The organism is Paenibacillus sp. FSL H7-0756 (assembly GCF_038006765.1).
GTDB lineage: Bacteria > Bacillota > Bacilli > Paenibacillales > Paenibacillaceae > Paenibacillus_AQ.
In genome coordinates this window covers 1,787,815-2,018,500 of record NZ_JBBOVT010000001.1, presented here as the reverse complement: position 1 = coordinate 2,018,500, position 230,686 = coordinate 1,787,815, and the positions used below count along the sequence as shown (strand labels likewise).

The following is a 230,686-nucleotide window of genomic DNA, read 5'->3' as shown; positions in this document are numbered from 1 at the left end:
AGGTTTGCGCAGCAAGGCTATCCAGAATTTCCTCACTGAGGAACGGGGCGAGCGGCAAGAGCGCTTTAACGCCTTCTTTTGTAGAAATAGTTACAGCAAGTTGATCCAGTTGTTCGTCGCTTATATATGGAGCGAGAGATACCAGTGCCTCCAAACCTTCCACGGCATATACGAGCTTGGCCAGTTCATCTATTGCTTCATCACTGACAAACGGGGCCAGCTTCAGCAGCGCCTCCAAACCTTCCGCGGCATATACAAGCTTGGCCAGTCCGTCCATTGCTTCATCACTGACAAACGGGGCGAATTCCACCAGTGCCTCCAGACCCCCCGCGGCATATACGAGCTTGGCCAGTTCATCCATTGCTTCATCACTGAGGAACGGGGCGAGCTTCAGCAGGGGCTCTAAACCTTCCCTTTCAAACACCTGCTTGGCGCATGAATCGAGAGTTTCCTCGCTCAGGAACGGCGCAAGTGCCAGCAGATCCTCTACAGCGGCCCCGTCCTTCACATGCTCAAATGCTTCACCAATCTGCTCATTATGAAGAATTGGCGCAAGGTCTGAGAGCTCTTGGGCTGTTCCTTCCCCCCGCTCAAAATAATCTGTACCGCCACGCTCCAGCACACTCCCGATCACGCGGGAGCCCTGTCCTTGTTCCTCCCCGAGGATCTCATCGATTCCCACACCAAAGATTTCTGCCAGCTGCGGAAGCTTGGAGATATCCGGCATACTGTTGCCCCTCTCCCAATTACTCACCGCCTGATAACTGATGCCCAGCTTGTCCGCAAGCCCCATTTGAGTCAGACCGGCCAGACCTCTTAATCTAACGATATTCCGGCCCACTTTTAGCATATCAAACATACTTCCCACTCCTTCGGCTAAGATGCTCTCAGTGTATCGACTGCTGCTGCGGTTGTATATCAAGCACTGCTTGAGTTACTGCCGGGTGTGGCTTACTACGGAAAAGAGTAACCAAAACCACCGCCCCGATAATGATCACGGCAGCGATCAGGGTATTCAGGGTAAGCTGTTCGCCAACCAGCAGCCAGCCAAGCAGCACTGCGACTACCGGATTAACGAAGGCATACGTGGAGACAAGAGTAGCATCAGCATTCTTAAGAAGCCATATATAGGCTGTATAACCGACAATGGAGCCGAAGGTGATCAGGTAGGCCAGAGCCAGGTAAGACCGCATAGAAATGCCGGAGATATGAAGTGTGGACCAGTCGCCGGTAAAATAAGAGAAAATCACCAGCAGCGCGCCTCCTGTTAGCATCTGCGCCGCTGTCGCCATCAAGGGTGAGTCCGGCATGGCCGCGTTTCGGGAGTACATCGACCCTGCTGCCCAGCTTATGGATGCCGCCAGCACGGTAATAATACCGAACAGATCGGTAGCGCTCCCCGTCTCCCCCTTTCCCGGCTGGAAGACCAGTACGGCGATGCCGAGCAGTCCTAGTGCAATTCCTGCGATAACTCCGGCATTCGGCCGTTTGCCGCCGCGCCCAAGCCAGCCCATCAGCATCATCCAGACAGGCACGGCCGCCACGATGAGCGAAGCGATAGAGGAAGAGACTCTTTGCTCTGACCAGGCCACAACCCCGTTGCCCCCAAGCAGCAGCAAGGCGCCAACAATCGTTGAGGCGCGCCATTCACGCTTTACCGGACGCTTCGCTCCGCTTAATCTGGCTATGATATAAAGGACCACACCTGCCGCAAAAAAGCGGACTCCCGCCATTAAAAAAGGCGGCATCGTCTCAATGGCAATCTTCATGCCGACATAGGTGCCTCCCCAAAATAAATACACAAATAAGAGCGCAATTCCTACTACATACACTGAATTAGCCTGTGATTTGTTCTTCATAAGGTTTTCTCCCTTTCTTCCTTAAGACCACTGCTGTTCGTCTTACTCTCCTGCAGTCCGCCGCCAAAAACATTCCCCTCCGCAAGCCCCGACACGAACCGCTGCAGCCAGGCATAGTACTCGGCCGCATGTTCCAGCTTCTCCAGATCTCTGAGGCAGGCCTGGCGTTCCTCTTCGGGTGTGTCTGCTGCATGGGCCAGTGCCTGGAGGTCAGGGACCGCAGCTCCCATGGCTTCCTGCATCACATCGATCTCCCGCTGAAGCTTCAGGGTGAAGAAGTTGCGGAAGGCCTCAAAGAAGTCTGTCTCCGCCGCGTACAGCTCCTTCCGCTCACGCTTCTCCGGAAGCTTCGTAACCATCCGGGAGGCGATCAGGGAGCGGACGCCGTAGCTCATATTGCTTTTACTCATATTCATAACCTGCTTCATTTCCTCCAGTGTCATCGGCTTGTCCTCGAAGAACATCACTCCGTACAGCTGCCCGAAGGAATAATTCGCTCCATATAAATCCATGGTTTGGGCTATGGCATCGATCACCGGGCCGAGCAGCTGCTCCCGGGGCGAACGGTGCGGATGTTCCTCGCCGAATGCGGCCTGCTTCATCAGGTGGCACCTCATTTTCACATAGAATCGTTCTCTCTACATTACACAATACCGCAGCTGTGCGGCAATCATCCTACAAATTTTACACAAAAGCCGAACGGGTTTTACCTCTGCTTGACCACAAGCCTGTCTCATGAGTGTACAATTTTTTTTGAACAGAGGAGCTGTCCTCTGCATTATACCGCATCAACCAATGTGGATGAAATGGAGAATATGGACGAAAATGACACGTTCAAAGTTAATCAGCGGCCTCAAGCCCGTGCTGTTCACTCTGCCGGCCATGATTCCGTTCGCCGTGTTCTGGCTCGCGCCGCTGCTGTATGTGCTGTATCTCAGCTTCACGGAATGGGATTTCATGAGCCCGGAGAAAACTTTTGTCGGCTGGCAGAATTATACCGATCTGCTCAGCAACCCGGCTTTTTACAAAGCGCTGAGGGTGACCGTTCTCTTCTGTCTCGGCAGTGTGCTGCCGGTGATCCTGCTCGGACTGGGCCTTGCCCTATTAATGAACAAAAAGCTAAAAGGATCGGCACTTTATCAAGTGCTGCTGTTCTCCCCCTGGGTGACGCCGACCGTTGCAGTGTCTATCGTCTGGTCCTGGATCTATCAGCCTGAAGCCGGTCTCGCGAATGCGGTGCTGAACTTCTTCGGATTGGACTCCATAGGATGGCTACAGGACCCCAAATGGGCCTTAACCGGCGTCCTGCTGGTCACGATCTGGAAGTCGGTAGGCTGGGCAATGATCTTTTATCTGGTAGCCTTGCGCAATGTGCCTTCCGACCTGCTGGAAGCCGGGGAGCTGGACGGGGCAAGCCCGGTGCAGAAGTTCCTGCGGATTATATGGCCGCTGATCTCGCCGACTACTCTTTTCTTATTCGTGGTGCAGCTCGTCTCGGCGCTTCAGGCTTATGACCAGATTAATGTGCTGACCCAGGGCGGCCCGTCCGGCTCTACCCGCACTCTGCTCTATTTGTATTATCAGTCCGCCTTCGAATCGTTCCAGATCGGAGAGGCTTCTTCCGTAGCTGTCGTCCTGGTTTTGATCTGCATGCTGCTGTCTGTTCTCTCCTTCGGGATCAGCAAGCGGACCACTCATTATCAATAAAAGCTTACTATCAGCCCTTAAGGAGGTCTAACCGCTTGACTATATTCTCACGTATCAGCGGGCTGGTCCGTCAGTTTTTTTTCGCTGCCCTTGCTCTTCTGATGGCCTTCCCGTTCTACTGGATGGTTACGAGTGCCCTCAAAACTAATGATGAAATCTGGCGTTCCCCGCCCACGCTCTGGCCCGAGGTTCCGCTGTGGGGCAACTTCGCCGCTGCCTGGAACGAAGCGCCGTTCGCCAGATATATGGGTAACAGTATCTTTGTCGCTGTCTCCATTGTCCTCCTGCAGACGATCAATTCCGGGATGATGGCTTATGCGCTGACGCATATGAAATTCCGCCTGAAGGGCGTTTTTGCCGGAGTGATTCTGTTCGGTTATATGGTTCCTGCAACGGCAGTCTACCTGCCAGGCTATCTGGTCCTCTCTGAGCTGCACTTGCTGAACTCCTATGCGGGCCTGATTCTCTCCAACTGTGTGAGTATCTTCTCGATCTTCCTGATCAGACAGGCCTTCCTTCAAGTCTCGCATGAGCTGGTGGAGGCCGGTGAAGTGGACGGTGCCTCGCATATGCGGATTCTCTGGACGATTCTTGTGCCGGTCACAAGATCCTCATTCGCCGTACTGGCGCTGATTACCTTCATTGACCAGTACAATAATTACTTCTGGCCGATGCTCATTACGAAGGACCCCAGCCTGCAGCTGGTCTCGGCCGGTCTGCGCAGCTTCTTCGTGGAAGGAGGTGCTTACGGACTGAAATGGCCGCTCATCATGGCCGCCAGCGCCTTCACGATTGCCCCGCTGCTGCTAGTCTTCCTGCTGGCGCAGAAAACGATAATGCAAAGTGTCAACATGACCGCAGGCTCAAGCAAAGGCTAATACCTAAACTTCAATATCCAAGAGGAGAATGATGATGAACGTAGTTAAAAAATGGTCTGCAGTATCCCTGATCGCCGGACTTTCCGTACTCACCGCTTGCGGCGGAAATGCCGCTCCCGGCAATGCATCCACTGCGGACGGCGCAGCCGCGGCAGTCCCTGCTGCCAATGCCGCTCCGGCAGGAGGCACACCGGTCACGATTGAATTCTGGTATGGGCTCGGCGGCAAGCTGGGTGAAAATATGGAATCGCTCATTCAGAAATTCAACGCCTCCCAGCAGGAGGTTGTTGTCAAGGGGATCGTGCAGGGAGATTATACAGAGACCGAACAGAAGCTTCAGGCAGCGATTGCTGCCGGGCAGGTCCCGGCGGTGGTCCTCTCCTCCAACATCGCTTGGGCGCGCAAGGGTTATTACGCCCCGATGGATGAGCTGATTGCCAAGCAGCCAGACTTCAATAAAGAGGATTTCGTCCAGACCTTCCTGAACCAGGGCCAGGTGGATGGCAAGCAGTATTTCCTCCCGATGTATGGATCGACCCAGGTGATGTACTACCGTAAGGATGCTTTTGCGAAAAGCGGCATAGACGCCAGTCAGATTAAGACCTGGGAAGATCTCGCTGCGGCCGCGAAAAAGATGACCGTCTCTGAAGGCGGCAAAACCACCTTCTACGGCTGGGAACCGATGTGGGGCTCCGGCAATATGATTGATGCCGCTCTCAGCAAAGGAGGCAGTATTCTTAGTGAGGACGGCACCAAGGTCACGATTGATTCCCCGGAGTGGATCGACACCTGGGAGTTCTTCCGTAAGTCGATTCATGACGACAAGATCATGCGCATCCACTCCGGCGGGCAAGGCTGGGAGTACTGGTACAAGACGATTGACGATGTGATGAAAGGCCAGGCGGCCGGATACACCGGCTCCAGCGGCGACCAGGGCGACCTTGATTTCAGCGTCGTCTCCGCTATGGAGCAACCGGGCTGGGCCGGAGCCGGCGAAGGCAAACCTGTCGCCGGGGCGAGTATGGCCGGTATTCCTGCCCAAGCCGGAGACGCCGAGAAGCAGGCAGCGATGAAATGGCTGACCTACTTTACAAGCTCCGAGAATACTGCGTTCTGGTCCATCCAGACCGGATATATTAGCGTCCGCCAGTCAGCGCTGCAAGATCCGGCCTTCGTCGCCTTCAGTGAGAGCAACCCGCAGATCAAGATTCCATTGCAGCAGGCGGCTCATGCTTCCGCTCCCTTCCAGGACCCGACAGGCGGCAAGATTAACGATGCGCTGAAGATCGCTGCGGATAAGGTACAGATTGAGAATATTCCGGCAGCCGACGCGCTGAAGGAAGCACAACAGACGGCTCAGGCCGCACTGGATAAGCTGAAATAGAACGGCTGAATACATTTCTATTAATGAAGGGGGACGCTGCATGATCGAGCTTAATACTCCGCAAGGAGACTATCCTGTATCGGCTATCCTGTTCGACAAGGATGGAACATTGCTGCAGTTCGTATCTCTCTGGGGAAGCTGGGGCGAGTGCTTCCTGGACCAGTTCGCCCGGGGGCTTGAACAGCGCGGCTTGAGCTTCCCTGAGCACCAACGGGCCTCCCTGCTGGGAACGGTTCATGATGCTGCAGGGAAGATCACCGATTACGACCGTAACGGCCCGCTCGCCATGGGCACGATGAACGATCTGTATGCCATTCTGTCCTGGCAGGGATATACTCTTGGCCTATCCTGGGCCGAAGCGGTTGAACTGGTGGACGCCTGCCGGAATGCAGCGGATGCGATGCTGGAGCAGAGCCGTCCGGTCCGCCCGCTCCCCGGGCTGGTGCCCTTTCTGGACGCTTGCGCAGCCCAGGGCATACCTATGGCCGTAGTGACTGCCGATGAAACTGCGGCAGCAGAGAGTCATCTGCGCTGGCTGGGCATCCGCCAGTATTTCACCGCCGTGATCGGCACCGATCAGGTGGAGCGGGGCAAACCCTTCCCCGACATGGCACTGCTTGCCTGCGGGCGGCTGGGGGTATCTCCGGCTGAAGCCGCCGTGATCGGCGATACGAACGGAGATATGCGGATGGCGAAGGCAGCGGGTGCTGCCGCAGCCCTTGGGATTGCCGGCGGAATCACCGCCGGGCTCACGGCTTCCGCGGCGACGACGACGGCGGGTCGCGGACGCGACGATGCTGGCGGGACAGCCGATGCCAGCGGACGCGGGCCTGCTACGGCAGATTTGCAGGCTGCCGGGACTCTTTTGCCGGATGCAGATTGTGTGGTTTCGTCTTATTCGGAGCTTAGCGTACGAAGGATGGCACGATGAAGGCCGAAGGGGCCTTGGCCTGGGTATTTCTTGCCTTGGCTATTGTCTTCGAGCTGTCTGGAACGGTCTCCATGAAGCTGTCTCATGGCCTCACCCGGCCCTGGCCCTCTGTGCTAATGTTCCTGTTCTACGGGATCAGCTTCACCTCGCTGAGTATCGCACTCACCTCCATCAAGGTTGGAGTCGCTTATGCCGTATGGTCCGGTGCGGGTATCCTCTTGATTTCGCTGGCGGGGGTCTTATTTTTCGAAGAGCGGCTATCGGGTTCCTCCCTCCTGTGGGTAACTGTGATTGTAGCCGGAATTGTCGGATTGAACATTAGCGCCAAGGGGCATTAATCTATCGAAGAAAATATTTCAAGGAGGCTTCGCTTGCCTATGAATACATCCGCCACAACCGGCGTTACTGAACCGCTGTTGACGTTCCAGATTATTACCGACACCCATGTCACGGCTGATCCCGAGCATGAGTACAACCAGAACTTCGGACGGGCATTGCAGGATTTGGCCTTACACGCACAAGGCAGCAGCGGCATCATGCATATTGGAGATATTACGAACAATGGCTTCCCGGAGGAGTACGAGGAGGTCCAGCGTATTCTTGAACAGCATCAGGCTTCACTGCCGCAGATTCGTTACACCCTAGGCAACCATGACGTCGGCCTCGGCCACTGGGAATCCCGGCTTGCGATGTATACTTCCCGCATGGGCATGCCAGGTCCTTATCATGATCACTGGATCGGCGGGTATCATTTCATCTTCCTGGGTACTGAGGAAGGGCTGCAGACATTCTGCAATTTATCCGACGGGCAGCTCCAGTGGCTGGACCGGAAGCTTGGGGAACGCGCACCGGACAAACCAGAGGCTAACAGTTATTTGCAGCCGCACACGGAGCAGGCATCTCTGCCGGATCAGCCCGTCTTCCTCTTCCTGCACCAGCCGCTGAAGGATACAGTAGCCGGTTCACTGGAATCTCAGGAATGGTACGGAGTCACTCAGGATCAGGAGCTGCGTACTATTCTGTCGCGGCACCCGCAGACCCTGCTGTTCACCGGGCATACCCACTGGGAGCTGGAGGTCGGCAATACCATGTATCCCGGCAACGGACAGACAGCAACGATGTTCAATGCTGCTTCTGTAGCCTACCTCTGGACGGATGCGGATGAACACAAGAACGGCAGCCAGGGCTATTATATAGAAGTCTATGCTGATAAAGTGCTTGTGCGGGGACGGGATTTCACTACGGGCACCTGGATTGAAGCGGCGCAATATGAGGTAGCCTATCCCGTTAGCGCTCTACGGTAAGTTAGGGAATTATTGAAGTTCCACTCACAATAAAAAGCTGCCCCAAGCAGCCATTTCATGGCTTTTGGGACAGCTTTTTCATCTGCTTCGATGCAGGAGTCAATCCGTGTATCTACTATTTAAAAGCAGGCAGCGCAATGTCCGCGTAATTATCCTCCAGGAACTTCTTCACTTCCGGGCCGCTGATCGCCTTGGCCAGCTTCTGGATGGCCTCGGAATCCTTGTTGTCCTCACGGGCAACGAGGGTAATGGTGAAGGCTGAATCTTCACGCTCGGTGATCAGCGCATCCTTCTTCGGAGTCAGACCCAGCGGGCTCGCGTAGGCCGGCGTCATCGCTACCAGATCCGCATCATCCAGCATCCGGGCCAGCATCAGCAGATCGACCTCCTCGAACTTATAGTTCTTCGGATTGGCGGTAATATCGGCTTGCGTAGCCTGAATTCCTATGCCATCCTTCAGCGTAATCAATCCGGCATCTGCGAACATTTGCAGGGAGCGCCCAATGTTGGACGGATCATTCGCCATCACGAGCGTTGCCCCCTCCGGCAGATCGGCAATGTTCTTGAAGCGTTTGGAGTACCCGCCGTAGATGGCATCATACACAGGCTGAACGGGCACCAGCTTTGCGCCTTTACTGGCATTGAACTGCTCCATGTAAGGGACATGCTGGAAGAAGTTCGCGTCCACCTCTTTGTTCGCCAGCGCTTCATTCGGCTGCACGTTATCGGACAGTACGACAACCTCCATATCCACGCCTTCTTCCTTCAGAATCGGCTTCACGATATCGAGAATATCTGTCATTGGCGGAATCAGCGAGGCTACCTTGATCTTCACAGGCCCGGTGCTGGTTGCCGCCGGTGTCTCTTCCGCTTCTTTGTTGTTGCCGCAGCCTGCAAGTGCAAGCGTCATTACAAGCAGTACCAGTGCAAACGTGGTGGTCATTCTTTTTCCTGTTCTTTTCATGATCTCTCTTATGCCCCCATTATTGTATAGTATTCTAGCGTTTGTCGAGCAGTCTGGCTATCGTGCTTCCCGTGAATTGAATGAGCTGCACCAGTACAATCATCACAAGAATGGCGTAGATCATCACTTCAGTCTCGAAGCGCTGATACCCGTAACGGATGGCGAAATCGCCCACGCCGCCGCCGCCGACAACCCCCATTACGGTTGAAAAAGAAATGAAGCTGATCGTAGATGCAGTAAGTCCCAGCACCAGCCCTGAACGGGCCTCTACATAGAGAAACTTGAAGATCATTCCCGGCTTCGAGGCCCCCATCGACAATGCCGCCTCAATCGTTCCGCGCGGAACCTCCAGCAGGGACTGCTCCACCAGCCGTGAGTAATACGCAATGGCAACGATGGACAGCGGCACCGTGGCCGCCAGTGTACCGATCGCCGTACCCACAACCAGACGGGTGAACGGAATCAGCGCCACCACCAGCAGCAGGAACGGAAAGGAACGGACGACATTGACGATGCTATTGAGCACTAGAGACAGTCCTCTATTCTCATATAACTGGCCTTTGCGGCAAAAATACAGCAGCGTCCCCAGCGGAAGGCCCAGCAGCAGCGCAGCGCCTATGGAAATACCGACCATGACAAAGGTCTCTCCAATAGACTGCCACATCTGATCCTGGTATTTCAGCATGCTCTCAAACATCGGCGGCCCCCGTTCTGCCGGTGATCCGCTCCCGGAAGGAGCCTGAATGAGTTCCCGGCGGAAGGAAGCCGCCCTCCCCACGGGAGAAGGAATCTACGATCCGTCCGCCCTCCATGACAGATACCTCGGAACAGATGCTCCGCACGACATCCAGTTCATGGGTAACGATCACAATCGTTACGCCCATGGAAGCATTGATATGGCGCAGCACCTCCAGAATATCTGCCGTGGTGCCTGGATCAAGCGCAGAGGTCGGCTCATCGCACAGCAGCAGCTTCGGACTGTTAGCCAGTGCGCGGGCAATCGCTACCCGCTGGCGCTGTCCGCCGCTGAGCTGAGCCGGATATTGCCCGGCTTTGTCCGCCAGGCCGACGAATTGCAGACATTCCTCCACCCGCTTCATCCGCCCTGCACGCGGCACTCCGGCAAGTTCCAGAGAGATCGCCACATTCCGGCTGACAGTGGCATTGCCGATCAGATTGAAATGCTGAAAGATCATCCCGATTCTCTGCCGCTGCCGGCGCAGCTCCTTGTCCGGCAGCTCCGTAAGCCGTTGCCCGTCAACCGTAACCATTCCTGCATCGGGCCGCTCCAGCAGATTGATCAGCCGCAGGAGCGTGGATTTGCCCGCGCCGCTGGCGCCAATAATACCGTGAATGGCACCCGCCTGCACTTCAAGCGATACCTGATCGACAGCCTTATAAGGGCCATCCTTCAGAGTGAAGCTCTTGCTAACCTGACTCAGCGAAAGAATATGAAGCCCTCCTTTACAGACTGCCTTAACGTACTCTCTGAACCTCAGGGCATATTGTACTATAATTATTTAAAATCTGTTTCATTAAAAATCTCTTTAAATAATAAGGTATTTCTTCCGCTGTGTCATCATTTATTTCAAAATGATTGCTAAGTTCTTGGAAGAGCAGAGCATTATAAGGATGCTCGTGGCTCTATGGGATTATTCAATGGAAGCAGGATAGTTAGCACAAAAAGGGGTGCGGCCCCTGATAGGACTGCACCCCTTTTGCTATTTTGCATGGACAAGTCTATTTGCTCTGAACGCTTATTCCTTCACACTACCGACATTGAGACCCACTACGAAATACTTCTGCATGAACGGATACACCAGCAGTATAGGTACGGAGGCGACTACTGTGATAGCTGCCCGGATCGAGATCGGCGTGACCATTGCCCGGGCTGAATTCTGATCCATCCCCACCCCGTTGGTTACGGTAGGGTTCCCGTTGGAGTTCATCGTTGAAGACAGCAGCTTCATCAGCTCATACTGCAGTGTACTGAGATGCTGCTTGGAGGAGGTGTAGATGAAAGCGTCGAACCAGGCATTCCAGGCTCCGACCGCCACGAACAGCGCAATCGTCGCGAGCACCGGTTTACAGAGCGGGAAGACGACCCGCATGAAGATTTTGAAATCCCCGGCGCCGTCAATTCTGGCCGATTCCATCAGACTCTCCGGTATCGTACCGATGTAGGTGCGGATGACGATCATGTTAAACGCACTGATCATCGATGGAATAACGTAGACCCAGAAGCTGTTCAACATGCCCAGGTCCTTAATCAGGAAGTAGTTCGGGATCAGACCTGCGCTGAAATACATCGTCAGCACGAAGATTACCGTAATAAACTTACGGAATACATACTCCCTGCGGCTTAAGGTATAAGCCAGCATGGTGGTCAGAAAAATATTAAGCAATGTAGAAACCACTGTACGGGCCACTGAGATCAGGAAAGCATCAAAAATCGTTCCGGTGGCAAAAATCGCCTTGTAATTCTGAAAGGTCCATTGTCTTGGCCATAAGTAAATGCCGCCGCGGATCGTATCATTTCCTTCATTAAATGAAACAGCAATCGTATTGATGAATGGATATAAAGTCACAACCACCAGACAGACCATGAAGACCGTATTGAAGGAAGTGAACAAAAACGGTTCAAGTCTGCCGGTGCCCAGGTTTCTTTTCGCCGTAAAGCCTGCTTGTTGCCCAGGGGTAATCTGCCGGTTATCCGCCATTATAACAACCTCTCTTCCCCAAGCCGCTTGGAAATCCCGTTAGCCATAAGCAGCAATGTCACGCTGACCACCGTTTTGAAAATCCCGCCAGCGGTTGCGAGTGAATAATTCCCTTGTGCAAGTCCGTATTTAAGCACGAAAATATCTATCGTTTCGGCCCAGTCTACTACCAGTCCGTTGCCGAGCAGGTACTGAACTTCAAAGCCTGCTTCCAGCACATGTCCTATGGACATAATCATCAGAATAACAATGGTTGCCTTGATCCCGGGCAGGGTTACATGCATCATTTTCTTGTAACGGTTCGCACCGTCAATCTCCGCCGCCTCATACAGGGCAGGGTCAATGGAAGCGATGGCGGCCAGATAGATAATGGTATTCCAGCCCACTTCCTTCCACACATGCGAAGCCCCTACGATTCCCCAGAAATACTTGCCTTCACTAAGCCACAGAATCGGCTCTTTAATCAGATGCAGCTTCATCAGAACGATATTTACAATCCCGTCATTGATGGACAGCGAGGTGGCCACAATACCGGTAACGATTATCCATGATAGGAAATGGGGCAGATAGGAGATCGTCTGCACGGTTCTTTTCCAGAATACTTTCTTAATCTCGTTAAGCAGCAGCGCCAGCACGATGGCTGTCACGAAGCCTAGGATCAGATTGATAACCCCCATGGCCAGCGTATTGCGCAAGACACGAATGAAGTTATCATCGGTGAACAAAAACTTGAACTGCTTCAGTCCCACCCATTCCTGCTCGCCGAAGGACTTGGCCGGTCTGTAGTTCTGGAACGCCATAGTCCAGCCCCATACAGGAACGTAGGCAAAAAGGATAATGTAGAGCATTAAAGGCACAGACATCCAGATCAGCTGATTCTGATTCTTAATTACGCGCCAGGTAATCGGCTGCTTTTTCCTCTTGTTCTTCTTCGGACGCCGGACGCCAGTATCTATTTCTAAGGTCTCATCCATATTCGTTGTCTCCTACTCCATCAAATTAATGGAAGGCGGAAGGCCGTCAAGCGGCCTTCCACCTTCTAAAACCCGGTACCAGACCTTACGTTATTTACTCCAGTTCTCGATTCTCCACTTAATCTGCTCATTGATCTTGTCTTCGTAAGCCTTCACATTGGCTTTCTCGATCTGTTCCGTATAATCGGTCCATACGGAATCGAATTCAGCCGGCTTGGCAAGAATGGCTTTCGGCAGGAACTTGGTCTGCAGCTCATTTAGCTTGGTGCTGGCAATTTTGGCATCCGAGCCTTCGATCAGGTCGATGGACCAGGCAGGATAATAGACAGGGTTCGGCGGCGGATCGCTGAAGAAGTCTACGTAGGAGTTGAAGCCATAGGCATCCAGAACTTCCTTATCGTACGGCTTCAGGCCTGCTTTATATTCTTCCGGCTGCGCAGCAGCATCCGTGGAGTTACCGTCGCTGTAGCTTCCTTCGGTTTTAGGCAGATATTCAAACAATGATTTGGCCTTGTTGGCCAGCTGCCATGTGGCATCGGCGGCATTGTCACGCTGTTCCTGGGTTCTCATGAATCTGCCGTTCTCAACGATATAATCCTCGCCTTCCACACCCCAGGAGAACAGCTTCTGCCACTTCTCATCCATCAGGGTGTCTAGCAGCTTGATAATCTTCACCGGATCTTTGGCATTAATGCTGATACCGAAGCCGTTGTTGAGGTTAAGCACCGCAAGATCGCGGTAGTGGTCTTTGGTCGACTCATCGTATACCAGCGGAAGACCTACATAAGTACGTTCAATTTTATTCTGGGTCGTCAGTGAATCCTCAGCAGCGTTGAAGTTCCAGTGCTGGTCGAACATCCCCAGAACGGTGCCGCTGGACAGCTTTGCCATGTACTGGTCATAGTTCTGTACGAACGTTTCTTTGTCGATAATGCCCTTCTCGTTCATCTCATTCAGCTTCTGATAGTATTTCTTGGCATAATCCTTGTTGGCAAATACCTCGGCTACGCCGTCCTTCACGACCACGCCGCCATCGTTCGGATGTCCGATCAGATGCTGCGGAGCGTTGAACAGCCCCCAGTTCTTCCAGTCATAGTTCAGAATTTCGAAGCCGATGGTCGGGCTTCCGTCGATTTTCGGATATTTTGCTTTATATTGCTCAATCAGGTCAAAGTACTGATCCAGTGTCTTAACCTTCGGATAGTTGAATTCCTTAAGCACTGCTTTTTGAATCCAGAAGGCCGGTCCTGAATACCATGAGCTGTTGACCTTACCGTTATATACACCGTAGTTAGGCAAAATATAAATATGTCCGTCATTCGGGTCCTTCATCATGTTCCAATAGTCTGCATAATGCGCTTTCAAATTCGGCGCATGCTCTTCAATCAGGTCTTCAAGCGGGATATAAGCCCCTGCTGCTGTCAGCTTGGTGCTTCCGGTCATAAGGTCCGGATAATCCTGACCTGCAATCATAACCCCTAGCTTCTGGTTAATATCACCTGCTAAGAATTCCATATCGAAGCTGGCACCGGTCTCCTCTTTGATCTTCTTGTAGATCTTGTTATCCGGTGTCGGCTGTTGCCCGGCTACACCGATAAATGCGCTAACCTTGAACGGTTCAATCTTTCCTCCCGTGTTAGATGAAGCAGAATCCGTTGCAGCTGTCTCCTTAGCTTTGTCAGTTGCAGCAGCATTCTTATCGTTTCCTCCACCGCAGCCTGACAACGCGAAGCTAAGGGTTAATAAAGCAACCAGGGAATACTTAAACGTCACTTTCGACTTGCCCCCCATAAAGCACCTCCATAGTGTATTGTCTTTATTTTGTAAGCACTTACACAAGTAAATTATAGAGGTGAACTGACCGCTAAAATACGACCGAACTAAAGGTGTACCCCCGAAAATTTTAGAACTTGGCATTCCGGTACTCATTCGGGCCCATGTGCAGCTCCTTCTCGAACCGTTTCAGAAACTGTCCGTAATTGGCATAACCGACACGTTCGGCAATCTCTGAGAGCTTCAGCCTGCTCCCGCGCAGAAGCTCAGCCGCCGCCTGAATCCGCAGATGATGCAGCTGCTCATTGAAGGTCATCCCGTTCTTCTTAATCAATAATTGGCCCAGGTATACCGGATGCAGGAAGAAGATCTCAGCCAGCTTCTGAATGCTCAGGCTCTCCTGATAATGCTCCCCGATGTACTGGTTGATCTCCCGGACAATCCCATGCGACTTATAGTTCTGCTCACGCACCAGCAGATCTATGGCCTTCCCTCCGTAGGACCATAGGCGGCTGAGCAGCCCGCTCAGGGGGGTCATCGCCTGCTGAATCTCTGATACCTCAACGCCCAAGGCCACTCCGCCCTCTTCGCCTGCGGCTTCTGCCCCGGGTGCGAGTGCGAAGATCCGGTACATGAGGTGGATTCCGAATTTGCGTACTACCTCCGGCGCCACCTGCTGTTCCCGGAAGCTGCGGGCTGCCGCCTCCAGTGCCTCGCGGTAGCCGTCCGCGTCCAGAAGATTCACGCAATTCAGCAAGGCATCCATCAACCCGATATGGTCATAGTGATAACTGAAGGGCTTGTCCAGCACCCCGCTGTAAGCCAGCACCCCTGCCTGCTCCGGCTCGTAAAAGAAATGCAGCAATGTCTCTTTGGCCCGGCCATAACTTCCCTCTATGGACAACAAGGAGTCCTCCGGGGCTCCCAGCGCGATATGGATATTCCCTCCTCCGTATTCGCGCAGCAGGGTATCAAGCACTTCAGCTATTCCGCCAGCGTCCCTGCTGCCTGCCGTCATCCCGTACACGATCCCGAGCAATCCCGTCTCCAGATCAATCGTTATCAATGCTTTATATCCGGCCAGCAGGGAGACTGTGCGGCTCCTCACCTCTGTATACAGCTCCGGGACCGTCCGGATCAGGCAAACATTCCAGGAAGGGCTCTCCTTGAAGCCGGGCAGAGTCTCCAGCCATTCCATAAGCTCGGGTTCTTCCTTTTTGCCATATAACAGCCCCTTGATTAAGGTTGCCGCCTCTTCCCCGGAAGCGGTCTCATGGATTCTTCTGCGGTTCGCCTCCTGCTCCAGCTCCAGGCGGATCTCCCGCAGCTCCTCGGTAGCCTCCTCCGGGAAGACCGGCTTCAGCAGATAGTGATTGATTCCGTAGCTGATGGCTGTGCGGGCATATTCGAACTCACTGTAGCCGCTCAATATGACGAACTTAGTTGAATCCATCCCCTCCTGCCGCCACTCCCCGATCATCTCCAGACCATTCATCAGCGGCATATGGATATCGGTAATGACCAGATCCGGCTGAAGCTGCTTCATCATCTGCAGCCCCTCCCGGCCGTTGCCGCAGGTTCCGCACAGCTCGAAGCCCAGCTCCTGCCAATCGATCCACATCTCCATACCCTCCAGGGCACTTGGCTCGTCGTCGATTAATAGTACTTTATATGTCATGATCTATACCTCTCTTTCCAGGGAATAATTCTGCTCAAGCAGCTTCAGGGGAATGCCAAAGGTCACTACGGTTCCCTGATCCGGCGTACTGGATATCTCGAAGCGCACCTGATCTGCGTAATTCAGCTCCAGCCTGCGGTATACATTGCGAATCCCGATGTGGGTCCCCGAGTAATCCTCCTTGCGGACCGCGAACATCAGCTCCTTCAGCTTCTCCGGCTCCATGCCCTTACCATTGTCGGATACTGTAATCTGCAGCCTGTTATCCAGCACGGCCGCAGCCACCTTGATTACCCCCAGCCCCTCAATCGTCTGCAGGCCGTGCTTGCAGGAATTCTCGACCAGCGGCTGCATGCTCAGCTTCGGTATTTTATAGTCCAGGGACTGCTCATCGATCTCAAAGGTATAATCGAATTTATCCCTGAACCTGAATTTCTCAATCCTCAGATACATGTCGATAAATGCGATCTCCTCGCGCACCGACACCAGATCCTCCTTCCAGCTGAGCAGTCTGCGCAGCAGCTTCGACAAGCTTTTTATAATATCAGTGACATCGTTATATTTGTTCTTGGTGCAAACCACCAGAATCGCATTCAGCGTGTTGAACAGGAAGTGGGGGTTCATCTGGCTCTGCAGGAAATTCAGCTCCGCCCTGACGCGCTCCATCTCCAGGTTCTTGCTCTGGATCTCCAGCTTGTACACGTCATTGATCAGGGAGTGAATTCTGGAGGTCATCCGGTTAAAATTGTGAATTAGCCCGCCGATCTCATCCCGGCCCTCATCGATGGCAATCAGCTCGAACTTCTCGTTCGTCACCTTCTGCATGTGCCGGGCCAGGCGTTTCACCCGGTAATTATAGGAGCGCAGCATGATGTAGATGAATATGCTGGTCAACACGGTAAGCGTGGTCGCCAGGCCCGCTGCGTACAGCCGGATATCGAGAACCGCCTGGGAGATCCGCTCCCCCTGCGTAATTCCGACAATCCGCCAGCCTTTGAGATAATTCGCCGTCCCTACAGCCATCACCCTCACCCCCTCGCTCTCGTCCTGGCTATCGCCCCACTGATCAAATACCGGATAGGGATTATCCGTAACGTGCTGATAGCCGCTGTCCGCTGACATCACAATCTTGTTCTCGCCATTGATCAAATACAGGCTCAGGTAATCCCGTTCCCGGACGATAATGTCATAGATCTCACTGATGTCCAGATCAATCCGCAGCACCTTCTCATAGTTGTTCAAATTACGGTAATTGTCCATGGTCTCGATGATGCTGAGCGTAGGGGTGGACGAGGCCAGATTCTTGTTCTCCGTCGTCCGGTAAGCAGCAACATATATTTGGGTAGTCGCTTTCTTCGCCTGCTGGTACCAGTCACTTAACCATACTTTATCGGTCATTACCTGATAATTGCCCCCGGATACAACCGTCTGGTTGTTGGTGTATACACTAATTCGTTCCAGCTGATTATTGACAGGCATATAGCTGTTCATCCGGTCTCTGAGCTGTTCGTTGAACATGCTGTAGAACTCGATAGAGTCCGTATAGGTGCGGTCCAGCATCTCGTACAGGTTCTTATCCGCAGCCAGCGTGTAGCCGACAGAGACCCCGCCTTCAATAAAATCATGAATGTCCTTCCGCGCCCGTTCCATGGAAATCTCCAGATTCTGCTGTTCCCTCGATTTGATGAGATCCGTAATCCGCTCCAGGAATACCAGATTGAGCACCATAATCGGCAGGAGCACACCCACAATGTAGATGAGATAGAACTTGTAGCTTAGCGGAATATCATTGACGATGGTGCCGAATTTAAAGCGTTTTGTCGCCATCCCTCACACACACCCGGCTTTCTTAAGATTTCGGGGTCCCCGCAAAGGTTCTGAGTAGCCTTCGAAGCCAACGCCTCACTTTGCGGGGTTATTTTAAAATATAAGAATTTATAGGTTTCACTCTATAAATTATCCTTCTATTTCTCGCTGAAACGGTACCGTCCTTTACAGGACGGCAAAGCCGTTTCCACTTACAACTGTTTATTGTTGTGGGCATTCTTGTACACCGAAGGTGATGAACCCACCTTATTCTTGAACTTGTCGATGAAATAATCGGTATTGGAAAAGCCCACCTGCACCGCGATATCCGATATCTTGAGCTGCGTGCGCTTGAGCAGGCTCTTGGCTGCTTCAATCCGCTTCTCATTCAGATAATCGCTGAAGCTGCGCCCCGTCTCCTTGCGGAACAACTGGCCCAGATAAGCCGAATTCATATGAAACTGCCGGGCAAGGTCCTGGAGCTGCAGCTTGCTGCGGAATTCCAGATCCACGTATTGGATCACATTATAGATGGTGTTCCCCTCGTTATTAGCCCGTAGCTCGGTGAGGTACGCCGCTGTCTCCAGACAAAGCCGGTCCACATACAGACTGAGCTTGTAATAATCCGTGAGTCCGCCCAGGTTGCCATATTCCTTGTGCATCGCACACATGATCTGGTCGGGATCTCCCTGCATCTCGGTAATGCTCCGGCATAAGGTCATCTCCAGATGGGCTACCTCGGCCTGTGCAGCTTCAATGCTCACCCTCTTGGCAGTCATAGCTGCGAAGGCTTCCCTGGCAGCAGCCCTGATTCTCTCCGGCACCCCTTCCTTCACCTCATTCAGCACACGTGTAAAGTGCCCGCCAATGAATTCAGGGGACAAGCGGGCCGTACGCAGATCGTTGTAGTAGAAAATCCCGCCCCGCTCCTTCCGGTACTTGAGCCCCCAGACCTCAAGCGTCTGGGTGTACAGCTCCTGGATGGAGCGCAGGCCGTTCCCCCGGCCGCTGATCATTACAGCCACCGGAACCCCCAGCTTCTCTGCCTGCACCTTTTGCACCCGGGTGGCGGCCGCCTCCAGCGCTTCCGGAGAGAGTCCGGCTGAGCGAACCAGGAGTCCGGCCCTTCCGGCCGGATCGTGGAACACATAGCCCAGGTGATCCGGGAAGCCTTCAGTATCCCCTTCGTTCAAGCTCACCGTGCCTGAACCTGAGATGGCAGCAGCGAGAATGCATTGCAGCTCTGTATCAGGCTGAAGCCCCAGCAGACCGGAGGCGGCCTGTTCCAGCTCCTCACTCCAATCCCCCTGGACACAACGGCTGATCAGGTTATGTACCAGGATATTGTGCTTCTTCTGCCCCTCTACTCTGGAAGCGGTTTCATGTTGGATAATAGCACGGATCTTCCCCAGCAGCTCCTCAATCTCCTCATCATCCACCGGCTTCAGCAGGTAGCCGTCCACCTTATGACGCAGCGCGATCCGGGCATAGTTGAAATCGTCATACCCGCTCAGGATCACGAACCGTGGCGGCGGGTCCACCGTCTCCTTCACCGCCGCAATCAGCTCCAGGCCGCTCATCACCGGAAGATTAATATCCGTCAGCAGCAGATCCGGCCTGTGCTCCCGGATCTGCCGCAGCGCCTCCCCGGCGCTAAGCGCTTCAGCACATACCTCGAATCCGGATTTCTCCCAGTTCACCATCGTCCTGAGTCCTTCCAGAACCCAAGGTTCATCGTCCACAATCATGACTTTCAGCATGAGCTCTGCCCCCATCTCAATATCTAAATTTGGTAATTATTGAATTACAAGTAATGCTAACATACAAGTTCAATCCTGTGAATGTTAACTTGAGCGGATATCTGACCCATATCTATATCAGACGCACTTCAGATTTGAACTCGATGCATGGTCGTCGCTGCGGTGAACATTTGGACTTCCAGCCGCTGCCCAATTTGGATTTCCTTATGGGAACCGCTCCTCGCAGTTGTTGTACATCATGCAGGATTTCTCTAAAAATGTTACGGACTGCAGTACATTGTTGCATCATTTGCAGGAATCCCAGTGTATAGAGGCAAGTTAGCGCTGACTTTGTTGTAATTCATGCAAGATTTCAGCATCGGTTGCTTCTATCATGCAGTATTAGCTGCAAAGGTGGCTTGGTGCCTTCATGGATTGGACTTGCACCAACTAGATAATGCTTGCGTCCTGGCACGCAAAAACAAAAAAGCCGCCCAACCGCACCGGATGTTTTCCCCTGAAAACATCCGGTGCGAGGCGACTTCATAAAAAGCGCTCAAATATAATTAGTATCTATGTTATCCCTGTTTCGCTTCTCCCAGCTCCGCCCGCAGCTTCAGGAACACCTGATAGCTGCGCTCCGCGACCTCAGAAATGGCGATCGGGTGGAAGCCTGGCAGGTCTGCATACAGCAGGTCGTTCAGCGGTGCGGTCCATTGGACCGGCAGCTTGGCAGCCCCCAGCTTCGCTCCCATAATCGAGCCGACGGTGGCCCCGTTGCAGTCGGTATCCATTCCGGCTGATACGGAGGTGACCACCGCTTTCTCGAAGTCATCGCCGCCGTAGATCAGCGAGGCGGCCACAATGGCTGCGTTGTTGTTCGTATGCACCGGGTCGTAATGGCTGAACTCGTTCCAGAGGGTGCTGACCAGTTCACGCTCACTGCCTGCCTGCTGTGCAATTTCTACGCCCCGCAGGACATCCTTAGCCAGTCTGCTCGTCTGTGGAATCTCGCTCAGGCCGATCTGCACAATCTCTTCATTACTGAGACCCGCGAATGCCGCTGAGATCATCGCTGCATTGAACATTTCGCCGTAGATCCCGTTCTTCACATGTGAGAAGGAGGCATCCCGCCAGCCCAGCTCTGCCGCCAGCTCGGGATGTCCGGCTGCTCCATAAGCCAGCCCGTCGGCGCGGATCGCTGCTCCGATCCATTCCCGGTACGGATTCAGATGCATCCGTACCCGTTCCTGGCGCAGCGGCCAATCCTCCGGCTTCTCCCCGTGCAGATGGGAGGTCTCCTGAGCAAAGTTCATATAGCTCTGCGTTTCCGCCGTGCAGACCTGACTGTAGGTCAGGTGCCCGTGCCACAGCTTGCCGATATCCCAGGAGTCCCAATTCAGCCCTTTTTGCTCCAGCAGCATCAGGCCAAGCACGGTATAACGGATATCATCATCGCTCTCCATGTAGCTGATCTTCTCGCGTGTGCTGGTGAACGACCAGTCGCTTAAGCCCAGGCCGTATTCCTCCCGGGCCGTAGAGAATTCCGGGGTATAGCCCGTAATCGGCCAGGCATCCGCACCACGGAACCACAGCTCGATATTCTCCCAGCCGGTCCGGCCGTCCTTCCCGTACAGATAGTCCCAATATTCCAGCGGTTTGCCCAGCGCGCAGCCTACACTGCGCCCGAGCCAGGCGCCGTAGAATCTGTCTCTCCACTGGTCCGGTGTCCAGTCCAACGCAAGCTTGCGCGGCCCCTCAGGGCGAAGCTGTCTGATCGTTTCCAGATCCGACGGCTCCTGGTAAGGGAAGCCTCCGTCCACGGGAAGTGCCATCAGCTCCCGGTATACCTCCATCAGCTTGTCCTCGTCGCTCCCGGCTGCATCCAGCTTCTCCGCCAGGTTGCCCGGCTGGCAGCCTTCCTCGATCCGCTGCTGCAGCTCGAACCTTACCGTCTCCTGCAGACGTTCCCAGCCCGCCATCCGCTAGGCTTCTCCTGCCGGAGACCCCAGCTGCCGGTCTAACCGTTCCAACGAATCGAACAGCAGCTTGATGAAGGCTTCGCGGTCTACGCCAAGCAGTACCTCCGTATTCGCAGGCTGGTCCGGCTTCTTGCGGCGGTCGGCCACGGTCATACCGCGGGTAAGCTTGCCTTCGGTCTCTACCGTTACATACAGGTGCTCGGATTCAAACAGCTCAGGGTGCAGCAGCCAGGCAATCGCGCAAGGGTCATGCAGCGCATTGCCGACAAAGCCCATTTTCTTCCCGTAGATCGAATAGAAATCCAGCAGCTCGCCAACCATGACAGACACGGGGCCGCGCGTCTTAAGCTCCTGAATCTCCTCCTCGAAGATCGCCGCCTTATCCGTCACATCCAGCCCGCTCATGACAATCGGAATACCGGATTCAAAAACGATCCGCGCCGCCTCCGGGTCCACATAAATATTGAACTCCGCTGTCCGGGTCACGTTGCCGTAAGCCAATCCGCCGCCCATTAGAGAGATCTTCTCGATCCGCTCCTTCACTTCCGGGTAAGCGGTAATTAGCAGAGCGATATTCGTCAGCGGGGCGGTAGGCACCAGGGTGATCTTCTCTTCCGAGGCGCGGATAATCTCCAGCATGAATTCTACTGCTCCCTGCTCTATGGGCTTGAACTTGCTCGCCGGCAGCGCCGGGCCGTCCATGCCGGACTCCCCGTGGGCTTCTTCCCCGGTAACAAGCTTGCCGAGCAGCGGCGCCGCCGCACCCTTGGCTACCGGAATATCTGCATTTACAAAGCTGAGAATCTTGAGCGCGTTGTCGGTGATTTTATCCAGAATCTGGTTGCCGCCAACAGTTGTAATCCCCCGGATATCCAGCTCTCCCGGATGTGCCAGCGCAAGCAGAATGGCAATCGCGTCGTCATGCCCCGGATCGCAGTCAATAATGATAGGTGTTGGCATCGTTGTCGCTCCTTTGTAGGTTGATCTTTGCTATTTGTTGTTTATTTGGTAACAGTCGCCTTAAGCTTCTTATTCTTCTTCCGTGTCTCGGAGATGGCGTAGATAATCAGACCGATGACTGTCGCGACATAAGGCAGCGTAGCGATCAGCTCGGCTGGAATCTTCAGCACCTGCAGAGCATTGGAGAGCGCGTCGGCTGCGCCGAAGAGCAGCGAGGTCAGCGCTGTACCCACGGTGGTGCTGCGGCCCATGGATTCAGCGGCGATGGCAATCCAGCCCCGGCCGGCGATCATATCGCGGGTGAACAGCGACAGGTAGCCCATCGACATATAGGCTCCGCCCAGACTGGCGAAGAAGCCGCTGAGCAGCAGCGCGCTGTACTGAATGCGGACCACACTGACGCCTACTGACTGGGCTGCATGCGGATTCTCGCCCACAGAGCGGATTCGCAGTCCCAGCGGTGTACGGTTGAGCAGATAATAAACTACGAGCACTGACAGTATAGAGAAATACGTCAGAATGTGGTGCCCCGACAGAATCGGACCCAGCACCGGAATATCCTTCAGGAGCGGAATATCTATACTCGGCAGCACTTTACTCGCTAAGGAGGTGGAAGATCCTTTGTCGCCGCTCAGCAGATACAGAATAAAGACCGTACCGCCGGAAGCGAACATATTGATTGCCACCCCGCCGAGAATAATATGGGTCTTGAATTTTAAGGTGAAAAAAGCCAGAATCCCCGCAATCAGCGTTCCCGACAGCACCGCCCCCAGCAGTCCCACCCAGGCGCTCTGCGTATAGGCGCTCACGATAACCCCGGCCAGCGCCGAGACCAGCATGATCCCTTCCATCCCGATGTTGATAATGCCGGCACGGTTCGAGATCAGCGCCCCCAGTGCAGCGAACAATATAGGCGTAGTTACACGCAGGACAGAGAAGGCAAAATCTGTGGTCAGTATGACATTCAGCAGACTGTTCATGCTTCCTTCGCCTCCTTCAGCAGCATGCGGTTCTTCCAGAACTTGAGGAACTGCTCAGCGGATATCAGCAGAATAATGACAGCCTGGATAATCGAGATCATCTCGGACGGCACATCGGAAAGACGTGACATCATGTCGGCGCCAATGCGGATATAGGCCAGGAAGAGCGCCGAGACAATGACGGAGAACGGATTATTCTTGGCCAGCATGGCCACCAGCGCACCATCCATACCGTAGCCCGGCAAGGAGGTCCACTGAAACCGGCTGTACATCCCGAGCACCTCCACCGAGCCGCCCATACCGGCAATGAACCCGGCGATCAGATGGACCAGAATGATCACCTTGGCTGTCTTCATCCCCGAATAACGGGCGAATTGCCGGTTAACCCCGGTCATCCGCAGCTCGTAGCCCCATTTGGTCTTGTAGAGGAACAGATGGGCCAATACGATAAGCACCAGCACAATAATAAGTCCGGTGTGAATCCGCGTCCCTGGGAACAGCTTGCTGAGCTGGGCCGTTTTCTCGAACTTAAAAGAAACGTTGGCAAACGCCTTGGCATCCCGCAGATGATAGTTCAGCAGGTACAGCCCCACCCCGAACAGGATGTTATTGAACATCAGAGAGGTCACCAGCTCATTCGCATTCCACTTTGCCTTGAGAATACCGGGGATGGCCGAGAGCAGCGCCCCCACGATGGAGCCTGCAAGAATCGCCACTACCGGATGGAACCAGCTGTTCAGGCTGAGATGAATCGCCAGTGCAGTAGTCACCACTCCGGAGAAATAAAAGATTCCTTCTGCCCCCAGGTTGAACATATTGGCCCGGAACAGCAGTGAGACCGCAAGTCCGGTGAACATCAGCGGGATCGCCATTTCAATGACGTTGCCGATATGGCCCTTCGTGGACAACGGCTCCCAGAGGAAGATTCCGATCGTCTTCACCGGGTGGTCACTGACCAGCGAGATGATCAGGAACGCGATAATAAGTGCAATGACGATGACCGCGGCTGTGCGGATCGCCTCGAAATATTTGACTTTAAACATGATTTGCGGCCCTCCCGGTCTGCTCTTTGTCCTGCCGGTTAATTCCCAGCATGTAGAGCCCCAGCTCTTCCTCACCGACAGCTGACGGATGTTCGAAATACGCCACAATCTGGCCCTCGTACATCACGAGAAGACTGTCGCTCAGCTCCAGAATTTCATTCAGATCTGCCGATACCAGCAGCGTCGCACAGTTGGCCGAACGCAGCTCCAGCAGCTTCTGATGAATGAACTGGGCAGCCCCGATATCAACGCCGCGGGTCGGCTGCTCGGCGATCAGCAGCTGCGGATTCGTGGAACACTCCCTGGCTACGACCACCTTCTGCATGTTACCGCCGGACAGCATGCCGATCGGCTGCTGCGGACCGGAGCACCGCACCTTGAATTCCTCCACCAGCGCAGAGGCCAGCGCAGCAATTCTGGACCCGTGCAGAAATGGCCCTTTATTCATATCCTTCTGGCGGTAGCGCGTGGAGATCAGATTGTCAGCAATGCTGGCCTCTCCGGCAGAGCCCTGGCGCATCCGGTCCTCAGGGATATAGGATACCCCCAGGTTGCGGATGTCCAGAATATCCAGCTCACGGATATCCTTCCCCTTCACCTGTACCGACCCGCTGCCGCCAACCCCGCGCAGGCCCCCGGTCAGTGCCTCAATCACCTGCGTCTGTCCGTTCCCTTCAACGCCGGCGATGCCGACAATCTGGCCTTCACGGACCGAGAAGCTAATCTCGGAGAGCAGCGCTTTGCCCTGGCTGTCTGAGACGCTCAGCCCTTCCACTGCAAGCACCGGCTTGCCGTAGGGAAGATCGCTTTTGTCATATTTCAGCACCACATCCCGGCCGACCATCAGCCGCGAAATCTCCTGCTCCGTTACTTCCTTGGTCTCGAAGACGCCTTCACTCCGCCCGCCGCGCATGATGGTAATCCGGTCACAGATGGCTTTGACCTCCTTCAGCTTGTGCGAGATGAACACAATCGTGTGTCCCTGCTCCTTAAGCTGCTGCAGCTCATGGAACAGCTCCTCCGTCTCCTGCGGAGTCAGCACCGCTGTCGGCTCATCGAGGATGAGAATTTTGGCCCCGCGCACCAGCGCCTTCAGAATTTCTACCTTCTGCTTCATGCCGACGCTCAGGTCCTCCACCTTCGCCTTGGCATTCACCGAGAGATTATATTTACGCGCAGTTGCTTCCGTCAGACGTACGGCCTCTGCATAATTGAAGCCCACGCCCTTCTTCGGCTCCATACCCAGCACCATATTCTCCGCCACTGTAAAAGAAGGCACCAGCATGAAATGCTGATGCACCATACCAATGCCGCGGTCAATCGCGTCCTGCGGAGACTGTAGCTTCACTTGTTCTCCCCGGATGTAGAGCCCGCCTTCGCTCGGGCTCTCCATTCCGAACATAATTTTCATCAGAGTCGATTTACCGGCTCCGTTCTCACCCGCAATCGCATGGATCTCGCCTTCGCGCAGTGAGAACTCAACATCCTTGTTGGCAACCACACCGTTCGGATACACTTTGGTGATTCCCCGCATTTCCAGCAGAGCATTTGCCATGGGTCATCAACGCCTTTCAACCAAAGTTAGATTCATGTCCTTAAGGTTTAACGGCATTACGGATCGCTTCCACTTCAGAAGTCTCCATACCCATTGCGTTATCCACCTTAATTTCCTTATTGATCAGCTTCTGCTTCACTTCTTCAATCTTGGTCTGCAATTCCGCCGGGAATGCCGCCTTGTAGATCTCGTTCTCTGCAATACCTACGCCGTCTTCAACGAAGCCAAGCACATCACGTTTACCCATTTCAAGCGTGCCGTCCTGCAGTTTCTTCACTGCACCAAGGATGGCCGAATCAATCTTTTTAATCGCAGAAGTAACGATCAGGTTGGCTTTCACACTATCTGTATCCTTCAGCAGCATCGCCTGGTCAGAATCGACGCCGATTGCATATTTGTTCTTTTCCTTCGCTGCATCGAAGATGCCAAGGCCCGTACCGCCCGCTACGTTGAAGATAATATCCACACCCGAGTTATACTGGATCAGCGACAATTCCTTGCCCTTGGCAGGGTTTACGAAATCTCCGGCATAAGAGACAGCTACCTTCACTTCCGGATCAACATACTGTGCTCCCTGAATGTAACCAACCAGGAAGGCATTGATGCCGGGAATGTCCATTCCGCCCAGGAATCCGATCACATTGTCCTTGTTGGCATTAGGCATATCGGACTGGGTAGCAAGCGCCGCAGCTGCTCCGGCCAGGAAGGAGACCTCATTGGTCGAGTAAGACATATTGTACATATTGGCAGGCGCTTCCTCGATGTCAGTGTCATAGTTGATGAATTTTTTATCAGGATTCGCTTCAGCCGTTGCATTGAACATTTCTGTAATTTCCGAGCCGCCGGAGATGACCACATCCCAATCCTCAGCAGCGATATCATTAAAAGTCGGCTCCCATTTCGTCTTGTCAGCGCCCATTTCCACAACCTTCGTTTCTGCGCCAAGCTCGCTTTTCACCTTCTGCAGACCATTGTTCGCCGCATCAAAAAACGACTTGTCCCCCAGCGTCCCCGGAATCAGCAGCACCACCTTGAGCTTGTCCCCCGCAGCCGCGCCGCCGCCTTCCGCATTCGTCCCCGGAGTTGCTGCCGCACCATTTCCATTACCGGATTTGTTGTTTCCGCATGCAGCGACCAGTACCATAACTGCCAGTAACATTAAAGTGAGCATTTTCTTTTTCATTTTCTAAGTTCACACCCCTATTTGTAATAGATCCACCCTGCTGAATAGCATAAAATCCCAATTACACGTTTTGTTGGTCTCATCGAATCGGGCAGCATGAATAAGCGACTGTTGAAATTCTGAAAATAAGCAATTTACTCTGAAAACCAAACATTTCATGTTACATTTCGCTAAAAAACCGTAAAATATCCGAACAAGATGGCCAGTCCAGTTGAGAATCTTCGGTTTTATTGATAAGATCATATCAAATGAAAACATAAATATTTATATATTTTCGGTCATGTTTTTGTACGATTCGGCTAAATGACTAACAAAGGAGGCTCATCATGGATCGTGTCCTATATATTGTAAATGCAGAACATGAAGCGGGTACCTATATCCCTCCGCATCAGCATGAGTGCTTCGAGCTTGTCTATTATATCCATGGCCAGGGCACCTGCAGCATCGGCCAGCGCAGCTACCACTTCCGGCCCTCTACCTTCGCCCTCATTCCGGCAGGCTTTAAGCATGATGAGAATCACCAGCCCAGCCCGGAGGTGCTGTTCGTTGGCTTTCACTGCGGCAATCCGGTGATTAATTCGCTGTCCGGTGTGTTTGACGACGATAAAGAGCACACCGTACTACAGACCCTGCAGCGGATGAACGCCGAGTTCAAGCGTAAGCGCGACGGGTTCAGCGAGCTGCTCAATCTGCAGATGAGTGAAATTACCGTCTACCTCCAGCGGCTGCTCAGCGCCTCAGGTTTCCATTCCCCGGCAGAGGATCAGATGCAGTATGTGCTCAATTATATGGACGAGCATTACCGCCACAAGCTCTCGGTGGCCTCGCTGGCAGAGATGTCCGGCTACAGCTACGACCGCTTCCGGCATCTGTTCAAGGAGCGGTTCATGCATTCCCCCCACCGTTATCTTTTACTAAAACGCCTGGATTATGCCAAGTCGCTCCTCCTGCACAGCCAAATGCATATTTCCGAGGTCTCGGCTGCAGCCGGATTCGTCAACGACGCCCAGTTCTGCAATATGTTCAAACGGGAGATCGGCCTCTCCCCGCGCACCTTCCGTATTCAGAGCAGAGTTATATAGGGAATAGTCCCATCCCCTGTCACAAGTAGCTTTTGTACACGAATCTTGTATTTGTTCACTGTGCAGGGGTCCGGCCAGTTCACTGTTGTAAGCTTGTTCCACTGTCCTGTTCATAGGCTGGAGCTTATAATCGTACTATGAACATTTAAGACAAAGGACGGTACCCGCAAGAATACACAGTGAGTCAGGGGGGCTACTTGGATGAGACTGAACAAGATCGGCAATCAACGCGCACTGTACAGCAGACTGCTAGTGAGCATTACGCTTTGCGTCTCCTTAACCTTTCTGGTCTCCACCATCATTTATTACAACTACTATATCGGCGTAGAAAAGAAACAGACCTTCCAGTCCGATCTCGGCAACCTCACACAGACCAGCCGGGAGGTCGTGAACATGACGGATGCTGCGCAATCGCTTTCTTTTCAAATCTACCGCAACAGCACCATCTCCAAAATTGTGTTCTACGATAAGCCGGACATCTACGATGTCACCGCCGCCATGTCCGAGCTGGGCAACTATCTGAGCTCCATGCCTTATATCGAATCCATCTATGTATATAATCCCAAGGGCGGGCAGCTGTATGTTGCCTCCTCCCATGGCCAGAACGGTGTGTATACCGAAAAGGAGCTGGTCGATACCTCCATTCTGGATATCCTGAGCCACTACCAGAACTATAAAGCTTTCACTCCTATTCCTAGAGTCTATTCCAACGGTGCACAGGAGAACGACCAGGTCCGTGCCTATACCTTCCTGTGTCTGGATGCGATCGGCTGGGACCGGGCCATTAATTCGGCGGTGATTGTGAATATTTCGGCACCGTGGATCAACAAAGAGATCGCCAGCCCGGCGGATTCCACCAGCGCGACCTATATTCTGGATGATCAGGGCGCCTTCCGCTCCAGCAACAGCCTGAAGCAGCAGGAGCTGACCCCGGAGGAAGCAGGATTCATCGAGCAGCGGATCAAGGGCCGGGAGGCCGGGTATTTCATCGCTCCCTTCGGGGGCGTGAACTCGCTGATCTCTTATACGGCACCGGATGATTTAAGCTGGCAGTATGTACGAATTACGCCGTATGAGATCATTACGAAGCAGACCAACAACATCCGCAACACCACCTTGCTGATCGCAGGTCTGGTGCTGGTGGCCGGCATCGGCCTCTCCTGGATCATGTCCAGAAGCCTCTACCTGCCGATGAACCGGATTGTCAGCGAGATGCATATTCTGGAGACTGAGAAGCGGGACAGCATGTTCATGATCCGGCAAAATACACTGCGGGACCTGATCCTCGGCCTGAAGCCGCTGCAGTCCATGCAGCAGGTCGAGAAGCTGCGTCAGCTCGGCATTCATTTCACCTTTAATGATGATTACCGGCTGATCCTGCTGCGGATTGACCGTTACCGGGAGTTCCGGGAAGCCCGCTCTTCTTATCTGCTGGCCTCCAAGTTCGCCATCATGAACATCGCCTCCGAAATCTGCGGCCAGACCTACCGTGTGGAGACCGTGGATATGAACGATGACGGAATCCTGGTGCTGCTGAACATTATCGATCCCGTGGAATATACGGATACCGGCTTGATCGAGGCCCTGCTCCGGCAGATTCAGCAGGCCTGCTCCGATTATCTGAAAATCAGCCTTACCCTGACCTACAGCCATATTGACCGTAATGCCAGCCAGCTGCATCAGCTCTATCAGCAGGTCCGTGAGGCGTCGAATCACCGCCTGTTCTATGGACATGGCTGTATCCTTAATGCCCGGGACATCTGTGCGCTAGATTCAAGTACTTATCATTATCCGGCGGACAAGGAGAAAAAACTGGCGGATGCGCTGCTGAGCGGCAAGCTGACGGACGCCGCCGAGCAGTTCAGCGCGATGATCCGCGAGACCGGGGCCTTCCCTTATCAGACCGCACAGTTAACCGTGTCCAGGCTCAGCGTCACCGTCAGAGAGATCGTAAATTCGATCCAGAAGCGTAACCGCTTACAAATTGATGGAATGGCCGAGCTTCCCAGCCTGGAAGCTGTCGAGACGATAGACGAGCTGGAGGAGGCCTTCGCCGCCCTCTTCCGTACCCTGCAGGAGCAGCTGGCCGGCAAAAAGAACACCAAGCTGCACGACCTCATCTGCCAGATCAACGCCAAGATCAACGAGGATTACATGAAGCCTCATCTGAGCTTGAACCAGATCGCCGATGAGCTGGATATGTCACCCATCTATATCAGCCGCCTCTACAAGCAGCAGACCATGAACAGCATCGTCGATGTCATCCTTGAAGTGCGGATGCGTGAGGTGTGCGCCCTGCTGGAGAACACCGACCTGCCCGTCACCGCGATAGCCGAGCGCTGCGGCTTCACCAGCAGCTCCTACTTGCACCGGATGTTTAAGCGCAGCTTCGGTACGACGCCTACCGATTACCGGCGGCTAAAGAGTGTGCGGATGAGTTAGGGGTTTAAACAAACTAGCCTGATCAAAATGTTGCAGATACTGCAACTTGGAGCCCCTATCCTTAGCTATTTAGTTGAATTGTTGCACCAAATGCAGCAACTCGCTCAAGTATCCGCCGAATTCAAGTGAATTGCTGACTTTTCTGCAACAATTCCTACCTTGAGCCAGTTTTAGAGTGTCGAATGTTGCAATTCATGCAGGATTTTAGAAATCGAGCCGCTCCATGCTTTGGTGGAACACCAAGCCCGCTGTTCGCTGTTCGCTTTGGTGGAACACCAAGCCTGCCTTTCGCTGTTCGCTTTTCCGCTTTGGTGGAACACCAAGCCAGTGTTTTGGCACCTTGCATTTGCTCTGTTACGCTTTAGATGTGGAACAACAACATCAGCCCGTCTCCAGATCCATGGAGACGGGCTTCTGCTCTTCCCCCTGCCCCGGGAGGCCGTCTGGGTGACGGGGCATTTTGTGTGGCGGGTGTAAGTGTGGATAGCGCTTAAACAGCGGAGAAAACGGAATGAATGTGGAGAAGCGGAGCGTTCGCCTTTGTGTCCGGATTTTCACCGCTAAGGTTAAAATCAAAAAAATCCGGACACAACAGCGATCGGAACATCATTCCGTTTTCGGAGCGTCCCCCCAAGCGCCCAAGCCCCCTAATACAGCAAAAAAAGCCCCAAAAGCCATTCGGCTCCCGGGGCTCCCCTCTTACTTAAGACCTTTCTCCGCAACATAAGCCTCCCACTGCTTCGTCCACTCCGCCTGAATCTTCTCCAGACCCGCCTGCTTCGCCTTCTGCATGAAGGTCTCCAGGCCCTTATCCACATCATCCACCAGTCCGGCCTCCAGCGGGAACAGGTACTGCTTCTCTACCTGCTCAAGCGCAGCCTTCTCTGCCTGATAGGAGCTGTAGTCTTCGGCGAAGCCCAGGAACAGGTCCGGCTTCTGGATTTTATCCAGCTCATCAAAGATCGCCTTGACCCCGTCAAAGCCCTTGTCGAACAGCATGAACTCCGGATTTCTCCACGCCCAGCCGTTCATGCCTTCCCGGGTGAACCCATTGGAGGTACTGGTGCCGACCAGCTTGTAATAGCCGTCTTCCACCGTGTAGTTCTTGCCTTCAATGCCGTATTGCGTCAGCTGATTATAGCGTTTGTCCAGCACCATCTTCTGATAGAAGGCAAGCGCCCGCTCCGGATTCTTGCTGCTCTTCGGAATAGCGAACCCGTTGTGAATCGGATGCACAGGGGTTGCATAGCCGGTTGTCAGGCCGAAAGGAGAATACGCCAGCTCCCAATCCGGGTGGGTCGTGCTGATCTTCATCTTCATATCATTGAACCGGTTAGGGTTGTCGCCGAACATGCTGGCCGCTTTACCTGAAGTGACCGGGTCCTGCATCGTATCCTTAATATTCAGCACATTCTTCGGAATGAAGCCTTTATCGGCCCAGCGCTTCATCATCTTGAGCTCTTCTTTTTGCTCATCGGAGCCCCAGTAGGAGTAGACCGTAGCCGGTGAATCATACTTCACACCCATGCCGTACGGCAGCGCTCCAACCATTTTATGCAGCTCTGTGTAGATATAATGTAGATTGTTGCCCACATCGCTGTTGAGGGACATCGGCATCATATCCGGCTCGTTTTTGACAATGCCGTCCATGTAGGCCTCATAGCTGGCCAAGTCCTTGGGCTCCGGGAGATTGTATTTCTTGCGCAGATCCTCGCGGTAGACGAACCCGTTGGTTACATACTCCTTGAAGGTCGCCGGAACCGTGTAGATTTTACCGTCAACCTTAACATCCTCCCACATCTTCTCGGGGACGAACTTCTGCAGCTCAGGAGCCGCCTTAGGCAACAGATCATCCAGTGCCAGGAAGGCACCTCGCTTCGCATAGGATTGATATTGCGTCCAGTCTGCCGTAAAAATCAGATCAATTGCCTGCCCGGAGGACAGCAGCAGCTTGTACTTCTGATCCCAATCCGTCCAGCTCGTGAAGTTGAACTTCACCGTGGCGTTCAGGTCTGCCTCAGCCATTTTGTTGACTTCAGCCTGGATGGCCGGAAGATCCTTAGGAGCATCGCCGAGCATATAGAATTGCAGCTCCACCTTCTTCGAGGTGTCGATCCCGGTATCCGCTGCCTTCGCCGCTCCCTCTGATGCAGCCGGTGTGCCTGCGTTGCCGTCCTTCCCGGCACTGCTGCCGGTGTTGCCATTGCTGTTCCCCCCGCCGCAGCCGGCCAGGAGCGATAGAGCGAGCAATCCGGTTGTAAGCGTAACCAAAGATCGTCTGCCTGCTTTCTTTCTCATGAATGAACCCTCCTAGAATTTGTTGTAAGACCACGCTTCCCTGACGCTCCTCGTGCTGTTCTTTCCCCGGAAGCATACCGCCCTTGTGTGTGACTCTATGTTAGCCGATATAGCAGCTGTACGGTAAAGGTACAATCTGCCACATGGTTCTAACCTTTGACCGCTCCGATCGTCAGACCCTTCACGAAATAACGCTGAATGAACGGATACAGGAACAGAATCGGCCCCGTGACCACAATCGCCATCGCCATCTTAGTGGATTCTGTAGGCAGATCACTGCCTAAGCTGACCCCGGTACCCGCGCCCATATTGGCGATGAAGGAAGCCGAGTTGATGACATTATACAAATGGAACTGCAGCTGATACTTATGCGGATCATTAATGAACAGCGACGAGGAGAACCAGTCGTTCCAGTAAGCCAGTGCAAGGAACAGGCCTACCGTAGCAATCCCGGGCATCGAGAGCTGCAGCACAATGCGCCAGTATATTTTGAAATCCCCCGCCCCGTCAATCTTGGCCGATTCGAACAGCTCCTCCGGCACCGCCGAGCGGATGAAATTCTTCATCAGAATAATCAGGAACGGCGTCATTAAGCCGGGAAAAATCAGCGCCCCATAAGAATCGGTCAGATGCAGATACTTGGTAATCATAATGTACCAGGGCACCAGCCCCCCGCCGAACAGGGTCGTGAAGTAAATATAGAACGAGAAGGTATTGCGGTATTTGAAATCCTTGCGGGCCAGCACATAACCGGCCATCGTCATGAAGAACAGTCCCAGCGTCGTCCCCGTAACCGTAGTGAACAGCGTCACCCCATACGCCCGCAGCACCTCATCGGGAAAAGTAAATACCGTCTTATAGCCCTCCAGCGAGAACTGCGCCGGGATGAAATGATAACCGTCCTTGATGATGGACTCATTAGCCGTCAAGGATGCCGAAATAATCAGCAGAAACGGAATCAGACAGGCTAAGGAGCCCAGTATAATTACCGTATAAGCTACTCCCTGTAATAGCCTGGTGTACGAGTCATCTTTGATTTGCATGCTCTTTCTCTCCTTTCGCAGCAGATTCCGCACAACCTAGAACAAGGCGTAATCGTCATTTATTTTACGGATGATATAGTTGACCGTCATAATCAGGAAGAAGCCGAACAGCGATTGATACAGGCCGGCCGCCGTTGCCATCCCGACATCGAAGGTCACCTTGAGCGAGCGGAACACGTACGTATCCAGAATATCCGTTGTATTGTACAGCACCCCGTTATTGCCTATCAGCTGGTAAAAGAGGTCAAACTGCCCCTTCATAATACTCCCCAGCGAGAACAGCAGCAGCATGACGAAGGTCGATTTCAGCATTGGCACCGTGATATACCAGATCCGCTGGAAAATGTGGGCACCGTCAATTTTGGCCGCTTCATAATATTCCTCGCTGATGCCCGTGATGGATGCCAAGTAGATGACCATGCTGTAGCCGAGATTTTTCCAGAGATAAAAGAGAATGATCAGGAAAATCCAGATGACCGGATTATTATAGACATCCACAGGATTCGCCCCGAATTGCGTCAGCAGCGTATTCAAGAAACCGTTATCATAATTGAACACATTGTAGACGATAACGCTTAAGATAACGAACGATACGAAGTATGGCAGGAACATAACCGACTGGGTCAGCTTCTTGAACCACTTCACCCGCAGCTCGCTAAGCAGAATCGCACAGATAATCGCCAGTACATTCCCCAGTAAAATAAAAGCCAGATTGTAGCCGATCGTATTGAGCGTCAGCTTCACCAACGTGCCGGACTTCCAGAGGAATTCAAAGTTCTTCAGCCCTACGAAGGGGGCGTCGAACAGCCCGGAATTGAAATCAAACTGCGTGAATGCATAATAGACCCCGACCATCGGAAAATACGAGTTAATTAGAAAGAACAACAGCGTAGGCAGCAGCATCAGGAACAGAATCCGGTTATGGACCAGTTCATGCACGAAGCCCTTCTTCCTTTTCTTCCGGGTACCGGAGTCAAGCTGCGGGGACAGCCCGCTTGTTCCCTTCAGGGGAAACTGGGCGACAAGCGGCATACCGGTCTTGCGTTTGCGGTGTCTCAAAGCCTTCACTCTCCTATGCCTATAGATAAGTTGCCGCGTCACTGGGCCCGAAGCCTCCGTCCTTGATGGCCCCTATGGCTTCGTTAAACCAAGTGTATGACTTGTATGACCTGAGTATAGAAGAAGCCTCCTGCGGCTGAACAGTGAAGCTTCGGGATATTCCTGTACTTTACGGCTAACCGCACTGTGCACTTATCATACATTTGTGCAGTAATCGCAAGTTCAACGCAAATAAGCCCCCGGAGTACTCCTTAAGGAGAACAATCCGGGGGAATTCGGGTGGTCGCACAGGACCTATCCGTAGCCTTACGATTTAAACTTGCCTGTAATAAATTATAGGTGATATACTCTGGAAAATGTACTAATTCTCCAACCTAAACTTTCAATATCCAAACTTTTCTTCAGGAGGCCAGCCCATGAACCCGCTTCTGTTCCGCATCCCTCCCCTGCCGCATTATATAGCCAGCGGCCTCAATCACTGCCAGCCCGGCTATAAACACCGGAGCCGCCAGCAGATCAAGGTATTTGATTTGCTCATTGTCCAGCAGGGATGCCTGTATATTGGCGAGGAGGAGCAGCGGTTCACCGTGAAGGCAGGCGATGCCTTGATCCTGCGCCCCGACTGCCACCACTTTGGAACCGAAGGCTGCAAGGAAGAGACGGCCTATCATTGGCTTCACTTTCAGACCTTCCATGACCTGCCTGCTTTATCCGTGACATTGCCTGCTTCCGGCAACCCGAATGAGACTGCAGGAGAGCTTCCCGTTTCTCTATTCGATATCAGCTCCTTCAATCTGGTGTTATCCCAGTTTGTTAACTTGCTGCTGCCGGACAGAGCTTACGGGGTATTGGAGCAGCTCACACAATTGCAGGCCACCGCCCACCTCGAAGCCGTCCGCTTCCGGCAGCAGCTCCTCTTCCAGGATCTCCTGCAGCAGTTGGCTGCTTCTGTGAATCCAGAGCACCGCAGCTCCCAGACCACCCTATGTGCCGAACAGGCCGCCTCCTATCTCCGCACCCACTACCGTGAAGAGATTACAACCGCCATGCTGGGAGACAGCCTCAACTTCCATCCGGTCTATATTGCCCGCTGCATGAACAAGGTATATGGCTGTTCACCCATGGAATATCTGCTCCGCTACCGGATCGGACAGAGCAAGCTGCTGCTGATGCAGACCAGCTTCCCGATCGCCCGGATTGCCGAAGAGGTGGGCTTCAACCAATCCTCCTACTTCAGCTCCAGCTTCATGAAGCTGGAGGGGTTGTCGCCGCGCGAATACCGGCAGCGCTTCTCATGAAACAGGCCATCAGCGAAGCATACGCTGATGGCCTGTTTACTTAGGGGTTATTACGCCTCCGGCAATGCCGCCGTCAGCGTGAACCCGAATTCCAGCGGCTGACCCGCTGCGATCCGGTATTCCGGATGCACCGGCGCTCCCCAGCTGTCATCCCCGCCCACACCCATCTGTTGTGCCGCGAGGGTGACAACCGTGTAGTGCACCTTAGGCAGCTCATAAGCATGTGCTGCCTGCTCCAGCTCGAACGCTGTATACGGTGACAGCGTACATTCCAGCGGCTGGCCTGCAGCCGCCTGAACCTGCAGCCCATACCCCCGGCTGTCCGTGATGCTCACCTCACGGACGCCCGTCCGGTTGCCGGATTCCTGCGGCACCAGATACGGTGACGGCAGCTCCGTCACCTTACGCCGGAAGCGGGTGAGCCGCGCTCCATAGGCGCGGTCACTGTAGTTCTCTTCCGGTCCGCGGGCATACCACTCGGAGGCCTCGTAGTCTGCCGACATCCGGAAGGATACCGCCACCACCGGAACATCCGGCAGACCGTCTGCCCCGGTGTAGACCATGCGGACACGGACGCTGCCATCGGCATGGACCGTGTACTGAATACTTGCCTTCAGCTCACTGCTGATGCTGAAGGCATAATCGAAGCTGACCGTAGCCCGGTCTGCTTCGGTGTGCAGGCTGACCGCTGTGCACTGGCGGGCCAGACTGGCTGCGAACCAGCCGCCGGCATGGTACCCCAGCGCAGTCCCCTTATCATTGTCAGTCGTTGCCCGCCAGAACAATGGAACCGGCGGAGTCGCAATCATCTCGCGCCCCCCGTAGCAGAGCGACACCAGAGAGCCCGCCTGCTTAGAGAACAAGGCGGAGAAGCCGCGCCCGGTGACCCCGATGTTCACATCCCCTTCAATCACGCGGAACTCCGCTGCCGCAGGCAACAGCGCCGTTTCTCCGCCTGCTTTTGCCCCGGCCGCTTCTGCGCGAGCTGCTTCAACCCGGAAGACATGCTCTCCATAAGCAGTCTCGAACCCCCGCTCCGCCCATAGCTCGGCTTCCTTCAGCACCAGACCTACAGCCAAAGTGTACTCCCCTGGAACTGCTGACACATCTGGCAATTCTAACGTAATTCTCGCCTCTTCCTGAGCCGCAACCGCAAGCTCCTTCTGCCCCTTGAAAATCTCCCGTCCCTCTTTCAATAACCGAAACTCCAGCAGCAGCCGCCCCGTCCCCTCGAACAGATTCCCGTTGACCACTGTCACCGCATCCCGTTCAGGAACAAGCCGGATATTCTGGTAGAGGAACTTTACCTCTTGCATCTTCGGCGTGATCGTCCGGTCAGCGAACACAATCCCGTTTCCGCAGAAGCTGTAGTCCGTTGGCCGGTCATCGAAATCCCCGCCATACGCCAGATACTCTTCACCGTAACGGTTCTTTGCTACCAGCGCCTGATCGATGTAATCCCAGATGAAGCCGCCCTGATACAGCGGATAACGGTTCTCCAGCTCGATATATTTATGGAGTCCCCCTACCGAATTGCCCATAGCATGCATGTACTCACAGCTGATATACGGCTTATACGGCTGATTCTCCAGGTATTCTACAATGTCGGCGGGCTTGGCATACATCCGGCTCTCCATATCACTGCTGTCATTATATTTGCGGTTATGGAAGACTCCTTCATAATGCACCAGCCGTCCCGGATCAGCCTTACGGAAGTAATGGGACACCTTCAGAATGACCTCGCCCGCATACGATTCATTGCCGCAGGACCAGATCAGGATCGACGGATGGTTTTTATCGCGCTCCAGCATCGATACCGCCCGGTCCATGACAATCCCCTCCCACTCCGGCTTATCCCCGGGGATGTTCCAGGACGGCTCAACGGCGCCCATCTTCTGCCACGAGCCATGGGACTCCAGGTTCATCTCGTCAATCACATACACCCCGTATTCATCGCACAGCTCATACCAGAGCGTCTGGTTCGGATAATGCGAGGTCCGCACCGCGTTGATATTATTCTGCTTCAGGATGATGATATCCTTGATCATATCTTCCCTGGAGATGTTGCGGCCCGTGCGGGGGTTGAACTCGTGGCGGTTGACACCTTTGAACATGATCCGTTTGCCGTTCAACAGCATCAGCTTGTCCTTCAGCTCGAAGGTTCGGAAGCCCGCCCGCTGCACAATTGCCTCCACCAGCTCCCCTTCGCCATTACATACAGAGATACAGACGCTGTACAGGTAAGGATTCTCCGCGCTCCACAGGAATACCTTGCCCGCATCCAAGCTTAGAGCCGCCTTACCCGCCACAGCTCGTCCTTCTGTATTCGCAACTACAGCGCCTGCTGCATCCTTCAGCTCCACCCGAATCACTGCCTCAGCCTCAGTTGCCATACGAAGCTCAGCTGTTAACTTGCCTTTCTCATAGGAAGCATCCAGCCCCGCCTGAATCCGCAAATCCTGTACATGCAGCTCAGGAACCGTATACAGATACACCTCGCGAAAAATCCCCGAGAACCGCCAGAAATCCTGATCCTCCAGCCAGCTCCCCGTACAGCGCTGATAGACCTCAACCGCGAGCTTATTGGCTCCTTCCTGCAGATAGGGTGTCAATTCGAATTCCGCAGGGGTGAAGCTGTCTTCACTGTAGCCGACGAAGTGCCCGTTCAACCAGACATAACAAGCCGCCTCTACGCCCTGAAAAGAAATAAAAATCGGCCCCTGCTCCATAATTGCCGGCACCTCAAACATCTTCACATAGCTGCCCACCGTATTACTGCTCACCGGAATCTCCGGCGGCCTTACAGCATCCAGACCGTCCCAGGGGTACATCGTATTCGCATATTGCGGCCTGCCGTACCCCTGAAGCTGGATATGACCCGGCACCTGGATGTTCCCCCAGCCGCTCGTATCATATTCCGTCTTATAGAAATCCTTAACACGGGCTGCCACATTCACCGCATAACTGAATTTCCAGTCTCCGTTCAGAGAGTAACGCAGCGCCATGGGGGCTTGTCTCTCCGCTTCCTCCATCGTTCTATAATAGCGGTGATCCGAATGCGCTTCCAACCGGTTCACCTGAAATACAGATACATCGCTTAGCCAATCCAGACTAGGTTCATTGCCTGACATTATAGTGTCCTCCTTCATCTTCTTGAAGTGAATCTGTTCCTTATTCTACCCAAAGTTCGCCCCGGCTCCAAGAAGCGGATCACAACTTCCGTGCAGATAACTTACTTTTCAGACGGTTTTATGGTTTCCGGAGGCTTTCGCTTCATTCTCCAACGATGCAAAATAAGCGATCTTATGGTCAATCTTCCGGGCAAAGCTCTGAAAGAACTTGATCTTCTCATCGATATGCTGTTTATGCTCCTGCAGCAGTCTGCGCTGATCTGGCAGACGGTCCTTGCCTTCCTGCGAGAACGCAATGAATTGCTTAATGTCGGCGATAGCCATACCGGTATCCTTCAGGCAGCAGATTAACGAGATCAGCTCCAGATCCTCGTCATTGAAGCACCGGTTGCCGTTCGCATCCCTCCCCACAACCGGCAATACCCCTTCCCGTTCATAGTAACGCAGCGTATATTGGCTCAGTCCGCTTTTTTGTGCTATGGTTTTGATACTGTATCCCATCCGTACAAGCTCCTCTCTGCCAGCCGTTGCCGGCCTCATCTATATAGTAAAAGTACCATCAATCCGTTTCTATGAACAGTCACTCTATGATTCTATTGACTTACACCTAACTCTAAGGTCTAAGCTTACACTATACCTTCATTTAAGGAGTGAATAATTAATGGTAAAAAGAATTAATGTAGCTAACGGCGCACTTGAGGTTTCCGAGATTTCCCTCGGTTGTATGCGGATCGCTGATTTGTCGCCCAAAGAGGCTGAAACCCATATCCACAGCGCCCTTGAGGTGGGCATAGACTTTTTCGACCATGCAGATATTTATGCCGGAGGTAAAGCAGAGGAAGTATTCGGTAACGTACTGACGGCAAATCCCGGAATGCGCGACCGGCTGATGATTCAGGCCAAATGCGGCATCCGTAACGGCTTCTTCGACTTCTCTAAGGAGCATATCGTGAGTTCAGTAGAGAACAGCCTGAAGCGGCTGCAGACCGATTATGTAGATGTCCTTCTCCTGCACCGTCCTGACACCCTGATGGAGCCGGAGGAAGTGGCGGAAGCCTTCGATAATCTGGAGAGCAGAGGGCTGGTCAAGCACTTCGGTGTCAGCAACCAGAACCCGTTACAGATTGAGCTGCTGAAGAAGAACGTCAAGCAGCCCCTTCTGTTCAACCAGCTTCAGCTCAGCATCATGGTAACTGGAATGATTGATTCGGGCTTCAACGTCAACATGACCAATGCCGGTTCCGTAGTCCACGACGGCGGAATCCTGGAGTACAGCCGCCTGCATGATATGACCATCCAGCCATGGTCTCCGTTCCAGTACGGCTTCTTCGAAGGCGTATTCCTGGGCAGCGAGAAGTTCCCTAAGGTGAACGAAGTCATTAACCGTATTGCCGGGGACAAAGGAGTAGCCGACACCGCGATCGCTATTGCCTGGCTGCTCAGACACCCGGCCAAAATGCAGCCGATTGTCGGCACCACCAACACCGCCCGCCTGCTCGACATCGCTAAGGCTTCAAGCATCACCCTCAGCCGCGAAGAATGGTACGAGATTTACCGCGCAGCCGGAAATGTCCTGCCTTAACGCAGAAGGCAAAAATACACCGCCAGCTATAGACGGAAGAGGTCTAAAGTCTGGCGGTGTTTTTTTACTACCTCGCGATTGGGCTTGCTTTTTTACCCATCTTATAAATTCCAATCCAGGCTAACAATAATACGATTTGAGCCAGAACGACCAGCCACAATACCTCCGTGAAACCTCCTATGAGACAAAATATAGTGTTAACCAGCGGGAATCCTACGAAAGTAAACATGATCGGAAAATCTTTTTTGGGAGTGATTGAATAATTAGCCTTCCGGTCCCAGAACTTTGTGAAAGCCAAGGCTAACACTCCGATTGTAATTACAGAAAGTGCAATCAACATCACCCATTGCATATTAGATTCCCTGGCGAAGAACGGCCCCATGTAATTAAAGAAGTTGGATAAAGGTGAGAACATACAAGCCAATGACGCAAGGGACGCCAAAAACGGATAGATATAACCCACGGTTTTACTGTAGCCTTTCTTCTTATGCCACCATTCACCGATCAGGATAAAGACTGTCCAATATCCCGCGATATAAATCCATCCTGTAAAATTCATCACCGGTTCCCCATAGATTTGAGGTTCACCGGCCAGCGGATAATAACTCCATCTTGCAATGGTTCCATCCATGGTCTCAAAAATCTGTTTAACGGCCACCGGGTCGAGTGAAAAGTCAAACACCATCGCACTTAATCCCGTAATAAACGGTTTCGTCCAGGACGGTATATTTACAGACTTTAGAACACGCAAAGTGGAATAGATGATCAGAAACTCAATAATAGGGACAGTAATTGGTATGTTAAATAACATTAAAATACTGCGCCCATAGGCGTAGAACCCTTCCCCAAGCGATGAAGCAGTAATTTCAAAAACGGCGGCGTAAAAGAACACAAAACCTATAAATTGCAGTAAAACCGTTTTGGGATGTGTTTCCTTATCAAGGATATAGAACACCATTAGGACAGCAGCAATTAAGACAAGAATGTCTTGAATAACCCATACAGGCACTACAGTTATACTACCCATTTTCTTCCTCCAATTAATTTAATTTGAATCGAACGTTTAAATAAATTATAATGTCACCATGTTAGTTAAACAACAGGCTGTTCGTTTGGATTATGTTAGTTACCATACAAATCATATTAGATTTGTTCATTAACCATTTTATTATTTTAAATTAGGAGGTTACGATGGCAGACAAAAAAACAGATCACCGGGTGAGATATACAAAAATGGTTATTAAAGAAAGCCTGTTGAAGCTGATGACAGAACGGTCTATCAATAAAGTTACCGTGACCGACATTTGCAGCGAAGCAGGGATTAACCGCAACACCTTTTATTCACACTATGCGAATCAGTTTGAGCTTCTTTCAACAATCGAAAATGATCTATATGAAGAAATTAAGCAACTTGGGATTAGTTCTGCAAGCCCTCAAAAGCTTTCTTATGAATTATGTAAATATATAAAAGCGAATAAAACGATATGTGAGGTTCTGTTCTCGGAGCATGGCAACAAAGAATTATTGGAAAGAATCCTATATATCAGTCACGACCTAACGATTGAGCGCTGGAAGCAGGAATTAAAATATTTTGATCCGCAATTATTTGAATCCTGGTATACGTTCACCGCTCATGGCAGTATAGCTATTATTAAAAAGTGGGTGAGCAGCGGTCTGAAGGAAAGCCCGGGTAAGGTTGCAGTTTTTATTGATAAAGCCACAGAGGCCGTATCCAAAGCATTTTATTCCGAGGAATCATAAATCATAAAAAATGAAGCGGTCCCTCTTTGTTGAAGGCCGCTTCTCTGCTCTTTTTCCAATTCATTTCATTCCTTATTCCTTACTCATTCTGATTGCTCTAATTGATCCTTTGCCTTTTGTAAAAGTGCAGTCTCTTGAGCGGAAAGCTCATTTAAAGTCGTAAAAAAAGGTTCTATGGGTACCATCACACCACAGGTTGAACCTAATCCCAGCATCAATCTGAGGTAAAATTGAACCTTTCTTTTCTCACTGGCAATTTGCTCTAATTCTGAGAGACCCGAGTTTTTTTCTTCATCTCCTGATGCTTCCTTCCGTCTCGAATTAAATATCTTCATTTCCATTAAACTTCCCCTCGGAGTATTCTTCGGCGCGCGCCAACAAATCACTCATGAATTTCCTGATCGTCTGTAACTCAGCCTCTGAATAAGATTCAATAAACTGATAAAAGTCGTCTTCTTTCGCTTGATGCATCTTTTGATGCAGTTGATATACCTGTCTTCCCTTATCCGTTAAGCTAAAATAAATCTCCTTCCGGTTGTTATTTAGTTGATTTTTCATAATGAAGCCTGTTTCCAACAGCTTGGAACTAATACTTGTAATGCTTGCTTTGGACAGATTCATTCTTTTGGTAATTCCGGTATGATTGATCGGCTCATGATCACCAATGCAATCAATAACATGCACACTGGTAATATTATTGGACAGCATATCGATCTGAAGCTTTTTGGCTTGCTCACGAAACAGATTAATTTCATGTTCTGTATATAATTCGTTCAAATGCAGCATTCTGATATATTGCTCATAAAGGTGACCTTTAGAATGATTTTGAAATTCCACTTGCCAAATCTCTCCTCTCTTGTACTTAATGCAGACTAGGGTCAAAGGCAGCAATCAATTGCTTTTTATTTTTGTTCACTACTGAACAAAATCATATTAGCACGAATGATATTGAGAATCAATATCATTTTCATCTTTTCAAGCCGAAATGAATCTGCTATAATCAACCAGAGTACCAAACATCCTACGTTTGTAAAGGAATGATACAATTGTTAGCTCAGACTCAACGTTTAACCTTGGTGGAACAGGTGGCCTACCAGATCCAAGAGAAGATCGAAAGCAGCGAATGGCAAGTAGGGACGCGTATTCCTCCAGAGCCGGAGCTAATGGAGCAGCTTCAAGTCAGTCGTAATACCTTAAGGGAAGCAATTCGGGCTCTAACCTACGCGGGTCTGCTCAAGACCAGACAAGGGGATGGGACTTATGTATGCTCCTCCAGTGTTTTAGGGTCAGTGATTAGAAAAGTAATAGAGCATACCGATAAGTTTGAGAGCCTGGAGGTCCGGTATGCATTAGAACGAGAGGCGGCTGCCCTGGCTGCGCTCAGGAGAGACGAGGAAGATTTGGCGGCACTTCGGACATGTCTTGACCAGTGCAGACAAGCAGCCGTCCAGCAAGATCTTGAAGCGTATGCTCACTGGGACGTGGAGTTTCACAAAATGGTGATAGCCGCTTCACATAATCAATTGATGTCGAATTTATACAATCATATTTCTGAGGCGCTGCAAAACATGATTTTAGAAATGAAGGATCTCAAAACCGTGGATTTCTATATCGACTCTCATGCCCTGCTCTATCAGGCCATTGCGGATCAGAATGGTCATCAAGCGGAGGAGGCTGTTCGTTTATACATTGACAAAGCCCGTACACAGGAGGCACATCTATGAGTTCACCAGAACAATTGTTAAACAAGCAAGATGGAATATCCAATACCGGTATTCGGAAGCAAGCGACACTCTGGTTCATGATCATAGGAATTATTTTTATCGCAGCGAATTTGCGCGCACCCCTCACCTCAGTGGGACCCTTGGTCAGTCTTATTCGGGACAACGTGCATATTTCTAATACTTTAGCAGGCCTGATTACTACAGTTCCACTAATTGCATTTGCCCTATTATCACCTTTTGTACCCAAATTAGGACATAAATATGGTATAGAACGAATTATCCTGATTTCTCTTATTTTTTTAGTCATCGGTATTGCTGTTCGGTCGTTATCCGGAGCAGCGACTTTATATGTTGGAACTGCAATTCTGGGATTTGCTATTACTATATGTAATGTATTACTTCCCAGTCTGATTAAACGGGAATTTCCGCAGCAAATGGGGACTATGACAGGGGTCTATTCGGTTTCCATGAATCTATGCGGGGCAATTGCTTCCGGTATTAGTATTCCCTTAGCTGTGGGAGCAGGTATGAACTGGCAAGGTGCCCTTGGAGTATGGGGAATACTTAGCTTCATCTCTATTCTCTTTTGGATACCGCTGCTCAAGACTCCAACGAACCCCGCCATTATTGGTAGCAGCACAGATAAGAACCATCAGGTTAAAATATGGCGCTCCCCATTAGCCTGGCAGGTGACTCTCTTTATGGGAATACAATCAGCCATTTTCTATGTGCTGGTTGCCTGGCTGCCTGAAATCCTAAAAGAACAAGGCATCAGTTCGAGTCAATCCGGCTGGTTTCTATCGGTTCTGATTATGGCGTCCCTCCCCTTTGCCTTTATCGTTCCTGTTATGGCAGGGCGTATGTCTAACCAGCGGTCCTTGGTGGTTATTACAACAATCCTACTTTTGATCGGAACACTTGGGCTTCTCTATAGCAGTGTCCAACTGCTTCTGTTGTGGGTGATTATTCTTGGAATTGGAGCGGGCTTTGCCTTTGGCTTATCTATGATGTTTTTCGGTTTACGCACTCAAAGTGCCCATCAGGCGGCGGAACTATCGGGCATGGCCCAATCCATAGGATATCTGCTGGCAGCCATCGGCCCGGCGCTGATAGGTTACTTGCATGACGCCACTCATAGTTGGAGTGCTCCACTCCTGATCTTGGTTGGCGCTTCTGCCCTACTCGGTATCATTGGTCTTGGGGCGGCCAGAAATCAATTTGTGGGTTCTACGAAGTAAGTTCATGATATAAACGACTTAACATATAAGCAGATGACATATAAATTAAAAGAAACAGGCCCTGTGTAGTAAGATACACAGGGCCTGTCTTGTTCTCAGATACATATGGGATAAGGTACGAAAGCTCAAAGAACATAATCATCCTGCAAATGAACGATGCTGGCGCCTCAGTCTTGTTCATGTGCCGATATAACAGATAATGCGTGCCTCTAGGTATACACACAATAAAAAAGCCCACCAGAGAATATCTCTGATGAACTCTTTTAGCGTAATACCGGCGAGAGGACTCGAACCTCCACGGTTTCCCACTCGATTTTGAGTCGAGCGCGTCTGCCATTCCGCCACGCCGGCAAATATTTAAAATGGAGGTGCCACCCAGATTTGAACTGGGGATAAAGCTTTTGCAGAGCTTTGCCTTACCACTTGGCTATGGCACCACATGAAATGGAGCGGACGACGGGAATCGAACCCGCGACCCTCGCCTTGGCAAGGCGATGCTCTACCGCTGAGCCACGTCCGCATATAATGGCTGGGGATATAGGAATCGAACCTATGAATGACGGAGTCAAAGTCCGTTGCCTTACCGCTTGGCTAATCCCCAATATATTTTTTGAAAGAAAATGGGGCGACCGATGGGTCTCGAACCCACGAATGCCGGAACCACAATCCGGTGCGTTAACCCCTTCGCCACGGTCGCCATGTGAAGCTTTTAAGTTGTATTGCTATGTAATTCTTATAAAAGAAATGGGGCGACCGATGGGTCTCGAACCCACGAATGCCGGAACCACAATCCGGTGCGTTAACCCCTTCGCCACGGTCGCCATATGATTCTTTTATATGAAATTACTTGGCAGGGGCAGCAGGAATTGAACCCACACCAACGGTTTTGGAGACCGTTGTTCTACCTTTAAACTATGCCCCTAAAAAATGGTGGAGGCTGATGGATTCGAACCACCGAACACGTACGTGAGCAGATTTACAGTCTGATGCGTTTGGCCACTTCGCTAAGCCTCCACGGTATGGTGCCGGCGAGAGGACTTGAACCCCCAACCTACTGATTACAAGTCAGTTGCTCTACCAATTGAGCTACACCGGCATATTAAGTTGTGTATGGTGGCGCGGGAGGGAATCGAACCCCCGACACAAGGATTTTCAGTCCTTTGCTCTACCGACTGAGCTACCGAGCCATAAAAATGATTCTGTAAAGATGGCGGAACCGACGGGATTCGAACCCGCGGTCTCCTGCGTGACAGGCAGGCATGTTAGGCCAACTACACCACGGTTCCATGTTTGGTACTTTATGGAGATTGGTTGCGGGGGCAGGATTTGAACCTGCGGCCTTCGGGTTATGAGCCCGACGAGCTACCGGGCTGCTCCACCCCGCGTCATTGTACAAAATCTATTCAGTTAAGATAGATGGTGGAGGCTGAGGGGTTCGAACCCCCGACCCTCTGCTTGTAAGGCAGATGCTCTCCCAGCTGAGCTAAGCCTCCATATATGACTCGTATGGGATTCGAACCCATGTTACCTCCGTGAAAGGGAGGTGTCTTAACCCCTTGACCAACGAGCCATGCTGTGTAAAAGTATTGCTACGGAGAGAGGGATACTCTTCACTTCGTTACGAGATTGCGAAGCAGTGCTAACGAAGCCTATGCTCCAACGAACCACTGAGGGTTCTCATCCCTATTCAATGAAGTATTGCTACGGAGAGAGAGGGATTCGAACCCTCGAGACGCTTGTGGCGCCTACACGATTTCCAATCGTGCTCCTTCGGCCAAACTCGGACACCTCTCCATATGGCTCCCCGAACAGGACTCGAACCTGTGACAACTCGATTAACAGTCGAGTGCTCTACCAACTGAGCTATCAGGGAATATACATACCAGGCTTGATCACCTGAAAACTGAATCCGAAACGAATCTGCGTGTTAGAAATTTGGATAAGCCCTCGACCGATTAGTATTGGTCAGCTCCATGCATTGCTGCACTTCCACCTCCAACCTATCTACCTCGTCGTCTTCAAGGGGTCTTACTAATTGGGAAATCTCATCTTGAGGGGGGCTTCACGCTTAGATGCTTTCAGCGCTTATCCCGTCCGTACGTAGCTACTCAGCCATGCTCCTGGCGGAACAACTGATGCACCAGCGGTACGTCCATCCCGGTCCTCTCGTACTAAGGACAGCTCCTCTCAAATTTCCTGCGCCCACGACAGATAGGGACCGAACTGTCTCACGACGTTCTGAACCCAGCTCGCGTACCGCTTTAATGGGCGAACAGCCCAACCCTTGGGACCTACTTCAGCCCCAGGATGCGATGAGCCGACATCGAGGTGCCAAACCTCCCCGTCGATGTGGACTCTTGGGGGAGATAAGCCTGTTATCCCCAGGGTAGCTTTTATCCGTTGAGCGATGGCCCTTCCATGCGGTACCACCGGATCACTAAGTCCGACTTTCGTCCCTGCTCGACTTGTAGGTCTCGCAGTCAAGCTCCCTTATGCCTTTGCACTCTGCGAATGATTTCCAACCATTCTGAGGGAACCTTTGAACGCCTCCGTTACTCTTTAGGAGGCGACCGCCCCAGTCAAACTGCCCGCCTGACACGGTCCCCGTACCCGATAAGGGCACCAGGTTAGAACCTAGATACGATCAGGGTGGTATCCCAACGGCGCCTCCGCAGAAGCTTGCGCTCCTGCCTCCACGGCTCCCACCTATCCTGTACAGATCGTACCCAAATTCAATATCAAGCTGCAGTAAAGCTCCATGGGGTCTTTCCGTCTTGTCGCGGGTAACCTGCATCTTCACAGGTATTAAAATTTCACCGGATCTCTCGTTGAGACAGCGCCCAAGTCGTTACGCCATTCGTGCGGGTCAGAATTTACCTGACAAGGAATTTCGCTACCTTAGGACCGTTATAGTTACGGCCGCCGTTTACTGGGGCTTCGGTTCACAGCTTCGGATTGCTCCTAACCGCTCCCCTTAACCTTCCAGCACCGGGCAGGCGTCAGCCCGTATACTTCGCCTTACGGCTTCGCACAGACCTGTGTTTTTGCTAAACAGTCGCTTGGGCCTTTTCACTGCGGCCCCCTCGGGCTATTCACCCTACCGAGGCACCCCTTCTCCCGAAGTTACGGGGTCATTTTGCCGAGTTCCTTAACGAGAGTTCTTCCGCGCGCCTTAGAATTCTCTTCTCGCCTACCTGTGTCGGTTTGCGGTACGGGCACCTTCTCCTGACTAGAGGCTTTTCTTGGCAGTGTGAGATCATGACCTTCGCTACTGTAATTTTCGCTCCCCATCACAGCCCAGCCTTACGGTGTGCGGATTTGCCTACACACCAGCCTCACTGCTTAGACGGACATCCATCAGTCCGCGTCACTACCCTCCTGCGTCACCCCATCGCTCATAGCGGATTACGGTGGTACAGTAATTTCAAACTGTTGTCCTTCGACTACGCCTTTCGGCCTCGCCTTAGGTCCCGACTTACCCTGAGCGGACGAGCCTTCCTCAGGAAACCTTGGGCTTTCGGCGGATCAGATTCTCACTGATCTTTTCGTTACTCATACCGGCATTCTCACTTGTATGCTGTCCAGCGCTCCTTACGGTACACCTTCAACCCACATACAACGCTCCCCTACCCCAGATACATACATATCTAGCCATAGCTTCGGTGGTGTGTTTAGCCCCGTTACATTTTCGGCGCAGAGTCACTCGACCAGTGAGCTATTACGCACTCTTTCAATGGTGGCTGCTTCTAAGCCAACATCCTGGTTGTCTGTGCAACTCCACATCCTTTCCCACTTAACACACACTTGGGGACCTTAGCTGATGGTCTGGGCTGTTTCCCTTTTGACAATGGATCTTAGCACTCACTGTCTGACTCCCGGCAAGAAGTAAATGGCATTCGGAGTTTGACTGAGCTTGGTAACCCTTGCGGGCCCCGCACCCAATCAGTGCTCTACCTCCACCACTCCATTCACCGAGGCTAGCCCTAAAGCTATTTCGGGGAGAACCAGCTATCTCCGAGTTCGATTGGAATTTCTCCGCTACCCCCACCTCATCCCCGCATTTTTCAACATGCGTGGGTTCGGGCCTCCAGTGCGTGTTACCGCACCTTCACCCTGGACAGGGGTAGATCACACGGTTTCGGGTCTACGTCCACATACTTAATCGCCCTATTCAGACTCGCTTTCGCTGCGGCTCCGGCTTCTCACCTTAACCTTGCATGTTAAACGTAACTCGCCGGTTCATTCTACAAAAGGCACGCCATCACCCATAGACAGGGCTCTGACTTTTTGTAAGCACACGGTTTCAGGTTCTATTTCACTCCCCTTCCGGGGTGCTTTTCACCTTTCCCTCACGGTACTGTTTCACTATCGGTCGCCAGGTAGTATTTAGCCTTAGCAGATGGTCCTGCTGGATTCATACGGGGTTTCACGTGCCCCGCACTACTCGGGATCCGTCTCGGAGAGAATACCATTTCGGCTACAGGGCTTTTACCTCTATCGCGGGCCTTTCCAGACCTCTTCGCCTACCATATTCCTTTGTAACTCCATGTGAGACGTCCCACAACCCCAAGAGGCAAGCCTCTTGGTTTAGGCTGTTCCGCGTTCGCTCGCCGCTACTGACGGAATCACTATTGTTTTCTCTTCCTCAGGGTACTTAGATGTTTCAGTTCCCCTGGTCTGCCTCTGCGTATCCTATGTATTCAGATACGAGTAACTGCGAATTACCACAGCTGGGTTTCCCCATTCGGACACCCCCGGATCAAAGCTTGCTTACAGCTCCCCGAGGCAGTTTCGTTGTTCGCCACGTCCTTCGTCGGCTCCTGGCGCCTAGGCATCCTCCGTGTGCTCTTAGTAGCTTAACCTCGATTTTTCCGTCAGGAAACTATCGGACAATGAATTTCTTCAACGTCTGTATTTCCATCAAGATCATCGTAGCATCGCCATTAATTCAAAACTTGTTTACACAAGTTCAGCTTAAAGGAATGTTCTAAAACGCAAATTCGTTTCGGTATCCAGTTTTCAAGGATCAAAGGTAAAGATGAGAGCTTAAACTCTCAAAACTGACCAACGAGTGAGTAACAGGCCTAAACCTGATTGGTTTGGAAGTTAAACTTCCGATTTGAATGTTTCCGTTGCAGGAAACGATTCTCCATAGAAAGGAGGTGATCCAGCCGCACCTTCCGATACGGCTACCTTGTTACGACTTCACCCCAATCATCTACCCCACCTTCGGCGGCTGGCTCCCTTGCGGGTTACCCCACCGACTTCGGGTGTTGTAAACTCTCGTGGTGTGACGGGCGGTGTGTACAAGACCCGGGAACGTATTCACCGCGGCATGCTGATCCGCGATTACTAGCAATTCCGACTTCATGCAGGCGAGTTGCAGCCTGCAATCCGAACTGAGACCGGCTTTGCTGGGATTGGCTCCACCTCGCGGCTTCGCTTCCCGTTGTACCGGCCATTGTAGTACGTGTGTAGCCCAGGTCATAAGGGGCATGATGATTTGACGTCATCCCCACCTTCCTCCGGTTTGTCACCGGCAGTCACTCTAGAGTGCCCAGCTCAACCTGCTGGCAACTAAAGTCAAGGGTTGCGCTCGTTGCGGGACTTAACCCAACATCTCACGACACGAGCTGACGACAACCATGCACCACCTGTCTCAACTTTCCCCGAAGGGCACCTGATGCATCTCTGCTTCGTTAGTTGGATGTCAAGACCTGGTAAGGTTCTTCGCGTTGCTTCGAATTAAACCACATACTCCACTGCTTGTGCGGGTCCCCGTCAATTCCTTTGAGTTTCAGTCTTGCGACCGTACTCCCCAGGCGGAGTGCTTACTGTGTTAACTTCGGCACCAAGGGTATCGAAACCCCTAACACCTAGCACTCATCGTTTACGGCGTGGACTACCAGGGTATCTAATCCTGTTTGCTCCCCACGCTTTCGCGCCTCAGCGTCAGTTACAGCCCAGAAAGTCGCCTTCGCCACTGGTGTTCCTCCACATATCTACGCATTTCACCGCTACACGTGGAATTCCACTTTCCTCTTCTGTACTCAAGTCACCCAGTTTCCAGTGCGACCTCAGGTTGAGCCCAAGGTTTAAACACCAGACTTAAATAACCGCCTGCGCGCGCTTTACGCCCAATAATTCCGGACAACGCTTGCCCCCTACGTATTACCGCGGCTGCTGGCACGTAGTTAGCCGGGGCTTTCTTCTCAGGTACCGTCACTCCGGTAGCAGTTACTCTACCGGACGTTCTTCCCTGGCAACAGAGCTTTACGATCCGAAAACCTTCATCACTCACGCGGCGTTGCTCCGTCAGGCTTGCGCCCATTGCGGAAGATTCCCTACTGCTGCCTCCCGTAGGAGTCTGGGCCGTGTCTCAGTCCCAGTGTGGCCGTTCACCCTCTCAGGTCGGCTACGCATCGTCGCCTTGGTGGGCCGTTACCCCACCAACTAGCTAATGCGCCGCAGGCCCATCCCCAAGCAGCAGATTGCTCCGCCTTTCATTCTCTCCTCAGGAGAAGAAAGAAATTATCCGGTATTAGCTACCGTTTCCGGTAGTTATCCCAGGCTTGAGGGCAGGTTGCCTACGTGTTACTCACCCGTCCGCCGCTAAGTCTGAAAGGAAGCAAGCTTCCTCTCAAACTCCGCACGACTTGCATGTATTAGGCACGCCGCCAGCGTTCGTCCTGAGCCAGGATCAAACTCTCCAAATTGGTATTTAGAAAGAGCGATTGCTCATTTTGAAACATCTGACGAGAATTTACATTCTCTAATTTGGATCTCACCGAAGTGATCTCCAGATACTCACTCGTTGTTCAGTTTTCAAAGATCAAGTTCATCTTTCGTCGCCGTTTTTTGTCTCAGCAGCGACCTTTATAATATATCACAGCGTCCTCGTTTTAGTCAACCTTTTTTTTATTTTCTTTTTTCGGCTGATTTACGACTGCATTACTGCGCATCGTTATGTCAGAGGGACGAGTTATAATTTATCATAAGAACTGCACCCTAGTCAACCCTAAATATTCTCTTCCCCTTCGGCTCTTCTGCAAACCCGGACAAATAAAATAACCCCACAAAGTGAGGCTTTAGCTTCGATGATGACTCAGGTACTCTGCGGGGGGCCCAAACATATAAATTCTATAAAAAAAGAGAGTACATTCACCCTCTCCATTCTCCCGCTGATGCTATCTATATAGAGCTATTCCCGTCAGTTGGCGATTTGTTAATTTTAGAGCGTATAACGAATGGCATGACCATCTCCGGCATCCACTGCCCACGAGGCGATCTCCCGAATTAATGAACGGGATACCAGCTTGCGAAGCACAAGCGGCAATTCTGCCTGGAGCGGGCTGAGCCCCGAATGCTGCAGAAGCTCCTTAATACTCCACGCCTCCTTACGGCTGCCCAGGATATGAAGCAGCATGGTACAGCAATCCTCCATTTTTGACATGAGGGCAAATTCACAGGCAAGCAGGATAAGCTCGATTCTCTGGTCCAGCGTCTCTGTGCTGATAGTCAATTCTTCATATAGCTTATGGACCGGTGAGTTCAGGCTTTTCACCTGTCCCCATACTGCCGGTTCCGGGAAATACCCCGCTTCACTCACTTCAATGCGCGCCCAATGATACAAGGCAATGAGTACGCAATTATAGGCATCCATGGTACAGCCTGCTTCAATGTAACGCTTGGACTTAATATACATATGTAAAAAACGGGCGAATTCCATAAACAGCACCCGTTCTTTAAGCGGGCCCTCAAACTGAATGAGCTGCTTGCGCATCTCCGCCAAGATTCCCTTCGGATCCCAGAGTACCTCTCCGGATATCAGGCTGCTCAGAAGCTCGTTGTTATCCCCGGCCATGACAGCACGTTCCAGTGCAGACAGCCCTACATGTACCGATTGTGTCCGCGTATCACCGGCAATGCTATGGGTTATGATGCGTTCCGTCTCCTGTTCCTCGTGCAGCAGAAGGACCACCATATCAAAATCGTGCAACAGTGCACTTTGAAACGTGGCATCCCCTCTTTGCCGCCAAGCAACGGCTCCCAGAACATTCTCCTCAAATGTCTCCCCGCTTAATAGGGTCAAATTGGACAGTTCCATACTTCCCTCCATCAAATTTGGCGATTTTGCGTCCGTCAGTTATAATCTCTATACATAAGCTTATTCTACATATTCATGCCAGTTCCTCCTGAACAACCGAACTATATTTCAGTTAGGAGATCATACTCATGAAATTTAAATCGGCTAAAATCAATGCTTTTCGCACCTGGGGACTGCTTCTGACCATGCTGGGCATGGGTCTCATGATCATGGGAACCGCAGGCATTGTATTCTGGGGATCTGCCGGAAAAGTCGTCGCTGCTGTCGGTCTTGTCATTGGACTCGTCTCCATGATGGCCAGTCTGGCTATTTATTTCTGGGCGGGCATGCTCTCCACCAGTGCGGTTCAGGTGGAATGTCCGGAGTGCCATAAGCTGACCAAAATGCTGGGCAAAACTGACCGCTGTATGTTCTGCCATACCATCCTCACCATGGACGCTGCACAAGCTACCATTACTGCCGAAGAGCTTGAAGCCCAGCAACTGAAACACTAATCCTCTGCAAGCAGCGCTTACTGACATTATGCATTTATTAAGAGACAAGGTAATGTAAGAATAGTATTGTCTGCCAAAAAAGGTGTTGTCCACTGTAGGACAACACCTTTTTATAATGAAATCATCTTATTTAATAATTCCCTTCAACGCTTCCCATGCCTCCGGACTGGCGAAGCTCCGGTTCCAGGCTGCCACACCGCCCAGCTTCAAGGACTGGGCCAGCTCTACCCTGGCTGTGAGCGAGGTGCTGTCCTCGATCCAGATTTTGCGGAGAACATCATCTTCCTTATACTCCACGTAGTTCTGTCCGGCTTCCTTATCGAATACCGGTGTCAGCTTCTTCTCGGCAATGATCTCCTTGACCGCATTCATGCTGACGGCCTTGGAGCTTACTTTGGTCTTGCCCTTCTCGGTGGCTTCCGTCCAGATCCGCGTATAGAGCGGCACTCCCAGAATCAGCTTCTCTGACGGCACCTTATCCTCCTCGATAATCCGGTTCATAGAGGTCTTAACCCATGGTAGAGAGGCTACTGATCCCGCAACCGGACTGGCTGCCCAGTGCTCATCGTAGGCCATTACAACCAGGAAGTCGGATACGGCGGCAAGCGCCGGACGGTCGAGGAACAGGGACCACATCTCGCTCTTAGATTTCGGCGTTACGTCAATAGAGACAATCAGATTCCGGCTCTGGGCCATCGGCTTCAGTTCCCGCATGAACTGGGTTACGTTCGGTCCATCCTTGGTGTACACATTCTCGAAGTCGATATTAATCCCGTCTAAGTTATACAGGTCTGCATACTTAAGCATCTGCACAATGGCATTCATCCGATTATCGTACGTAGATAAGGCTCCAGTAGTCAAGTCTGGTTCAAAGCTGTTGCTCAGCAGCCCCCATACCTCCATACCCTGATTATGCGCCCAATCCACATAAGAGCGGTCCGCCTGGCTGCGTACATTCCCCTTCACATCAATAATGCTGAACCAGGTGGGGCTAACCACGTTAATTCCAGGCAAGGCTGCAAATTTGGCCGGGTTCGGCTTGCGTTCGTACACGGCTTCCCAGAACATGTTAACCGGCTTGCCCTTCCAGCTGCGTTCAGCTCGTGTAGGTGTTTCGGGCTTTTTTTCTACCGTTCGGGTACCGTCTTCGGTAATATCATCCGCCTGGGCGTAGCCCGAATAACCGTTATCAAGCTGGGCGTATACCCAGTCCTTGGTGTCCGTATTCCAGATTCGTACGACATCCCCAGGATTCATATCTGCAAAAATCGGTGCATGCACCGAGGGTTCACTGCGCAGGGCTTTCGTTTTGCCGCCTTCTTTGCCCTTCACCTTGCCAAGCGGCACCGATTCTCCCGCAGTCATAAGCAGCACCGCACCAGTAGCTGTATCCTCTTCGATCTCGAAGCCGTACAGATTCTCCAGTGTATCTGCCGGAAGATAGGTCACTTTATCTTTAACCTCGGGAGCAAGGCGAAGCTGCAGAGGTTCATTGTTCAGAGCTGCGGCCTTGGATTCCTCCTGCATGTACAACAGACTGCTGTCCGTTGAGAGGATAACTGATTTGCTCTCTTTTTCATAGCGGATAGAAGGATCTACATATTCCTGCAAAAAAGGCAGCGGTAAAAGCAGTCCGTCCCCTGTGCCCGATGCTGAATAGCCGGTAAGCTGTCCCTTCACAAAAATCGGCTTGTCCAGGCCCTTCCAGTCCGGGTCCAGATGCTGGCGGTTCGGCAGTACATAATAAACAACCCAAAAGGCTGCGGCGGCTATGATGACAAGTCCCAATAAGCGGCGAGTAAGACTTCCACGCTTCGTGACGCGTCTTTGTCTCTGTCTTCTGTCCAAAATAGGTCCTCCAAACCGTTCGTTGAATTTTAAAAGCAGGCAACACTTCTGTTAAGTATACGCCATGCAGGCGAGCTTGGTTGCGCGAATCTCTTGGAAGGTTTGTGTTTTTGTAACAGCTTGATTCTCTATCTATACAAAAAAACGTGCAGAATCCGCTCTCGGACCCTACACGTTTATAAATAATATTCCATTCAGTGCTGCTTCTCGCCGCAGCCTTTGCACACACCGTACAGCTCCATACGCAATCCATGAATCTTAAAGCCTGTAGCCTGTTCGGCCTGACGCTCTACTTCATGAAGCGTAGAATAGCTGAAATCCTCAATCTTACCGCATTCCTGGCAGATAACATGATAATGATCAGATACATTGGCGTCGAAACGGCTGGAATTATCACCGTAGGTCAGCTCACGGACCATACCTGCTTCCATGAACATCTTAAGATTGTTATACACAGTTGCCACACTCATGCTCGGAAACTGAGGCTCAAGCGCCCGGTAGATGTCGTCTGCCGTAGGATGATTCATCGCTTCCATCAGATACGTTAAAATCGCATGACGCTGAGGCGTAATACGGACACCGGTTGTCTTGAGTTGCTCCAATGCATGCTGTACGCCACTACCCATCCATGCCACCGCCTTTGATTATACAACTTAATAATAATTCTAATGTAATTGTATGACTCTGCTTTCTACGTTGTCAATGAAGTCATTACATTATATTTATTATTATATAATAAATATTCCTTATTTCAATATTTGCTCACATTTAAATTGCTGTTTCCGTCTACCCGCAGCTTGAATTCGCCGGTTCCGATCTGGCCGGAAAGCACTTTTTTATCAATCACGAGTCCTGGCAGGTCTGTCACGATATCTCCATAGCCGCTGGAGCCCTCCACCGTATAATTACCCGTTAGCGGCAGAAACAGTTCAATATCCCCCACCGCACTGTAAATATCCCAGTCTCCCCCGAAATCCCCGGAGCGGATGCTGATCCGGCCATTCAGCGATTCGGCATGCAGCTTGGCTCTCGCTCCGGAGACCTCCACATTGCCGTTCTTTGTGGACAGATCCAGCGCATCCCCGCTGTCATATGCCGTGATGTTGCCGACCGCCGTTGACAGCTTCAGGGCGCCTCTGACGTCCCAAGCCCCCATATCGCCTCCGCTTGTCCCCAGCTCCACATTGCCCAGGACATCTCTGGCACGCACCGCTCCGTTTAAGGTTTTACCTTTTACATTGCCGTAAATGCGATGCAGGATCAGCTCCCCGTTCCCGGTCTCCAGCGAGATGTCGGCAATAGCTTCTACATTCTGCAGGGTAATTCCGCCATTCATTGTACGGACATTCAAGTCAAACCGCCGGTCTTCCGGCAGGGAGATATCGAGGTTGATCCGCGGCTGGCGTTTGCCGGATTCACCGTACGCCTTACTCTGGGGTGTAATCTTGATCGTTGTGCCCTCTGTCACCTCGACAAAAGACTGATCGGCTATGGATTCAGCCAGTACCCCGTCCAACTGGTCCACCCATACGGTTGCCGTAATCTCGATATCCTCCACAGCAGCCCGGTGAATGAGAATGTCTCCATTAATAGCGTCAATATTGACCTTGGAGGTGTTCAGTTCGACCGGCACCATTACCGGAGCCTTCGTATAAGAGCTTCCTTCCGCTTCCCCGTAATCGACCGCCGCCACGGTCAAGTTAAGACTCACCTTGTTCCACAAATGCAGATAGTGCTCCTGCTCGGTTACGATAAACACACAGGCAGCCAGTATTACCGCAGAGAACAATCCCCGCAGATCCATCCGCGCTCTTCCAGCCGTACCATTCTGCTTCAGCCGGCGGAAAAGAATATAGATCAGCAGATACTCTACTCCCCATAATACCGGAATGATGGGCCACCATTTGAGCAGCAGCATCATATAATCTGTTCCATCGCGCCAGTCCAGGAGAAGCAGGATTCCGACAGCAGCAAGCGTTACTGAGGCCGTATATCTGCCGATCCGCCGTTTCTTACGCTCCTTGTCCTGACGCGCTATGGAGTCCCTGGCCATTTCTCTGATTCCCATAAGCAGGCCAAGTCCTATCAGCACCACGGAGGCGGCAGCACCGGCAGAGGTCTCAATAAATTCCCGAAGCCAGGGTGGCCTTTGCTGGAAAAGAAAGAGCAGCGCCCCGCCGATAAGCAGCAGGAGGCCAAAGGAGATCCCCGGCTCGCTGATCCTTACCCGGCGTCTTGAGGTTGTACTGGCACTCATGGTCTCCAGCTCTTCAGGATCATGCTCTTCAGGATAACGCAGAATCCGGTCTGCAGTCTGGAGCGCGTCAAACACATTATAGAAGTATAATACCGGGATCAGCAGCCCCAGCAAAATCAGCAGCGGTACATTAATTTGCATCCCGATAGATGAGAAATACAGCAGTGCCACAATATCCAGCACAATAAGGAAAATGACAGAAATCCCTTTGCGGAGCAGCCCGAGATAGAGGTGTCCCGTGCCGGGAAGCACTGCAGCAAGCAGGCCGGCTATAAATTTACGTTTGCGCGGACGGCGCTTGGGACGGGGAGGGATGTAGGGGGCCTTCAATTCTCCGTCTGCTTCAGACAGCGGCATGCCTGCCCCGTTCTCTTCCTCCCGTACGGGAAGCTCCTCATGATTCTGATAACCGGAATTCATTCTCGGTACTCCTCCTTTCTAAAATGGGATGCACTTGTCATTTCAGCCTGCCTGTCCGGTGGAATTCCAGCAGCTCTACTCCCGGAACCACCTCTTCGGACCCCACAGGAATGAACCCGTGCTTGGTATAGAGCGTCACTGCCGGAAGATTCAGCTTCCCCGTAGATACGATAAACTGCTCCATCTCCGCATAACGGGCAAAGATAAATTCTAATAGTCTTCCGGCCACGCCTTGGCGGAAATGGTCCGGGCTGACCATCATCCGGGTAACGGTTAGCTTGCCGGGAGACTCCTGGGTAACTGCAACAGCGCCGAGCAGCTCCTCCGTCTCATCGAAGCAGCCATAGAAATCCTCTGTAACCCGGCTGAGCATGTCCCTCGTCTCCAGCAGCGGCGGTATGTCACGAAACCCGATGATCTCCGCCTCCAGGCGGTAGGCCTTATGCTGAAGGCTCCACAGCTCATCAAGTAGGAACTCATCCTGCAGGTTCAGTCTCACGATTGTATCCATCCGTACATTCCCCTTATATACTGCACAGGGGCCTGCCGTTGCCGACAAGCCCTGTGCCCAAGATTCTATGATCTATTACCCAAAAGCAGTCTATCTGTTCAGCACTTCTGCGAGCAGAGTGTTCGCAAGCCCCGGGTTAGCCTTCCCTTTGCTCGCCTTCATGACCTGTCCTACAAGGAAGCCGATGGCTTTTTGCTTGCCTGCCTTGTAATCTTCGACCGATTGCGGATTGGCTGCGACCACTTCCTCAACAATTCGTTTGATCGCCCCTTCATCGCTGATCTGAACGAGGCCTTGCTCTTCCACAATTACCGCCGGCAGCTTTCCGCTTTCCAGCATTTCTTTGAATACCGTTTTGGCGATTTTGCTGCTGATGGTCCCGCCTGCAATCAGGCCGATCATCTCGCCCAGTCCCTGCGGCGTAATCTTCACCTGGGATAATTCCAGATTGTTGCTGTTCAGATAACCGAGCAGATCGCCCATCATCCAGTTGGCGACAGCCTTGGCATCCTGCGTGAAGGCAAGACTGCCCTCGAAGAAGTCTGCAAGCGGCTTGGAGGAGGTGAGCACTCCGGCATCATAGGCAGTCAGACCAAACTCCTCACTGTACCGGGCCTGCCGGGCATCCGGCAGCTCAGGGATTGTGGAGCGGATCGCTTCCTTCCAGTCCTCCCCAATATGCAGCACAATCAGATCCGGGTCCGGGAAATAACGGTAATCATGGGCTTCCTCCTTGCCGCGCATGGACAAGGTCTTGCCTCCGGCTTCATCCCAGCGGCGTGTCTCCTGTACAACAGTTCCCCCGTCATCCAGAATCTCCGCCTGGCGGAACTGCTCATATTCAAGGCCACGGAGCACACCGCGGAAGGAGTTCATATTCTTCAGCTCCGCACGGATACCGAATTCTTCCTGGCCTGCCGGCCGCAGGCTGATGTTGGCATCACAACGCATGGAGCCTTCCTCCATCTTCACATCGGACACATCGCAGTACTGCATAATAGCGCGGATCTTCTCCAGGTAAGCACGCGCTTCCTCCGGCGAACGCAGATCAGGCTCAGACACAATCTCAATTAGCGGCGTCCCCACACGGTTGAAGTCAACCAGGGAAGCGAAGCCTCCATCCACATGAGTCAGCTTACCGGCGTCCTCTTCCAGATGAAGGCGGGTGATCCCGATCCGCTTGGTCTCTCCGTTCACTTCAATATCAATCCAGCCGCCCAGGCCGATAGGCTGATCGTATTGCGAGATCTGGTAGGCTTTTGGAGAGTCGGGGTAAAAATAGTTTTTGCGGTCGAATTTGCTGACATCTCCAATCGTACAGTTAAGCGCCATTGCCGCTTTCATGGCATACTCCACCGCTTGGCGGTTCAGCACCGGCAGTACACCGGGGTGGCCGAGACAGACCGGACAGGTGTGCGTATTAGGCGGCGCGCCGAATTCAGTGGAGCAGCCGCAGAAGATTTTGGACTTGGTATGAAGCTCCACATGAACTTCCAGCCCGATGACCGTTTCATATTTAGACATAGATAATCTCATCCCTTAAAAGTTTTGTGGTCAACTACTTCAAGCTACAGTTGCGGGCGGGCCTTGTGATGCTCTGTATGTTGTTCAAAGGCATGCGCAACGCGCAGTACCGTACTCTCATCAAACTCCTTGCCGATAATCTGCAGGCCGACAGGCAGACCTTCCGCAAAGCCGCAAGGAATGCTGATGGCAGGAATACCGGCCAGGCTGACAGGAATGGTAAGGATATCATTCAGATACATGGTCAGCGGATCTTCGGTCTGCGAGCCCAGCTTGAAGGCTGTGGTTGGCGCAGTCGGCCCGATGACAACATCATACTTGCGGAATACTTCGTCGAAATCCTGCTTAATCAAGGTGCGGACCTTCTGTGCCTTCAAATAATAGGCATCATAATATCCGGAGCTGAGCGCGTAAGTGCCGAGCATGATCCGGCGTTTGACTTCAGGGCCGAAGCCCTGGCTGCGGGAATTATGGTACAAATCCAGTAATCCGCCCCCGTCATCCACACGCACTCCATAACGGACACCGTCAAAACGGGCCAGGTTGGAGGAAGCCTCCGAGGAGGAGAGCAGATAATAAGCGGCTACAGCGTATTCCGTATGCGGAAGGGAAACCTCTTCCCATACTGCGCCAAGGCCTTCCAGCACTTTAAGCGCTGCGAGCACTGATTCACGGACCTGGGCATCCACACCTTCACCCAGGTATTCCTTAGGTACGGCAATCCGCAGACCCGAGACGTCGCCGGTCAGTGAGTTCAGATAATCAGGTATGTTAACCTTAGCTGAGGTGGAATCCTGGGCATCGTAACCGGCAATTGCCTGCAGGACGTATGCGGAATCCTCCACGGTACGGGTAATCGGACCGATCTGATCCAGTGAGGAGGCAAAAGCGACCAGCCCGTAGCGGGAGACGAGACCGTAAGTCGGCTTAAGGCCAACGACTCCGCAATAAGAAGCGGGCTGGCGGATGGAGCCGCCTGTGTCGGAGCCGAGCGTAAAGAATACTTCCCCGGCTGCAACCGCTGCTGCCGAACCGCCGCTCGAACCGCCTGGAACACGCTCAAGGTCCCATGGATTGCGTACAGCGCCGAAGCTGGAATTCTCATTGGACCCGCCCATGGCGAACTCGTCCATGTTCAGCTTGCCCATAGTGACGGCATCAGCCTGACGCAGCTTGGAGACTACGGTCGCATCATACACCGGCTGGAAATTGGTGAGAAATTGGCTGGCACAGGTGGTGCGCAGACCTTGGGTCACGATATTATCCTTAATACCAGCAGGCAGTCCGAAGAGCAGACCGCGTGAAGCCCCGGATGCCAGCTTGTCATCAAGCTCGCGTGCCTTGGCACGGGCTCCCTCTTCATTCAGTGTCAAAAAGGCATGAACCTTGCGCTCACGCTCCGTAATAACGGATAGTGAATCTTCGGTCAACTCACTGACCGAGACCGCTTTGGTGTTCAGCATGTTATGTAATTCAGGTAATCGGTATTGAAACAGGCTCAACTTGCTTCCTCCTCTCAGGTATGGGGTTATTCCAGAACAGCGGGAACCTTGAAATGCCCTTCTTCGTCTTCAGGTGCGTTAAGCAGAGCTGCCTCCTGGGTCAGGCTCTCCTTGACCACATCGTCACGCATTACATTGCTTACCTGCAACACATGGGTGGTCGGCGGAACGTTCTCGGTATCCAGCTCATTCAACTTCTCGGCATATTGTAAAATAGCATTCATTTGTTCGGTGAAGGTAGCCTCTTCTTCCGGGCTTAATTGCAGGCGGGCCAGCTTGGCCACATGCTGCACATCTTTGACGGTGATGCTCATAATGGATATCCCTCCTGTTTAAAGGGCTAAAGCGCCCGGATAACGTTTTTAATTATAGGGTAGACGGCCTTACAATTCAATGCGCTTGTCGATTGATGGAGCAAAAAGACCCGCACCTGCTATTGTGGCAGGAAGCGGATCTTTGAGTGCTCAAGCATTTATCCGGCTAATGATTCAACCGGTAATACAGGTCATTCCAGCGCAGCTCATTTTCAATTGAAGCCAAAGTGCTGGAGGCGTCAATGACGAGACACTCGATTCCTGCCATGCGCGCCCAATCCCGGAGCTGTTCACTTGTGGTATGGAAGGAAAAGGCGAAGTGATGTGCACCGCCGGCCAGAATCCAGGCTTCCGAAGCCCCGGTCAAGGAGGGTTCCGGTTGCCAGAGCAGGCGCGCTACCGGAAGATGAGGCATGCTGTGTTCATTCCGCACGGCATTCACTTCATTGATGATCAGACGGAACCGGTCGCCCATATCCACCAGCGTGACATTGATTCCGGGGCCGCTTGCTCCGTTAAAAATCAGCCGCGCCGGAGCCTCCTTGCCGCCTACAAACAAGGGATGCACTTCAATTCTCGGTCTGTCGGCAGCCAGAGACGGACAGACCTCCAGCATATGTGAACCCAGTACCATTTCATTGCCTTTTTGCAGATGATAGGTATAATCCTCCATGAAAGAGGTGCCTTGGTTACCGGCCATAATCTTCATCATCCGTACCAGCGCAGCCGTCTTCCAGTCCCCTTCACCGCCGAAGCCATAGCCTGCCGCCATCAGCCGCTGAGCCGCCAGTCCAGGCAATTGCTTCAAGCCATGCAGGTCCTGAAAGCTGGTCACGAACGCTGTATATCCGCCCTCCTCCAAAAATTCACCCAGCGCAATCTCCATCCGCGCCTGTTCACGAATCGCTTCCCGTTCAGCACCATCCGTACGTCCCTGATCCGTAAAATCGTACAATTCGGCGTATTCATCCATAAGCTGGCGCAGCTTGGCTTCGCTTACACTCCGAACCCGTTCAGCCAGATCGCCGGCCGGATAACCGTTGACCGTCCACCCCAGCTTGATTTGTGCCTCCACCTTATCGCCTTCTGTAACTGCAACATCACGCATGTTGTCGCCGAACCTTGCGATCCTCATCGTCTGGCTCCCGGTATAGCCCGCTGCCGTCTTCATCCACCCTCGGATTCTTGCACGCACCTCTTCATCCTTCCAGTGACCGGCAATAATCTTCCTGGGCATCCGCAGGCGGGCACCGATGAACCCGAACTCACGGTCGCCGTGCGCCGCCTGATTGAGGTTCATAAATTCCATGTCTATACTGTCCCAAGCAATCTCGACATTGAACTGGGTATGCAGATGCAGCAGCGGCTTGCGCAGCTGTGTCAGCCCCGAGATCCACATTTTGGCCGGTGAGAAGGTGTGCATCCAGGTGATTACCCCCGCACAGGTTCCGCTGGAATTCGCTTCAAGACAAACCCGCAGAATCGCTTCCGGAGCTGTGACTGTTTCCCGGAATTCTACCGGATACGGAAGGCCTCCTTCGCGGTTTAACTCGGCAACCATTGTCCGGGAGTTCTCCTCCACTTGCGCCAGTACATCCTCCCCGTATAATCCCTGGCTCCCTGTTATGAACCAGAATACATAAGGCTTAGCCTGCAGCATATCATATTCCTCCATTTGTTCAGTTCGTTGTGAATTTCAATTCAATCTCGTAATGAACGGCTGCTCCAGGCTCAAGCAGTTGCAGCGAATCCGCTTCCTGTTCCTCCGCCCTTCCCCGGGTCCAGCAATTAGACGGCTCAAGTCCCAGCACATGCTCGCCAGCTCCCGGCATTCTCCACTGCACCAGTCTGGGGAGCGTCCGCCGGTTCCACTTCAGTTCTAAAGTCAGGCCGCCGGCAGAAGAAGCTGCGCCGGGGATTGGAAATGAAGGGCTGTTAATTTGTGCGCAGATGTAGGTTTCCTGTGACAAGGGTTCATGATAATACACCTGTTCTGCATGCCGATGATCCGGCGTCTGCCATTCATTCATCCGTGACATCTCCATATCAGTATCACGTGCAGCACATGTGCTTTCCGGCAATATGATCCTTGTATCTTCTGCCAGCAGAGGATATCCGAAGTTGAAATGATACAGCATCAGATGCGGGGCGGGTGTGAAGCCTGCATTCTCCACGGTATCGTTAAGCTGAAGGCTGTTCTCGCCGAGCCTGCTTGTAATCGTGCGGGTCAGACGCAGCTTATGTCCAAAAATAGACGTTTCCTCTACAACTCCCCGCAGGCGCATCTCATATTCATCGCCTTGCCATTCTGCCTGATACGCAGCCTGCCGCGCGGGTGTATGGTGAATTCGTCCATGTAATCCATAGGCTCCGTACTGGTCTTGACCGGCTGCACCAGCTTGCGACAATCCGCAGGTCATCAACAAGCCGCCGGAAGCTGTCCGCAGCCAGTGATTCCCCTCTTCCCTGAAAAAAGCAGCGTGGGGATCGCCGTTGCCGGCAGACCAGCTAACCGGAATACCGCAGAATTCAGCCAAAGAGATATCCATGCCTTTCCCGGGATGCACCCAATAGGAGAGACCTGAGCCGGTCCGCACACGGAATACTTCCTGAGCGGCCTCCGGCCCTTCTCTCATGACAAAGGGCTGCACTCCCCCAAGCTGCTCGATCCGGCCTACTCTGGCTTCCAGCTCACGCCGGGTCCATTCTCTGCCATAAAGTCTTGCCATACCGCCATTCCTCCTGTAAAGGGCAGGTAAGCCTCAGGCTTGTCCGGCACTCCCGAAAATTCTCATCGTTCTCACAATATCCTGCTGTACCGCTTCCATAGCCCATGCGGAAATGTCATGATAATAGCTTTTGCGCTGCTTCGCGCTGTTGGCCGCCAACTTCGCCTGAAGCGTATTCGCCACTTCATGCGCCATGTTGGAATAATAGTTGAGCTTGCGGATGCCGCACTGTATGGAGGTGACATAAGCAGCCTCATCCAGGCCGGACCCGCCATGCATCACCAGCGGCAGGCCGGTAAGCTGCTTGATGAGCTTCAAACGTTCAAAATCCAGAACCGGCTCTTGCAGATAAACACCATGTGCTGTCCCGTAAGCGACGGCAAGGGCATCGATATCGGTATGTTCAATAAAGACTTGCGCCTCTTTGGGGTTGGTATACACATCATCCGGATCATATTCTTCTATCTCTTCCTCGTCTCCGCCGCCCTCCGGACGCAAGATCCGGCCAAGCTCGGCTTCTACGGAAACGCCGAGCGCCTTGGCGATCTTGCTGATCTCATTGGTCTGGCGGATATTCTCTTCCAGCGGCAGATGTGCGCCGTCGAACATCACCGACGAGAAGCCCAGCTTCATCGCACGGATCAGAATTTCATGATCCTGGCCATGGTCCAGGTGTACCGCAACCGGAACCCGTGCCTGCCTCGCGGCCGCAAGTATAACCGGAGCGATCACTTCTAGCGGAACAAGCGGAATATGCACTTCCGCAAAGGAAAGAATGACCGGCGAGTTCACCTCCTCGGCCGCAGCAATGATTCCCCGGATCATCTCCAAATTAATTACATTGTACGCGCCGACGGCATAACGCTTGGCTTCGGCATCCTTCATCAACTCTTTGAGGGTCACTAATGGCATTCTTCAACATCTCCTATGGGTATGACATGACGTTGTTCACCGCTTGATACAGCCGATTATATTTGGCGTAATTCTCATCGTAGTGTTTACGGTTATCCGGACGCGGATAGTAGGTGGTATTCACCTTCACCAGACGATGCGCCGCATCCTCAAAGGATGGGAACACTCCCAGTGCCACGCCGGCCAACATAATTGCGCCCAATATACCTGCCTCTTCAATATCAAGGGCGGTGATGGGCCTATTCATAATGTCTGCCTTGATCTGCAGCCACAGCCCGGACTTGGCGCCGCCGCCGCAGGCCTTGATCTCTCCAATACTCATGCCCGCTTGCTCCAGGCAATCCAGATTAAGTCTCATTTCATAGGTGACGCCTTCCATTAAAGCTCTATACAGCTCACCCTTGGTGGTATTAAAATTCAAGCCCGCAATGACCCCAGCAGCAGCCGGATTCATGTATGGCGTTCCTGAACCGGCAAAATGGGGCAGTACCAGGAGATCAGTGGGACCTTCTCCGGCGTTCTCGCCCATAATCTCATAGACACTTCGGCCGGACTCATCTGCCGCGCATTTTTCTTCGTAGCCGAACTGGTCCCTGAACCACTTGAGCAAGGAACCTCCGGTAAAATTAAAGGCATACGTGGTATATTTCCCCTGAATATAAGGGACTAGCGCCAGCTTGCTGGCGGCAAGCGCCTGGTCATTGACCTGCATTTTACGGAAAACGGGCGTGATGCACTCTACGGTGCCGATGCCGTCTACAGCCGAGCCTTCTTCCGTAACTCCCGCGCCTATAGCCGCGCATACCTGGTCATGTCCGCCGAGCACGAGCTGGAGATGGGCAGGCAAACCTAGCGCCTCAGCTGCTGAGGGTAAAATCTGGCCGATCCGTGATCCAAGCTCCTGCGCCTCGGGAAATATCCCGCGCTTAAGCCGTGCCGCCTGGATAATATCTTCATCCCATCCAAGCCGATGGACATCAAAGGCCATCGTTCGGGATGCCAGCGAATAGTCGATCACTGGTCTTGCACCGAGCTTGAACAGAATAAATGATCCAAACGGCAGAAATGTATGAAGCCGCTCATAAATGTCCGGCTGCTCTTCCCGGTACCACATCAATTTGGAGAGGGTGTACATCGGATGGGGGTGAAGGCCCGTCTTGCTGGTGATGTTCTCCTCCCCAATGTGCTCCACCAATGCCTCCAGTTGCCTGCTTCCCCGCTTGTCGATATACAGGAGGCTGTTCCCGAGCACGTTGCCTCCGTTGTCGAGGAGGACGGCAGCCTCGCCAAAGGAAGAAACGGACAGGCCGGCAAGCCGGGTATGAGGCCTGTCATACATGTTCATTGCGGAACCCAGTACAGCCTTAACCGCTTCCCACACCTTCTGCGGATTCAGCTCGTAACAGCCGCTTGCCGGTGATTCCATGGCGTATTCCCTGTATGCCTGGGCCAGCACTTCACCCGTTGAAGCCATGATCAGGCATTTCGTGCCTGTTGATCCGATATCTAAGCCTATGAGATCCACAGCGGCCCTCCTTTCTCTACAGCACGTATTTCACACCGGCTATACTATAGCGCTCGGAGACTTTTTCTTGTTCTTGTTCCTCTATGCTCACAATGCCTTCTCCGGCAATCTTTATTTTGGCAAAAGGCAGACTCTCAGAAATCGTTGCATAGCTGACTGCATCATCACATAAAAGCAAGCATTCTCCTGCTTCTGCACCGTACAGTACAGGCTCTATATTAAAAACCGTATGATCCCGGACACATAGAACGGGCTCTGCCCAAGGAATCAGCGCACCCTGTTTGATATACACAGGCACTTCATCCTCTGGGACCTGACGCGTGATCCATTGTCCGCCATCCAGCCACTCGCCGGTCAGCCATTCGTACCAGCGGCCTCCGGGTAAGTAGATCTCACGCGTGTCACCGTTGCCGTAGACAACGGGAGCAGCCATCAGATCGTCTCCCACCATAAACTGGTCGAAGCAATCCAGCACCTCGCGGTCCTCCGGGTAATCCATCACCAAGGGACGGATAGGCGGCACCCCTTGCTTACTGTATTTTCCAAATGCAGCATACAGGTAGGGAATCAGGCTCATCCTGAACTGCATCAGCTTTCTGCATTGCTGCGCGAGCTGCGGCCAGTCCTCCAGCCACTCACCGGCATGGTTACGGTCATGATCGAATTGCTTCCAGGGCGGCGAAGGGATCATATAACAGTTAAGTACAGCCATTGGCGAGAAAATCACAGCACCGATCCGGCGCAGCAGTTCCTCCCTTGTAGCGGTCTGGCGAACCTCCGGCGACCAGAGGAGACCTGAAAACGAAGCGGTGGCCATTCCCCGTACAAAGTCTTCATGATCGTACAGGTCGCTGTACAGCACATAAGGATAAGGCGCCGCGAGCGCGTGCGAAGCACGCACCTGTCCATAGGTCCGGCGGTCCGCTGCCTTGAACGGGGCGAGCATCGTTTGCTGATAGAGCTGGCCGAACAAGCTGTGCATCTGCTCCCCGTCCGCACCTCCCGGAAAACGGGCGAAATCAGGAAATCCCCAGTTGCCGATATAATCGCCGTTGTCGCATTCATCCAGCTTGAAGCCTGACAATCCCGCCTCTATGAATGGCTGATGAATTCCCGTGAAGGCTTCGCGTGCCTCGGCTTGCGTGAAATCCGGCACCAGGCCGTCCCACACATAGCTGTCTGCCGAATGGGGCCTCAGCTCCGGGAAGATAGGGCTCTCCGGATGCACATAAGCATGTTCCCAGAGATTGAGCCGGTATCCCATTTCATTCAGCTCCCGGATAAGCCCTTTTTCATCCGGGAATCTGCTTTTGTCCCATACATAGGTGCAGGAGTAGGCGTTCGTCTGCCAGCCCGGCTCCAGACCGAACATGTCGCAAGGCATTTCATCATCCCTGATTTGCCGGGCAAGCTGCAGGACATCCTCTTGATCCGCATGCCAGTCAGCGCGGTACATCATCCCGAGACCCCACATGGGCGGCAATGCCCCCCCGCCGCTGAACAGATTATAGCGGGAGACCGCATCCTTCATATCCTTGCCGCAAAAAATATAGACATCCACGCCTTCCGCTGCCGGAATGTCGATCAGCATATTGCCGCTGCCTTTTTTCACTTCCCAGTGACCCTTGCCGGTGCCTGCCGATTTGAACTGCTCCAGATCCTGCCGGCTGCCCACCCGCTTGCATCCTCCGCAGAAAAAGGTGGCATACCGGGCCGTGTCCACCAGAACTCCATAACCGGCGGTGCTTACATAGAAAGGAACCGGCGCATGGGAGTCGCCCAAATCCGCGGACGGGTCGGAGTTCGTGCGCAGCTTCTTCTTGCTGCCGCTCTGCCTGAACGATTTGAGCTGCAGGCCCAAACCGTATACCTCCTCCTTCGGGTCCAAGGGAAGCTCCAGCAATACGGAGCCTTGGCGGGGCTGAAAATGAATGTCCTCCCTTGTAAAGGGAAGCGGATGATCGTCAAGCGCATTCAGCGCTTCGAGGCAGGTGTCGGGCTTCAATACCGATACCGGTGTAATTTCTTCGGGTGTTCCGAAGGTCAGCTTATAGATCCCGCTGGCAATTTTCTGCATAATTCATTTCTCCTACTGTAAATATATTTTGGAACTATCCCTTCACGCTTCCCAGAACGAGACCAGAAACGAAATAACGCTGTAAAAAAGGGTACACACACAAGATCGGCAACGTGGCCAGAATGATCTGCGCGCTCTTGGTCGTACGCGGTGAGATGCTGGCCAGGAGTGCGGCATCCTCAGACCTCACATTGGTAAAATCAAAGCTGACTATAATGGAGCGTAAATAAGTGGCTAACGGATAGTTCTCGGTCTGATTCATGAAGATCATCCCGTCAAACCAGCTATTCCAGTGACCCACCATAGCCAGCAGCAGGATGGTCGCAAACGCCGGCATGGACAGAGGGAAATACAGCTTCCACAGGATGGTCCAGTGTCCGGCTCCATCTATGCGGAAGGACTCATCCAGTTCCCGGGGCAAGCCTCTGAAAAAGTTGATCATTAGAACAATGTTAAAGACGGCCAGTGCTGTGGGCAGGACCAGCACCAGCATGGTGTCCAGCATGTGCAAAGTTTTCACCTGCATGTACAGGGGAACGATGCCTCCGCTGAACAGGATGGTGAACATGAAAAACCATACATAAAAGGTTCGCATGCTGAAGTCCCTGTTCTCCCTTGACAGAGGATAAGCCGAAATAAAGGTAATAAGCATCTGCAGGGCGCTGCCCACAAGCACCCGGATCACCGCTACGCCCAGGGACCGCAGAAACTCCGGACGGGTAGCGATAAATTTATAAGCGTCGAGTGAAAAGTCCGACGGAAAAAACCGTACCTTCCCCATGGCCACCGCTGAGGCTGAGCTGAAGGAAATGGCCAACGTATTGACAATCGGCGCAATGCAGAGGATTGCCAAGAGAATGAGAAACAGTTTGTTGAAAATTGCGAACACGGCACTGCCGTCCAAACGATATTTCATCTTTCTCACCCTTTTCAAAAAATGCGGTAATCGGCAAACTTATAAGCCATATAATAAGAAACTGAAATGAGCACTCCGGACACCAGCGATTTAAACAGTCCTACAGCTGTCGCTACGCTATACTGTGCCTGATTGAACGCCAGCCGGTAGACCAGTGTGTCCAGGATATCGCCTGAATTGACAACGAGCGGATTGATTAGCATAAATACCTGTTCAAACCCGGCGTTCAGCACATTGCCCAGACTGAGGGTAGCCAGAAGAATGATCGTAGGACGAATGCCGGGCAAAGTAACATGCCAGATCTGCCGCCAGCGGCTGGCTCCGTCAATCATGGCTGCTTCATATAAATCGGGATTGATGGAGGTTAGCGCAGCCATATAAATAATCGTATTGAATCCAAAGTTCTTCCACACCTCAGTGGTGACCAGTACGCCGGGAAACAGCCGGTTGCTGGACAGAAAGCCTACCGGCTCTCCCCCAAAGGCCTGGATGAGGCTGTTAATCACCCCCTCCAGACTGAGGACATCCAGGATGATACCGCCGAGCACCACCCAGGACAGGAAATAAGGCAGGTACATCGCCGTTTGCAGCACCCGTTTCATCCGCTGGCCGCGCATTTCGTTCAGCAGCAGTGCGACCACGATAGGCACGAGCAACGAAAAGACTATTTTCAAAACCGAGATATAGATCGTGTTATACATGACTTGCCCGAAGCGGGGCATGGAGATGATATATTTGAAATTGTCCATCCCGACCCACGGACCCGCAAGCCAGCCCTTGAACACGCTGAAGTTCTGAAAGGCCATGACAATCCCCATCATCGGGATATAACAGAACAGAATAGCCAGTATAATCCCCGGTATCAAAAACAGATGGTACGGTAATTCATGTCTGAAGCGGCTCTTCAGGCGGAAAACTCTCACAGTTGGAACCCCCTTTCATCACAGGCTGGCGTTAATCTCATCCAGAATCTGCTGGCCCCCCAGTTTGTGCCACTCGGATACAAAAGTATCGAATGCATCGATAGGCTCCGCACCCATGATGATCTTTGTGAAGATTTCACGTTCATAATCGCCGAGGATGCCCATTTTATTCAGCATCGTTTCCGTGGTGCCTCCGTAAGCCTGGGGAATCAGATGATCCGTGCCGTAGCCCTCCACAATGGTTTTGAAGGCTTTGACCTGATGATATTCCATATAACCGGTCCCTTTGCCGTCCAGATAAGCTACACTCGGCTCGTATTTCCCCGTCTCGGTAAGTGCCTGATCCAGCTTGCTGGGATCGCGCTTCTCGATCGCTTCAATCAGATATTCCAGTGATTTCACGGTGGCATCGTCGGTTGTCAGGGTCCGGGCCAGCGATAAATGACCCTGTTCCACAATGGTCTGACCTTTTTCAAAGGCAAAGAATTTCTTGACTTCGGGATCATTCCGGTTAGGGCCGTAGGCCATTTCATTGTAATCATTCAATAATTGGACCAGGATTTCGGGATGCTCATAGTCCTTGTTCACCGCGTAATAGCTCACCACAGTGGTGCCTACATTGGCAAACACATCCTCACCGTCGGCGCTCGGAGCCGCCACTGGCGTCCAGATCATATCCGGCTGTCCCTCCAGGCCCGTACCGTACATGTATACATTCCAGCAACGCCCGTAGCTGATGCCGTATTTACCGCCGCTGACTTCCTCCGTTACCTTGGTCGTATCCTTCATGCCGAACTCAGGATCAATTAAGCCTGCGTCATACATTTCTCTCAGCTTGGCTAAGGCATTCTTCATTTCAGGCTGTACGCTGCCGTAGGTGATTTTGCCGTCTTCTCCCTTCAGCCAGCTCTGCGGATAGGCATGGTAACCGTTGAAGAATCCGGTTGTGGAGGTAATCCCGTCGAACAGCCAGTTGCTGAACGCCAGCCCGCCGGTATCGTCGATGCCGTTGCCGTCCGGGTCCTGCTCCTTGAAGGCCTTGGCCACTGCGATCACCTCGTCGATGGTCTTCGGCACAGGCAGCTTCAGCTTATCCAGCCAGTCCTGCCGCACCCACAACAGACTAGGCTCATAGATGACCGAGGTTGTGTAAGGCAATGCCATGAGCTTCCCGTCAAAGGTAGCCGAATCCATCGCAAGGCCGCCGTCACCGGTGAGAATCTCTTTGGTCAAATCCGAGGCATTCTTCTCGAAAACATCGGTCAGATCCGCTGTCATCCCGGCCTTCACCATAGTTTCCAGCTGATTGGTGGAGGCTTCGATGACGATATCCGGAATCGACCCCGAGGCAATAACGATGTTCAGCTTCTCATTGTATTCATTTTGCAGAGCTGTCCAATCGTGTACGACCTTCAGATTGAATTTGTCAGCATAATGCCGGTACCAGATGTTGTTCGCAAAATCATCCCCTGCGGGATAACCCCAGGTGGGCAGGGAATATCGGCCTACCCGCAGTTCGATGGGCTTATTTGGATCGGCAGTGGCACTCCCATTGGAAGTGGCGGTGTCTTTGGTATTGGATGGCGAGCTGCAGGCTGTTAGGGCCAGAAGAACGGTACTAATCGATAAAGCGGCAATTTTTCTCATGATTTCGCTTCCCCCTCATATTCGGTTTCTCCATGATCTGTCTACTGCACAATGAGAGCCGGCTGGCCCCAGAAGGCCCTGTCATATCCGTAATCGCCCAAAGAATCGGTAATCAGGGTGATGATGACTGAAGTTCCGGCATATTCGGCCAGCGGGATACTGAACGGCTTCCAGGCCCCGCCCGGCATCAGATCCTGCGACCACTTTATCTCCCCGTTCACTGCTATCCGGAAGCCGGCGCCCTGGGATTGTTCCGAGCCGTCCTTGATGCCGGCGAATCCTTGCAGTGCAGCCGGAGTGCCTGCCGGTAAATTCAAGGCATATTCAATATGCGTCTGCCCGTGCTGCGGCGGGTGGGCATCCAGCCCCTGCTTCTCAACCCCGAGCACAGAGCCGCTTCCCGGGAAGCCGCCGAACGGAGATTGAGACGGGCCCTCGCTTCCGTTCTGGAACACCAGGCTCGAATGATACGGAGCCGTGCTTAACGACAACGGCAGCTGCACGGGAGCAGAAACAGTGTTAATCAGATATACCGTACCCGAAGCGGGTGCCGTGATTTCGTAGCGGTTGTTGCCCAGACTTACGGATGAAGCCGCTCCATAGGTGGAATGCACAACACTGAAGGGCTGCGGGCTGTTCACCTTGAAGCTTACGCTGCGGTTGCCGCCGTATGTTGCGACAGCAACCGTCGGCGCGACCCATACGGCAGAGTCATTGTCTACCGTCACACCGGGATGCGTCTCCAGCCTGAGGGTCACTTCTTTGCCCGCCAATTCCGACAGGTCCAGCTCCACGGCGGTCGGCGTGGCACTTCGGCTGAACTGCTCTTCACTCAGCACCGTGCGATTCTCAGGCGCTGCTGCCTTCTCCCAGGCAGATACCTTGAAGGTTACACCGTCACTGCTCGCAACATTCTGCTCGGAGCCTAGCTGCACCCCGGCTTGAAAGCTCGCTGCCGCTGCCGCCGGCAGGCTGAGGTCAAATTCCAGCCATGTCTGTCCGCCCTGCCATGCTCCTGCATAAGGCGGATGGGCCAGTATCCGGTCGCCCCAGTGCTGCACGGTTCCTCCTCCTGGGAAGGAATAGGAGAATCCGCCCGTGGTAGAGAACGGGGCTGCGGTCATATGGACGGTCCCGTCTCCCATGACCTCTCCTGCTCTGACCGGTCCGTCGTAATTCAGCAGATCCATATCACCGGACTGAAGCTTATCCTCCATAACGATGGCAGTGTGGGTGGACCGGCTGGACAGCCGCTTTAGTGCCACATCCTCCGGCCACTCATAGACATGGAAAGCTGAGGAATCACGGGCCTGGTTCAAATACAGATAGGTTCTAAGCGGGTCCAGTCCGAAAAGCCTGTTCTGGTCGTACAGCACCCATCCGGGTATGCTTCCCGGCAACGGATAGCTCTCTGCCCCGTACAAATAACGCATGATGTCGGTGCCCCCGCCGGAAGGATTTCCGTCATAGGCAGTCAGCTTCTCGCCGTAGGAATCAAGCACATATTCGGCACTGCCGCCGCCCGCTGTCTTGAAAGCAAACAGAGTGGAATTTGACCTGTTGCTAAAATCGGCTCTAGGCTGTGCGCTCTGGTACCAATTCGCTTCATCCAGCAATTGCTCCATCAGCGGAGTGGCATTGGCGAGCTGGCCCAGATTGGGTCTGGTGAGCATCGGAATCGCGCCGAGCCTATTCTGAACGACTTTATGCCAGGCCATGTAATAGTCCTCCGTCATCGGGTTGGCATGATCGGGATGGCCGTAAATGGTCGTATACGGGGCAAAGATCGCTGAGCTGGCCGGAACCACCTGATTGATTTTGCTGTCATCCCACGTTCCGCTTGCGGCGAAGATGCCATAAGCATGACGCTGTGCAAAAGACTCGTACCGGGTCGTGATTTCATTCAGGCTTTCTCCGCCCAAGGCGATATTCTCCGGCAGCGCTTCTCTCAGCTCGCGGTGCAGAGCGATATTGCCCTGCATCATATTGCTGCCGTCAATCAGACCGTTGGCATCGTTATACATGAGCAGCGACTGGTCCAGATGCAGCGCATCCGGTCCGACTTCATTTACCAAGGCAGTCATCTTGCCAACGAAGAGCTCCCGCCACGCCTCTGCTGCCGGATTAATAACGGCAAATGAAATCTGTTCCGAGCCTGCGGTATACTCCCAACGTTTCCTCTCCAGCGTGAATGGGTCCTTCACCTGATAGGGTTGCATCTGTGTATAATTTTCGTTGTTAAACGATGTTCCAAAGATGTTAACATACAGCATCACGCGGAAACCCAGCGCCTGAGCGGCGTCAACCTTGGCAGCGATATCCGGCTTAGGTTCATAATTAGGAAAATTCACATCATAGGGGTCCGCTCTCCAGCCAGGAACGACCAGCAGCGTCCGCTCCGCATCTACCCGCTGTGCAAGCTCCTCAAGCATTGGCATGTCTTCCAGATCCGTCAGCACCGTGAATCCGATATCCTTGGCCCAATCCGGTTCCTTCGCGGAAGATTCAGACAACCCGAAAGCGCCGTCTGCCCACTCCCGGTACATCGTAGAGCCGTTGGTCCAGTCACCAGCGTAGGCTTTGAGCCGCCAATCGGTGGATACCGCCTTGACCGTCTGCTGGAATGGCGCCGGCGCTTGCGTCTCTATTCCAACATAGAAGCTGCCATTCTCATGCTTCACATGCAAGGTTTTGAAGAACCCTGCGTTGTCATCCGCATGAACCAGCAGTCCGCCATTTGCCCCCTGCACAAGAAACATCTGCGCCTCCCACACATCGGGATAGGTGAACTGGGAGAAGCCATAGGCGGCGTCCGGTGATTCGGCGGTGAGCCGAATCCCTCCCAGCGCGGGAATAATCAGATCATACGTATCCGGGACAATCATTCCCCACTGCACACCCGATATGCCGGGCTGCCCTGTCTCCGCATGCTGGCTGACAGTCAATGTACCGTCATATTTACGGGCAACCGTCGTCTCCAGTTCAGCCAGCGTAGAGCCTGAGCCCCAGGTGTGTTCATAAGTGACATGCCCCTTCTTCGCAGAAACAGCGGAAGATGCTGCATCATTCCACAGATTGTTCTGCGCCAGATGGCGGATGCCGGTCAGCTTACCGTCGTTTCCGCCGCGGGCCAGTTGTACCGTGCCGTAAGTGAAGTTGATGGCGGCTGTGCCGGAATCAATCGTTACCTTCCCTGTGATTGGATCTGCGGAACTTAAGCCCGGCAGAAGGCTATACAACAGCATACACGCCACACACACTATCACTGTTCTTCTAACCATATTGATCATTACCTATCCCCTCTCTTGATCCGGATTGGAATGAATCTGCATTTCAAACTGCCTGAGCCTGAATTCCGCACTCCCCTCACTTACGAACAATCCCTTCCCTCCCTGCTTAAAATCATACAGCCGCGTGCTTAATGCGATCTCCCCGTTCACATAGACTACGCAAACCTGATCTTCCAGATAGACGCTTAACGAGCATGAAGTTCCGGGCAGCAATGGCAGCGGCCGCTCCATGCCGATAGCGTAAGGGACATCTCCCTTTCTCGGCCACTGGTCTACGACAATCCGGTTACGCCCGGGCTCCAGCCGGATCATATATCCCTGCCCGAAGTCCTGATCTGTCCGCAGAATAAGGCCGCAGCCGCGAGTACCGGGGGTAAACGTTATCGTTGCCGCAAGCTTGCAGGCGCCTTCCGGCAGCGGCCCTGCATAAGCACCGGCGAAGGAATCGGTTGCCGCTGCTGCGGCTGTGCTTCCGCTAAATTCCCAGCGCCCGAGCACCTCCGTGAAGGATAGAGCGCTTTCTAGACTGAGCGCAGCATTTAAGGGTTCCGGCACTTTTACAAGCAGTGAGCCGTCTGTGCCCTGCATGATTTCGTGCACCACCAGATGCCCGCCCCATTGCCAGGTGCCGCCGTCATGCTCGCCTTCACGCGTCGGATTCCATCCGAACGCATAACGACGCTCACCATCGGTCCAGGTCTTCGCGGCATAGAATGCCCGGGTGTCGAGTGCATCGTTCTCGGGGGCCAGCCAGGGTCCCTCCAGCGAGCGGCTCATCCGGTAATGAGTGACCGTCCGGTCCGAGAATGTCGAGTACAGCAGATACCACCATTCCCCCATCCGGAACAGATCCGGGCATTCATGAGTCGTATACAAGTAGGGGGCCCAGAATGGCTCGCGCACCTCCCAGGTGTTCAAATCCTTAGAGGCGCACAGGGCAACACAGCCGCGGCGGCCCGCAGGCCCTTCCTTCAAACGGGCAGCAAGCAGCATCCAATATTCCCCTGCTTCCTCGTTCCAGAACACAAACGGATCGCGCCAGTCATGCTCCTCGTAACGGTCGGTTGGCGCGTAGAAAGCATCCTCCGGCCGTTTGTCCCAATGCAGGAAGTCGCTGCTGACCGCATGCATCACCGCCTGCTGAGCTTTGCCCTGAGCCGGATAATGAAAATTGTTGCCGGTATAGAAGATATGATAAAGCCCGTCTTTCTTCAGCACGCAGCCCGTATAGATATATAAGTCCTGCTCGGCTTCCCCTCCCCGCTGAAGAACCTCTCCATATTCCTTGTAGTGAATAAAATCGTTGGTCCCCAGCAGAAACCAGGGTGTGCCCTCACCGTGCCCTTCCCTGTCACGCCAATCTTTCAAGTACAGCAGCTTGAACTCGCCGTCTTCATAAAAGGGGATAACATCGGCCAGCCAGCCGTCTTCAGGCTTGTAGAATAATTTGCTCATGCTGTATGTTCACGCTCCTCATTACGGTTCATTAATTTCTTCCAGAATTGCTTTGCCGCCAAGCCGGTTCCATTCCTTTACGAAGCTATCGAATTCATCAATGGAAACGGCCCCCATAATGATTTTGGTGAAGGTTTCTTTCTCGAGCCGGTCCAGCATGGCCCACTTCTCAGTCATTGTAGGTGTTTGACCGCCAAAGGCAGTCATCAGCAGCCGGTCGCCGCTATAGTGGTCCATAGTGATCTCAAAACCGAAATACTGATGGGCAACATCCCAATTTTCCATGTTCCCGGTGTTCAGATAATCGAGCGCTGGCCCATATTTATCAGTTTCAGTGAGCGCATCCTTCAGCAGGCTCTCATCCTCGTTCTGGATAGCCTCGCGGAGTAACGACAACGACTCTGCCACATCTTCGTTCGATACGCCGGATTGGACGATGGATAGTCTGGAAGTGTTGATTCGTTCGCCGCCGTCTCCTTCCATCGTAATGAATTCGCCTTCGCCGCGTCTTGCGCCGTGAACCACCTCTTCATGCAGGTTCAGCATTTTCACCACTGTCTCAGGGTGCTCGAAGCCTTTGCGCACTACGACATAGCCGCTGGCCGAGAAGCCGACGCTGGCCTTGGCCGGCATGCCATCCACTGAAGGCACCGGAAACGGCTTCCACTCCATTCCAGGGTTGTGCCGCACGGCATCAAGGAATACATAGGGATTCCAGTTGGCGCCGAACGTCATGCCGAGCTTGTTCCCAGTGATATCTTCCATCACCTGGTTGCTGTCCTTGACTCCGAATTCCCGGTCAAGCTGCCCGGTCTTATACATCTCCTGAAGCTTGCCCAGCGCATGCTTCATCTCCGGCTGTATGGAGCCGTAAATGACTTGGCCGTTCCCTTCTTTGATCCAGGTCTGCGGATAGGCATGAAAGGCATTAAAGAACCCGGTAAGCGAGGCAAAGCCGCCATACAGATAATTATTGAGGGCCAGGCCGAAGGTATCCGCTTGGTTATTGCCGTCCGGATCTTCTTTGGCAAATGCTTCAGCAATCGCAAATACCTCTTCCAGCGTCCCGGGCTCCGGCAAACCCAGTCTCTCCAGCCAATCCGTCCGCACCCACAGCAGATTGGCTTCATAGATGGGAGCATTGACGATGGGTATAGCGAGCAGCTTGCCATTGAATGTGGCTGAAGCCAGTGCTGCACCGCCGTCTCCCATCTGCAGCTTTTTGGTGCGGTCTGAAGCATAGCGTTCGTAGACCTTTGTCAGATCTTCCAGCTGATCCGCATCCGCCAGCCCTTTGAGCTGGGCGGCCGAGACGGAGAACATTTCCGGCAGACTGCCCAAGGCGATCATGACATTCAGCTTACGGTTGTATTCGCCCGGCAAGGCGGTCCAATCGTGTATAATTTCAATTCCCAGCAGGTTCCGGTACTCCCGGTACCAGATATTATCTTCGATGCTGTCGCCGCCGGGATAGGTCCAGCTCTGGTCAACCGGACGCGCGATGTGAAGCTGAACCGGCGGATCGTATGTCCCGAACGGATCGGCTTCATATTGCTGGCTGTGCTGCCCTTCATCCGGCGGTCTGGAAGCTTCCTCAGTATTCGAACCTCCGCCCGTTCCGGGACTACACGCGCTCAACAAAAGCGACAACACTATTCCGTAAGACGTCAAGACTGCCCATCTCTTTCCCTTCACTTCTTATCCCCCCTGAATCTTGGTGGGTCCGCGTGAAAGTTCGCCTTATTTAGCATTATTATAGGCTGGCTTCCTCTCGCCCCTCTACTCGCCGATTTTCACTTTTGATTATCCGATTTGGATAATGCATGCCTCTCTCTGTATTCCTGGGGGGTGATACCAGTCTCCTTCTTGAAAAAACGGTAGAAGGATTGCTCCGTCATAAAGCCGACCGCTTTGGAAATATCCTGAACGATCAGGCTGCCGCCTTCCAGCAGTTTCTGGGCTTCCGTGAGCCGGGAGTCTGCCACGTAATCTGCCAACGACTGGCCCGTTAAGCGTTTGTACAACCGGGTCAAGTAATACGGATTGTAGCCTACGACATCACCGATCCTGGTGAGCGACAAATCCCCGGCCAAATGGTGCTCTACGTACAGCCGGACGCGGGTGATTAAATCATGCTCACGGTAGACCTGATCATTTTGCTTTTGTTCAAACAAAAGCATAGCCAGCGCCGATAAGTAGGCTTCTGCGCTATCCCAGGACAGGTGAGCCTCATATCTTGTCAGCTTGTCCAAATCAATGGAGTCTCCGATGACCTCATGCAATTCCCAGCGGTTCATATAAGACAGAAATAAACACATGAGGGAATAGTAGATCTCCAGCTTCAGCCGGTGACCGGTGCCGCGCTGCGGGGAGGCCAAGGCCGCCAGTTTGCCGAATTCGAGAAAGAAATGCTCCTGCTGCCCGTTGTCCAAATAAGCCGCCATGGCCCCCAGCTTACCCAATTGGCTGCTGACTTCATGATTATGCAGTTCCGTCTCCAGCGAAGCATCGCCGATTTCCTTGCACTCTTCGATCAGGACAAGCTCCTTGCCCATGCCCAGTCCCCGGCCCAGCAATGCCTTCAAGGTGCTGAACTGCCGGGGCGCATCCTCCCAGGGGCGAAACACTGCACCGGCTGAGAAAGAGATCCGCAGTTTCAGCAGCCGCTTACAGCACATTGCGATCGTCTCCAGCGTCCCGTGAATGAAACGGATTGCCCGCTTCTTTTCCTCCGGAGCATCGTTCAGGGGCTGCAGCAGCCATAACAGCTTGTTCTTGTCATAACGCAGACTGAGGCAGCGGACGGAGGGGTGCCAGTATTCCTCGGCAATATTCCGGATAGCGTACAGCATCAGCTCCCTGTCTGCCACACTGAGCTCATCCCGCCAATCATCCACGCGTCCGATGGTGAGCAATACGCCGCAGCCGGCATCCAGCGGACACTCAAGCTCATGAAATTTATGTGCAAGCTGGCTTAAGACCGGGCTGTCTCCCTGCAGCAGCTCCAGTAAATAATCGCCCAGCAGCAGCGGACGGACCAGCTGAAGCTGCCGGTGAGCCCGGCCGATCAGCTCCTCTGCTTCCACCGCGGCATCCAGCTGCGCAGCAGCCTGCTCCACGGCATGAAGAATCGCTTCCTCGCCCTCCGTCTTTAACAGGTAGTCCACCCCGCCGCCGCGCATGACCTGCTGTATATAATCAAACTCATCATATCCGCTCAAGAAAATAATTTTGCACCACGGCCAGTGACGCCTGATTTCCTGCTGCAGCTCAATCCCGTCCATTCCCGGCATGCGGATATCGGACAATACAATATCGAACTTCATCTTTCCCAGCAGCTCCAGCGCCTCCGCTGCGGAATACACGCCGTATACCTCCAGCTCCAGCTTGTCCCAATGCCCGAACAAATCAAGCAGGTTCTGCACAATCCACCGTTCGTTATCGACAATCAGCAGTCTGATCATGGCTGTTCCCCCTCTTCCCGTCTCATACTCAGCAGCACCTTCAACCCGCCCAGCTCGCTGCGTGAAACCTCAATTCCAAACTCCGGCCCATATTTCAGTTGAAGCCGGCGGTGCACATTGAGGACCCCTGTCGTTTCCATAGCTTCTTCAGCCAGAGTCAGCGTTCTTCGCAGCGCCTCCAGCTTTCCGTCGTCCAGCGCTTCGCCGTTATCCTCAACCCCGATAACAAGCCGGTCCGTTCCTTCCTCCCGGAAGGATACCCGCAGAATTCCTCCTGCCAGCTTGTTCTCCAATCCGTAGGCATAGGCGTTCTCAATTAATGGTTGTACAATGAGCCGGGGCACCATGGAAGACTCCCATCCCTGAGGTATGGGCTCCAGTTCGGATATGACCGTACCGGAGAAGCGGATGTTCTGAATTTCCACATAGGACCAGGCATGCTTCATCTCAGCAAGCAAACTGACCTGCTCCGCCCCATTTCGTGTGATGAATTGGAAATAACCGCTGAGATGACGAAGCATCCGGTCGGCTACTTCAAATTCCCTCATCCGGACAAGACCCTGCAGAATAAAGAAGGTGTTGTAGAAAAAATGGGGGTTAATCTGCGATTGCAGTTGCTTCAGCTCAGACTGCTGGGATCGGATTCTCTGCTCATACACTTCATGAATTAATTCCTGAATCCGTTCCAGCATGTGGTTGAAGTGATTATACACATAATTGAATTCATCCTGATTGCCGTGATATAGCCTGACGCTCAGGTCCCCTCTCTCCACTCTCCGGAAGGAAGTAATCAGCCGCCTCATCGGCTTATGAATAAAGCGGTAAATCCAGTAGGAGAAAACTACGACGAGCAGCAAAGCGATCAGCGATACCCCCCAAATCCAGCGCCGGTGCTTACTCAGAGGCTCAAGGACCGTTTCCGCAGGAACAAAAACAGCCAGCGTCGTCCCTAGCAGCGGTGAATATTCACTGGCTCCAAAATAGTCAACCCCCTCTGATTCCAGCCGGTATTGACCGGATGTGCCGCCTTCATTGAGCAGATCACCCTGCAGACCTTCCCCGAGCGCAGCCAGCAGCGAGTCCTCCACACCGGAAGCAATCTGCCACTGCCCGCCCGTATCCATCCATACTGCTCCGCCGCCTTCCCCCTCGGCCATGCTGGAGAGTGCACGGAGAATTTCCGGGCGGGACAGCTGAATCTCAATGGCCAGCACAGGCGGCCGGCCGGCGTACACAGCATCAGGATACACCCCGCTCATCAGCAGCTTCTCCCCCAAACCGAAAATCGGCGATTTCATATGGGCCGGGTTCAGAAGTTCTTCCAGCTCTTCAGGCGGCATCGCACTGTCGAAATTGTTGGCATTAATACTTCTGTCCATGGAGGGAATATACAGCTTAACGTTCTCCACGAACGGGCTGGAGCTTTTGAGCAAATACAATTTGTTCTTGGCAGATAATAAGGCGCGGATTCGTTCGTAGTCATTCAACTGATCCGGAACCGTCGCCAGCAAGAGCAGGTCGTCATCATTGACATACTCCAGCTTCAGCCGCGTAAGCCGTGTCAGCTCTGTCTCCAGCGAAGTCAGATAGAAATGGACACGGCTGGCCATGGATTCCGAGATTTGCTTCTGGACAACCTCTTGCCCGGATTGATTCATGATCAGCCCTGACAGGTAGAGCGGAATAATAACAAGCAAGAAAGCCATAACAAGTTTGGGATAAATTGAAAGCGCTCTCATAAATCTTGTCAATAGTATCTCTCCTTCAAAAGCTTTCCTTCGTATCGACATCATACCTCTGTAACAGGTCCTGGAACAACAAAATAACCCCACAAGCTATCCATGCCGCTGGCGCGGCACCACAGAAAATGGAAATGGGGAAGTAAAGTTATTTCCAGGGTAGGCTTCGCGGTTTTTTGGTGCATGAAATAAATAATTTGGGTGATTGCCGGACTGGGAGTCTCTTATATTGCCAAAAAGACACCTATTCTGCTGATTGCGGACTGAGTGGCCGTTATTGGGTCTGGACGAGCCGAAAACAAGAGCAAATAAGTTAGTTAAGAGTACCTCAGTCCGCCGAGCGTGCAGAATAGCCCAAACGTCTGAAATAACGGCCTTCCAGTCCGCATGGATTGCAGTAGCATGGATAATGTATGGCTGCGATAGGCAAAACTACTGAATTCTACGTACGTACCCAAGACTATACAAAATAACCCCACAAAGCCATCCATGCCGCTGACGCGGCACCACAGAAGATGGAAATGGGGAAGTAAAGTTATTTCCAGGGTAGTGAGGCTTTAGCGTAGGTGTTGACTCAGGTACTTTGCGGGGACCCCAAAACATATAAATTCTTAACTATCAAGAAAGAGAGGCGGTTCGCCTCTCACATTTCAAGCAGAAATTGTATCGTCTTGTCCTCAAAGCCCGGCAGCCGCTCATGGATAAAATCGGGATAGATCTCCAGTTTTTTCTCGCTGCGGATGCGGTTGTAGGCGGCGAACTGAGTGGAAGGCGGGCACACCGTGTCCAGCAAGCCCACACCCAGCATCACTTTTCCTTGAATCCGGTCCGCCAGATGTTGAACATCAATGTATCCGAGCCGTTCAAAAATCTCGTCCTCCCGCAGGTGCTGGGGATCGCGGTGACGAAAAAAAGTCCGCAGTTCCTCGTAGGCATCTCTGGCCAGGTCCATTTCCCAGACCCGTTTGTAATCACACAGGAACGGAACACTGGGCGCAGCCCGGTTGATCCGCGGCTCAAGCGCCGCACAGGCCAGCGCCAGCCCTCCTCCCTGCGATCCTCCGATTGCCGCGACACGGGCAGCATCCACTTCCGGCATGTCCATTACAATCGCGGCCAGCTGCGCCGCATCAAGAAAGATCTGCCGGAACAGCAACTGTTCGGCTGAATCATCCAGTCCGCGAATCAGGTGCCCTTTATGTGTGGTTCCTTTGACCCCTCCGACATCTTCGGACAATCCTCCCTGACCTCTGCAATCCATTGCAGCTATAGTAAAGCCCAAGGAAGCATAGATCAGCTTGTCGGCCCAGTCATCCGAGTGGTGGGCGTACCCGTGGAACTGTACCACCGCCGGATGCGGGCCGGCAGCATGCTTCGGCTTGATCAGCTTCGCGTGGATACGCGCTCCACCTGTCCCTGTAAAATATAAATGAAAGCATTCAGCGTACGGAACCTGAAACTCGCTTCTCACCAATTCAACTTGGGCATCCGTCGTTCTCATCTCTTGCAATGCTTGTTCCCAATAAGCCTCGAAGTTGGCCGGACGGGGGGTCCGTCCCTCGTAAGTCAATAATTGCTCCAGCGGCAGATCGATAAGCGGCATTCTAAAAGCACCTCGTCTCTTTTTTTTGTTTGTATGTCACACATAAGATACAGTACAATGTTGCCAGCAACGAGTGATCCATCCGGAAGAAGAGGAGGCAGCATAATGGGCTTGTTGTTCAACTTATCGGACGTCAAGGAACTGCTGCGCAATTTTTATACATTGACCGGTATCCGCACAGTGATTTTCGACAATTCCTTTCATGAGCTGGCTGCTTATCCCACCCGCCATTCGACCTATTGCCATATCATCCGGAGTGATCCGCGCGCGGAGGCCCAGTGCATCCTCTGCGACCAGCAGGCCTGTACCCAAGTGAAAAAGGAGAAGCAGCTATATACCTATCAATGTCATGCCGGACTTACAGAAACGGTGGTTCCTATTCAAACGGATAATCAGGTCATCGGGTATATTATGTTCGGCCAACTGCTGCAGACCGGAGAACGCGATGAGCTATGGCAGAGGGTCTATGAGAATATAGGCGTCTATCAGGTGGATATGGATAAACTGCACCATGCCTTTCAGCAAAAAAAACAGATCTCCAAGGAAATCATTGATGCTTATGCCAAAACCATGGAGATGAGCGCCAGCTACCTGTATCTGTCCCGGATGCTAATTCTGAAGGAGGATTCGCTCGCACAAAAGATTGACAGTTATATTACAGATCATATTAAGGAGCATCTGTCCGTTCCTGTTCTGTGCAGAGAGTTCAGCATCAGCAAATCCCATCTCTACAAGCTCTCGGAGCAGAACTTTGGCATGGGCATTGCGGAATATATCCGCAACCTGCGCATTCAAATGGCCAAACGGCTGCTGGGTGACACCGACAGTCCGATCTACGAAATTGCGGAGCAAGTCGGCATTCCCGATTATAATTACTTTACCAAAGCCTTTAAAAAGGTCACCGGCACATTGCCCAGAGTCTACCGCAAAGAAAATCCTTTGCAGGGACGCACTATGGACCGGTTCTGATTATAAGTGGAAGCGTATACAGGAGGGGAGGCGTCATGGCTGTCTCCCGCAAGCAGCCGATTGTTATCACCCCCGGTTTATAGATCTATTGCCCTGCTCTTTGCTGATCTTATCATCCGTTCCCTAGACCAAAATAGTAATAATCGTTTGAATTAATAGTCATTTTGTTTGTAAAGGTGTGGACTGCAGGCGGCATGCTTAGCTTATCACTAGACAAAAAAAAGCCGGCATTTCGCCGGCTCTTACTTAAATCCAAGCGCGAAGATTCACCTGTTTGATGAAATCCGCCTGGGACAAACTTTCTGGGGATGTTGTCTCTATCTCTTCCGCTTCAACTTCTTCGCCGTTCATCAGGTGATGGAACAGCTTCTCGTTGTACGTTGACAATGCATAATCTATCAGCGCTTCGTGCGTGGCTCTCTCGGCTTCTGCTACCAGCAATTGCTCCTCGGCCTCAATATCCTCTGCCGTAACATAGAAATTCCGGTTAGCTTCGGGAACACGAATGACATAATCAAACGCATTATCAGGATTGCGGTCGTAAGCAATCAGGTAGCCATAGTCTCCGATAGGAAGACTTTGCTCAAAAGCGTCTGCGACAATGACAATTTTCTCTCCTAAACGCAGCATCATCCTACCTCCTGACCAAAATCTATCATGGTTCTGCTTGTTTCAACAGTCTACTAAAAAAAGATAGAGCTGTCCAGCAGCAGGATGATTGTACGATGAATTTCCGCAGAAAACACTCTGAAAATTCATGAAAGATGGCTTTCTTATTGCAAAGCTTGCTAAAATGGCAATTTATTCCTTCCAGCCAGCAGTGAGGCACCGGCAATACAAATCACAATCAGGAGCACGGCGGAGACAATCGGTGCCAAGCCCACTCCGGTGCCTCCATCTGCAAGCACACCGGCAGACATTCCGGGCAGAGCAGCAGGCATCCAGCTCAGCTTAACTGGCAACAGGCCATGGACGAGACTCATGACCGCTGCCAGCAGGAGAGACAGGCCGGCAGCTGCAGGCCCGCGCAGCCAGGCACTGAAGAGCAGGGTAAGCGACACCGCACAGAGCAGCCACAATGCATACAGTCCGGACGCTGCGATCACATCCCGCCAGGATAAAGCTCCCATAAGCTGTATTGTATAATAAGCCGCTCCCGCTGCCCCCAGCCCAATGGCAATAACCAGTACCGTGAAGTTCGCGGTCCATTTGGCCGCAACAACGGATATAGAGGAGACCGGCTTCGCCATTAACAGTTCGGAGGTGCCGCTGCTGCGCTCTCCTGCCAGGCTGTTCATCGTTCCCAGCACCAGAATCAGCATACCAATTGTTCCATACTGGCCCAAGGCCTGAACCATTACAGAGGACGCGGCCGGTCTCTCCATATTCTCCATCAACCCAGCCGGGACATTGGAAGAGAACGCCAGGATATCCGCCATATAAAAGCTCACCAGCGGCTGCATAATTCCCAGAACAATAAACACCACGGGAACCCATATCAGCTTATAGCTGCGCACATTCTCCAGCATCTCCTTCAAATATAGAGCCCAAAGCTTCCTCATGTTCCCACCACCTTCATGAACAGGTCCTCCAGTGTCGATGAGCCTGCTTCAAATTGCAGCAGCGGAATATCCAGCTCTACGGCTTCCTGTAATAGCGTCCGGCGGGCAAGCCCTACATCCGTGACGTTGAACACGGCCTTGCCCTCCGAAATAAGCGCTTCTTCAATAAAATCCCTGTGTCTAAGCTCCTCCAGCCACCGGATAGCCGAAGCTTCCTTCCCTGTAGTGAGCCGGATTACCGGCAGACTGTATTCTGCGCGGAGACTGGACAAGGTTCCTTGAACGGCTATGGTCCCCTGGTTCATCAATACGACATCATCGCATATCTCTTCCGCATCATGCAGCACATGCGTGGAGAAAATAACGGTTGTCTGCTCCCGGATGTCCCTAAGCAGTTCCATGACTTCCCGGCGTCCGATAGGATCAAGCGCGGAGACCGGCTCATCCAGCAGAAGCAGGCGCGGGCGGTGTACCAGGGCCTGGGCCAGCCCCAAGCGCTGCTTCATCCCCCCGGAATATCCGCCAATCCGCCGCCGTGCCGCAGAGCCTAGTCCCACACGCTCCAGCACAACGCCCGATGCCGCTGCAGCCTCCCGTGCATTCAATCCGCTCATCTTGGCGGCAAATAAGATATATTCGTGCCCGCTCATCCAATTGTAAAAAGCCGGGGCTTGCGGCAGATAGCCCAGTTGCCGGCGGTAATCCGTCCCCGGAGACCCGTCAAAAGTGATCGTTCCCGCGCTCTGCGGCAGAAGGCCGGCAAGCATGCGCAGCGTTGTAGTCTTCCCGGCTCCATTGGGTCCGAGCAGGGCGACACAGCGTCCTGCTTCAATTCCAAAGCTGATGCCATTCACTGAGGGATGTCCCTTAAAGCTCTTGTGAAGATCCTTAACCTCTAGCAGCGGCATCAGAACTCTTTCCTTCCCAGTGTGAAATAAGCCACACTGCCCAGCAGGTTGCCAAAAATCAAGAATAGAACCCACATCCATTTCGGTCCGCGTACCTGCTCTGTCTTGCTCAGAGAAATCAGACCGATGATTGCCAGTATTACCTGCAATGCAAGCAGCGGCCCAATCAATCCCCAATTCAAATCATTCATAGCCGTATCCTCCTTATCTCCCGGGCAATCAGCTATTGTCTCAGCGGCTCCTTCCGGCCTTCCGTTTGCGCTTATCTGGAAGAACTACAAACAGCAGGTAACATACTGCCGGTGAGGGCGCCCCGGTAAGTCCCCAGATTCCCCACAACCAGGCCTTCATCCCCTGACCTCTGTCTCTGGCATCATGGAACAGCCAGGTTCCCTGCAGCAGCAGTAAGGCCGCAATAATCATCCAGAGCCAAATAGGTATCTCCTGCAGCTCCTTCACAATTATAATTCCTCCCGCCCGTGTCTGATCCGCGCTGCTCCCAGGCTGCCAAGTGCGCTCAGAATGAACACTGCCTGCAGACTCCAATACAGCACCGGCGCCGTGCTTAGAATAGAAATCACTATGGTAACCAGTACAAGAGCCACCAATAGGAAGATCAGCAGTTCCTTACGGCGCCGCTTCCTCCGGCGGACAGCTTCCCCGGCAATAAGCTGCTCCAGCTCCGGCAAGGAGGGCGGAGTAACATCGGCATACAGCATATCCAGATGATCCAGCTCCGCGGACAGCTTACCCAGCAGCTCCTCGTCACTCTTAAACCTCATCCTCATTCAGCTCCTTTCGCAGTTGACCCAGTCCGGCAGCTACCCGTGATTTGACCGTTCCGGAAGGAATCTCCAGCATCTCCCCGATCTCATCATAGCTGTACCCGTAATAATGCTTCAGCAGTACAGCCATTCTGTGCGCAGAGGATAGACGCGACAAGGCGTCAAGCACTTCACTCCACTCCATATTCCGGCTCTCAAAGCTCCAGCGTAAACTGCGGTTCCCCTGCTCCTGCATCTGCCCTTCCCGCCACTGCGCCTCACGGCTCCAGCGCCGCTTACGGTCGATGTAGAGCCGGCTGCCAATGGTAATCAGCCATGAAGAGAATGCCGAGGTCCCGTTATAAGTCCCGATCTTCTCCATACATCTGACCATCGTGTCCTGAGCAATCTCTTCCGCAAGCAAAGGGTCAAGTGTCGCTTTGATCAGATACTTGTACAGGAAGGGATAATGCTCCCGCAGCAGCACGGCCAGTGCAGCAGCGTCACCCTGCTGTGCCTGGCTGATGTTCTCCAGCGTCCTGTCGCCCATAGCCCCTCCCCTTATCTCTTCTGTCACACCTGTAATACGTCTATGTAATAGCTATCGTTCATTCAGAGTCCGAATTATTCTGCAGCTCCCACAGTCTGCGTCTCCATGGCTGTACAGCCCCCTTGCCTCCGGGAAAGCTCCAGAACAGCGTATACTTAGTATCACTCTTCCCGGTCAGATCATTCCCTTCATTCCGCTCTGCTATCAATGAATCATTCGCTTCCAATTCCCCGTAATCCAGCTGGCAATGCATATTATTCTTCATTCTGCTTCCCCCTAAAAAAATTCATATCTATAGGCAAATCTATAGGCAAAAAAAAGAACGCAAACCGGGATTATTCCACAGTCTGCGTGCTTCGCGAGGTAAATGTTACATTTAATTAACCATATTGTAACAACCTGGCCCCTGCTTGTCCACCTCTAATTTCCCGGTTTGTGTCAAATCAGGCCAGAAGATGTCGTTCCTACATCGGAACATACGGGTTGTGAAGCTTCTCATAGCCGATTGAGGTTCGCGGACCATGTCCGGGGAACACTCTCACTTCCTCATCCAGCCGGTAGAGCTTGCCGCGGATCGAATCAATCAGATCCCGTTCTCTGCCGCCCGGAAGATCGGTACGTCCCACTCCCATTTTGAACAAGACATCACCGGCGAACAGATCATTCCCGCATAAAAAGCTGACGCTGCCCGGCGAATGTCCCGGCGTATGCAGTACACGGAAAGAAAGGCCGAGCAGCTTCAGAATCTGGCCTTCCGCCAGATCGTATTCTGCCGGATCTGTGCTGATGGGAGGCGTGGTATCAGGCCACATCAAGGAGCCGTTCAGCTTCGGGCTGCCCAGCCACTCACTCTCCAGCGGATGGATATAGACCGGGCACTTCTTGGCCTTGCGGACCTCGTCCAGCCCGGCAATATGGTCGAAATGGGCATGTGTCAGCAGAATCGCCTCAATCTCCATTCCCTCAGACGCGCGCAGAAGGGCAGCTGGATTAGCACCAGGATCGATGATGACACCGCGCTTAGGGTCTGCCCCCGTCAGAAGATAGGCATTGGTCTGGAGTGCCCCCAGATTATAAGAACGAATATTAAGCATCGGCATTAGAATCCGGAGATCAGACTGCGCAGCTCTTTGGCGATAACTGCGTGTGATTCCGTTCCTTCTCCGTAGGCTTGCCCCATTGCTTTGCGCACTTCGGTAATTTTGCTGTCATAGTCCGCTGCTTCGCGGTCCGGGTTCTCCCGTTTGAATTCTCTCATCAGGGTCTGGACATGCTCCGGACGCGGTCCCCACTGCCCCAGTACATAACCTCCGGTATCCGCAAAAATCACGATGGGAACGGAGCGTCCGCCCATGGTCAGGAAATTGTCCATCAGCTCCTGGTTCTCTTCGAGAATCAGCACTTCCGTCTTAATGCCCGCAGTCTCCAGAATCCGGAAGACGACCGGAACATTGCGGACCACATCTCCGCACCAGTCCGCAGCCAGAATCAGCACACGCAGATCATCACGGTGATTCAGGCTCTCGAAATATTCCCGGTCACTCTCGTCTTCCCAGGCGAACTTCTCATACCAGGATTCAAAAGCCTGCTGGTTCTTCGTCATGGCTTCCACGAACTGGCGCGGAGTCAGGCCTTGGCCAAATTTGGATGCTACATTCTGCTTCATACTGCACTACCCTTCTTTTTGGATTTGTACCACTTGAACAGGAAATACAGAATAATTACCGCAATAGCGCCAAGAAGAATCTCATGAGTATACTTGGCTGCGACCTCATCAATGGTCTCCCACTTGTCTCCAAGCGTGTACCCCAGATAGACAAACAACGCGCTCCACGGGATAACTGCAAGGGTTGTCAGCATAGTGAATTTGCCCAGCGGCATGCGGGAAATACCGGCCGGAACGGATATGGCATGGCGGACAACCGGGATAAAACGGGCTGTGAAAATCACACCGGTCCCATACTTTTGAAACCATTCTTCGGAGTGGTCAATATGCTTTTTGGAGATGAAAATGTACTTGCCGTACTTCTCCAGCACAGGCCTGCCGCCATAACGGCCAATCCAATAAACAAAGATCTGGGCGATTACTCCCCCAACGGTACCGAACAGCACCGCACCAAAAAAGTTAATATCGCCTTGTGAGACCAAATAGCCGCCAAAAGCCAGGACAATCTCACTTGGAATGACTTCAATCATGAGCCCGATCATAATCCCGAAGTAGCCCAGAGACTGAATCCATTCAAACAATTGTGAAATGACATCAGATATAAAATGCACTGCAGGTCTCCTCCCGTATGGCGTAATAGCCTGGTATTCTGCTGGCAGAACCCATCTGCTTAACCGCTCTATGTATCCAGCTTCTCCTAGCCTATTCTAGCATATGCAGGCTTACGACTTCTACTTAAGGAATACAAGCGTAAACGGCTCTGCTGTTCTTTGCAGGACGGTAGCGGTTCGGCGGGAAATAGAAGGATAATTTATAGCGTGAAGCATATAAATTCTTCTATTTGGAAGAAAAGCGCCTTCGCTGAAACATATGTGTGAGTTTTCCGTGTTGACAAAGATTGGAATCGAGTCATATTATACATTTAGATAATTATTTAAATATCGAAAGGAGGACATGGAGTTGAATGAATCGTTCAAAGCGCTCGCCGACCCGACCCGGAGACAAATTCTCCGGCTGCTGCGTGAAAAGGACCGGACGGCCGGGGAAATCGCCGATTTTTTCAATATGACGAAGCCCAGCATCTCTCACCACCTCAATGCGCTGAAGCACGCAGGACTGGTGCAGGACGAACGTAACGGGCAATTCATCGTCTATTCGCTGGACTCCACGGTACTTGAAGAGGTACTTGGCTGGTTCCTGGAATTAACGGGTACGGGCAAGGGCAGCACGGACGGCCAACCGGAAACTCAGACAGATTCTGGCTCGAAGGGCTCCGGGACCAAAGGGAAAAGTGAACCGCCCGCTATTAAACATACGGAGGATGAACATTGATGAAGAATTTCACATGGAAGTGGCAGGATACGCTGATTGTCATTCTCGGGCTCCTCTCACTGGGCTACGCGCTGGTGAATTACGGCAGGCTGCCGGATCAGCTGCCCGCCCAATTCAGTATAACGGGCAAGGTCAATACTTACTGGAGCAAGGGTTCGGTTATTATCTTGTTCTCTTTTTTGGGCTTGATTTTTCCGCTCGCGATGCAGTTCATACGCAATGTTGACCCCAAGGGAGAGAATTATAATAAGTTCCCCGGCCCTTACAAAATGATCCGTCTCACCGTTGCCGTCATCTGTGATGCCGCTCTAGTCCTGTCGGTCAGCTTCGGGCTCGATGAGCAATTTGCCGCCGGAAAATGGGCTACTGTGAGCGTAGGGCTGCTGCTGGCTGTAATCGGAAATTTCCTGCCGCAGATCAGGGATAATTATTTCACAGGAATCCGCACGCCCTGGACGCTGCATGACCCTGCCGTATGGCGGAGAACCCACCGTTTCTCCGGAAGAATGTGGGTGACTGGCGGTCTGCTGATTGCGCTTGCCGCCTTCATGCCCGTTACGCTGTCGATCAGCATGATCATCACCGCTCTGGTAATCATGACTATTGTTCCAATTGTGTACTCATGGCTGATCTCGCGGCGTGTTAAAGCCTGAGATAAGCCGGGGGATGGGTAGGAACTGCGGCTCGGGGGATGGGCGGTGGTGGGAAGTCCTAGTACAGCAGTCATTCGGATGCTGCAGGCGCTCGAACGATAGTAACTGCATTTTGTACAATGGAATGCTGTAAAATAGGCTCCGAAATAGAATCTATTGTATTCCGTACAATGGAATGTTGAACAAAGGCCAGTTTTCACCCAAAACACAACATTCTACTGTATGAAATACAATAGAATCTCATTCTACGGTCAGTAATCCATTTTCTATTGCAGGAAATACAATCACCTACTTGAATGCAAGAGTAGAAGTCTGCAACGGGTGCAGCATCAGCTTAATATCAGCTTGATGTTCATGGATGTTCATGTTCACACGTTAACACTCCTGAGGTCTTCCTTACAGTTTTAAAGCTGATGGGCTACTAGTACAGTGTCAGATTGAAAAGGGCGGATACGCTTTTGATACTCAGGGGTTCGTGTAATGAAACCTTATCATCTCAAAAAATCTAACGGACTGAAAAGACCTTATTCCCACGAGAACGCCACCTTTTGCATCGTAACGGACTCAGGCGACCTTATCGTCCTTCTACGAGTCGTTTTGGAGCTGAATGGCAGGGGATAAGGCCCATAGGGTCCGTTAATCGCCCAAGTGACGACTTTCTTCCCGGATAAGAGCACCTCTGTCCGTTACGCTAAGCCAAACGCCCCTGAAGAACAAGGATCAATTGGGATAAATTGTAATTTTAAAGGAATTGCGTCTGCTCAACTATTTTAAATCTGATAAGGTTCTAGGTTGAAGCTGCGGTCATTGTGCTGATAGGTTTACTCCACTCGCGATCAAACTTCGAGTTCCATACTGAGGTACGTCTTATTTATTATTGGAGCTAAGGGCCGCCTGGGATTGTAAATGTGTTAACTCAAGATAGATCACTTCGCTCTGCGGAAGTAGGGTGAAGTTGCGGTCATTGTGCTGCGGTCCTCTGTCCTGCTCCATGGTGGTCAGCAGGCTGTACTGCCGCAGCAGCTCTAGTCCCGCCGTCGCGCTGTCCTCCGCTATACGTCTGTCTCCCTCTGCCAAGCTGCGTTCCCCCATCTCAAGCATTCCTCTTAGAGCAGCAAGCCGCCCCGAAGCATTAAAGTGATCCGTCTGTTGACTTCGGCGGACCCAGTACAACGCTTCACCAGGATCACTGCCCCGCAGATAATTTGCCGCAAGCTCCCCATGCAGAGCAACATTCCCTGGAGAGAATGACAGGCTGCGCAATAACAGATCAACCCCTTGGTTTTGTGGGAGCAGCCGTGATAAAGCAACCGCAGTCTGCGGCTCTCTCGGATTCCATCTCAGTGATTGCTGCAGCAGTGTAATTCGTACCGCAGGATCATTCTCTCTGACCGCCTGCTTGAATAGAGCAGCCCCTTTCATGACCTGGAAGGAAAGGCCGCTGTATAGGACGGTCAGCCCGCAGAGAACGGTTATGCCTGCATAAACCCATAACCGGCGCGGCCGCTTCCTTCGCTGGCCAGTCAGCTTGCTGCGCTGCCAACGGGAGTCATGCTGAGCTGGAGAGTTAACCGTCCTAATAGTCAGGCTATTAGCTTCGGCAACTGCCCAGGCGGGCAGCAGGAGCAGCAGCAGCCAGACCAGTCCATAGCTCCAGTCGAAATCGGCTGCGCTATGCAGCACGATCACAAGCAAGGGCGGAAGCAGCCTTGGTGACGCCTTGAATACCAGCCCTCCTGCGGCCAGGAGCAGCAGGAGGAGCGCAGCCAGACCCGCCATCCCGAGGTTCAGGAGGATGTCGAGGTAACCGCTGTGCACCTGGCTGCCTACGTAGGGGCGGGACTGGGCGGCAAGGTACGCATGCCGCCAAGTCTCGCCCCCGCGCCCCAGCCAGGGCGCTTCTGCCGCGAGCTTCCAGGCGTCGCGGTAGAACAGCCCGCGCGCGGCGGCCGTCGGTGACGGCCCGGTGATCCGCGCGCGTACCAGCAGCAGGACGGCGCTGGCCGCCGCCGTCCAGCCCGCCGCCGCCAGTGCCAGCACGGCGGCGCGGACCCTGCCCGCCGCATGGCAGCTGCGGCGGTGCAGCCATAGGCCGGCCAGCCACGCGCCGGCCCAGAGCCCGGCCAGCAGCAGCAGGCCGGGCAGGGGCTCTGCCGCCAGCCCGGAGCGGGCCAGCTGGCGGTAGAGTAGCGCCGCCGCGGCAACGGGGGCGGCGCCGGTGATTAGAAGCGGCACGAACAGTTGCCGCTTCAGGAGAAGGGCTGCGGCACCGGCGGCAGCCGCAGCCAGCCATGCGCCGCGCGACTCGCTGAGCAGCAGCGCGGCGGCGTACGGGAAGAGCGGCAGCAGGCGCGCCGCTCTCAGCCAGTGCGAAGCGGACCAGGTTCTGGTCAGCTTCGCACTGATGCCCGCACCTTCTGCACCTGACTCACCTGACTCACCCGCTCCACCGACACTTGCACGCACCGCACTGCTGCCTGCACCTCCCTGAGAATCTCCAAGCCTGAAGCTATAAGCGGCAGCAAACAGCCGTTCCAGCAGATACACGGCCATCACCGCACCAAAGGCATTCGGATACTGAAGCAGCCCGGCCAGTCTCGCACCAGTGGCACTGACCCCAGGCGATTCGGTATACGCCACCGCATAAGGAACCGGCAGACCTCCGCAGACCGCTAAGAGGGCCGACAAACTAATAGTGATTCCTAGCAGATGCCACACTGCTGCAAGAAGGGCCCCTCCCCGGCGGGTTCGTGCCGCCAACAAAGCGAATATCACAAAGCTAGTATAGAAGCCTGAGCGCAGCATTTCATTTAGCGTTCCTTGTGCGGATACGGGACTGCCCAGTGCCTGGATAGCATACAATAGACAGAGTAGCAGACAACCGCTGAGTAACCCCCATACAGCCAGCCGCCCCCTCACGCCACCTATATTGTCAGCCAACTCCCGGGTATTCTCTCTGCGTTCAGACTGTTCCTCAATTTGCGTCCTATTCAAGTAACCACCAGACAACTTCGGATCTACCTTGTGCAGCCTCAGCCCAGCCCCTCTACCAACCGCCATATAGATTAGTACCGATCCCAGCAAGACCCCGCACAAGCCAAACCACACCGTCAGGAACAAATACATCTCCCCGGTGAAAAAGAACCCTCTCAGCACACAGGCCGCAACCCCCGCTGCTATTAACGCCAACCCGCAAACCAAAGTAACCAACCAATCACTTGGCCGTCCATACTTGTTCACCTGCATCCTAAAATCTCCTATTACTCATGATGCTTAACAGTCTGCCCATATTTACTGGAAAACAGAAGAGGCAACTGGTCCCCCTAAGTTAACTCGAACGCTCAAATGAAGAGCACTTATACACCTGATTCCACCAAACGCAGCTCTCACGCTAAAATGAAGAGCACTTCTGCTCCTCATTCCACCAAAAGTAGCTCTCACGCTCAAATGAAGAGCACTTCTGTACCTGATTCCACCAAACGCGGTAGCGTCAAGAAGTTTGTGTAAATGAGTAGAAGTACCTCCCCGGGGTTACGGGTTGGGGGTGTAGTGTTTCTGGGGGGAGGGGGAACCCCGACCCCCAGAAATTGGATTCATTGGCTACTCTTCTACGACTGTGGGCAACGAAGGGTAGCGGGCTTCATAGAGCTGGCTGAGCTTCTTTTTCACCGTGTCCACCCCAAAGCCAGGGGTGACTCGCTGCCCAAACCTTTCGTTGTAGCCTAACATCTCCAGATACACGATTTTTTCTGCCGCATCCATGTTGGTCAGGCTGTTCATCGGCTTCAGACGTTTGCGGATTTCCTTGTTCATTCGCTCAATGGGATTGGACGTGTAAATCGCTTTACGCATCGGTTCCGGGTACTTGTAGAACGTCAGTAACGTCGAAAGCTGCTCCTCCCAAGACCGCATTTCCTTCGGGTATAACGCATTCCACTTCGCTTTCACCGTGTCAAAGTTCGCCCGGGCCACGACCTCATCTGGTGCATCATACACGGTCTTCAGGGCCTTAATCACATCGGTTTTGTGCTCCACACGGATTTTGGGTAACGTGGCTCGTACTTTGTGCACCACACAATGCTGCACATCCGCCTGCGGGTAGGTTTCTTTAAAGGCCGCATCGAGCCCCGGCAGTCCGTCAAATACACCGAGCAGCACTTCCTGGGCCCCGCGTGCGTACAGATCTTTGAGCACCTCCCGCCAGCCATTCGAGCTCTCTTGACCCCCTACGTAGAACCCCAGGATTTGACGCTGACCTTCTTCGTCGATTCCCATGGCAAAATAGACGACTTCGCCCCGGACCGTGCCCCGTTTAAGCTTCACGTAAGCCCATCCAGGTAGATCACAGAGTAGCGTTTGCTCAGCGGACGTTTCTGCCACTGGTGGATATCCTCCAGCACCGTAGCGGTGATGTTACTGATGGTGGTGGGCGAGTAATGGCTGCCGAACATGCTTTCAATAAATCGGGCCACGTCCCGGGTTCCCATGCCGGATTTATACATCTGGATCACCGCTTCTTCCAGCCAGCCCTCCCGCCGTTGGTAGGGTTCAAACATCTGAGTTTGAAAGAGACCCTGGCGGTCCCGGGGAACCTGAAGATCCTCGATATGGCCGTATCTCGTATGCAGATCCCGTGTATAGTATCCGTTACGGCTATTGCTGGCACCGGCTTCTTCACTCGACATAAACCCTTGGATTTCGGCACGCAGGAGCGATTCCATATTCTCTTTCATGAAGTCTTTAACAAGTTTTTCAAATAGATTATTTAGCATATGTTCGGGTACAATAGTCATCGAGTAGGGCTCCTTCTTGGTGTTGTGGTAAACCCGAGGATACCCTACTTTTTTGGTGCCTGGCTAGGCTCCAAATTGTGGTACACAACTTACTTTACGCCATCCCAAACGCAGCTCATACGCTCAAATGAAGAGCACTTCTGCACCTGATTCCACCAAACGCAGCTCTCACGCTCAAATGAAGAGCACTTCTGCACCTGATTCCACCAAACGCAGCTCTCACGCTCAAATGAAGAGCACTTATACACCTGATTCCACCAAAAGTAGCTCACACGCTAAAATGAAGAGCACTCCTGCTCCTCATTCCACCAAACGCAGCTCTCACGCTAAAATGAAGAGCACTTCTGCTCCTCATTCCACCCAAATTGGCACTCCGCCAATTCAGGAACACTATTGTCTATCAAAGCTCCTATAGGCTCCAATTTGCATTCGGTTTTCCACTTGCATAGGCTCTATCCCCTTGATCAACCAGTCCATACAGCCTCAAACCGCAAAAAAACAGCCGCCCCCATCAGGAAGCGGCCTTTCTGTCATACCCTAAACTATTCATCACGTAAATTAAGCTTCCGGACTGCCGGCAGGCAGCAGGTCGGAGCAGACGCGCTCCAGGTAAGGCTTGGCGCCGAGGAAATCGCGGAATGCGGTGTATTCGCGCCATTTGGCGGCCTGGTCGCCGCTGTCGCTGCGGACGGCGCGGATCAGGATGTTCTTCGGGGTATGTTCCATGTCGATGAATTCCAGCAGCTGGCTGCGGTAGCCCATCAGGTCCAGCAGCTTCGCCCGGATCGCATCGGTGGCCAGCGCTGAGAACCGCTCCTTCAGGATACCGTGGGACAGCAGCGGATTCAGCACCTCGCTCTCCACCTGCGCGAACAGCTCATGCTGGCAGCAGGGCACCGAGAGAATCACCGATGCGCCCCAGCGCACCGCCTTCTCCAGTGCAGCATCGGTGGCGGTATCACAAGCATGCAGCGTGACCACCATGTCCACCTGATCCAGCTCATTATAGTCGGCGATATCCCCCACCAGGAACTTCAGCCGGTCATAGCCCAGCTTGGCAGCCAGCGCACCACAGTGCGCAATGACATCCGCCTTAAGGTCAAGGCCGACAATATTCAGCTCCCGCTGCTCGCGGACAGCAAGATAATGGTACAGGGCGAAGGTCAAATAAGACTTCCCGCAGCCAAAATCCACAATCGTCAGCGGACGGCCTGCCGGCAGATCGCCCAGCACATCCTGAACCATCTCCAGGAACCGGTTGATCTGGCGGAACTTATCATATTTCTTGGCCAGCACCTTGCCTTCGCTGTTCATAATACCAAGCTCGACCAGGAACGGCACCGGCTCCCCCTCATCCAGCACATACTGCTTCCGGCGGTTATGGGCCAGATCTGGCGCTTCCTGCTTGCTGGCTGATTTGGTCAGAATAGATACCTTGTATTTCTTGCTGATCAGCACCTGATAGTCGGCACCTGCCGTACACAGCAGGCCTTGGCGGAAGGTGTCCCTCAGCAAGGAGAGCATCTCTTCAGCAGCATCCTCTGCGGGAATGTTGCGGTGTTCTACCTTAGGGCCGATATAATAGGCAAACTGATAATGCAGCTTCCCTTTTAGCTCAACAGGCTTAACCTGTACTTTATTGTAGGCGGCATCGCCCTTACTGCGCAGTTGGCTTAGTGTAGCCGTAATCAGAGTGCGGCCGGTTATCACTTGCTCGATCAATTCCTTCAAAGCTTCCAAATGGGTACATCTCACTTTCGGATATATAAAATAGAGCACGTAGTCTCCTGAATATCGTTACATTATAGCATTAACTGTCAGCTTGCTCCATTGTTCCATGCCCTGCTGTACTTCCTCTAGCGGAAGACTGCCCTGGGCTAACTGCTCCGGACTTAACATCAGCAGCCGTTCATACAGCTCCCTGCCTTCCTCCGCTACATTCTCCCCCTGCTCCCAGAGCCGGTAGAGACTGTTCTCCGCCTTGGCGTAATGTCCCAGAGATTCGTGGTAAGCCATCAGGAGACGTTCGGTCTTGGCGGGAAGGCGGTACGGCTCCACTTCCTCAAGCAGCTCATGGATCTCTTCCGTCATATTCAGCAGCTCACGGTCCGCGCCATGAAGATCGGCATAGATGAATAAATGCAGGGAACGCATCGCCCTGAACAGGGCTGCATCCCGGTCTCCTTTGGCCGCGTAAATCCCGCCTTCCTCCTTCAGCAGCCGGGCTACCCCTTGCAGCCTATCGGCCTCAAGCACCCCTCCAAGACGAAACATATCAGTAATATCCTCTACGGACAACGAATTGAGCAGACGCGAATTCAGGCGAAAATGCCGCATCAGCAGCTCATCTACCTCCCACAGAGCCTCCGTTGTTTTTTTATCCTGCTTCAAGGTCAGCACCTTGGCGACCATCGCCGTCATATCCTCAATCATCCGTACAATATAATCTCTCCGGAACATACCGAGCTCCTTTCGTTACGCAACTGCTTCTCTTCTGTATCCTCTGCTTGCTGTTGGACTCATCTTAAACCATTCGTCCCTCCGGCGCCACTCTGTGGAGTTAAGTCTTGACCCCACTATAATGATGAACTATAATCCAGTTACCTGATCTGTATTACAGATCGAACTAATTAACAGATCCTAAATTGGATACAGGCTGTATACATGTTAATACGGACCCACATAGGAGGCTTACTGATGACCAAGCCAACCGGCAAAACGCAAGACTCGACCACTGCAGCCGTTTCAGATCAACCGGATCTGCAGACAAGCAACCAGCTTTTGAACGTTACGCCGGAACAGGATAAGCTGCTGGAGAGCGCCTTACGGATTAAGATTATGCACACGCTGTCGGCAGAGCCGCTTACCTCCAAGCAGGTTGCGGAGAAGCTGAACAAGACTCCGGGTAATATTCACTACCATATCGTCAAGCTCTATGAAGGCGGTCTGCTGGAGCTTGTCCGTACAGAAGCCGCAGGAGGCATCATCCAGAAATTTTACCGTTCCAAAGGTACGATGTTCCACTCGGAGGCGCTTCGCAGCCTTCACTTCCGCAAAGAAGACCAGACCCGGCATTTCACTACCAGGCTTACTCTCTCTCCTCAGGAGCTTGCCGAATTCCACCAGGAGCTGCTGGAGCTGATTACTGCCTGGGAGTCCAAGGTAACGGAAGGTGACGAATACGGTGTGGAAGTGATGCTGGGCCGTCTGCAGTCTGCCGATGCTGCTGCGCAGCCGGAAGAGGAGGTACAGCAATAGATGAGCACCGCTGGCCCTTCCGGACAACCGAAGCATCATCCGCTTGAGGGCTTCGCCGCCCCTTTCCGGCAATCCCGCGCCTTTCCTTACCTGTGGCTGGGACATTTAGTTTCTTTTTTGGGCAGCTCGGTAACCATGGTTATCCTGCCTGTCCTAGTCTATTCCCTGACCGGCTCCACCACCATTATGGGGATGGTCATGGCCGCCTATATGCTGCCTAATGTAATCATGCTGCCGGTATCCGGACATATTGTTGACCGCTACGACCGGGTACGGATTATGATGCTGGCCGATATTGCCCGGTTCATCGTTATGATTACGACGGCTGTGCTGTCCTTGACCGGAGTACTGAGCATTCCGTTGCTCTATGGACTTGTTGCCTGCTACGGCCTGCTGGACGGCTTATTCCAGCCCGCCTACGCTGCCGTCCGCGCTACCGTATTCACTCCGGATATCCGCGTAGCAGCGAATTCTTTAACTCAGATCACGACCCAGTCCGTGCGGCTGATCGGTCCCGCGTTAGGGGGACTGCTGATTACCCACCTGTCCGCAGGCTTCGGCTTCGGAATTGATGCCTTCACCTATCTTATCTCCCTCATCTGCCTGATCTATCTGCGCAGAGTGATGATGACCCGGCTGCAGTCTGCTGCCGCTGAGACTGAAATCCCGGCTAAGTCTGCTGCCGGGACCTCTCCAGCTCCGCACTGGAGGCAGGATTTCGCCGAAGGAATACTTGTTCTTCGCAGCCAGCCCTGGCTCTGGATTACAATTCTCGCCTTCTGCTTCGTCAATATATGTTATACGGGCGTAATCAGCGTCCTTCTTCCCTGGCTGTTCAAGGTCCATCACGGCTGGCCTCCTTATCTCTACGGCCTGGCCGTTACGTTCTCCGGTGTCGGGGCCATAACGGCCGGCCTGCTGTACGGCCTGCGGCCAAAATGGAATCACCGCGGCATCCTGGCTTACGGCGGCGCCATGATCAGCGGGGCTGCCCTGCTGCTGCTCCCGTTCGCAGGCACCCCGGCAGCAGCCATCACCTTATTTGCCGTAGAAGGCTTCGGATTAATGATCTTCGGGCTGATCTGGGAGATCAGCCTGCAGGAGCTTGTTCCGAAGGAAGCCTTCGGACGGGTAGCCAGTCTGGATATGTTCGGTTCCTTCGCCCTGCTGCCGGTCGGATATATCTTAGTCGGCTGGCTGGCCGACCGGATCGGAGGCGTACCGACCATTATTATTTTTTCCGGCCTGGGTCTCTCTTGTGTTGCCCTGGTGCTGTGCATTCCGGCGATCCGTAAGTTTCAATAAAATATATAAATTTGCACAACAAAAAGAAGGCAGCACCCCGCCGGAGAGCGGGAGTGTTGCCTTCTGTCCCTATTGCCTGATGTAATTTATTGCTGCACAGGAGCATGCACGAAATCCTTAATAATCTTCGCCAGCTGCTCCGGTGCTTCAAACATGCCCATATGGCCAACACCCGGCAGCGTCACCTTGGTGATGTTCCGGTTGTCTGAGGTAAACGTCCGCTCCGGCGTCACCTTCGAATCCTCTGCTCCGGCAACCAGCAGCACCGGCAGCGCCGTTGCCGAGATCACATCGCGGCGGTCGGGACGCTCACGCATAGCCAAGGACGCGCCAACTGCGCCTTGCGGCGGAGTCTTGTAGCCAATCTCCTTGGCACGTTCCAGCAGCCGTGGGGCCGCTTCAGGAGCAAACAGTCCAGGCACCAGCTGATCCACAAAAGCAAAGATGCCTTCGCTCTGGATCATGGTGACGCTCTTGAGCCGGTTCTCCTTGGCTTCTTCACTGTCCGGATAGCCGGAGGAATGAATCAGCCCGAAGCCCTTCAACCGGGAGGCATGGCGCTGGGCAAATGACAGGGTGATATAGCCTCCGAGAGAATGTCCGAGCAGATAGCATTCAGGAATCTCCAGGGCATTCAGCAGCGACAGCACATCGTCGGCCATCTGTTCAATGGTATAGGCTCCAAGCGGAGCATCCGAAGCCCCGTGCCCGCGCAGATCCGGGGCTATGACCCGGTAATGGGCGGTCAGGTCTGGAATTACATTTCCCCAGTACTCAGCACTCCCGCAGAATCCGTGCAGCAGCACGATTACATCCCCTTTGCCTTGATCACTGTAGCAGATGTTACTTCCCTCGCATCGAACATTTTCCATGGCTGCTTACCCTCTTTCTATGTAGTGGTCTATATTAATAAGCTAGAACAAGGTGATTTGAAACGCTCTCAATCCGTAAGTCCGAATCCCTGGGCGGCTGCCTTGGCAATCTGATCTGCCATACTCATTACCCGGTAGAGCGGGGTAGTCTGTATCGTCCGGTAAGGGCGCGGACTGTTCACATCAACGATTGCTGCCAGACTGTAATTCCCTACAGCAGGCAAGAGTCCCCCTACCGATTCTGCCGGACGCAGCGGCTGCGCTGCCGCAAAATAACAGCCGAGTGCGGCCGGCGGTCCCAGGCAGGCATCAACAGCGATAATAATCTGCCCTTCCGGAATCTCTGTTATCCGCTGAACGAGATTATCCGCATCACAGGGCGCCGGAAGCGTACCCGTCACATTCGTAAATCCGTACTCCAGCAGGCGGCTTCCCGTCAGCGGTCCCAATGCATCTCCGGTGGAGCGGTCTGTTCCGATGCAGAGGAAGGTCAGCTGCTCAGCGGAATACATGTCTGCGATCCCGCGGAAGAAAGCTGCCAGCTCTCCGGCATTCATTTTACGCCGTTTTCTGCTCTCTTCTTCTCTGATGGCCAATGCCTCACTCCCCCTCACTCAGCAGCCTGTTATATTTACCTTTAATTTAACATGTTTGCGGGATCTGGACAAAAAAATGGTCATCCCCTGCCCAAACATGATAAGATATTTGAACTATACCAGTTCAAATTCTATTACACAGGAAGGACGGTTATACTCAATGGATTTGTCGAACCCAAGCCAGGAGAACGTTGAATATATGATTGAAGGCATCAAAAACAAGCTGAAAATGGCAAGTAGCGCTGCAATGCAGGCGTCTGCCTTTTCGGTGGAGCAGTATGAGGATATTCAGGATATTTACGAGGTGGCAATGGGCAGTGACCGGCTCAGTATCTCCCAGGTGGAGGCGCTCGTCTCAGAGCTTGGCCGCCTGCGCAAGAAATAACAACAGCTAGGTACACAAAATACCCCACAAAGTGAGGCTTCGGCTTCGAAGTTTACCCAGGTACTTTGCGGGGACCCCGAAATCTATCATGAGAAAGCCCTTCAGCTTCAACGTCCCGACTAACGGGCAATGAAGCTGAAGGGCTTTTGTGTGCGGCTACGGGAGATCAATCAGAATGAATTCTGCATCCCCTGAGCTGCTTATGCCTTTGAGCGTAAGCTCGCAGCTCTTGCGGATACGCGCCGCATCCCCCTGCTGGAGCTGGAATGTACCATCTGCGCATGAGATCTCCAGATTCCCGGAAATGACATACAGATGAGTGCGCCGCTCTTCCTGCTGAGGATAACTCAGCTCCCGGTTCGTCTGCAGCACGGACAGATAGATGTTAACGTCATTGTCCAGCTGCAGCGAACCCTGTGTCCCATCTCCTGTAGCAACGGGCAACAAGTGATTAAGCTTGAGCTCCGTAGGGAAGAACCGGGCATCCCATTTCGGCGGTTTACCGGGCCGGTCGGGCAAAAGCCAGATCTGCAGGAACCGGACATCCACATGGTCCGAGGGATTCGTCTCTGAATGATTAATGCCTGTTCCTGCGCTCATCAGCTGTACACTTCCTGCCTGCAGATCTGCATGATTCCCCAGATCATCCTGATGCTTCAGCACACCGGATACCACATATGTGATAATCTCCAGATCATGATGCGGGTGCTCATGCATGCCTTGCTCCGGCTTCAACTCATTGTCGTTATGCGCCAGCAGGGCACCGAAGTGGGCGTTGCTGGGATCATCGTAATCGGCAAAGGAGAAGCTGAATTCACTGTGTATCCATTCTCTATTCGAAGTATGACGCTCGGCTGCTGTGACTACTTTAATCATAATGCTGCACCTCCATAGATGTTGTTATTTTATCAATATCCTAAGCAGGGGAATGAATGCTCCTCAATATGAGATGTATATAGGCGCTATAATTTACTATTTCTTACCCCCTTCCCTTCGTGATCAATCAAACTTGTAAAGCCGCAAATTCTTCGGAATAGGTGTATAAAAGCTCGTTTTTAGCTGGGATGCTCCCTTATCCTCCGGCAATCTTTGCCAAGCTATTCCGCTGTTTCAGCCGATAGCCCAAAGTTTATATACGAAGTAAGAACATTCAGGCTAACCTGAATTTGAATGACAATTCTGATAAGGAGTGATTGATAATGAATAAAGCAGAGAAGGAATTTCCGGTAGAAAGCGGCAGCACGTTCTTTAAAGGGATCTTCATCGGCGGTCTGCTCGGAGCAGCAGCGGCCCTGTTATTCGCACCGAAGCCAGGGCGTGAGATGCGCAGTGACCTGTCCGACAAGCTGACTGTAGCTACGGACAAGACGAAAGAGGTCGCAGGAACGGTAACGGATAAAACTAAATCCTTGGCCACAACAGTTAGCGAAAAGGCTACCGATCTGGCCGGCACAGTCTCCGCCAAGGCCTCTGATATCTTCACAACAGTTAGTGACAGCAAGCAGCAGATTGCAGCCACTCTGGCCGAAACAGGTAAAAAGATTGGCGAAACAGTTACGGATGCTTCCAAGGATATTTCGGAGAACGTCAAGGATGCCTCCGGCGAGGTAGCCGACAAGGCGAAGGATGCTTCCAAAGAAGTCGCAGACGAAGCGAAGGATGCCAAAGAGGAAGTTAAGAATACTTACAAATCTTCTTATTAAGGCCGGGTCTCTGGCTGAACAGACATTCAAGAGAGCGGCCAGATCGTCTATAGCTGGCTGCTCTCTATTTATGCATGCCTTATATTCCAATAAAGCCTGGTTCAGGCTACAGAAAGCAGGTACGCCTTATGGGAGAAGCGGACAACAGAACCAAAGCTTATGACGTAGATGAGCATCCCTTCGAGCTGCGGCATGAGGTCAAACGCTTGAATGCGAGGCTCGACAAGATTGCCGACTCACTGGAGAAATCCGAGTTCAAGGATATCCTGGAGAACTATACAGACCCTAAGAAGCGGATCATCACCAATCTGATGGCCGGGATCTCCAGAGGCCTGGGCCTCTCACTCGGTACCTTTGTCATTCTCGGTATTCTTGGCTATATCCTCAGTTTGTTTCTCAATGTACCGGTTATCGGGGAATATCTTGGAGAAATCAAAAAGTATATCGATGCGAACTAAACACATTTCCCGCGCATCCCTCCTGCAGCCTACTCTACCGTGAATAGACTGCAGGAGGGATGTTGCTCTTTAGCCCCACAAAGTGGGGCTTTAGCGTAGGTGATGACTCAGGTACTTTGCGGGGACCCCAAAACATAAAATTCTTATCTACCTAAAAAAGGGCAGGTTCCATCCCGTAAGGGATAGAGCCTGCCCTGATAACTATAATGGCATTGATATTTAATAGGATGAATTAGCCATGATCTGCTTCAGCTTCTCGGTGGCCCGCTTTTGGATACGGGAGACACTCATCTGCGAGACACCCAGCTTTTGGGCGATAGCCCGCTGGGATTGACCATCCTGGAAGGCCAGCAACAGCACCTGCTGCTCTTGCTCCTTCAGCTGTCCAAGCGCCTGCTGGAGATCCATACGCTTCTCCACCGTCTCGTAGTCATTCGCATCGGAGCTGATCAATTCGCCCAGTGTGGCCCCGCTCTCTTCCTGAGAGAGCGGTGAATCCAGGGAGACATAATGATAACATTCTCTGCCGGCCAGTACTTCTACAGTTTCTTCTACAGTAAGATCCAGATAATGGGCAATCTCTTCAACCGCCGGAGAACGTTCTAACCGGATGGTCAGTTCATCGATGGCCTGCTGAACAAGCGCGCCTTTTTCCTTAATCCGCCGCGGAACCTGTATGTACCAGGATTTATCACGCAAAAAGTTTTTCATATGTCCAATCATACTCTTCATCGCATACGGCTCGAAGGGAATCCCCAAGCTGATGTCGTATTGCTGCAGCAGCCGAATCAGCGCCATTTGCCCCACCTGGTACAGATCCTCGTAGAGATCCGGACGGTTACGGGCAATTTTGCCGGCAGCCATCTTCACCATGGGTTCATATTTGCGGATGAGCACTGTTGCAATTTCATTGTCTTTCGTCTGCTGGTATTCCCAGATCAGGCTTACCGCTTCATTCATGGACTCTGGGGGAGTCACTTTGTCATTCATACTTTCTCCTCGCTGTAATTGAGCCGTTTAGTCAGGGTAACGACTGTCCCTTTCCCTGCTTCGCTAACGACGCTAACGTCATCCATCAGCGCCTGCATTAGGTAGAATCCCAGTCCGCCCACCTGAACATCATTCAGATCCTTATCATGCAGCGTCAGACGTTCTCCGGACGCGTCCATACCGTCAAAGCTCTCCCCCTCATCTTTGACAGTAATGGATAAGACACTTGATCCTACCTCAAAGATTACATCAACCATACCGTCCGCCTGCCCATAGGCATAGAGCACGGAGTTATTACAGGCTTCCGAGACTGCTACCTTCATATCTTCAATGTCTTCATAAGTGAAACCCATTTTCGAGGCAATGCCATATAAATTAAGCCGGACAATATCGACATATTCTGCACTGGCGGGTAACTGAAGAACTACTCTTTGTATGTCATCACTCATTCTTAGTTCGATCCTTTCCTAGTGGGAATTCTCTTGGGAGGCAAAAAATTTGGAAATGCCGGTCATGTCAAACAGCTTCTGTATTTGCGGAGGAACTTCAGCAACGGTAAATTTGACATCCATTCCGTGTCTTGCTTTGAGGATTGACAACAGAATTCCGATCCCGGTGCTGTCAATATACTTCAGATCCTTCAGATTAATCACGAGGTCAAGCCCCGTATCTCCCACTAGCGGCTCCATCACCAAACGGAAATCAGGGGCCACAGACAAATCAAGCTCACCCACCAGATAAACAGTGCATACTGTACCTACGGTTTCGGTTTTTGCATGAAACTTTTCGCTTTTATGTGTATTCATAGACAACTCTCCTGATTAAATGTTTTCTTTACCAATAACCCTAATAGCACACTGTTGAAACAACAAATGAGACTGTACAGCAGCGGTAATTCCTGGATTATGCGTTGAAAAGCGAGGTGTTCCGCTGGGTTGCGGGGTTATCCTTGCCTGAATATCTGGAGATCATTTGTTTGATGCTGCTAAGCTTGAGCGGCTTGCTGATGTATCCGTCCATCCCGGCAGCGGTACAGCGGTCTTGAATCCCCTCCATCACATTCGCAGTCATCGCAATGATCACTGTCTTGTCGGGAGAACCGCTGCTTTCCTGACGAATCAGGGAGGTTGCTTCAAGTCCATCCATCACTGGCATCTGCAGGTCCATGAAGATAAAATCATAAGCAGATTTCCGGGCCAGCTCTACAGCCTGGTTCCCGTCCTCGGCCACATCAGCGCGGTACCCGAGCTTATCCAGCATGCTAACCATAAGCCGCTGGTTAATCGGATGGTCATCCACGACCAGCACTTTGCTCCGGTTTGCCTCGTCTACCTGGTCCGCTGTGCCTTCCTCTTCCCGGCTGCAGCCCTCCAGCTCATGCTCAGGCACGGCTACCTGAATACTGAATACAAAGGTAGCCCCCTTCTCTTCCATCGACTCAACACGGATATCTCCGCCCATCATGCCCACGAGGGATTTGCAGATGGCGAGGCCGAGACCTGTGCCTCCGTACTTACGGGTCATGGAGGAATCAAGCTGGGAGAATGGCTGGAACAGCCGGTCGCATTTCTCCGGCGAGATTCCGATGCCGGTATCTTTAACCGTAAATTCCACTACCAGTTTATTATCCACTGTAGGCAGGCTGGAGGCAACCAAATACACGCCGCCCTGGTTGGTAAATTTCACCGCATTGGATACAAGGTTAATGAGCACCTGGCGCAGACGGGCCATATCTCCGTAGATCAGCCGCGGGAGCTTCTGGTCGATGAAATAGGCCAGCTCCAGATTTTTTTTGCCGGCTTCGGCAGAGAACAGACTGAACACCTCCTGAATGGTGGTATTCAGCTCGAATAATTGCTCTTCCATCTCCATCTTGCCCGATTCCATCTTGGTGAAGTCAAGAATATCGTTAATCACGGTAATTAGTGTGTCCGCACTTTTACGGATAATCTCAGTATATTCCTTCTGTTCCGGAGCAAGCTGGGTCTCCATCAAAAGATCAATCATGCCCACTACGCCATTCATCGGCGTGCGGATCTCATGGCTCATCATCGCCAGAAACTCGGTCTTAGCCTTAGCCGCGATCTCTGCTTCTTCCTTGGCTTTGATTAATTCGCCGTTCATGCGCTCAAGCTCCAGCGTCTTTTGCTGCAGCTGCATCGCTTGAATCTGCTGCTTCTTGCTGGTCAGATACATATTCACAAAGCCTTCAATCTTCGACTTCAGAATCTGCGGGATAAACGGTTTGACCATATAATCAATAGCACCGGCAGAATACCCTGCGAACAGATGCTCCGACTCCCTGCTGTTGGCTGAGATGAAGATGATCGGAATATCCTTGGTTTTCTCCCTGGCCTTGATTAATTTGGCGGTTTCGATCCCGTCCATACCTGGCATCTGAACGTCCAGAACAATCACGGCGAATTCATATTTCAATAAGCACCGCAGTGCTTCTTCTCCAGAATTGGCTTTGACAAGCTTGTAATGCTGACTCTCAAGGACGGCTTCGAGTGCCAGCAAATTCTCGGGACGGTCGTCAACCAGCAGTATATGAATCGGTTCCTGAACCCCCATAGGTCCCTCCTTACCCGCTATTTATTTTTGCGGTATATTTTCTCAACCCGGTCCAGAGGCTCATAGCTGTCACTGTAACGAGTGAAATGAATGGATTCCTTGGAACCGAGGACCAGCACTCCGAACCGGCTGAGGCTGTCATGGAACAAGCCATGCACATGATCGCGGAGTTCGTCGTTGAAGTAGATCATTACGTTCCGGCACAGGATCACATTGAATTCATTGAAGGAAGTGTCCGTTGCCAGATTATGCTCTGCAAAAATGATGTTCTTGCGCAAATACGGCTGCAGAATCACTGAGTTATATTTCGCTGTATAGTATTCCGAGAAGACACCTGTGCCTCCGGCCTCCAGGTAGTTCTTGGTGTATTGTTTCATCTTGCCGATCTCATACACGCCTTCTTTGGCCTGCTGCAAGGAACGGGCGTTCATGTCCGTGGCATAAATTCTTGCCTTGTCATATAGTCCTTCCTCATGCAGCATAATTGCCATCGAGTAGACCTCTTCGCCTGTGGAGCAGCCGGCATGCCAGATCCGGATATAAGGATAGGTCCGCAGGAGCGGAATGACCTTCTGACGGAAGGTCAGGAAGAGTCCGGGATCACGGAACATCTCTGTCACAGGGATCGAGAGACTGTACACGAACCGCTCGAAGCATGCACGGTCATGCAGCACCTTTTCCAGCAGGGCAGAAATGGTAGGTAAGCTCTCTGCATGGACATGATGCCAAATGCGCCGCTTCAAGGAAGGCAGGGCATAATTCCTGAAATCATATCCATACAAACGGTGTACTCCGTTCAGAAGCAGCTCAATCTCAATCTGTTCAAGCTCCTGCTTGCTCTCCGGCGGATTCCCCTGCCCCTCATATCCGTGCTCCATCGCTGCCATTGTCATCAATACTCCCTTGCCTGTGCCGTATTTCCGTACTTGGTTTGAACCTGCTGTATAGCTATTACCCCGAAATCACCCTTACGAATACAACCAGACGCGCATTAACGAAAGAAGCTGATCTGTACTGATCGGTTTCTTCATGTAATCGGAGGCTCCGGCTTCAATACACTTGGCCCGGTCCTCCTTCATAGCCTTGGCTGTGAGGGCGATAATCGGCAATTTCTGGTACTGCGGCATCTGCCGGATGCGGCGCATAGCTTCATACCCGTCCATCTCGGGCATCATCATATCCATCAGCACCAGGTCATAATCAGTCTGTTCGACAAGCATGTCGATGGCCTCGCGGCCGTTCTCGGCAAATTTCACTTCCATGTGATAGCCTTCGAGCACACTGGAGAGGGCAAAGACGTTGCGGATATCATCATCGACGAGCAGAATTTTTTTGCCGTCAAACAGCTCCTCTTTATTGTGCAGCTTTTGCAGGATTTTACGCTTATCCTCCGGCAGATTTGCTTCTACCCGGTGCATGAACAGTGTGGTCTCATCCAAAAGCCGTTCCGGCGAGCGGACATCCTTGATGATAATGGATTCCGCATATTTGCGCAGCTTGGTCTCTTCCTTGCTGTCCAGATCCTTGCCGGTATAAATAATAATCGGCAGATCGTTCAGCTCCTCATCGTCGCGGATCTGATCCAGCAGCTCGAAGCCGGTCATATCATCCAGCATCAGATCAAGCACCATACAGTCATATCTCTGCTTGTGCAGTTCATTCAGAGCCTCTTGGCCCGAAGACACCGCCGTAATCACTACATCATCATGTCCGATAAGCTCCTCTATGGAGCGGCGCTGGATATCGTCGTCCTCGACAATCAAGAGATGCTTCATCGTGCTGGCGGTATAGTTCTCAATCTGCGAGAAGGCCCGGTCCAGCGCTTCGCGCGAGGACGGCTTTCTGAGATAGGCCATCGCTCCCATCATGAGTCCCTGCTTCATTTCATCATTCACAGAGATCACATGCACCGGAATATGACGCGTCTGGGAATCGCTCTTGAGCTCCCTCAGAATCGACCAGCCGTCCATGACAGGCAGCTGGATGTCGAGGATGATCGCGTCCGGCAGCAGGGTCTTGGCCATCTGCAGGCCGATATCACCCTGCAGGGCTACCAGTCCCTTAAAGCCGCGCCCGCGGGCCATGCTCAGCAGGATCTTGGCAAAGCTCTCGTCATCCTCAATAATCAGCAGTACTTTGTCGCCGCTGGCCAAAGAATCGCGGTCATCTTCCACAACTACAGGCATAGCAGGTGTAGGCGCGATATCCCCTGCTTTATCCCATGGCAGTTCCTTACGGAACTCCTCAAGCTGCAAGGGCTCCCCGGCAGGAGCGGCTTCTACCGCTCCCGGCAACAGGCTGAAGTTCCCCTGAACCGGCAGATACAGTGTGAATATACTGCCCTGCCCTTCACGGGACTCCAGTCCGATGGCTCCGCCCATCAGGCGGGCTAATTCGCGGCTGATCGAGAGGCCAAGCCCCGTACCGCCATATTTGCGGCTCGTCGTACCGTCAACCTGCTGGAACGCCTCGAAGACGATATCCATCTTATCAGACGGGATACCGATGCCGCTATCCTTGACAGCTATGGCAATATAATCATAATCATGCGGCAGATAGGCAGGCAGCCGCTTGACGTCCGCACGGCTGACAGAGAACTCCACATACCCTTCGCTGGTGAATTTGAAGGCATTGGACAACAGGTTACGCAGAATCTGCTTCAGTCTGTGACTGTCGCTATATACACTGTCCGGCAGCGGCTCGTCAAAGGACAGGCGCAGCGACAGCCCCTTCTGCCCAGCCAGCGGAGCAAAGTTCTGCTTCACGAAGGTCTTCAGCTCAATCAGCGGAATTTCTTCATGATTCAGCTCCATTTTGCCGGCATCGACCTTGGACAGATCAAGAATCTCGTCAATCATCTTAAGCAGATCTGCACCTGACATATAGATGGTATGGGCGAATTCCACCTGCTTCTCGCTCAGATTGCCCTCCTTATTCTCTGTAAGGAGCTGCGAGAGAATGAGCAGGCTGTTCAGCGGGGTGCGCAGCTCATGGGACATATTGGCCAGGAATTCGGATTTGTATTTGCTGGTTACCGCAAGCTGCATGGCCTGCTTCTCCAGCTGCATGCGGGCATGCTCGATTTCATCCTTCTTCTCTTCAACCTCCTGCACCTGATCCTGCAGTGCACGGGTCTTGGAGACCAGCTCTGTATTGTAATGCTCCAGCTCTTCCTGCTGGCGCTGCAGCAGCTCCTCTGAGCGCTTCAGGGCATCTGTCTGCTCCTCCAGATTCTCGTTGGAGCGGCGCAATTCCTCCTGCTGGGTCTGCAGCTCTTCCGACTGGCATTGCAGTTCTTCGGTCAGTGCCTGCGATTCGCGCAGCAATTCCTCAACCACAAGCCTGCGGCTGATGTTGTTCAGAATAATCCCCAGATTACTGGAGAGCTGATGAAGCAGTTCATTCTGCAGCACCGAGAACGGTGTGAAGGAAGCGAATTCCACTACACCCAGCACCTCATCCTCGAATAAAAGCGGGTGAATGGAAATATAACTCGGATGCGCTTCCCCGAATCCCGAAGAAACCGAGATATAGTTGTCTGGTGCCTCTGTCAGCTTGATCGGCAGCTTATCCAAGGCGCTCTGCCCGATCAGCCCCTGACCAATCTCGAAGCTCTCCTTCGGCGTAACTCCCTCCTCACCGGCATAGAAGGCGCTGCTGACCAGCAGGTTCGGATTGTCCTGGCTTTTCAGGTAGACGGCACCATACTGCGCTCCCAGCACCGGCGTGAACTCACTGATGAAGGTCTGGGATACCTGATCCAGTGAGCTGACACCGCGCAGCAGCTCAGTAACCCGGGCAATGTTGGCATTCAGCCAAGCCTGATCACTCTGTGCCTGGGAATAGGATCTCTCCAGCTCCTGCTTTTGCTCAATATCCTCAGCCATCCGCTGAAATACCCGTGCTACATCACCAATCTCATCCTTCGACCTCACCTTGATCCTGCGGATCGCCCGCATTTTGCCGTTGCCGAAGCTGGTAATCATCATGGAGACGACGCTTAGGCCGCGCGTGATACTCGGTATCACCCACAGAATGACACCCAGCCCGAGCAGCAGCCCCAAGACCATGATCAGGGTGACCATCTGAATCGATCTGCTCGAAGCCTCCTGGGCATTGGCAGTCTCCTCGGTCATGCGGAAGGCATTGTAATCAGACAACGCATTCAGACTGTTCAGCACCTCGTTCTGAACATCCTGCCCTTCTGCGTTGCGGTACGTGTTGGCATTCTGAAAGTATCCGGCTCCCAGCATCTCCAGAACCTTATCCTGATATTTCAGATACGCAGAATAGGAGTTCTCAATCCGGGATAATATTTGCAGTTCCTCTGCCGTCTTCAGCGTGGCCTTAATGTTCTCCAGATGCTCCGCAGACTTGAGGACCTTACTGTCAATCTCGGCCTTCTGCGCTTCCAGGGTTACAGTATCGGCATTAAGCATGGAAGTCGTCAATATCCTTGCCATGTCGTTTACTTCCCCGCGAAGTCCTGAAGAAGCCCGGCCCTTGCTATACCTCTCCTGGTAGCTGTCCAGCTGACTGCTCATATAATGAAGCCTGTCATAGCCGATCAGGGTCAGCGCAAGCATAATCGCCAGCATGGCACTGAAGCCGATCAGCAGTTTAGCCTTTATCTTCATTCCATATCGGTTCCTTTCTTCAGCGAGATCCAGACCAGACATTTATCGTCATCCCGGTCCGCGTTAACAGGCTCGCTCAGGAATGCAGCGCGCACCAGGTCTTCCTGCCAGTCATGACTGGTATTCAAGTGTCCGATCATGAATTGCAGCTGCTCCTCCTGGCCGCCCTCCACCATCTCCAAAAGGCCGTCCGTGAACAGCACCAGATGCCCCTCATCCTCATAGCTCAGGCTCTGCTGCTGGATATCGATCCGGTCAAACAGTCCCACTGGGTGGCAATTGCTCTCAAGCAGCACCGGAGTCTTAGCGTCTCCTTCAAAGAACAGCGCCGGCGGATGCCCTGCATTCACATAATTAATCCGCTTCATGCGGGTATCAATGACAAGATAAATAGCCGTGAAATAATACTGGACCAGCTGCTTCTCAATATAGAGCTGGTTGAATCGTCTGTTCAGCTCCTGAATGACTTTCTCCGGCTCCACATACGTAGTTACGGTATCCTTCAGTACAGAGGCCAGGAACATACAGAACAGGGAAGATGAGATGCCGTGGCCCATCATATCCAGCAGGATCACCGCATAACGCCCGTCTCCCAGCGGATACCAGGCATACAGATCTCCAGCCAGCTCGAAGGAAGGCTGATAGATGGCATGCACCTCCAGAGTCTCCTCGGCCAGCGGCAGACTGAGTACCGCATTCTGCACCAGGGCAGCCAGCTTCAATTCATCCTGTATCCGCTGGTCCCGCTCCTTATGCCAGTCCTTCTCACGCTTCAGCCGCAGCGCGAGGCGGATGCGGGCCATCAGCTCCACCTTGTTGATCGGCTTCGTCACATAATCCACCGCTCCGGCATCCAGCGCCTCGGCGAGCTTCTTAGAGTCACCTACAGCCGTAACCATAATAATAGGAATATCCTTCAGATGCTCATATTGCTGAACTACACGGCAGGCTTCAATCCCATCCATTTCCGGCATCATCATATCCAGCAGAATCAGGTCCACGTCAGAGGGCCGTGGCTGCCCGTTCTCTTCCCCTGCACCGACGCCCAGCAGCTTCAGCATATCTTTAGCGGACGAAGCCGTTATGAAATTCCGGTAATCTTCCTTCTTGAGGATTTCACGAATGATAATTACATTGGTAGGATTGTCGTCTACGATTAATATTCTCAAGCTCTTCACCTCACACGAATAATATTAAGACCCTAAACCCGCAACTCTATCGTTCTATCATACGATATTTACACGGCCTGTTACCATCCAGCTAGATATTGGCATAAAACAGGTTCCGGCTTCAACAAAGTAACCTCCAGCTCCACTACATCTAGTGGGACTGGAGGTTACGCTATTGTACTATTGATGTCAACAAATGAGGCCAACGAAGCTCACCCGCGATTATTGTGGGTTTCTTTTGGCAATAACCAGAACCTTGCCTGTATCCAGCTCTTTCTCGTAAAATGCCGCCTCCGCTGCGCTGAAGCCCAGTGAAGTAATCTTGAAGCGTAAAGCGTCGCCACGCGAACGGAAGAGGTTGGCAATGGCACCGAACAGCCCTTCTTCGCTCAGCCCCACTTCATTAGTATCTGCGGCGTCTACAATACGCCCTTCGCGGTCTTCATCGTGACTAATCACATAAAGATCCTCTCTGGTGTAGCCGCTGCTGCGGAGCCGATTCACTTCTTCTATCGCCTGAACGCCGTTCTCCAGCAGCTTGGCATAAGCCTGTGTACCGGTTGAATCCATGAAATCACTCTCCTTCATAATGAATAAGGGCTTAGCCACCGGATAGATGACTGACCATTCATTAACCAATACCGCCGTATTTGAATCAGCTTCAGAAGGAATACGCGTCGAACAAATCCACGCCGTCCCATTCCCCGCTTTTCATATTACGGTAGATCTTGAGCGCGGCCTCTCCTCTAATGTAAACATCCCCATCCTCGGCTTCAAAATCAGGCGCTCCCAGCATATCCTGCACGTTCATCGTCTGGGGATGGAGCACCTGCCCGTTAAGACTCAGACCGTATTGCCCTGCATGAGCAGGCGAAACATGTACATAGAGGACGACACCGCCGCATACCCCCGCCGAGCTATCGGCATATTGATATTCAAGGCAACCCGCCCAAGGATCTTCAGCAATCTGCTGTGGCGTTCCCTTGGCCTGCAGCAGCTTCTCTTCCGTCATATATAAGCTAATCCCGGACAAAGAATCGAAGCTGCTTATGTAAGGATCGGCAACTGCGCTATGCTCGAAGGCGAACATTGCCGGCAGCTGTGCGGCGGTACCGGGAGCGGGCGTAACCGTCTCTCCTTGCGGCGGTGCAGATATGAAGGGAGAAAGCAGACTAAGCAGTAGAATAACCATTTTCATAGGATTCCCGCCTTTCATGAGCTGGTATTGCCCCGTCCTGTGCCCCGCCGTATATCATGTCATCAAGGTATTAGTGGCGGAATTTCTGCCAGATCGCGGCGGCTGCATCCACGCCTTTGAGGGCTGTAGCAATCTTGCCCTTGGATTTGCTTGAACTCACTGCCTCATAGGATTGAACGGTTCTCTCCTCCGCCGGTGTTAACGGGACTTCTGCGATAGAGACCGATTTTGCCTTATCCTTCAGTTCACGTGATTTACGGAACTTCTCAATTACCGTTACCGATACCTGCTTCACGGTCAATGTCAGCTCGTTCATGACATCGCCCAGATTCTTCACGGAATCCACGATCGGGTCAATCTTCTGGATTTTGCCCTGGACATCGGCAGTGATGTCATTGGCATGCCGGACTGTTGTTTTCACTTCATAGGTTAGCTCATCGATAGTCTTCTGAACCTCCTGCAGCGTCTGGCTGACCTTGTCGAGCGAGTCCTTCGCCGATTTCAAGGTTTTGATTAAGAAGAATACGAGTACTGCAAAGGCGATAGCAACCAGTGCTACGCTAAGTTCAATGATCATAGTAGATAACCCCTTCCAAAAGTGTTTAAATTGTCAGTTTCCCCTGTGTGATACTGCATAGTTACCCTTACAGAATTCGGCCGAAACAAAGGCCAAGCCCCTGGAATCCTCTTCCTTTCCTCCCTGTTTCAAATGGATAAGCCCCGTTTAAACAATGATTACATCAAGCGCACAGAAAGGATGACATCTCATGCTAAGATGGTCTATAATTCTGCTGGTAGTGGCCCTGATTGCGGGTATCTTCGGATTCTTCAATATTGTGGCGGCAGCTGTCGGCATCGCCAAAGTATTGTTCTACATCTTCCTGATCCTCTTCGTGGTCTCACTCTTTATGGGGCGCAGGGGACGATCAATGTAGGCAAGCATACCGTTAACTGACTGCCGGCCAGGCAGTGCTCAAGGCCCGGAGGTCTTTCGTGAGAAAGCCTCCGGGCTTCTTGCTGCCCTTCAAAAAGTATAGGCCTTTCCGCTCAGAATGTCATCGGTGATTCAAACCGGAAGGAAGCGGTTCCCCTCAAGCTGGACAAGAAAAATAAAATTTATTGCTTACGCTGGTTCATTCAATGCAAATTATGTTTACATCCATATTAGCACAGCAAGAACATAGAACATCACACCAACATACCTAGGAGGAATCATCGATGAAAAAATTAGCCAGTTTAACAGTAGCAATGGGTCTTATGGCTTCCCTTGCAGCAACAGCTTCCGCAGCTGAGGTAGTAACAGGAACAACAGATACTACCAAAACCACTTCTTCCGATGCAGTAACCACTGTAACCGGAGCAACTTATCTGAATCCGGCAGACCCGGTCATTACGGCATCTGATATTAAGCCAGCAACACCTCAGATCATTCTGACCAAACTTACAGCATTCCATCTGTCTGCGGGAAGCACGACTGCTATTGGCTGGCTGGGTGCACAGACTGTTGATACTACTGGTGTGATTACGAAAGACGCTATGGGCAACGAATGGAGAGAAATCTACACTTGGCTGGGTAAAGCCTGGATCAAGGTTCCTGCCTCCGCTTACGTAATCAATCCATAAGCGATTCGACTCATAGAGTCATAGCTGCTCATCTCATATGCTGCAGCTATGACTCAACGGATGTACCCTGACAAGGCACGTGGACGCTAATCCAAACGGCCTTTTTTTTGTGTCTATTGACAGTAAAAAGAGGTTATCCCTTCAGTAGAATCTTCTACTGAAGGGATAACCCCGCCATACACCCGCTTGTAGTTCACCCGTCACAAACTTGTACTGCCTGTCGCTTCTTGCTGTCCTCGCTGTATATATTAGCGGATGACCGAGCCTCCGTACAGGAAACGGTTCATCCAAGAAGCGCTAAGATTATCTACTCTTACACCGCCGGAGCTTACTGAATAGGTATGCAGCAGCTTCCCGTCACCTAAATACATGGCGACATGCGTAATTCTTGCCGTAGACTTGTTGATTCCGGTATAAGCAGAGGGAGAAGTTCCTTTATAATCCATGAAGAACATCAAATCGCCCCGCTTCAAGCCGGATACATCCGTAGTTACACCACTGTTCTGCTTCACCCAGTCCCCTTGCTGCCGGGAATCGGCAGGCAGCTTCAAGTCCGCTGCATCCATGAAGATCTGGCGGATGAAATCCGAACAATCGAAGGTACGCGTATCATTACGGCTGGAACCAAATTCATATGGTGTACCCAGATAGCCCATCCCCGCTGCGATCACACGTTCAATCACAGCCGTCTGCCCGGCTGTAGGTACAGGTGCCGGTGTTGGTGTTGGAACAGGCGTCGGCACCGGCGTCTGAACAGGTACCGGTGTTGGAGCTGGAGTGGCTGGAGCAGACGGCGATGAAGCACCCGCTGTAATATATTGATCGGATGAGCTGGTATAACCCACCGTCCCGTTTGCCATTCTTATTTTGTACCAATAGCTGTTGGTCTCTTCAAGAATGGTTACCTGGTCATTCTTATAGAGATATCCAACCACTTGACCGCTGGTTGCAGGGGTCTCCCTTACACGGACCGTGGCCTGAATCACCGCTGTCCGGGACGCAGGTGCGGAAGCCGTAAGCAATCGGATGTAGGAATCTCCCGAGCTCATATACCCCACAATTCCCTCTGCCGTTCTTACTTTGTACCAGTAGCTGTTAGCAGCTTCCAGAATAACGACCTGGTCGCCTTTATTTAGATATTTCAGTACCGTGCTGCTGGTAGACGGATCTGTGCGCAGCCGGACCGAAGCTTGAATAATGCCTGTCTGTCCAGCAGACGCCGCCAATGTTGTAATCGAAGAATCCGTTGCAGCGAAAGCCTGTCCTGGACTGAACACTCCCAAGGATAATGCCAGTGATGCGGAAACCCATAACGATGCTGTAAGTTTCTTGCGTGATACGATCATAGCGTTCCCCCGCTTAGCGTATTAAGAAATTCAACAACGGCGCGCGCTACGTTTGTTGCTTTCTGCCCTCATTATAGGCTGGCCCGGGATTTGGAACATGCTCCAAATTTCACAAAAAACCTTTCCATCTTATGGTAACATGCAGGTCTAAAGTCGCTATTTCTCCTTGGATTTGGTGGAAATTACAGCTAACTAGGAGAAATCATGGAATGTTACTCCTTGGGCTCCACGTGAACTTGCACATGCATAATGTTGTGCAGCTTGGTCATCCGCTCTTCAATCGAATCGCTGATCTCATGCCCTTCCATGACTGTCATGCGGGCATTCACCTCTACGACTACATCCACCAGCACATGATTGCCGTGTACACGGGCCTTCAAATCCTTGATTCCCTCTACGCCAGGGGTCCGGGCAATGGTGCTTCGCAGGTCAAGCAGCTTATCTTCGTCAAAGCCGTCCGTCAGCCGGTACGTGGAATCGCGGAAAATATCCCAGGCTGTCTTGATAATCAGCAAGCCGACTCCGATAGCAGCCGCCGAATCAATCCACGGCAGTCCGAACTGCGCCCCTACAATCCCTACAGCTGCCCCAACGCTTACAATGGCATCCGAGAAATTATCCTTCGCAGCAGCCATCAGCGCGTGGTTATTAATTCGCTCTGCCAGTCGCTTGTTATATATATATACCCCCATCATCGCTACCGCACACACCAGCGCAACACCCGCAGACCAGAGCTGCGGCGTGGCCTTCTCGCCCTCGAACAGCGAACGCACCGCCTCCACAATAACCTGAATGCCCACCAGCGCCATAATAAAAGAGGCCATCAGGGCCGCAATCGTCTCGGCCCGGAAATGTCCGTAGGTGTGATCGGAATCCGGCGGCTTCCGCGAGATGCGCAGCCCGATCAGCACCGCCAGCGAGGCCACAATATCAGTTAAATTGTTGAATCCGTCCGCCAGGAGCGCGCTGGAGGCGAACAGGTAGCCGCAGATCAGCTTAAAGGCTGACAGAATCAGATAAGCGGCGATACTGACCAGCGCACCCTTCTCACCCTTGCGAATATCTTCATAAATGTCGGTCATCTCTGCCTCTCCCCCTATTCCTGCCGCATAAATACAGGAAAACTTTCTTTGAGTTATTCTTGCCCTTGTAGCAGCATTTAAAAACATTTAGAATAAGGAAAAGGACTTGCTGCCTAAGGGGGTAACATAATGAGCGAGAACAACGAGAAACCAAAAATTAATTTGGCTGATGCCATCCGCCAGAAGCTGGAGCAGAAGAAACAGCATGCTTCGGGAAAACCGGGTTCAACCTTTCAGGCCGGCTCCGCGAAGCCGCTGAAAAGCCAGAATAACAAGAAGCCTAACAATCAGCGCCGCCGGACCGGCGGTTCCTAGACCTTAGATTTCAAGTGGAAACGGCTGCGTTATCCCTCCGGGGACGACGCAGCCGTTTTTCGTATGAACTCAGTACTGTCCATTCTAGTATATCTACTTCTTAAACCTCTACAGGATACATGCGGGCACGCATTTCCTTAATCTCCGGGTTCTCCAGATACTCATCATAGCTCATCGTACGGTCAATGATGCCAGCCGGTGTAATCTCAATGATGCGGTTGGCAATCGTCTGAATGAACTGATGGTCATGGGAGGTGAACAGGATCGTGCCGTCAAAGTCAATCAGGCCGTTATTGAGCGCGGTGATCGATTCCAGGTCCAAGTGATTGGTAGGCTCATCGAATACCAGTACGTTCGCTCCGTTCAGCATCATCTTGGCCAGCATACAGCGGACCTTCTCACCCCCGGACAATACGCTTGCCTTCTTCAGTGCTTCTTCGCCGGCGAACAGCATCCGGCCGAGGAATCCGCGCAGGAAGGTTTCGTCCTGATCCTTGGAATACTGGCGCAGCCATTCAACCAGGTTCATGTTCACCCCGTCGAAGTACTTGGAGTTATCCTTAGGGAAATACGCCTGGGTTGTGGTCACCCCCCAAGTATATTCACCCTCATCTGCTTCCTTCTCACCCATAATCACATCGAACAGCAGAGATTTAGGCTGGGAATACGGTCCTACAAAAGCGATCTTATCCCCTTTGTTGACTACAAAGCTGACTTCATCCAGTACCTTCTCGCCGTCCACCGACTTGGTCAGGCCGCTGATCGTAAGCAGCTGTTTGCCGGCTTCACGTTCAGGCTTGAAGTTCAGGAACGGGTATTTACGGTTGGACGGACGGATGTCATCCAGGGTAATCTTCTCGAGCTGCTTCTTACGGGAAGTCGCCTGCTTCGATTTCGAGGCATTGGCCGAGAAGCGCTGAATGAAGGCTTGCAGCTCCTTCATCTTGTCTTCCTTCTTCTTGTTGGCATCGCGCTGCAGTGCCTGGGCCAATTGGCTGGATTCATACCAGAAGTCGTAGTTGCCGACATACATTTGGATTTTGCCGAAATCGATATCCGCAATATGCGTACAGACCTTGTTCAGGAAGTGACGGTCATGGGATACCACGATAACGGTGCCTTCGTAGTCCATGAGGAAATTCTCCAGCCAGCCAATCGATTCAAGATCCAAATGGTTGGTAGGCTCATCGAGCAGCAGGTTGTTCGGACGTCCGAACAGGGCCTGGGCCAGCAGGACCCGTACCTTCTCGTTGCCGCTGAGTTCGGCCATTTTCTTGTCGTGCATCTCACGCATGATCCCAAGACCAATCAGCATAGCAGCAGCATCAGGCTCTGCATCCCAGCCGTTCAGCTCCGCGAATTCGCCTTCCAGCTCACCGGCGCGAAGTCCGTCTGCTTCGGTGAAGTCGCTCTTTGCGTACAGGGCGTCCTTTTCCTTCATAATTTCATACAGGCGGGTATGACCCATAATTACGGTCTCCAGCACCTGAAACTCGTCATACTCGAAATGGTTCTGTTTCAGTACGGCCAGCCGTTCACCGGGTGTGATATGCACATCGCCGATGTTCGCTTCGATCTCTCCGGACAGAATCTTTAGGAAGGTCGATTTGCCGGCGCCGTTCGCGCCAATCAGACCGTAGCAGTTGCCGGGTGTGAATTTTATGTTTACATCCTCAAATAGTGCGCGTTTTCCGTAGCGGAGTGTTATACCGCTTGTGCTAATCATTAAGCATTACCATCCTTTTCGCATAGGTTCCGGCTCATTATAGCATAAAATCAAGCAAAATGGCCCTTATTACGGCTCTTATTTAAGTAGAAGTGTTTAATACAAGCCTTCTCCGGGTTATTGCCCCGCCGGGCGTTCCTCAGGCTGGACGACCAGTGTCTCCCCATAGCCCAAGGTACGGATACGCTCCTCACCAAGCCCTTGCGCCACCCTCGCCTGCTCCATCCGGTCCAGCGCTTCGCGCGCGGTATCATCGGCCAGCCTGAAGGTTCCGAAGTGCATCGGAATCATCAGTTCGGCGCCTACATCAAGGAAGGCCTGCACGGCCTCCTCGGGATTCACATGCTGGGAGTTCATGAACCATTCAGGCTCATAAGCGCCAATCGGCATCAGCGCGACATGCAGCTTGAAGCGTCTGCCGATTTCCTTGAAGCCCGGGAAGAAGCCGCTGTCTCCGGCAAAATAGAGGTTCGGCGGAAGCAGCTTATGCTGCGCCTTGCCCTCCTCCCCCTCCGGGTGCTTCTGCGGGTCTGCCGGCTGAAGCACATAACCGCCCCAGTGCGAGGAATTCGTATCGAACGGCGTTCTGCGCGTCCAGTGCTGGGTCGGGACAAACGTCAGCTTGACGGCGCCCAGCGTAATCTCCTGCCACCACTGCATTTCCCGGCAGTTCGGGAAGCCTTTGCGGAGCATTTTGCGCTTAAGCCCGGCAGGCACCACAATGGTTGTTCCTGCCCGGTACAGCTTGCGGATGGACGCGATATGCAGATGGTCATAGTGGGAATGGGAGATCAGAATCAGATCGATCGGCGGGATATCCGCGAGCGGAATGCCCGGCTGACCGATCCGCTTCTCGAAGCCCAGCCGCCGTGCCCAGATCGGGTCGGTGATGATATTAAGCCCTTCGTATTGCAGAAAAAAAGTGGAATGCCCGATCCACGTAATCGTCGTCTCCAGCCGGTTCCCGGCCAGATAGTCGAGGCGCGGCGGATGATTCGGCACTTTATAGGTGTAATCCTTCTTTTTCTTGCGGCGGTCCTCACGCCATTGGCGGAATTCCTTAAGTGTTTTATCGGTGCTGACATTATCGATGTTGTTGTAACGTATTCTGGCCATAATCTGGAACACTCCTTCTGGTTGAAACAGATACCCATTACAAATTTTACCCAAATGGCTCCAGCGGAAACGTCCGGGAGAGATTGGCAGCGCGATTTCTGGGTGGAGCGTGTGTGTAGCCGTCAGATTAGCCGCCAGGCCGTTGCTTCTCTGGCCTCATATTCGCAAAATCCTGCCCAAAATGCAACATTCGCCTCTACTTTTGGTCTAATACCCGAAATTGTTGCATAAAAAGCAGCATCTCCCCGCCAACTCACGACTTAAACACTGGAATTCTGCATTTTATGCAACATATTCTCCACACCTCAGGGTTCCGCGGATTCAGAATTGCATAATGTGCAACATTAGTATGGGGATGCCTGCGCCAGAGGTTGGAAATGACGGGAACGGATAAATAATAACTAAAATTTCAGCTAATATAGTCCCCGGCCGCTTTGTATTCGTCTGCTGAAAGAGGTAAAATGCGGGTAACGCAATCGGTATAGCATTTATGCGATTTTATTGTCAAAAAGAGGAGCTGACGTATGAAGATCACCTTTATTGAACCGACCCCCAGTCCAAATACCATGAAGCTTCATCTGGACGAAAGCCTTGCCCCCGGTATCCGCCGGACCTATACCCCGGAGACCCGGCGCTCCGCCCCTTCCTGGGCGCAGGAGATGCTGGAGATTCCTGGCGTCACCAGTATTTATCATGCCGCTGATTTCGCCGCGCTGGAACGCAAGGGCAGCGCGGACTGGGCAGCGATTCTGCGCGAGGTCCAGAACCGCTTCGGGGCGGACGGCCTCAGCGCGGAATATAGTCTTGGCGATGAGAATGACGGCGCCCACTTCGGGGAGTCCCAGGTCTTCGTGCAGATGTTCCGCGGCATCCCGATTCAGATCCGGGTCAAGACCGGCGCGAAGGAGGAGCGCATCGCCCTCTCCAGCCGCTTCACCCAGGCGGTGACCGATGTGGCCAGCGCCGTGATGATCAAGGAGCGCAAGCTCAGCGATTACGGCGTGCGCTACGGCGAGCCGTCGGAGATTGCCCGCGAGGTCGAGCAGGAGCTGGAAGCGGCGTATCCGCAGAAACGCCTCGACTCCCTCGTGCAGCAGGCCATCGCGCACGGGGCTGCCGGCGAGTTCGTCGAGCAGCGGCACAAGAAAGAGCAGGCCGAGCTGCTGCGCGACCTGCACGATGAAGACTGGCGCGTGCGCTATGCCGCGCTGGAGGATTTGGCGCCGGGCGAGCAGCTCCTGCCGGAGCTGCGGGCGGCGCTGCACGACCCCAAGCTGCAGATCCGCAGGCTTGCGGTCGTGTACCTGGGCGACATCCGCACGCCAGGTGCGATGGAGCTGCTCTATGAGGCGATGAAGGACAGCGCCCCGGCCGTGCGGCGCACCGCCGGGGACACGCTCTCCGACATCGGCGACCCGGCAGCGACGCCGGTGATGACGGCGTCGCTGAGTGATGCCAGCAAGCTGGTGCGCTGGCGGGCGGCACGCTTCCTCTACGAAGTCGGGACCGCCGAGGCCCAGGAAGCGCTGAGCGTTGCTGCCGAAGACCCCGAATTCGAGGTCGGGCTCCAGGCCAAGATGGCGCTGGAGCGGATTCTGTCCGGCGAGGAAGCGGCGGGCACGGTCTGGCAGCAGATGTCAGAGCGCCGGCGGAGCTGACGTGAAACTGCCGTATTTTGTCATTGCCTGAGAAGCTGGTATGCCTTATACTGATTCCTGTTGTTCATATCGTTCAAAGATAGCCTCATCATACCTAGGATGAGGTAGAGGTCGCGGATAAGAAGAGTAAGCGCGTGGAGATGCCTAAGAGCCATCGGTGATACGCGCCCAAAGGAATATCCGCCGAAATCGTAACTGCTGCTCTTAGTCCGCAGCTACGATTGGGGCCGTTTGCCGAAAGGCGCGGAACTGTCACTGTGTATTGCTGCCTGTCAGGAGACTGCGGGAGCTGCACCGTGTTGCGCTATCTTAACAGGGAGTATGATGCGGAGCCAATAATCAGGAAACCGCAGCGTCCGTCTGCGGTTTTTTTGCGTGCAGCATGCCGGGAAGAAGACACCGGCACATGCAGGCAGCGGCACTCCCCTGTGAACAGAACCATCAATCTAAAGGGAGTGTCCTATTCATGCAAGAACAGCAGCCTAAACGGCCGGCAGTACAGGCAGGTAACGCCAATACGCCAGGCCTGCGCAAATCCTTCAAAGCAAGACATCTGACCATGATCGCCCTCGGCGGCTCGATCGGAACCGGACTGTTCCTCGCCAGCGGCGGGGCCATAGCCTCCTCCGGTCCGGGCGGAGCACTGCTCGCCTACACGGCCGTCGGTATTATGGTCTATTTTCTGATGACCAGCCTTGGGGAGCTGGCCACCTATCTGCCCGATTCCGGTTCCTTCAGCACTTATGGTACACGGTTCGTCAGCCCCGCCTTCGGCTTCGCTATCGGCTGGAACTTCTGGTACAACTGGGCAGTGACCATTGCAGCCGAACTCTCAGCAGCTACCGTTATCATTAAGTACTGGTTCCCGGACAGTCCTTCGTTCCTGTGGAGTCTGCTCTTCCTGGCGCTCATGTTCGGCCTGAACTTCCTGTCTGCGCGGGGGTACGGTGAGTCAGAATACTGGTTCGCCATTATCAAGATTATTACGGTGGTCGTCTTCCTGACGGTCGGCGTCCTGATGATCTTCGGGATTCTGGGCGGCAAGGCGGTGGGCTTCAGCAACTTCCAGCTAGGAGGCAGTTCCTTCCATGGCGGCTTCTTCGCCTTCGTCGGGGTCTTCATGGCCGCCGGTTTCTCCTTCCAGGGAACAGAGCTGGTCGGTGTCGCCGCAGGGGAGAGCGAGAATCCGCGCCGCAACGTGCCGATCGCGATCCGCCAGGTGTTCTGGCGCATCCTGATCTTCTATATTTTCGCGATTGCCGTCATCGGTATGCTGATTCCTTATACGAATCCCGATCTGCTCCGCGGCGGCATTGATGATATCGGCGTCAGCCCGTTCACCATCGTCTTCAACAAAGCAGGGCTGGCGATTGCCGCCTCGGTAATGAATGCCGTTATCCTCAGCTCCGTGCTGTCTGCCGGGAACTCCGGGATGTACGCCTCCACCCGTGTCCTGTACGCCATGGCCAAGGATGGAATGGCACCGCGCGTGCTCGGCAAGCTGAACCGCAGAGGCGTTCCTGTAGGCGCACTGCTCGTGACAACCGCTGTCGGCATGCTCGCCTTCCTCGCCTCCTTCTTCGGAGACGGCGCAGTGTACAATTGGCTGCTTAACGCTTCCGGGATGTGCGGCTTCATCAACTGGCTCGGAATTGCCGTCTGCCATTACCGGTTCCGCCGGGCCTTTGTGAAGCAGGGCCATTCCCTGGAGGAGCTGCCTTACCGGGCAAGATGGTTCCCGTTCGGTCCGCTGTTTGCCTTCGCTCTGTGTATGGTCGCCGTATTCGGCCAGAACATGGGTGCCTTCACCGGTGCGAAGATCGACTGGTACGGCATTCTGGTCTCCTACGTCAGCGTGCCGCTGTTCCTGCTGATCTGGCTGGGCTATGGCTGGTTCCGCAAAAGCAGCCTTATCCCGCTGGATAAGTGTGATCTGAGCACCCACACAGACTGATTCATTATTGCAACTTATCTTTCAGCAAAAGACCGGTTTTGATCCCGCAGCAACGGGCCAAAACCGGTCTTTTAAATATAGACAGTACCTTATCAGATTTAAAATAGTGGATCAGACGCAATTCCCCTTCAAATAATTCTCGTAACGGCCTGAGGTGCTTTTATTTGGGAAGAAATTCGCCAATTGGGCGAGTAACGGACTCCACAGGCCTTATCCTTTGCACTTCAGCTCCGATACGTCTCATAGAGAGACTATAAGGTCGCCTGAGTCCGTTACGCTACAAAAAGTGGCGTTTTTGCGGGGATAAGATCTCTCCGGTCCGTTAGATTTTGGGTGGATAGGGTTTAACAACCTTACATCCTTTTAAATCTGACGCTTTACTAGCTTAAGTTTGCTTCTATTCGTGGGAATTCCTGCAACTGTTGCTTACGCCCAGGTTGTGATCGTATCGACCGGCAGACAGTAAGATGGATAGCCTTCCTTGGCAGCTCATAGCAAGAACAAACCATGAGGTGATGGCATGCAGATCAGTGAAGTCGCAACACAGGTGGGCCTTCCTATTTCAACCCTGCGTTATTATGAGAAAATGGGCATCATTACGGAGGAGTATATCCTCAGAGAAGAGAATAATTACCGGAATTATGTCCCGGAAACCGTTCAATATATCGAAGTGGTAAAGAATTGTATAGCGGTTGGATTTTCAATTCAGGATATTAAAGACATGATTGCCAAGCATGGAATGTCCAAGGATGAGCAAGCACGCATTATACATCACAAAATAGCAGAGATTGAAAACACGCAGAAAAAAATGGAGGCTTCCAAGCAATCTCTGTACAATATTCTGGACATGAACATAACGTGTGAGGACGGGTTCGGAAAAACCTGAATCCTGTAAGAAGCAAGCCAGGCATAGAAGCGCCTTCGAAGGGACACGCTACCAGTATTCACAACCCAAGGAGGCCGCTATGAAAATGAAAAAAAACTGGATGATAGCCTTGCTGATGCTCCTGCTTGTCACCGCCGCCCCTGTTAGCCGGAGCTCCGCTGCGCCTGACTATGCCCGGTGGGGAACCATCGCCGTGAAGGAGACGCAGCAGAAATATAACGCCGAAATCATCGATTACAAGCACATCGGCCGGACCCAGATCAAGCCAAAGCTTACCGAAGAGAAGTTCAAGCTGCTGGTCCGCAGCAAAACGGGCCGGGAATTCGGCGTAGTCGTGATGGTCCGCTTCAACCCTTCAACAAACAAGCTTCAGACCATTCAATTCCTGGAAACCACTGCTTGAAACTCCACCTGACGGGTTCGCCGGTTAGCTGACACTTTTTATTTCCAGGTCACATATACCTTAAGATCTCCTGTATTCTCGAACGGCGAGCTGTTGAAGGCCAAGTTGTTCAGTCCCAGACCGTAGAGCACCTGCAGATCCTGTCTCAGCAGCTTGTCGCTTCCGCGATAGCGGAACAGCAGCGATTGCTGTCCGGCCTCTGCCGCCTGCTTCGCAAGCTTCTTGAGCTGTTCCGCCGACGAAATCACCTGATTCTCCTCGTACAGCCAGTAATTCAGGTCCTTCTGCAGCGTCTTGTATGCCTCCACCCCCTGGCCCCCTTGATTAACCAGCTTAGTCAAGGTCTGGGCATAACTGGTGGAGGCCGCCGGATAGGACTTGGTCCAAGTGTGGTCAAGGCGCATCTGGGCATCGGTCCTCATATAATAGAGCGTACTGATTCCACCCTCCGGACTCGGGTCCGGGTCATCCCAGGTGGTGTCGAGATGATACCATGCCCCATTCAAAAGCACCAGATTCCAGGCATGCGACTGAGTCACACCGTCTGCGGCCCTGGCCGTCCCTTCCACAATCCTGTTCGGAATTCCCGCCCCCAGCAGCAGCTTATAGGTTAGCAGCGTATAGCCTTGGCAGACCGCACTCCCGGTCTGAAGTCCCTCATAAGCGGTGTATTTGCGGTGCGAGTGATCGTATTCCAAATTCAGCACGACCCAGTCATGGATCGCTTTTACCTTCTGGTGATTGTTCATCCCCGGTGTTATGATCTGCTGCAGAATAGCCTTCACCTGTTTGTTAACATATGCCGTCTGCTGCAGCGTCTCCCGGTATTCCACCTGAACCGTCACATGAACAGCCCGCGTGCTTCCACGGTAAGAGAAAGCATAGCTGTCAATAATATAATACAGGTACGGGTCGCTCCCCATCGCCTGATTAATGGCCGTCTGGATCTCACTTTTCAGCTTGGCGGTCTTGCCCTGATAAGTGAAGGTGATCGTCTCTCTGCGGTTACTCATTGCTCCGGCCAGCTTCTGCGTCATTCCTTGTGTGGTCTGCACCACCGCCGAATCCGCTGCAGCATACGCATGCTCGTATCCCCAGTACATCGCAGGCGGAATAGCTGCACACACAAGCATAAGTCCAACCGCCGTCTTCATCAGCGATCTATATCTCTTCCCCATATGATCCGTGCGCCTCCTGCAATCTATATTATCGGCCATAGCCGTATACTCTATAGTTAATGCCAATAAACCCCTAATTACAACTTCAACCTGAAGAATGCAGGCGTTCGTGCCTTACTATCCATTATATCGGCTCTGACCTTTCCGTGCATAATAAGCAAATCTCTCCCCGCTGCGAGCAGTAAACCAAAGTGTAGAGGTGAACACAGGAATATACGCCCCCTCACACCCCCACAAAGTACACCCCGCCAGCCGTAACCTGAAGCGCACCGTTCAGCGCCTGGCGGCTACCGTCTGCAAGCTTCAGTTTCAGCTCTTGCGCGTAGCCAAGGCGCAACGTTCCATCGAACCGGGCTGTAATCCGCGCGGATACCAGAACCCCAGCCTGCCATTCGATGTCCACTTCATACCCCCCGCGTGCCTTCAGGCCGCTGATACGGCCGTTCTTCCAGGCTTCCGGCAGCGCGGGAAGCAGCGTAAGCTCCCCCAGATGACTCTGCAGCAGCATCTCTGCGATCCCGGCGGCCGCACCGAAATTACCGTCAATCTGAAACGGCGGATGCGCATCGAACAGGTTGGTGTAGACGGAACGGGTTAGCAGCGTGCGCACATAGCCGTAAGCCGCATCGCCGTCTGCGAGCCGGGCATAGAGATTGATCAGCCAAGCACAGCTCCAGCCGGTATGTCCCCCGCCGGAAGCAACCCGCTGCTCCAGCGTTAAACGGCTGGCTTCCAGCAGCTCCGGCGTGTCCCGCCTGTTAATCCGGTTGCCCGGATACAGGCTGTACAGGTGGGAGACATGGCGGTGCCCCGGCTCAGCTTCGGCGAAGTCATAGAGCCATTCCAGCACCCGTCCGCTCTCGCTGATCTTCAGCGGAGACAGACGTACGAGTGTCTGCTCCAGCTCCTCCTGAAACTCAGCGTCTACGTCAAGAATACGTGCAGCCTCCAGGCAGTGCTGCATCAGCTCAGCGATGAGGCTCATATCCATGGCCGAGCCCACAGATATACTGCAAGCTCTGCCGTCCTCCGCGATGAACCGGTTCTCCGGCGAAGTAGACGGGCTGGTAACCAGCCGGCCCTCCGGTCCTTCCACCAGCCAATCCAGGCAGAAGAGGGCTGCTCCTTTCATTAGCGGATAAGCGGTCTCGCCCAAATACTCCAAATTGGGGTTGAATTCGTAATGCTCCCACAGGTGACGGCATAGCCACACGCCGCCCATGGGCCAGAAGGCCCAACTGGCATCTCCGCCAGACGGTGTGGAAGCCTTCCACAGATCCACATTATGATGGGCTGCCCAGCCGCGCGCTCCATAATGGATGGCAGCCGTTCTGGCTCCGGTCTCACTAAGCTCCTTAATCAGCTCAAGGAGCGGTTCATGGCATTCGCTGAGATTACAGACCTCCGCCAGCCAGTAGTTCATCTGTGTATTGATATTGGTTGTGTAATTGCTGTTCCATGGCGGCTGAACATGGGGATTCCAGATCCCCTGCAGATTCGCTGCCTGTGTTCCGGCCCGTGAGCTGCCCATCAGCAGATAGCGGCCATATTGGAACAATAGGGCCTCCAGTGCCGGGTCTTCTGCCCCCTCCTGATAGGCTGCTAGACGTTCATCGGTTGGCCGCTCCTCCGCCTCGTGACCGCCGAGATCCAGATCCATCCGGCGGAAGATCGCCTGATGATCCCCGGTATGCCTTCTACGCAGCTCCTCATAAGTCATACCCGCCGCAGCGCTTAATCTGCTGGCGCATAGCTCCGCCGGGCTTAGCATAGCTGTGGAATACTGAGCTGGCGCTGCGGCTCTATGACTTGCTCTTGACCGCACCTCCTCATAGTCCGTTCCGGCAGCCAGCAGCAGCAGCACACGCTCCGCGCCACGGATTACCAGCTTGCCTGCGGAATGCCCGATACTTCCCCCGGTGACCTGTACATGCAGGTGCAGCTCGAACGCAACTCCAAGCCCCTCCTCATAGAGCACCGCAAGCGGATGATCCTGGTGGTAATTGTCAGCAATATGCGAGGGGCAGCGCCCCTGCATTACCAGCCCGTTCCCCTCCGCTGGACTAACGCTATGCTGTAATTGGCTGTCCAGCGCAAGCTCCAGGTGAATTCCTCCCGGCTGACCGCTTGTCAGATGCACAACACCAACCTGGTCCGGTGTGCTGATGAACACCTCACGGGTGAAGTTGCCCTGCTCCGTCTGATAGGTCACTTTGGCAACTCCGCTATCCAGATCAAGCTCTCTTTCATAGCTCCGGTAATTCTCTGCGCCCGGCTGCGTAAGAATCAGGTCCCCGAGCGGCAGGTAGGCCTGGGCGTTGACCCCCAGCATATGGGCATTCACCATATCCTCGGCCTCGCCATAGTGGCCTGCAGCGATTAGCTCCCGGGTTCTTTTCAAATACCTGAGCGCTTCGTAATTATTGGTATCCCGGGGGAACCCGGACCATAGGGTATCTTCATTCAGCCGGATCAGCTCTCTCCCCGTACCACCGAATACCATCGCCCCCATATGCCCGTTCCCGAGCGGCAGCGCCTCTTCCCAGACGGCTGCGGGCTGGCTGTATCTAAGCTTCCACGCGGAGTTCCTTTGTTCAGTTTCCATATTCTCCTCATCCTTCCTGCTAAGAGTTCTGAATACAGCAAAAGGCCCTGACCTAAGTCGGGCCTTTCTGCCTCCTGCTCTACTCTAAATCATGCTACATTTCATTAAGGATTACAGATTTTTTCCTGTCCACAGGGATACTCTCTTCTTCACCAGCTCAGTAAATTCTTTTTCCATATCCTGAGCGCCGGCTTTGTCCAGCTCAGCCAGGAAGGCGTCATAGACTTTATCGAAATCAGCCGGTTTGGACAGAATCGCTTCCGGGATACGCTTACGTACGATATCCTGGGTCTTTTTGAAGATGACCTGATATTTACCGTCTGTCGGAACCGGCAGGTTGTACAGGGCGCCTGTTTCTTTTACAGGGAATTCATCCTCTTTCGGGAACAGGTCCTTCCAGGTAGTCGCCTTATATCCGGCAAGGGATTCCTTCTCAGCTTCTGAATAGGAAGCAACGATCTGTTCAGGGAAGCTTGTAGTGTAGTAGTTGTCTGTTGAATCCTTCACCCCGTCACCATACCGTGCACCGAAGATCAGGTACTGGCCGATCCCGGTTGTTTTTTGGGTGTTCGCTGTATCATTGGCTAAGCCGTCACGGATTTCAGGCAGAACCTCACGTTTGCCGTTCGCATCCACAGTATAGTGCTTGTCTTTAATCCCCCAGGTTCTCAGGATCTGGCCTTCATCGGAGGACATCCAGTCCAGCCATTTGATGATCCGCTCAGGATCTTTGGCCGCTGTAGTAATTGCGATACCGTAACCGTCGATACCGGTCTGCATGAAGGAATGATCCTTATACTCTTCGGTCAGGGTTACAGGGAAGTGTCCATAGGTATACTCGTCTTTGCCGGCAGCCTTCAGGGCATTCTCACCATCAGAGTATTCCCATTCCTGGGAGATCAGACCGAGTACACGGCCGCTGGCCACTTTCGCTTTGTATTGGTCATCCTTTTGTACGAAGGTATCCTTATCAAGCAGTCCTTGATTGTACATGCCGTTCAGCCAGCGGAAATATTCCTTTTCTTCGGCGCGTTTGTAGTGAAGCTTCGCTTCGAAGGTCTCAGGGTCCACATAGTATTCACCATCATCCGGTGCGCCGGTTGTAGTGAAGGCCGGGTTCGTCACGGTGATCATAATCTTCCAGTCATCAGCGTTCAGCGTCAGCGGAATGGTAGGCTGCCCATCGGTTTCAGGATGCAGAGCGACATAATCCTTCAGCACCTTTTCAAAATCAGCTACAGTCCGCACCTTTGGATAGCCGAGCTCTTTGAGCACACGATGCTGAATTTCAAATCCGCCTGTGGCATCGAAGGACTTCTGGCCGACACCCATATTCGTAGGAATCTGATAAATACTCTGATCGTCCAGGCTGTACTTCAGACGGTTCATGTTCTCGCCGTAGACTTTCTTGAGGTTGGGGCCATATTTGTCAATCAGGTCCGTCATATCAATGATTAGGCCCGCATCCACCAGGGTACTCAGACTTCCTTTAGCGAAAATAATATCAGGAACGTCGCCGCTCGCCGCCATCATCGCAATCTTCTGGTCGCCGCCGCCGCTGCCTACATCGAATTCAGCTTCAAGGGTGACGCCTGTCTTTTCTGTAATGGCTTTACCGACATCATCCTGCATCTTGTTCCAGTTCGGGCTGGCATCCGCTCCAAAGAAGGTGAATGTAGCCGGTGAGGTATCTAGAGCCGTATCATCTGCTGCGGCAGTAGCATCAGGTGTAGTTCCTGAGTTGTTAGGCGTCGTATTGTTGGCTGCATTATTGCCGTTCCCTCCACAACCGGCGATCAGCATCGAGCTCATCAGCAGGAGTGTGAAGATCGTTTTGGTACTCTTGCGGTTCATTGTGTATCCCCCTTGTATCTTAGTATGTTGCCTCTATGCATATCAGGTGAGACCTGAATATACCATTGTGAACGCTTGCAAAACTACCATAAATATAAATTACCACTAATTAACACTTTGCCCTAAGCGGGTTAGCTGCCAGGCTCTGCACTGAACCCGGCAGCTTCTCCACTGTTGCTCTGGGTGAAGGTTTATGCCTTAACTGCACCCAGCGTCATCCCGCCGACAAAATATTTTTGCAGGAACGGATAGACCACGAGAATCGGCACGGTTACGACAATGGTAATCGCCATCTTGATCGACTCCGGTGAAATCTGCGCCATCTGTCTGGCCATATCATTCGCATTTGCCATGCCGCTGCCCTGATTGGTCGAAGACAGGACCTTCATCAGCTCGTACTGCAGCGTAGTCAGATGCGGCTTGTTGCCGTTGTAGAGATAGGTGGTGAACCACTCATTCCATTGTCCTACAGCCAGGAACAGCGCGACAGTTGCGAGTACCGGCTTGCAGAGCGGAAGGATGATTTTGTAGAAAATCATAAAGTCATTCGCCCCGTCCAGCTTAGCCGATTCCTGCAGGGCAAAGGGCAGTCCGTCCATAAAGGAGCGGATAATGAACACATTAAATGCGGCAACCGCACCCGGCAAAATGTAGATCCAGAACGTCCCGATCAGATGCAAATCCTTCATCAGAATATACATCGGCACCATACCGCCCGAGAAATACATGGTCAGGGCCAGAAAAACCGAGATGAACCTTCTCGCTCTGAATTCCGGACGGCTGAGCGTAAACGCCAGCATAGAGGAACTCACCAGACCCAGCAGTGTACCTGAAACGGTACGCAGAATCGATATTTTGAAACCTTGAATCAGACCGGTATAGCTGAAGATCCGCTGGTAATTCTCCAGAGTCCAGACCCGCGGGAAGATATAGATGCCGCCCCGGACCGTATCTGTAGATTCATTGAAGGAAATTGCCAGCACGTTCAGAAAGGGATATAAGGTCACAATCATGACTAATCCCAGAGTGATGTAGAGAAACACGTCGAATACGCGTTCACCTTTAGACATTTGAAAAGCTTTGCCGCCCATTTGATCCCCTCCTTACATAATGCTTTCTTTCGTTAATTTCTTCATCACTCCGTTAGCCGTAAACAGCAGAATGACACTGACTACCGAGGTGAACATACTTATCGCTGTACCATAGGAGAACCGTCCAATCTGTATCCCGTATTTAAGCGCATACAAATCCAGCACTTCCGAATAATCGGTAACGAGATTGTTCTGCAATTGGAACTGCTTCTCAAAGCCGATTCCGACCAGATGACCAATCGACATGATCAGGAGTACTGTAATCGTCGTACGAATCCCCGGCAATGTAATATTGAACATCTGCTTGACCCGTCCTGCTCCATCCACTTTAGCCGCTTCATACAGTTCTTTATCAATGCCTGTAATCGCTGCCAGATAGATGATCGCGTTCCAGCCCGTTTCCTTCCAGATGTCAGCAGCCGTTAAGACTCCCCAGAAGTATTTCCCTTTGGCCATGAACTGGATCGGCTCATCAATCACATTCATCCAGAGCAGCAAATCATTCACGATCCCCCCGTCAATCGCAAGCGTCTTGTAGACAATTCCGCCTACAACCACCCAGGATACAAAGTGTGGCAGGTAAGATATCGTCTGGACCGTTCTTTTGAAGACGCTTCCGCGCAACTCGTTGAGCAGGACCGCAAACAGAATCGGAACCACGAAGCCGAAGATCAGCCCCAGCATACTCATCGCCAGTGTATTTCTTAATACGAGGTAGAAGCGTTCATCCTGGAACAGCTCCTTGAAGTTGTCCAGTCCGACCCATTTCTGCTCGCTGAACGATCTGACCGGCTTATAATTCTGAAAGGCCATTAGCCATCCCCATATGGGCACATAGCTGAATATAAATACCCAGATTACGAATGGAAGGGACATCAGGTATAAGTACTTTTGCTGGAGTACGCTTTTCCAAAATCCACTATTCCGTTTCGCAGGTGGGCGGGGGGTTACGCTTTCATTTGTTGTAACACCGCTTTCAGTGAGCGCTTTCACGATCAATATTCCCCCTTCGCTTTGATAGCTTTATCTTATCCCAGCGCCGGGGGCGAGAATACCCAACAGATTTCACGTAAAAACCTATAGAAATTAGACATTCTCCCCGCCTGTATCCCCTTAAGCCTTCAAATCACTGTCCCTTCGGGATTGAAAATGTAATCCGGGTCCCCTCTCCTTCCCGGCTTGAGATGTTCAGCCCGTGCTCCGCTCCGTAATACAGAGTCAGTCTCTGCTGCACATTGCGCAGCCCGATCCGGCCCTGCTCCTCTTCCTCCACCTTGGTGATGACCTCCATAATCTCGGACAGCCGTCCTTCCTTCATCCCGATCCCGTCATCCATTACAATCACCTCAATCTCCTGTTTCTCCGTGAGGGTAATGGCGATGCTGACATGCACCGTGCCCTCCTTATTCTCCAGACCGTGAACGACCGAATTCTCCACCAGCGGCTGGATAATCAACGGCGGAATCATCACCTCAGCGGTGGCGGGATCCAAGGTAATCTCATATTCCAGCCTGTCCTCGTACCGGAACTTCTGAATCTCCAGATAGGAGCGGATCATCTCAATCTCTTCCTTGATCGGCGCTCTCTCCCGTCCGACTTCCAGATTCTTGCGCATCAGCTTGCCCAGCAGCCGGACAATATTAGCGATCTCCTTCTCTCCCCGCAGATGGGCGTTCATACGGATCGACTCCAGCGCGTTGAACAGAAAATGCGGATGAATCTGGCTCGCCATCATCTTCAGCTTAATCTCGCGCTGCGCAATCTCCAGCGTGCTGTTCTTCTCATTGCTCTCTATCACCTGGTTAATCAGCTGGTTGATGCTGGCTACCATGTAGTTGAACTGGCGCGACAGCTGGCCGATCTCGTCTGTTCCGTCAATGCGGGAGACGACATTCAGGTTCCCGAGGGCCACTTGATTGAGCTGGCGGCTCAGCCGCAGCAGCCGGTTGCTCGTCAGCAGCGAGATCGTGTAGACCAATACAAGCGCAACCAGCAGCACCCCGATTACGATAAACAGGCCCAGCTGACTCACCTTGTTGGCATCGCTCAGAATGCTTTTGGTCTCGAATACGGAAATGATTTTTAACTTGCTGACACTCAGCTCAGGGATCATCTCATCGATGATGACGTAAGAATCCTTGGCCTTCACCTGGGTCGTGAACACGCCCTTGGACTGCGCCTGCACATCAATCCCTATGTCAAAAGCATCCACCGTGCTGCCCACCAGCTGCGGATTTTTAGCGGATACAATATAGCCCTGCTCATCGATAATAATGGTCTCGAACGGCTCCTGGTGCAGCATCTGGTTCAGCTCATTCTGATTCACCTGCACCATCAGAATTCCTGACTTGCTGTATTCTGGGTAGGGCACCTGGCGGACCAGGCTCAGCTTGTTGATGGTTCCTTTGGGGCTGTTGATATAAGGGTCCTTGTCGTGGATATACATCCAGTAGATCTGATTGTTCTGCATAGCCTGTGTATACCAGTTTCTCGTGCGGATCTCCGGCGTTACCGGCGCGATGGACATATCGTCCACCAGAGTGGGATTATCGATGAAGAAGCGGATATTGGAGATTTCCCGGTACCGCAGCACGTATTCCTTGAGGTCGGTATAATTCAGGTAAGCCTTGGTCAGCTCCAGGATACTCGGATAATGCGTATTAACCAGCCGCTCCAGATCCTCATCGAAATAGAGCAGATTCGAAATATCTGTAGGGACACGCAGCTTGCTGTACAACTGGCTTTTGATCTTTTCCACGTTGTTGGTGGCCTGATCAATCGCTCTGTTCAAGGCTCCTTCCCGAAAATAATTTGTCAGAATAATCCCTGCAATCAGCACGGGAATCATCACCACTATGATATAAAAGAAGATCAGCTTGTATTTCAGCTTCATATTATTGACCATCCGCACCAGCTTCTTGATATCAATCTCCCCTCTCTATACAAACAGGCTGCTCCCGGTCTTCTGTAAGAAGGGGAACAGCCTGTATATCATAAGCCTCATACCTGATTTTCTGCAAGCTTGCCGGCCTACAGTTCCAAATTTCCCCTCCGCTTCTTTTTGCTTTTCGTTAAGTGCTTTAGCGCTTCTTAGATAAGTCTAGTTCTCCTTGCGGTAGGCGCTTGGGGAGACGCCGACATATTTGCGGAATTTGGCGTTGAAGTAATCGGAGTTCATGTATCCAACCTGCTCGGCCACCTCATAGACCTTCATGCCCTGGGTCAGCAGCTGCTTGGCCTTCTCGATCCGCACCTTATCCAGATACGTATTGAAGTGCTCGCCCACCTGGTTCTTGAACATTTTACCCAAATAGGCACTATTGTAGTTAAAAATCTCCGCAAGGGTGCCCAGCTTCAAATTCTCCTTATACCGCCGCTGGATCAAATCGGTGATCCGCTTAATCTCATCGCCGCGTCCGCCTCCGCTGCCCGTCAGCCGGGAGAGCTGCTCCATGTAGCCCGACACCAGCCGCTCTGCATCATGCAGGTACCTGCTGCTGTAGACCTCGCCCATCGGCGAAGCTTGTCCGGCAATCAGCGGGCGCAGCTCGGGACTCGCCGCCTCCAGCCGGGCAATTGTACTGCTGACAATCCGCAGCAGCTGATCCTTGATATAGGTCTCATCCCGCTGGGTATGCACAAGCTGGCGTATAATCTGCAGCGTAAGCTCCCTGGCCACCTCGCTGCTTCCAGCCTCCACTGCCAGTAACAGCTGCACCTCAATATCACGCTCGGGGTCCGGCTCCTCCTCCAGTTCCACCGCGCCTTGTGCAGGCTCCTCCCACAGGTCCGGCATTTCGCAGAGGAGGGTATTCTTCTGCCCGAAGAAGGCATCGTCCAGCCGGGCGCGTGCGGCCCCGAAGGACTCTCCGGCCTCCTCCGGCCGGGCAGCTGCTCCGCCCGCTGCGGCCACGAACTCCAGCCCCTCCTTCGAGATCAGGTGATGCAGCTCCTGCCAGAGGGCCGCCCGGGCGCGTTCATCCCGGAGCGGCTCCTTCAGCAGAATTCCCATATACGGGGGAAGGGTGAAGAAGAAGAAGCCCTCCGCCTCCTGCCAATGCCGCTCCATCAGCCGCTTCACTGCATCTTCGCGGGCATCCTCGCCCTTGTTAAGCCCTTTCAATTCCAGCAGCACCACTTCGCAGCTGCTGTCCTTAAGACCCAGCTCAGCCGCCGCCTCTCCGGCTTCCTTCGACTGCAGCAGCTCCCGCACCAGCACCTCGGTGGTTCTTGCCGGCTCCAGCGCCTGCCATTCGTTGATCCGTTCTTCCTGGCTGATCTTCTCCCGCAGCTCCTGCAGATAGCTGATCAGCTCCTCCTCATCCACCGGCTTAAGCAAATATCCGTCAATATGATAGGAGATGGCCTGCTTCGCATATTCAAAATCGGCATAGCCGCTCAGAATCAGCACATGGCAGCCTGGATTCTCCTTGCGCAGCTCAGCGATCAATTCCAGCCCGGTCATTCCCGGCATACGGATATCCGCCATCACAAGTCCAGGTTTCAACTCACGGAATTTGTCCAGCGCTTCATAACCGTTAGCCGCTGTCGCCACCACGGTATACCCCTCTTCCTCCCAGGGAATCAAGGTGCGCATCCCTTCCCTCAGCTTGGGCTCATCATCCACAATCAGTACTTTGATCAATTGGGGCCTCCCTTCACAGAGCTTATTACAAACTTTACAGCAAGCTTATACCATAACCTATATAAGTGGAAACGGCATTGCCGTCCTTTTAAAGGACGGTACCGTTTCAGCGAGAAATAGAAGGATAAATTATCGTGTGAAACATATAAATTCTTATATTTTAAAAGAAAATAAGCTGCCACCCTGTACAGGATGGCAGTCATTCCGTGCGGATATTCTATTTCCGGTAAGAAGCCAGCTTCTCATTCAGCTCGCGGGTCTGGCCGTATACATCCTGATACAAAGCGAAGATTCCGTCATATAGCGCCGCCTGCTCTGCATTAGGGGTATAGGTCTCTGCCGGACGGATGAAGGCTTCCGCACATGCACCAAGAGATTCGAACCAGCCTGCACCATAGGCTGCCAGCATAGCTGCGCCCATAGCCGGACCCTGCTCGCTCTCCAGCTTGATGATCGTAGCGCCGAAGATATCGGCCTGCATCTGCAGCCAGGCTTCATTCTTCGCCCCGCCGCCGATCGCCACAACCTCGGTAATCTCTTTGCCGGATTCACGCACAATCTCGATGGATTCGCGCAGCGAGAAGGTGATGCCTTCCAGCACAGCCCGGGTAAAGTGGGACAGCGTATGTCCGGAATCCATACCGATGAAGCTGCCGCGGATGCTCGCATCCGGGTGCGGTGTACGTTCCCCGCTGATGTAAGGGGTGAACAAGAGACCGCTGCTGCCAGCCGGGATTTCGTTCACTCCCTGCAGCAATTCGTCGAAGCTCTTGTCTTGCGCAAAGGTCTCCTTGAACCAGGTCAGGCTGTGTCCTGCCGCCAGGGTCACGCCCATAATGTAGAAGGCATCCTTCTCACTGTGGTTGAAGAAATGCACTTTGCCTTCGAGGTTAAGATCCTTGTTGCTCTCATAGGACAATACCACACCGGAGGTCCCGATGCTGCACATCGTCCGGCCTTCGCCCAGAATGCCGGCTCCCAGTGCGCCGCAGGCATTGTCTGCCCCGCCGGCGAACACCTTGGTGGTAGGCAGCAGGCCGGAGGCTTCGGCAACTGCCGGAAGCAGGGTTCCGGTCTGCTCGAAGGATTCCACGAGTCTCGGGCAGAGGGAGACCGGCAGATCGAACGCTCCGGCAATCTCCGCACTCCACTGCTTCGCGCCAACGTCGAGCAGCAGGGTTCCGGCTGCATCGGAGTAGTCCATGGCATAGTCACCTGTCAGGTGATAACGCACATAATCCTTCGGCAGGAGGAATAATTCAGCCTTCGCGAGCACCTCCGGCTCATGCTCCTGGACCCACAGAATCTTCGGAAGCGTGAAGCCTTCGAGCGCGCGGTTTCTGGCGATATCGATCAGCTTGCTGCCAAGCTTCTTCTCAATCTTACGGCATTCCGCAGTCGTACGTGTATCATTCCATAGAATGGCGGGACGCAGCGCCTTGCCTTCACCGTCAACGAGCACAAGCCCGTGCATCTGGCCGGAGAAGCTGATACCGTCGATCTGTTCAGGCTTAGCGCCGGATACTTCCATCAGACGCTTCAGACTGGCGATGGTTCCCTTCACCCAATCCTCCGGATTCTGCTCACTCCAGTTCGGCTGGGGTCTGCTGAGCGGATACGCTTCAGAGTGCTCAAAAGCCACTTTGCCCTGAGGATCTACCAGTACAGTTTTTACCGCGCTGGTTCCAAGATCGACACCAATTACATATTTCATAGTTATCCTCCTAAAAGTTATATGTAGCATTACTTCTTATGAAACTTCTCTGCAGCCGTTCAAAAGCACCTTCCACTAAAAGGTAAGGCGAAAGTAAGCGAGAGGTACGCCTAAGATGCGGCTACGATTGTATTTTCTGCAATAGATTCTCGTTAAATCGGCCGAAAATCGCAGGCTATTGCACTTTGTACACTAGAACTTGTTGAAAAGGCTGTTTTGTAGGGTACGCTCAAATATCTGTTGTACCAAATACAGCAGAATGCTATTTTCCAGCCAAATCAGATCATTCTGCTGCACAAAATACACTCACACGGTCCTGGTAGAGTATCAGATTAAAAGGATGGATAAGCTTATTAAACCCTATCCACCCAAAATCTAACGGACCGGAGAGATCTTATCCCCGCGAAAACGCCACTTTTGGCAGCGTAACGGACTCAGGCGACCTCATAGTCTCTCTATGAGACGTTTCTTAGCTGAAGTGCAAAGGATAAGGCCTGTGGAGTCCGTTAATCGCTCAAGTGACGACTTTCTTCCCGGATAAGAGCACCTCAGTCCGTTACGCTAAGCCAAACGTCCCCTGAAGAACAACACCCGCTTGGAAAAGATGTAATTGGAAGGGGCATTGCGTCTGATCCACTATTTTAAATCTGATGAAGTACTTGTAGAGTATCAGAACCATTCCGCCACTCAAGTATTCCAGTATTAAAAAAGGGGGCTGCCGAAGAATGCTCTCTTCAGCAACCCCCGTTGCGTGTATTCTCTAATGAATCTGCGGGCAATCCCGCAAATCCGGCAGCGTCTTACTCAGCAGTCAGGATGTACTGGTTAAGTGTAGCTCTCAGCAGTTCCTGACGTCCGGATTTGTTCGGACGCGGGCTCTCGTTGTTCAGCGCGTAGTCAGCCAGCGAAGCCAGTGTCGCTTTGCCGGATACGATGTCAGCGCCAACGCCTTCGTTGAAGCTGCTGTAACGATCAGCAATGAAGTTCTCGAATACGCCGTCTTCCAGCAGCTTAGCAGCTACCTTCAGGCCCTTAGCGTATACGTCCATACCGGAGATGTGTGCCAGGAACAGATCCTCAGGCTCGAAGGAAGGACGGCGTACCTTGGAGTCAAAGTTGATTCCGCCTTTGCCCAGACCATCGTTCTTCAGTACTTCATACAGAGTCAGTGTAGCATCGTAGATGCTTGCAGGGAATTCATCTGTATCCCAGCCGAGCAATGGATCGCCCTGGTTCGCATCGAGTGATCCCAGCATGCCGTTGATACGGGCTACATGCAGCTCGTGCTCGAAGGTGTGGCCAGCCAGTGTAGCATGGTTCGCTTCAAGGTTCAGCTTGAAGTGCTTATCCAGGTTATACTTCTGCAGGAATGCGATGCAGGTTGCTGCATCGAAGTCATATTGGTGCTTGGTAGGCTCTTTCGGCTTAGGCTCGATCAGGAACTGGCCGTCGAAGCCGATTTCCTTCGCATAATCAACAGCCATAGTGAACAGACGGGCAATGTTGTCCTGCTCCAGCTGCATGTTGGTGTTGAGCAGAGTCTCGTAACCTTCACGGCCGCCCCAGAACACATAGTTATCAGCGCCCAGACGTTTACCCACTTCCAGACCTTTCTTCACTTGTGCAGCAGCATGTGCGAATACGTCAGCGTTGCAGGTGGAGCCTGCACCGTGCATGTAGCGCGGGTTGGTGAACATGTTGGCAGTGTTCCACAGCAGTTTTTTGCCGGAAGCCTTCATGCCTTGTTCAAGGATATCTACGATGGTATCGATGTTGCTGTAGAATTCACGCAGGGACGCGCCTTCAGGAGCGATGTCCACATCATGGAAGCAGTAGTACTGCAGGTCCATCTTCTCCATGAATTCGAATGCAGCTTCCGCACGGGCTTTAGCCTTGTCCAATGTGCTCAGTTTGTCCCAAGCGCGGACTGCAGTTTCAGCGCCGAACGGATCGGAACCGCCAGCTGTTAATGTATGCCAGTAAGCCATTGCAAATTTCAGGTGCTCTTCCATTGTTTTGCCGGCTACGATTTCTGTAGGATTGTAGAATTTGAATGCATAAGGGTTGGTGGAACGGCTTCCCTCGTAAGAGATCTTGCTCACTGTTTCAAAATAAGCCATTTGTAAAATCCTCCTCAATATTTGCTTTATCCGCAAGCGTTTACAGCAACATCTTAACACATCCCTCTGACTTTGTATATTGGTTAAACAAAGTTTTTTTATTTTTATTTTTCCCGCTGTTTCACAGAGATCCCGGAGCTTAATTTCACCTCCAGAAGTTCGGGTTATACAAAAATATGTTGCGGCGGGTTCGTCCGGATTCAACGGATTCAGTTGCATTTTTGCGCTCTTCATTCTAGACTAGGGGGCATACCCGCGCAGCGGAGCCTAGCTTCACAGCTACCCTCTTCCTGCACGTGCAAAGCCCCCGTTCTATCCTGAAACAACGGCTTTCCTCATTGTTACATGCCGCCGATCAGCAGACCGGACAAAACTTATGGTGTGAAACCTATAAATTCTTATATTGTAAAAGGAAGTGTGCTGCTTGAAAGTTACCGGTGATCAGGCGCTGGTCAAAAAAATAAACAAATCGATTATTTTACATACCATCCGTATGCATTCCCCCATCTCACGGGCCAAGGTATCCGAGGTGACTGGCCTTAATAAAGCCACCGTCTCCAATCTGGTAGCCGAGCTATGCGGGCAGCAGCTGGTTACCGAGGCTGGACCCGGAGAATCCAGCGGCGGGCGCAAGCCGCTGATGCTGCATTTTAATGAGATGGCGGGAAGTGTGATCGGGATCGAGCTGCGCGTGAAACAGCTTAAGGCCGTACTCTGCGATCTGGGGGGCGGCATTCTTCATGAACGGGACAGTGTGCTGGAGAACCACGACTTCCCTTATGTGCTCGGGCAGATGCAGCAGATGATCTCGGAGCTGATCGCTACGGCCCCGCCTTCTCATTACGGACTAGTCGGCATTGGTGTCGGCGTCCCGGGAATGGTCGATGAGCAAGGCGTTGTCCTGTTCGCGCCCAACCTGGGCTGGGAGATGGTAGACCTGCGTTCGATTCTGGAAAGCGCCTTCGCGGTGCCGGTCACCATTGATAATGAGGCCAATGCAGGCGCCCAGGGTGAGCTGAACTTCGGAGCGGCCCGCGATGTGCGGCATCTGCTCTATATCAGCGCAGGGTCGGGGATCGGGTCGGGGATTATTATCGGCGGAGAGTTGTATAAGGGCGCGCGCGGCTATGCGGGCGAGACCGGACATATGACGATTGAAGCGGAAGGCAAGCCCTGCAGCTGCGGCAGCCGGGGCTGCTGGGAGCTGTATGCCTCTGAGAAAACCTATGATAATCCAGGTCTCTCCCTCCCGTCGCGCACAACGACCGGGCTGGTCAAGTATGCACTTGAGGGGCAGCCCGATACGCTAAGCCATTTCAACTCCATTGGCGAGTATCTGGGGATCGGAGTTACCAATCTGATCAACAGCTTCAACCCCGAGCTGATCGTTATCGGCGGCGCTTTATCGGAGGCAGAGCCGTGGCTCGGCGAGCCGCTGCGCCGGGTAGTAGCTGAGCGTACCCTCCCCTACCACAAGCAGCAGCTCGAAATCACCTTCTCCAGGCTGGGAAGCCGGGGAACCATGATTGGAGCGGGTTTTTCAGCGGTGATGCATTTTCTGGGCAACATCCGCGTGACCCTATAGAGCACACTACAAGCGGAACGGCTGCGGCATACTTTATATGACGCGGCTTGTTTTTGCGTGAAGGTGGAGGATCACTTTTGGTCTACGGCATAAATTCATATATTTCTTAAAATCGCCGCATTTTTTTCTGCATTTCCTGCTCTAAAAGGAGTAGCTATCCTATATAATAAGGATACTTGTGTGACATTTGTCACCATACCCTTTTTTCTGAAATGGAGAGAGAATCCATGACTTATGTTGATACGTCTGATATTTCGGCGAAGATGTTCATCGCAGTGCTGCTGCTGCTGCTCATCATTGCTCCGCTCGTCAGCCTCGGTGTCCTGCGCCTGTTCCAGTCGCGGAAGAAATCGGGATTCCTCCTTATCGCCAGCGGCATTGCCGTCTATGCTGTCTTTCAGATGTTCATGTCACTTACCTGAGACCTGCTAGGAGACAGCAATGACGTAAGCAAGTGGAGAAGCAGTATTTAAGATTGTTCATATTCGCTGAAGCAGGCCAGGCCCATGGGCAGATTTAAATGTTGTTTTTCCGCCGCCGCACGCAAAGAGCCGCCTCCCACCGGGAAGCGGCTCTATATATTTCAGGATTGCCGGCTATTATTCCGTTGCAGCCAGAGCCTTGTCGAACTTGGTCTTGTTCATGCCTACGATCTTCATATCCCCGATCACCGTAATCGGTACGGCTCTCATGCCCATATCCCACACCTGCTGGGCGTACTCTTCGTTCTGCTCGATGTTGCGTTCTTCGTACGCTACCCCTTTATCGCTCAGGAAGCTTTTCACCTGACGGCAATGCGGGCAATTCGTCGATGTGTATACAATTACATTCTCCATAGTATGATTTCCTCCTCGTATCTAAGTATTAGACTCTGAGATCTATTGTAGCACCGGAATCCTTGCTTCTCCAAATGCCAGACTTACATAATTACTGCGCTGTGCTCCAGGCTCTCGATATATTTCTCGGCATCCATAGCCGCCATACAGCCGCTGCCAGCAGCCGTGATGGCCTGTCTGTAACGGGTATCCTGCACATCGCCGCAGGCGAATACGCCGGGAATGTTCGTCTCGGAGGTTCCGGGATTCGATACGATATAGCCGTTCGCATCCGTAGTGATCTGTCCGCCCAGGAATGCCGTATTCGGATGATGGCCGACCGCCACGAATACCCCGCTGGCTTCAATGAACTCTTCTTCGCCAGTCTCGTTGTTGACAACCTTCAGCCCGGTTACGCCCTTATCTCCGGCAATCACTTCAACAGGGGTACGGTTCAGTCCCCAGGTCACTTTGGCGTTATCGCGGACACGGTCCTGCATAATCTTCGAGGCCCGCAGCTCTTCACGGCGGTGAACCAGGGTTACCTTGGAAGCAAAACGTGTCAGGAAGCCCGCTTCTTCAAGCGCGGAATCGCCGCCGCCGACCACCACGATCTCTTTGCCGCGGAAGAAAAATCCGTCACAGGTAGCACAAGTGCTGACCCCGCGTCCGATGTTATCCTGCTCCCCGGGAATCCCGAGATACTTGGCTGTAGCACCCGTGGAGATAATCAGCGTATCCGTAATCAGCGTGCCCATGCCTTCCACGTTCAGCTTGAACGGACGGTCGCCCAGCTCCACGCTGTTCACCCAGCCGGTCACGAACTGTGCACCGAAACGCTCTGCCTGCTTGCGCATATTATCCATCAGATCGGGACCCAGAATGCCTTCCGGGAATCCCGGGAAGTTCTCGATCTCAGTTGTAGTGGTAAGCTGTCCGCCTGGCTGCGGACCTTCGATAACGAGCGGGTTCAGGTTCGCACGGGCCAAATATATAGCAGCTGTCAATCCGGCCGGTCCAGTACCGACAATAATTGATTTGTACATGATGATATCCCCCTTGAGATGGACGGAAAAGACGCCATTCCTTATTTAAAATAATTATAATCTAGTATTTATTATGATCACCTCAAGGGGAGTTGTCAATATGTCAGACCCGTTGTAAACGCTCCTTTTTGTGAACAATTCAATTTTAAGCAATTTAAAATAAACGGGCGCACATATTCTGCTGCTCCCTCCATTGTACCGGCTTCTAACGCAGCAGACGCAATCCGTTAAGGATGACGAGAATCGTGCTTCCCTCATGCCCGACCACCCCGAACGGCAGCGCAATCCCCTGCACAAAGTTGCTGATCATCAAGGCGGCAATGACCGTTACGGCAAAAATCATATTCTGCTTCACAATCCGCTGTGTCCGGCGCGCCAGGGCAATCGTTCCGGCAATCTCTTCAATATTGTCATTCATCAGCACCACATCGGCAATCTCCAGGGCAGCCCCGCTGCCCTTCATCCCCATGCCCATGCCAACCGTTGCGGTAGCGAGCGCAGGGGCATCATTCACCCCGTCGCCTACCATGACCACATGGCCGTATTGCTCCCGAAGCGCCTTGACATGCGATACCTTATCTTCCGGCAAAAGTCCCGCGAACACGAGGTCAACGCCGCTCTGTCCCGCAATTACCCGGGCTGTAGCCTCGCGGTCTCCGGTCAGCATCGCTACCTTGATCCCCAGATCATGCAGCTTGCGCACGGCAGCCGCCGCCTGGGGGCGTACGGTGTCCTGCAGGGCAATCATTCCGGCGATGGTCTCTCCGGCAAGGATCAGCGATACCGTTTTCCCTTCCTGTTCCAGACTGCTGCGCAGAGCCTTCCAATGGTCCGTGGCCGCCCCGGCAGCCGACCCTTCCGCTTCATCCAGCAGATTGGACTTGCCGATCCTCCACAGCTGGCCGTCGATGACGCCTTCAATTCCCCAGCCGGTAACCGACTGGCTCTCTTCAATATCCCGCAGTCCGATCTGCTCCGTTTCCGCCAGCGCGACAATGGCCTCTGCCAGCGGATGCCCCGACAGCTTCTCGATGGAGGCACTCACGGCCAGCAGTTCTTCCCGCACATACCCTTCTCCGGCGATGAAGTCCGTGACCTGCGGAATGCCTTCCGTCAGAGTACCCGTTTTGTCAAAAGCAACAACCGAGGTCCGCGCCATATTCTCCAGATGAACCCCGCCTTTGAACAGGATGCCTTTGCGGGCGCTCTTGGAGATAGCCGACAGCATGGCGGGCATGATTGAGGATACCAGCGCACACGGGGACGCCACGACCAGGAAGACCATAGCCTTGTAGAACGTATCGCTCCAGCTCCAGTCCAGCACAAACGGCGGCAAGGTGATCAGCAGAACTGTTGCAGCTACCACTACACGGGCATACACGGATTCAAGCCGTTTAATGAAACGCTGTGAATCCGGCACTTCGTTCTCTGCCTCTTCTACCATGCGGATGATTTTGGCGAACAGCGTATTCTCGGCAGTCTTCGTTACTTCTATATAGAGGGGGCCTTCTCCATTAACGGTACCGGCGAATACTTCACTGCCAACAGTTTTGTCTACAGGAAGCGATTCTCCCGTGATGGAGGCCTGATTCACAGATGATTCCCCCCGGCACACCTTGCCGTCAGCAGGAACCAGTTCACCCGGACGGATCAGCAGCAGATCGCCCAGCATGAGCTGATCAATGGTAACCTCACTCATCGCTCCCTGTTCAATGCGCACGGCGGTAGCAGGCTTGAGGGCCAGCAAAGCGGAGATGTCCTTTTTGCTGCGCTCCATCGTGTAGCTCTCCAGCGCTCCGCTCAGGGCAAAGATGAAGATCAGCATCGCCCCTTCATTCCAGTACCCGATAGAGGCGGCACCCAGCGCTGCGGCAATCATCAGCAGATTAACATCCAGGTCACGCTCCTTGACCAGCGTCTCCACGCCTTCCTTCGCCTTCATCCAGCCGCCTAGTGTATAAGAGATCACGTAGAGAATGACGGATAAAACCTCCGACCAGCCGCTGGTAGCCCAGGCTACCAGCATAATCAGCCCGCTCCCAAGAGCGGCCTGCATTTCGGAGTTGCTGAGCATCGCCAGCGGATCGAAGCGGCGCGGCCCCGGAGTGCGGGGCTGCTGCGCCCCTCCTTGACGCGCTATGGATTTGGGCATTGATTTCGAGGTTGCTTGCATAATAAATCACCTTCCTGAATGGTTTTGGTTAAGCGCACACTTGAGAATGAGAGCCATTATTAACACCCTTAAAATGACACATGCTGCCCCGGCATCGCCGGGACAGCATGTTGAATAGGTATGGTTGTTGAGGATAATGACTGGGATGATGGCATGACTCAAAGTGATGACTAAAAGAAAGACATGCCTGAGAGATAAATGAGAATGATAATCATTGTTGCAATAGAGCAACTAAATTTCCTTCATGCAACTTATACCTATACTATACCACGCAAGGCGTAAAAGTAAACCCGGGGGCAAGCCTGATTTTTGGGAAAGTGAGTTGACCTGGAGAAAGGGTCAGGATTGCTGGGGGGCGGATGAAGAGAATTCCGATTAGGGAGGTTATTGAATGTACTTGGGAATTGGTGGAGTTAATGAGGTTGCGATTAATGAGGTTAATAGAAAGATGAATTGTTTAACGTCATTAACAGTAACTTCTGGTTCACCTGCGAATTCAGGTGTACTTCTGCACCTCATTTCCACATATCTCCCACTTTAGGCGAATTCAGGTGCATTTTTGCACCTCATTGATCCAGCGGTTCCATGGCGCGTTCCAAGCTGCGTAGTTCCTGGTTACTTCAACCAACTGTTCGTTGAACGCCAAAAAAATGTCCCGCACGGGCATTGCTAGGAGCCGCCTACGGGACACTTTTTATATACTGCTTGTAAACTCTGTATCTAACTTAGTCCCTCTGTCTCTACAGAAAGCCTACCGTTACAGTATGACTTCCACTTTCACGGATTGTTTGTGCGGGTATGGGGGGATGACTGTCCCTTCGAGCCGTTCGCCGTCCACCCGGATTTCTTGAACGCCAGAGCAGACATGGCTGTTGTTCTTCACGGTAATCTCATACTCGCAGCCACGGAACCGGCGGGTGACCGAGAAGCCCTCCCAGGCAGACGGGATGCACGGGTTAATGGACAGTCCGGCCAGCACAGGCTTGATGCCCATAATATACTGCGTAGCGGCTACATACATCCACGCGGCCGTCCCGGTCAGCCACGATACATTCGCCAGACCGAATCTGTCCGACTCCGGCCCGAACAGGTTCGAGGCATAGACATACGGCTCTGCTTTGTAGCGCCAGATTCCGGCCTGCTCCATGGCGATGTTCGGGATCAGCTGGCGGTAATATTTGTACGCCTGGTCCCCTCTGCCCAGCATACACTCCGCAATAATCGCCCAGGTATTGGCGTGGCAGAAGACGGCCCCGTTCTCCCCGGTTCCTTTGTTATAGTTGGTTAACGGATCGGCGGGATCGGGGAAGTTCGTGATGGACGGATGCAGTTTTTTGATGCCCAGCTCTGTATCGAGAATGTCGCGCACACTGTCCATCGCCTTCAGCCCCTTGTCAGCCTCAGCCATCCCGGACAGGGTCGCCCAGGTCTGCGCATTGAGCCAGATCTGGGCCTCCTCATGCTCAGCGGTACCCAGATAACGCCCGTCATCCATCACCGCCCGCCGGAACCATTGCCCGTCCCAGCCCAGCGTGTTCACAAGCGACTTCTGCTCATCGTAGAGCCGGTCATACTCCGCCGCATGCTCCGGGTAGCCGGAGGCCGCCGCCAGATCCTTCATGCGCAGCAGCACGGTCCCGAACTGCATCGCTGTCCAGATGCTCTCTCCCCTGCCCTCACGGCATACGCGGAAAAGCTGGTCATTCCAGTCCGAGCGCAGCATCAGCGGGAAGCCGTTTGGCCCCAGCCGGGAGACGGTGAAGTCCACCGCCCGCTTCAAATGATCATACAGCGGCGCTTCACCGCCATCATAGAACGGGATACTCTCCTGAAGGAACGCCGCGTCCCCGGTCTCAGCCAGAATGTCCCATACGGCAAGCGCCGTCCACAGGTGATCATCCGAATGGATGCTGGTCACCGGGTCCCATCCCTCATTCGGGAAAAAGTAATGATTCACATGCCCGTCCTGATACTGCTGCCCCACAAGCAGGCGTACCTTATCCTTGGCTGCCTCGGGATCGTACGGTACGACCGCCAGAATATCCTGGGCGGTATCCCGGTAGCCTACGCCCCGGAAGGTTCCGGTAGCATAATACGAAATATTGCGCGAGAACAGGAAATTCCGCTGCGCTTGGTACGGATTCCAGGTGTTAAGCATACGCTGTGCATCCTGATCCGGCAGCTCGCAGCTCCAGGCCCCGAGGTAACGCTCCCAGTTCTCCTGAAGCGCCGCGTAGGAACGGGTGACGAAATCCGCCTCCCGCGAATGGCCGATGGCCCGTTCAATCTCGTCCTCGTTCATCGCTGTCCCGAGGAAAAAGTTCACGGTGCGCGTCTCACCGGGCGCAAGTCTTACCCGAACCTGGAGTGCGCCGCAGGGGTCGCCTCCCAGAATCGCCGAGCCAGTGCAGCCCCCCTGCTCAATAGCGGCCGGATTGGATTCGCTGCGGTAGCTGCCGATGAATTCTTCACGGTCTCCGTCATATCCGGCAAGCGGTGCATCGGACATCATATAGACCAGCGGGGTTTCGTCCGGCTTGGGCTGGTTTTCCACCCCGTATTTGTAGATCAGCGCTTCCTTGTCATGGTACTGCACCGACACCTGATGCTTGTTATAGCATTGCCATTGCAGCTCGCGCATGAATTCCATCATCCCAAATTCGGCGTAGGCATACACGTTCAGCTCTTTGACCTCTGCGCTATTGTTCGTCAGCGTCAGATTCCAGATCAGGGAATTCTCATAGGGCCCGACAAAATAAACCGTCTTCGCCGCCAGCTCATCCGCCTGTGCTTCAAAGCGGGTATAGCCCATGCCATGGCTGCTCCGCCATTCCTGCGGCTTCCGGAAGGCCGGCTCATACGTGGGACACCAGTAGCTGCCTGTTCCGGCATCCTGCAAGTAAATATACGGGCCGGAGCGGTCGGTCGGCAGATGGAAGAAACGGTAACGGGTAATCCGCCAGATCTGCGGAGATTTATAGAAAGATAGTCCCCCGCCTGCATGGGACAGCATCGTATGGAAGGTCCCGTTGGATAAATAGTTCAGCCAGGGGGTCGGCATATCATGCCGCTTGAACTCTACCTCCCTCGCCTCATCGTTGAAGGCAAAATACTGGTCCAGCTCATTTGTACGCGCAAGCAGACTGACTCCATTAGGCGGTTCTACAGCCTTGTTACTCTGTGCGTGGGCGGATGGGCCTGCGGGTGGTGCGGATGATGCAGATGCTGCGGATGGTACCGGTTCATTGCCGTTCATATCGGTCTGCTCCTCTCCATTGCTCTTGCTCATTTGGGCTCCACCTCATCCATCGTCAGGCGGAACTCCAGATCATTCATATACGTGCCGTCTGTATTCAGGAACACCATGCCGAAGGCGATATCCTCCTGCGCTCCCCGGACGATGGCGATCAGGCGGTTGATCCCGCTTACCAGCGAAATCTCCTGTTCAGGATTTGCCACCAGCCGTCCATTCATATAGATCTCAAAAGCGCAGGCCGAGTTCACCCGGAGTCTGCCGGTTCTTGTTTTGCCCACTGTCTCCGGCAGATGCACGAAGCAGCTCAGGAACAGAGGGCGTCCATCCGGTGCGGGGATGAGGAAGGTTCCGTCCGGGCGGCGTTCTTTTTTCTTCATCCAGCCATATAGGCCTTCCCCCAGGTTATTCAGGGAGAATTCGGGGTCTGTATAGTAGTCCTTCATCGCCTCGTAGTCGATGTGCGGCGGACAGAACAGCGTCATTGCGGCCTCCACCGCCCACTGCGCATCCTCCTTGTCATGAAGCAGCAGCTCATCGGCGAACGCGCCTCCGAGATTGCCGAGCAGGCGGGTGTAAAGCCTGATGCTTTTGTCGCTGTCCTGGTCCACAAGCAGCTGCGAGCAGAGGATCTCTCCCGCTCCGGCCGCCTGCCGGATCACAAAGGCCCCCGGAGCTGCGGCCTGGCGGCGGTTCAGCTCGACCAACGCCAGCCGGCTGTATTCCGCCGTATGCTGCCCGGCGAAATAGTCCTTCCAGGCTGTGCCTTCCACGCTGGTGCACAGCACCTCCGCGTCCGGCACCTCCAGCCTGCATACGGCCAGCTCCCAGTTGACGACATCCCGGGGCGAGAGATGCACCTTGTCGAAGCCGAACAGGTCGACCGGGCTGATGCCCTGGACGGCGGCGTGCGCATAGTCCGCCGCCATATGATACGTCCCGTGCGGCGCGATGCGCACGGGAGCGTCCAGCAGGCGGGCGAGGGCCTCCTGCCCGCCGGGCTCTGCCGGCAGCACCAGCACGCTGCCGCCGGCCAGGGCCGCCTGGCGCACGGCTTCCGCCGCGCCCGGCCCGCCCAGCAGTTCGGCCTCCACGACGAGGAGGCCGGGGGGCAGGCCGGACAAGCCTGCGGCGCTGTCCAGCATGTGGCCCTTGAGGCGGAGCTTGCTGAGCAAGGCCTCCGCCATTCCGCCGCTGCGGACCCACACCGCAGCGGACCTTGCCGCCGCGGGCACCAGCGCGGCGGCGGGCTCGGCTGCGACGGATCGCGCAGCCGTTGGAACGGCCGCGTGGACCGCGCGGCCCGCATACTGCAGCAGGCTGCGCAACAGCAGCAGTGCCTGGGGAACCCGCTGGAGATGGTCCATAATCTCCAGCTGATTCGCCAGGAACATGCCCGCTCCGCTGCGGTATTCCAGCAGCGGCGACCACAGATCGCCGCCGTCTCCAAAGTCCCCTGCGCTGCATTCCAGCAACAGGGTGAAGTCGCCGGTTACCGGCTTCTCGAAGGCCGCCCGGATGATCGGCAGCGGCCCGTCCTCGCGCAGCTCCTCATGCCAGTACATCAGATCCTCTGCGCCTAATCCCCGGAGCACCGGATGCCCGTAATCCCCGCTATGTGCACGGATGAATTCCCTGCGGGTGAGCGGCAGCCTGCCGGGAGAGAGATGAAGCTGCTCCAGCAGCAGCAGCCGGCCGCCCTGCTGCACGAACCCTCGCAGCCTCCGGTCCAGCGTACCGTCCTTATCCTCCATCTTGCTGCCGACAATCAGCAGAGTCCCGGCCGCAAGCTTCTCTACCGCGTCCGGCTCTGCCCGGACCAGTGCGGGCACCAGCGCGTGAATTGCCTGGAAGTCCCGGTCAGAACCGATGTAAGCTGCGGACAGGGCGATCTCCACCGGCTCGGTCCGGCAGCTCCCGGACACCAAACGGTAGCTTACGTTCAGTTCATGCATCAGCTCGCCGCCATGGAACAGCCGGGCGGACAGCTTGGCTTCCCCTTCGCCTACTGGTGCGCCTACTCTAGCCCCCTCTCCTCCCGCTGGTCCTATTCCTACTCCGGCCCCATCGCTTCCTACAGAACCTTCCCCGGAGACCGCCTCCGGCATCCATTCCAGCCGGATGCTTCTGCGCTGAGCAGGCTCATGACGGAAGCGGAAGGTCTCGCTGTGTACCCTGCGCCCGCCCTGCATGACCTCACATTCGACCGTTACTTCCTGAGCTGACAGTGTATCGTTATAGACATCGAAGCTGCGGGAGACCGGCGCATCATCGAAGAAGCAGCGGTTGTATTCGGCGGCAATCAGCGTGACCGGCTTGAAGGCCGCGGCCATAATGGCAAAAGCCGGATTAGGCCTGTAGACCGGATATTCCTCCGGCAGCAGCCCGTTGTTCAGCGAAAGCGAGTAGGCCGGAATTACGGCAGGCTTGGGACCGGGTGTGGTCAGGTCGGCCTGCGGCAGCTTGATCTCCTGCTCCGGCATCGCCCGCATGAAGTAGTGGACAAAGTTGAAGGTAGAGATACCTGATACGCCCTGCCGCCGTGCATATTCCACGAACAGCCGCTCCTTGATGGCCAGCCCGGCAGCACTTGCGTCCGAATCCTTATATACATCCATTCCCGAGTACATGCTGCTGTTCTGCGGACAGATGTACCACCAGCCGCCATGCTCGCCGAAGGTGAGCGGAACCTGCCGGTCCCACTGCGCGATCGTGCCGTCAATGTTGTAATGGCGGCTCTCCACCTCAGTCTGCTGCTTGGAGACCAGGCGGTTATCCCCTTCCACCATGACCGGGCGGGTGTCATCCAGCGCCTTCATCAGTTCAATCAGGCCGGGGATATGCTGCTTGTAGTGATCGCGTCCGTCCACCCAGCGCATCTCGTTCTGCACACTCCACAGAATGACCGAAGGATGATTCTTGTCCCGCTGCACCAGCCGCTGCACATGCGCGCAGCAATTGCCGATGAAATCGGGATGAGCCGCATCCATGCTTTTGCTGGAGCCGTAGATGGCCGTCTCATCGACAATCAGCACCCCCTCCTCATCGGCAATCCGCAGATAATCTGACGGATACGGCTGCGCATGCAGCCGGATGCTGTTAATGCCCGCTTGCCGGCACATCCGGTACCAGCCCCGGATATAGTCCTCTGTCTGCTGGGCCGCCCCCTGAAAATGCCAGGAGTCCCCCCGCAGATTAACGGGAATCCCGTTCAGCATAAATTGCGGACCCTCGCACCAGAACTCCCGGAAACCGAAGGTCTCGCTCCGGCGGTCCAGAACCACACTATCCGATTGCAGCACAAGCTCCAGCTCATACAGAACAGGGGAATCCGGGCTCCACAGCATAGCCTCCTGCCAGGGCAGGCTGAAGGCCGCTCCGCCCCATTCCCGGCTGCCGGTATTGCTGCATAACTGCCGCCCGGCAACATCCTCCGCAGGGCGGGACGCTACTGCTGCTTCCGCTTCAAGGACGGGCAGCGAACGGGCGGCCGCCAGCGGCTGCGGCCGATTCTGCGGCTCTGCCAGTGCGGACTGGACGACGGAATCCCGCTCGCGAACCTGCAGGAGCACCCGCAGTCCTTCGGGTAAGAGCCCCTCTTCAGTGCTGCTGATCAGAGCGTCCACTTTCAGCCTGCCCTGCCGGACTGAGGTGCGGATCGTAAGATCCTCCAGCGTAACCAGCGGATAAGCCTCCAGGAAGACATCCTGCCAGATGCCCCGGGCGATTCTGCCGAACCAGGAGCCGGAGAGTCCGGTGATTTTTGTCTCCCCGGAGGGGAGCACCGCCGTGTCAAAGCTGCCGCAGACTACATGCAGCTGCTGCTCCCGGCCGGGCTTCACCAGCGCGGTGATATCCAGCCGCAAGGGCAGGAATCCGTCCTCCCAGAGCGCAACCCGCTCGCGGTCCAGATAGATGGCCGCTTTTTGCATAATGCCGTCGAACCGCAGTACGATCCGCTGCCCCAGCATCGTCTCCGGCACCTGGAAGCTGCGGTGGAGTACCCCGGCTTCAGCCTCATTCCATTCCTCGGGGTATCTGTACACATCGAAGGGCTGGAATTGATATTCGGGGACTTCGCCGAATTTGCTGCCCGAAGGCGCAGTATAGCTGTAGCGCCAGCTCGAGGGAACCTGTATTTTGCGGGCCTCGTATTGCAATCTCTCCGGAAGCGCGCGGCTGCGCGGCTGGTCATAAAGCGGCATGAAATCCCACTCACCATTGAGACATATGGATGTACGTAGCATAATCATTCTCCTTTTCCTGTATGGGGGCGGGGGATGGTTAGGACTAGCGCAAGCTTTTTCCAAATGGCCTGATCCGGCTGCACCCCACTCCATTTCCTGAAATGCGGGTCCATCACCTCACCCCAGTTCTCCGGCCGGAGATTCGTGGCAAGCTTCCCGGCGTACGGGGCAGGCTCTACCGTTGCAGGCAGCTCGGAATAAAAAAACAGCAGGTTCTCATGCAGCCCGATGATCCCGTACTTGTCGCCGTCTCCCGGGCGCTCCTCCTGATACTGGTAATGGTGATACACGTAGCTTGCGACCTGCTCCGGCTTCAGCGCCGCCACTCGTCCGTAGGGGGTTCCCGCCGAATGACTGCGCTTCCAATGCTCTGCGGAGACCGGCTGCTGATAATGAAAAATATCCATCATAGGCACCCACAACCGGGGCTGCCCCCCTCCCGGCCATTCCTTAAGAATCTCTGCCGCACCCTGAAATAACTGCTCCGGCTCCACCTCCCGGCTGGTGCATTCATAGTACAGAAACAGCTCCTTGCCATCCTGAAAAATACTAAGCCGTGCAAGGCCCAGCCTGTCCATGTGTTCATTCAGCAGTCCGGTCTGTGCGCCCCAGTACGCTGACGGATTAGCATCCTCCCTGCACTCGGCTCTATATAAACAACGCTGCATCGTGTCCCTCCAACCTTATGTCATCTACCCCTTTAGAGTAGCGTATCCGGCAGGCCGATTCCTTGACGATCATGCCCTTCTTTAGCATAATAACGACATACGAAAATTCAGCCATAAGCTCATGTGTTGCGGTAGCGGAATCCGGCTTAATCTTAGCGCAGTGCAGACTGCCCGCCGATGGTTGGGGAATAAGGAGAGGCGTGTTCCGGGAGAAAAAAAGAGGCTGATCGAGACCTGCCAACGGCGGCGTTGGGGGCACATATACACTTGACTCATGCGCCAACGGCAGATTTTCAGAAATGTGGTGTATTTATACCCTTCTCCCTCGCTCCCACGGCGGATTTCCGAAAATGTGGTGTATTTATACCCTTCATTCGCTCACCAGGGCCAATTTACGGAAATGTGGTGTATTTATACCCTTCATCCGCGCTCCGATGAGAGGATTGAGGGGGTGGAAGGATTGGAGGGATTGGCGAAATGGCGAAATAGCCGAATGTAGTGTATTTACAGCAGCGCCTGCGCAGCAGCAAGCACGCGAACAAGACGGCCAGGTTCCCCGGCCGTCTTGCTACACACCTATCAGCTCGTAATCGCTGCGCCCCCCGCTAATGCCACGCGCCCATGAGCCTAATCCTTCCCAACACCATCCCCATCCCCCTCAAGATCACCACCATTCAGGGGACTGCCCTGGGCTTTGCGGTATTCGCCCGGCGTGATGCCTTCAAGCTTCTTGAAGACGCGGATGAAGGACATGGGGTACAAATACCCCACACGCTCCGCAATGCTCTGCACCGGATCGGAGGTCCCGGTCAGCAGGCGCTTGGCCTCCTCCATCCGCAGGCGGGCCAGATAATCGACGAAGTTCTCGCCGATCTCCTCCTTGAAGATCCGGCTTACCGTCTTGGTATTCATGGCGAAGCTGTCAGCGACATGGGTCAGGGAGAAGTCGGGATCAGCGTAATTGCAGCCGATGTATTCGCGTACCTTATTGGCGAGCGTGTACTGCTCACGGTTCATCCGCAGACTGCGCAGCGCCTCCTCCATCTCTTCCAGCGAAGAGACCAGCTCCCCGTGCAGCTCCTCAATCCATTCAAAAGACTCCGGCGATTGCGGAATTCCCCGCAGCCGCCCGTTGTTCCAGATTCCCCGCATCTCCGGCGGCAGCTCCTGCATCTCCCGGGCCAGCCCGGTCTCCAGCAGCCTCAGCAGCCGGACGATATCCTCCTTGGAGTAGTTGCCGCCTGCCAGCAATTCAAAGATCCGCTCGATCAGCGGCTTCCACTCCGCGTTCCCCAGCCGGTACAGCTGGGGAACGGCGCCGATGGCCTGGACCAGCACATCCATGCCTTCTGCCGGAGGCAGCGGTCTTCCGGCTGGCGCCGCATAGACGCGGCCGGGACCGCCGGTGATTTTGCGCTCCAGCGCCCCCAGGGCCTTGCGGTACGCATCCGATAATCCGCTGAGACCCGCTACAGGTCCGCTGAGGCCGAAGGTTGCCGTGAATTTGAGATGCTGCTTCACCCAGGAGCAGGCACTCTCGGCAATCATTAGGGCCTTCTCCGCTGCACCATCGGCGTTCTCCCCACCGGCAGAACGGCGGAACAGCAGACCCAGACGACCAGGTCCGATCCACTCTGTCCAGAGAGCTTCCCCTTCCTTCTCGGCGATCTCCTGAATCACACTGCGAAGCGTGAATTTGAATAAGGCCTGGTCCCGGGCAGAGTAGCCTGCAGCAAAAGCCTCATAGAAATCAATCTCGGCAATTCCCACAACCGCGCCGGCAAATTCACCGGTCATTCCAATCCGCTCCGCTTCCCGGCTCCATACTTCCGCCGACTCCTGCCCGCTATTCTCCAGCAGTTCCTTGAACAATTGATTCCGCCTATGCAGGATGCCTTCCGCCTGCTGCTTCTCATAGCTGTTGGTCTGTTCAATAAGACTCTCCAGCGCATGGCCGATGAAAGAGAATTCATCATCCTCCTTGCTCTGCGGCTTCCAGCCGAAGGAACGGTCCTCTCCGAACCTGTAGATCCGGCTCATGACCTGCTCAATCGGACGGTAATTCCGGTGGCTGATATAGGTCATGGCCGCAATCCCGCCAACGACTGCAGCGAAGCCCAGGACCGCCCAGACATTGGAGAAGGCCGACAGCAGCGAGAAGGCCTCTGCCCGCGCCATTCCCACCTGGATCGACCATCCGGTATAGGAGGAGCTGCGGCTGACCGCCTGCTTCTGAAGCTGCGGGTCAGAACAGGTATCCGCACCGGCAAAGGCACGCCCTCCGGCATCTTTTAGGCAGATTTCCGTATTCGCCATATTCATATCCTGAATCAGTGCCTGCAGAGATTCCTTGCGCACGTTGATGACGATCATCCCCTGCTCGCCGGAGAAGTAAGGCACCTGCTCCACAAGTGAAATGACTGATTTCGGCCGATCCTCCCCGGAGAAAAGCTGCAAGTCACGGATGCCGCTCCAGACATAGCCGCCGGTATTTCCCGTCGCCGTCTCAATAAAGCTGCGGTCCCCAAAGTCCGGCAGGCGGGATGCGAAATGCTGCATCAGCACTTTGCCGTCAGACGCACGGTATAAATAGACCGAATCAATCATCGGCAGCGGCGACATGAAATCCAGCAGCACCTCCGTTACCCTGTAATCCTGATAAGGGTCAAGCTTCCCCGGCCGGTCAAAATAACTGCCAACCTTCTCATCCAGCAGCAGGCTTTTGATCGTTGTTGTCTCCAGGTTGCGCAAGGTGGTATCCACGATCTGCAGCACATTCTCTGCGTACACGCCGTTCGCCTTGGCTGTCTGTCTCTCCATCGCTTCATTTAAGGTCAGGAAGAACAGGATAATCAGGCAGAATACCACGGCAAACAGGATCGGCAGGTAGGAAAGAATCAGTCGGTACAGCCATTTCTTATGCATCGGTGTCATCCCCTGTAAGTCCAGATGTTGGCTATCATCGCTTAATAATATCGGCTACGGGGCCGGATTGGGAAGCATCGTCTGTCAGTACCCCAGTTCTGTGCTCGCATTGCGGGAGACCAGCCCGAAGTACCCCGCTTCACCGATGGCTCCTGCGGCGGTGTCCAGATAATTAAAGATCTGCACCCCGTTAACCTTGAGGATCAGCCGTACACCCCCGGATTCTTGAAAAGCACCCAGCTGAACGCGGCTCTGCACCCCGAAGGTGATCGCCGTATTCGGAATCGCCGGCCCGCCAAGGCTGGTCAGGCCGTCAATCTTGCCATAGATCACGGTGCGTACCCCTTCGTTGAAGCGGTGCAGCTCAATCCCCGATGTCCCTATGACCACCAGATACATGCTGCCGGTGCTATAGCTTAGCTCCTTGCTCTGGTTATTGAGCATCAGGGCGTACCAGTTGGAGGAGGCCGCGCTGTCATTGATCTTCATTTTGAAATCCAGCAGCTCATTCTGATACTTGCGGTTCTGGTAGATGACATGCCCTCCGGGGGCCCTCAGCGTAAGGCTGTCTTGCCAGGTCTCCTTCAGCCCGTTCGCGGTTGCCGATACGTACCAGCCATCCGGGTCCTGCAGCTCTGCCGTCAGGGGATGTTCGTATTGGCTGGCCTCATCCCATACCTTAACCTCATATTGCCCCTGGGTCACGGTGCCCAGATATTCGGCCGATAACGTGAGGGTAGCCGAGCCGGTCTGATGCCCCGTCAACAGGCCGCCCCCGCTGACGCTGACGATGGAAGGATCGCTGCTCGTATAGGTGACTTCCTCCAGCTCCTCGCGGTTGCCGAACAGCGTCTCGCCGTAAGGCTGCAATTGCAGGTCTGTGCCTTCACGGATATACGCCACATTGCCGTCATGCCCCTCCAGGCGGACTGTGGCTAAGGTATCGCCCACAAATACATCTGTTGTGATGGTCCGCAGAATGGAGCCGTTAATGATGTTCACGATAAGCTTCGTCTGTCCCTGGCTGATTCCGGTGACCACACCCCCGCTACTCACCGAGGCTACAGCCGGATCAAGAATGCCGTAATAGAAGGTGCTGGTTTCCTTGCCCAGCGGCTGGTCTTTGCCATCCATGGCATGGATTGAGACCTGTCCGCTGCCACCCGCGGCCAGCTTAAGCGGATCAAGCTTCCAGCGGCGGACCTGACCGTCTGCTGCAGAGGCATATTCCGGCTGAAGCCCGGCCTGATCAATGATCGAGCGTGCCGCCTGAGGCCACTGTGCATCCGGCTGGACCGTATTGTTCTCGAACAGAACATTGCGCCCGTTGTTGGTATAGCCGTCCGTCGTTGTATAATTGTTCACGAAATCCACATCATGGATGGTCGGCACATACGCCATCGCCCAGCGGAACGCTGAATGCCATAGCGGAGCATCCTTCAGGTCGATCACATTGTGCTCAAATTTCCAGTAGGCGGAGCCTTCATCCGTGTACAGGGCAGAATTGCCGTCCATCTGGTTGCGGATGTAGTTGCCGCTGACCAGATTTTTGTCCTCTGCGGTGGCTCCGGTAGGTCCGAGACTGTAGATGGCGCCTCCGTCACGCAAGCCCATTCCCATGAGGTCATAGATCAGGTTATCCTGAATCTTCACGTTCCGGGTAGCGGCGTCGAACAGCTTATCCCAGCCATACCCGATATGGGTTCCGCTGTAAGGCAGATTGTACATTTCATTATGACTGATATCCATGTCTATCGGATACCCGGCAGATACGGCGGAAGCCGATTTGTAGTCAATCCCGATGTCGTGGATCACGTTGTTCAGCACATCATTATTCTTCATCAGCAGCCTGTGGTCTGCCGGATGATAGATATTCCGGTCGGAGGAATTCGGCTGTCCCACGTTCAGCGCACTGCCTGAAATGTCATAGAAGCGGTTGCCTTCCATCCGGCTGTTCTGTACACCGTTCTGCATCCGTACGGCCGTAATGCCCAGCTTGGTGAATTCATTGTTGCGGAAATTCACCGTATTGGCCAGCTCCAGCATCACCGCCGCATCGGTCAGCTCATCGGGGATCGACGGATAACGCAGATGGTTGTTCTGGGAATCGGAGTGTCCCGCTGCCGTACTCGGCCGGTTCCAGGTGGTATACATGAATTTCAGGCCTTCAAAATTCAGATTGCGCACCGGCTCGTCAGCCGAGCTGCCATAGACTGTGGCAAGCTGTTCCAGTACAGGAACCACAACCTTGGCCGTGGACAGATTCTCCCAGGCACGCGGTTTGTAATACAGCATACCTTCATTCCGGTTATAGTACCATTCCCCGGCCTCATCCAGCAGCTCCATAGCATTCTCATAATAGACAGGTACAGTCGCCGAGGTTAATCCCCGGTTAAAGACCGCGCTCCGGCCCGGCTCCTGCAGGACGATCTGTGCTTTGCCGCCTGAAGCGGTTACCGACCCTACCTTAATCCGGGAATTCGTCCACAGCTCATTGAAGACCAGCTCTATATCGGACGTATTGTTCCACCCGGCAAGCTCCGTATTATCCGAGGTATAGCCGGTTGCCGTCTTCAGCGGATTCACGAGTCCCGCAGTGCTCCGGGCCCGGACTGCCCGGATGCCATCTACGAACAGCTGCCTTGTCTGAAGGCCGGTTCCGACATCCGCCCGGTAGATGCCCTTGGCGCTGTCGAACACCGTCCAGCCTGTGACGGACCGCCCGCCGCTGATGGCTGCCTGCTCCCCGGGGTAGCTGCGGTAAGTGACAAAATAGCCGTTCGTCCCCGAATCCTCCGGTGTGAATTCCAGCGGCTCCGTCAGCGTATACATCCCTTCCCTCAGATTGACAACAATGTCGGCGTCCATATCCTCATTCAACAGGCGTACCGCCTGCTGGGCACGGGCAATCGTCCGGAAAGGCGCCGCTTCGGTACCATTATTGCTGTCGTTCCCGCCAGGAGCGACATACAGCTCTTGACCTGTCGTTCTTCCGGTGACGGTGACTTCCGTCTCCGCGCGGACGCTTCCGGTCTCATCCGTGACGAACACTTCAGTCGTTCCGGCGCTTACCCCCGTCAGCTCTCCATAGCGGTCAATCACGGCAATGCTCTCGTCCTCTGTTCCCCACCGGATGCCTGTATCCGTGTTGTCTTCCGGTGATACTGTTGCCTGTAACACCACACGGGAGCCTACAGGAACCGCCCGCTGAAGCGGAGCGAGTACAATATCCGTGATCGGATCTTCGTAGACGGCTACCGTAGCGGTTACCGCCGGAAGCGCCTCGTTCGGCTGTGCCGTAACGGTCGTCACCCCCTCGCGGATACCAGTAACCAGACCGTTGGCGTCCACCGTTGCCACCTCTGCGCTGCCGGTGGACCAGGCTGCCGTCTGATCCGTAGCATCTGCAGGTGTGAACTGGAGCGGCAAGGACAGCTTCTCCCCTCTTCGCAGCCCGTAAGACTGCTGGGAGAAGGCTGCACTTACCGCCTGTTTGTATCCGCTTACAATAAAATCGTCAAAACCTATCTTGCCGATGCTGTCCTTATAAAAACCCATGTAGAATAAGGATAACGCTCCTCCCTCGGCCATGGGCTCCTTCGTCAGCAGACGATTGCCGTCAATGGACAGATCGAAGTTGTAGCTGCCGCTGTCGAAGGCCACCCGTACGTCATACCACACCCCTGCCGATATTGGCATTACAGAGGTCCATGATCCGGCACCTTTTTTCATATAACTGAACGCACCATTATTAATGGCGAACTTCACCAGCGTGACAGAGCCGCTCTGCGGGGTGGGCAGGTAGATCACCGCTCCGGTCTGCTCCGCTCTGAACGAATAGCTTAACAGGCTTCTGTACGTAACATCCGTAACGGATCTGCTTATAATATAGCTGCCCGCTGTTTTGGCTGCCTGCTGAATCTCCAGCAGCTTGCCAGCGTAGCCTTCCCAGGTCTGTACGGCAACGCTCACCCCCTGCGGCGGCGTCTTGATGGTCCAGCCGGCCGGCTTCGTGCCGGGGCTATACGACTCGAACGTCTCATCCAGCTTATAGGTGCTGTCTGCCCGGGCCACCGAACCAGGATTTGCCGGGAGAAGACCTGTCAGCAGCAGCATAATGATAGCGCATACAAAGAACGGTTTCCGATTGGATTGTCTCATAATAGCCACCTTTCCGTATGGAAGCATGTATAGTGTTCCGGTTGAGCATCCGAACTTAAGCAGTGAATTCATTCCATAGATGCAGCCCATAGATACGGAAATTAAGTGGAAACGGCCTTGCCGTCCTTTTAGGGGCGGCACCGTTTCAGCGATAAATGCGGCCTCTATGGAACTGCGTTCGACGCGAACATTTAGCGATAGTTGTATTTTGTACATTTAAAAACCGTGAAACGGAAGGATTTCGTCTTCTAACTGCATTCTGTACAACTAAATTCACCCAAATGGGTGAGAAGCGGGGTATAGGGGGATTTTAGTTGTACCAAATACAGCTAAATGGATATTCGGCGGTACATCGGACGATTTAGTTGTATGGAGTGCAATTAAGCCTACTGCTTCCGCCTGCACCTTAATCGGGACACGGCAACCCCTGAGGCATGCAATGGGTCAAAGGACCATGCAAGGAACAGAAAGGAATACAGTAATGAATAACAACGAACAGAAAGGCTTGCCGCTTGAACTGCGCGGCTTGGTTAAGTTGGTTAAGGGGCGTACGGATCAACGGTGAGCTGAACCGGGGGCTGGTGGCCCGCAGTCAGCTTAATGCTGCGGATCTGAGCCCATGGCTCCCGCGGCACCTCCCGATCGTCCGTCTCGATGTCTTCGATCCGCACCGCATCCAGCAGTCTGCGGACATCGCCAGCTTCCGCTGCCTCGTCCAGACATACTACCGCCCAGCCCGTTTCCAGGCGGGACTGCGCCAGCAGGGTGCTGTCGCCGGAATAGAGGACCTGGCGGAGCCTGATCCTCCCTTCCTCCCGCACCACAGTGACAGGCTGCGCGGCACGCGCCTCCGCTCCGGCACAAATCCCACTGAGCGCCGTGACCGCCACCGCACAGCCCGGATAACGCAGGACCAGCCATTCCCGGTCCCCGGCGGCGTTCACTACCCGCTCCACCTCACCGTCATAGCGGTGGATGACCCATTCATCCGCGATCTCCGCAGCCCGGTTATGCAGCCGGGTCATTGAGCGGACCACCACCAGCGCATTCGCCTGCTGGGCCGAGCGGGTCTTCACCTCCGGGTACAGCGGTTTTGCAAACAGCGCGGGCATCAGATAGGCGGTCCGGTAATCCTCCGCCGGATGCGTCCGCACGGCTGTGGAATCATCCACGTACCACCGCAGATAGGATACCTGCTGATCCTTCACGCTGAAGCTGACCGGAAAGCTCTGCCAGCCCAGCCCCCAGGTGGGATGCTGGTAGCTGCCCGGCATCACCGGAAAGCGGTTGATGCTGCCCAGCCGGGTATGCCGTCCGATCCAGCTGTAGGAACACGAGGCATCGAAGATCCGTTCCTCCAGCATCCGGGGTACGGGCAGCGCAGCCAAGGGGGCACCCCCTTGAAGCAGCTCCTCTTCAAACAGGAGCAGTGCCGCCACATCATTAAGCGAAAACTTCTGTTCCGCCAGACGGCTGAACTCGGCTACACCCGCAATCGCCCACAGCAGGCTCGGCCGCTGCGTCTCTCCCCGGAAGTTGTAGCTGCGGATGGTGGGAACCAATTCCTCCCCGTCATGGAACACGAGAATGCTCTTCAGGGTATCCATATGCTCTGACAGCCGCCCGGCCAGCTCCCGGTCATGCTGCTGAAGCACCGAACCGGCAATCCTCAGCGCATTCATCATCACCCCCTGGTAGACGAGGCTGATATTCTCTCCCCAGCCCCAGCCCCGGCGGCCGGTATATTCCGCCCATCTGGCGAAATATCCGCATGCGGTCTGCAGATGCTCAGGCTCCTCCAGGAAGTGGGCGATGGCCAGCAGCATGGCGCCGTCGCTCATCGTCTTGTTCGGGTAGAACAGCTCCGGGGTCCGGCATTCCCTGGAGAACCAGGCCGCCGCATGGCCGAACATCCGCTGCATCACCTCCAGATGACTGGCCGGGAATACCTCCGGCTTGCTAAGACGTACCGTTATAAGCGGCATGAGGATAAAAAATGCCGCATTCGAATCCTGTATCCCGCTCTCCTCCCGGTACCAGAGGAATCCCCCGTAATCCGGATGCTCCGGATCTGTAAACTGCAGCCGGGCGATGGCCTCAAGCATCTCCAGCCCGGCCTGCTCCTCCAGCCGGCCCAGCAGTGTGCCATAGGCATAATACCCTGCTGAGAACCGCGCCTCATGACAGTACGGCAGCTGTGATACCTGCCGGGTGTGGCCGGGCCAATTGTAGCGCACCAGCCCTTCCTCCACCACAATCCCCTCCGAGGCAGCCGCAAAGCTCTGCTCCAGAATTGCCCTTACCCCATTGTTCAACGCTTGCTCGCCTCCTATGCCGGAATTCCGTTTATTCGGCCGTGTCCAGCTGTTTGCCCATCTCATAAATATCCTTCAGCATGATCGCATCCGCTTTATGGTCCTGATACCAGGCTGCATAGAACTCATCGACCTTGGGTCCGCCTGCCTTCTCCCAGATTCCTTTCGCTTCTGCAATGAACTGGTCCACTGAACCGGGATCAGAGCTGACAATGGCCTGCATGGCCCGGTCGAGAATCGTTTTATTCGCGTTCGTGTTGATCTGGGTCAGATCCTGCGGCAGCAGCGGCAGGAAAGCCTTTTGCGTAATGCCGACAATCGGGCGGGCAGGATCCATATACAGCTTTTCAGACATTTCATAGATTTTGATTAAACTCTGCTCGGCAGGGGTAGGGTTAACCTTGTTCTTCAGCCCGTAATTCTTGCCGATCAGCGGAGTCAGCATGCCCATATCGCGGTTGTACTCCAGCTCCTTCTTGTTCTTCTCAGGGTCGATTACCTCCGCACGGCCGTCGGCAGTTTTCTTGTAGTGCACGCCTTCAATGCCGTTCTGGATCGTAGTGGTGTACTGCTCCGTGACCATGAAATCAATCATTTTCATTACAGACTCAGGGTCCTTGGCCGCTGCGTTCACCATACCGGTCATTTGGATCGGGGTGGTCAGGGTCGGGCTGAACTGCCCGAACTCTGTCGTCGGCAAGGCAATCGGAATGACCTCGGCTTCAGGAGAATTCTTCATCAGCGTCTCATAGGTGCCGATATCGGCACCGTTGGCCCCGTAAATCCCCAGCTTGCCGGAGATCCAGTCCTGCTTCTGCTTCTCGCCGTTCTTATCGGTGACGAAATCCTTATCCGCCACACCGGCCGCATACAGCTGCTTCTGGAAGGAGAGCGCCGCCTGAATCCGGTCCCAGTCATGCACCACCTGGTCATTCTCCAGCACCCACGGGTACTGGTCTTCGCCGAACAGCGTAAATCCGGTACCGAACATGTTGTTCAGAATAATGCCGGCCACGAAGCTGAGTCCGGTCCCGTACGTATCCGCCTTGCCGTTGCCGTCCGGGTCCTGCTCGGTGAACGCTTTTGCCACATTCAGCAGTTCTTCGGGTGTAGTAGGCACCTGCAAATTCAGCTTCTTCAGCCAGTCATTGCGGATAAACAGATAGTGCTGCGGGCCGAACTGGACCGGACGCCCCACCGTATACAGCTTGCCGTCCGCCATAGTGCCTGCCTTGCGCAGCGCCGGATATTTCTCCAGCATCGCTTTATACTCTGTACTGCTGTTCTTGATCAGGTCATCCAGCGGAAGCAGCTGCTTCTGGTTATAGAGCTGGCCCTGGTAAGCGGTATCAAATTCAAAGATCAGATCCGGGGCAGACTTCGACGCGAACAGCACATTGAACTTTTGCAGGGATTCGAAGCGCGGAACCGTAATGTATTTGACGTTCACCGGGCCGTTCTCGTTGACCCATTTCGTCCAGCGGTTGTCGCTCATTGTCCCCTCTTCCGCCGGCACGCTGCCGCGGTCATATAGAGAGACGGTGATGGAGCCGCGTTTCCCCGAAGCTTCTCCCTTGCCCCCGTCTGCGCCCTGCGTGGCGGCATTATTGCCGCCGCAGCCTGTGACAGCGATAACGAGCATCAGGGAGGCTGCTCCGGCAGCGGTTTTTTTTCTAAACCATAGTGGTTTGGACATATGAATGTGACCCTCCTATTGTGGTGTTCTTGATCGTTCGGATAGGATGCAGCGGTTAACCCTTGATCGCACCGATAGTCACGCCTTTGACAAAATACCGTTGCAGCAGCGGATACACGATCAGCATCGGAATAACCATCACCATAATCCCGGCGGCCTTGATGCCCTCCGGTGTAATATTGACAACCTCCTGCGAGTTCATCGTATTCAGCTCCTGCAGGACGGCCTGGCTCTTCACCATCTGCTGGATGAGCACGGTCAGATTGATTTTCTCCGGGCTGTTCATATAGATCATTACGTTAAAGAAGGAATTCCAGTAATACACGCCGTAGAAGAGGCCGATGGTCGCCAGCACAGGCAGGGACAGTGGCAGAATAATGCCCGCCAGCAGCCGCCATTCGCCGGAGCCGTCAATTCGGGCCGCTTCTACCAGCTCCTCCGGGATGTTCTCGAAAAAAGACCGCATGATCATCATATTATAAGTGCTGACCAGAGCGGGCAGCCACAGTGCCGAATACGAATCCACCAGGCCGAGACTGCTGACCACGAGATAGGTCGGAATCAGTCCGCCCGTGAACAGCATGGTGAACACAATCGCCAGGGTCAGCGTGCGTCTTCCGTAGAAATCACGGCGGGATAAGGGATAAGCGGCGAAGATGGTGAACAGCATGCTGGCGGCCACACCGACCAGAGTAATCAGCAGGCTGTTGCCAAAAGCGCGTACCACCGGCGTTCCCTCGAACAGCATGGTATACGAGCTGAGTGTGAATTCCACCGGCCATAGGGTGACAAAGCCGGAGAGCACCGCATCCTTGCCGCTGAGCGACAGGGAGGCCAGATGGAGCAGCGGCAGCAGACAGAGAATGCCTGCGAGCGTAAGCAGCAGATAATTGAAGCTGTAGAATACTTTTTCACCTTTTGTACTTTGCATAAATAGTGTCCTCCTGTTACCACAAGCCTTTATTGAAGCGCCGGGCAATGGCGTTGGAGATCAGCACCAAGGTCAGCGCCACCAGAGAATCGAACATCCCCAGGGCAGCCGTCAGGCTGAACTGTCCGCCTTGCAGGCCAATCGCGTAGATGTAGGTGCTGATGACCTCGGAGATCCCGGATACAATCGAATTCTGCAGCACGTAGACATGGTCGAAGCCCACCTCCATCACCCGTCCCATGGCCAGAATCAGCATAATGACGATGGTCGGACTGATCCCGGGTAGCGTAATATGGCGGATCTGCTTCCATTTGCCTGCCCCGTCCATACTCGCCGCCTCATAGAGACTGGGGTCGATGGAGGTTAGCGCAGCCAGATAGATAATGGCATTGAAGCCCGCATCCTTCCAGATTCCCGAGCCGAGGAAGATCGAGACCCAGGACCACTCCTTGAACAGGAAGGGAAAAGCCTGGCCGGTCAGCTTCTCAACCACCGCATTGGCTACCCCGGTCTGGGCAAAGATCGTTACTACCAGCCCGCCGACAATGACCCAGGAGAAAAAGTAAGGCAGGTAGACGAGGGTCTGGACTGATTTTTTGAAAAACTTGTTCCGGACCTCATTGAGCATAATCGCCAGGGCAATCGGGAACGGAAAGCTGACCAGCACCGACAATATACTGAGCACCAGCGTATTGCGGATAATCTGTACCGATTGCGCCTGGGTGAACAGATTGGTGAAATTGTCCATGCCGACCCACTGGCTGCCCCATACCCCCTCATAGAAGGTATAATCCTTGAAGGCGATGACCAGCCCCAGCATAGGGGTGTATTTGAAAATGATATAAAATGCGATAACCGGAACGAACATGACCCACAGGGGGACATTATTCTTGAAGCGGCGGGTCTGCCAGAAGCGTCTGCGGCTGCTTCCGCTCTGCCGTGAAGTGTCCAGCCGCAGCACCGCCTCATTGCTTGTATTCGCTTTCATTACGGTGCCTCCTTTCACTTGCGTGTGATGCGTGATTGCGTGATGAATGAATGCTATGGAGCTGAAATGGCCGATTTCATGTCCTCACCATAGCTGCTTTAGCGGGCCAGAGCAATATCCAGTTTTTCTGTTAATCGCCGCTGAACCCTTATACCGCCTGGGTTTACAGGATTCCTTCCAGCACCCGGGCCAGATTCTCCCCCATCCGTATATGTCCCTCATCCCCCGGGTGAATCAGGTCGCAGGACAGCCCGGCAAGGTCGTCCAGCACTTTGTTTCCCTCGATCAGGCTCAGCTTCGGGTGGTCCAGACGCTTCACATGACTGCGCAGAATATCGTTGAACTGAACATCCTTCTCCGCTATCCCGCTTCCCGGGAACCCTGCAAAATTGGGGTAGATCGTAATGACCGCCACCGGCTTCTCCGGATGCCTGCTTACCAGCTGGTCCAGCAGATAGCCGGTCCGCTCACGGAATTCGTCCGGGGACATGTGGTCACGCATATTCACGCCCAGCTCCAGCGTCATGAACGACCAGTCCTGCTGCGCCGCAAGATAATTACTCATCTCCCGTTCACAGTGGCAGGAGCCGCTCATGCCGAGACCCAGTACATCGGCGGCCAGCCTTCTTGCCGCGTGGGCAATATACGGCAGGCTGCCGTTCTCTCCATAGGTGATGGATGAGCCGTAAGCAATCCAGCGCTTGCCGGGGGTCTCCCCTTCCACCGGCGGACGGAGTGGATGGCCGAAGGTCTCAATGCCGCAGACCACACAGGCATACCGTCCGAAGCAGATCCGCCATACCTCCGGCGCAAAGCCCGCTGCCATCAGCAGATCACGCTCCGCCACCGCCAGCCTTGGCGGTTCGCTTAACTGGAGGGTGCGGATCGTCCCGGCCTGAAGCTCATGTCTGGAGTGGAACAGCCCGCCCTTGTATACCGTTACGCTGCCGTCAGTCTCAGGTAAAGTAAGCGTGACACGGATATTCGGAGCCGTGGTGACGAACCGGAGCTCGCAGCCGCCCGCTTCCCCGGCGATGAACCGCCCCCGCTCATTCAGATGCTCCCTGACGCTGCGCGGAATGCGGCGGAGATACAATCCGTAGCCCGCTGCCGGTTCCAGCTCGGCAACGTTATGGAAGGCAACCCGGTCCAGCCCCGGCAGCCCCTTGGTGCTGGAAGAATGGGTACTGGCGGAATTATACATGCTTCATCGCCTCCACCAGCAGCAGGAGCGCCATGGATTGCCCGTACGGCATCGGGCAGACCGGAATCTCGCGGTAGTCCTGTAGGGTAGCCCCCATGCCGGTGCCATAGGACACTCCCTGCACCACGCCTTCTTCATCAATCTGGCTCAGCACGTACTGAAGCGCTGCCATTGCAGGCTTGCGGCAGTCCTCAGGCAGCAGACCCTGCCGCACTGCCTTCAGCATGCCGTAAGCAAAGGCGGCGGTAGCCGAGGTCTCCAGATACGAGCTGCTGTCGTCCAGCAGGGTGTGCCATGCCCCTGACGGGTCTTGCAGCTCCGTCAGCTTGTTCACCTGGCGCGTAAGCGAGGACAGCAGGAAGCTGCTCACCCCTGACGGCAGCTCCACCATCTCCAGATAATCCGCCAGCCCGGCGGTATACCAGGAATTGCCGCGCGCCCACAGGGCCCGGGCAAAGTGATGGCTGCCCTCGAAGGTCCAGCCGTGGAAGAACAATCCGGTCACGGGATCAGTCAGATACTTAAGATGGACCAGAAACTGGCGGATGCTCTCCTGAATGCACTCCTCCTCCTTCAGTAAGATCCCCATCCGGGCCACGAACAGCACTGTCATATACAGCGTGTCGTCCCAGAGCTGTCCGGTATTCGGACTGCCGGTCACCTCATGCTGAAGCCCGCCTTCCTCCGTGCGGGGCATGTCATACAGCACGTACTCCAGCCATTCCCGGCATAGCCGGAGATAATCCGCGCGCCCGGTCTCCTCTGCCAGATAGCTTAGGGTAAGCATCGGGCACATGGTATTGACGTTTTTCTCCGGGATGCCCCCGTCAAGCTTGCTGTCGAACCAGCCGGTCAAATAGCGCAGAATCTCCTCCTCCCGGTTCTCCCGGTAGTAGCTGTATAGGGCAAACAGTCCCACCCCCTGCGGCCATTCCCAGTTGTCCATCGAGATGATGCCGATCGGGGCGGTCTCCTGAATGGAGCCTTTCATATCCTTCATCCGCTCAATGACGCGGGCGATCTGTTCCTCAAGCGCTGTTCGTGACATGGTGTGCATAATGTTCCCCCTTGTGAATGTCCTGACCAGGGCTTGCCGCTGCTAAACTGCTGCCCAATCGCCCTGTTCGCCACCTCAGTGTAGTCAAGCGGCGGAATGCCGTCCATTAACAAGAATCTTGCTTATGGCTTTCATTTCTGGCATTGTTCTTGGTGGAGCCGTATTCGTCTTAGGCGGGACCGGTGCTCACATGCAAATTCGGTATATTTTATAGTTAGGGAGGATAACAGCAATGAGAATCAAATTCGATCTATTTCCAGGCGGGGTTTCTAAAGCGCTAACAACGAGCTGGGATGATGGGAGAATCCATGACCGGCGGCTTGTTGAGATTCTGAACCAGCATGGGCTAAAGGGGTCTTTTCATCTCAATTCGGGGTTCTTCGGCAATGAAGGCTACATCTCGGGGGACGAAGTGGCTGCGCTCTATGAGGGGCATGAGATTTCGGCGCATACCCGCACTCATCCCTTCCTCTCCATGACCCCGCGCGAGGGCATCGCCGATGAGATTCTGACGGACCGCAAGGCTCTGGAGGCCATCGCCGGTTATCCGGTTCGGGGCATGTCCTATCCGTTCGGCAATTACAGCGATGCGGTGCTGAGCGTGCTTCCGGCCCTCGGGATTGAGTATTCCCGCACAGTGAAGTCGCATGGCAGCTTCAGCCTGCCGGACAACCTGCTGGCCTGGCATCCCACCTGCCATCACCGCGATATGCTCGCCCTGGGCAAGCAATTCCTTGAGGAGAAGCCCCGGTTCCCGCACATGCAGCTGCTGTATGTCTGGGGACACAGCTACGAATTCAACGACAATGACAACTGGCAGGAGCTGGAGCAGTTCGCCGCCATGATGGGCGGCCATGAAGACATCTGGTATGCCACCAATATTGAGATCGTGGACTACCTGTCCGCTGTGCAGGGACTGCGCTTCTCGGCTTCGCAGGAGATGGTGTATAATCCGGCCGCTACGGAGGTATGGATCTCTGTGGGGGATGAAGTGCGCCGTGTTCCGGGCGGGGGGACGGTTAGACTGGGGTAGAAATTGCTGGCCACGAAGGAGAAATGTTGCATAAATTGCAGGCGTGTTGATTACCTATATTATGGGATTTCAAAAACACCTATATGATCTTTACGCCTGAGCAGACTCAACTGAATCTGCCACTCCAGCGGAAGATTAAATATACGCCAGTACTGCATAAATTCCCAAAGAGTCAGCCTAGCAAAGACCGGTACCTTCGGATGAATTTCATCAAAAATGTATTTCAGAAGCACATACGCGGTAAGGGCCACAAACAATTGGCTATATACTGCATTTTCGGTGGTTCCAAATAGACATGGGACATTCAAATGCTGTTTCACCCAGCGGAAAAAGACTTCAATCTCCCATCGTGCTTTGTAAATTTCAGCAATCACCTGAGCGGACTCTTTTCTCAAATCGGTCACGACACGTACGACTTCACCCCGGTCATTTTCAAATTCAACGACGCGGTGGCGCTGGGCGGATTGGTGTTTCCCTTGACCAATATAACAGGTGATATCGCGTACGATTTGGGTGTCTCCCTCCGCCGGTCGCCGAAGCTTTCGCGGCATCACCAAATGGAGGTTGTCTTTCAGACGAATCACAAAGGACTGACCTTGCTGCACATATTGATCCAATCGACCGATTTTGCCATACGCCCGATCCTGAACTAAAAGGTAGTCCTTATCGGCCAAGACTTCTCCAAATGGAGCGTCATTACGCCGGGCAATCGATTCGACCACCTTCACGGGTGAATGCTGTCCCTGCGAAAAAGCAACGTGCAGTTTAATGCCACCTCTAAATTTTTTATACGGAGCCCAAGACATGCGGGAGTTGGCTGCCGTAACCGTCGTAGAGTCAATCAGCAGCAGATCTTTAGGCAGATTCAGGTGCCGCCGGGTTTGCCGGTTACATTTCTGGACGAGCATTTGAAACAAACGCTTGAAGATATCGTAAGGCACTTCACCGGCTTTGCCCGAAAGGGTGGAGTAATGAACCTTGGGCAAACCGTAGTTCGAGCCCACCCGAGCACTTTGACGAAAGCCATCCCATTGGTGGTAGCAGGCTTGGACAAAGTAGTCGAACAACACACCGACGGTCATTTTGGTTCCCGTATCCTCGTAGTCCTTGGTTTGCCCGCTTACCTTTTGGACTTCTTCCGAAGTTAATACTTGTTTGAACACGGCCAAGAATGGGGTATATTTATTCATGAGGTCGCCTCATTTCGGTTTGGTTTGGTCGTACTTACCATTACCCGAAATGGCGGCCTTTTTTGTCCCTTTTTATGGGAAATCAACACGCTTACATAAATTGCAGCTTTGATTCATTACTCCCGGGGTTTTGAGAGGAATGTTGTACAAAATGCAGGAATTGTCTCGCCCATCGGTTCGGGAGATGAGAAATGCTGCATTTCATGCAACAATCCATAGTTACAGCCGACTTAACGCGGGGAATGTTGTATTTAGTGCAGGATTTCGGATACAGCAGCCGGTTAGTTCAAAGGTACACTGTGGTGTGGTAACTCCCTGCTATATGCAGCACAATATAACCCGATTCCGCCGCAGCCTGAATGGCTGGTGGAGTCGGGTTATTGTTATAGTAGAATCGCTTAGGCACTGAGAGTTATCGGTAATGTATATATAGTCTGGCGGCCCAAAGGCCTGATTACCGGCGTGTGACGGTGATAATGCTTCAGGCGGTGGCAGCAGCTTAAGCAGCTTGAGTCGTAGCGCTGGCAGTGCGGATGAATGCAGCCTACAGCCTGATTACCGGCGTGTGACGGTGATAATGCTTCAGGCGGTGGCAGCAGCTTGAGCAGCCTGAGTCCTAGTGCTGGCAGTGCGGATGAATGTAGCCTACAGCCTGATTGCCGGCGTGTGACGGTGATAATGCTCAGGCGGTGGCAGCAGCTTGAACAGCTTGAGTCGTAGCTCTAGATGAATTAGGAGCAGCCGCCCTGTCCGCCTGCTACTGCCACCCTCCGGCGGCGGCATCTGGATTGTCCTGCCGGGCAATCCAGGTCAGGCAGGCCGCCCGCAGCAGCGCGTCGGTCCGCTGGGCCGCGCTGCAAAAGACCCCGCTCATGCCGATCTCATACAGATCGGCCAGCGCATACGCCGCCGGTGCCCCCGCGGCGAGCACTGCCGCCGCCGGCCGCACCCGGCGCACGGCGGCCAGCACCCCAGCCGCCGCCAGCGCGAAGCTCTCGGCGGCGTTCTCTCCGGGCGCGGCCTCCGCCGCCGCGCCGTCCAGCACCAGGAAATCGGCGATACGCGCGATTTCCCCGGCGGCAGCCTGCCCCACATCGGGCGCGAGCAGCGCCCCGATGCGGCAGGCTGCCGCATAAGCGTGGCCGAGGGTCTGCTCGGCCACGCCCTCAATGAATTCGCGCTGCGCCGCGAATTCCTCCAGGCTGGCGGGGTACGGCGCCAGCAAGTCAATGCGGCTGTCGCCGCCCAGCCGCTGGCTGTGCAGCGCGGCGGCGAACAGCGCATCAAGCTGCGCATCCTGAAGCGCAGCGAGTCTGGCCGGGCGGGCAGCGAGCTCCGGCGTATAGAGCAGAGCAACTGCGGCCCAGACGCCGTCCGCCGACTCCAGGAGGTCGGCAGCAGCAGCCCGCAGCCGGTGATAGATCCGCTGCAGGATACGCTCCGCCTGCTCCTCATCACTGCATGACATCCAGCTTGAATAGAGTGCTGCGACCTCCGGCGCAAGCAGCCATTCCTCGCCCCGGATCAGGCAAGGGCCCGCAGGGTAGACACCCGGCTCTGCGCGTTGAAGAGACCGCTCGCCCGCTCCATCACGCAGGACCAGGAATGCCTGACGCTCCCCCGGGCGGCGGGAATAAGTCCGCTCCCGGTTCACTTTTCCCTTACGCGGCTCCCCCTCAGCAAGAAATTCCGCTGCGGCGGAAGCTACAGATGCGGACTGGCTCATCTCTATGCCAATGGTCCGGTCGCCGGTGTTATACTTGAACGGGCGCTCTTCCTTGTTTGGATCATCCTTCTGCTGGCGTTCACCCTTCATCCTCGCACCCACCCTTTACCTTTGAATTACTGCCGCTCCGCTCCCCCTGAGGAGAAGCTGCCAGCATTTTAAGAGGCTTCAATCTATAAATACTGGCAAAGGCACTGAAATATGCAAACGGTATCAAATGAATGCAGCAGCACAATCTTACCCGGATGGGTAGTGGACAAGCGGTGGGGGGACGAGCTTCAATCGGCAGGCGAGCTGAAATAGGCGGGAAGTAACCTTTACATATTCTTTTATTAATCTCTATAGACTTCGAATTGATTTAAGGTTCGGGTTGACGCTTGGTGATCTGTTGTATTTACTACAGCAGATCTTCTCTTTAGCGGCTGTAAAAAGCGATCTGTTGCAGTTTGTACAGCAGATTTTCGCGGAAAGGGTGTTTTGGAGGCGTATGCCGGAAATCTGTTGTATGGAATACATCAGAACGGATTTTAGCGCCGGATATGGCCTAATCTATTGTACAAAATACACTCACTGGCCCATTTCTTGCGAATCAACTCCTTACAAACCGCTTCTCTCACGAACCACTTTTCTCACAAACCCATTTTCTCATTTCCTTGCGAATCAGCTCCTCACAAATCACTTCCTCATTTCTCACATCCTCGCACCCCCTCCTCCCTCTTCCCATTACTCCCACACCCACCCCCTGCTCCCACAAAAAAAGACCACCGCCTAATACAGAAACATTCTGCATCAAACAGTAGTCTTTAATTTCTCTTCCTAATTTTCCAGGAACTGCGATCTATTGAAAGCAGTGGGGGAAATCGACAGCTTTTGCTCACCGTCTATCCAGCTACAACTCTCTAGCAGCTTAGCGGCTCAACCTCTCCCTCCAGCACAGCCCGCTCCCGCTAATCCCGCTTAAGCCTGCTGGCTGGCAGCGATCGCCTGCTCCAGGTCGTAGAGGATATCGTCGATGGATTCGGTGCCGATGGACAAGCGCAGCAGCTCCGGTGTAACACCGGCGGTAATCTGCTCCTCGACCGACAGCTGCTGGTGAGTGGTGCTGGCCGGGTGAATAATCAGCGACTTGGAATCGCCGACATTGGCCAGATGGGAGAACAGCTTCACGTTCTCGATCAGCTTCACGCCTGCGGCCGCCCCGCCCTTAATTCCGAAGGTCAGGATCGCGCCCTGGCCCTTAGGCAGATATTTCTGTGCCAGCTCATACGAAGGGTGACTCTGTAGTCCAGCGTAGCTGACCCATTCTACCGAATCATGCGCCTCCAGATACTGGGCAACCTGGAGTGCATTCTGGCTGTGGCGCTCCAGACGCAGGTGCAGCGTTTCGAGACCCTGCAAAAGCATCCACGAGTTGAACGGTGAAATAGCCGCGCCAAGGTCACGAAGCAGTTGAACCCGCGCTTTGATGATATAAGCAATCGGTCCGACCGCTTCAGTGTAGACTACCCCGTGGTAACTCGGGTCCGGCTCGGTCAGGCCGGGGAATCTGCCGCTGGCCTTCCAGTCGAACTTGCCGCCGTCCACGATGATTCCGCCGATGGAGGTACCGTGGCCGCCGATGAATTTGGTCGCCGAGTGTACGACGATATCCGCCCCGAATTCAATCGGACGCAGCAGATACGGGCTTGGGAAGGTATTATCTACAATCAGCGGAATTCCATGCTCATGGGCGATAGCCGCCACTGCTTCGATATCCAGTACATTCCCTTGCGGGTTGCCAATGGTCTCGGCGTACAGCGCTTTGGTCTTGTCCGTAATCGCTGCCCGGAAGTTCTCCGGATTGTCGGAATCCACGAACTTCACTTGAATCCCCAGTTTAGGCAACGTTGTAGAGAACAGATTATAAGTCCCGCCGTACAGACTTGCGGAGGATACAATCTCATCCCCTGCTCCGGCAATATTCAGAATAGAGAAGGAAATGGCCGCCATTCCGGAAGCGGTCGCCAATGCCCCTGCCCCGCCCTCAAGCGCGGCAAGACGCTGTTCAAACACATCCGTCGTCGGATTCATCAGCCGGGTGTAGATATTACCGAACTCCTTCAGCGCGAACAGATTCGCGGCGTGCTCCGCATCACGGAACCCGTAGGATGTGGTCTGATACAAAGGCACGGCACGGGCTAAAGTAGTGGGATCAATCTCCTGGCCTGCGTGGACGGCGAGGGTTTCAAAGGACAGCTTGCGCTCTTCTGACATGGGTGTTTCCTCCTCTAAAATAGGTAATGTCAAATGTTAACTCTACAAGATTGTACCTATTCTCTCACAAACCATGTCATTTGAAAAGATAAAATTCTTATTAATTCACTGTGTTTTATTAAGTTTAGCAAACCCCGGCAGAGCCTTAGGGCTGCTGCGCTATCCCCCTCATGAAGCTCATGAATTTCTCCGCAATTTGCTTGGGATGGGAACGGTATACATAATGATTGGCATCCAGCAGCTCCATTTCTGCATGTACGGAATTCTTGATCAGCTTCTCATGCTCAGGAATCCATTGATCCGTTGCCGGATGCTCCGCCTGGACAAAGAGCAGGACAGGAAGATTGGGAGGAAACGTTACCTTCCGCTGTTCAGCTTTTTCAAAATTGGAAAGCATACTCTCCGCCTCATTTAACTGCGTCGTATTGTACATATTTTTCTGTATCAGCAGGTTCAATTGTTCTTTGGTATGTGCATCATAAGACAGTCCCTCATAAGGGTCGGCACTCAGCTTCAATTGCAGCCTTGCGAAGCCCAAATCGCGGAACCATTTAACCATGGTTGTCTCTGAAGACTCAATCTTTTTCTCACTGAGCGAGGGTACACTGCTGTCCAGTCCGACAAATGCACTGACTTCATCTGAATATTTGTTCACATAATCAAGACTATAAATGCCTGAAATAGAATGGCCCATAAGAATGTAACGGTCCATATGGAGCTGCTGTAATGCTTCATGAATTTCACTTACGATATTCTCTGAGGTTCGTTCTTTCTTCGTTGCGTCGCTTAAGCCGTAGCCGAAAGGCTCAACCACTACAACCTTGTAATGTGGTGACAGCTCGTCGATAAGCAGTTTGAAATCAAGCGCCGGTGAAGCAGTTCCGAACCCGGGAAGCAGCACGACCGTGTCCGGGCCAGCGCCCTCTATGAACACATTCATATTCTTGCCGTCTACGGATACATGCTGGCCGTAAGGCTCTATCCTTTTGGCTTCGGCATTGCTGCTGATTACATTCGTGATATACACAATCCCCACAAAAAGTACAACAGCGAGCAGGATGACTCCCAGTATTTTAAGCAGAATGTTGCGCACTTTCTTGAACCCCGTCTGCTTTCCCGTTGTCTTCTTCTCCGGTGATCTCATATTCATCTTCTCCTGTCTTAACTGGTAGTAAGCTTGCGTCCTTGCCGTTCATGCAAGCTTACCGGACGAAGATGTCCTCTCTATGACGACAATATGAACGGAAGATGAACGGAAGATGTACTAAAAATGCTACGGTTACCTACAAGCAAGCTTGTAGGTAACCGTAGCATTGTGATGAGAGTGATGAGAGTGACGAGCCTCAAGTATCATAGCTGACCAGATAATGATGGAGCTCCGTATTATAGCAGCCGATACTGTGTTCGATCAGCCGGCCCTCCCCGTCATATGAGTTACGCAGACGCTTCAGCACAGGCGTCCCCGGCGGCAGCTTGAGCAGCAGGCATACCTCGGGTGGTGCCGGCTCCACGAAGAAGCGGTCCCTAAAGTTCTCCAGCACAATGTCGTTCTCCTCCAGCGAGTCGTACAGGGACTGGATGTCTGCCCCCATCTCTGCCGTTCCCCCGCCGGGCAGGGCTGCTGCCGTCAGGAAATGCACCAGATGTATATAGGGCTGGCCATCCAGAATATACAAGCGTTCGATCCGCTGGCAATACGGCCCGTAGCGGCTGTATTCCTCTGATCCTGCTTCATTCGCGAGGCGCTGGGATGCGAGCAGCTTCTTTTCCAGCTTATGGCCTGCTTCGACCAGCAATTCCGTGAACCGTTTGCCCTTGGAGAGCTTCTGGTAGGCGGTATTGCGCATGACAATGGTTCCGACGCCGCTTTTCTTCTGCACATAACCTTCCTGGGCCAGCTCCTGGACCGCGCCGCGGACCGTCATTTTGCTGACACCGAACTCTTTCTCGAGCTGAGGCTCGGAGGGGATAATGCTGCCGAGCGGGTATACCCCGTGCAGAATCCGGTCTTTGAGGATCTTCTGGATCTGCTGGTATAAGGGGCCTTGCTTGCGTTTCAGTGACACCTTACGTTCACTACCTTTCAACATCTAAGGTATGGCCATCCAGCGCCCGGAGCACCTCGCTCTCGGTAAACAGCGCGGTATCGCCCGGGAGGGTATGGGCCAGCATCGCTGCGGCTGCTGCCATCTCCACCGTCTGCTGCTGCGGATACTCCTGCAACTCACCATGGATAACAGCGCTGGCAAAAGCATCACCGGCACCAATCCGGTCATACACCGGGAAGGTCAGCTTGCGGGAGAACGCGAATGTGCCTTGACGGTACAAATATCCTGTCAGGGAATGCGTATTGTCCGCATTAATCTCACGGTGGGTGCCCGCTGCCGCTTTGATTCCGAAGCGCTCCGCCACAGCGGGAACCGCTTGCTTCAACTGTGTTATTCTATCATAATCTGCTGCGGCGGTGCCAAGAATGTACAGCGCATCCTTTTCGTTCATCAGCACCAGATCGGCAAGCGCAAGCAGCTCCTCGTAATGAGGACGGGCTTGGGCATACCCCGCCTCACCCCATAACGCCGGACGGTAATTGCAGTCAAAAACCACCATGCCCCCCGCATGCTTCACCTCCGCCGCAAGCTGCTTCATCTGCCCGCGCACTCCGTCATTCATAGCCAGCGTAATGCCGCATAGATGGAGCACATCCACCCGGGAAGCCAGCGCCGCCATATCATACTGACCAGCCTCAGCGGTATTGAAGCTGCTGCCCAGCCGGTCGGTATACGTGACTCTTCCGGGGCGGGCGCCGAAACCGTTCTCCAGGAAGTACATTCCGAGGTGCTTGCCGCCCCGGCGGATCAGTGACGTATCCACCCCAAGCTTGCGCAGATAGGCCATCGCAGCTTCCCCCACTGGAGTCTCCGGCAAGGTTGTGATCAGTGCTCCATTATGGCCGTATCTGGCGAGCGCCGCCGTTACATTCACCCCGCTGCCCGAAAAAGAGTACTCCAGCCTGCTGCTCTGGGCCAGCGTCTCCACCCCCGGCACCTGCAGCCGCATCATCACTTCGCCGAAGGCCGCGATTCTAGGCATACCGGTCCACCAGCAATTTTATCGTACGGAGCAGCGTGCGGACATCCTGCACCTTCGTGCTTCCGGTCTGCGGATCGATAATGGAAGAATAGATATGCGGGATCACCTGCGGTACGCCTGCCTGAAGCGCAATCTCCAGAATGGGCGCGAAGTTATCGAGATCGATTCCGCCTGTAGGCTCCAGGGCAAATCCGGCTTCTCCGCAGGCCTGGGCCACCGCACGATATTCTTCTTCCAGCTCCAGCCCTTTCATCGGAAAATATTTGAGTGCATTGCCGCCCATATCCCGGACAAGGGCGATGGCGGCGTGAACCGGAACGATGGCCTGCGAAGCATTCCCCGCGCTGACCGGCCCGGTGGAAATATTGACATAGCCCGGCTGTCCGCAGGGAGAGACCAGGCTGTTAATCCAGCTGTCCTTCGCTCCCAGATTAGCACGGGTTGCGCCTACAGCCGGAAAGACCTGGTTGATATGGCTGCCCGCATAGCTTGCAGCAATCTCTGCAACCACCGCCGCCTGGCGGTTGTCCCCGGCGCCAAGCCCGATGGATACGGCATCCTGGATCGCCTGTCCGTACTCCGTCATAGCGGCGGACGCTTCCTGGGCGTTGGCGTAATTTTTGGAGAGTACGCCTACCAGCACATGCCCTTCGGCAGCCTCGTAGATATCCTTGGCGTTCCCGATACTGCTGGCCAGGACATTCAGTGCCGCTCTGTTCTTATAAAAACGCTCCTGAATCTTGCTCATTATGATCTGCCCCCTATAATCTCTTGAATTCTGCTGACGATGACCTGAAGATCATCGCCCTGGAGCGGCCTTGGATCGATATCGAAATACCCCTGCTTCACTCCATAGTCCCGCGTATACACGGCAATATCGCCTTCCCGCAGGCGGTCATTGACCTCCCTTGCATCCACACCCGCAGCAGCGGCATCAATCTGGATGCGTCCCCGGTAAATTGCCCGGCCCGCTTCATCCTGCACGATGCGTACCGACACTCCGGGAAGACCGGCCAGCGGCTGAAGCGCCTCCAGCGCCTGCTTCTCCTGCTGGCTGTTGTCAGCCTTGTCCTGGTATTCGTCCAAAGCCTGGAGCAGTCCGAAGGTGGTCTCTTTGCCCACCTTCATGCTGCGGCCGATCCCGTGCAACTGCACCTTCAGCCACTGGATGTATGTCTTCCCGCCCGCTACAATGCCCGAAGTTGGACCTTCCACAGCCTTCGAGCCGCTGTAGATGGCCAGATCGGAATACTGGACATACTTGCGCAGATCCTCTTCCGCAGCCGCATCCACAATCATCGGCACGCCTCTGCGCTGTGCAACCTCCCAGGCTTCCTCCACAGAGATCATATTCTTCTGAACAGCGTGGTGGGATTTCACATAGAGAATCGCTGCAGTACGTTCCCCGATGGCCTGTTCAATATGCTCCTTGCGGCCTTCGTTGGCATACCCAACTTCGACCACCCGGCCGCCGCCGAGGAAGACCATCGTCTCCACCGGCGCTCCATACTGCACATTATGGCCCTTCAGCATGATGATCTCATTCTTCAGCACCGGCTCCTGGTGCAGGCGCAGGCTGAGCCGCGGATCTCCTGCGGTTACAATAGCTGCGACCGACAGCGCAATGCCGCTGGAAGCCGAGTTCACGACAACAGCCCCTTCGGAGCCGAGCAGACGGGCGATATAATCTCCCGATTTGTCCACCAAATCCGCGATTTCCACATACCGCTGCCCTCCTTGCTTCATTGCCTCCATGACTGAATCCGCCGGTGCAGACACGCCAAGGATGCTCATTCTTCCGCTCGCATTAATCACACGCTTCAATCCATATTTAGCCTGTAATGAGTGATCCATTGATAAAGACTCCTTTTGCTTCAATATAGTGGTGCGCGGTCCGGACCTCGCCTTCCGAGTCCTGCAGTTGCTTCTCCCCTGCTTCCAGGGTGAACAAGGTCAGATTCGCCTGCTCCCCTACCCGGATCTGCCCCAGCTCCGGCTTGCCGAGCCACGCTGCGGCGCTGCTGGTGACGGCACGGATTACCTCTTCCAGACTGTAGCCGAGATAGAGGAACTTGGTCAGTACATCCGCCATGCTGTACACCGGACCGTTCAGCCGGTTGCCCCGGTAGATGTCTGTGCTGATCGTATTCAGCACGATACCAGCCGCCTTCGCCTGTTCCGCCACCCGGAAGGAGAAGCTTGCGGTGCCATGCCCTACGTCCAGTTGGACACCCCGGTCTACAGCATCCAGCAGTTCCGGCAGCGGTGTGCCGTCCGCCCGGAACAGATTGTTGGCTTTGCCGTTCAGGTAATGAGTAATTACATCGCCCGCCCGCAGCAGCTCCAGCACTTCAGAGATAGCAGGCGGCGCGGAGCCGATATGCACCATGAGCGGAAGCTTCGTCTCATCCGATAATGCCCGTGCCAGCTTAAGCGGCTCTATGCCGCTGCCCTTAACGACGCTTTGGCTGATGCGGGCTTTCAGGCCGACGATAAATTCAGGATACGCTGCTGCTGCGGCAAGCGCGCAGGTCCGGTCAATCCAGTCTAACTGAGAGAGCTCATCGGTCCGCGCAAGTCCGATTCTTGAGATATTGAGCAGCGCGAATACCCGGGTATCGGCCAGAAGACTCGCACTGTAAAAAGCCCCGATCCGGTCTGCTCCGCAGCTCCCGGCATCCACCAGTGTTGTCACTCCCTGCTTCACCCCGATCTCGTCGATCTGATCGCCGTAGGGGTCAAGCTCCGGCACAGCATGCACATGCAGATCAATCCATCCGCTGGAGCCGTATAATCCGGAGCAGTCCAGCAGGGTCCTGCCTTCCGCCTGGCCCGGCGGGGTAATCGCGGTGATGAGCCCCTCCTTAATGGAGATATCCACACTCCGGCCGTCCACCAGCCGCAAATTGCGCAGCACGTTCTCTGTGCCCACTCGTCCCATCTCCTTCTTCAATTACAGATTTACAGGGGAATTACAAAAAATGATTAATGACATGAACTCCATACATCCTTATATTTAACAATAAGCAACGGCTCTACCGTCCCGTCATTAAAATATAAAGCTGCTTCACTCCAAAGATTATAATGTTATAATGTTTATAGTAGCACAAGTGTAATCCGGAAGAGAACTGCAATTTCTAAATCAACAGGTTCCATCCAAGCTTTCTGGTCCGAATATCTTAACACTGGAGGTACTGCTGCATGTCCAATCCCGCACCCCAGCCATCCTTGCTGAACCGGTTCCGGCTGACCTGGAATCACTTCAAGTCAAGGCTGCTGCTGAAATACGCTTTTTCCTATATCCTCATGTTCCTGATCCCGCTCACCGGCGTTACCATCTTCGTCTATGAAAACGCCGTCAAGGGCCTGCGGGTCGAAATTGAACAATCCAATGTTAATCAGCTTAATCAAGTGAAAAGCACCATCGACGGCCGGATGAATGAGCTTCAGGAGATCGCCGGACGCATCGCTTATGACAAGCATCTGACCCCTTATATGGTCCGGCATCCCTATTACAGTCTGGAGGCAATTCAGGCACTGGCGAATTACAAGGCCAGCAGCAGCATTGCCGAGGATCTGTTCCTCTATTTCCACGGCGATTCCAATATCTATTCTTACCGTGGGCTGGCTGATCTTCACATCACCTTCGACACCCTCTATCAGTTCGAGCGCTGGACTCCGGAGGAGCTGCGGCGTGACTTGAACGAGACCCGTCAGCCGCTGGTCCGTCCGGCCGAGAATGTGACGGTCAATTCCCGGATGGAACCGATGCTCGCCATGCTCGTCCCGGTGAAGCCGAATGACCCGTTCCCTTACGGAACAGTCGTCTATCTGATGAAGGAATCCAATCTTACCGGCGTCATGGATTCAGTTCTGAGCGATTTCTCCGGCAGCAGCTATATCTTCGGCCCCTCCGGCGAGGTGCTGACCGCGAACAGCCATGGCGTCAGCTTCCCCCAGAACGAGCTGCAGACCCTATCCGCTCTTAAGCCGGGGATTCACAATCTGGAGCTGGACGGGGAGCAGTACTCCGTGGTCTCTGTGAAGTCCGAGGAGAACGGCTGGACTTACGTCACCACGATGCCCAGCTTCCAATTCTTCAGCCGGGTTGCCCATGTTCAGACGCTGATTCTGATTGTCTTCTGTATTACAGTCGTTACCGGCATAGCGGCGGCGCTGCTGCTGGCCAAGCGGCAATACCACCCGATCCGCGATCTGATGGAGTTCGCCAAGCCGCGGGGCAGCAGCAACGAAGCTCCCAAGCTGCGCAATGAATGGGAATCCATCCGCCAGACGCTCCATGACTACAGTGCCCGGATTGATCTTCAGGAGCCTTTTGTCCGCAACCAGTGTATGCTGCTGCTGCTCAAGCACGGCCAGCCGGATGATCCCGAGATTGAACAGATGATCCTGAGCGCAGGCTTCAGGCATCCGCAGGGACAGGGCCTCTACTTCTCGGCCATCCTGTCCTGGGATGATGCAGCGCCGGGCGGCAAGTTCTGGCAGGAACGCCATCTGCTGCAGGAGATGCTCAGCAATATCTGCCTGCCAGGCCCGGATGCGCAGATCTTCGGGATTGAATTCTCGGTCAAGGACCAGTTCGCTCTGATCATCTCCCTGCCAGGGGAGGGGGAGCTGCCCGTTCAGCGCCGGATGGAGCAGGTCATTGAAGGGATTCAGGATGTGATCCGTGAACACTCGCAGCTTGCACTGAGCATCGGTGTCGGCATGGCCTACCGTGATCTCGCCCGGTTGAACCAGTCGTTCATTGAAGCCGCCGCTGCCCTGGAGCACCGGATGATACGGCGCAGCGGCCAGGTCACCTACTTCGAGCAGCTTGCGGAGCTGAATCCCGCCGCGGCCGAGAGCTTCTGGATTCCGCGCAAATCCATGCTGAAGCTGGAGCAGAGTCTGAAGCAAGGGAACGAATCGGTAGCGGCCCAGATGATTGCCGACACCATTGACACGATCAAGGACGAGCCGCTGCAGGTTCATCTGCTGCGGTGTATCTGCTTCGATCTGCTGAATGCTTTTCTGCGCACCGCCTCGGAGCTGGGTATGGATGAGGTGTTCACCAATATGCCGGAGCTGACCTCCTTCGAGACACTGGAGGAGCTGGAGAGCCGGCTGCTCTCGCTGGCTTCCGCCATTTGCGCCCAGGTGGAGCGGAACACCGAGACCAGCGAGTCTTCCCTGATGGATGACATTCTGGCGTATGTGGACCAGCAGTTCGCAGACTATACCCTGAGCCTTGAGCATGTGGCGCTGAAGTTCGCCATCTCGACCTCTTATTTGAGCCGGAGCTTCAAGGAGAAGACCGGCAGCAATTTCTCGCAATATATCTGGCAGCGGCGTGTGGACGAGGTGATCCGGCTGCTGGAGAACACCAGCGCACCGCTCAAGGAGATCATCGAGCAGGTCGGTTACCTGGATGCGCCCAACTTCATCCGCAAGTTCAAAAAAGAAACCGGCCTGACGCCGGGGCAATACCGCAAGGAACATGCCTTGAAGGGGGCCGCTGCGAAAAGACCGGTTTGAAAAACGGGCGGAGCGTCCGCCCTGAATGTTGGCATACAACCAATCCTGCACATAATGCAACATTTTACTCATCCTATGGGCCCGAACGCATAATTGTTGTACAAAAGGCAGGATTCCATCTTTATCGGGCAGCGTGGCAGGTTTATTCCTGCATTCTATGCAACATTCCTCCCGCAAAGCTCGCTATCTGTGAACCGGGGCTGCAAAATGTGCAACATTTATATCACCAGCAGCTATGCAGGTGATTCGCCACTTCGCCATTTGCGGGACGAATCACGCAGCCTGCCTCACCAGTGCTTGGGTTACTCCGCTTCGCGGGGTGATTATCTGGTACTCCGCTTGGCGGGGCGATTATCTGGTACTCCGCTTGGCGGCGGCTTCCTGACTACTCCGCTTCGTTCAGAATATGCTCCACCAATTCATCCAGCGGCACCGTGGCGAGCGCGATCGCTGTATCGGTTACCCCGTAGTAGATATAGAGCAGGCCGTCCTTGACCACATTGCCGGTCGGGAAGATGACATTCGGAATCTGGAAGCCAAATTTCTCGTAATACGTCTCCGGCTCCATAATGAAGTTATGGGTCCGGGCAATGATTTTCTCCGGCTGCTCCAGATCCAGCAGCATCGCCCCTACACGGTATACGATATCTTCATCGACGCCGTGATAGAGCACCAGCCAGCCCTTGTCTGTCCGGATTGGAGGCGTTGAGCCGCCGATCTTCCGCGACTCCCAGGACAGGTTCCCGGCGGTGGCGAGCAGCTTGGGCTCTTCCCAATGCACGAGATCCTCGGAATAGGTAATCCACATAGCGGCTTTTTCCGTCCCGTAAGCTTCGCCCACATATTCTTCGGGGCGGCGGAGCAGCACGAATTTGCCGTTTATTTTCTCAGGGAACAGGATGTTGTCCCGGTCGTTAATGTCCAGCGGCGTGGTATCGGCCACGAATTCCCAGTCTAGCAAATTGGTTGACTTCAGAATCGAGGAGCGGGTCAGCCAGTGGCCCTCCTCTTCCCCCCAGCCGTCCGGGTAAGTCGGAATGGAGCGCTCAGGGACGCCGCGCCCGGTAGGATAATAGCTCATGGCGCAAGGGCGCAAGGCGTAGTTCAGGTAGAAGGTTCCATCGATCTTCACAATACGCGGGTCCTGCACACTGCCGTACGGGAAGCCCAGCATATCCGGCGTGACAATCGGCTCATCCTTCACATGGGTGAAGTTCACGCCGTCCTCGCTCTCTAGCAAGCCCAGATAGTTCTTGCAGGGAGTCAGGGAACCGGCAGTGCGCTCGATCATATAGAACTTGCCGTTATCGATGATAACCGCAGGATTGAACACGGTCACCTTGCGCCATTCATAGCCGCCCGGGACGACAATCGGATTATTGGGATGTCTTGTAATTTGCATGTCTATTCCTCCTGCGAATGATGTTCGTGGTATATAAGAAGCACTTAGGCTTTGAACTTGAAGCTTGATCGTCACTGCGGTGAACATTTGGACTTCCGGCCGCTGTTGTCAACAGATTTCTAGATTTAATCCGCTTTTCAGCGGTTGAAATCCGTTGACTGCTGATGCTTCCGAAGTGAGCTTTCCTGCGGAAAGCTTTCAGGCGGACGCTACCGCTCCTACAGTTCCAAATTTCCCCTCCGCTTCTCTGCTTTCTGTTAATTACTTTCGTGCTTCTTATATAACTTAAGCGTCTGTACCTCATAGGGTCTGAAGGACAGCGGGATGACGCCGCCGGCGGTCTCCACGGAGCCGGTCTTGCTCTCCAGCAGATTGACGCGGCAGGCGCGGACGTCCTCGTCCTTCCAGTCCAGTGCAGCCGTCTCTCTGCTGCCCGCCGCTTCATACAATCGGACAATTGTGCCGCTGCCGTCCTCGGCTGGCTTGATCGTGTCAAGCATGACGTGGCTGCTCTGGAAGGCAAGCCAGGCATGGGTGCTTGGATAGCGGCCGGAATGTGCAGCTTCGTTAATCGCCAGCAGCGGCTCATTCAGCGCTGCCGCTTCCTGTACTGTATCGGCCTGTCGCCAATCTCCGCTGTGCGGATAGAGCGAGTATGTGAATTCATGCTCCCCCTGGTCGGCATTGCGGTCCGGCCAGCGCGGAGAGCGCAGCAGCGAGAGCCGCAGCACTCCGTCATGGATGTCATAGCCGTATTTGCAGTCGTTCAGCAGACTAACGCCGTAGCCGCCTTCGGACAAATCGGCCCAGCGGTGCCCGCAGACCTCGAATTGCGCCTGCTCCCAGCTGGTGTTGCGGTGGGTTGGGCGCTCCAGCGCGCCGAACGGAATCTCATACGTAGCCTTCGCGGCCACAATGTCCACCGGAAAAGCAACCTTCAGCAGCTTATGCTGCTCCCTCCAGCTTACGCAGGTGCGGAAATCCACTCTGCGGCTGTTCCGGGGCAGTATAATCTCCTGCTCAATCTGCGATTCACCGAGCTGCCAGCGGAACTTCAACACGGTCTGCCCAGGTCCGCTGGTGAGCATCCGGCGGTCCAGCAGCTTCGCCTTGCCCGCAGGCTGCTGCTCATAACGCGGATCTATATCCCAGGCATCCCACAGCGGCGGGGTGTCATGATAGAACTGCAGCTGGTTCCCGGTTTGGCCGGGCTGGAGCAGCTCGCGGCCAGCGCTTTTGTCATACCAGCGGCTGATCTCGCCGTCTTCATTGAAGGTCAGGATATAATGGTCCGTCTCCCATTGCTCCGGGAAGCCGTCTCCAGTAGCAGAAGAATCTGTACGCGACACATCCCTTACTCCTGCTGGCTCCGCAGCCTCCCGCAGCCAGATTGTCCGGCAGCCGAAGGCCGGAACCTTGCGGACCTGCACAGCCAGCGTGCAGCTGTCCCCTCCACCCTCTGTGTTCCAGCATTCACTAGGCAACAGGCCATCTTCATCGAAGGCCTGCATAGCAGCCAGCTCAGGCCCCCCCTCCAGCCGAAGCAGCTCCGTACGCTCCCAGCCCAAGCTGTTGAAGACCACATAGGGACGGCCCTCGCCCGATGTATTCACCTCAGCCGCCAGAGCATGCAAGGAGCGGTCCAGCACCTGCCTGCCCAGACGGAAGATCTCCGCATATTCCTCCCGCGAGGTCGTATACACCTCCGGGATGGAAGTCCCGGGGATGATGTCATGGAACTGGTTGAGCAGCAGCAGCTTCCAGCCCCCGGCTAGCTCCCCGGAGGGCAACAGATGCTGCACATCCGGCTGATCCGGCTGCTCCAGATCCAGAGCACCGTCCTTCTCCGCCAGCACACTCCAAATCTCCGCCTGCCGGTACAAAATCTCCGCCTTGCGGTTGCTGCGCTTATTGAAGGCATGGGTCGTGAAGGTTCCCCGGTGCAGCTCCAGATAGAGATCGCCGTGCCATGCCGGAAGCTCCGGCTGGCGTGAGCCGATCTCCGAGAAGAAGGCTTCCGCCGTCGAGAATTCGCTAACCGGCTGGCCCGGCGCAAGATCGGTGCGGCTCACATATTCCAGCATCTCGTGGGTGACCCCGCCTCCGCCGTCGCCGTGGCCGTAGAGCAGCATCAGCTCATCGTGCTCTTCCTTCTGGGCGTAGGCCTCCCAGTGCTCCTGCACATCCTTCGGATGCGTATGCTCGTTCACCCCATGGTTCTGATAGGCCACAATCTTCGTCCCGTCAATGCCGACCCAATGGAATAAGGTATGCGGGAAGGGATTGGTATCATTCCAGCCCAGCTTGGTGGTCATGAAATAATCGATGCCCGCCTGCTTCAGCAGCTGCGGCAGGGAGGCGCAATAGCCGAACGTATCCGGCAGCCATTCAATCGTGGACTGCTTGCCGAATTCCTTCATATAGAAGTCCTGGCCGTACAGCATTTGCCGGACCAGCGACTCCCCGCCGGGAATGTTCAGATCGGGCTCCACCCACATGCCTCCGACCAGCTCCCACCGGCCTTCGGCAATCCGCTCCTTGATCCGCCCGTACAGCTCGGGATAATGCTCTTTGGCGAAGGCATAGAGCTGGGGCTGGCTCTGCGAATACCGAAAGTCCGGGTACTTGTCCATCAGGGTGCAGACGGTGGAGAAGGTCCGGCTGACCTTGCGGACCGTCTCCCGGACCGGCCACAGCCAAGCCACATCAATATGCGACTGGCCGACCATGTGCATCGTCCCCGGGTTCAACCCCGCAGGCCGCTCGGCTGCCGCAGCTTCCCGCAGCTGTTGTTCTGCCGCAGTTACGGCACCGCCGTCCAGCAGCAGCTCCTCCTTCATATAAAGCGTGTCCATGACCCGCTCCAGCGCCTTAAGGCTGCGGAGGCGGCGCATGTCTCCCTCCGGCAGCAGGAGGGCCGCTTCGTGTACGATTCGCACCGTATGCAGCAGGCTGTATACCGGACGATTGACGCGCACAAGCTTAATTTCAATGCCCGTCAGCGGCGGCTTAATCACCGCCTGCCGGTTCAGCGGGTCCTCCGGCTCAGGCACCGGATCATACAGCTCGATGTCAAGCGTCAGGCATTCGCCCGCACGGCCGGAAGGCAGCGGAATGAACCAGTGATTGCTGTCCAGGCCATGATAGGGCGTTCCGCCCAGCCTCAGCAGGCCTTCCCCGCGTCCCAGATAGAGCAGCGCCGCTTCTTCCGGTGCCCAGTCTCCCGGAACCGTAATCTCCCGGTGAAGGAAATACGTAGTGCCATACCCACCGTCCAGCAGAGAAATATTGTATTCCTGATGCACTTCCTCCTCATGCTCATAGCAGCCGGGAGTAAGGTAGCGGGATTTACGCATGCTCCACTCCGCAAGCTCAATCTTCTCAGCCCACTGCCGCTTCGCCAGCCACGCGGTGAACCGGTTCATACGCTTCATGGCTTAGCCCTCCTCCCGGACCCGGAGCGGTGCACTCAGGTACTCGGCGGAGTGCGGGCCTGCCATCACCGTGAATTCACCCGGCTCCACGATCCGCGTCAGATCCGCCGATACATACTCCAGCTCCTCCCGGCCTACACGGAACGTAACCGTCTGCGTGTCTCCCGGCTGAAGGCTGATTTTGCGGAAGCCCTTCAGCTGCTTCTCGGGCCGGGTAATGGAAGAGGCCAAGTCGGAAATATACAGCTGGACCACCTCGCTGCCCGCCCGGTCACCGCTGTTAGTTACATCCACGGAGACAAGCGCTTCTTCATCCGCAGAGATTACAGGAGGCTCCACCTTCAGGTTGCTGTAGTTGAATTCACTGAAGCTAAGACCATAGCCGAAGGGATATTCAGCATGGAAGTCCGTCTCCAGATACCGTTTGCCTCTCGTCCGCCGCTTATAGTAGTACACGGGCAGCTGACCGACATGCTTCGGGATGCTGATCGTCAGCCGCCCGGAAGGATTCACCTCACCGAACAGAATGTCGGCAATCGCATGTCCGCCCTCCTGGCCCGGGTACCATGCCTCCAGAATAGCGTCTGCGTGCTCTACAATCCAAGGCTCGGCAATCGGGCGGCCGTTGATATAGACCACAATCAGCGGCTTGCCCAGCTTGTGTAGCTCCTGCGCCAATTCAAGCTGCACGCCCATCAGATTCAGCGTGGACCGGTCGATGCCCTCCCCGCATTCCATGTCGCTCCAGGAATGCTCCGTCACGACAGAAGCGCCGGTGAGCAGATCAATCGTCCCCTCCCCGAAGTCTCTGGCGCTGGAGCCGCCGATCGCCAGCACTACCGCATCGGCTTCGGCCGCACAGGCCAGCGCAGGGGCAAAGCCTTCCCGGGAATCCCCCTTAATCCGGCAGCCGGGCGCATACAGGACCTTATCCGCTCCGCCGCCCAGCGCCTGCCGGATCCCCTCCAGCACCGTAACAATCGCGCCTGCGGGCTGCGGCGAGGTGTAGTCGCCAAGCTGGTTGTACGGGGCATCCGCATTGGGACCGATCACAGCAAGCTTGCGAATCCCCTTACTCAGCGGCAGCGCTGCGTTCTCATTTTTCAGCATGATGATGCTCTCACCGGCAATCTTCCGGGCCAGCTCACGGTGCTCCGGCTTGCCGATGATGCTCTCCGCCTGCTCAGGATCGGCATAGGGTCGGTCGAACAGCCCGAGCTTGAACTTCAGCTCCAGAATCCGCGCCGCCGCGCGGTCCAGATCAGATTCTTGCAGCCGGCCATGCTCAATAGCAGCCGCGATATGCTGCTCGAACATCTCGCCCGACATCTCCATATCGATGCCTGCCAGCAGTGCCTGCGCTACAGCTGTTTCTCCGCTATCTGCGGTGTTATGACCATTCGTCAGCATGCCCAGCGCTCCGCAGTCCGTGATCACGAAGCCTTCGAAGCCCCACTCTTCCCGCAGCACATCCTGCAACAGATAACGGTTCGTCGTACACGGCACGCCGTCAATCTCGTTGTACGCTGTCATAATGGACAGCGCACCCGCCTCTACCGCCTTACGGAACGGCAGCAGATCAACCTCATGCAGCTCGCGCAGTCCCATATGCACGGGCGCGGAGTTCCGCCCGCCTTCCGAGCTGCCGTAGGCGGCGAAATGCTTCAAGGTGGCCAGCACGGAATCCTCCGCGTCCAGCCGTTCTCCCTGCAAGCCCTTCACAGCCTCCACACCCATAGCCGCAATCAGGAACGGGTCTTCGCCGAAGGTCTCCTCCGTCCGGCCCCAGCGCGGATCACGCACCACATCCAGCACCGGCGAGTAGGTCGCCGCCCCGCCTTGGCTGCGGGTCTCCAGCGCTACCACCCGGCACATCTCCCGGTACAGCTCCGGGTTCCACATGCTGCCCAGTGCAAGCGGCACCGGAAATACAGTCGCCCCGATCGCCATATGTCCGTGGGAGCATTCCTCCCCGAACAGAATCGGAATCCCGAGCCGGCTCTCCTTCATCGCATAGGCCTGAATCGCATTGACCGCCTCCGCCCCTTCCTTCGGGGACAGGCCGGTCTCCAGCGTAACTCCGGTCCACGGGTCGGCGCGCAGCGTTCCATACAGGGAGCCGACACCTCCGGCGGCCACCTGCCGCTTGAAGGCTTCGGTCATGCCTGTGGTTCCATCCGGCTGCTTCTCATAGCACTGCCAGCCGAAAGGCTGGACTAATTGTCCAGCCTTCTCTCCAAGTGTCATGCGCTGCTGCAGGTCCTGTACCCGATCCGCCACAGATTGTGTTTTATCCTTATAGATCATTTTTACAGCACCTTTCTGCCGAGCCTGAATTAGTTGGTTTTCCAGCGGTCATACGCAGCCTGGTTAATCTCAGCTACACGCTCTCCGCCCATCTTCTTGACAGTAGCCACATAGTTGTCCCAGCCGGTCAGCGGCTCGGCACCGGTGATGAACTTCGCTTCCATCTGCTTCACATAGGTACTCAGGTCGGAATTCAGACTGCTGATTTCCGTCTGCTCTTCCACGGTTAGGAACAGGGCCGGGAACGGAATCCGCGCGCCTTTATCCAGCAGCTTCTGCTTAGTCTCTTGCTCTACCCAGAGGTCAAAGTCTGTCTTCAGCCCCTTGTTAATATCATCCATGGACAGGGTTGGGGCAGGAATGCCGTAGTTCGGCGTCAAGGTGGCCCGGAAATCCTCCATTTCCTTGCCGTCCGGTACAGGCAGGTATTGCTTCACGCGGTTCTCTTTGTCGGTGTACTCCCAGAGCGTACCCTCCGGCCCTTTGTTGAAGAACAGGGCGCCTTCATAGGAATAGAGGTAATCTACCCAGCGGAGCGAGGCTTCCGGTGCAGGGTTACTGTTCGTAATGGCGAATGCGCCTGTTGTAATTCCTCTGTTCTTGGCAATCGCCGGAGCGGACACCGATTCACTGCGCACAGGGGCGAACATCGGATCTGCCGTGGACGGCTCTCCGCCCTTCGTCATATAAGCATGCCAGTCGGAAAAGAGCGCCACGCGGTTATTCTGCGCCTTGGCCTTCTTCTGCTCCGCCGTCTGCGAGAAGCTCTCATGATCCAGCAACTCCTCGGACCACAAGCGGTTCATATACGTCAGGTACTCCTTATAGCCTTCTTCAAGCGGTGTGTAGTGGACCTTGTCCGCATCGTCTACATAGATTTCTTCTTCATAGATGCCAAAAGCGCCCAGCAGCCAGGTACGGATATCGCGGAGGTTCGCAGCAGTTGTAGTCACTGAGGAGATTGGAATCTCATCGGCAGTTCCGTTGCCGTTCGGATCTTCCTCCTTCACGCGCTTCAGGTAGGTGTACAGCTCCTCGGTCGTTTCCGGCAGCTTATCGATGTTCAGCGCCTTCAGGAAGTCGCCGTTGTACCACATCGGGTTACGGTACCAGTGCTGGCTCATTTCCACCACCGGCAGGGAGTAGATATGACCATCCGGGGCGGTAATCGATTTGCGCACATCCGGGTTCTCTTCCAGCAGCGCCTTGAAGTTCGGGGCATACTCTTCGATCAGATCCTCCAGCGGGATTAAAATCCCCTGCTCGCCGTAATTCATCTGCTCGGCAGTCGTCAGACCGGCCGCATAGAAGATATCCGGGTAATCGCCGCTGGCGAACACCAGATTCTTTTTGGTATCGAAGCTGTCCTTCGGCGCATTTTTATATTCCATCGTAATCCCGGTCTTCTCCTTCATCTGCTGGAGCACCGGCATGTTCTCCCAGTTCTGAATGCCTACATCCGGGGCCATCATGCTCAGAGTGATCGGCTCAATCACAATCGGGAAGCCCTCCTTGTTCACCGTAGCCTCGCCAGTACTCTTATTCGCAGTGCCTTCATTGGAGCTCCCGCAGCCTGCCAGCAGCCCAACAATCACAGCCGAAGACAGCAGAATCTTCCATGGTTTACGTGTGATCTGCATTCATAATTCCTCCCTTAGGTTCATTACATTTTAACCTTTAGCCTTTCACAGAGCCAATCATGACCCCTTGGACAAAATAACGCTGCAGGAACGGGTAGACCGCCACAATGGGCAATGTCGAGACAACGATGACTCCATATTTGACCAGCGATGCCGTCTCTGCCTTATTGTTCATGGCCATAGCTACCTCGCCGTTGATCGCTGCACCTGTGGTCTCGGCCGACATCTCCTGTAGGACCAGGATCTGGCGCAGCACCATCTGCAGCGGATATTTGGCTTCATCGTTCAAATAGATCAGGGACGGGAAATAGCTGTTCCAGTGTCCAACCCCGTAGAACAGGGCCATCACGGCGACAATCGGCGCGGACAGCGGCAGGATAATGCGGATGAACAGCTTCAGATTCGTACAGCCGTCGATGTGGGCCGCTTCCTGTAGTTCTTTTGGAATGGTGGACTGGAAAAAGGTGCGGGCGACCACGATGTTCCACACCGATGCGGCCACCGGCAGGATCAGCGCCCCCATGCTGTTAATGAGGCCCAGGTTCTTGACGAGCAGATACGTCGGCACCAGCCCGCCGCTGAAGAACATTGTGAACAGAATGAGGCCCATGAACAGCTGGCGTCCGACAAAATCAGACCGGCTGAGCGCATACGCGGCAGGCAGCGTAACGGCCAAATTAAGCAGCGTGCCAACAGCTGTATAGATGATGGTATTGAGATATCCGTTCCAAATCTTCGGGTTCTCGAACACCAGCTTGTAGCCGTCCAGCGTCACATTCTTCGGGAACAGCCACATGGCGCCCGAATTGACATCCTGCGGCGAACTGATGGACGCGCTGAGGATGTAGATCAGCGGATAGAGGACCACTACCAGCGCAAGGCACAGATAGATGTAGGTGCTGATCAGAAACAGCTTATCTCCCCTGGATTCTTTCATCGCAGTAACCAAAGACTTCAACTCCTTTCTACCAGAGGCTGTTCTCACTGGTGCGTTTGGCAATCCGGTTGACGGTAACGAGCAGTATTACATTGACCACCGAGTTGAACAATCCGACAGCGGTCGAGAAGCTGTATTGGGCGTTCACCAGACCGGCTCGGTAGACATAGGTGGATATGACATCGGAGGCTTCCATATTAAGCGAATTCTGCAGCAGCAGAATTTTCTCGAAGCCCAGGCCCAGAATGTTACCCATGTTCAGAATGAGCATGATCGTAATCGTGGGTATAATCGTCGGCAAATTGATATGCAGTACCCGCTTGATCCGGCTGGCTCCATCCACGATAGCCGCTTCATGCAGCTGCGGATCTACGCCGGACAGCGCCGCGAGATAGATGATCGTCCCCCACCCGGTGCTCTGCCAGACGCCCGAGAAGACGTATACCGTCTTGAACCAGGCAGGATCGGTCAGGAACTGTGCGGGCTCGAAGCCCAGGAATTCAATCGCCCGGACAATCATTCCGCTGGAGGGCGACAGGAAGGTAATAATCATCCCTGCCATGACGACTACTGAAATGAAATGCGGCGCATAGGTAACCGTCTGGACCGACTTCTTGAACGGGCCGTTGCGGACCTCATTGAAGGCCAGGGCCAGAATGATCGGCAGCGGAAACCCGATGGCAAGCTCATAGAAGCTGATGCTGAACGTGTTCCACAGCAAATCCCAGAAGAAATAAGAATTGAAGAACCGTTCGAAATGGTCGAAGCCTACCCAGTCGCTGCCCGTAATTCCTTTGGAGGGTACGAAGTTCTTGAAGGCAATCTGAATGCCGTACATCGGACCATAATGAAAGATGAAGAAATACAGTAACGCGGGAAGCATGAACAGATAGAGCTCCCAATTCTGCCAGATTCTTTTGCCAAGGGACTTGTTCCCCTTCATTCTCCCACTCCTCTCTATGTTAGTTTTCATTACACATAAATCTGTATCCGCTTCGCATTCTTGCTATGGCCTTGCCTGCTAACGCTTACATCCCAAATTGTAGAGAAACTAAGCTGACATCGTAAATATGTAGGTTGTGCATTGTCATGTTAACCAAGTGTAAAACCGCGCTGCTACGGGGCTTACGGGCTGAATAGCTTGTCTGCGCTGCTCCCCGCTGTCTGCGGTAAATGTGTGAATTATGAACCCTCCTCCCCCCTGCAAAAGTTACATATTGTGCTCCCCCGGCAGGTATGCAAACATTTGCTACGAATGCCAACGCTACAACACCCGACTGACATATAGGAGGTTTCTGTCATGACCCGTACAACTGCCCACCTGATCTCACACACCCATTGGGACCGGGAATGGTATATGCCTTATGAGCGTCACCATGTGCTGCTGGCGAAGCTGATGAACGAGCTGCTGGAGACGCTGGAGCAGGACGAGCGCTACCGGTACTTCCACCTGGACGGACAGACCATAATTATTGAAGACTATCTGCAAGTGCATCCTGAGCGGAGAGAGCAGCTGGAGCGGTTCATCCGCGAAGGCCGGATTGTCATCGGTCCCTGGTATGTGCTCCAGGATGAATTCCTGACCAGCTCCGAGGCCAATGTGCGCAATCTGCTGATCGGCCATCAGGATGCGGCGAAATATGGCGTGATCTCGAAGCTCGGGTACTTCCCCGATTCCTTCGGCAATATGGGCCAAGCCCCCCAGCTGCTCAAGCAGGCTGACATCGAGACTGCGGTGTTCGGCCGTGGCGTGAAGCCGACAGGCTTCGATAATATGGTCGGCGAGCTGAACAGCACCAGCTATGAGTCGCCTTACTCGGAGATGTACTGGGAATCCCCGGACGGGTCCACGGTGCTGGGGCTGCTCTTCGCAAACTGGTACAGCAACGGCAACGAGGTGCCGGTAGATGCTGAGGAAGCCAGGGCCTTCTGGGACAAAAAGCTCGCGGATGCCGGCAAATACGCCTCCACCCCGGAGCTGCTGTTCATGAACGGCTGTGATCATCAGCCGGTGCAGCGCGATCTCGCGGATGCGCTGGAGACCGCCCGGAAGCTGTACCCGGACACGGATTTTGTCCACTCCAGCTTCGAGGATTATCTGAAGGCGCTGGCCCCTTCGCTGCCTGAGGATCTGGTCACCGTGCATGGCGAGCTGCGCAGCCAGCATACGGACGGCTGGGGGACGCTGGTGAATACCGCTTCCGCCCGCGTCTACCTGAAGCAGCTCAACCAGCAGGGCCAGACGCTGCTGGAGAAGGGCGCTGAGCCGCTGGCGGCATTGGCTAATCTGGTTAGCGGGCAGGCTTATCCCCATGCTTTGCTGACCTATGCCTGGAAGACGCTGATGCAGAACCACCCGCATGACAGCATCTGCGGCTGCAGCGTGGATGAGGTCCACCGTGAGATGATCAGCCGCTTCGAGAAGAGCCGCCATGTCGGCGAAGCTATTATTGAAGACAGTCTGAAGGCAGTATCGGCACAGATCGGAACCCGGAATGTAGCAAGCTGGGGCGAATCGGCCCGGCCGGTGACGGTCTTCAATACTACCGGCTGGGAGCGCAGCGGAACAGTAAGCGTGGAGATGATCTTCGCCAAGCGTTATTTCAAGGAAGGGCCGAATCCAGCTGCGATTGCTGAAGCGCTGGATCAATTACCGCTTGCGCTTGATAGCGGGCGTCTGCTGGACGCAGAAGGGCAGACTGTGGCGTGCGAGGCGGAGGATCTCGGCACCCGGTTCGGCTATGAGCTGCCGGATGACCAGTTCCGCAAGCCTTATATGGCCCGGATGGTCCGGCTGACCTTCGAAGCCACGCATGTACCACCGCTTGGCTACAGCACCTATGCCTGGACGGGGTCGCCGGACGGTGCATCCGCTGGAGCTGCCGGTACTGCTGATGCGGGTCCGCTTATGCTTCTTGAACAGGGGATGGGGAATGACTTCCTGGCTGTCCATATCCGCGAGGATGGCTCTTACGATGTAACCGACAAGCGCACCGGCAAAGTCTTCACAGGACTCGGCGTCTATGAGAATTGCGGCGATATCGGCAATGAATATGTATTCCGCCAGCCAGAGTGTGATGCTGCACTGACGACCAAAGGACTCGCTGCCCGAATCTCGCTGGCTGAGCATGAGCCTTACCGCATCACGTATGAAATCGTACACGAATGGACGATTCCTGCCTCCGCAGACGCTTCGTTTGAGGATGAGAAGCGCAGAATGGTGCCGTTCCGGCTGCGCAAGGCCGGACGTTCTGCAGAGCAGATGCCGCTGCGGATCGTGACCCGGATCAGCCTGGAGGCCGGAGGGACCGGCGTTCAGGTCTCAGCCGCGTTCAATAATCAGGCCAAGGATCACCGGCTGCGCGTGCTTTTCCCTACCGGGCTGGCCGCTTCCACCCTGCGGGCCGATTCCATCTTCGAAGCCGCCGAGCGCAACATTGAACCGGCTGCGGACTGGATCAATCCAAGCAATGCCCAGCACCAGCAGGCTTATGTCAGTGTATCGGACGGCAGCGCCGGACTGCTGGTGGCCAACAAGGGGCTGAACGAATACGAGGTGCTGCGGGACGGCAGCAACACGATTGCTGTCACCCTGCTGCGCAGCGTATCGGAGCTGGGCGACTGGGGTGTGTTCCCTACACCGGAGGCCCAGTGCCTCGGCGAGCAGACCGTGGAATTCGCGGTCCGTCCCTTCGCCGGGGATACAGACTGGACGGAGGCTTGTGCCTGGGCCTATCAGTACCAGGTGCCCTGGTTCACGGTTCAGACCGGCTGGCAGGAGGGTTCCCTCCCTGCGGTCTATCAGCCGCTGGAATGGCAGGGCCGCACTTTGGCGCTGTCCGCCTTCAAAATGTCCGCAGAGCATGAGGACATGATCCTGCGCTGGTACAATCTGGCGGGAGTAGAGCAAGAGCTCGCGCTTACGCCGCATTTTCCCGTGGAGGCCATCCATGCCAGTGATATTCTGGAACGGCGCAAACAGCAGGAAGCCCTGGAAGCAGGCACTCTACGCCACTCTGTCGGTAAAGCTCAAATTGTCACCTATGCTCTAAAATCCGCACAATCCTAAATTCACTATGCCAGGAGGAATTACATCATGAATCTGCCAGCTTCCATTACCGCCTATCTGAATGAGGCCGATGAACGGCTTGCCCATCACCCGAAACTGCAGCAGCTCTTCCGCAACTGCTTCCCGAACACACTGGAGACAACCACTAAGCTGCTGGAAGACGGCACCACCTTCGTGTTCACCGGCGATATCCCGGCGATGTGGCTGCGCGATTCCACGGAGCAGGTGCGCCACTATATTCCTTTTGCCAAAAACGACCCTGAATTGCAGCGGATTCTCCGCGGCCTGATTGCCCGCCAGATGTTCTATGTCAATATTGATCCGTACACCAACGCCTTCAACGAGACGGCCAGCGACAAGCATTACCGGGACACGGACGACTGTAATCTGAACCCGTGGATGTGGGAGCGCAAATATGAGCTGGACTCCCTCTGCTTCGTCGTTCAGCTCGCTTATATGTACTGGAAGGAAGCGGAGCAGACCGATATCTTCGATGCTGCCTGCTATCAGGCGCTGACCTCCATCGTGAACACAATTGAGACCGAGCAGCATCACGGGGAGAAATCCCCGTATCATTTCATCCGGCAGACGCTCCAGGACACGGAGACGCTGCACAATAACGGCCGCGGGATGCCCGTCAACTACACCGGGATGAGCTGGTCGGGCTTCCGCCCGAGCGATGACAGCTGCGAATTCGGCTACAACATTCCCTCGAATATGTTCGCTGTGGTTATTCTAGGATATATTGGCGAGATGGCAACTGAGGTATATAAGGATGAGCGGCTTGCGGCAAGAGCAGCGAAGCTGCGCAAGGAGATCGACTTCGGCATCCGTACCTACGGCATCGTGACCCATCCGAAATACGGCAGAATCTACGCCTATGAGACAGACGGCTACGGCAACTACTCACTGATGGACGATGCCGGTACGCCGGGACTGATCTCTATTCCTTATATTGGGTATGTGGGTGTGGAGGATGAGATCTATCAGAACACCCGCCGGTTCGCGCTCAGCTTCGACAACCCGTTCTATTTCGAGGGCAAGCACGCCAAGGGCATCGGCAGTCCGCATACGCCAGGCGGTTATGTGTGGCATATGGCGCTGTCCATGCAGGCACTGACGGCGGATAACGATGAGGAGATCAAGGAGCTGATTGATATGCTGATCCGTACCGACGCCGATACCGGCTACATGCACGAGGGCTTCCACCCGGATAATCCGGCCGACTTCTCGCGCGAATGGTTCGCCTGGTCCAACAGCCTGTTCGCTACGCTGATCGGCAAGGCGATGGATAAAGGGCTGGTGTAGGAAGACGGCAGTAGCAAGGTTGTCGCCGCGCGGACTCTAGTTGTAGTTTGTACAACTAAAAGGACGCAGAATCCGGCTTAACCCGGTTTAATTGCAGTTTGTACAGCTATAATTCCCCATTTTCCGCAAAAGGCGGCTAACCGCTTCCTGCACCATGCCAGTGGAATAACGTATCTTAATTCACCGATATGGATGGAGATACCGGTAACAAGTGGAAAAACAGCAACTACTATAGTTAGTTTTCGCTGCTTCGGATGAATCTGGGGAATGTAAGTGTTGTTTATCCAATTGCTGGTTCGGCAGCGCTCATGTCTTCATTATTAGTTGGAGGAAATCCATCTGCTATAATTCCTCTCAGCAGAAAACGGCTGCGGCCTCCTTGACATCAAGGAAGCCGCAGCCGTTTCTTCATCTAGCTTACTTCTGCTTAGTAACCGCTCTGGCTCTGCTCGCCCTTGGCAATAGCTACGCCGCCGCTGGTTCCGATCCGGCTGGCGCCTGCGCCGATCATCACGAGGGCATCTTCCGCGCTGCGTACACCGCCGGAAGCCTTCACGCCGATCTCAGGACCGACCGTTGCCCGCATCAGGGCAATATCTTCCTTCGTTGCCCCGCCGGTCGAGAAGCCGGTCGAAGTCTTCACGAAGTCTGCGCCCGCTTCTACAGCAAGCTTGCAGGCACGGACCTTCTCCTCTTCAGTCAGCAGGCAGGCCTCAATAATGACCTTGGTCAGCGCTTTGCCGCGCGCGGCTTCGACTACAGCAACCATATCGCGCTTCACCAGCTCGTCATTGCCGTCCTTCAGTGCGCCGATATTAATGACCATATCCACCTCACCGGCACCGTTCGCAATGGCATCCTTTGTCTCAAACGCCTTCGTCTCAGGAGTCGAGGCCCCCAGCGGGAAGCCGATTACGGTACATACCTTCACTTCCGGCGTATCCTTCAGCACGGCATGCGCCGTAGCTACCCAAGCCGGATTCACGCATACCGAAGCGAATTTGTAAGCCTTGGCTTCCTCAGCCAGCTTGATAATATCGTCTTTACGGGCATCCGCCTTCAACAGCGTATGATCAATAATCCCGGATATTGTAGTCTCACTCATTGTTCTATTCCTCCATGTAATCGGTATTAGATATTCACATACCTTGTAATCATACCAATAGTCGGAAGCTTTTGAAAGCTGGAGGGTGCGGCGTCTGCCCATCCCTTCCCAACGGGCCGCAGGACAAGTCCGTTTAGGCCAGCGGAAGACGGAGCCCTATACCTTCACCTGCCGGATGGCGTCACGCAGATCGCCCGTACTTGCGCTGATGGTCAGCGAAGCCTCATAGACCTCCTTCATCCGCGCTAATTGCAGAGTGGTCAGCTCGCGGATCTCCCGCGTCTGCTCCGAGACCTCCCCGGCAATATCAGCCATACTGCCTACGGTTGCAGCGACCTCCTCCGACCCTGCGGAGAGCTGTTCGGCAGTCGCTGACACATCGATAATCTGCCCGGCCACCTCACGGAAGGCGGCCGAGGCCTCAAGCAGCGACGCCTCCGCTTCGGCCGACATCCGCACCCCTTCCTGCACTTCAGCCGAAGCTTCCGTCATCTGTTCCCCGATGCTTGCCGAAGCCTGGCCGATGTGCAACAGCAGCTCAGCCACCCGCTCGGCGGAGGCGGTGGAGCCTTCCGCCAGCTTGCGCACTTCACCGGCTACGACCGTGAATCCCCTGCCGTGCTCCCCCGCACGCGCCGCCTCAATCGAGGCATTCAGCGCAAGCAGCTTTGTCTGATCCGCAGACTCCCTGATCGCAGCCAGCGCGCCCTCAATCTCATCGGTATAGCCTTGCAGCCGCAGCACGATATCCAGCGTCTCCCCGGTGGATGCGGAGATCGATTTCATCTGCTGGTTAGTGTGGTTCATGGCCGTCTGGGATGCCTCTGCAATGTCCAGCGCCTTGACCGCGAATTCCGAGACCGCAGCCGAGGCCTCCGAGATGCGCGAGATACCCAGCGCCATCTCGTCCATGGCCACAGCACTGCTCTGCGCGCCTTCGGTCTGCGAATGGGCACCGGCGTCAATATCGCTGATTCTCCCGCTCACTGTCTCACTCATCTTCAGCACATCATCGGCATTCCTGGCGAAGGTCTCGGAGGAGCCGTAGAGACTGTCGGACGCGGTGGACACCCCGGACACCATCCCCTTCACTCTGGCATTCAGATCTCCCGACATCTGGAGCATCGCCTGATACGCCCTGCCAATCTCATCCCGGGAGGTGACCGGACGGGCATGCAGAGTGCGGGCTGCCCCGGCCAGATCCCCTTCCGCCATGGAGCCCGCACTCTGCGTAATGGTCGCCAGCGGACGCAGGGACCGGGAGACGAACCAGGCCAGCACCGCGAGCGCGGCCAGAGACAGGGCCAGAATAATACTGTAGAGCGGCAGGCTCTGAATCAGGACATCACGGGTCAGCGTACTCAGGACAGCCACATCGGTGTCAATGCCCAGCGCCCCGACCAGCCTCCCGCCCGCGTCCTTCATAGGGACGAAGGCTGAGATATAATCTCCGTATTCAGGACTATGGATCAGCGGCGTGCTGGCATTCTCTCCGGCCAGGACCGACTGCACCGCAGCAGCAGGCATATCCGTAGCCTCATTGATCCCCGATGCCAGCGGGTCTCCCTCCGGCCTTCCGTCAATCATCAGCTGCGGCTGGTTAGCCTCATCAATCCGTACAAAATATACATAACGGGCACCAATCGACTTCCGGAACTGATCCAGTTCATGGCGGAGGGACCAGTACAGGTCCGACTCCTGCGGATCGGCCAGGAATCCGCTGTAGCGGCCGGCATCAATCTGGGTTACATAATGGCTGGCAATACTCATGTTGTAGCTGCTGATCGTCCCTTTGACCGCTGATCCGGTGTTCATCCATTGAATGGCGGCGTTGCCTGCTGTAATGGATAGAATCACTAAGGTCATAACACAGAGAATACGGGCAATCAGTCTGGTTCGGATAAAAGAAAACATGGAGGCCTTCCCTTTCGCGCATCACAATTGCGTGGTTAAAGTAGGGCCACCCGAATAAGCAAAAGCAATGACAAATGTCCCTCTACCGGAAAATTTCGACAAACTTTTCAAAAATCCTTTTCCAAAAGACGGCATTAACTATTAAAATTTGAATTTCCAAATAAAAAGCTGCTTCTGAAGCTCAACCGCTCCAAAAACAGCCTTCTATTCCTTATCCGTTAATTTCCGTCAATGGCCGCCCGAAGGCGACAAGCCCACCCGCTGCACCAGCCTGGCGCTCTCTTCATTAAGACCGGTGAGGGTGACCTTAGTACCCCGTGCCGCGTACTTGTCGATCGTCTTGGCAATTGCGCCCACGGCCGACTGATCCCATACATGGGAACGGCTGAAGTCGATAATGACCTGCGCCGGATCACTGTCATACATGAATTCATTTACGAAATGGCTCGTTGTCCCGAAGAACAGCTGGCCAGATACTCTATAGGTCGTTACAGATGCGGTAGTATGAACACTCAGCTGGATGGAAGCAATCCTCCAGGCAAAAGATAAGGCGCTCAGCAGGACACCGAACAGCACACCGATCGACAGGTTATCCGTAGCCACTACTGTTACTACAGTTACTACCATAACCAGGGCATCGCTTAGCGGTACCCTCCGCAAGGAGGTCAGCGACTTCCATTCAAAGGTGCTGATGCAGACCATAATCATTACACCGACCAATGCGCCCATAGGGATCTGCTTCACCACATCACCCAGCACAAGTATCAGGAACAGCAGGAAGATCCCGGAGACAAAAGTGGACAAGCGCGTCCGTCCGCCCGATTTCATATTGACCATCGACTGGCCGATCATCGCACAGCCCGCCATGCCACCGAAGAAGCCGGTCACGATGTTGGCCAGGCCCTGCCCCTTCGCTTCGCGGTTCTTGTCGCTGCCGGTGCCGGTAATATCATCAATCAGCGTGGCCGTCATTAGCGATTCCAGTAATCCTACTACCGCGAGTGACAGCGAATACGGCAGAATAATCAGCAGCGTATCCAGCGTCAAGGGAAGATCCGGCAGATGGAATACAGGCAGCGCCGAGGTAATATTCCCCATATCGCCCACAGTTCGTACATCCAGATCCAGCACAATGCTCAGGACAGAGACTACGACAATGGCGACCAGCGCCGACGGCACCGCCTTGGTGATCCGGGGAACCGTATAGATAATGACCAGCGTAAGAGCCACCAGTGCATACATGATCCAGCCCTGTCCTTCAAAATGTACCAGCTGGGCCATGAAGATCAGAATCGCCAGCGCGTTGACAAAGCCGGTCATGACCGGCTGGGGCAGGAAGCTGATGAATCTGCCCAGCTTCAGCTGCCCCATCACGATCTGCAGGATTCCTGCCAGCACGGTAGCTGCGAACAGATACTCGATGCCATATGACAGCACCAGGCTGCCGACCAAGAGCGCCATCGCCCCTGTCGCCGCCGAGATCATCCCCGGCCGCCCGCCGGCGAAGGCCGTTACAACAGCGATACAGAAGGAGGCGTACAATCCAACCATAGGGCTTACACCAGCCAGGATGGAGAAAGCAATCGCTTCAGGAATTAAGGCAATAGCCACGGTCATGCCTGATAAAATATCACTCCGTGTGTTGGAGAACCAACCGTTGTTGTATGAGACGATTTGCTTCAAAATTTCAGTTCCTCCTATGTCCTGAACTATGATTTGAATTCACTCTATTCAGCAGCTTAACGATATAATCCCGAAGCCTTCACTTCATTGAAGAAGGTGTTGAACTCCTCGATATTCAGCTGCTGCGCCGCATCGGACAAGGCAGTAGCCGGATCAGGATGCACCTCCACCATAATACCGTCGGCACCGGCAGCAAGCGCGGCCTTGGCACACGGGATCAGGATGTCCTTGCGTCCGGTGGAATGGGTGACATCGACCAGCACCGGCAGATGGCATTCCTGCTTGAGAATCGGCACCGCCGAGATATCCAGCGTATTGCGCGTTGATCTCTCATAAGTGCGGATACCGCGTTCAATCAGCATAATCTCCATATTGCCGCGGGACATAATATATTCGGCCGCATGGACGAATTCATCCAGCGTGGCGGATAATCCGCGCTTCAGCAGCACCGGCTTGTTCACTTCCCCCACTGCCTTGAGCAGCTCGAAGTTGTGCATGTTCCGCGCGCCCACCTGAATGACATCCACGTAATCCAGTGCTTCTTCAATATGCCGGGGATCAACAATTTCACTGATCGTCAGCAGCCCGTATTCATTCGCCGCTTCACGCAGTATTCTCAGCCCGTCCATGCCCAGCCCCTGGAAATCATAAGGCGAGGTACGGGGCTTGAAGGCACCCCCGCGCATGACCTTAACGCCTGCCTTCTGCAAGGCCGCCGCCACCGTACGGGTCTGCAGCTCGCTCTCCACCGAGCAGGGGCCAGCCACCATCAGCGAGGATAATCCGCCTACCGTAACGCCGCCCGGAAGCTTGATAACCGTATCTTCCGCATGGTCTTTGCGCGCGACCAGCAGGGTCTTCTTATGCTCTGTACTTTGCAGATCAAGCGAAGCAGAGAAAATCTGCTTGAACAGCGTACGGATGGTTCCATCCGTGAACGGCCCCTTATTACCTGCCACCATTTTCTCCAGCATCGCCTTCTCCCGTTCAGGATCGAACTTCGGCACGCCCTGCTTCTCTTTGAGCACCCCAATCTCCTGAACGATTCCGGCACGCTCCGAGATCAGCTCCAGCAGCTGACCGTTAATCTCATCCAATCTTGCTCTCAGATCATCCAATTCCACATTACTCATTCCAAGACACTCCTTTGTGTAGTTAATAGTTAAGGCTATGAACGAACGCAAAAAGACCCCCCGCCGCAAGGGACGAGGAGCCGTGGTACCACCCTTATTTAGAGCTGAATCCCGCTGACGCAGCAGCTATGCGGCGGCACACCTGAAGCTTGCCGGCCTGTGGATTCAGTCTGTCTTACATCCGTTAACGCTGGAAGCGGGCCGCCCTACCCATACCTGCTGCAGCAGTGTACTTCAGGGACCGACTCGGAAGTGAACTTCGGCACTAAGCGTCTAATGAGGGTGCTCTCAGTCTCCGGCACGCCTTCCCTGTTAAGATCCGCTATGGAGTGCTTACTCTCTTCGTCATTGTCATTACAAGGTATATCAGTGCTTCTTGCGCACTAGTTTCTGCTATCTTAATCAAAAAGACTTCCATATGCAAGACAATACAGCAATGCATTGCAGCTTTAATACAGCATTGTGATTAAGCTGTGAATAGGAGACTGCTTATTCCTGTTCCGCAAAAAATTTCCTGATCACCTTCAAAATGCTGTCGCTTCTCAGCGGCTTGCTGATATACTCGTCCATCCCTGCTTCCAGACACCGCTCCCGGTCACCCTTGAGCGCGTTGGCCGTCACTGCAACGATGACCGGCTGCTCTTCAGCCGGTTGCTCTGCCCTGATAGCAGCGGTGGCCTCCAGGCCGTTCATGCCGGGCATCTGCACATCCATGAAGATCAGATCATAGCCGTGCTGTGCATTCATCTCGAACGCCTGCCGCCCATCCTCGGCCACATCGACGGTGAAGCCGCGCTTCTCCAGGATTTTGCGCAGGACGATCTGATTGATCACATTGTCTTCGGCCACCAGAATATGCAGTGAACGGCCCGCCGGTTGCTGATCCGGCAGATTCCCCTCCGGCCCTTCAGCCGGAAGCGCCTGCGCTTCTGTCCTTAGGACCACGGTGAACACAAAGGTCGCCCCCTGCTCCGCCTTCGTATCGAGATAGATGCCGCCGCCCATCCGCTCCGCCAGCTGCTTGCTGATCGCCAGCCCCAGACCGGTCCCTTCCCCCTGGCGGCCCCTGAAATGCTCCAGCTGATAGAACGGCTCGAACAAACGGCTGCGGGCCTCCTCGGGAATCCCGTTCCCTGTATCCGCCACAGTGAACTGGAGCGTTACCCCTGCCGGGCTTGCTTCAAGGCGCTTCACGCCTACTTGTACTCCGCCGGTGCAGGTGAATTTCACAGCATTGCCGGCCAGATTAAGCAGGATCTGCTTCAGCCGCTCCCCGTCCCCGATCAGCCGCTGCGGCACATCCGGCTCCGTCTCCACACGGATTGTCAGGCCTTTGCGTTCCGCCTTGAGCTGAAGCAGCTCCAGCGCGGAATCGAGGCAGTGCTGGAGGATGAACGGCTCTTCGTGAAGTGAGATTTTGCCGGCCTCAATCTTGGAGAGATCGAGAATGTCGTTGATGATATTCAGCAGCGATTCACCGCTCTGGCGGATAATCTCCAGGAACTCCCTCTGCTGTGAACCTGGCTCACTGCTCTCCAGCAGCAGGTCGGTCATCCCGATCACCCCGTTCATCGGGGTGCGGATTTCGTGGCTCATCATGGCCAGGAACTCGCTCTTGGCACGGTTCGTATTCTCTGCGGTCTCTTTGGCAATCAGCAGCTGCTTCTGCTCAGTAATATCCTTGACGATAATATAAAAGCCTACGGTAGACTGATTGATAATAATCGGCGCAAGAGTGGTCAGAACCTCCACCGAATGCCCGTCCTTATGCCAGATCAGGTTGATATCCTGTTCCACGGAGCCGCTTGAGCGGCGGGGGCCGATTACATTCTGCAACTGGCGCTCGCCGATGATCCGGCCGACACTCATGCCCACCATCTCGGCGATGGTATAACCCGTCAGCCGCACCGCCTGTTCATTGCCGTTGATTATATGACCCTCCAGATCGAGGGAGATAATGGCATCATGATTATACTTCTTCAGCGATGTATAACGCTCAATGGACTCCTGCAGCTTCTGCTCTGTCTTCTTGCGCAGAGTCACATCGCGGCCTACGGCCAGCACCCCGCGCTCCCCGCCGTCCTCCACCATCCTTAAGGTGAATTCAATCCAGAGGTATCCGCCGTCCGCATGAAGAATCCGCAGCTGGACGACAGGCGCGTCTGCAATCTGCTGCTCATTGAACAGGGCCAGATCGTCAGGGTGAACCAGCCTGCTGATGTCATGGCCGATCAGCTCCTCCGGTGTGTAGCCGAGCACCTCTTCCACAGAAGGGGAGCAATAGCGGCAGAGCGAACCAGGGGCAGCATAGTAGACGATATCCCTGATATTGTCGGCAATCAGGCGGTACAGCCCGTTAGACGGCCCGGGGAGTTCCTCCACAGATGCCGCAAGCGGTCTCCCGGCGAGATGAACGAGATAATACAGCCCCTCTCCCGTCGAAGGCTCGTTCACTTTCGCTACATGCAGCAGCACCGGAACCGCAGAGCCGTCCGCATGGCGCAGCTCTACTTCAGCTTCAAAAAAAGGGGCTGCTCCCGTCCTGAGGCTCCCCATCCTGTAACTATGTATGTGCAGGCAGTCTCCATACCAGAACTCCGAGAATTTGCGTCCCAGCAGTTGTTCTCCGGTATACCCGAGCAAGAGGGTTACCGCCGGACTCACATTGGTCCATTCCTCAGCAATGGAGAGGAATGCTACTCCGGCAGTTCCTGTCTTAAATGCCTGTTCCCATGGAGAAGACGTCTCCGTATGCTGTCTTAGCATAAGATCCACCGCCCGTTTGTGAAGTATTAGATGCAATTCTTTTATATTAAATCTGCAATATAAATATCTTGCATAATCGGGCGAAAGTCAAATCATTATGTCTAATTTAGACGTTTATTTATTCAGCTGAACACTGCAGCCCGTGAACCCGCCGTCAGACAGAGATCTCCCCAGTTCCCTACCTTTAATCCTTCCCTTGTTGCCACATAAGCTAAATCTTCTGTAAGTCTTCTCCGTAGAGCAGCCTTTTCACGGTTTCGGTGAACGCTTTAACCTGAAACGGCTTGGTGATATATTCGGCAAAGCCCTTCTCCCGGGCCTTCGCAATATCCGTACTTTGGGCAAACGCACTGGTCGCCAGTACCGGGATATGACAAGTCGCCTGATCTTGCTGCAATATTTCCAAGGCTTCATATCCGTTAAGGCCGGGAAGCCCGATGTCCAGGATGATCAGATCCGGCAGAGCTTCCCGCACCATGCGTAGTCCCAGCTCCGCCGTTTCAGCTTTCAGCAGCAATACGGAGGGCAGGTTTTTTTTGAAGATATGATACACCAAGGCCATATTGAGCTGATTATCTTCCACATACAGCACCGTCCACTTGTACTCCTCCATCCAGCTTATCCTCCTAAAAAGTCCCAGCACCGTCGGCTTCGGATAGGCAGAAAATAAAAAAACCGAAGAAAGGGACCATTCCCCCTTCTTCGGCTCATGTTCGGCTCATTTGCATGTCCGACTCATTTCCACCTCATATATGGTTAGACTTTAATGAAAAGTATAGGCTATCACGCTTGTATCTTTGTCGAAGTCCCAGTCCACATAAATATCCGCCAGCTCTTTGCCGAGCATCTGGGCGATGGTGGTGGTATCCTCCAAATATCGTTTTTCCATCTTGCGCTTGGTGGTCTTAAGCGTATTCTCATAGCCGAGGCCAATCAATTCCTTCTCTAGCGGAATCATAATGCCCTCACGCTTAATAATCAGAATGCGGGGGCCCAGCCACCAGGAGTCCGTATGGACCGGTTCCTTCTGGACCTTGCTGCTTACTTCCTTAATCTGGTTATGGACTTCTTCGCGCCCGGCATAATCGTCAACTGGTACATCGTCATTCTTGATGAGTGCCACGATCATCCCCGATGCGTTATGAATGCCCCAATCATAAAAAAGCTCGCCGACCTCAATAGCCATGCTCTCCTTCAGGTACGCTGCAAGCTCGGGAAGCAGGGACTTCATCAGAAGCTCCCGTGTATAACGAAACGCCTGTTCTTCTTCCTTATTCAATAAAAACCTCTCCACAGGTCCGATGAAGTTACGGATATGCAGTGCAATACACTGCTGCCCGATCGAGGCATGTATCGATTCAGGTCCCTTCCCGAAGCGTTCCCGCAGTAGCCTTCCTGTGAAACTGGAAAGTTGGCTAGTAAGTTCTGTAATGCTCATTCAATTTCCTCCAGCATAATATTCTAGTGTCTGTGTGCGTACATCTGGGGAGACGCTCCGCCTGCTGAAGAAACGGTTCGTTCAACTTAGTATAATCTCAACCGCCGAGTTCGTATATATAAAAGTTTGCGCAGATGTTCCCGCGATCATTCAAAAAGGCACTCCTCTGCCATAAATGGCACTGGAGCACCTTGGACGCCTGGATCATCTGCCTGCTATCTTCCATGTTGTTAGTCTGGTTACTTGATCTGCCAATCGCTGATATTGAAATCCTTCTTGGCCAGCTTCTCATCGACGAGGAAATTCTTGGTGCCCTCCAGCAGCTTAAGGCCGTCATCAGTGAAGGCTGTATCCTTGATATCACTAATCGGAGTGACCTGCTTCGCGATTTCCGGGGTGGTATCTCCGATCTCTGCCAGGAACTTATAATATTCATCTTCATGCTGCTTCAGGTCGGCCAGTGCCTTCTCCCGGGCCGCATTCCAGACCATGGGGAAATCTGGGAATTTCGCAAGATACTCCTCCGACACTACGGTAGCGCTGCTGCCCAGCAGGTCCGGGTGGCTTGAAGCATCATCCAGATGAATATATCCTTGATCAATCAGCTTGAGCGCAGGCACACCGGTATTGGTAGTCGCATCCACATCTCCACGGGCAAGTGCTGCAGTCGCATCCGGAATCAGCATATGAACCAGCTTATAGTCAGTAACGCCCTCCTGCTGCAGCAGGCCAACTACGTAGCGGTGCATAAACGAACCTTTTTGGATCGCAATCGTCTTGCCCTTCAGACCCTGTACCGTCTTCGGTCCATCCTTCTTGCCGATCAGATAACCGACCGTATGGGCCGTGGTTTGGGCGATCAGACGGGTCTTGGCTCCTGAAGCGTAGGCGATAATCGCCGGGGTATCCCCAAGACTGCCGGAATCAAGTCTGCCGCTGATTAATGATTCCGTCTGATCCGGTCCGTTCGGGAAGCCTGTCAGCTTTACTTCGGTAATTCCGTATGGTTTCAGCTCTTCCTGAATAATACCTTTGTAGAGGCCCCAGCCTTCCGCGCCTCCCGGCAGATTCAGCTTATTGGAGCCAATGTAGCCGAAATTCAGCACAGCCGGAACATGGCTTGCAGCCTTATCGCCAGCCGCTTCAGCGGTATTGGTACCTCCACTGCCTGCTGCCGGGCTGCTGCTACCCGAACCTGTATTATTGCCGCAAGCCTGCAGTACCAGCATGATCATCACCACAGCTGTAATCAGCGCGGGGCGTCCCTCTTTGCTCCATACACCCTTAATCTCTCTGTACAATTTGCTCATTGCTGTATTCTCCCCTCAGTCGTCTGCTGGATGATGTTAACGCATCTGAAATCAGAATCCTGCCCGCGCCGCCAGCTTAACCATGAAGTCATGACTAGCCACCGGCTGTCTGCCCTTGCCCCAGCCTACCTTCTCGCGGTAGCCTCCAAGCAGGCCTTGCTCCTCCAGCTCTGCCTCTGTTATCCCGGTAATCCCCTCGGAATCCGGAGCAACATACAGCGCATCCACCGGACAATATAGCTCACACATGAAGCAGGTCTGGCAGTCGCTCTGCCGGGCGATAACAGGAATTCCATTATCTACCCGGTCGAATACATTGGTCGGGCAGACGGATACGCATTGGTTGCATTCTACACACCGGTCAGCGCTGATGACTTCAATCACAACAATACACTCTCCTTCGCTATCTCTTCTGTCTTCACCCATACCTGATCCAGTCCGCCGCTAATCAAGCGGTGATGCTGGCTGTCGTCACTTCCCTTGAAGTCCTCCCGTTTATGCATTCCCCTGGTTTCAGTGCGGGCCAGTGCGGAGCTGTACATCCAGCGTGCCGTTGCCGTCATCGCTTCGGCTTCACGCGCCTTCATGCCTTCCGGCGTACGCTGGATTTCCCGGCTGCGCTGCTCTCTCCATAGTCCGTCCAGACGTTCCAGCGAAGAGGCCAGTCTCTGCTCTGTACGGAACAGATTAATGTCGTACGGTTTGACTTCTGCCTGCACAGCCTCCACATATTCTGCGGTTCTGGCCGCCGCTCCCGCCTTCACTTCCTGGTGAACCAGCGGTGAAGAGGATAACCCGGCGGGTGTGCGGTGATCCGCATGCCGCCCGAGTCCGGCTGCATAGGCTGCCGCCCCTTCTCCGGCGAAAGAGCCGGAAGACATTGCCCAGGCGGCATTATGGCTGCCGCCTCCGGTGAATCCGCCGCAAATCAGCTCCCGGGTAGCCGCATCCCCTGCGGCATATAACCCTGGAACACCCGTGCCGCAATTCTCGTCTGTAATCCGGATGCCGCCTGTGCCGCGGACTGTGCCTTCCAGCCGCAACGTCACCGGGAATACATCCTTGAAGGGATTGATGCCCCGCCGGTCGAACGGCAGGAAGAAATTCGTCTGCGCCACCCGCAGCAGCGGCTGCAAAGCCTCATCGGCTCCGTCAAGCTTCGCGAACACCTGGCGGCCTGCCAGCAGATTCCTGGCAATTACCGAGCGGCCCTTCTTGGAGCCCGCTCCTTCCACCACACTGCCGTCTTCATAATAGAAGCTGGCATAGCTGTAATACGCAGTCTTCGTTACAGAGGAGAAGGTCGGGCAGATCGCATAGGCATTGGAGAACTCCATGCCGGACAGGCTCGCCCCTGCTTCCGCAGCGAATAAGTAACCATCGCCTGTCAGGACGTTGCAGCCCAGCGCCTTACTGAGGAAAGCGCAGCCTCCGGTAGCGATAACTACCGCCCTTGCATGCACATTCCAGGCTTCTCCGCTCTGGGTCTGTACGCCGGCGGCTCCGGCAACCCCGTGCTCATCGGCGAGCAGCTCCAGTACCGGACTATGATCCAGTATTTTGACACCTGCCTTCTTCACCAGCTTGCGCATCAGGCGCATATATTCAGGCCCTTGCAGGCCCCGGCGGTACGGGTTGCCCTGCTCATCCACCGGGAATGGATAGCCGCTGACGCCCAGTCTGTTCATATTCTCATAGGTACGGTCCAGCACCCGGTCCATCCAGCGGTGCTCCGCCAGCTTACCGCCCATAGCATAACGGCTGGCCTTCGCCGACTCGCGCAGCTCTGCCTCCGGCTTCACATACCAGACCCCGGTGCCCGACGGGGCCGTTGCACCGCTGGAGCCGCAGTAGCCTTTATCGGCCAGAATCACCTTCACTCCCTTGGCTGCGGCTGTAAGTGCCGCCCATGTTCCTGCCGGTCCTCCGCCGATGACCAGTACATCTGCCGTCAGTTTCAATGCTTCCTTCAGTGCCGGTTGGTTCATGTTGTTTCCCCCTTGGTTTCATTAGCGTTAGCGTTGCATTAGCCCGTCATTAACCTTGATAGCTGTCACGCCAGTGCAGGAATTTGCGTTCGATGACGCGGAATAGAGAATCGATTAGCTTGCCGACCACAGCAAAAATAAGTATTCCGACAAAAATAACTGCCGTATTGGAATTCTGCTTCGCTTCATTAATGAGAAATCCAACCCCGGACTGTGACCCGATCAATTCAGCAACCACCAGACCGATCCAGGCCACAGCCATCGACAAGCGCAGTCCCAGGAGAATGCCGGGCAGCGCTGCCGGCAGGATCAGCCGCCGCAGCTTCTGCAGCGGACTGAAGCCGAGTACCCGGGCCACTTCGAACAATTTGTTGTCCACACCCCGGATGCCCATGAAGGTATTAATATAGAGCGGGAAGAAGGAGCCGCTCATGATAATCACCACCTTCGAAATCTCCCCAAAGCCAAACCACAGAATAATTAGCGGGGCAATCGCCAGATGCGGAACCAGCCGCAGAATCTGAACACTCGGGTCCAGCAGATAGGCTGCGCTGCGGAACAAGCCGGTCAATGTCCCCAGCAGCAGGCCGAGAATCCCCCCAATCAGGAATCCGATGCCCGCCCGTCCGATGCTGACGCCCAGATGATGGATGAGCTCTCCCCTAACGGCCAGATCCGCAAATGCGGAGAGGATCGTCAGCGGTGCCGGAAGAAACTCCGGCGAGATCCAGCCTGCGCTCCCGGCAAGCTGCCATACAGCTAGTACCGCTACGGGAATGGCAGCCCCGGCTCCCCAGTCATACAGAAGCTTTTTCCAGAATACAGAATCTGTCTCTCTCTTGTTGTTAGCTGTAGTAATTGAAGCAGTTCCGCTATAATCACGGGCTTCCCTTACCCCCTTGGCTGTCTTAATTATGGCTTCTATCCCTTCACTCATGATGTTCTTCCCCCCTATCCCTGATAACTGTCCCGCCACCGAAGCAGACGCTGTTCGATCAGGCGGACAATCGTGTCACTCAGCAGTCCGACAGCGGCAAATACAATAATTCCGGCAAATACAACAGGCGTATCGGCAAACTGGCGGGCATCCGACATCATGTAGCCAATCCCCGAGGTAGAAGCAATAAGCTCCGCGACCACAAGTCCCAGCCAGGAGAGTCCCAGCGACAAGCGTACCCCGAGCATAATATTCGGCACCGCCGCAGGCAGCACCAGCCGTACAATCTGCTTCCCTCTGCTGAAGCCAAGCACTCTGGCTACCTCAAACAGCTTGTTATCCGTCCCGCGTACACCCATAAAGGTATTGATGTAGACCGGGAAAAACGCCCCTTTGGCAATCAGCAGCACCTTGGATTCTTCGCCGATGCCGAACCAGAGAATGAACAGCGGCACTACGGCAAGACTCGGAATCATCCGGATCATTTGCAGCGAGGGGTCCAGCAGCTTCTCCGACCGGCGGAATAATCCGACCAGTATGCCAAAGAACAGGCCGAGCCCGCCCCCAAGCAGAAATCCTGACAATGCCCGCACGACACTGATTCTGAGGTTGCTCCATAAATCTCCGGTAGACGCCAGCGTAATGAACGACTGGACAATCGTATAAGGTGTCGGGAATAGCATCTCCGAGATCACTCCGTAATGGCCCAGAATCTGCCACAGGATCAGCACCCCTGCCGGAAGCAGCAGCCCCAGACCGGCAATGACCACTTTTCCGGGTCCATCAGGCCGTCCGGTTCTTCCGGCATTCTCTGCCGCTACAGTCCGCTCTGCCATGACTGTCCCTCCTTGAGAATCATTTAATATATTCGCATGGATTAAGTCGGATATAAATCGGCACTTACCCTCACTTTTCCACAGTAAGAATCTGGATTCACTTTATATTCCCGCCCCGTCCCTCAATTCAAGCTCCTCCACCTTCTCAAAGTAATTCAAAACCTTCAGCCGCAGCTCCTGAAAGGAGGTTGTCGTTTTGGTGCGCGGATACGGCAGGTCTATGGGAACGATCTTGCGGATTCGTCCAGGTCGGGGCTCCAGAATCACCACCCGGTTCCCCAGGAACACGGCTTCATCAATATCATGTGTCACAAAAATCATCGTCGTCCAGTTCCGCCGCCAAATGTCGAGCAGCACCGCCTGCATATGCGCCCGGGTAAAAGCATCCAGCGCGCCAAAGGGCTCATCCAGCAGCAGAACCTTGGGACTGCGCAGCAGTGCCCGGGCAATCGCTACCCGCTGGGCCATCCCGCCCGACAGCTCACGGGGATAGGACTTCTCGAAGCCGCCGAGCTTCACCAGCTCAATCAGCTCATCTACCCGCTGCCGGATATCCGGCCTGCCCAGCGGCAGATCCGAGGCAATATTCTTCTCTACCGTAAGCCAGGGAAACAAGCGGTGCTCCTGAAAAATAAACCCCTTATCGATTCCCGGCCCGCTGATCGCTGCTCCCTCCAGAGTAACACTGCCGGTATAGCCGGTATCCAGACCGGCAATGATGCGGAGCAGGGTGCTTTTGCCGCAGCCGCTGGGTCCAATCACCGTGATGAACTCGCCCTCCTGCACCTCCAGCTCGACATCCTCCAGCGCCTGCACCTTACCTCCAGCGGCATCAAAGTGCTTATTCAGTGCTGTGATGGACAACAAAGCCTCTCCCATATCTGCTCCTCCTTCTGGCTGAACTCCCTTAGTAACAAAAAACAGAGGAACCTCGCGCAGCAATCACGCAGGCACCTCTGTATGTACAGTCGGTAAAATATAATCCAAAGTAAATTGATTGGAATTTGTAAATTTAAAATATCATCCATCAGATGATCTGTCAATAAAAACACACAATATCCGAGCGGATTAATTTGATTTGATACTGACATCCTTTTGAAACTATGAAACAACAGCGAGGAAGCAGCCCATATTAATGGGATAATCGCAAACTTCCACTCATATACTTACAATTAGTAAGTAATTATGGTATACTGGGCTATATCCTTGCACTAACGGACAAGCTTACAAGATAACTGCTGCTCACTATTCTGGATGATAAGGGGTCTGTACCATGAACAATCAAGGGATTACACAAGCTAATGCGCAAGCAAATACACAAGCGGATGCTCAAGAAAAAGAAGCAAGCCTGCCGGAGTTTGAATTCGGCATTTATACATTGGGCGATATTGTTACCGACTGCCATACAGGGCAGCGGATCAGCCCCGCCCAACGCCTGCAGGAAGTCATTGCAGCCGCGAAGCTGGCCGATGAAGCCGGGCTCGATGTATTCGGCGTAGGCGAGCATCACCGGCTGGATTTCGTAATCTCATCGGTGCCCGTTGTCCTGGCAGCTATTGCCCAGGTTACACAGCGGATCAAGCTCACCAGCGCCACGACCGTGCTCAGCACCATTGATCCGGTCCGTGTCTTCGAGGATTTCGCCACCCTGGACCTCTTGTCGGGCGGTCGGGCCGAGATCATTGCCGGACGCGGCGCTTTCCTGGAATCCTTCCCGCTGTTCGGCTACGAGCTGGAGGATTACAAGCAGCTGTTCAGCGAGAATCTCGACCTGCTGCTCACACTGAACCAGCATGAAGTCATGAACTGGAAGGGCAAATTCCGCTCTCCGCTGCATAACGCCGAGATCGCTCCGCGCCCGCTGCAGCAGAGGCTGCCGCTCTCGGTCGGCATCGGCGGCTCGGCCGAAAGTGCCGAGAAGGCCGGGGCCCTTGGCATAGGCATGGCTATCGCTATCCTGAGCGGCAGCCCGGAGCCCTTCCAGAATCTGGCCGGCACCTACCGCCGCGCCGGGGCTGCCGCCGGCCACCAGCCGGAGGACCTGAAGATCGCCATCACCAGCCACGGCTACATCGCCAAGACCTCACAGCAGGCACTCGATGAGTATTACCCTTATTACTACAGCTACCGTAATAGCATCAGCCCGCGCCCTGGTCAGGAATACCGGGTCTCCCGCAGGGAATTCGGCCGGTTCACCTCGCCGGACAACACCCTGGCCGTGGGCAGCCCGCAGCAGATTATTGAGAAGATTCTCTATCAGCATGAGCTCTTCGGCCATAACCGCTTCATGACCCAGCTCGACATCGGCGGCCTCCCCTACGCAAAGGTAGCCGCCGCCATTGAGCTGCTCGCCACCGAGGTCGCCCCGGTGGTGCGCCGCGAGGTTGCAAAGAAGCAGCGCGGAATTTCCTCCGCGCAATAAACCTGTACTGAGGCCGCCCGGTTAATGGGCGGCTTCTTTTGACGGGAACAGGTGCACTAGTGCTCCTCATTTCCGCTCACCGCCCACTTTCTGCGGAATCGGGTGCATTAGTGCACCTTATTCTCCTCCTTTAGCTACCTTTTGCCGGAATCTGGTGCACTTGTGCTCCTCATTTGCTCATTTAACCAACTTTTCCTTGATTCAGGTGCATTTATGCACCTGATTTTCTCATTCAACTAACTTCCCCTCCCCCTCTAATCCGCCCCGCACCACTCGGCCCGCTTCCAGCAGAGTCTAAATAATTACCCTAATTCCTTATATTAGTTTCAATTCAAGACCCGGCAGACGGAGGCTGCCATATATGAGCAGGTGCATCAGAAAGGCGCATAACCTAAATGGGCGGCGGCCGTTCGTTCCTTCATTCGTTCTTCGTTCCGCCGTTCGTTCAACGCCAAAAAAAGCCTCCAGCGATTGCTGGAGACCTGTTCATTAGTATCATAGGTTAACGAATATTCAGGCAAATGATGGCTTGTTATTATCCACTTTACCGCTGACCAGCTTCTTGTACTCGTCGTCGCCACCCTCCACGGATGGTGCCAAATACACGCTTGACGCTGAGGGTGTAAGCTTGGGGCCGGATTTACGTCTGGAGCGGCCTTTGCCTCCCGCGCTGTTGCCGTCACCGCTTGCAGACCGGCGGACAGTACTGGATACACTAACGGCATTCTTCATATTCTTCATCCTGTTAGTCCCCTCCCACTAAATGATTGACGGTGCGGAACAAATCCCGGTTATAGGCCACGACTGCTGTAATATCCTCCGCCGACAATCTCTGACTTCCCGAGAAGTGCACGGACAGCACATGGTTCTCACCTAAAGGATAGCATAGGATATATACCTCCGCAACTTCCGTACGCTGTAAAAAAGTCCATTCTTTTGCCAAAAAAGCATCCAGCACCCCCGGCTTCACACTCCCGTCCCCGAAGGCGGCGAACGGATACATCTGCCCGCGTCCCACATTGCCGCCGACCTGCTTCAGGCCCGCTTCCGCTTCGGACCGCCACATGGCGGCTCCGATGACCCGGCAATCCTCCGGGGGCAGGAATGAATTGCGGACGGCTTCGCTCAGTGCCTGATATTTCTCGGCTGCCTGAGGCGGGGTTACATTATTATTATATTGCCAAAAGAAGTGAAGGATACTTTCTTTTCGCCTAAGCTCTGCCCGAAGCTGCAACAGCTCTACAGCCGGGTCGTGGTACATCCCCTGCGCCTGAATGCTGTCGATAATCTTGCCGCAGCTCACATCCACTGCCGCTGTAGCATTCTCATGCTGCCACTCATATTCCAGCGGGGTTAGTCCCGACAGATCCGACAGCAGATGATACTCTTCCACATTCTCACCCGGAACAAGATCACTGCGGGCAGGCACCTGATCCGGCAGCAGGCAGAAGACCCTGCCGCGTCGCAGCCTCGCCCAGAACAGGCCCATTTCGAACTGGGTGTTGTCCCGGGTCACATAATAATATTTACCCCTAATCCGGGCGACATCATCCGGCGAGAACACAAAGACGGCAAAATCGCTGATATCCAGATTCCGCTCCAGCGCTTCCATGGTGTATTCATTCGGCCGGAAAGCAGCGGCATACCACGGATGGACCTCGGCGGTCCGCTTCAACTGTTCGTGGATAGCCCTGGCATAGCGGATAGATTCTCTGGAAGAACCAATGAATAATCTAGGTCTGATCACGGCGGCACTCCTTTGTCTGTTTCCCCAATATGTAATAATTATACAGACATTTCCTGCCAACGAATAGGGCCTCGGGCGATATTGGGCAGCCGCAGAAGAATATAATTAGCATCGTTGTTAGCAGTAGTTGGAGTAGGTATTTATCTTCAATTTTAATTTTTCGGTATTCTCCGGCCGATGAAACGGGTAATAGAATGTTATCTCTAGGGGAAATGGGGCTTTATTTGTATGCGACAAAAAATACATACCGCAGTTCTGTCAGCCTGTCTGCTGACTTCATCCATACTGGCACCTGTTCTGCCGTCTTCTACCGCTTATGCTGCAACTGCTTATACCGCCAAAGTGTACGCCAGCTCGCTGAATGTACGCAGTGAGCCTGCTGCAAGCGCCGCCGTCACAGGCTCTCTGGCTGCCGGAGCCACCGTTACCGTCACTGAAGAGCAGCATGGCTGGCTCAAGGTCAGGGCCGGCTCTGTCTCCGGCTGGGTAGCCGGTTATTATCTGAAGCGTACCAGCGGAAGCTCCTCCACTAGTACTACTTCCGCCAGCACCTCTTCCAGCTCCGCCGCCTCCAAGGCATCGGCCAAGGCGGCAGTCAAGACCACCTCGGCCTCCAGCGGAACGGCTGTCGTGACCGCGTCTTCCCTGCGTATCCGCAGCGGGCCGGGAACCGGTTATGAGGTGGTCGGCTCCCTGCAATCCGGCAACAAGGTGACGCTCCTGCTCCGTCAGGGAGAGTGGTCGCGGGTCCGCACCGCCGGAGGAACGGTCGGCTGGGTATCCTCCGGCTATCTGTCAGGCGGAACCGTCCGCAGTGCAAGCACGGTCAGCTCAAATAGCCAGACTCCGAGTGTGGTACGGAAATCCGGCAGTATCCGGGGCAAGCTGATCATCGTGGACCCCGGCCACGGCGGCACCGATCCCGGCATGCTCGGGACAACCTATGACACGATGGAGAAGGATCTGACGCTCCAGACCTCCCTCTACCTGCGGGATTATCTGACCGCCAAGGGAGCCAGAGTGGAGATGACCCGGACCCGCGGGGACCAGAAGCCTGCGCTCTCCCAGCGGGTGCAGCTCGGGCGGGCGCTCGGTGCGGACGCTTTTGTCAGCATTCATTATAATTCATCGCCGAAAAATGTCTCCGGCACGCTGACCTTCTTCTATTCGCAGCAGAATGATCTGCGGCTGGCCCGGGCGGTGGAGACCCGGCTGGGTGAGGGCATCGGTCTGCGCAGCAACGGCCTCTCCTTCGGCGACTACCATATTCTGCGGGAGAATCCGCTGCCGGCCACTCTTGTAGAGCTGGGCTTCCTGTCGAACCCGTACGACGAATCGATTGTACGCAAGGCGGCTTATCAGCGCAAGGCAGCTCAGGCAGTCGCTGAGGGAGTGGCCGATTATTTCAGCAAGTAGATCGGAATCAGAGGCTGATCTCCCGGATATTAAGCTCCGTTCTTTTGCTGAGATCAATATATTCATCCCCGATGCGGATCAGCGGAGTCTCGATGTCATGCGGGTTCAGGTAGACAATCTCGCCGACCCGGCCATCGGTTAGGACCACTTCACGCCCGACCGACCGCTTCACGATATTTTCCAGAAAAACGGTTACAATATGCGGGTCCAGCGCGCCGAAGCTGCCTCTTCTCATCTGATCCACAATCATATGGAACGGCGTCGGTTCATGATACGGGCGCTTGCTGGACATCGCATGAAAAATATCGGCCACGGCCACTATTTTGCTGTACGGATCGATCTGTTCGTCCTTCAGCCCCAGCGGATACCCTTTGCCGTCATTTCGCTCATGATGCTGAAGCGCCACCAGGGCAATGCGTGAATTGGCTCCGGCGGTTTCTTTGAGAATCTCGTAGCCGTAGACCGTGTGCTTCTTCACCTGAGCGTATTCCTCGTCCGTCAGCTTGCCGGGCTTATTCAGCAGCTCTGAGGGAATCTTCAGCTTGCCGATGTCATGCAGAGTTGCAGCCATAGAGAGCACGGACAGCTCCGCTTCACTCATCTCCAGCCATCTGCCGATCAGGGTAGAGAGCACCGCAACGCCGACATTGTGCTCATATGTATAATCATCCTTCCCCTGCACCGAATGGAACAAGGCGAAGATATCCGGGTTGCGCGAGATTTCCTGAATGACCGGAAGCACCTCCTTGCGGATATCCGCCAGCGGGATTTTGCGGGAGATTCGGTAAGATTCGAATAATTCCTTGGACAGGTCCACTGTACTGTTGACCATCTTTTGGTAGGAGGGCGCCTGGTCAGCCTCATCTGCAAAAAGGATGTCGAATCTGTCGATTTTTTGTTTGCGGATTAGCTCCAGATGCTCGGCATTCAGTCTGCTTCCCGCCGGAATTACAGTCACTCCATAGGCATTAATCAGGTCATTCTTAATCGTTCTTCCCAGATCATTGTCCATATTATCCAGCTCTCCCCTATAACCGCAGCTATGTATTCATTGCCCATATAGCTATTATCGGTTGCAGACCGGGAAAAGCTGAAAGGTAGACCGTAAACCTTACATACTCAGGCTTCTTCTTCCTGCTTGCGGTATTCTCTTGGCGTGAGGCCGGCGGTTTTCTTGAAAACACGGCTGAAATACTTCTCATCCTCATAGCCCACCAGCTCCGCGATCTGCGACAGCCGCAGATTCGTATTCTGGAGCAGCGCCTTCGCCTTCTCCACCCGGAGGCCGGTCAGATAATCCGACAGATTCTCCCCCGTGACCTGCTTGAATTTGCGCGACACATTCTCCCTGCTGATGAAAAAGCGTTCCGCAATATGCTGCAGCGTCATCTCCTGCGCATAGTTCCGGTCCAGGTACTCCCTGATCTCCTGGACGAGCCGGCTGTCCGGCGCTTGCGGGCTGCTCTTGGATAAGCGGTGCAGCAGCGATTTCAGCCGGAACTGCCAGTTCTCCACCGAGAACAGCCCCTCGGCGTCATAACAGTGCTCCAGGCTGAGCTCCTCCTCCGGCCTCCAGCGCTTCAGAACCTCCAGAATCTCCGTCTGCTGCTGGAGCAGAACGCGCTCCGTGAGCAGCGGCAGCCCGGCCAGATGCCCGGCCCACTCCTCGACCACCCGCTCCATCCGCTCCAGATCGCCGGACAATACGGCGATTCTAAGCTTATCCAGCCGTTCCTCCAGGCCGTAGTCGTTTGTAGGTCTACTCCCGTCCCCGTAACCTCTGAAGGGATGGATTCGCCCGTCCCGCTGCAATAGATTCCGCTCCGCAAGCGCCTGGCCTGCCTGTTCAAAAGCAGACCGCAGCCCCTCCGGCAACGGGTTCAGCGGACTAAGCCCGATATCCAGCTGAACGCCAAACGTCTGGCGGATGGCTTCATTCATCCGGTTAAGCATCTCCTCCGCCTGCGTTACCGCACTCCACAGCAGAACTACAAGCTCGCCTCCGCCCTGCCAGTTGCGGAAGGCATAGCCGCTCTGGTCTGCGGCCATCACTTCATTGCAGACATTAGCCAGCACGAAGGCCGTCAAGGCCACATCCCCGCGGAATCTCCGCAGCAGATGGCAGTCTGCAGCTTGCAGCGGGATTACGGCGATTCTGCACTCCTGCGCCCCAATCGGCATCCCCAGCTCTTCACAGAGGGACAGCTTCAGCTCATGGAACGAGGCCTGTCCGCTCACCAGATCGGACAGCATTTTGTCCCAGTAGAGCGGACGCAGCGCGTTGAGCTGCATGTTCTGGCGCTGGCGCCGCTTCCGTTCCGCCTCCTCCTCCATCCACAGCTTGAAGGCATGCTCCGCAGAGGCAATCAGCTGCTTGCTGTTCAGCGGCTTCAGCAGATAATCCGTACCGCCGTATACGATGGCCGGCTTGACGTAATTGAAATCCTGATACCCGCTGATGACAATCGTCTTCGTATGCGGATAATGCCGGTGCAGCCATTCCAGCAGCTCCGCCCCGTCCATCAGCGGCATCCGCATATCCGTGAACACGACAGCCGGCTGATGCTCCTGCATGATCCGTGTCGCCTCCTGCCCGTTGGTCGCCTCATAGATCCCGGAGATGTTATAGCTGTCCCACGGAACAAAATAACGGATGGCCTCCCGCACATGCTTCTCATCATCTACAATCAGCACCTTCATCTCAGCCGCTCCTTCTAAGGATCATTTATCCTATTAAACATTTATGCTGTGAGCTTCACTGGGCAAAAGCCCAAATTAACCGTCTATCACCTCCAGCGGAATAATCAGCGTAACGGTAAGCCCCTGGCCGTCTTCATTATTCTTAAGCTGCATCTCCGCTGCGCTGCCGAACTGGAGCCGCAGACGGGCCAGCACATTGTACAGGCCGATCTCCTCCTGGCCTTGCTGGCTGCTGCCTCTGAGACAGGCCGTAATCTCCTCCAGCCGCTCCGGGCTCATGCCCCGGCCGTTATCCTTCACGGCAAGCACCAGCCTGGCCGCTCCTTCCAGCCTGCACTCGATCTGGATCAACCCCCCGCTTATGCCGTCAGCGAAGGCATGCTTGAAGATATTCTCCACAATCGGCTGCAGGATCATCTTCGGCAGGATCAGCTCCAGAGCCTCTGGCCCCGCCTGAACCTCCAGCTGCAGATTCTCTTCGCCGAACCGCTCCGTCTGGAGAATCATATAGTTCTGCACATGCTCAATCTCATCCCGCAGCGGCACCTGGGTCCGCTCGGTATTCATCGAATAACGCATCATGCTGCCCAGGGAATAGATGAGATCATATACCTTCGGCGCATTATAGCGCAAGGACAGGCTGGCGATCGATTGCAGCGCATTGTAGAGAAAATGCGGGTTCACCTGGGCCTGTAGCGCCTTCAGCTGATTCGTCTTGTTCGCCAGCTCCAGCCGGTACTCCTTAACGATCAGCTCATTGATCGTGCGGGTCATGCCGGTGATCTTGCGGGTGAGGAGCCCGAACTCGTCCTCCCGCTCGGCATCCATATGCGCATCCAGCTGGCCGGTCTGCACCTTCTGCGTGAAGTGAATCAGCTTCTTGATCGGACGGGTGAAGCCAATGGAGATCAGCACGGCACTGATGCCCCCGATCAGCAGGAACAGCAGCCCGATGCCCATATTGAACCGGGTAATCACCCTTGCGTCTGTGTAGAGATCCTCATAGGGCACCAGCTTGATAATGCTTCCGCTGAACAAAGGGGCCTTGATCTGCTTGAACATTACGATCCCCTGGAAGCCATCCTTCTTCCAGGCGAAATGCCCGCTGTCCTGCTCTGCGGGGAGACGGCTCCAGCCCGCTGCGACCGGCTTCCCGATCCAGTCCGGATCGGAGGCGAACAGCGCCTCGCCTTGCTCATTCAGCACATACAGGCGCTCAGTGTCCGAGGTGTACATCGACTCCACAATCCCCTCCAGCTCCCCCAGCGTATAATCGATCGACAAATCTGCCAGTACACTGTCACTGGGGGTCCGGTAGATGGGGAAATGGGCCGTAAAGACCGGCACGCTCCCCGGCTTCAGATTGGGGAAACCGGACTTCACTCCGTATTGATGATCCATATGCGTCACTTCGAGATACGGGCGGTAAGTCCCTCCAGCTTGCCCCTTGGCGGCATAGTCTGCATTATCCTCACGGCGGAAAAATCCCTTAAGCAGCAGATTGGACTGCCTGGCGGCCCTCACATACAGATGAATCTGATACGTATTGCGGTCGGAGAGAAACAGATTGTACAGCTGGGTGGAGATGATCGCCCGGGTGTCCGGCAGTATGGTGCCGGGCGGGGCCTGGGCGGGGCTTTTGGCGGTAAGCAGAGTGGTGTAGAAGGAGCTGGGAACATTGATCCCGCTGTAAAGCGACATCGCCTGCTGGTTCATGCCGCTGAAATAACTCCGCAGATTCGCCTCCCCCAGCGTCAGCAGCTTCGTATTCTGCTTCACGGACTGGTCTGTAACCGACTGCCTCGTATAGAGATAAGAGAAGGTCACAGAGATGCCTGACGGGATCACTGATGCCAGCAGCACTAAGGCCATCAGCCGTGTCCGGATGCTGTTCTTGAACATGGGGGAACCTCCTAGAAGTTGTGTGGGCCGTATGGCCTGCAATATAATCCACTTTTTCCGGCATGAAATGGAGTGTTGGCGGTGGCCCGGGCTTTCTATAATCAAGCTGTGAACCCGTAGATAGCTTACCCAAACTTACCCAAAGGAGAGTCCATATGAGAAAAACTCTAGGTATACAGCGCGGCTGGGGACAGCAAATCGTATTTCTCGGCCCCTGTCTGCTCTTTTTCCTGACCATTGTGGTCACCCCGTTCTTCCTCGGCTTCTACTACTCCTCCACCGACTGGAACGGGCTGGATCTGGACAAAGCGGTCTGGACCGGCGCGGCCAACTGGAAACGTATTTTCATGAATGACGATAAGTTCTGGGAGTCCCTGGTCTTCACCCTGCGCTTCACCGTGATCTCGGTTGTGGCTGCCAATGTGTTTGCGCTGCTGCTGGCCTTCATTCTAATGACGACGCTGAAGACGAAGAAGCTGCTCCGTACCGTCTTTTTCATGCCCAATGTGATCGGCGGCATTCTGCTCGGCTACATCTGGCAGTTCATCTTCACCAAAGGCTTCGCTACAATCGGCGAGCTGACCGGGATTTCATTCTTTCAACTGCCCTGGCTGGGCACGCCAAGTACCGGGTTCTGGGGTCTGGTCATCGTGTTCGTCTGGCAGACAGCCGGTTATATGATGGTCATCTATATCGCCGGGTTGGCCGGGATTCCCAAGGATCTCATCGAAGCCGCCCGCATAGACGGTGCCCGCGCTCCGCAGCTGTTCAAGAGCGTCTACATCCCGCTGATTATGCCGGCGATCACCATCTGCCTGTTCCTGACGACCTCCAATGCCTTCAAAATGTTCGACCTCAACCTGTCGCTGACCAAAGGCGGGCCGGGCACCTCGACCCAGTCGCTGGCCTATAACATTTATGCGGAGGCACTCATCAACAACCGGTATGGCCTGGGGACAGCCAAAGCGCTGCTCTTCTTCGCCGCCGTCTCCCTGATCACCGTTACCCAGGTCTGGCTAACCAAACGAAAAGAGGTGTCCGCCTAATGAACAGCAGCCGCTACCGCCCGGGCAACTTCCTCCTCGAAATTGCCGCCATTCTGCTGGCTATTGTCTTTCTGTCACCGTTCTATCTGGTCCTGAGCAACTCGGTTAAGGGGCTGAAGGACATCCTGATCGATGCCGCTTCCTGGCCGCAGGTGTTCCACTGGAGTAACTATTCCAAGGTCTGGGATGCCATTAACTTCCCGCAGGCCTTCTTCAACTCTCTGACCATTACGATTCTAAGTGTAATCTTCATCGTCCTGTTCAGCTCGATGGCCGCTTACCAGATTGTGCGCAAGCCGACACGCTTCAATTCCTTCGTGTTCCTGCTGCTGGTCTCGGCGATGATCATTCCGTTCCAG

The 230,686-nt window shown here is 54.1% G+C and carries 174 protein-coding genes, 16 tRNA genes, 2 rRNA genes, 2 pseudogenes and 1 riboswitch (2 of these 195 running past the window's edge); of the genes and pseudogenes, 40 read left to right on the top strand and 154 right to left on the bottom strand.

Annotated features, from left to right (window positions below):
- The 3 genes in view from NST04_RS09035 to NST04_RS09025 are tightly spaced (at most 28 nt apart) and all read right to left on the bottom strand, a layout consistent with a single transcriptional unit that may run on beyond the window.
- Positions 1-859, bottom strand: partial view of a helix-turn-helix domain-containing protein gene (locus tag NST04_RS09035; RefSeq protein WP_341183971.1) — the 5' portion only. It extends 14 nt beyond the left edge of the window; only the first 859 of its 873 coding nucleotides appear in the window; the start codon lies at positions 857-859; the stop codon falls past the left edge of the window.
- Positions 860-887: 28 nt separating this feature from the next.
- Positions 888-1,859, bottom strand: coding sequence for an EamA family transporter (locus NST04_RS09030; protein ID WP_341183970.1), 972 nt, complete (start codon positions 1,857-1,859; stop codon positions 888-890).
- Complete coding sequence (locus tag NST04_RS09025) at positions 1,856-2,461, bottom strand: GbsR/MarR family transcriptional regulator (RefSeq protein ID WP_341183969.1); 606 nt, start codon at positions 2,459-2,461, stop codon at positions 1,856-1,858. Before NST04_RS09025 ends, NST04_RS09030 begins: the two co-directional genes overlap by 4 nt.
- Before the next feature lie 223 nt (positions 2,462-2,684).
- On the opposite strand from NST04_RS09025, the gene NST04_RS09020 reads away from it, so the two are divergent.
- Genes NST04_RS09020 through NST04_RS08995 form a run of 6 tightly spaced genes read left to right on the top strand, consistent with a single transcriptional unit; the run spans position 2,685 to position 8,063 of the window.
- Positions 2,685-3,566 carry a carbohydrate ABC transporter permease gene (locus NST04_RS09020; protein WP_341026959.1) on the top strand — a complete coding sequence of 294 codons (882 nt, stop codon included), beginning with the start codon at positions 2,685-2,687 and terminating at the stop codon, positions 3,564-3,566.
- A gap of 35 nt (positions 3,567-3,601) precedes the next feature.
- A complete protein-coding gene (locus NST04_RS09015) occupies positions 3,602-4,444 on the top strand; it encodes a carbohydrate ABC transporter permease (protein WP_341183968.1) in 843 nt (280 codons plus the stop codon).
- Positions 4,445-4,478: 34 nt separating this feature from the next.
- The gene (locus NST04_RS09010) at positions 4,479-5,828 is read left to right on the top strand and encodes an ABC transporter substrate-binding protein (protein ID WP_341183967.1); all 1,350 of its coding nucleotides are present in this window, start codon (positions 4,479-4,481) and stop codon (positions 5,826-5,828) included.
- Positions 5,829-5,868: 40 nt separating this feature from the next.
- Positions 5,869-6,759 carry an HAD family hydrolase gene (locus NST04_RS09005; protein ID WP_341183966.1) on the top strand — a complete coding sequence of 297 codons (891 nt, stop codon included), beginning with the start codon at positions 5,869-5,871 and terminating at the stop codon, positions 6,757-6,759.
- Positions 6,756-7,097 (top strand): DMT family transporter, encoded by a 342-nt coding sequence (locus NST04_RS09000; protein WP_445667879.1) that lies wholly within the window; start codon positions 6,756-6,758, stop codon positions 7,095-7,097. The genes NST04_RS09005 and NST04_RS09000 overlap by 4 nt, the downstream gene beginning before the upstream one ends.
- Positions 7,098-7,136: 39 nt before the next feature.
- The gene (locus NST04_RS08995) at positions 7,137-8,063 is read left to right on the top strand and encodes a metallophosphoesterase family protein (protein WP_341183965.1); all 927 of its coding nucleotides are present in this window, start codon (positions 7,137-7,139) and stop codon (positions 8,061-8,063) included.
- Positions 8,064-8,178: 115 nt separating this feature from the next.
- Here NST04_RS08995 and NST04_RS08990 read toward each other — a convergent pair whose 3' ends face one another.
- From NST04_RS08990 to NST04_RS08920, 15 genes are all read right to left on the bottom strand, one after another.
- Complete coding sequence (locus tag NST04_RS08990) at positions 8,179-9,006, bottom strand: MetQ/NlpA family ABC transporter substrate-binding protein (RefSeq protein ID WP_445667909.1); 828 nt, start codon at positions 9,004-9,006, stop codon at positions 8,179-8,181.
- 55 nt (positions 9,007-9,061) lie between these two features.
- On the bottom strand, positions 9,062-9,724 hold the full coding sequence (locus NST04_RS08985) for a methionine ABC transporter permease (protein WP_209994116.1): 663 nt from the start codon (positions 9,722-9,724) through the stop codon (positions 9,062-9,064).
- The gene (locus NST04_RS08980; RefSeq protein WP_341028041.1) at positions 9,717-10,478 is read right to left on the bottom strand and encodes a methionine ABC transporter ATP-binding protein; all 762 of its coding nucleotides are present in this window, start codon (positions 10,476-10,478) and stop codon (positions 9,717-9,719) included. Before NST04_RS08980 ends, NST04_RS08985 begins: the two co-directional genes overlap by 8 nt.
- A gap of 306 nt (positions 10,479-10,784) precedes the next feature.
- Positions 10,785-11,747: a carbohydrate ABC transporter permease gene (locus NST04_RS08975; protein WP_341026976.1), complete on the bottom strand. Its 963-nt coding sequence runs from the start codon at positions 11,745-11,747 to the stop codon at positions 10,785-10,787.
- Positions 11,747-12,721 (bottom strand): ABC transporter permease, encoded by a 975-nt coding sequence (locus tag NST04_RS08970; protein WP_076081983.1) that lies wholly within the window; start codon positions 12,719-12,721, stop codon positions 11,747-11,749. The genes NST04_RS08975 and NST04_RS08970 overlap by 1 nt, the downstream gene beginning before the upstream one ends.
- A gap of 90 nt (positions 12,722-12,811) precedes the next feature.
- Complete coding sequence (locus tag NST04_RS08965) at positions 12,812-14,512, bottom strand: sugar ABC transporter substrate-binding protein (RefSeq protein ID WP_341026979.1); 1,701 nt, start codon at positions 14,510-14,512, stop codon at positions 12,812-12,814.
- A gap of 112 nt (positions 14,513-14,624) precedes the next feature.
- Positions 14,625-16,172 (bottom strand): response regulator transcription factor, encoded by a 1,548-nt coding sequence (locus NST04_RS08960; protein WP_341183964.1) that lies wholly within the window; start codon positions 16,170-16,172, stop codon positions 14,625-14,627.
- A gap of 3 nt (positions 16,173-16,175) precedes the next feature.
- Positions 16,176-17,999, bottom strand: coding sequence for a sensor histidine kinase (locus NST04_RS08955; protein WP_341183963.1), 1,824 nt, complete (start codon positions 17,997-17,999; stop codon positions 16,176-16,178).
- 191 nt (positions 18,000-18,190) lie between these two features.
- Complete coding sequence (locus tag NST04_RS08950) at positions 18,191-19,738, bottom strand: response regulator (RefSeq protein ID WP_341183962.1); 1,548 nt, start codon at positions 19,736-19,738, stop codon at positions 18,191-18,193.
- A 557-nt stretch (positions 19,739-20,295) separates the two neighbouring features.
- Complete coding sequence (locus tag NST04_RS08945) at positions 20,296-21,699, bottom strand: ADP-ribosylglycohydrolase family protein (protein WP_341183961.1); 1,404 nt, start codon at positions 21,697-21,699, stop codon at positions 20,296-20,298.
- A gap of 3 nt (positions 21,700-21,702) precedes the next feature.
- Complete coding sequence (locus NST04_RS08940) at positions 21,703-22,659, bottom strand: nucleoside hydrolase (protein WP_341183960.1); 957 nt, start codon at positions 22,657-22,659, stop codon at positions 21,703-21,705.
- Positions 22,660-22,700: 41 nt separating this feature from the next.
- A complete protein-coding gene (locus NST04_RS08935) occupies positions 22,701-23,639 on the bottom strand; it encodes an ABC transporter permease (protein WP_341183959.1) in 939 nt (312 codons plus the stop codon).
- A complete protein-coding gene (locus tag NST04_RS08930) occupies positions 23,636-24,682 on the bottom strand; it encodes an ABC transporter permease (RefSeq protein WP_341183958.1) in 1,047 nt (348 codons plus the stop codon). Before NST04_RS08930 ends, NST04_RS08935 begins: the two co-directional genes overlap by 4 nt.
- Positions 24,675-26,237: an ABC transporter ATP-binding protein gene (locus NST04_RS08925; protein ID WP_341183957.1), complete on the bottom strand. Its 1,563-nt coding sequence runs from the start codon at positions 26,235-26,237 to the stop codon at positions 24,675-24,677. Before NST04_RS08925 ends, NST04_RS08930 begins: the two co-directional genes overlap by 8 nt.
- A 40-nt stretch (positions 26,238-26,277) precedes the next feature.
- Entirely contained in the window at positions 26,278-27,396 is a 1,119-nt protein-coding gene (locus NST04_RS08920; RefSeq protein WP_341183956.1) for a BMP family ABC transporter substrate-binding protein, read from the bottom strand.
- Positions 27,397-27,746: 350 nt separating this feature from the next.
- Here NST04_RS08920 and NST04_RS08915 point away from each other — a divergent pair, with 350 nt between their 5' ends.
- Together NST04_RS08915 and NST04_RS08910 are read left to right on the top strand one after the other, a co-directional pair.
- Positions 27,747-28,502: an AraC family transcriptional regulator gene (locus tag NST04_RS08915; RefSeq protein WP_341183955.1), complete on the top strand. Its 756-nt coding sequence runs from the start codon at positions 27,747-27,749 to the stop codon at positions 28,500-28,502.
- A gap of 201 nt (positions 28,503-28,703) precedes the next feature.
- Positions 28,704-30,944, top strand: coding sequence for a helix-turn-helix domain-containing protein (locus NST04_RS08910; protein WP_341183954.1), 2,241 nt, complete (start codon positions 28,704-28,706; stop codon positions 30,942-30,944).
- Positions 30,945-31,643: 699 nt separating this feature from the next.
- Here the strand turns inward: NST04_RS08910 and NST04_RS08905 are convergent.
- From NST04_RS08905 to NST04_RS08895, 3 genes are all read right to left on the bottom strand, one after another.
- Entirely contained in the window at positions 31,644-33,242 is a 1,599-nt protein-coding gene (locus NST04_RS08905; RefSeq protein ID WP_341183953.1) for an extracellular solute-binding protein, read from the bottom strand.
- 149 nt (positions 33,243-33,391) lie between these two features.
- Complete coding sequence (locus NST04_RS08900; RefSeq protein ID WP_036700398.1) at positions 33,392-34,285, bottom strand: carbohydrate ABC transporter permease; 894 nt, start codon at positions 34,283-34,285, stop codon at positions 33,392-33,394.
- A gap of 36 nt (positions 34,286-34,321) precedes the next feature.
- Positions 34,322-35,188 (bottom strand): ABC transporter permease, encoded by an 867-nt coding sequence (locus NST04_RS08895; RefSeq protein ID WP_235192047.1) that lies wholly within the window; start codon positions 35,186-35,188, stop codon positions 34,322-34,324.
- Positions 35,189-35,760: 572 nt separating this feature from the next.
- Here NST04_RS08895 and NST04_RS08890 point away from each other — a divergent pair.
- Positions 35,761-36,642 carry a helix-turn-helix transcriptional regulator gene (locus NST04_RS08890; RefSeq protein WP_341183952.1) on the top strand — a complete coding sequence of 294 codons (882 nt, stop codon included), beginning with the start codon at positions 35,761-35,763 and terminating at the stop codon, positions 36,640-36,642.
- Positions 36,643-36,692: 50 nt separating this feature from the next.
- On the opposite strand, the gene NST04_RS08885 is transcribed toward NST04_RS08890, so the two are convergent.
- Positions 36,693-39,773, bottom strand: a complete 3,081-nt coding sequence (locus tag NST04_RS08885) for a glycoside hydrolase family 2 TIM barrel-domain containing protein (protein ID WP_341183951.1) — start codon at positions 39,771-39,773, stop codon at positions 36,693-36,695.
- Between the two features lie 108 nt (positions 39,774-39,881).
- On the bottom strand, positions 39,882-40,313 hold the full coding sequence (locus NST04_RS08880) for a MerR family transcriptional regulator (RefSeq protein WP_341183950.1): 432 nt from the start codon (positions 40,311-40,313) through the stop codon (positions 39,882-39,884).
- A gap of 121 nt (positions 40,314-40,434) precedes the next feature.
- Between NST04_RS08880 and NST04_RS08875 the strand changes: the two genes are divergently transcribed.
- On the top strand, positions 40,435-41,355 hold the full coding sequence (locus NST04_RS08875; RefSeq protein WP_341183949.1) for an aldo/keto reductase: 921 nt from the start codon (positions 40,435-40,437) through the stop codon (positions 41,353-41,355).
- A 67-nt stretch (positions 41,356-41,422) separates the two neighbouring features.
- Here NST04_RS08875 and NST04_RS08870 read toward each other — a convergent pair whose 3' ends face one another.
- A complete protein-coding gene (locus NST04_RS08870; RefSeq protein WP_341183948.1) occupies positions 41,423-42,382 on the bottom strand; it encodes a carotenoid biosynthesis protein in 960 nt (319 codons plus the stop codon).
- A 164-nt stretch (positions 42,383-42,546) separates the two neighbouring features.
- Between NST04_RS08870 and NST04_RS08865 the strand changes: the two genes are divergently transcribed.
- Positions 42,547-43,116, top strand: a complete 570-nt coding sequence (locus tag NST04_RS08865; protein ID WP_341183947.1) for a TetR/AcrR family transcriptional regulator — start codon at positions 42,547-42,549, stop codon at positions 43,114-43,116.
- Positions 43,117-43,199: 83 nt separating this feature from the next.
- Here NST04_RS08865 and NST04_RS08860 read toward each other — a convergent pair whose 3' ends face one another.
- Both NST04_RS08860 and NST04_RS08855 read right to left on the bottom strand, forming a co-directional pair.
- On the bottom strand, positions 43,200-43,457 hold the full coding sequence (locus NST04_RS08860) for a hypothetical protein (RefSeq protein ID WP_341183946.1): 258 nt from the start codon (positions 43,455-43,457) through the stop codon (positions 43,200-43,202).
- Positions 43,438-43,953, bottom strand: coding sequence for a MarR family transcriptional regulator (locus tag NST04_RS08855; protein WP_341183945.1), 516 nt, complete (start codon positions 43,951-43,953; stop codon positions 43,438-43,440). The genes NST04_RS08860 and NST04_RS08855 overlap by 20 nt, the downstream gene beginning before the upstream one ends.
- Positions 43,954-44,162: 209 nt before the next feature.
- Between NST04_RS08855 and NST04_RS08850 the strand changes: the two genes are divergently transcribed.
- Complete coding sequence (locus tag NST04_RS08850) at positions 44,163-44,840, top strand: FadR/GntR family transcriptional regulator (protein WP_341183944.1); 678 nt, start codon at positions 44,163-44,165, stop codon at positions 44,838-44,840.
- Positions 44,837-46,078, top strand: coding sequence for a CynX/NimT family MFS transporter (locus NST04_RS08845; RefSeq protein WP_341183943.1), 1,242 nt, complete (start codon positions 44,837-44,839; stop codon positions 46,076-46,078). The genes NST04_RS08850 and NST04_RS08845 overlap by 4 nt, the downstream gene beginning before the upstream one ends.
- A gap of 272 nt (positions 46,079-46,350) precedes the next feature.
- Here the strand turns inward: NST04_RS08845 and NST04_RS08840 are convergent.
- From NST04_RS08840 to NST04_RS08750, 19 genes are all read right to left on the bottom strand, one after another.
- Positions 46,351-46,429, bottom strand: a tRNA-Leu gene (locus NST04_RS08840).
- A 12-nt stretch (positions 46,430-46,441) separates the two neighbouring features.
- A tRNA-Cys gene (locus NST04_RS08835) sits at positions 46,442-46,515 on the bottom strand.
- An 8-nt stretch (positions 46,516-46,523) separates the two neighbouring features.
- Positions 46,524-46,598: transfer RNA gene (locus tag NST04_RS08830), tRNA-Gly, on the bottom strand.
- 6 nt (positions 46,599-46,604) lie between these two features.
- Positions 46,605-46,679 (bottom strand) — tRNA-Gln (locus NST04_RS08825).
- 20 nt (positions 46,680-46,699) lie between these two features.
- Positions 46,700-46,775, bottom strand: a tRNA-His gene (locus NST04_RS08820).
- A 48-nt stretch (positions 46,776-46,823) separates the two neighbouring features.
- Positions 46,824-46,899: transfer RNA gene (locus NST04_RS08815), tRNA-His, on the bottom strand.
- 27 nt (positions 46,900-46,926) lie between these two features.
- Positions 46,927-47,000: transfer RNA gene (locus NST04_RS08810), tRNA-Trp, on the bottom strand.
- A 6-nt stretch (positions 47,001-47,006) separates the two neighbouring features.
- Positions 47,007-47,092, bottom strand: a tRNA-Tyr gene (locus tag NST04_RS08805).
- Positions 47,093-47,098: 6 nt separating this feature from the next.
- Positions 47,099-47,174 (bottom strand) — tRNA-Thr (locus NST04_RS08800).
- 15 nt (positions 47,175-47,189) lie between these two features.
- Positions 47,190-47,265 (bottom strand) — tRNA-Phe (locus NST04_RS08795).
- 21 nt (positions 47,266-47,286) lie between these two features.
- Positions 47,287-47,364, bottom strand: a tRNA-Asp gene (locus tag NST04_RS08790).
- Between the two features lie 22 nt (positions 47,365-47,386).
- Positions 47,387-47,463: transfer RNA gene (locus NST04_RS08785), tRNA-Met, on the bottom strand.
- A 32-nt stretch (positions 47,464-47,495) separates the two neighbouring features.
- Positions 47,496-47,571, bottom strand: a tRNA-Val gene (locus tag NST04_RS08780).
- A 5-nt stretch (positions 47,572-47,576) separates the two neighbouring features.
- Positions 47,577-47,648 (bottom strand) — tRNA-Glu (locus tag NST04_RS08775).
- A gap of 134 nt (positions 47,649-47,782) precedes the next feature.
- Positions 47,783-47,872 (bottom strand) — tRNA-Ser (locus NST04_RS08770).
- A gap of 3 nt (positions 47,873-47,875) precedes the next feature.
- Positions 47,876-47,951, bottom strand: a tRNA-Asn gene (locus tag NST04_RS08765).
- Positions 47,952-48,013: 62 nt separating this feature from the next.
- A 23S ribosomal RNA gene (locus NST04_RS08760) occupies positions 48,014-50,940 on the bottom strand.
- 293 nt (positions 50,941-51,233) lie between these two features.
- Positions 51,234-52,794: ribosomal RNA gene (locus NST04_RS08755) — 16S ribosomal RNA — on the bottom strand.
- Together the 16S and 23S rRNA genes with 16 tRNA genes alongside form the textbook arrangement of a ribosomal RNA operon.
- A 515-nt stretch (positions 52,795-53,309) precedes the next feature.
- Positions 53,310-54,185 carry a nucleotidyltransferase-like protein gene (locus tag NST04_RS08750; protein WP_341183942.1) on the bottom strand — a complete coding sequence of 292 codons (876 nt, stop codon included), beginning with the start codon at positions 54,183-54,185 and terminating at the stop codon, positions 53,310-53,312.
- A gap of 128 nt (positions 54,186-54,313) precedes the next feature.
- Here NST04_RS08750 and NST04_RS08745 point away from each other — a divergent pair, with 128 nt between their 5' ends.
- Positions 54,314-54,679, top strand: coding sequence for a DUF2614 family zinc ribbon-containing protein (locus NST04_RS08745; RefSeq protein WP_341183941.1), 366 nt, complete (start codon positions 54,314-54,316; stop codon positions 54,677-54,679).
- 126 nt (positions 54,680-54,805) lie between these two features.
- On the opposite strand, the gene NST04_RS08740 is transcribed toward NST04_RS08745, so the two are convergent.
- From NST04_RS08740 to NST04_RS08640, 21 genes are all read right to left on the bottom strand, one after another.
- Positions 54,806-56,527 (bottom strand): glycosyl hydrolase family 18 protein, encoded by a 1,722-nt coding sequence (locus NST04_RS08740; protein WP_341183940.1) that lies wholly within the window; start codon positions 56,525-56,527, stop codon positions 54,806-54,808.
- 194 nt (positions 56,528-56,721) lie between these two features.
- Positions 56,722-57,153, bottom strand: coding sequence for a Fur family transcriptional regulator (locus tag NST04_RS08735; protein WP_209991891.1), 432 nt, complete (start codon positions 57,151-57,153; stop codon positions 56,722-56,724).
- 125 nt (positions 57,154-57,278) lie between these two features.
- A complete protein-coding gene (locus NST04_RS08730) occupies positions 57,279-59,204 on the bottom strand; it encodes a DUF4097 family beta strand repeat-containing protein (RefSeq protein ID WP_341183939.1) in 1,926 nt (641 codons plus the stop codon).
- A 37-nt stretch (positions 59,205-59,241) separates the two neighbouring features.
- Complete coding sequence (locus tag NST04_RS08725) at positions 59,242-59,715, bottom strand: GNAT family N-acetyltransferase (protein WP_341183938.1); 474 nt, start codon at positions 59,713-59,715, stop codon at positions 59,242-59,244.
- 90 nt (positions 59,716-59,805) lie between these two features.
- Complete coding sequence (gene gatB / locus NST04_RS08720; protein ID WP_341183937.1) at positions 59,806-61,251, bottom strand: Asp-tRNA(Asn)/Glu-tRNA(Gln) amidotransferase subunit GatB; 1,446 nt, start codon at positions 61,249-61,251, stop codon at positions 59,806-59,808.
- A 32-nt stretch (positions 61,252-61,283) separates the two neighbouring features.
- On the bottom strand, positions 61,284-62,741 hold the full coding sequence (gatA, locus tag NST04_RS08715; protein ID WP_341183936.1) for an Asp-tRNA(Asn)/Glu-tRNA(Gln) amidotransferase subunit GatA: 1,458 nt from the start codon (positions 62,739-62,741) through the stop codon (positions 61,284-61,286).
- 26 nt (positions 62,742-62,767) lie between these two features.
- Complete coding sequence (gatC, locus tag NST04_RS08710) at positions 62,768-63,055, bottom strand: Asp-tRNA(Asn)/Glu-tRNA(Gln) amidotransferase subunit GatC (protein ID WP_340751676.1); 288 nt, start codon at positions 63,053-63,055, stop codon at positions 62,768-62,770.
- A 166-nt stretch (positions 63,056-63,221) separates the two neighbouring features.
- On the bottom strand, positions 63,222-64,715 hold the full coding sequence (gene araA, locus NST04_RS08705; protein ID WP_341183935.1) for an L-arabinose isomerase: 1,494 nt from the start codon (positions 64,713-64,715) through the stop codon (positions 63,222-63,224).
- A gap of 19 nt (positions 64,716-64,734) precedes the next feature.
- Positions 64,735-65,784 carry a DUF4432 family protein gene (locus NST04_RS08700; RefSeq protein ID WP_341183934.1) on the bottom strand — a complete coding sequence of 350 codons (1,050 nt, stop codon included), beginning with the start codon at positions 65,782-65,784 and terminating at the stop codon, positions 64,735-64,737.
- Positions 65,785-65,817: 33 nt separating this feature from the next.
- The gene (locus tag NST04_RS08695; protein ID WP_341183933.1) at positions 65,818-66,696 is read right to left on the bottom strand and encodes a class II fructose-bisphosphate aldolase; all 879 of its coding nucleotides are present in this window, start codon (positions 66,694-66,696) and stop codon (positions 65,818-65,820) included.
- A gap of 13 nt (positions 66,697-66,709) precedes the next feature.
- The gene (locus NST04_RS08690) at positions 66,710-68,221 is read right to left on the bottom strand and encodes an FGGY-family carbohydrate kinase (RefSeq protein ID WP_341183932.1); all 1,512 of its coding nucleotides are present in this window, start codon (positions 68,219-68,221) and stop codon (positions 66,710-66,712) included.
- A 16-nt stretch (positions 68,222-68,237) separates the two neighbouring features.
- Positions 68,238-70,298, bottom strand: a complete 2,061-nt coding sequence (locus NST04_RS08685; protein ID WP_341183931.1) for a TIM-barrel domain-containing protein — start codon at positions 70,296-70,298, stop codon at positions 68,238-68,240.
- 34 nt (positions 70,299-70,332) lie between these two features.
- Positions 70,333-71,214, bottom strand: a complete 882-nt coding sequence (locus tag NST04_RS08680) for a carbohydrate ABC transporter permease (protein WP_341183930.1) — start codon at positions 71,212-71,214, stop codon at positions 70,333-70,335.
- Between the two features lie 14 nt (positions 71,215-71,228).
- Entirely contained in the window at positions 71,229-72,137 is a 909-nt protein-coding gene (locus NST04_RS08675; protein ID WP_341183929.1) for an ABC transporter permease, read from the bottom strand.
- Between the two features lie 18 nt (positions 72,138-72,155).
- A complete protein-coding gene (locus NST04_RS08670; RefSeq protein ID WP_341183928.1) occupies positions 72,156-73,784 on the bottom strand; it encodes an extracellular solute-binding protein in 1,629 nt (542 codons plus the stop codon).
- A gap of 41 nt (positions 73,785-73,825) precedes the next feature.
- A complete protein-coding gene (locus NST04_RS08665) occupies positions 73,826-77,074 on the bottom strand; it encodes a DUF6259 domain-containing protein (protein ID WP_341183927.1) in 3,249 nt (1,082 codons plus the stop codon).
- Between the two features lie 3 nt (positions 77,075-77,077).
- Positions 77,078-78,529 carry a family 43 glycosylhydrolase gene (locus NST04_RS08660; RefSeq protein WP_341183926.1) on the bottom strand — a complete coding sequence of 484 codons (1,452 nt, stop codon included), beginning with the start codon at positions 78,527-78,529 and terminating at the stop codon, positions 77,078-77,080.
- Between the two features lie 21 nt (positions 78,530-78,550).
- Positions 78,551-80,224: an extracellular solute-binding protein gene (locus NST04_RS08655; protein ID WP_341183925.1), complete on the bottom strand. Its 1,674-nt coding sequence runs from the start codon at positions 80,222-80,224 to the stop codon at positions 78,551-78,553.
- Between the two features lie 98 nt (positions 80,225-80,322).
- Positions 80,323-81,993 (bottom strand): response regulator, encoded by a 1,671-nt coding sequence (locus NST04_RS08650; RefSeq protein WP_341183924.1) that lies wholly within the window; start codon positions 81,991-81,993, stop codon positions 80,323-80,325.
- Positions 81,990-83,699, bottom strand: a complete 1,710-nt coding sequence (locus tag NST04_RS08645; RefSeq protein ID WP_341183923.1) for a sensor histidine kinase — start codon at positions 83,697-83,699, stop codon at positions 81,990-81,992. The genes NST04_RS08650 and NST04_RS08645 overlap by 4 nt, the downstream gene beginning before the upstream one ends.
- A 676-nt stretch (positions 83,700-84,375) precedes the next feature.
- Positions 84,376-85,335, bottom strand: coding sequence for an alpha/beta fold hydrolase (locus tag NST04_RS08640; protein ID WP_341183922.1), 960 nt, complete (start codon positions 85,333-85,335; stop codon positions 84,376-84,378).
- A 105-nt stretch (positions 85,336-85,440) separates the two neighbouring features.
- Here NST04_RS08640 and NST04_RS08635 point away from each other — a divergent pair, with 105 nt between their 5' ends.
- Positions 85,441-86,304 (top strand): PocR ligand-binding domain-containing protein, encoded by an 864-nt coding sequence (locus NST04_RS08635; RefSeq protein WP_341183921.1) that lies wholly within the window; start codon positions 85,441-85,443, stop codon positions 86,302-86,304.
- 246 nt (positions 86,305-86,550) lie between these two features.
- On the opposite strand, the gene NST04_RS08630 is transcribed toward NST04_RS08635, so the two are convergent.
- The 11 genes from NST04_RS08630 to NST04_RS08580 all read right to left on the bottom strand — a co-directional run bounded on the left by NST04_RS08630 (position 86,551) and on the right by NST04_RS08580 (position 92,365).
- Positions 86,551-86,934, bottom strand: coding sequence for a hypothetical protein (locus NST04_RS08630; RefSeq protein ID WP_036696310.1), 384 nt, complete (start codon positions 86,932-86,934; stop codon positions 86,551-86,553).
- Positions 86,935-87,092: 158 nt separating this feature from the next.
- Positions 87,093-87,866 (bottom strand): ABC transporter permease subunit, encoded by a 774-nt coding sequence (locus tag NST04_RS08625; protein ID WP_341183920.1) that lies wholly within the window; start codon positions 87,864-87,866, stop codon positions 87,093-87,095.
- Positions 87,863-88,774, bottom strand: coding sequence for an ABC transporter ATP-binding protein (locus tag NST04_RS08620; protein ID WP_341183919.1), 912 nt, complete (start codon positions 88,772-88,774; stop codon positions 87,863-87,865). The genes NST04_RS08625 and NST04_RS08620 overlap by 4 nt, the downstream gene beginning before the upstream one ends.
- Positions 88,774-88,965, bottom strand: coding sequence for a PLD nuclease N-terminal domain-containing protein (locus tag NST04_RS08615; protein WP_036696316.1), 192 nt, complete (start codon positions 88,963-88,965; stop codon positions 88,774-88,776). Before NST04_RS08615 ends, NST04_RS08620 begins: the two co-directional genes overlap by 1 nt.
- Positions 88,966-89,005: 40 nt before the next feature.
- Positions 89,006-89,233, bottom strand: coding sequence for a hypothetical protein (locus NST04_RS08610; protein WP_341183918.1), 228 nt, complete (start codon positions 89,231-89,233; stop codon positions 89,006-89,008).
- 2 nt (positions 89,234-89,235) lie between these two features.
- The gene (locus NST04_RS08605; protein ID WP_341183917.1) at positions 89,236-89,556 is read right to left on the bottom strand and encodes a YxlC family protein; all 321 of its coding nucleotides are present in this window, start codon (positions 89,554-89,556) and stop codon (positions 89,236-89,238) included.
- A complete protein-coding gene (sigY, locus tag NST04_RS08600) occupies positions 89,546-90,088 on the bottom strand; it encodes an RNA polymerase sigma factor SigY (RefSeq protein WP_341183916.1) in 543 nt (180 codons plus the stop codon). The genes NST04_RS08605 and sigY overlap by 11 nt, the downstream gene beginning before the upstream one ends.
- A 58-nt stretch (positions 90,089-90,146) precedes the next feature.
- Complete coding sequence (locus NST04_RS08595) at positions 90,147-90,353, bottom strand: hypothetical protein (protein ID WP_341183915.1); 207 nt, start codon at positions 90,351-90,353, stop codon at positions 90,147-90,149.
- A gap of 199 nt (positions 90,354-90,552) precedes the next feature.
- Positions 90,553-91,182 (bottom strand): MBL fold metallo-hydrolase, encoded by a 630-nt coding sequence (locus tag NST04_RS08590; protein WP_341183914.1) that lies wholly within the window; start codon positions 91,180-91,182, stop codon positions 90,553-90,555.
- Between the two features lie 5 nt (positions 91,183-91,187).
- Positions 91,188-91,754 carry a thioredoxin family protein gene (locus NST04_RS08585; protein ID WP_340751667.1) on the bottom strand — a complete coding sequence of 189 codons (567 nt, stop codon included), beginning with the start codon at positions 91,752-91,754 and terminating at the stop codon, positions 91,188-91,190.
- On the bottom strand, positions 91,751-92,365 hold the full coding sequence (locus tag NST04_RS08580; protein WP_341183913.1) for a DedA family protein: 615 nt from the start codon (positions 92,363-92,365) through the stop codon (positions 91,751-91,753). The genes NST04_RS08585 and NST04_RS08580 overlap by 4 nt, the downstream gene beginning before the upstream one ends.
- 349 nt (positions 92,366-92,714) lie before the next feature.
- Here NST04_RS08580 and NST04_RS08575 point away from each other — a divergent pair.
- Positions 92,715-92,975: pseudogene (locus NST04_RS08575) on the top strand (autorepressor SdpR family transcription factor); the annotation flags it as partial.
- A 110-nt stretch (positions 92,976-93,085) separates the two neighbouring features.
- Positions 93,086-93,739, top strand: a complete 654-nt coding sequence (locus NST04_RS08570; RefSeq protein WP_341183912.1) for an SdpI family protein — start codon at positions 93,086-93,088, stop codon at positions 93,737-93,739.
- A gap of 867 nt (positions 93,740-94,606) precedes the next feature.
- On the opposite strand, the gene NST04_RS08565 is transcribed toward NST04_RS08570, so the two are convergent.
- The 4 genes and pseudogenes from NST04_RS08565 to NST04_RS08550 form a co-directional block, all read right to left on the bottom strand.
- The gene (locus NST04_RS08565) at positions 94,607-96,985 is read right to left on the bottom strand and encodes an O-antigen ligase family protein (RefSeq protein ID WP_341183911.1); all 2,379 of its coding nucleotides are present in this window, start codon (positions 96,983-96,985) and stop codon (positions 94,607-94,609) included.
- A gap of 354 nt (positions 96,986-97,339) precedes the next feature.
- Positions 97,340-98,532, bottom strand: a pseudogene (locus NST04_RS08560) (IS256 family transposase).
- Between the two features lie 558 nt (positions 98,533-99,090).
- Positions 99,091-100,272 (bottom strand): class I SAM-dependent methyltransferase, encoded by a 1,182-nt coding sequence (locus NST04_RS08555; RefSeq protein WP_341183910.1) that lies wholly within the window; start codon positions 100,270-100,272, stop codon positions 99,091-99,093.
- Positions 100,273-100,329: 57 nt separating this feature from the next.
- Positions 100,330-100,992 (bottom strand): DUF6483 family protein, encoded by a 663-nt coding sequence (locus NST04_RS08550; RefSeq protein ID WP_341183909.1) that lies wholly within the window; start codon positions 100,990-100,992, stop codon positions 100,330-100,332.
- Between the two features lie 237 nt (positions 100,993-101,229).
- Between NST04_RS08550 and NST04_RS08545 the strand changes: the two genes are divergently transcribed.
- On the top strand, positions 101,230-101,790 hold the full coding sequence (locus tag NST04_RS08545) for an ArsR/SmtB family transcription factor (RefSeq protein WP_341183908.1): 561 nt from the start codon (positions 101,230-101,232) through the stop codon (positions 101,788-101,790).
- Positions 101,791-103,095, top strand: a complete 1,305-nt coding sequence (locus tag NST04_RS08540; RefSeq protein WP_341183907.1) for an MFS transporter — start codon at positions 101,791-101,793, stop codon at positions 103,093-103,095. It begins immediately after the preceding gene.
- 86 nt (positions 103,096-103,181) lie between these two features.
- On the opposite strand, the gene NST04_RS08535 is transcribed toward NST04_RS08540, so the two are convergent.
- Positions 103,182-103,967 (bottom strand): alpha/beta fold hydrolase, encoded by a 786-nt coding sequence (locus tag NST04_RS08535; RefSeq protein WP_341183906.1) that lies wholly within the window; start codon positions 103,965-103,967, stop codon positions 103,182-103,184.
- A 68-nt stretch (positions 103,968-104,035) separates the two neighbouring features.
- On the bottom strand, positions 104,036-104,563 hold the full coding sequence (gene yyaC / locus NST04_RS08530; RefSeq protein WP_341183905.1) for a spore protease YyaC: 528 nt from the start codon (positions 104,561-104,563) through the stop codon (positions 104,036-104,038).
- A 160-nt stretch (positions 104,564-104,723) separates the two neighbouring features.
- Between yyaC and NST04_RS08525 the strand changes: the two genes are divergently transcribed.
- Complete coding sequence (locus NST04_RS08525; RefSeq protein ID WP_341183904.1) at positions 104,724-104,948, top strand: DUF1128 family protein; 225 nt, start codon at positions 104,724-104,726, stop codon at positions 104,946-104,948.
- A gap of 156 nt (positions 104,949-105,104) precedes the next feature.
- Here the strand turns inward: NST04_RS08525 and NST04_RS08520 are convergent, their stop codons facing one another.
- A complete protein-coding gene (locus tag NST04_RS08520) occupies positions 105,105-105,824 on the bottom strand; it encodes a pirin family protein (RefSeq protein WP_341183903.1) in 720 nt (239 codons plus the stop codon).
- A gap of 323 nt (positions 105,825-106,147) precedes the next feature.
- Between NST04_RS08520 and NST04_RS08515 the strand changes: the two genes are divergently transcribed.
- The gene (locus NST04_RS08515) at positions 106,148-106,651 is read left to right on the top strand and encodes a YtxH domain-containing protein (RefSeq protein WP_036694978.1); all 504 of its coding nucleotides are present in this window, start codon (positions 106,148-106,150) and stop codon (positions 106,649-106,651) included.
- 128 nt (positions 106,652-106,779) lie between these two features.
- Entirely contained in the window at positions 106,780-107,109 is a 330-nt protein-coding gene (locus NST04_RS08510; protein WP_036694977.1) for a DUF5665 domain-containing protein, read from the top strand.
- A gap of 219 nt (positions 107,110-107,328) precedes the next feature.
- Here the strand turns inward: NST04_RS08510 and NST04_RS08505 are convergent, their stop codons facing one another.
- The 10 genes from NST04_RS08505 to NST04_RS08460 form a co-directional block, all read right to left on the bottom strand.
- The gene (locus NST04_RS08505; protein ID WP_341016627.1) at positions 107,329-108,099 is read right to left on the bottom strand and encodes a sigma-70 family RNA polymerase sigma factor; all 771 of its coding nucleotides are present in this window, start codon (positions 108,097-108,099) and stop codon (positions 107,329-107,331) included.
- Positions 108,096-108,548 (bottom strand): anti-sigma B factor RsbW, encoded by a 453-nt coding sequence (gene rsbW / locus NST04_RS08500; RefSeq protein WP_341183902.1) that lies wholly within the window; start codon positions 108,546-108,548, stop codon positions 108,096-108,098. Before rsbW ends, NST04_RS08505 begins: the two co-directional genes overlap by 4 nt.
- Before the next feature lie 18 nt (positions 108,549-108,566).
- Positions 108,567-108,905, bottom strand: a complete 339-nt coding sequence (locus NST04_RS08495) for an STAS domain-containing protein (RefSeq protein ID WP_341183901.1) — start codon at positions 108,903-108,905, stop codon at positions 108,567-108,569.
- Between the two features lie 97 nt (positions 108,906-109,002).
- Complete coding sequence (locus NST04_RS08490; protein ID WP_341183900.1) at positions 109,003-110,673, bottom strand: response regulator; 1,671 nt, start codon at positions 110,671-110,673, stop codon at positions 109,003-109,005.
- Between the two features lie 17 nt (positions 110,674-110,690).
- Positions 110,691-111,560, bottom strand: coding sequence for a CheR family methyltransferase (locus tag NST04_RS08485; protein ID WP_341183899.1), 870 nt, complete (start codon positions 111,558-111,560; stop codon positions 110,691-110,693).
- Positions 111,561-111,641: 81 nt separating this feature from the next.
- Entirely contained in the window at positions 111,642-115,310 is a 3,669-nt protein-coding gene (locus NST04_RS08480) for a response regulator (protein WP_341183898.1), read from the bottom strand.
- Complete coding sequence (locus NST04_RS08475; protein ID WP_341183897.1) at positions 115,307-116,479, bottom strand: fused response regulator/phosphatase; 1,173 nt, start codon at positions 116,477-116,479, stop codon at positions 115,307-115,309. Before NST04_RS08475 ends, NST04_RS08480 begins: the two co-directional genes overlap by 4 nt.
- 222 nt (positions 116,480-116,701) lie before the next feature.
- Positions 116,702-117,049, bottom strand: coding sequence for a general stress protein (locus tag NST04_RS08470; RefSeq protein WP_076080447.1), 348 nt, complete (start codon positions 117,047-117,049; stop codon positions 116,702-116,704).
- A gap of 91 nt (positions 117,050-117,140) precedes the next feature.
- The gene (locus NST04_RS08465; protein ID WP_341183896.1) at positions 117,141-117,677 is read right to left on the bottom strand and encodes a hypothetical protein; all 537 of its coding nucleotides are present in this window, start codon (positions 117,675-117,677) and stop codon (positions 117,141-117,143) included.
- Between the two features lie 70 nt (positions 117,678-117,747).
- Complete coding sequence (locus tag NST04_RS08460) at positions 117,748-118,254, bottom strand: DUF948 domain-containing protein (RefSeq protein ID WP_341183895.1); 507 nt, start codon at positions 118,252-118,254, stop codon at positions 117,748-117,750.
- A gap of 190 nt (positions 118,255-118,444) precedes the next feature.
- Between NST04_RS08460 and NST04_RS08455 the strand changes: the two genes are divergently transcribed.
- Positions 118,445-118,612 carry a DUF1328 domain-containing protein gene (locus tag NST04_RS08455; RefSeq protein WP_036694965.1) on the top strand — a complete coding sequence of 56 codons (168 nt, stop codon included), beginning with the start codon at positions 118,445-118,447 and terminating at the stop codon, positions 118,610-118,612.
- A 283-nt stretch (positions 118,613-118,895) separates the two neighbouring features.
- Positions 118,896-119,300 carry a hypothetical protein gene (locus NST04_RS08450; RefSeq protein WP_341183894.1) on the top strand — a complete coding sequence of 135 codons (405 nt, stop codon included), beginning with the start codon at positions 118,896-118,898 and terminating at the stop codon, positions 119,298-119,300.
- Between the two features lie 248 nt (positions 119,301-119,548).
- On the opposite strand, the gene NST04_RS08445 is transcribed toward NST04_RS08450, so the two are convergent.
- Together NST04_RS08445 and NST04_RS08440 are read right to left on the bottom strand one after the other, a co-directional pair.
- Complete coding sequence (locus tag NST04_RS08445) at positions 119,549-120,646, bottom strand: C40 family peptidase (protein WP_341183893.1); 1,098 nt, start codon at positions 120,644-120,646, stop codon at positions 119,549-119,551.
- Positions 120,647-120,858: 212 nt separating this feature from the next.
- Positions 120,859-121,728, bottom strand: a complete 870-nt coding sequence (locus tag NST04_RS08440; RefSeq protein ID WP_341183892.1) for a cation diffusion facilitator family transporter — start codon at positions 121,726-121,728, stop codon at positions 120,859-120,861.
- Between the two features lie 129 nt (positions 121,729-121,857).
- On the opposite strand from NST04_RS08440, the gene NST04_RS08435 reads away from it, so the two are divergent.
- Positions 121,858-122,043, top strand: coding sequence for a hypothetical protein (locus tag NST04_RS08435; RefSeq protein ID WP_036694961.1), 186 nt, complete (start codon positions 121,858-121,860; stop codon positions 122,041-122,043).
- A 100-nt stretch (positions 122,044-122,143) separates the two neighbouring features.
- On the opposite strand, the gene NST04_RS08430 is transcribed toward NST04_RS08435, so the two are convergent.
- Both NST04_RS08430 and NST04_RS08425 read right to left on the bottom strand, forming a co-directional pair.
- Positions 122,144-123,769: an ABC-F family ATP-binding cassette domain-containing protein gene (locus NST04_RS08430; RefSeq protein ID WP_341183891.1), complete on the bottom strand. Its 1,626-nt coding sequence runs from the start codon at positions 123,767-123,769 to the stop codon at positions 122,144-122,146.
- 117 nt (positions 123,770-123,886) lie between these two features.
- Complete coding sequence (locus NST04_RS08425) at positions 123,887-124,885, bottom strand: MBL fold metallo-hydrolase (RefSeq protein WP_341183890.1); 999 nt, start codon at positions 124,883-124,885, stop codon at positions 123,887-123,889.
- Between the two features lie 524 nt (positions 124,886-125,409).
- On the opposite strand from NST04_RS08425, the gene NST04_RS08420 reads away from it, so the two are divergent.
- The 4 genes from NST04_RS08420 (at position 125,410) to NST04_RS08405 (ending at position 129,786) form a co-directional block, all read left to right on the top strand.
- Positions 125,410-126,543 (top strand): conserved virulence factor C family protein, encoded by a 1,134-nt coding sequence (locus NST04_RS08420; protein ID WP_341183889.1) that lies wholly within the window; start codon positions 125,410-125,412, stop codon positions 126,541-126,543.
- Positions 126,544-126,640: 97 nt separating this feature from the next.
- Positions 126,641-126,858, top strand: a riboswitch (Lysine riboswitch).
- Positions 126,859-127,009: 151 nt separating this feature from the next.
- Positions 127,010-128,497 carry an amino acid permease gene (locus NST04_RS08415; protein WP_341183888.1) on the top strand — a complete coding sequence of 496 codons (1,488 nt, stop codon included), beginning with the start codon at positions 127,010-127,012 and terminating at the stop codon, positions 128,495-128,497.
- Between the two features lie 520 nt (positions 128,498-129,017).
- Complete coding sequence (locus NST04_RS08410) at positions 129,018-129,383, top strand: MerR family transcriptional regulator (protein WP_341183887.1); 366 nt, start codon at positions 129,018-129,020, stop codon at positions 129,381-129,383.
- A 79-nt stretch (positions 129,384-129,462) separates the two neighbouring features.
- Positions 129,463-129,786 (top strand): DUF3889 domain-containing protein, encoded by a 324-nt coding sequence (locus NST04_RS08405; protein ID WP_341183886.1) that lies wholly within the window; start codon positions 129,463-129,465, stop codon positions 129,784-129,786.
- 38 nt (positions 129,787-129,824) lie between these two features.
- Here the strand turns inward: NST04_RS08405 and NST04_RS08400 are convergent, their stop codons facing one another.
- The 9 genes from NST04_RS08400 to xylA form a co-directional block, all read right to left on the bottom strand.
- Complete coding sequence (locus tag NST04_RS08400; protein ID WP_341183885.1) at positions 129,825-130,964, bottom strand: transglutaminase domain-containing protein; 1,140 nt, start codon at positions 130,962-130,964, stop codon at positions 129,825-129,827.
- Between the two features lie 223 nt (positions 130,965-131,187).
- Positions 131,188-133,569: a glycoside hydrolase family 95 protein gene (locus tag NST04_RS08395; RefSeq protein WP_341183884.1), complete on the bottom strand. Its 2,382-nt coding sequence runs from the start codon at positions 133,567-133,569 to the stop codon at positions 131,188-131,190.
- A 111-nt stretch (positions 133,570-133,680) separates the two neighbouring features.
- The gene (locus NST04_RS08390; RefSeq protein ID WP_341183883.1) at positions 133,681-135,423 is read right to left on the bottom strand and encodes an ABC transporter substrate-binding protein; all 1,743 of its coding nucleotides are present in this window, start codon (positions 135,421-135,423) and stop codon (positions 133,681-133,683) included.
- 191 nt (positions 135,424-135,614) lie between these two features.
- Entirely contained in the window at positions 135,615-136,514 is a 900-nt protein-coding gene (locus tag NST04_RS08385) for a carbohydrate ABC transporter permease (RefSeq protein WP_341183882.1), read from the bottom strand.
- A gap of 12 nt (positions 136,515-136,526) precedes the next feature.
- Positions 136,527-137,513: an ABC transporter permease gene (locus tag NST04_RS08380; RefSeq protein ID WP_445667878.1), complete on the bottom strand. Its 987-nt coding sequence runs from the start codon at positions 137,511-137,513 to the stop codon at positions 136,527-136,529.
- A 127-nt stretch (positions 137,514-137,640) separates the two neighbouring features.
- Positions 137,641-139,419, bottom strand: coding sequence for a sensor histidine kinase (locus NST04_RS08375; RefSeq protein ID WP_341183880.1), 1,779 nt, complete (start codon positions 139,417-139,419; stop codon positions 137,641-137,643).
- 195 nt (positions 139,420-139,614) lie between these two features.
- On the bottom strand, positions 139,615-141,159 hold the full coding sequence (locus NST04_RS08370; protein WP_341183879.1) for a response regulator transcription factor: 1,545 nt from the start codon (positions 141,157-141,159) through the stop codon (positions 139,615-139,617).
- A 217-nt stretch (positions 141,160-141,376) separates the two neighbouring features.
- Positions 141,377-142,873 (bottom strand): xylulokinase, encoded by a 1,497-nt coding sequence (gene xylB / locus NST04_RS08365; protein ID WP_341183878.1) that lies wholly within the window; start codon positions 142,871-142,873, stop codon positions 141,377-141,379.
- Positions 142,874-143,673: 800 nt separating this feature from the next.
- Positions 143,674-144,993: a xylose isomerase gene (xylA, locus tag NST04_RS08360; protein WP_341183877.1), complete on the bottom strand. Its 1,320-nt coding sequence runs from the start codon at positions 144,991-144,993 to the stop codon at positions 143,674-143,676.
- Positions 144,994-145,417: 424 nt separating this feature from the next.
- Between xylA and NST04_RS08355 the strand changes: the two genes are divergently transcribed.
- Together NST04_RS08355 and NST04_RS08350 are read left to right on the top strand one after the other, a co-directional pair.
- Positions 145,418-146,578, top strand: coding sequence for an ROK family transcriptional regulator (locus NST04_RS08355; RefSeq protein ID WP_341183876.1), 1,161 nt, complete (start codon positions 145,418-145,420; stop codon positions 146,576-146,578).
- Positions 146,579-146,805: 227 nt separating this feature from the next.
- A complete protein-coding gene (locus NST04_RS08350; protein WP_036694925.1) occupies positions 146,806-147,000 on the top strand; it encodes a hypothetical protein in 195 nt (64 codons plus the stop codon).
- 177 nt (positions 147,001-147,177) lie between these two features.
- Here NST04_RS08350 and NST04_RS08345 read toward each other — a convergent pair whose 3' ends face one another.
- The 14 genes from NST04_RS08345 to bglB all read right to left on the bottom strand — a co-directional run bounded on the left by NST04_RS08345 (position 147,178) and on the right by bglB (position 174,057).
- Positions 147,178-147,414 carry a glutaredoxin family protein gene (locus NST04_RS08345; protein WP_036694922.1) on the bottom strand — a complete coding sequence of 79 codons (237 nt, stop codon included), beginning with the start codon at positions 147,412-147,414 and terminating at the stop codon, positions 147,178-147,180.
- A gap of 83 nt (positions 147,415-147,497) precedes the next feature.
- Positions 147,498-148,439 carry a thioredoxin-disulfide reductase gene (gene trxB, locus NST04_RS08340; RefSeq protein WP_340957931.1) on the bottom strand — a complete coding sequence of 314 codons (942 nt, stop codon included), beginning with the start codon at positions 148,437-148,439 and terminating at the stop codon, positions 147,498-147,500.
- A gap of 205 nt (positions 148,440-148,644) precedes the next feature.
- The gene (locus NST04_RS08335; RefSeq protein WP_445667877.1) at positions 148,645-150,591 is read right to left on the bottom strand and encodes a heavy metal translocating P-type ATPase; all 1,947 of its coding nucleotides are present in this window, start codon (positions 150,589-150,591) and stop codon (positions 148,645-148,647) included.
- Positions 150,592-151,369: 778 nt separating this feature from the next.
- Complete coding sequence (locus NST04_RS08330; RefSeq protein ID WP_341183874.1) at positions 151,370-153,901, bottom strand: GH36-type glycosyl hydrolase domain-containing protein; 2,532 nt, start codon at positions 153,899-153,901, stop codon at positions 151,370-151,372.
- Entirely contained in the window at positions 153,898-158,112 is a 4,215-nt protein-coding gene (locus NST04_RS08325) for a glycoside hydrolase family 2 TIM barrel-domain containing protein (protein ID WP_341183873.1), read from the bottom strand. The genes NST04_RS08330 and NST04_RS08325 overlap by 4 nt, the downstream gene beginning before the upstream one ends.
- Positions 158,113-158,114: 2 nt before the next feature.
- Positions 158,115-158,780 (bottom strand): hypothetical protein, encoded by a 666-nt coding sequence (locus NST04_RS08320; RefSeq protein ID WP_341183872.1) that lies wholly within the window; start codon positions 158,778-158,780, stop codon positions 158,115-158,117.
- A 627-nt stretch (positions 158,781-159,407) separates the two neighbouring features.
- Positions 159,408-161,705, bottom strand: coding sequence for a helix-turn-helix domain-containing protein (locus NST04_RS08315; protein ID WP_341183871.1), 2,298 nt, complete (start codon positions 161,703-161,705; stop codon positions 159,408-159,410).
- An 84-nt stretch (positions 161,706-161,789) separates the two neighbouring features.
- Positions 161,790-165,866, bottom strand: coding sequence for an Ig-like domain-containing protein (locus tag NST04_RS08310; protein ID WP_341183870.1), 4,077 nt, complete (start codon positions 165,864-165,866; stop codon positions 161,790-161,792).
- A gap of 539 nt (positions 165,867-166,405) precedes the next feature.
- Complete coding sequence (locus NST04_RS08305; RefSeq protein WP_341183869.1) at positions 166,406-168,181, bottom strand: hypothetical protein; 1,776 nt, start codon at positions 168,179-168,181, stop codon at positions 166,406-166,408.
- A 31-nt stretch (positions 168,182-168,212) separates the two neighbouring features.
- A complete protein-coding gene (locus tag NST04_RS08300) occupies positions 168,213-169,877 on the bottom strand; it encodes an extracellular solute-binding protein (protein ID WP_341183868.1) in 1,665 nt (554 codons plus the stop codon).
- A 55-nt stretch (positions 169,878-169,932) separates the two neighbouring features.
- Positions 169,933-170,808, bottom strand: coding sequence for a carbohydrate ABC transporter permease (locus NST04_RS08295; RefSeq protein ID WP_341183867.1), 876 nt, complete (start codon positions 170,806-170,808; stop codon positions 169,933-169,935).
- Positions 170,809-170,824: 16 nt separating this feature from the next.
- On the bottom strand, positions 170,825-171,796 hold the full coding sequence (locus NST04_RS08290) for an ABC transporter permease (protein ID WP_445667876.1): 972 nt from the start codon (positions 171,794-171,796) through the stop codon (positions 170,825-170,827).
- 163 nt (positions 171,797-171,959) lie between these two features.
- Complete coding sequence (locus NST04_RS08285; protein ID WP_341183866.1) at positions 171,960-173,000, bottom strand: SGNH/GDSL hydrolase family protein; 1,041 nt, start codon at positions 172,998-173,000, stop codon at positions 171,960-171,962.
- Complete coding sequence (gene bglB, locus NST04_RS08280; protein WP_341183865.1) at positions 172,993-174,057, bottom strand: beta-galactosidase BglB; 1,065 nt, start codon at positions 174,055-174,057, stop codon at positions 172,993-172,995. Before bglB ends, NST04_RS08285 begins: the two co-directional genes overlap by 8 nt.
- A gap of 232 nt (positions 174,058-174,289) precedes the next feature.
- Between bglB and NST04_RS08275 the strand changes: the two genes are divergently transcribed.
- Entirely contained in the window at positions 174,290-175,090 is an 801-nt protein-coding gene (locus NST04_RS08275) for a polysaccharide deacetylase family protein (RefSeq protein ID WP_341183864.1), read from the top strand.
- Between the two features lie 59 nt (positions 175,091-175,149).
- Here NST04_RS08275 and NST04_RS08270 read toward each other — a convergent pair whose 3' ends face one another.
- From NST04_RS08270 to NST04_RS08230, 9 genes are all read right to left on the bottom strand, one after another.
- Entirely contained in the window at positions 175,150-176,280 is a 1,131-nt protein-coding gene (locus NST04_RS08270) for an IS4 family transposase (protein ID WP_341182832.1), read from the bottom strand.
- A 757-nt stretch (positions 176,281-177,037) separates the two neighbouring features.
- Complete coding sequence (locus NST04_RS08265) at positions 177,038-178,096, bottom strand: hypothetical protein (RefSeq protein WP_341183863.1); 1,059 nt, start codon at positions 178,094-178,096, stop codon at positions 177,038-177,040.
- Between the two features lie 867 nt (positions 178,097-178,963).
- Complete coding sequence (locus NST04_RS08260) at positions 178,964-180,259, bottom strand: homocysteine synthase (protein ID WP_341183862.1); 1,296 nt, start codon at positions 180,257-180,259, stop codon at positions 178,964-178,966.
- 145 nt (positions 180,260-180,404) lie between these two features.
- Positions 180,405-181,403, bottom strand: coding sequence for an alpha/beta hydrolase (locus tag NST04_RS08255; protein WP_341183861.1), 999 nt, complete (start codon positions 181,401-181,403; stop codon positions 180,405-180,407).
- 199 nt (positions 181,404-181,602) lie between these two features.
- Complete coding sequence (locus NST04_RS08250) at positions 181,603-182,325, bottom strand: GntR family transcriptional regulator (RefSeq protein WP_341185209.1); 723 nt, start codon at positions 182,323-182,325, stop codon at positions 181,603-181,605.
- Between the two features lie 10 nt (positions 182,326-182,335).
- The gene (locus NST04_RS08245) at positions 182,336-183,349 is read right to left on the bottom strand and encodes a sugar kinase (RefSeq protein ID WP_341183860.1); all 1,014 of its coding nucleotides are present in this window, start codon (positions 183,347-183,349) and stop codon (positions 182,336-182,338) included.
- Positions 183,342-184,097: a 2-dehydro-3-deoxy-phosphogluconate aldolase gene (dagF, locus tag NST04_RS08240; RefSeq protein ID WP_341183859.1), complete on the bottom strand. Its 756-nt coding sequence runs from the start codon at positions 184,095-184,097 to the stop codon at positions 183,342-183,344. Before dagF ends, NST04_RS08245 begins: the two co-directional genes overlap by 8 nt.
- The gene (locus NST04_RS08235; RefSeq protein WP_341183858.1) at positions 184,097-185,203 is read right to left on the bottom strand and encodes a DgaE family pyridoxal phosphate-dependent ammonia lyase; all 1,107 of its coding nucleotides are present in this window, start codon (positions 185,201-185,203) and stop codon (positions 184,097-184,099) included. The genes dagF and NST04_RS08235 overlap by 1 nt, the downstream gene beginning before the upstream one ends.
- Positions 185,181-186,281, bottom strand: coding sequence for an amidohydrolase/deacetylase family metallohydrolase (locus NST04_RS08230; RefSeq protein ID WP_341183857.1), 1,101 nt, complete (start codon positions 186,279-186,281; stop codon positions 185,181-185,183). Before NST04_RS08230 ends, NST04_RS08235 begins: the two co-directional genes overlap by 23 nt.
- Before the next feature lie 269 nt (positions 186,282-186,550).
- Here NST04_RS08230 and NST04_RS08225 point away from each other — a divergent pair, with 269 nt between their 5' ends.
- Both NST04_RS08225 and NST04_RS08220 read left to right on the top strand, forming a co-directional pair.
- Positions 186,551-188,887, top strand: coding sequence for a helix-turn-helix domain-containing protein (locus NST04_RS08225; RefSeq protein WP_341183856.1), 2,337 nt, complete (start codon positions 186,551-186,553; stop codon positions 188,885-188,887).
- Between the two features lie 235 nt (positions 188,888-189,122).
- Positions 189,123-189,272, top strand: a complete 150-nt coding sequence (locus NST04_RS08220) for a hypothetical protein (protein ID WP_341183855.1) — start codon at positions 189,123-189,125, stop codon at positions 189,270-189,272.
- Here the strand turns inward: NST04_RS08220 and NST04_RS08215 are convergent, their stop codons facing one another.
- From NST04_RS08215 to NST04_RS08190, 6 genes are all read right to left on the bottom strand, one after another.
- On the bottom strand, positions 189,273-190,289 hold the full coding sequence (locus tag NST04_RS08215; protein WP_341183854.1) for a glycoside hydrolase family 130 protein: 1,017 nt from the start codon (positions 190,287-190,289) through the stop codon (positions 189,273-189,275).
- Between the two features lie 257 nt (positions 190,290-190,546).
- On the bottom strand, positions 190,547-193,723 hold the full coding sequence (locus NST04_RS08210; RefSeq protein ID WP_341183853.1) for an alpha-mannosidase: 3,177 nt from the start codon (positions 193,721-193,723) through the stop codon (positions 190,547-190,549).
- Between the two features lie 3 nt (positions 193,724-193,726).
- Positions 193,727-196,030: a glycoside hydrolase family 3 N-terminal domain-containing protein gene (locus NST04_RS08205; RefSeq protein ID WP_341183852.1), complete on the bottom strand. Its 2,304-nt coding sequence runs from the start codon at positions 196,028-196,030 to the stop codon at positions 193,727-193,729.
- Positions 196,031-196,059: 29 nt separating this feature from the next.
- A complete protein-coding gene (locus NST04_RS08200; RefSeq protein WP_341183851.1) occupies positions 196,060-197,670 on the bottom strand; it encodes an extracellular solute-binding protein in 1,611 nt (536 codons plus the stop codon).
- 37 nt (positions 197,671-197,707) lie between these two features.
- Complete coding sequence (locus tag NST04_RS08195; RefSeq protein ID WP_036694906.1) at positions 197,708-198,619, bottom strand: carbohydrate ABC transporter permease; 912 nt, start codon at positions 198,617-198,619, stop codon at positions 197,708-197,710.
- 16 nt (positions 198,620-198,635) lie between these two features.
- The gene (locus NST04_RS08190) at positions 198,636-199,550 is read right to left on the bottom strand and encodes an ABC transporter permease (protein ID WP_341150233.1); all 915 of its coding nucleotides are present in this window, start codon (positions 199,548-199,550) and stop codon (positions 198,636-198,638) included.
- A 357-nt stretch (positions 199,551-199,907) separates the two neighbouring features.
- Here NST04_RS08190 and NST04_RS08185 point away from each other — a divergent pair, with 357 nt between their 5' ends.
- Together NST04_RS08185 and NST04_RS08180 are read left to right on the top strand one after the other, a co-directional pair.
- Positions 199,908-202,676 (top strand): alpha-mannosidase, encoded by a 2,769-nt coding sequence (locus tag NST04_RS08185; RefSeq protein WP_341183850.1) that lies wholly within the window; start codon positions 199,908-199,910, stop codon positions 202,674-202,676.
- Between the two features lie 27 nt (positions 202,677-202,703).
- A complete protein-coding gene (locus NST04_RS08180; protein ID WP_341183849.1) occupies positions 202,704-203,984 on the top strand; it encodes a glycoside hydrolase family 125 protein in 1,281 nt (426 codons plus the stop codon).
- Positions 203,985-204,411: 427 nt separating this feature from the next.
- Here NST04_RS08180 and deoC read toward each other — a convergent pair whose 3' ends face one another.
- From deoC to NST04_RS08115, 13 genes are all read right to left on the bottom strand, one after another.
- The gene (deoC, locus tag NST04_RS08175) at positions 204,412-205,089 is read right to left on the bottom strand and encodes a deoxyribose-phosphate aldolase (RefSeq protein ID WP_339311648.1); all 678 of its coding nucleotides are present in this window, start codon (positions 205,087-205,089) and stop codon (positions 204,412-204,414) included.
- Between the two features lie 156 nt (positions 205,090-205,245).
- Positions 205,246-206,955 (bottom strand): methyl-accepting chemotaxis protein, encoded by a 1,710-nt coding sequence (locus NST04_RS08170; RefSeq protein WP_341183848.1) that lies wholly within the window; start codon positions 206,953-206,955, stop codon positions 205,246-205,248.
- Between the two features lie 276 nt (positions 206,956-207,231).
- A complete protein-coding gene (locus NST04_RS08165; protein WP_405104451.1) occupies positions 207,232-208,686 on the bottom strand; it encodes a SulP family inorganic anion transporter in 1,455 nt (484 codons plus the stop codon).
- 56 nt (positions 208,687-208,742) lie between these two features.
- Positions 208,743-209,819 carry a bifunctional 3-deoxy-7-phosphoheptulonate synthase/chorismate mutase gene (locus NST04_RS08160; protein WP_341183847.1) on the bottom strand — a complete coding sequence of 359 codons (1,077 nt, stop codon included), beginning with the start codon at positions 209,817-209,819 and terminating at the stop codon, positions 208,743-208,745.
- Positions 209,820-210,308: 489 nt separating this feature from the next.
- Positions 210,309-212,585, bottom strand: a complete 2,277-nt coding sequence (locus tag NST04_RS08155) for a PAS domain S-box protein (protein WP_341183846.1) — start codon at positions 212,583-212,585, stop codon at positions 210,309-210,311.
- Between the two features lie 211 nt (positions 212,586-212,796).
- The gene (locus tag NST04_RS08150; RefSeq protein WP_341183845.1) at positions 212,797-213,198 is read right to left on the bottom strand and encodes a response regulator; all 402 of its coding nucleotides are present in this window, start codon (positions 213,196-213,198) and stop codon (positions 212,797-212,799) included.
- Positions 213,199-213,348: 150 nt separating this feature from the next.
- A complete protein-coding gene (locus NST04_RS08145) occupies positions 213,349-214,023 on the bottom strand; it encodes a Na-translocating system protein MpsC family protein (protein WP_341183844.1) in 675 nt (224 codons plus the stop codon).
- Between the two features lie 239 nt (positions 214,024-214,262).
- Positions 214,263-215,333, bottom strand: a complete 1,071-nt coding sequence (locus NST04_RS08140; RefSeq protein ID WP_341183843.1) for an ABC transporter substrate-binding protein — start codon at positions 215,331-215,333, stop codon at positions 214,263-214,265.
- 51 nt (positions 215,334-215,384) lie between these two features.
- Entirely contained in the window at positions 215,385-215,717 is a 333-nt protein-coding gene (locus tag NST04_RS08135; protein ID WP_340937898.1) for a ferredoxin family protein, read from the bottom strand.
- A complete protein-coding gene (locus tag NST04_RS08130) occupies positions 215,714-217,321 on the bottom strand; it encodes an FAD-binding protein (RefSeq protein ID WP_341183842.1) in 1,608 nt (535 codons plus the stop codon). Before NST04_RS08130 ends, NST04_RS08135 begins: the two co-directional genes overlap by 4 nt.
- A gap of 49 nt (positions 217,322-217,370) precedes the next feature.
- Positions 217,371-218,258, bottom strand: a complete 888-nt coding sequence (locus tag NST04_RS08125) for an ABC transporter permease (RefSeq protein WP_341183841.1) — start codon at positions 218,256-218,258, stop codon at positions 217,371-217,373.
- A 14-nt stretch (positions 218,259-218,272) separates the two neighbouring features.
- A complete protein-coding gene (locus tag NST04_RS08120; protein WP_341183840.1) occupies positions 218,273-219,094 on the bottom strand; it encodes an ABC transporter permease in 822 nt (273 codons plus the stop codon).
- A gap of 102 nt (positions 219,095-219,196) precedes the next feature.
- Positions 219,197-219,973: an ABC transporter ATP-binding protein gene (locus NST04_RS08115; protein ID WP_341183839.1), complete on the bottom strand. Its 777-nt coding sequence runs from the start codon at positions 219,971-219,973 to the stop codon at positions 219,197-219,199.
- A 394-nt stretch (positions 219,974-220,367) separates the two neighbouring features.
- On the opposite strand from NST04_RS08115, the gene NST04_RS08110 reads away from it, so the two are divergent.
- Positions 220,368-221,516, top strand: coding sequence for an LLM class flavin-dependent oxidoreductase (locus NST04_RS08110; protein WP_341183838.1), 1,149 nt, complete (start codon positions 220,368-220,370; stop codon positions 221,514-221,516).
- 513 nt (positions 221,517-222,029) lie between these two features.
- On the opposite strand, the gene NST04_RS08105 is transcribed toward NST04_RS08110, so the two are convergent.
- Together NST04_RS08105 and NST04_RS08100 are read right to left on the bottom strand one after the other, a co-directional pair.
- Positions 222,030-222,257: a hypothetical protein gene (locus NST04_RS08105; protein WP_036730425.1), complete on the bottom strand. Its 228-nt coding sequence runs from the start codon at positions 222,255-222,257 to the stop codon at positions 222,030-222,032.
- Positions 222,258-222,261: 4 nt separating this feature from the next.
- The gene (locus tag NST04_RS08100) at positions 222,262-223,263 is read right to left on the bottom strand and encodes a TIR domain-containing protein (RefSeq protein WP_341183837.1); all 1,002 of its coding nucleotides are present in this window, start codon (positions 223,261-223,263) and stop codon (positions 222,262-222,264) included.
- 228 nt (positions 223,264-223,491) lie between these two features.
- Here NST04_RS08100 and NST04_RS08095 point away from each other — a divergent pair, with 228 nt between their 5' ends.
- Positions 223,492-224,679 carry an N-acetylmuramoyl-L-alanine amidase gene (locus tag NST04_RS08095; protein WP_341183836.1) on the top strand — a complete coding sequence of 396 codons (1,188 nt, stop codon included), beginning with the start codon at positions 223,492-223,494 and terminating at the stop codon, positions 224,677-224,679.
- Between the two features lie 7 nt (positions 224,680-224,686).
- Here NST04_RS08095 and NST04_RS08090 read toward each other — a convergent pair whose 3' ends face one another.
- The 3 genes from NST04_RS08090 to NST04_RS08080 all read right to left on the bottom strand — a co-directional run bounded on the left by NST04_RS08090 (position 224,687) and on the right by NST04_RS08080 (position 229,281).
- Entirely contained in the window at positions 224,687-225,691 is a 1,005-nt protein-coding gene (locus NST04_RS08090) for an HD-GYP domain-containing protein (protein ID WP_341183835.1), read from the bottom strand.
- A 107-nt stretch (positions 225,692-225,798) separates the two neighbouring features.
- Positions 225,799-227,379 (bottom strand): response regulator, encoded by a 1,581-nt coding sequence (locus NST04_RS08085; RefSeq protein ID WP_341183834.1) that lies wholly within the window; start codon positions 227,377-227,379, stop codon positions 225,799-225,801.
- A gap of 75 nt (positions 227,380-227,454) precedes the next feature.
- Complete coding sequence (locus NST04_RS08080) at positions 227,455-229,281, bottom strand: sensor histidine kinase (RefSeq protein WP_341183833.1); 1,827 nt, start codon at positions 229,279-229,281, stop codon at positions 227,455-227,457.
- A gap of 155 nt (positions 229,282-229,436) precedes the next feature.
- On the opposite strand from NST04_RS08080, the gene NST04_RS08075 reads away from it, so the two are divergent.
- Together NST04_RS08075 and NST04_RS08070 are read left to right on the top strand one after the other, a co-directional pair.
- The gene (locus NST04_RS08075; protein ID WP_341183832.1) at positions 229,437-230,327 is read left to right on the top strand and encodes a carbohydrate ABC transporter permease; all 891 of its coding nucleotides are present in this window, start codon (positions 229,437-229,439) and stop codon (positions 230,325-230,327) included.
- Positions 230,327-230,686, top strand: partial view of a carbohydrate ABC transporter permease gene (locus NST04_RS08070; protein ID WP_341183831.1) — the beginning only. It continues 477 nt past the right edge of the window; the window shows 360 of its 837 coding nt (coding positions 1-360); it begins with the start codon at positions 230,327-230,329; its stop codon lies beyond the right edge, outside the window. The genes NST04_RS08075 and NST04_RS08070 overlap by 1 nt, the downstream gene beginning before the upstream one ends.

Excerpts from the sequence above, each read along its gene's own strand:
- NST04_RS09030 (WP_341183970.1), bottom strand. The coding sequence starts at position 1,859 with ATGAAGAACAAATCACAGGCTAATTCAGTGTATGTAGTAGGAATTGCG.
- NST04_RS09025 (WP_341183969.1), bottom strand. The coding sequence starts at position 2,461 with ATGAAGCAGGCCGCATTCGGCGAGGAACATCCGCACCGTTCGCCCCGG.
- NST04_RS09020 (WP_341026959.1), top strand. The coding sequence starts at position 2,685 with ATGACACGTTCAAAGTTAATCAGCGGCCTCAAGCCCGTGCTGTTCACT.
- NST04_RS09010 (WP_341183967.1), top strand. The coding sequence starts at position 4,479 with ATGAACGTAGTTAAAAAATGGTCTGCAGTATCCCTGATCGCCGGACTT.
- NST04_RS09005 (WP_341183966.1), top strand. The coding sequence starts at position 5,869 with ATGATCGAGCTTAATACTCCGCAAGGAGACTATCCTGTATCGGCTATC.
- NST04_RS09000 (WP_445667879.1), top strand. The coding sequence starts at position 6,756 with ATGAAGGCCGAAGGGGCCTTGGCCTGGGTATTTCTTGCCTTGGCTATT.
- NST04_RS08995 (WP_341183965.1), top strand. The coding sequence starts at position 7,137 with ATGAATACATCCGCCACAACCGGCGTTACTGAACCGCTGTTGACGTTC.
- NST04_RS08990 (WP_445667909.1), bottom strand. The coding sequence starts at position 9,006 with ATGACCACCACGTTTGCACTGGTACTGCTTGTAATGACGCTTGCACTT.
- NST04_RS08985 (WP_209994116.1), bottom strand. The coding sequence starts at position 9,724 with ATGTTTGAGAGCATGCTGAAATACCAGGATCAGATGTGGCAGTCTATT.
- NST04_RS08975 (WP_341026976.1), bottom strand. The coding sequence starts at position 11,747 with ATGGCGGATAACCGGCAGATTACCCCTGGGCAACAAGCAGGCTTTACG.
- NST04_RS08970 (WP_076081983.1), bottom strand. The coding sequence starts at position 12,721 with ATGGATGAGACCTTAGAAATAGATACTGGCGTCCGGCGTCCGAAGAAG.
- NST04_RS08965 (WP_341026979.1), bottom strand. The coding sequence starts at position 14,512 with ATGGGGGGCAAGTCGAAAGTGACGTTTAAGTATTCCCTGGTTGCTTTA.
- NST04_RS08960 (WP_341183964.1), bottom strand. The coding sequence starts at position 16,172 with ATGACATATAAAGTACTATTAATCGACGACGAGCCAAGTGCCCTGGAG.
- NST04_RS08955 (WP_341183963.1), bottom strand. The coding sequence starts at position 17,999 with ATGGCGACAAAACGCTTTAAATTCGGCACCATCGTCAATGATATTCCG.
- NST04_RS08950 (WP_341183962.1), bottom strand. The coding sequence starts at position 19,738 with ATGCTGAAAGTCATGATTGTGGACGATGAACCTTGGGTTCTGGAAGGA.
- NST04_RS08945 (WP_341183961.1), bottom strand. The coding sequence starts at position 21,699 with ATGGCGGGCTGGGAACGTCTGCAGGAGACGGTAAGGTTCGAGCTGCAG.
- NST04_RS08940 (WP_341183960.1), bottom strand. The coding sequence starts at position 22,659 with ATGCCAACACCTATCATTATTGACTGCGATCCGGGGCATGACGACGCG.
- NST04_RS08935 (WP_341183959.1), bottom strand. The coding sequence starts at position 23,639 with ATGAACAGTCTGCTGAATGTCATACTGACCACAGATTTTGCCTTCTCT.
- NST04_RS08930 (WP_341183958.1), bottom strand. The coding sequence starts at position 24,682 with ATGTTTAAAGTCAAATATTTCGAGGCGATCCGCACAGCCGCGGTCATC.
- NST04_RS08925 (WP_341183957.1), bottom strand. The coding sequence starts at position 26,237 with ATGGCAAATGCTCTGCTGGAAATGCGGGGAATCACCAAAGTGTATCCG.
- NST04_RS08920 (WP_341183956.1), bottom strand. The coding sequence starts at position 27,396 with ATGTTACTGGCAGTTATGGTACTGGTCGCTGCATGCGGAAACAACAAA.
- NST04_RS08915 (WP_341183955.1), top strand. The coding sequence starts at position 27,747 with ATGGATCGTGTCCTATATATTGTAAATGCAGAACATGAAGCGGGTACC.
- NST04_RS08910 (WP_341183954.1), top strand. The coding sequence starts at position 28,704 with ATGAGACTGAACAAGATCGGCAATCAACGCGCACTGTACAGCAGACTG.
- NST04_RS08905 (WP_341183953.1), bottom strand. The coding sequence starts at position 33,242 with ATGAGAAAGAAAGCAGGCAGACGATCTTTGGTTACGCTTACAACCGGA.
- NST04_RS08900 (WP_036700398.1), bottom strand. The coding sequence starts at position 34,285 with ATGCAAATCAAAGATGACTCGTACACCAGGCTATTACAGGGAGTAGCT.
- NST04_RS08895 (WP_235192047.1), bottom strand. The coding sequence starts at position 35,188 with ATGCTGCTGCCTACGCTGTTGTTCTTTCTAATTAACTCGTATTTTCCG.
- NST04_RS08890 (WP_341183952.1), top strand. The coding sequence starts at position 35,761 with ATGAACCCGCTTCTGTTCCGCATCCCTCCCCTGCCGCATTATATAGCC.
- NST04_RS08885 (WP_341183951.1), bottom strand. The coding sequence starts at position 39,773 with ATGTCAGGCAATGAACCTAGTCTGGATTGGCTAAGCGATGTATCTGTA.
- NST04_RS08880 (WP_341183950.1), bottom strand. The coding sequence starts at position 40,313 with ATGAGGCCGGCAACGGCTGGCAGAGAGGAGCTTGTACGGATGGGATAC.
- NST04_RS08875 (WP_341183949.1), top strand. The coding sequence starts at position 40,435 with ATGGTAAAAAGAATTAATGTAGCTAACGGCGCACTTGAGGTTTCCGAG.
- NST04_RS08870 (WP_341183948.1), bottom strand. The coding sequence starts at position 42,382 with ATGGGTAGTATAACTGTAGTGCCTGTATGGGTTATTCAAGACATTCTT.
- NST04_RS08865 (WP_341183947.1), top strand. The coding sequence starts at position 42,547 with ATGGCAGACAAAAAAACAGATCACCGGGTGAGATATACAAAAATGGTT.
- NST04_RS08860 (WP_341183946.1), bottom strand. The coding sequence starts at position 43,457 with ATGGAAATGAAGATATTTAATTCGAGACGGAAGGAAGCATCAGGAGAT.
- NST04_RS08845 (WP_341183943.1), top strand. The coding sequence starts at position 44,837 with ATGAGTTCACCAGAACAATTGTTAAACAAGCAAGATGGAATATCCAAT.
- NST04_RS08750 (WP_341183942.1), bottom strand. The coding sequence starts at position 54,185 with ATGGAACTGTCCAATTTGACCCTATTAAGCGGGGAGACATTTGAGGAG.
- NST04_RS08745 (WP_341183941.1), top strand. The coding sequence starts at position 54,314 with ATGAAATTTAAATCGGCTAAAATCAATGCTTTTCGCACCTGGGGACTG.
- NST04_RS08735 (WP_209991891.1), bottom strand. The coding sequence starts at position 57,153 with ATGGGTAGTGGCGTACAGCATGCATTGGAGCAACTCAAGACAACCGGT.
- NST04_RS08730 (WP_341183939.1), bottom strand. The coding sequence starts at position 59,204 with ATGAATTCCGGTTATCAGAATCATGAGGAGCTTCCCGTACGGGAGGAA.
- NST04_RS08725 (WP_341183938.1), bottom strand. The coding sequence starts at position 59,715 with ATGGATACAATCGTGAGACTGAACCTGCAGGATGAGTTCCTACTTGAT.
- gatB (WP_341183937.1), bottom strand. The coding sequence starts at position 61,251 with ATGAGATTATCTATGTCTAAATATGAAACGGTCATCGGGCTGGAAGTT.
- gatC (WP_340751676.1), bottom strand. The coding sequence starts at position 63,055 with ATGAGCATCACCGTCAAAGATGTGCAGCATGTGGCCAAGCTGGCCCGC.
- araA (WP_341183935.1), bottom strand. The coding sequence starts at position 64,715 with ATGCTGCAGGCTAAGCCTTATGTATTCTGGTTCATAACAGGGAGCCAG.
- NST04_RS08700 (WP_341183934.1), bottom strand. The coding sequence starts at position 65,784 with ATGGCAAGACTTTATGGCAGAGAATGGACCCGGCGTGAGCTGGAAGCC.
- NST04_RS08695 (WP_341183933.1), bottom strand. The coding sequence starts at position 66,696 with ATGCCATTAGTGACCCTCAAAGAGTTGATGAAGGATGCCGAAGCCAAG.
- NST04_RS08685 (WP_341183931.1), bottom strand. The coding sequence starts at position 70,298 with ATGCAGAAAATTGCCAGCGGGATCTATAAGCTGACCTTCGGAACACCC.
- NST04_RS08680 (WP_341183930.1), bottom strand. The coding sequence starts at position 71,214 with ATGAAATATCGTTTGGACGGCAGTGCCGTGTTCGCAATTTTCAACAAA.
- NST04_RS08670 (WP_341183928.1), bottom strand. The coding sequence starts at position 73,784 with ATGAGAAAAATTGCCGCTTTATCGATTAGTACCGTTCTTCTGGCCCTA.
- NST04_RS08665 (WP_341183927.1), bottom strand. The coding sequence starts at position 77,074 with ATGATCAATATGGTTAGAAGAACAGTGATAGTGTGTGTGGCGTGTATG.
- NST04_RS08660 (WP_341183926.1), bottom strand. The coding sequence starts at position 78,529 with ATGAGCAAATTATTCTACAAGCCTGAAGACGGCTGGCTGGCCGATGTT.
- NST04_RS08650 (WP_341183924.1), bottom strand. The coding sequence starts at position 81,993 with ATGATCAGACTGCTGATTGTCGATAACGAACGGTGGATTGTGCAGAAC.
- NST04_RS08645 (WP_341183923.1), bottom strand. The coding sequence starts at position 83,699 with ATGGCTTTCTTGCTTGTTATTATTCCGCTCTACCTGTCAGGGCTGATC.
- NST04_RS08640 (WP_341183922.1), bottom strand. The coding sequence starts at position 85,335 with ATGCCGCTTATCGATCTGCCGCTGGAGCAATTATTGACTTACGAGGGA.
- NST04_RS08635 (WP_341183921.1), top strand. The coding sequence starts at position 85,441 with ATGGGCTTGTTGTTCAACTTATCGGACGTCAAGGAACTGCTGCGCAAT.
- NST04_RS08630 (WP_036696310.1), bottom strand. The coding sequence starts at position 86,934 with ATGCTGCGTTTAGGAGAGAAAATTGTCATTGTCGCAGACGCTTTTGAG.
- NST04_RS08625 (WP_341183920.1), bottom strand. The coding sequence starts at position 87,866 with ATGAGGAAGCTTTGGGCTCTATATTTGAAGGAGATGCTGGAGAATGTG.
- NST04_RS08620 (WP_341183919.1), bottom strand. The coding sequence starts at position 88,774 with ATGCCGCTGCTAGAGGTTAAGGATCTTCACAAGAGCTTTAAGGGACAT.
- NST04_RS08615 (WP_036696316.1), bottom strand. The coding sequence starts at position 88,965 with ATGAATGATTTGAATTGGGGATTGATTGGGCCGCTGCTTGCATTGCAG.
- NST04_RS08605 (WP_341183917.1), bottom strand. The coding sequence starts at position 89,556 with ATGAGGTTTAAGAGTGACGAGGAGCTGCTGGGTAAGCTGTCCGCGGAG.
- sigY (WP_341183916.1), bottom strand. The coding sequence starts at position 90,088 with ATGGGCGACAGGACGCTGGAGAACATCAGCCAGGCACAGCAGGGTGAC.
- NST04_RS08595 (WP_341183915.1), bottom strand. The coding sequence starts at position 90,353 with ATGAAGAATAATATGCATTGCCAGCTGGATTACGGGGAATTGGAAGCG.
- NST04_RS08590 (WP_341183914.1), bottom strand. The coding sequence starts at position 91,182 with ATGCTTAATATTCGTTCTTATAATCTGGGGGCACTCCAGACCAATGCC.
- NST04_RS08585 (WP_340751667.1), bottom strand. The coding sequence starts at position 91,754 with ATGAAGCAGAATGTAGCATCCAAATTTGGCCAAGGCCTGACTCCGCGC.
- NST04_RS08570 (WP_341183912.1), top strand. The coding sequence starts at position 93,086 with ATGAAGAATTTCACATGGAAGTGGCAGGATACGCTGATTGTCATTCTC.
- NST04_RS08565 (WP_341183911.1), bottom strand. The coding sequence starts at position 96,985 with ATGCAGGTGAACAAGTATGGACGGCCAAGTGATTGGTTGGTTACTTTG.
- NST04_RS08550 (WP_341183909.1), bottom strand. The coding sequence starts at position 100,992 with ATGTTCCGGAGAGATTATATTGTACGGATGATTGAGGATATGACGGCG.
- NST04_RS08545 (WP_341183908.1), top strand. The coding sequence starts at position 101,230 with ATGACCAAGCCAACCGGCAAAACGCAAGACTCGACCACTGCAGCCGTT.
- NST04_RS08540 (WP_341183907.1), top strand. The coding sequence starts at position 101,791 with ATGAGCACCGCTGGCCCTTCCGGACAACCGAAGCATCATCCGCTTGAG.
- NST04_RS08535 (WP_341183906.1), bottom strand. The coding sequence starts at position 103,967 with ATGGAAAATGTTCGATGCGAGGGAAGTAACATCTGCTACAGTGATCAA.
- NST04_RS08525 (WP_341183904.1), top strand. The coding sequence starts at position 104,724 with ATGGATTTGTCGAACCCAAGCCAGGAGAACGTTGAATATATGATTGAA.
- NST04_RS08520 (WP_341183903.1), bottom strand. The coding sequence starts at position 105,824 with ATGATTAAAGTAGTCACAGCAGCCGAGCGTCATACTTCGAATAGAGAA.
- NST04_RS08515 (WP_036694978.1), top strand. The coding sequence starts at position 106,148 with ATGAATAAAGCAGAGAAGGAATTTCCGGTAGAAAGCGGCAGCACGTTC.
- NST04_RS08510 (WP_036694977.1), top strand. The coding sequence starts at position 106,780 with ATGGGAGAAGCGGACAACAGAACCAAAGCTTATGACGTAGATGAGCAT.
- NST04_RS08505 (WP_341016627.1), bottom strand. The coding sequence starts at position 108,099 with ATGAATGACAAAGTGACTCCCCCAGAGTCCATGAATGAAGCGGTAAGC.
- rsbW (WP_341183902.1), bottom strand. The coding sequence starts at position 108,548 with ATGAGTGATGACATACAAAGAGTAGTTCTTCAGTTACCCGCCAGTGCA.
- NST04_RS08495 (WP_341183901.1), bottom strand. The coding sequence starts at position 108,905 with ATGAATACACATAAAAGCGAAAAGTTTCATGCAAAAACCGAAACCGTA.
- NST04_RS08490 (WP_341183900.1), bottom strand. The coding sequence starts at position 110,673 with ATGGGGGTTCAGGAACCGATTCATATACTGCTGGTTGACGACCGTCCC.
- NST04_RS08485 (WP_341183899.1), bottom strand. The coding sequence starts at position 111,560 with ATGGCAGCGATGGAGCACGGATATGAGGGGCAGGGGAATCCGCCGGAG.
- NST04_RS08480 (WP_341183898.1), bottom strand. The coding sequence starts at position 115,310 with ATGAAGATAAAGGCTAAACTGCTGATCGGCTTCAGTGCCATGCTGGCG.
- NST04_RS08470 (WP_076080447.1), bottom strand. The coding sequence starts at position 117,049 with ATGGATTCAACCGGTACACAGGCTTATGCCAAGCTGCTGGAGAACGGC.
- NST04_RS08465 (WP_341183896.1), bottom strand. The coding sequence starts at position 117,677 with ATGAAAATGGTTATTCTACTGCTTAGTCTGCTTTCTCCCTTCATATCT.
- NST04_RS08460 (WP_341183895.1), bottom strand. The coding sequence starts at position 118,254 with ATGATCATTGAACTTAGCGTAGCACTGGTTGCTATCGCCTTTGCAGTA.
- NST04_RS08455 (WP_036694965.1), top strand. The coding sequence starts at position 118,445 with ATGCTAAGATGGTCTATAATTCTGCTGGTAGTGGCCCTGATTGCGGGT.
- NST04_RS08450 (WP_341183894.1), top strand. The coding sequence starts at position 118,896 with ATGAAAAAATTAGCCAGTTTAACAGTAGCAATGGGTCTTATGGCTTCC.
- NST04_RS08445 (WP_341183893.1), bottom strand. The coding sequence starts at position 120,646 with ATGATCGTATCACGCAAGAAACTTACAGCATCGTTATGGGTTTCCGCA.
- NST04_RS08440 (WP_341183892.1), bottom strand. The coding sequence starts at position 121,728 with ATGACCGACATTTATGAAGATATTCGCAAGGGTGAGAAGGGTGCGCTG.
- NST04_RS08435 (WP_036694961.1), top strand. The coding sequence starts at position 121,858 with ATGAGCGAGAACAACGAGAAACCAAAAATTAATTTGGCTGATGCCATC.
- NST04_RS08430 (WP_341183891.1), bottom strand. The coding sequence starts at position 123,769 with ATGATTAGCACAAGCGGTATAACACTCCGCTACGGAAAACGCGCACTA.
- NST04_RS08425 (WP_341183890.1), bottom strand. The coding sequence starts at position 124,885 with ATGGCCAGAATACGTTACAACAACATCGATAATGTCAGCACCGATAAA.
- NST04_RS08420 (WP_341183889.1), top strand. The coding sequence starts at position 125,410 with ATGAAGATCACCTTTATTGAACCGACCCCCAGTCCAAATACCATGAAG.
- NST04_RS08415 (WP_341183888.1), top strand. The coding sequence starts at position 127,010 with ATGCAAGAACAGCAGCCTAAACGGCCGGCAGTACAGGCAGGTAACGCC.
- NST04_RS08410 (WP_341183887.1), top strand. The coding sequence starts at position 129,018 with ATGCAGATCAGTGAAGTCGCAACACAGGTGGGCCTTCCTATTTCAACC.
- NST04_RS08405 (WP_341183886.1), top strand. The coding sequence starts at position 129,463 with ATGAAAATGAAAAAAAACTGGATGATAGCCTTGCTGATGCTCCTGCTT.
- NST04_RS08400 (WP_341183885.1), bottom strand. The coding sequence starts at position 130,964 with ATGGGGAAGAGATATAGATCGCTGATGAAGACGGCGGTTGGACTTATG.
- NST04_RS08395 (WP_341183884.1), bottom strand. The coding sequence starts at position 133,569 with ATGGAAACTGAACAAAGGAACTCCGCGTGGAAGCTTAGATACAGCCAG.
- NST04_RS08390 (WP_341183883.1), bottom strand. The coding sequence starts at position 135,423 with ATGAACCGCAAGAGTACCAAAACGATCTTCACACTCCTGCTGATGAGC.
- NST04_RS08385 (WP_341183882.1), bottom strand. The coding sequence starts at position 136,514 with ATGGGCGGCAAAGCTTTTCAAATGTCTAAAGGTGAACGCGTATTCGAC.
- NST04_RS08375 (WP_341183880.1), bottom strand. The coding sequence starts at position 139,419 with ATGGTCAATAATATGAAGCTGAAATACAAGCTGATCTTCTTTTATATC.
- xylB (WP_341183878.1), bottom strand. The coding sequence starts at position 142,873 with ATGAAATATGTAATTGGTGTCGATCTTGGAACCAGCGCGGTAAAAACT.
- xylA (WP_341183877.1), bottom strand. The coding sequence starts at position 144,993 with ATGGCTTATTTTGAAACAGTGAGCAAGATCTCTTACGAGGGAAGCCGT.
- NST04_RS08350 (WP_036694925.1), top strand. The coding sequence starts at position 146,806 with ATGACTTATGTTGATACGTCTGATATTTCGGCGAAGATGTTCATCGCA.
- NST04_RS08345 (WP_036694922.1), bottom strand. The coding sequence starts at position 147,414 with ATGGAGAATGTAATTGTATACACATCGACGAATTGCCCGCATTGCCGT.
- trxB (WP_340957931.1), bottom strand. The coding sequence starts at position 148,439 with ATGTACAAATCAATTATTGTCGGTACTGGACCGGCCGGATTGACAGCT.
- NST04_RS08335 (WP_445667877.1), bottom strand. The coding sequence starts at position 150,591 with ATGCCCAAATCCATAGCGCGTCAAGGAGGGGCGCAGCAGCCCCGCACT.
- NST04_RS08330 (WP_341183874.1), bottom strand. The coding sequence starts at position 153,901 with ATGAGCAAGAGCAATGGAGAGGAGCAGACCGATATGAACGGCAATGAA.
- NST04_RS08325 (WP_341183873.1), bottom strand. The coding sequence starts at position 158,112 with ATGCTACGTACATCCATATGTCTCAATGGTGAGTGGGATTTCATGCCG.
- NST04_RS08320 (WP_341183872.1), bottom strand. The coding sequence starts at position 158,780 with ATGCAGCGTTGTTTATATAGAGCCGAGTGCAGGGAGGATGCTAATCCG.
- NST04_RS08315 (WP_341183871.1), bottom strand. The coding sequence starts at position 161,705 with ATGCATAAGAAATGGCTGTACCGACTGATTCTTTCCTACCTGCCGATC.
- NST04_RS08310 (WP_341183870.1), bottom strand. The coding sequence starts at position 165,866 with ATGAGACAATCCAATCGGAAACCGTTCTTTGTATGCGCTATCATTATG.
- NST04_RS08300 (WP_341183868.1), bottom strand. The coding sequence starts at position 169,877 with ATGTCCAAACCACTATGGTTTAGAAAAAAAACCGCTGCCGGAGCAGCC.
- NST04_RS08295 (WP_341183867.1), bottom strand. The coding sequence starts at position 170,808 with ATGCAAAGTACAAAAGGTGAAAAAGTATTCTACAGCTTCAATTATCTG.
- NST04_RS08290 (WP_445667876.1), bottom strand. The coding sequence starts at position 171,796 with ATGAAAGCGAATACAAGCAATGAGGCGGTGCTGCGGCTGGACACTTCA.
- NST04_RS08285 (WP_341183866.1), bottom strand. The coding sequence starts at position 173,000 with ATGTATAATTCCGCCAGTACCCATTCTTCCAGCACCAAGGGGCTGCCG.
- bglB (WP_341183865.1), bottom strand. The coding sequence starts at position 174,057 with ATGCACACCATGTCACGAACAGCGCTTGAGGAACAGATCGCCCGCGTC.
- NST04_RS08275 (WP_341183864.1), top strand. The coding sequence starts at position 174,290 with ATGAGAATCAAATTCGATCTATTTCCAGGCGGGGTTTCTAAAGCGCTA.
- NST04_RS08270 (WP_341182832.1), bottom strand. The coding sequence starts at position 176,280 with ATGAATAAATATACCCCATTCTTGGCCGTGTTCAAACAAGTATTAACT.
- NST04_RS08265 (WP_341183863.1), bottom strand. The coding sequence starts at position 178,096 with ATGAAGGGTGAACGCCAGCAGAAGGATGATCCAAACAAGGAAGAGCGC.
- NST04_RS08260 (WP_341183862.1), bottom strand. The coding sequence starts at position 180,259 with ATGTCAGAAGAGCGCAAGCTGTCCTTTGAAACCCTCGCCGTCCACGCA.
- NST04_RS08255 (WP_341183861.1), bottom strand. The coding sequence starts at position 181,403 with ATGAGATCACCGGAGAAGAAGACAACGGGAAAGCAGACGGGGTTCAAG.
- NST04_RS08245 (WP_341183860.1), bottom strand. The coding sequence starts at position 183,349 with ATGCCTAGAATCGCGGCCTTCGGCGAAGTGATGATGCGGCTGCAGGTG.
- dagF (WP_341183859.1), bottom strand. The coding sequence starts at position 184,097 with ATGAGCAAGATTCAGGAGCGTTTTTATAAGAACAGAGCGGCACTGAAT.
- NST04_RS08235 (WP_341183858.1), bottom strand. The coding sequence starts at position 185,203 with ATGGATCACTCATTACAGGCTAAATATGGATTGAAGCGTGTGATTAAT.
- NST04_RS08225 (WP_341183856.1), top strand. The coding sequence starts at position 186,551 with ATGTCCAATCCCGCACCCCAGCCATCCTTGCTGAACCGGTTCCGGCTG.
- NST04_RS08220 (WP_341183855.1), top strand. The coding sequence starts at position 189,123 with ATGCAGGTGATTCGCCACTTCGCCATTTGCGGGACGAATCACGCAGCC.
- NST04_RS08215 (WP_341183854.1), bottom strand. The coding sequence starts at position 190,289 with ATGCAAATTACAAGACATCCCAATAATCCGATTGTCGTCCCGGGCGGC.
- NST04_RS08210 (WP_341183853.1), bottom strand. The coding sequence starts at position 193,723 with ATGAAGCGTATGAACCGGTTCACCGCGTGGCTGGCGAAGCGGCAGTGG.
- NST04_RS08205 (WP_341183852.1), bottom strand. The coding sequence starts at position 196,030 with ATGATCTATAAGGATAAAACACAATCTGTGGCGGATCGGGTACAGGAC.
- NST04_RS08200 (WP_341183851.1), bottom strand. The coding sequence starts at position 197,670 with ATGCAGATCACACGTAAACCATGGAAGATTCTGCTGTCTTCGGCTGTG.
- NST04_RS08190 (WP_341150233.1), bottom strand. The coding sequence starts at position 199,550 with ATGAAGGGGAACAAGTCCCTTGGCAAAAGAATCTGGCAGAATTGGGAG.
- NST04_RS08185 (WP_341183850.1), top strand. The coding sequence starts at position 199,908 with ATGACCCGTACAACTGCCCACCTGATCTCACACACCCATTGGGACCGG.
- NST04_RS08180 (WP_341183849.1), top strand. The coding sequence starts at position 202,704 with ATGAATCTGCCAGCTTCCATTACCGCCTATCTGAATGAGGCCGATGAA.
- deoC (WP_339311648.1), bottom strand. The coding sequence starts at position 205,089 with ATGAGTGAGACTACAATATCCGGGATTATTGATCATACGCTGTTGAAG.
- NST04_RS08170 (WP_341183848.1), bottom strand. The coding sequence starts at position 206,955 with ATGACCTTAGTGATTCTATCCATTACAGCAGGCAACGCCGCCATTCAA.
- NST04_RS08160 (WP_341183847.1), bottom strand. The coding sequence starts at position 209,819 with ATGAGTAATGTGGAATTGGATGATCTGAGAGCAAGATTGGATGAGATT.
- NST04_RS08155 (WP_341183846.1), bottom strand. The coding sequence starts at position 212,585 with ATGCTAAGACAGCATACGGAGACGTCTTCTCCATGGGAACAGGCATTT.
- NST04_RS08150 (WP_341183845.1), bottom strand. The coding sequence starts at position 213,198 with ATGGAGGAGTACAAGTGGACGGTGCTGTATGTGGAAGATAATCAGCTC.
- NST04_RS08145 (WP_341183844.1), bottom strand. The coding sequence starts at position 214,023 with ATGAGCATTACAGAACTTACTAGCCAACTTTCCAGTTTCACAGGAAGG.
- NST04_RS08140 (WP_341183843.1), bottom strand. The coding sequence starts at position 215,333 with ATGAGCAAATTGTACAGAGAGATTAAGGGTGTATGGAGCAAAGAGGGA.
- NST04_RS08130 (WP_341183842.1), bottom strand. The coding sequence starts at position 217,321 with ATGAACCAACCGGCACTGAAGGAAGCATTGAAACTGACGGCAGATGTA.
- NST04_RS08125 (WP_341183841.1), bottom strand. The coding sequence starts at position 218,258 with ATGAGTGAAGGGATAGAAGCCATAATTAAGACAGCCAAGGGGGTAAGG.
- NST04_RS08120 (WP_341183840.1), bottom strand. The coding sequence starts at position 219,094 with ATGGCAGAGCGGACTGTAGCGGCAGAGAATGCCGGAAGAACCGGACGG.
- NST04_RS08115 (WP_341183839.1), bottom strand. The coding sequence starts at position 219,973 with ATGGGAGAGGCTTTGTTGTCCATCACAGCACTGAATAAGCACTTTGAT.
- NST04_RS08110 (WP_341183838.1), top strand. The coding sequence starts at position 220,368 with ATGAACAATCAAGGGATTACACAAGCTAATGCGCAAGCAAATACACAA.
- NST04_RS08105 (WP_036730425.1), bottom strand. The coding sequence starts at position 222,257 with ATGAAGAATATGAAGAATGCCGTTAGTGTATCCAGTACTGTCCGCCGG.
- NST04_RS08095 (WP_341183836.1), top strand. The coding sequence starts at position 223,492 with ATGCGACAAAAAATACATACCGCAGTTCTGTCAGCCTGTCTGCTGACT.
- NST04_RS08090 (WP_341183835.1), bottom strand. The coding sequence starts at position 225,691 with ATGGACAATGATCTGGGAAGAACGATTAAGAATGACCTGATTAATGCC.
- NST04_RS08085 (WP_341183834.1), bottom strand. The coding sequence starts at position 227,379 with ATGAAGGTGCTGATTGTAGATGATGAGAAGCATGTGCGGGAGGCCATC.
- NST04_RS08080 (WP_341183833.1), bottom strand. The coding sequence starts at position 229,281 with ATGTTCAAGAACAGCATCCGGACACGGCTGATGGCCTTAGTGCTGCTG.
- NST04_RS08075 (WP_341183832.1), top strand. The coding sequence starts at position 229,437 with ATGAGAAAAACTCTAGGTATACAGCGCGGCTGGGGACAGCAAATCGTA.